221 protein-coding genes, 2 tRNA genes and 1 pseudogene (1 of these 224 cut by a window edge) are annotated in these 225,284 nt (G+C 68.6%); 105 read left to right on the top strand and 119 right to left on the bottom strand.

Features of this window, described 5'->3' with window-relative positions:
- The first annotated feature begins 132 nt into the window (after positions 1–132).
- Positions 133–2,046 (top strand): PAS domain S-box protein, encoded by a 1,914-nt coding sequence (locus ABIC70_RS09420; protein ID WP_354439544.1) that lies wholly within the window; start codon positions 133–135, stop codon positions 2,044–2,046.
- Positions 2,047–2,236: 190 nt separating this feature from the next.
- On the opposite strand, the gene ABIC70_RS09415 is transcribed toward ABIC70_RS09420, so the two are convergent.
- From ABIC70_RS09415 to ABIC70_RS09400, 4 genes are all read right to left on the bottom strand, one after another.
- Complete coding sequence (locus ABIC70_RS09415; RefSeq protein WP_502915969.1) at positions 2,237–2,647, bottom strand: response regulator; 411 nt, start codon at positions 2,645–2,647, stop codon at positions 2,237–2,239.
- A gap of 53 nt (positions 2,648–2,700) precedes the next feature.
- Positions 2,701–3,819 carry a sensor histidine kinase gene (locus ABIC70_RS09410; protein ID WP_354439543.1) on the bottom strand — a complete coding sequence of 373 codons (1,119 nt, stop codon included), beginning with the start codon at positions 3,817–3,819 and terminating at the stop codon, positions 2,701–2,703.
- Between the two features lie 726 nt (positions 3,820–4,545).
- Positions 4,546–5,076 carry a GNAT family N-acetyltransferase gene (locus tag ABIC70_RS09405; RefSeq protein ID WP_075382276.1) on the bottom strand — a complete coding sequence of 177 codons (531 nt, stop codon included), beginning with the start codon at positions 5,074–5,076 and terminating at the stop codon, positions 4,546–4,548.
- Between the two features lie 214 nt (positions 5,077–5,290).
- A complete protein-coding gene (locus ABIC70_RS09400; protein ID WP_274926140.1) occupies positions 5,291–5,794 on the bottom strand; it encodes a GNAT family N-acetyltransferase in 504 nt (167 codons plus the stop codon).
- A gap of 394 nt (positions 5,795–6,188) precedes the next feature.
- On the opposite strand from ABIC70_RS09400, the gene argC reads away from it, so the two are divergent.
- Positions 6,189–7,163, top strand: a complete 975-nt coding sequence (gene argC, locus ABIC70_RS09395) for an N-acetyl-gamma-glutamyl-phosphate reductase (protein ID WP_274926139.1) — start codon at positions 6,189–6,191, stop codon at positions 7,161–7,163.
- A 152-nt stretch (positions 7,164–7,315) separates the two neighbouring features.
- Here argC and ABIC70_RS09390 read toward each other — a convergent pair.
- A pseudogene (locus tag ABIC70_RS09390) lies at positions 7,316–7,690 on the bottom strand (DUF4113 domain-containing protein); the annotation flags it as partial.
- Here ABIC70_RS09390 and ABIC70_RS09385 point away from each other — a divergent pair.
- A complete protein-coding gene (locus ABIC70_RS09385; RefSeq protein ID WP_274927769.1) occupies positions 7,677–7,832 on the top strand; it encodes a hypothetical protein in 156 nt (51 codons plus the stop codon). The pseudogene ABIC70_RS09390 and the gene ABIC70_RS09385 sit on opposite strands and share 14 nt — an antisense overlap.
- A gap of 44 nt (positions 7,833–7,876) precedes the next feature.
- On the opposite strand, the gene ABIC70_RS09380 is transcribed toward ABIC70_RS09385, so the two are convergent.
- Complete coding sequence (locus ABIC70_RS09380) at positions 7,877–8,044, bottom strand: hypothetical protein (RefSeq protein WP_274927768.1); 168 nt, start codon at positions 8,042–8,044, stop codon at positions 7,877–7,879.
- A gap of 537 nt (positions 8,045–8,581) precedes the next feature.
- On the opposite strand from ABIC70_RS09380, the gene ABIC70_RS09375 reads away from it, so the two are divergent.
- Positions 8,582–8,761, top strand: a complete 180-nt coding sequence (locus ABIC70_RS09375; protein ID WP_274926138.1) for a hypothetical protein — start codon at positions 8,582–8,584, stop codon at positions 8,759–8,761.
- Positions 8,762–8,849: 88 nt separating this feature from the next.
- On the opposite strand, the gene ABIC70_RS09370 is transcribed toward ABIC70_RS09375, so the two are convergent.
- Positions 8,850–9,053: a hypothetical protein gene (locus ABIC70_RS09370; RefSeq protein WP_274926137.1), complete on the bottom strand. Its 204-nt coding sequence runs from the start codon at positions 9,051–9,053 to the stop codon at positions 8,850–8,852.
- A gap of 109 nt (positions 9,054–9,162) precedes the next feature.
- Between ABIC70_RS09370 and ABIC70_RS09365 the strand changes: the two genes are divergently transcribed.
- Positions 9,163–9,984, top strand: a complete 822-nt coding sequence (locus ABIC70_RS09365; RefSeq protein ID WP_354439542.1) for a DUF2971 domain-containing protein — start codon at positions 9,163–9,165, stop codon at positions 9,982–9,984.
- Positions 9,985–10,147: 163 nt separating this feature from the next.
- Here the strand turns inward: ABIC70_RS09365 and ABIC70_RS09360 are convergent, their stop codons facing one another.
- From ABIC70_RS09360 to ABIC70_RS09330, 7 genes are all read right to left on the bottom strand, one after another.
- Positions 10,148–10,486, bottom strand: coding sequence for a hypothetical protein (locus ABIC70_RS09360; RefSeq protein ID WP_274926135.1), 339 nt, complete (start codon positions 10,484–10,486; stop codon positions 10,148–10,150).
- 94 nt (positions 10,487–10,580) lie between these two features.
- A complete protein-coding gene (locus tag ABIC70_RS09355; protein ID WP_354439541.1) occupies positions 10,581–10,991 on the bottom strand; it encodes a 3TM-type holin in 411 nt (136 codons plus the stop codon).
- Positions 10,992–10,993: 2 nt separating this feature from the next.
- Positions 10,994–11,608: a lysozyme gene (locus tag ABIC70_RS09350; RefSeq protein WP_274926132.1), complete on the bottom strand. Its 615-nt coding sequence runs from the start codon at positions 11,606–11,608 to the stop codon at positions 10,994–10,996.
- Between the two features lie 94 nt (positions 11,609–11,702).
- On the bottom strand, positions 11,703–13,067 hold the full coding sequence (locus tag ABIC70_RS09345; protein WP_274926131.1) for a hyaluronate lyase N-terminal domain-containing protein: 1,365 nt from the start codon (positions 13,065–13,067) through the stop codon (positions 11,703–11,705).
- A complete protein-coding gene (locus ABIC70_RS09340) occupies positions 13,064–15,184 on the bottom strand; it encodes a phage tail protein (protein ID WP_274926130.1) in 2,121 nt (706 codons plus the stop codon). Before ABIC70_RS09340 ends, ABIC70_RS09345 begins: the two co-directional genes overlap by 4 nt.
- Before the next feature lie 7 nt (positions 15,185–15,191).
- On the bottom strand, positions 15,192–15,668 hold the full coding sequence (locus ABIC70_RS09335; RefSeq protein ID WP_274926129.1) for a C40 family peptidase: 477 nt from the start codon (positions 15,666–15,668) through the stop codon (positions 15,192–15,194).
- Between the two features lie 267 nt (positions 15,669–15,935).
- Positions 15,936–16,931, bottom strand: coding sequence for a helix-turn-helix domain-containing protein (locus ABIC70_RS09330; RefSeq protein ID WP_354439540.1), 996 nt, complete (start codon positions 16,929–16,931; stop codon positions 15,936–15,938).
- 327 nt (positions 16,932–17,258) lie between these two features.
- On the opposite strand from ABIC70_RS09330, the gene ABIC70_RS09325 reads away from it, so the two are divergent.
- The 3 genes from ABIC70_RS09325 (at position 17,259) to ABIC70_RS09315 (ending at position 20,412) form a co-directional block, all read left to right on the top strand.
- Positions 17,259–17,636, top strand: a complete 378-nt coding sequence (locus ABIC70_RS09325) for a Ros/MucR family transcriptional regulator (RefSeq protein ID WP_354439539.1) — start codon at positions 17,259–17,261, stop codon at positions 17,634–17,636.
- Positions 17,637–17,639: 3 nt separating this feature from the next.
- A complete protein-coding gene (locus tag ABIC70_RS09320; protein ID WP_354439538.1) occupies positions 17,640–18,770 on the top strand; it encodes an HD-GYP domain-containing protein in 1,131 nt (376 codons plus the stop codon).
- A gap of 166 nt (positions 18,771–18,936) precedes the next feature.
- The gene (locus ABIC70_RS09315) at positions 18,937–20,412 is read left to right on the top strand and encodes a methyl-accepting chemotaxis protein (protein WP_354439537.1); all 1,476 of its coding nucleotides are present in this window, start codon (positions 18,937–18,939) and stop codon (positions 20,410–20,412) included.
- Between the two features lie 154 nt (positions 20,413–20,566).
- Here the strand turns inward: ABIC70_RS09315 and ABIC70_RS09310 are convergent, their stop codons facing one another.
- The 16 genes from ABIC70_RS09310 to ABIC70_RS09235 all read right to left on the bottom strand — a co-directional run bounded on the left by ABIC70_RS09310 (position 20,567) and on the right by ABIC70_RS09235 (position 35,679).
- Positions 20,567–21,433 (bottom strand): phage/gene transfer agent baseplate hub protein, encoded by an 867-nt coding sequence (locus tag ABIC70_RS09310; protein ID WP_354439535.1) that lies wholly within the window; start codon positions 21,431–21,433, stop codon positions 20,567–20,569.
- A complete protein-coding gene (locus tag ABIC70_RS09305) occupies positions 21,430–22,041 on the bottom strand; it encodes a DUF2460 domain-containing protein (protein WP_354439533.1) in 612 nt (203 codons plus the stop codon). The genes ABIC70_RS09310 and ABIC70_RS09305 overlap by 4 nt, the downstream gene beginning before the upstream one ends.
- The gene (locus ABIC70_RS09300) at positions 22,038–24,353 is read right to left on the bottom strand and encodes a baseplate megatron protein TIM-barrel domain-containing protein (RefSeq protein WP_354439532.1); all 2,316 of its coding nucleotides are present in this window, start codon (positions 24,351–24,353) and stop codon (positions 22,038–22,040) included. Before ABIC70_RS09300 ends, ABIC70_RS09305 begins: the two co-directional genes overlap by 4 nt.
- 17 nt (positions 24,354–24,370) lie before the next feature.
- On the bottom strand, positions 24,371–27,547 hold the full coding sequence (locus ABIC70_RS09295) for a glycoside hydrolase family protein (RefSeq protein ID WP_354439530.1): 3,177 nt from the start codon (positions 27,545–27,547) through the stop codon (positions 24,371–24,373).
- A gap of 247 nt (positions 27,548–27,794) precedes the next feature.
- Positions 27,795–28,736 (bottom strand): alginate lyase family protein, encoded by a 942-nt coding sequence (locus ABIC70_RS09290; protein WP_354439529.1) that lies wholly within the window; start codon positions 28,734–28,736, stop codon positions 27,795–27,797.
- A 705-nt stretch (positions 28,737–29,441) separates the two neighbouring features.
- The gene (locus ABIC70_RS09285) at positions 29,442–29,600 is read right to left on the bottom strand and encodes a hypothetical protein (RefSeq protein WP_286965837.1); all 159 of its coding nucleotides are present in this window, start codon (positions 29,598–29,600) and stop codon (positions 29,442–29,444) included.
- Between the two features lie 421 nt (positions 29,601–30,021).
- Complete coding sequence (locus ABIC70_RS09280; RefSeq protein WP_354439528.1) at positions 30,022–30,159, bottom strand: hypothetical protein; 138 nt, start codon at positions 30,157–30,159, stop codon at positions 30,022–30,024.
- 62 nt (positions 30,160–30,221) lie between these two features.
- Complete coding sequence (locus ABIC70_RS09275) at positions 30,222–30,611, bottom strand: hypothetical protein (protein WP_354439527.1); 390 nt, start codon at positions 30,609–30,611, stop codon at positions 30,222–30,224.
- Positions 30,608–31,345 (bottom strand): hypothetical protein, encoded by a 738-nt coding sequence (locus tag ABIC70_RS09270; RefSeq protein ID WP_354439525.1) that lies wholly within the window; start codon positions 31,343–31,345, stop codon positions 30,608–30,610. Before ABIC70_RS09270 ends, ABIC70_RS09275 begins: the two co-directional genes overlap by 4 nt.
- A gap of 30 nt (positions 31,346–31,375) precedes the next feature.
- A complete protein-coding gene (locus tag ABIC70_RS09265; RefSeq protein WP_354439524.1) occupies positions 31,376–31,606 on the bottom strand; it encodes a hypothetical protein in 231 nt (76 codons plus the stop codon).
- 14 nt (positions 31,607–31,620) lie between these two features.
- Positions 31,621–32,073 carry a hypothetical protein gene (locus ABIC70_RS09260; RefSeq protein ID WP_354439523.1) on the bottom strand — a complete coding sequence of 151 codons (453 nt, stop codon included), beginning with the start codon at positions 32,071–32,073 and terminating at the stop codon, positions 31,621–31,623.
- Positions 32,070–32,555, bottom strand: a complete 486-nt coding sequence (locus ABIC70_RS09255) for a phage virion morphogenesis protein (RefSeq protein ID WP_354439522.1) — start codon at positions 32,553–32,555, stop codon at positions 32,070–32,072. The genes ABIC70_RS09260 and ABIC70_RS09255 overlap by 4 nt, the downstream gene beginning before the upstream one ends.
- The gene (locus tag ABIC70_RS09250) at positions 32,549–33,349 is read right to left on the bottom strand and encodes a hypothetical protein (protein ID WP_354439521.1); all 801 of its coding nucleotides are present in this window, start codon (positions 33,347–33,349) and stop codon (positions 32,549–32,551) included. The genes ABIC70_RS09255 and ABIC70_RS09250 overlap by 7 nt, the downstream gene beginning before the upstream one ends.
- A gap of 3 nt (positions 33,350–33,352) precedes the next feature.
- Positions 33,353–33,826 (bottom strand): hypothetical protein, encoded by a 474-nt coding sequence (locus ABIC70_RS09245; RefSeq protein WP_354439520.1) that lies wholly within the window; start codon positions 33,824–33,826, stop codon positions 33,353–33,355.
- Between the two features lie 29 nt (positions 33,827–33,855).
- The gene (locus tag ABIC70_RS09240; protein ID WP_354439519.1) at positions 33,856–34,161 is read right to left on the bottom strand and encodes a hypothetical protein; all 306 of its coding nucleotides are present in this window, start codon (positions 34,159–34,161) and stop codon (positions 33,856–33,858) included.
- 6 nt (positions 34,162–34,167) lie between these two features.
- Positions 34,168–35,679 carry a hypothetical protein gene (locus tag ABIC70_RS09235; protein ID WP_354439518.1) on the bottom strand — a complete coding sequence of 504 codons (1,512 nt, stop codon included), beginning with the start codon at positions 35,677–35,679 and terminating at the stop codon, positions 34,168–34,170.
- Positions 35,680–36,175: 496 nt separating this feature from the next.
- On the opposite strand from ABIC70_RS09235, the gene ABIC70_RS09230 reads away from it, so the two are divergent.
- The gene (locus ABIC70_RS09230; protein WP_354439516.1) at positions 36,176–37,990 is read left to right on the top strand and encodes an ATP-dependent nuclease; all 1,815 of its coding nucleotides are present in this window, start codon (positions 36,176–36,178) and stop codon (positions 37,988–37,990) included.
- Between the two features lie 101 nt (positions 37,991–38,091).
- On the opposite strand, the gene ABIC70_RS09225 is transcribed toward ABIC70_RS09230, so the two are convergent.
- The gene (locus ABIC70_RS09225; protein ID WP_354439514.1) at positions 38,092–39,810 is read right to left on the bottom strand and encodes a hypothetical protein; all 1,719 of its coding nucleotides are present in this window, start codon (positions 39,808–39,810) and stop codon (positions 38,092–38,094) included.
- A 131-nt stretch (positions 39,811–39,941) separates the two neighbouring features.
- Positions 39,942–42,830, bottom strand: a complete 2,889-nt coding sequence (locus ABIC70_RS09220; RefSeq protein ID WP_354439513.1) for a phage portal protein — start codon at positions 42,828–42,830, stop codon at positions 39,942–39,944.
- 351 nt (positions 42,831–43,181) lie between these two features.
- Here ABIC70_RS09220 and ABIC70_RS09215 point away from each other — a divergent pair, with 351 nt between their 5' ends.
- Positions 43,182–43,526 (top strand): hypothetical protein, encoded by a 345-nt coding sequence (locus ABIC70_RS09215; protein WP_354439511.1) that lies wholly within the window; start codon positions 43,182–43,184, stop codon positions 43,524–43,526.
- Positions 43,523–45,205, top strand: coding sequence for a hypothetical protein (locus ABIC70_RS09210; RefSeq protein ID WP_354439510.1), 1,683 nt, complete (start codon positions 43,523–43,525; stop codon positions 45,203–45,205). Before ABIC70_RS09215 ends, ABIC70_RS09210 begins: the two co-directional genes overlap by 4 nt.
- Before the next feature lie 168 nt (positions 45,206–45,373).
- Here ABIC70_RS09210 and terL read toward each other — a convergent pair whose 3' ends face one another.
- The 5 genes from terL to ABIC70_RS09185 all read right to left on the bottom strand — a co-directional run bounded on the left by terL (position 45,374) and on the right by ABIC70_RS09185 (position 50,855).
- Positions 45,374–47,098, bottom strand: coding sequence for a phage terminase large subunit (gene terL, locus ABIC70_RS09205; protein ID WP_354439509.1), 1,725 nt, complete (start codon positions 47,096–47,098; stop codon positions 45,374–45,376).
- Positions 47,043–47,306, bottom strand: coding sequence for a hypothetical protein (locus ABIC70_RS09200; protein WP_354439507.1), 264 nt, complete (start codon positions 47,304–47,306; stop codon positions 47,043–47,045). Before ABIC70_RS09200 ends, terL begins: the two co-directional genes overlap by 56 nt.
- A 316-nt stretch (positions 47,307–47,622) precedes the next feature.
- Entirely contained in the window at positions 47,623–48,213 is a 591-nt protein-coding gene (gene nusG / locus ABIC70_RS09195; RefSeq protein ID WP_354439506.1) for a transcription termination/antitermination protein NusG, read from the bottom strand.
- Between the two features lie 66 nt (positions 48,214–48,279).
- Positions 48,280–49,350 carry a DUF1376 domain-containing protein gene (locus ABIC70_RS09190; RefSeq protein ID WP_354439505.1) on the bottom strand — a complete coding sequence of 357 codons (1,071 nt, stop codon included), beginning with the start codon at positions 49,348–49,350 and terminating at the stop codon, positions 48,280–48,282.
- 41 nt (positions 49,351–49,391) lie between these two features.
- Positions 49,392–50,855: a DnaB-like helicase C-terminal domain-containing protein gene (locus ABIC70_RS09185; protein ID WP_354439503.1), complete on the bottom strand. Its 1,464-nt coding sequence runs from the start codon at positions 50,853–50,855 to the stop codon at positions 49,392–49,394.
- 221 nt (positions 50,856–51,076) lie between these two features.
- Between ABIC70_RS09185 and ABIC70_RS09180 the strand changes: the two genes are divergently transcribed.
- Positions 51,077–51,304 (top strand): hypothetical protein, encoded by a 228-nt coding sequence (locus tag ABIC70_RS09180; protein WP_354439502.1) that lies wholly within the window; start codon positions 51,077–51,079, stop codon positions 51,302–51,304.
- A 220-nt stretch (positions 51,305–51,524) separates the two neighbouring features.
- Here the strand turns inward: ABIC70_RS09180 and ABIC70_RS09175 are convergent, their stop codons facing one another.
- Entirely contained in the window at positions 51,525–51,782 is a 258-nt protein-coding gene (locus ABIC70_RS09175; RefSeq protein ID WP_354439501.1) for a hypothetical protein, read from the bottom strand.
- A gap of 86 nt (positions 51,783–51,868) precedes the next feature.
- On the opposite strand from ABIC70_RS09175, the gene ABIC70_RS09170 reads away from it, so the two are divergent.
- On the top strand, positions 51,869–52,174 hold the full coding sequence (locus ABIC70_RS09170; RefSeq protein WP_274927683.1) for a helix-turn-helix domain-containing protein: 306 nt from the start codon (positions 51,869–51,871) through the stop codon (positions 52,172–52,174).
- A gap of 2 nt (positions 52,175–52,176) precedes the next feature.
- Here the strand turns inward: ABIC70_RS09170 and ABIC70_RS09165 are convergent, their stop codons facing one another.
- Complete coding sequence (locus ABIC70_RS09165) at positions 52,177–52,383, bottom strand: hypothetical protein (protein ID WP_354439500.1); 207 nt, start codon at positions 52,381–52,383, stop codon at positions 52,177–52,179.
- A 181-nt stretch (positions 52,384–52,564) separates the two neighbouring features.
- Here ABIC70_RS09165 and ABIC70_RS09160 point away from each other — a divergent pair, with 181 nt between their 5' ends.
- From ABIC70_RS09160 to ABIC70_RS09130, 7 genes are read left to right on the top strand one after another with little or no spacing between them, the layout of a single operon-like run.
- A complete protein-coding gene (locus ABIC70_RS09160; protein WP_354439499.1) occupies positions 52,565–52,801 on the top strand; it encodes a hypothetical protein in 237 nt (78 codons plus the stop codon).
- A gap of 2 nt (positions 52,802–52,803) precedes the next feature.
- Positions 52,804–53,307 carry a hypothetical protein gene (locus ABIC70_RS09155; RefSeq protein WP_354439498.1) on the top strand — a complete coding sequence of 168 codons (504 nt, stop codon included), beginning with the start codon at positions 52,804–52,806 and terminating at the stop codon, positions 53,305–53,307.
- Positions 53,308–53,338: 31 nt separating this feature from the next.
- Positions 53,339–54,136 carry an ERF family protein gene (locus ABIC70_RS09150; RefSeq protein WP_354439497.1) on the top strand — a complete coding sequence of 266 codons (798 nt, stop codon included), beginning with the start codon at positions 53,339–53,341 and terminating at the stop codon, positions 54,134–54,136.
- A 1-nt stretch (position 54,137) separates the two neighbouring features.
- Positions 54,138–54,773: a lambda exonuclease family protein gene (locus ABIC70_RS09145; protein ID WP_354439495.1), complete on the top strand. Its 636-nt coding sequence runs from the start codon at positions 54,138–54,140 to the stop codon at positions 54,771–54,773.
- On the top strand, positions 54,770–55,027 hold the full coding sequence (locus ABIC70_RS09140; protein WP_354439493.1) for a hypothetical protein: 258 nt from the start codon (positions 54,770–54,772) through the stop codon (positions 55,025–55,027). The genes ABIC70_RS09145 and ABIC70_RS09140 overlap by 4 nt, the downstream gene beginning before the upstream one ends.
- Entirely contained in the window at positions 55,020–55,388 is a 369-nt protein-coding gene (locus tag ABIC70_RS09135; RefSeq protein WP_274926109.1) for a hypothetical protein, read from the top strand. Before ABIC70_RS09140 ends, ABIC70_RS09135 begins: the two co-directional genes overlap by 8 nt.
- The gene (locus tag ABIC70_RS09130; RefSeq protein ID WP_342462143.1) at positions 55,381–55,599 is read left to right on the top strand and encodes a helix-turn-helix domain-containing protein; all 219 of its coding nucleotides are present in this window, start codon (positions 55,381–55,383) and stop codon (positions 55,597–55,599) included. Before ABIC70_RS09135 ends, ABIC70_RS09130 begins: the two co-directional genes overlap by 8 nt.
- On the opposite strand, the gene ABIC70_RS09125 is transcribed toward ABIC70_RS09130, so the two are convergent.
- The 4 genes from ABIC70_RS09125 to ABIC70_RS09110 form a co-directional block, all read right to left on the bottom strand.
- The gene (locus ABIC70_RS09125) at positions 55,521–56,744 is read right to left on the bottom strand and encodes a tyrosine-type recombinase/integrase (protein ID WP_274926108.1); all 1,224 of its coding nucleotides are present in this window, start codon (positions 56,742–56,744) and stop codon (positions 55,521–55,523) included. The genes ABIC70_RS09130 and ABIC70_RS09125 overlap by 79 nt on opposite strands.
- A gap of 569 nt (positions 56,745–57,313) precedes the next feature.
- Positions 57,314–57,967, bottom strand: a complete 654-nt coding sequence (locus ABIC70_RS09120; protein ID WP_043346135.1) for an ABC transporter ATP-binding protein — start codon at positions 57,965–57,967, stop codon at positions 57,314–57,316.
- Positions 57,968–58,494: 527 nt separating this feature from the next.
- A complete protein-coding gene (locus tag ABIC70_RS09115) occupies positions 58,495–60,165 on the bottom strand; it encodes a putative bifunctional diguanylate cyclase/phosphodiesterase (RefSeq protein WP_354439492.1) in 1,671 nt (556 codons plus the stop codon).
- Positions 60,162–61,991 carry an ATP-binding protein gene (locus ABIC70_RS09110; protein ID WP_502915968.1) on the bottom strand — a complete coding sequence of 610 codons (1,830 nt, stop codon included), beginning with the start codon at positions 61,989–61,991 and terminating at the stop codon, positions 60,162–60,164. The genes ABIC70_RS09115 and ABIC70_RS09110 overlap by 4 nt, the downstream gene beginning before the upstream one ends.
- Positions 61,992–62,655: 664 nt before the next feature.
- Between ABIC70_RS09110 and ABIC70_RS09105 the strand changes: the two genes are divergently transcribed.
- From ABIC70_RS09105 to ABIC70_RS09095, 3 genes are all read left to right on the top strand, one after another.
- Positions 62,656–62,898: a hypothetical protein gene (locus ABIC70_RS09105; RefSeq protein ID WP_043346132.1), complete on the top strand. Its 243-nt coding sequence runs from the start codon at positions 62,656–62,658 to the stop codon at positions 62,896–62,898.
- A gap of 35 nt (positions 62,899–62,933) precedes the next feature.
- Positions 62,934–63,149, top strand: a complete 216-nt coding sequence (locus ABIC70_RS09100) for a hypothetical protein (protein WP_043380487.1) — start codon at positions 62,934–62,936, stop codon at positions 63,147–63,149.
- A gap of 87 nt (positions 63,150–63,236) precedes the next feature.
- The gene (locus tag ABIC70_RS09095; protein ID WP_053608749.1) at positions 63,237–64,517 is read left to right on the top strand and encodes an O-acetylhomoserine aminocarboxypropyltransferase; all 1,281 of its coding nucleotides are present in this window, start codon (positions 63,237–63,239) and stop codon (positions 64,515–64,517) included.
- A 171-nt stretch (positions 64,518–64,688) separates the two neighbouring features.
- Here ABIC70_RS09095 and ABIC70_RS09090 read toward each other — a convergent pair whose 3' ends face one another.
- Positions 64,689–66,476, bottom strand: a complete 1,788-nt coding sequence (locus ABIC70_RS09090) for an acyl-CoA dehydrogenase C-terminal domain-containing protein (protein WP_043380483.1) — start codon at positions 66,474–66,476, stop codon at positions 64,689–64,691.
- A 299-nt stretch (positions 66,477–66,775) separates the two neighbouring features.
- On the opposite strand from ABIC70_RS09090, the gene ABIC70_RS09085 reads away from it, so the two are divergent.
- Both ABIC70_RS09085 and ABIC70_RS09080 read left to right on the top strand, forming a co-directional pair.
- Positions 66,776–69,997 carry an SEL1-like repeat protein gene (locus ABIC70_RS09085; RefSeq protein WP_354439490.1) on the top strand — a complete coding sequence of 1,074 codons (3,222 nt, stop codon included), beginning with the start codon at positions 66,776–66,778 and terminating at the stop codon, positions 69,995–69,997.
- A gap of 136 nt (positions 69,998–70,133) precedes the next feature.
- Positions 70,134–70,571: a DUF3429 domain-containing protein gene (locus ABIC70_RS09080; RefSeq protein ID WP_043346119.1), complete on the top strand. Its 438-nt coding sequence runs from the start codon at positions 70,134–70,136 to the stop codon at positions 70,569–70,571.
- A 38-nt stretch (positions 70,572–70,609) separates the two neighbouring features.
- On the opposite strand, the gene ABIC70_RS09075 is transcribed toward ABIC70_RS09080, so the two are convergent.
- Entirely contained in the window at positions 70,610–70,840 is a 231-nt protein-coding gene (locus ABIC70_RS09075) for a hypothetical protein (RefSeq protein ID WP_075382091.1), read from the bottom strand.
- 150 nt (positions 70,841–70,990) lie between these two features.
- Here ABIC70_RS09075 and ABIC70_RS09070 point away from each other — a divergent pair, with 150 nt between their 5' ends.
- From ABIC70_RS09070 to ABIC70_RS09060, 3 genes are all read left to right on the top strand, one after another.
- Positions 70,991–71,719 carry an autoinducer binding domain-containing protein gene (locus ABIC70_RS09070; RefSeq protein WP_354439489.1) on the top strand — a complete coding sequence of 243 codons (729 nt, stop codon included), beginning with the start codon at positions 70,991–70,993 and terminating at the stop codon, positions 71,717–71,719.
- 163 nt (positions 71,720–71,882) lie between these two features.
- Entirely contained in the window at positions 71,883–72,506 is a 624-nt protein-coding gene (locus ABIC70_RS09065; protein WP_043346116.1) for an acyl-homoserine-lactone synthase, read from the top strand.
- 2 nt (positions 72,507–72,508) lie between these two features.
- Positions 72,509–72,688: a hypothetical protein gene (locus ABIC70_RS09060; RefSeq protein ID WP_043346115.1), complete on the top strand. Its 180-nt coding sequence runs from the start codon at positions 72,509–72,511 to the stop codon at positions 72,686–72,688.
- Between the two features lie 73 nt (positions 72,689–72,761).
- Here the strand turns inward: ABIC70_RS09060 and ABIC70_RS09055 are convergent, their stop codons facing one another.
- Positions 72,762–73,976 carry an NADP-dependent isocitrate dehydrogenase gene (locus ABIC70_RS09055; RefSeq protein WP_354439488.1) on the bottom strand — a complete coding sequence of 405 codons (1,215 nt, stop codon included), beginning with the start codon at positions 73,974–73,976 and terminating at the stop codon, positions 72,762–72,764.
- Between the two features lie 206 nt (positions 73,977–74,182).
- On the opposite strand from ABIC70_RS09055, the gene ABIC70_RS09050 reads away from it, so the two are divergent.
- Complete coding sequence (locus ABIC70_RS09050; protein ID WP_354439487.1) at positions 74,183–74,956, top strand: RNA methyltransferase; 774 nt, start codon at positions 74,183–74,185, stop codon at positions 74,954–74,956.
- Here the strand turns inward: ABIC70_RS09050 and ABIC70_RS09045 are convergent, their stop codons facing one another.
- Positions 74,957–75,142, bottom strand: coding sequence for a hypothetical protein (locus ABIC70_RS09045; RefSeq protein WP_043346103.1), 186 nt, complete (start codon positions 75,140–75,142; stop codon positions 74,957–74,959). It lies immediately after the preceding gene.
- A gap of 127 nt (positions 75,143–75,269) precedes the next feature.
- On the opposite strand from ABIC70_RS09045, the gene ccmA reads away from it, so the two are divergent.
- From ccmA to ABIC70_RS09015, 6 genes are all read left to right on the top strand, one after another.
- Complete coding sequence (gene ccmA, locus ABIC70_RS09040) at positions 75,270–75,908, top strand: heme ABC exporter ATP-binding protein CcmA (RefSeq protein ID WP_354439486.1); 639 nt, start codon at positions 75,270–75,272, stop codon at positions 75,906–75,908.
- Positions 75,905–76,573, top strand: a complete 669-nt coding sequence (gene ccmB, locus ABIC70_RS09035) for a heme exporter protein CcmB (protein ID WP_354439485.1) — start codon at positions 75,905–75,907, stop codon at positions 76,571–76,573. The genes ccmA and ccmB overlap by 4 nt, the downstream gene beginning before the upstream one ends.
- Positions 76,574–76,883: 310 nt before the next feature.
- A complete protein-coding gene (rpsT, locus tag ABIC70_RS09030; RefSeq protein ID WP_007561677.1) occupies positions 76,884–77,150 on the top strand; it encodes a 30S ribosomal protein S20 in 267 nt (88 codons plus the stop codon).
- A gap of 489 nt (positions 77,151–77,639) precedes the next feature.
- Positions 77,640–79,136 (top strand): chromosomal replication initiator protein DnaA, encoded by a 1,497-nt coding sequence (dnaA, locus tag ABIC70_RS09025; RefSeq protein WP_043346098.1) that lies wholly within the window; start codon positions 77,640–77,642, stop codon positions 79,134–79,136.
- A 266-nt stretch (positions 79,137–79,402) separates the two neighbouring features.
- Positions 79,403–80,611, top strand: a complete 1,209-nt coding sequence (locus ABIC70_RS09020) for an acetyl-CoA C-acetyltransferase (protein WP_354439484.1) — start codon at positions 79,403–79,405, stop codon at positions 80,609–80,611.
- 120 nt (positions 80,612–80,731) lie between these two features.
- Positions 80,732–81,247, top strand: a complete 516-nt coding sequence (locus ABIC70_RS09015; protein WP_043346096.1) for a hypothetical protein — start codon at positions 80,732–80,734, stop codon at positions 81,245–81,247.
- Between the two features lie 31 nt (positions 81,248–81,278).
- Here ABIC70_RS09015 and ABIC70_RS09010 read toward each other — a convergent pair whose 3' ends face one another.
- Positions 81,279–82,058, bottom strand: coding sequence for an EAL domain-containing protein (locus tag ABIC70_RS09010; RefSeq protein ID WP_043346107.1), 780 nt, complete (start codon positions 82,056–82,058; stop codon positions 81,279–81,281).
- Positions 82,059–82,171: 113 nt separating this feature from the next.
- On the opposite strand from ABIC70_RS09010, the gene ABIC70_RS09005 reads away from it, so the two are divergent.
- Entirely contained in the window at positions 82,172–84,373 is a 2,202-nt protein-coding gene (locus tag ABIC70_RS09005; protein WP_354439483.1) for a 3-hydroxyacyl-CoA dehydrogenase NAD-binding domain-containing protein, read from the top strand.
- Here the strand turns inward: ABIC70_RS09005 and ABIC70_RS09000 are convergent.
- Positions 84,343–85,305 (bottom strand): LysR substrate-binding domain-containing protein, encoded by a 963-nt coding sequence (locus ABIC70_RS09000; RefSeq protein ID WP_354439482.1) that lies wholly within the window; start codon positions 85,303–85,305, stop codon positions 84,343–84,345. The two genes, ABIC70_RS09005 and ABIC70_RS09000, sit on opposite strands and share 31 nt — an antisense overlap.
- 160 nt (positions 85,306–85,465) lie before the next feature.
- Here ABIC70_RS09000 and ABIC70_RS08995 point away from each other — a divergent pair, with 160 nt between their 5' ends.
- Positions 85,466–86,374, top strand: a complete 909-nt coding sequence (locus tag ABIC70_RS08995; protein ID WP_345822229.1) for an amino acid ABC transporter substrate-binding protein — start codon at positions 85,466–85,468, stop codon at positions 86,372–86,374.
- A 19-nt stretch (positions 86,375–86,393) separates the two neighbouring features.
- Complete coding sequence (locus ABIC70_RS08990) at positions 86,394–87,455, top strand: threonine aldolase family protein (RefSeq protein ID WP_182592433.1); 1,062 nt, start codon at positions 86,394–86,396, stop codon at positions 87,453–87,455.
- Positions 87,456–87,461: 6 nt separating this feature from the next.
- On the opposite strand, the gene ABIC70_RS08985 is transcribed toward ABIC70_RS08990, so the two are convergent.
- The 3 genes from ABIC70_RS08985 to ABIC70_RS08975 form a co-directional block, all read right to left on the bottom strand.
- Positions 87,462–88,331, bottom strand: coding sequence for a 3'-5' exonuclease (locus tag ABIC70_RS08985; RefSeq protein WP_279897757.1), 870 nt, complete (start codon positions 88,329–88,331; stop codon positions 87,462–87,464).
- A 72-nt stretch (positions 88,332–88,403) separates the two neighbouring features.
- On the bottom strand, positions 88,404–90,881 hold the full coding sequence (gene ligA, locus ABIC70_RS08980; protein ID WP_279897755.1) for an NAD-dependent DNA ligase LigA: 2,478 nt from the start codon (positions 90,879–90,881) through the stop codon (positions 88,404–88,406).
- Positions 90,882–90,945: 64 nt separating this feature from the next.
- Positions 90,946–92,238, bottom strand: a complete 1,293-nt coding sequence (locus ABIC70_RS08975; protein ID WP_354439481.1) for an MFS transporter — start codon at positions 92,236–92,238, stop codon at positions 90,946–90,948.
- Between the two features lie 130 nt (positions 92,239–92,368).
- Here ABIC70_RS08975 and ABIC70_RS08970 point away from each other — a divergent pair, with 130 nt between their 5' ends.
- From ABIC70_RS08970 to ABIC70_RS08950, 5 genes are all read left to right on the top strand, one after another.
- Complete coding sequence (locus tag ABIC70_RS08970; protein ID WP_287090132.1) at positions 92,369–93,085, top strand: 4'-phosphopantetheinyl transferase family protein; 717 nt, start codon at positions 92,369–92,371, stop codon at positions 93,083–93,085.
- An 84-nt stretch (positions 93,086–93,169) separates the two neighbouring features.
- Positions 93,170–93,246 (top strand) — tRNA-Pro (locus ABIC70_RS08965).
- A gap of 81 nt (positions 93,247–93,327) precedes the next feature.
- Positions 93,328–93,618 carry a hypothetical protein gene (locus tag ABIC70_RS08960; RefSeq protein ID WP_354439480.1) on the top strand — a complete coding sequence of 97 codons (291 nt, stop codon included), beginning with the start codon at positions 93,328–93,330 and terminating at the stop codon, positions 93,616–93,618.
- Positions 93,619–93,853: 235 nt separating this feature from the next.
- A complete protein-coding gene (locus ABIC70_RS08955) occupies positions 93,854–94,138 on the top strand; it encodes a hypothetical protein (RefSeq protein WP_274926091.1) in 285 nt (94 codons plus the stop codon).
- 612 nt (positions 94,139–94,750) lie between these two features.
- Entirely contained in the window at positions 94,751–95,791 is a 1,041-nt protein-coding gene (locus ABIC70_RS08950) for a hypothetical protein (RefSeq protein WP_502915964.1), read from the top strand.
- A gap of 9 nt (positions 95,792–95,800) precedes the next feature.
- Here the strand turns inward: ABIC70_RS08950 and tgt are convergent, their stop codons facing one another.
- Positions 95,801–96,937, bottom strand: coding sequence for a tRNA guanosine(34) transglycosylase Tgt (gene tgt, locus ABIC70_RS08945; protein WP_075381477.1), 1,137 nt, complete (start codon positions 96,935–96,937; stop codon positions 95,801–95,803).
- Complete coding sequence (queA, locus tag ABIC70_RS08940; RefSeq protein WP_354439479.1) at positions 96,934–97,998, bottom strand: tRNA preQ1(34) S-adenosylmethionine ribosyltransferase-isomerase QueA; 1,065 nt, start codon at positions 97,996–97,998, stop codon at positions 96,934–96,936. Before queA ends, tgt begins: the two co-directional genes overlap by 4 nt.
- A 97-nt stretch (positions 97,999–98,095) precedes the next feature.
- Between queA and ABIC70_RS08935 the strand changes: the two genes are divergently transcribed.
- The 3 genes from ABIC70_RS08935 to ABIC70_RS08925 all read left to right on the top strand — a co-directional run bounded on the left by ABIC70_RS08935 (position 98,096) and on the right by ABIC70_RS08925 (position 99,565).
- The gene (locus tag ABIC70_RS08935) at positions 98,096–98,353 is read left to right on the top strand and encodes a hypothetical protein (protein WP_354439478.1); all 258 of its coding nucleotides are present in this window, start codon (positions 98,096–98,098) and stop codon (positions 98,351–98,353) included.
- Positions 98,350–98,580: a hypothetical protein gene (locus tag ABIC70_RS08930; protein WP_244538815.1), complete on the top strand. Its 231-nt coding sequence runs from the start codon at positions 98,350–98,352 to the stop codon at positions 98,578–98,580. Before ABIC70_RS08935 ends, ABIC70_RS08930 begins: the two co-directional genes overlap by 4 nt.
- A 97-nt stretch (positions 98,581–98,677) precedes the next feature.
- Positions 98,678–99,565, top strand: a complete 888-nt coding sequence (locus tag ABIC70_RS08925; protein ID WP_043348505.1) for a cation diffusion facilitator family transporter — start codon at positions 98,678–98,680, stop codon at positions 99,563–99,565.
- 5 nt (positions 99,566–99,570) lie between these two features.
- On the opposite strand, the gene ABIC70_RS08920 is transcribed toward ABIC70_RS08925, so the two are convergent.
- The 10 genes from ABIC70_RS08920 to coxB form a co-directional block, all read right to left on the bottom strand.
- Entirely contained in the window at positions 99,571–100,827 is a 1,257-nt protein-coding gene (locus ABIC70_RS08920; protein ID WP_179697834.1) for an SfnB family sulfur acquisition oxidoreductase, read from the bottom strand.
- 42 nt (positions 100,828–100,869) lie between these two features.
- Positions 100,870–101,985: a dimethylsulfone monooxygenase SfnG gene (sfnG, locus tag ABIC70_RS08915; protein WP_354439477.1), complete on the bottom strand. Its 1,116-nt coding sequence runs from the start codon at positions 101,983–101,985 to the stop codon at positions 100,870–100,872.
- Between the two features lie 212 nt (positions 101,986–102,197).
- A complete protein-coding gene (locus tag ABIC70_RS08910; protein WP_179697836.1) occupies positions 102,198–102,962 on the bottom strand; it encodes an SURF1 family protein in 765 nt (254 codons plus the stop codon).
- Positions 102,959–103,339: a DUF983 domain-containing protein gene (locus ABIC70_RS08905; protein WP_051044717.1), complete on the bottom strand. Its 381-nt coding sequence runs from the start codon at positions 103,337–103,339 to the stop codon at positions 102,959–102,961. Before ABIC70_RS08905 ends, ABIC70_RS08910 begins: the two co-directional genes overlap by 4 nt.
- Positions 103,340–103,485: 146 nt before the next feature.
- On the bottom strand, positions 103,486–104,349 hold the full coding sequence (locus ABIC70_RS08900) for a cytochrome c oxidase subunit 3 (protein ID WP_043348496.1): 864 nt from the start codon (positions 104,347–104,349) through the stop codon (positions 103,486–103,488).
- A gap of 154 nt (positions 104,350–104,503) precedes the next feature.
- Positions 104,504–105,115: a cytochrome c oxidase assembly protein gene (locus ABIC70_RS08895; protein WP_043348494.1), complete on the bottom strand. Its 612-nt coding sequence runs from the start codon at positions 105,113–105,115 to the stop codon at positions 104,504–104,506.
- A 10-nt stretch (positions 105,116–105,125) separates the two neighbouring features.
- Complete coding sequence (locus tag ABIC70_RS08890) at positions 105,126–105,290, bottom strand: cytochrome c oxidase system small membrane protein (RefSeq protein ID WP_043348492.1); 165 nt, start codon at positions 105,288–105,290, stop codon at positions 105,126–105,128.
- Positions 105,291–105,295: 5 nt separating this feature from the next.
- Complete coding sequence (locus tag ABIC70_RS08885) at positions 105,296–106,246, bottom strand: heme o synthase (RefSeq protein WP_043380432.1); 951 nt, start codon at positions 106,244–106,246, stop codon at positions 105,296–105,298.
- 215 nt (positions 106,247–106,461) lie between these two features.
- The gene (gene ctaD / locus ABIC70_RS08880; protein ID WP_043348481.1) at positions 106,462–108,090 is read right to left on the bottom strand and encodes a cytochrome c oxidase subunit I; all 1,629 of its coding nucleotides are present in this window, start codon (positions 108,088–108,090) and stop codon (positions 106,462–106,464) included.
- 50 nt (positions 108,091–108,140) lie between these two features.
- The gene (gene coxB / locus ABIC70_RS08875; RefSeq protein WP_043348479.1) at positions 108,141–108,980 is read right to left on the bottom strand and encodes a cytochrome c oxidase subunit II; all 840 of its coding nucleotides are present in this window, start codon (positions 108,978–108,980) and stop codon (positions 108,141–108,143) included.
- 300 nt (positions 108,981–109,280) lie between these two features.
- Between coxB and fdhD the strand changes: the two genes are divergently transcribed.
- Entirely contained in the window at positions 109,281–110,123 is an 843-nt protein-coding gene (fdhD, locus tag ABIC70_RS08870) for a formate dehydrogenase accessory sulfurtransferase FdhD (RefSeq protein WP_446720939.1), read from the top strand.
- Positions 110,124–110,160: 37 nt separating this feature from the next.
- On the opposite strand, the gene ABIC70_RS08865 is transcribed toward fdhD, so the two are convergent.
- Positions 110,161–111,006 (bottom strand): chromosomal replication initiator protein DnaA, encoded by an 846-nt coding sequence (locus tag ABIC70_RS08865; protein WP_354439476.1) that lies wholly within the window; start codon positions 111,004–111,006, stop codon positions 110,161–110,163.
- Between the two features lie 538 nt (positions 111,007–111,544).
- On the opposite strand from ABIC70_RS08865, the gene gltB reads away from it, so the two are divergent.
- Positions 111,545–116,260 (top strand): glutamate synthase large subunit, encoded by a 4,716-nt coding sequence (gene gltB, locus ABIC70_RS08860; RefSeq protein ID WP_502915963.1) that lies wholly within the window; start codon positions 111,545–111,547, stop codon positions 116,258–116,260.
- A gap of 101 nt (positions 116,261–116,361) precedes the next feature.
- On the top strand, positions 116,362–117,795 hold the full coding sequence (locus ABIC70_RS08855; protein WP_043353802.1) for a glutamate synthase subunit beta: 1,434 nt from the start codon (positions 116,362–116,364) through the stop codon (positions 117,793–117,795).
- Positions 117,796–117,823: 28 nt separating this feature from the next.
- Here the strand turns inward: ABIC70_RS08855 and ABIC70_RS08850 are convergent, their stop codons facing one another.
- From ABIC70_RS08850 to galE, 3 genes are all read right to left on the bottom strand, one after another.
- Positions 117,824–119,251, bottom strand: a complete 1,428-nt coding sequence (locus ABIC70_RS08850) for an SGNH/GDSL hydrolase family protein (protein WP_051044907.1) — start codon at positions 119,249–119,251, stop codon at positions 117,824–117,826.
- Between the two features lie 93 nt (positions 119,252–119,344).
- Positions 119,345–120,538: a lytic murein transglycosylase gene (locus ABIC70_RS08845; protein ID WP_354439475.1), complete on the bottom strand. Its 1,194-nt coding sequence runs from the start codon at positions 120,536–120,538 to the stop codon at positions 119,345–119,347.
- A 4-nt stretch (positions 120,539–120,542) separates the two neighbouring features.
- Positions 120,543–121,535, bottom strand: coding sequence for a UDP-glucose 4-epimerase GalE (gene galE, locus ABIC70_RS08840; RefSeq protein WP_043353807.1), 993 nt, complete (start codon positions 121,533–121,535; stop codon positions 120,543–120,545).
- Positions 121,536–121,710: 175 nt separating this feature from the next.
- On the opposite strand from galE, the gene galU reads away from it, so the two are divergent.
- Positions 121,711–122,580 (top strand): UTP--glucose-1-phosphate uridylyltransferase GalU, encoded by an 870-nt coding sequence (gene galU / locus ABIC70_RS08835; RefSeq protein WP_043380421.1) that lies wholly within the window; start codon positions 121,711–121,713, stop codon positions 122,578–122,580.
- 336 nt (positions 122,581–122,916) lie between these two features.
- Here the strand turns inward: galU and ABIC70_RS08830 are convergent, their stop codons facing one another.
- Positions 122,917–123,819: an N-formylglutamate amidohydrolase gene (locus tag ABIC70_RS08830; RefSeq protein WP_043353811.1), complete on the bottom strand. Its 903-nt coding sequence runs from the start codon at positions 123,817–123,819 to the stop codon at positions 122,917–122,919.
- A gap of 206 nt (positions 123,820–124,025) precedes the next feature.
- On the opposite strand from ABIC70_RS08830, the gene cpdR reads away from it, so the two are divergent.
- The 4 genes from cpdR to ABIC70_RS08810 all read left to right on the top strand — a co-directional run bounded on the left by cpdR (position 124,026) and on the right by ABIC70_RS08810 (position 126,099).
- Entirely contained in the window at positions 124,026–124,382 is a 357-nt protein-coding gene (gene cpdR / locus ABIC70_RS08825; RefSeq protein WP_003603128.1) for a cell cycle two-component system response regulator CpdR, read from the top strand.
- A 118-nt stretch (positions 124,383–124,500) separates the two neighbouring features.
- Positions 124,501–124,770 carry a glutaredoxin 3 gene (grxC, locus tag ABIC70_RS08820; protein WP_043353813.1) on the top strand — a complete coding sequence of 90 codons (270 nt, stop codon included), beginning with the start codon at positions 124,501–124,503 and terminating at the stop codon, positions 124,768–124,770.
- Positions 124,763–125,644, top strand: a complete 882-nt coding sequence (locus ABIC70_RS08815; RefSeq protein WP_354439474.1) for a carbon-nitrogen hydrolase family protein — start codon at positions 124,763–124,765, stop codon at positions 125,642–125,644. The genes grxC and ABIC70_RS08815 overlap by 8 nt, the downstream gene beginning before the upstream one ends.
- Positions 125,641–126,099 carry a DUF1178 family protein gene (locus ABIC70_RS08810; protein ID WP_354439473.1) on the top strand — a complete coding sequence of 153 codons (459 nt, stop codon included), beginning with the start codon at positions 125,641–125,643 and terminating at the stop codon, positions 126,097–126,099. The genes ABIC70_RS08815 and ABIC70_RS08810 overlap by 4 nt, the downstream gene beginning before the upstream one ends.
- Positions 126,100–126,124: 25 nt before the next feature.
- Here ABIC70_RS08810 and ABIC70_RS08805 read toward each other — a convergent pair whose 3' ends face one another.
- Entirely contained in the window at positions 126,125–126,613 is a 489-nt protein-coding gene (locus ABIC70_RS08805) for a disulfide bond formation protein B (protein WP_043380413.1), read from the bottom strand.
- 2 nt (positions 126,614–126,615) lie between these two features.
- Complete coding sequence (locus tag ABIC70_RS08800) at positions 126,616–127,197, bottom strand: YqaA family protein (protein ID WP_043353820.1); 582 nt, start codon at positions 127,195–127,197, stop codon at positions 126,616–126,618.
- Positions 127,198–127,323: 126 nt separating this feature from the next.
- Here ABIC70_RS08800 and ABIC70_RS08795 point away from each other — a divergent pair.
- The 5 genes from ABIC70_RS08795 (at position 127,324) to ABIC70_RS08775 (ending at position 130,151) form a co-directional block, all read left to right on the top strand.
- Positions 127,324–127,408, top strand: a tRNA-Leu gene (locus ABIC70_RS08795).
- 175 nt (positions 127,409–127,583) lie between these two features.
- Positions 127,584–128,525, top strand: coding sequence for an NAD(P)/FAD-dependent oxidoreductase (locus ABIC70_RS08790; protein WP_354439472.1), 942 nt, complete (start codon positions 127,584–127,586; stop codon positions 128,523–128,525).
- The gene (locus ABIC70_RS08785; RefSeq protein WP_354439471.1) at positions 128,522–129,442 is read left to right on the top strand and encodes a histone deacetylase family protein; all 921 of its coding nucleotides are present in this window, start codon (positions 128,522–128,524) and stop codon (positions 129,440–129,442) included. The genes ABIC70_RS08790 and ABIC70_RS08785 overlap by 4 nt, the downstream gene beginning before the upstream one ends.
- Positions 129,443–129,589: 147 nt before the next feature.
- Positions 129,590–129,763, top strand: coding sequence for a hypothetical protein (locus tag ABIC70_RS08780; RefSeq protein ID WP_164706330.1), 174 nt, complete (start codon positions 129,590–129,592; stop codon positions 129,761–129,763).
- Between the two features lie 145 nt (positions 129,764–129,908).
- Positions 129,909–130,151, top strand: a complete 243-nt coding sequence (locus ABIC70_RS08775; RefSeq protein WP_043353734.1) for a hypothetical protein — start codon at positions 129,909–129,911, stop codon at positions 130,149–130,151.
- Between the two features lie 15 nt (positions 130,152–130,166).
- Here the strand turns inward: ABIC70_RS08775 and ABIC70_RS08770 are convergent, their stop codons facing one another.
- From ABIC70_RS08770 to ABIC70_RS08760, 3 genes are all read right to left on the bottom strand, one after another.
- On the bottom strand, positions 130,167–131,333 hold the full coding sequence (locus tag ABIC70_RS08770) for an alanine racemase (protein WP_354439470.1): 1,167 nt from the start codon (positions 131,331–131,333) through the stop codon (positions 130,167–130,169).
- A gap of 84 nt (positions 131,334–131,417) precedes the next feature.
- Entirely contained in the window at positions 131,418–132,053 is a 636-nt protein-coding gene (locus tag ABIC70_RS08765; protein ID WP_279897697.1) for a 2-dehydro-3-deoxy-6-phosphogalactonate aldolase, read from the bottom strand.
- A complete protein-coding gene (locus ABIC70_RS08760; RefSeq protein WP_354439469.1) occupies positions 132,050–132,928 on the bottom strand; it encodes a 2-dehydro-3-deoxygalactonokinase in 879 nt (292 codons plus the stop codon). Before ABIC70_RS08760 ends, ABIC70_RS08765 begins: the two co-directional genes overlap by 4 nt.
- Before the next feature lie 211 nt (positions 132,929–133,139).
- On the opposite strand from ABIC70_RS08760, the gene ABIC70_RS08755 reads away from it, so the two are divergent.
- The 8 genes from ABIC70_RS08755 to ABIC70_RS08720 all read left to right on the top strand — a co-directional run bounded on the left by ABIC70_RS08755 (position 133,140) and on the right by ABIC70_RS08720 (position 141,403).
- Positions 133,140–133,898 (top strand): ABC transporter ATP-binding protein, encoded by a 759-nt coding sequence (locus ABIC70_RS08755; protein WP_043348639.1) that lies wholly within the window; start codon positions 133,140–133,142, stop codon positions 133,896–133,898.
- Positions 133,891–134,631 carry an ABC transporter ATP-binding protein gene (locus tag ABIC70_RS08750; RefSeq protein WP_043348642.1) on the top strand — a complete coding sequence of 247 codons (741 nt, stop codon included), beginning with the start codon at positions 133,891–133,893 and terminating at the stop codon, positions 134,629–134,631. Before ABIC70_RS08755 ends, ABIC70_RS08750 begins: the two co-directional genes overlap by 8 nt.
- A gap of 95 nt (positions 134,632–134,726) precedes the next feature.
- Positions 134,727–135,944: an ABC transporter substrate-binding protein gene (locus ABIC70_RS08745; protein ID WP_043348643.1), complete on the top strand. Its 1,218-nt coding sequence runs from the start codon at positions 134,727–134,729 to the stop codon at positions 135,942–135,944.
- 28 nt (positions 135,945–135,972) lie between these two features.
- Positions 135,973–136,860: a branched-chain amino acid ABC transporter permease gene (locus tag ABIC70_RS08740; protein ID WP_043380394.1), complete on the top strand. Its 888-nt coding sequence runs from the start codon at positions 135,973–135,975 to the stop codon at positions 136,858–136,860.
- A 23-nt stretch (positions 136,861–136,883) separates the two neighbouring features.
- The gene (locus tag ABIC70_RS08735) at positions 136,884–137,870 is read left to right on the top strand and encodes a branched-chain amino acid ABC transporter permease (protein WP_354439468.1); all 987 of its coding nucleotides are present in this window, start codon (positions 136,884–136,886) and stop codon (positions 137,868–137,870) included.
- 237 nt (positions 137,871–138,107) lie between these two features.
- Complete coding sequence (locus ABIC70_RS08730; RefSeq protein ID WP_244538817.1) at positions 138,108–138,410, top strand: hypothetical protein; 303 nt, start codon at positions 138,108–138,110, stop codon at positions 138,408–138,410.
- Positions 138,411–138,473: 63 nt separating this feature from the next.
- Positions 138,474–140,420: a DNA mismatch repair endonuclease MutL gene (mutL, locus tag ABIC70_RS08725; RefSeq protein ID WP_354439569.1), complete on the top strand. Its 1,947-nt coding sequence runs from the start codon at positions 138,474–138,476 to the stop codon at positions 140,418–140,420.
- A gap of 215 nt (positions 140,421–140,635) precedes the next feature.
- Positions 140,636–141,403: an SDR family NAD(P)-dependent oxidoreductase gene (locus tag ABIC70_RS08720; protein ID WP_179697848.1), complete on the top strand. Its 768-nt coding sequence runs from the start codon at positions 140,636–140,638 to the stop codon at positions 141,401–141,403.
- A gap of 48 nt (positions 141,404–141,451) precedes the next feature.
- Here the strand turns inward: ABIC70_RS08720 and ABIC70_RS08715 are convergent, their stop codons facing one another.
- Positions 141,452–143,104: an AMP-binding protein gene (locus ABIC70_RS08715; protein ID WP_354439467.1), complete on the bottom strand. Its 1,653-nt coding sequence runs from the start codon at positions 143,102–143,104 to the stop codon at positions 141,452–141,454.
- Between the two features lie 225 nt (positions 143,105–143,329).
- Here ABIC70_RS08715 and ABIC70_RS08710 point away from each other — a divergent pair, with 225 nt between their 5' ends.
- The 4 genes from ABIC70_RS08710 (at position 143,330) to ABIC70_RS08695 (ending at position 146,077) form a co-directional block, all read left to right on the top strand.
- On the top strand, positions 143,330–143,869 hold the full coding sequence (locus ABIC70_RS08710) for a phasin family protein (RefSeq protein ID WP_354439466.1): 540 nt from the start codon (positions 143,330–143,332) through the stop codon (positions 143,867–143,869).
- Positions 143,866–144,804 carry an alpha/beta fold hydrolase gene (locus ABIC70_RS08705; protein WP_354439464.1) on the top strand — a complete coding sequence of 313 codons (939 nt, stop codon included), beginning with the start codon at positions 143,866–143,868 and terminating at the stop codon, positions 144,802–144,804. Before ABIC70_RS08710 ends, ABIC70_RS08705 begins: the two co-directional genes overlap by 4 nt.
- Positions 144,805–145,203: 399 nt before the next feature.
- Positions 145,204–145,644 carry a helix-turn-helix domain-containing protein gene (locus ABIC70_RS08700; RefSeq protein ID WP_043754937.1) on the top strand — a complete coding sequence of 147 codons (441 nt, stop codon included), beginning with the start codon at positions 145,204–145,206 and terminating at the stop codon, positions 145,642–145,644.
- Between the two features lie 58 nt (positions 145,645–145,702).
- On the top strand, positions 145,703–146,077 hold the full coding sequence (locus tag ABIC70_RS08695) for a cupin domain-containing protein (RefSeq protein WP_111473169.1): 375 nt from the start codon (positions 145,703–145,705) through the stop codon (positions 146,075–146,077).
- A gap of 6 nt (positions 146,078–146,083) precedes the next feature.
- Here ABIC70_RS08695 and rsmD read toward each other — a convergent pair whose 3' ends face one another.
- From rsmD to ABIC70_RS08675, 4 genes are all read right to left on the bottom strand, one after another.
- The gene (gene rsmD, locus ABIC70_RS08690) at positions 146,084–146,641 is read right to left on the bottom strand and encodes a 16S rRNA (guanine(966)-N(2))-methyltransferase RsmD (RefSeq protein ID WP_354439463.1); all 558 of its coding nucleotides are present in this window, start codon (positions 146,639–146,641) and stop codon (positions 146,084–146,086) included.
- A complete protein-coding gene (locus ABIC70_RS08685; RefSeq protein WP_354439462.1) occupies positions 146,638–148,398 on the bottom strand; it encodes a pseudouridine synthase in 1,761 nt (586 codons plus the stop codon). The genes rsmD and ABIC70_RS08685 overlap by 4 nt, the downstream gene beginning before the upstream one ends.
- A gap of 119 nt (positions 148,399–148,517) precedes the next feature.
- Positions 148,518–148,694, bottom strand: coding sequence for a DUF1328 domain-containing protein (locus ABIC70_RS08680; protein ID WP_043348682.1), 177 nt, complete (start codon positions 148,692–148,694; stop codon positions 148,518–148,520).
- Positions 148,695–148,771: 77 nt separating this feature from the next.
- Positions 148,772–148,963 carry a CsbD family protein gene (locus ABIC70_RS08675; RefSeq protein ID WP_043348685.1) on the bottom strand — a complete coding sequence of 64 codons (192 nt, stop codon included), beginning with the start codon at positions 148,961–148,963 and terminating at the stop codon, positions 148,772–148,774.
- Positions 148,964–149,106: 143 nt separating this feature from the next.
- On the opposite strand from ABIC70_RS08675, the gene ABIC70_RS08670 reads away from it, so the two are divergent.
- Positions 149,107–149,598, top strand: coding sequence for a nucleoside deaminase (locus tag ABIC70_RS08670; RefSeq protein WP_287090690.1), 492 nt, complete (start codon positions 149,107–149,109; stop codon positions 149,596–149,598).
- 95 nt (positions 149,599–149,693) lie between these two features.
- Here ABIC70_RS08670 and ABIC70_RS08665 read toward each other — a convergent pair whose 3' ends face one another.
- Positions 149,694–151,508: an outer membrane beta-barrel protein gene (locus ABIC70_RS08665; protein WP_502915962.1), complete on the bottom strand. Its 1,815-nt coding sequence runs from the start codon at positions 151,506–151,508 to the stop codon at positions 149,694–149,696.
- Between the two features lie 293 nt (positions 151,509–151,801).
- Between ABIC70_RS08665 and ABIC70_RS08660 the strand changes: the two genes are divergently transcribed.
- Positions 151,802–152,320 carry a Ros/MucR family transcriptional regulator gene (locus ABIC70_RS08660; RefSeq protein WP_193376710.1) on the top strand — a complete coding sequence of 173 codons (519 nt, stop codon included), beginning with the start codon at positions 151,802–151,804 and terminating at the stop codon, positions 152,318–152,320.
- An 829-nt stretch (positions 152,321–153,149) separates the two neighbouring features.
- The gene (locus ABIC70_RS08655; protein ID WP_053609453.1) at positions 153,150–154,325 is read left to right on the top strand and encodes an MFS transporter; all 1,176 of its coding nucleotides are present in this window, start codon (positions 153,150–153,152) and stop codon (positions 154,323–154,325) included.
- A 4-nt stretch (positions 154,326–154,329) separates the two neighbouring features.
- On the opposite strand, the gene ABIC70_RS08650 is transcribed toward ABIC70_RS08655, so the two are convergent.
- Positions 154,330–159,174, bottom strand: coding sequence for an NAD-glutamate dehydrogenase (locus ABIC70_RS08650; protein WP_354439460.1), 4,845 nt, complete (start codon positions 159,172–159,174; stop codon positions 154,330–154,332).
- A gap of 242 nt (positions 159,175–159,416) precedes the next feature.
- On the opposite strand from ABIC70_RS08650, the gene ABIC70_RS08645 reads away from it, so the two are divergent.
- The 4 genes from ABIC70_RS08645 to ABIC70_RS08630 all read left to right on the top strand — a co-directional run bounded on the left by ABIC70_RS08645 (position 159,417) and on the right by ABIC70_RS08630 (position 163,059).
- Positions 159,417–159,773, top strand: coding sequence for a MarR family winged helix-turn-helix transcriptional regulator (locus tag ABIC70_RS08645; protein WP_236952810.1), 357 nt, complete (start codon positions 159,417–159,419; stop codon positions 159,771–159,773).
- 37 nt (positions 159,774–159,810) lie between these two features.
- Positions 159,811–161,097 (top strand): MFS transporter, encoded by a 1,287-nt coding sequence (locus tag ABIC70_RS08640; protein ID WP_354439459.1) that lies wholly within the window; start codon positions 159,811–159,813, stop codon positions 161,095–161,097.
- 87 nt (positions 161,098–161,184) lie between these two features.
- Positions 161,185–162,456 (top strand): multidrug effflux MFS transporter, encoded by a 1,272-nt coding sequence (locus ABIC70_RS08635; protein ID WP_354439458.1) that lies wholly within the window; start codon positions 161,185–161,187, stop codon positions 162,454–162,456.
- 75 nt (positions 162,457–162,531) lie between these two features.
- Positions 162,532–163,059 carry a DoxX family protein gene (locus tag ABIC70_RS08630; protein WP_043380369.1) on the top strand — a complete coding sequence of 176 codons (528 nt, stop codon included), beginning with the start codon at positions 162,532–162,534 and terminating at the stop codon, positions 163,057–163,059.
- Here ABIC70_RS08630 and ABIC70_RS08625 read toward each other — a convergent pair whose 3' ends face one another.
- Positions 163,060–164,508, bottom strand: coding sequence for an MFS transporter (locus tag ABIC70_RS08625; protein ID WP_354439457.1), 1,449 nt, complete (start codon positions 164,506–164,508; stop codon positions 163,060–163,062).
- A 207-nt stretch (positions 164,509–164,715) separates the two neighbouring features.
- On the opposite strand from ABIC70_RS08625, the gene ABIC70_RS08620 reads away from it, so the two are divergent.
- From ABIC70_RS08620 to panE, 3 genes are all read left to right on the top strand, one after another.
- Positions 164,716–165,606, top strand: coding sequence for a DUF3313 domain-containing protein (locus ABIC70_RS08620; RefSeq protein WP_043351034.1), 891 nt, complete (start codon positions 164,716–164,718; stop codon positions 165,604–165,606).
- Positions 165,607–165,917: 311 nt separating this feature from the next.
- Positions 165,918–167,411 (top strand): IMP dehydrogenase, encoded by a 1,494-nt coding sequence (gene guaB, locus ABIC70_RS08615; RefSeq protein WP_043351032.1) that lies wholly within the window; start codon positions 165,918–165,920, stop codon positions 167,409–167,411.
- A gap of 7 nt (positions 167,412–167,418) precedes the next feature.
- Complete coding sequence (gene panE, locus ABIC70_RS08610; protein ID WP_274926068.1) at positions 167,419–168,363, top strand: 2-dehydropantoate 2-reductase; 945 nt, start codon at positions 167,419–167,421, stop codon at positions 168,361–168,363.
- Between the two features lie 21 nt (positions 168,364–168,384).
- On the opposite strand, the gene ABIC70_RS08605 is transcribed toward panE, so the two are convergent.
- Positions 168,385–168,558, bottom strand: coding sequence for a hypothetical protein (locus tag ABIC70_RS08605; RefSeq protein ID WP_164706329.1), 174 nt, complete (start codon positions 168,556–168,558; stop codon positions 168,385–168,387).
- Between the two features lie 212 nt (positions 168,559–168,770).
- Here ABIC70_RS08605 and ABIC70_RS08600 point away from each other — a divergent pair, with 212 nt between their 5' ends.
- Together ABIC70_RS08600 and ABIC70_RS08595 are read left to right on the top strand one after the other, a co-directional pair.
- Complete coding sequence (locus ABIC70_RS08600) at positions 168,771–170,072, top strand: RsmB/NOP family class I SAM-dependent RNA methyltransferase (protein ID WP_354439567.1); 1,302 nt, start codon at positions 168,771–168,773, stop codon at positions 170,070–170,072.
- A gap of 116 nt (positions 170,073–170,188) precedes the next feature.
- Positions 170,189–171,202, top strand: a complete 1,014-nt coding sequence (locus tag ABIC70_RS08595) for an alpha/beta hydrolase (RefSeq protein WP_354439565.1) — start codon at positions 170,189–170,191, stop codon at positions 171,200–171,202.
- Positions 171,203–171,206: 4 nt separating this feature from the next.
- Here ABIC70_RS08595 and ABIC70_RS08590 read toward each other — a convergent pair whose 3' ends face one another.
- The 4 genes from ABIC70_RS08590 to ABIC70_RS08575 all read right to left on the bottom strand — a co-directional run bounded on the left by ABIC70_RS08590 (position 171,207) and on the right by ABIC70_RS08575 (position 174,855).
- On the bottom strand, positions 171,207–172,445 hold the full coding sequence (locus ABIC70_RS08590; protein ID WP_354439564.1) for a peptide ABC transporter permease: 1,239 nt from the start codon (positions 172,443–172,445) through the stop codon (positions 171,207–171,209).
- A gap of 106 nt (positions 172,446–172,551) precedes the next feature.
- Positions 172,552–173,076 carry a DUF2937 family protein gene (locus ABIC70_RS08585; RefSeq protein ID WP_182592457.1) on the bottom strand — a complete coding sequence of 175 codons (525 nt, stop codon included), beginning with the start codon at positions 173,074–173,076 and terminating at the stop codon, positions 172,552–172,554.
- A gap of 94 nt (positions 173,077–173,170) precedes the next feature.
- Entirely contained in the window at positions 173,171–174,184 is a 1,014-nt protein-coding gene (locus ABIC70_RS08580) for a WD40 repeat domain-containing protein (RefSeq protein WP_354439455.1), read from the bottom strand.
- A complete protein-coding gene (locus ABIC70_RS08575; RefSeq protein ID WP_354439453.1) occupies positions 174,181–174,855 on the bottom strand; it encodes a YoaK family protein in 675 nt (224 codons plus the stop codon). The genes ABIC70_RS08580 and ABIC70_RS08575 overlap by 4 nt, the downstream gene beginning before the upstream one ends.
- A 207-nt stretch (positions 174,856–175,062) precedes the next feature.
- Here ABIC70_RS08575 and ABIC70_RS08570 point away from each other — a divergent pair, with 207 nt between their 5' ends.
- The gene (locus ABIC70_RS08570; protein ID WP_043380355.1) at positions 175,063–175,491 is read left to right on the top strand and encodes a response regulator; all 429 of its coding nucleotides are present in this window, start codon (positions 175,063–175,065) and stop codon (positions 175,489–175,491) included.
- A 24-nt stretch (positions 175,492–175,515) separates the two neighbouring features.
- Positions 175,516–175,881, top strand: coding sequence for a hypothetical protein (locus tag ABIC70_RS08565; RefSeq protein ID WP_043358110.1), 366 nt, complete (start codon positions 175,516–175,518; stop codon positions 175,879–175,881).
- Between the two features lie 97 nt (positions 175,882–175,978).
- Here ABIC70_RS08565 and ABIC70_RS08560 read toward each other — a convergent pair whose 3' ends face one another.
- From ABIC70_RS08560 to proB, 10 genes are all read right to left on the bottom strand, one after another.
- A complete protein-coding gene (locus ABIC70_RS08560) occupies positions 175,979–176,608 on the bottom strand; it encodes a DUF2939 domain-containing protein (RefSeq protein ID WP_043754973.1) in 630 nt (209 codons plus the stop codon).
- Between the two features lie 24 nt (positions 176,609–176,632).
- Positions 176,633–177,187: an RNA pyrophosphohydrolase gene (locus ABIC70_RS08555; RefSeq protein ID WP_053609424.1), complete on the bottom strand. Its 555-nt coding sequence runs from the start codon at positions 177,185–177,187 to the stop codon at positions 176,633–176,635.
- 94 nt (positions 177,188–177,281) lie between these two features.
- Positions 177,282–178,517: a divergent polysaccharide deacetylase family protein gene (locus ABIC70_RS08550; protein WP_354439452.1), complete on the bottom strand. Its 1,236-nt coding sequence runs from the start codon at positions 178,515–178,517 to the stop codon at positions 177,282–177,284.
- Positions 178,518–178,688: 171 nt separating this feature from the next.
- Positions 178,689–180,029 carry a S41 family peptidase gene (locus ABIC70_RS08545; protein WP_043358098.1) on the bottom strand — a complete coding sequence of 447 codons (1,341 nt, stop codon included), beginning with the start codon at positions 180,027–180,029 and terminating at the stop codon, positions 178,689–178,691.
- Entirely contained in the window at positions 180,029–181,396 is a 1,368-nt protein-coding gene (locus ABIC70_RS08540) for a murein hydrolase activator EnvC family protein (protein ID WP_091994723.1), read from the bottom strand. The genes ABIC70_RS08545 and ABIC70_RS08540 overlap by 1 nt, the downstream gene beginning before the upstream one ends.
- A gap of 6 nt (positions 181,397–181,402) precedes the next feature.
- Positions 181,403–181,897, bottom strand: coding sequence for a 23S rRNA (pseudouridine(1915)-N(3))-methyltransferase RlmH (gene rlmH, locus ABIC70_RS08535; protein ID WP_043754982.1), 495 nt, complete (start codon positions 181,895–181,897; stop codon positions 181,403–181,405).
- 15 nt (positions 181,898–181,912) lie between these two features.
- On the bottom strand, positions 181,913–182,302 hold the full coding sequence (gene rsfS, locus ABIC70_RS08530; protein ID WP_075381505.1) for a ribosome silencing factor: 390 nt from the start codon (positions 182,300–182,302) through the stop codon (positions 181,913–181,915).
- Positions 182,303–182,359: 57 nt separating this feature from the next.
- Positions 182,360–183,034, bottom strand: coding sequence for a nicotinate-nucleotide adenylyltransferase (locus ABIC70_RS08525; protein ID WP_354439450.1), 675 nt, complete (start codon positions 183,032–183,034; stop codon positions 182,360–182,362).
- A gap of 19 nt (positions 183,035–183,053) precedes the next feature.
- The gene (locus tag ABIC70_RS08520; RefSeq protein WP_354439449.1) at positions 183,054–184,352 is read right to left on the bottom strand and encodes a glutamate-5-semialdehyde dehydrogenase; all 1,299 of its coding nucleotides are present in this window, start codon (positions 184,350–184,352) and stop codon (positions 183,054–183,056) included.
- A gap of 158 nt (positions 184,353–184,510) precedes the next feature.
- Positions 184,511–185,626: a glutamate 5-kinase gene (gene proB, locus ABIC70_RS08515; RefSeq protein ID WP_043358093.1), complete on the bottom strand. Its 1,116-nt coding sequence runs from the start codon at positions 185,624–185,626 to the stop codon at positions 184,511–184,513.
- A 293-nt stretch (positions 185,627–185,919) separates the two neighbouring features.
- On the opposite strand from proB, the gene ABIC70_RS08510 reads away from it, so the two are divergent.
- Entirely contained in the window at positions 185,920–187,110 is a 1,191-nt protein-coding gene (locus tag ABIC70_RS08510) for a cupin domain-containing protein (protein ID WP_043358091.1), read from the top strand.
- 84 nt (positions 187,111–187,194) lie between these two features.
- Here ABIC70_RS08510 and obgE read toward each other — a convergent pair whose 3' ends face one another.
- From obgE to ABIC70_RS08480, 6 genes are all read right to left on the bottom strand, one after another.
- A complete protein-coding gene (obgE, locus tag ABIC70_RS08505) occupies positions 187,195–188,223 on the bottom strand; it encodes a GTPase ObgE (protein WP_043754988.1) in 1,029 nt (342 codons plus the stop codon).
- 89 nt (positions 188,224–188,312) lie between these two features.
- Positions 188,313–188,909, bottom strand: a complete 597-nt coding sequence (locus tag ABIC70_RS08500; protein WP_053609419.1) for a GNAT family N-acetyltransferase — start codon at positions 188,907–188,909, stop codon at positions 188,313–188,315.
- Between the two features lie 187 nt (positions 188,910–189,096).
- Positions 189,097–189,363 (bottom strand): 50S ribosomal protein L27, encoded by a 267-nt coding sequence (gene rpmA / locus ABIC70_RS08495; RefSeq protein WP_043352185.1) that lies wholly within the window; start codon positions 189,361–189,363, stop codon positions 189,097–189,099.
- Between the two features lie 86 nt (positions 189,364–189,449).
- Positions 189,450–189,764 carry a 50S ribosomal protein L21 gene (gene rplU / locus ABIC70_RS08490; RefSeq protein ID WP_010683509.1) on the bottom strand — a complete coding sequence of 105 codons (315 nt, stop codon included), beginning with the start codon at positions 189,762–189,764 and terminating at the stop codon, positions 189,450–189,452.
- A gap of 191 nt (positions 189,765–189,955) precedes the next feature.
- Positions 189,956–190,450, bottom strand: coding sequence for a hypothetical protein (locus ABIC70_RS08485; protein ID WP_354439446.1), 495 nt, complete (start codon positions 190,448–190,450; stop codon positions 189,956–189,958).
- Between the two features lie 331 nt (positions 190,451–190,781).
- Positions 190,782–191,414 carry a YceI family protein gene (locus ABIC70_RS08480; protein WP_342140763.1) on the bottom strand — a complete coding sequence of 211 codons (633 nt, stop codon included), beginning with the start codon at positions 191,412–191,414 and terminating at the stop codon, positions 190,782–190,784.
- 133 nt (positions 191,415–191,547) lie between these two features.
- On the opposite strand from ABIC70_RS08480, the gene ruvA reads away from it, so the two are divergent.
- From ruvA to ABIC70_RS08435, 8 genes are all read left to right on the top strand, one after another.
- Complete coding sequence (gene ruvA, locus ABIC70_RS08475; protein WP_043352190.1) at positions 191,548–192,165, top strand: Holliday junction branch migration protein RuvA; 618 nt, start codon at positions 191,548–191,550, stop codon at positions 192,163–192,165.
- A 192-nt stretch (positions 192,166–192,357) separates the two neighbouring features.
- The gene (locus ABIC70_RS08470) at positions 192,358–192,630 is read left to right on the top strand and encodes a (2Fe-2S)-binding protein (RefSeq protein WP_078947121.1); all 273 of its coding nucleotides are present in this window, start codon (positions 192,358–192,360) and stop codon (positions 192,628–192,630) included.
- Between the two features lie 44 nt (positions 192,631–192,674).
- Entirely contained in the window at positions 192,675–193,172 is a 498-nt protein-coding gene (bfr, locus tag ABIC70_RS08465; protein WP_043380322.1) for a bacterioferritin, read from the top strand.
- A gap of 111 nt (positions 193,173–193,283) precedes the next feature.
- Positions 193,284–194,081, top strand: a complete 798-nt coding sequence (dapB, locus tag ABIC70_RS08460; protein WP_354439445.1) for a 4-hydroxy-tetrahydrodipicolinate reductase — start codon at positions 193,284–193,286, stop codon at positions 194,079–194,081.
- 17 nt (positions 194,082–194,098) lie between these two features.
- A complete protein-coding gene (locus ABIC70_RS08455) occupies positions 194,099–194,737 on the top strand; it encodes a 2,3-bisphosphoglycerate-dependent phosphoglycerate mutase (protein WP_354439443.1) in 639 nt (212 codons plus the stop codon).
- Positions 194,738–195,391, top strand: coding sequence for an alpha-ketoglutarate-dependent dioxygenase AlkB (locus tag ABIC70_RS08450; protein ID WP_075381514.1), 654 nt, complete (start codon positions 194,738–194,740; stop codon positions 195,389–195,391). It abuts the gene before it with no gap.
- A 29-nt stretch (positions 195,392–195,420) separates the two neighbouring features.
- Entirely contained in the window at positions 195,421–196,728 is a 1,308-nt protein-coding gene (locus tag ABIC70_RS08445; protein ID WP_502915961.1) for a DUF817 family protein, read from the top strand.
- Positions 196,729–196,803: 75 nt separating this feature from the next.
- Positions 196,804–197,772 (top strand): hypothetical protein, encoded by a 969-nt coding sequence (locus ABIC70_RS08435; RefSeq protein ID WP_043380310.1) that lies wholly within the window; start codon positions 196,804–196,806, stop codon positions 197,770–197,772.
- Positions 197,773–197,776: 4 nt separating this feature from the next.
- On the opposite strand, the gene ABIC70_RS08430 is transcribed toward ABIC70_RS08435, so the two are convergent.
- From ABIC70_RS08430 to ABIC70_RS08420, 3 genes are all read right to left on the bottom strand, one after another.
- Complete coding sequence (locus ABIC70_RS08430; protein WP_354439442.1) at positions 197,777–199,396, bottom strand: gamma-glutamyltransferase family protein; 1,620 nt, start codon at positions 199,394–199,396, stop codon at positions 197,777–197,779.
- A 157-nt stretch (positions 199,397–199,553) separates the two neighbouring features.
- Positions 199,554–199,976: a hypothetical protein gene (locus tag ABIC70_RS08425; RefSeq protein ID WP_043350497.1), complete on the bottom strand. Its 423-nt coding sequence runs from the start codon at positions 199,974–199,976 to the stop codon at positions 199,554–199,556.
- Between the two features lie 136 nt (positions 199,977–200,112).
- Complete coding sequence (locus tag ABIC70_RS08420; RefSeq protein WP_354439440.1) at positions 200,113–200,937, bottom strand: hypothetical protein; 825 nt, start codon at positions 200,935–200,937, stop codon at positions 200,113–200,115.
- A 318-nt stretch (positions 200,938–201,255) separates the two neighbouring features.
- Here ABIC70_RS08420 and ABIC70_RS08415 point away from each other — a divergent pair, with 318 nt between their 5' ends.
- Entirely contained in the window at positions 201,256–202,293 is a 1,038-nt protein-coding gene (locus tag ABIC70_RS08415; RefSeq protein WP_043380306.1) for an aspartate-semialdehyde dehydrogenase, read from the top strand.
- Between the two features lie 127 nt (positions 202,294–202,420).
- Complete coding sequence (locus tag ABIC70_RS08410; protein WP_354439438.1) at positions 202,421–204,256, top strand: alkaline phosphatase family protein; 1,836 nt, start codon at positions 202,421–202,423, stop codon at positions 204,254–204,256.
- 211 nt (positions 204,257–204,467) lie between these two features.
- On the opposite strand, the gene ABIC70_RS08405 is transcribed toward ABIC70_RS08410, so the two are convergent.
- The 3 genes from ABIC70_RS08405 to ABIC70_RS08395 all read right to left on the bottom strand — a co-directional run bounded on the left by ABIC70_RS08405 (position 204,468) and on the right by ABIC70_RS08395 (position 205,998).
- The gene (locus tag ABIC70_RS08405; RefSeq protein WP_026604676.1) at positions 204,468–204,746 is read right to left on the bottom strand and encodes a DUF2312 domain-containing protein; all 279 of its coding nucleotides are present in this window, start codon (positions 204,744–204,746) and stop codon (positions 204,468–204,470) included.
- 116 nt (positions 204,747–204,862) lie between these two features.
- Positions 204,863–205,171, bottom strand: coding sequence for a DUF1244 domain-containing protein (locus ABIC70_RS08400; protein ID WP_043755005.1), 309 nt, complete (start codon positions 205,169–205,171; stop codon positions 204,863–204,865).
- A 62-nt stretch (positions 205,172–205,233) separates the two neighbouring features.
- Positions 205,234–205,998, bottom strand: coding sequence for an N-formylglutamate amidohydrolase (locus ABIC70_RS08395; protein WP_043755009.1), 765 nt, complete (start codon positions 205,996–205,998; stop codon positions 205,234–205,236).
- 178 nt (positions 205,999–206,176) lie between these two features.
- On the opposite strand from ABIC70_RS08395, the gene ABIC70_RS08390 reads away from it, so the two are divergent.
- The 3 genes from ABIC70_RS08390 to pyk all read left to right on the top strand — a co-directional run bounded on the left by ABIC70_RS08390 (position 206,177) and on the right by pyk (position 209,494).
- Positions 206,177–207,496 carry a glycerate kinase type-2 family protein gene (locus ABIC70_RS08390; protein ID WP_354439437.1) on the top strand — a complete coding sequence of 440 codons (1,320 nt, stop codon included), beginning with the start codon at positions 206,177–206,179 and terminating at the stop codon, positions 207,494–207,496.
- Complete coding sequence (locus ABIC70_RS08385; protein ID WP_354439435.1) at positions 207,462–207,944, top strand: DUF1036 domain-containing protein; 483 nt, start codon at positions 207,462–207,464, stop codon at positions 207,942–207,944. The genes ABIC70_RS08390 and ABIC70_RS08385 overlap by 35 nt, the downstream gene beginning before the upstream one ends.
- Positions 207,945–208,057: 113 nt before the next feature.
- A complete protein-coding gene (gene pyk, locus ABIC70_RS08380; RefSeq protein WP_043380293.1) occupies positions 208,058–209,494 on the top strand; it encodes a pyruvate kinase in 1,437 nt (478 codons plus the stop codon).
- 155 nt (positions 209,495–209,649) lie between these two features.
- On the opposite strand, the gene ABIC70_RS08375 is transcribed toward pyk, so the two are convergent.
- From ABIC70_RS08375 to ubiG, 6 genes are all read right to left on the bottom strand, one after another.
- Positions 209,650–210,666, bottom strand: a complete 1,017-nt coding sequence (locus ABIC70_RS08375; RefSeq protein ID WP_354439434.1) for an alpha/beta fold hydrolase — start codon at positions 210,664–210,666, stop codon at positions 209,650–209,652.
- Positions 210,663–211,274: a tetratricopeptide repeat protein gene (locus ABIC70_RS08370; RefSeq protein ID WP_287091166.1), complete on the bottom strand. Its 612-nt coding sequence runs from the start codon at positions 211,272–211,274 to the stop codon at positions 210,663–210,665. The genes ABIC70_RS08375 and ABIC70_RS08370 overlap by 4 nt, the downstream gene beginning before the upstream one ends.
- A gap of 140 nt (positions 211,275–211,414) precedes the next feature.
- Positions 211,415–211,540 carry a type B 50S ribosomal protein L36 gene (gene ykgO / locus ABIC70_RS08365; RefSeq protein ID WP_003601867.1) on the bottom strand — a complete coding sequence of 42 codons (126 nt, stop codon included), beginning with the start codon at positions 211,538–211,540 and terminating at the stop codon, positions 211,415–211,417.
- Between the two features lie 174 nt (positions 211,541–211,714).
- On the bottom strand, positions 211,715–212,296 hold the full coding sequence (locus ABIC70_RS08360) for a PAS domain-containing protein (protein ID WP_354439432.1): 582 nt from the start codon (positions 212,294–212,296) through the stop codon (positions 211,715–211,717).
- A 171-nt stretch (positions 212,297–212,467) separates the two neighbouring features.
- Entirely contained in the window at positions 212,468–213,040 is a 573-nt protein-coding gene (locus tag ABIC70_RS08355) for a YbhB/YbcL family Raf kinase inhibitor-like protein (protein ID WP_287091168.1), read from the bottom strand.
- Positions 213,041–213,086: 46 nt separating this feature from the next.
- Positions 213,087–213,860, bottom strand: a complete 774-nt coding sequence (gene ubiG, locus ABIC70_RS08350) for a bifunctional 2-polyprenyl-6-hydroxyphenol methylase/3-demethylubiquinol 3-O-methyltransferase UbiG (protein WP_043755022.1) — start codon at positions 213,858–213,860, stop codon at positions 213,087–213,089.
- Between the two features lie 258 nt (positions 213,861–214,118).
- Here ubiG and ABIC70_RS08345 point away from each other — a divergent pair, with 258 nt between their 5' ends.
- From ABIC70_RS08345 to ABIC70_RS08325, 5 genes are all read left to right on the top strand, one after another.
- Positions 214,119–215,354: an aspartate kinase gene (locus ABIC70_RS08345; RefSeq protein ID WP_053609408.1), complete on the top strand. Its 1,236-nt coding sequence runs from the start codon at positions 214,119–214,121 to the stop codon at positions 215,352–215,354.
- Positions 215,355–215,543: 189 nt separating this feature from the next.
- Positions 215,544–217,805 carry a phosphoenolpyruvate--protein phosphotransferase gene (ptsP, locus tag ABIC70_RS08340; RefSeq protein ID WP_354439430.1) on the top strand — a complete coding sequence of 754 codons (2,262 nt, stop codon included), beginning with the start codon at positions 215,544–215,546 and terminating at the stop codon, positions 217,803–217,805.
- 215 nt (positions 217,806–218,020) lie between these two features.
- Entirely contained in the window at positions 218,021–219,106 is a 1,086-nt protein-coding gene (prfA, locus tag ABIC70_RS08335) for a peptide chain release factor 1 (RefSeq protein ID WP_043380277.1), read from the top strand.
- Between the two features lie 23 nt (positions 219,107–219,129).
- A complete protein-coding gene (gene prmC / locus ABIC70_RS08330; RefSeq protein ID WP_354439429.1) occupies positions 219,130–220,014 on the top strand; it encodes a peptide chain release factor N(5)-glutamine methyltransferase in 885 nt (294 codons plus the stop codon).
- A gap of 420 nt (positions 220,015–220,434) precedes the next feature.
- Positions 220,435–221,523, top strand: a complete 1,089-nt coding sequence (locus ABIC70_RS08325; RefSeq protein WP_043755033.1) for a DUF4167 domain-containing protein — start codon at positions 220,435–220,437, stop codon at positions 221,521–221,523.
- 69 nt (positions 221,524–221,592) lie between these two features.
- Here the strand turns inward: ABIC70_RS08325 and ABIC70_RS08320 are convergent, their stop codons facing one another.
- The 4 genes from ABIC70_RS08320 to ABIC70_RS08305 all read right to left on the bottom strand — a co-directional run bounded on the left by ABIC70_RS08320 (position 221,593) and on the right by ABIC70_RS08305 (position 224,754).
- Complete coding sequence (locus tag ABIC70_RS08320) at positions 221,593–222,015, bottom strand: hypothetical protein (RefSeq protein WP_354439428.1); 423 nt, start codon at positions 222,013–222,015, stop codon at positions 221,593–221,595.
- A 336-nt stretch (positions 222,016–222,351) separates the two neighbouring features.
- Complete coding sequence (locus ABIC70_RS08315; protein ID WP_043380271.1) at positions 222,352–223,077, bottom strand: RlmE family RNA methyltransferase; 726 nt, start codon at positions 223,075–223,077, stop codon at positions 222,352–222,354.
- 10 nt (positions 223,078–223,087) lie between these two features.
- Complete coding sequence (locus ABIC70_RS08310; RefSeq protein WP_043345257.1) at positions 223,088–224,170, bottom strand: Ppx/GppA phosphatase family protein; 1,083 nt, start codon at positions 224,168–224,170, stop codon at positions 223,088–223,090.
- 110 nt (positions 224,171–224,280) lie between these two features.
- The gene (locus ABIC70_RS08305; protein ID WP_012317168.1) at positions 224,281–224,754 is read right to left on the bottom strand and encodes a response regulator; all 474 of its coding nucleotides are present in this window, start codon (positions 224,752–224,754) and stop codon (positions 224,281–224,283) included.
- Positions 224,755–225,069: 315 nt separating this feature from the next.
- On the opposite strand from ABIC70_RS08305, the gene ABIC70_RS08300 reads away from it, so the two are divergent.
- Positions 225,070–225,284 carry the beginning of a cold-shock protein gene (locus ABIC70_RS08300; RefSeq protein WP_043755040.1) on the top strand. It continues 571 nt past the right edge of the window, so the window shows 215 of its 786 coding nt (coding positions 1–215); its start codon is at positions 225,070–225,072; its stop codon lies off the right edge, out of view.

Here is a 225,284-nt window from a genome sequence, read left to right as displayed (position 1 = left end):
TCCGGCCATACGCTGCGGCGGCTCGACACCTAGTCCGAACGAAAGTCGGAATGCGAAAGCGCCGCGACGTGCAGCCGCGAGACGATTGCGCACAGCTGAGCTATGAAACGGCAACGATAATCACCTGCGCTGATGCCGAAGCCTCCTTTCTCGCCTCTTCTCGAAGAACCGGCTCGGCTTGACGCCCTCGCTGCCAGCAGCCTCGTCGACACGCCGCCGGAGGCCGAGTTTGACGACATCGCCCAACTGGCCTCGTTGGTCTGCGACACGCCCGTAGCGTTGGTCAGCCTCGTTGCGAGCGACCGGCAATGGTTCAAGGCGCGGGTCGGCTTCCCCCTTTGCGAGACGGCGCTCAACGCTTCCGTCTGCGCCTATGCGCTGTCCGCCCCGGACCTGCTGAGCATCCCGGACCTGACCGCAGATCCGCGCACACAGGACAACCCGTTGGTAACCGGTGAGCCGTTCATCCGCTTCTATACCGGAGCGCCGATACACCACCCGAACGGCCAAGTGCTGGGCAGCCTGTGCGTGATCGACCATGAGCCCCGGCCCGGGGGGCTGACCGATAGGCAGGCGGACGGGCTGCGACGCCTGGCCCGGCAGGTCACGACGGTATTGCGCGAGCGCCAGCTCAACATGGAGATGCGGGCTACCCGCGAAGCGCTGCGGACGTCACAGGAACGGCTGAGCTTTGCGTTCGCCGCATCTGGCAGCCTGGGTTGGTGGGATTGGGACATCCCGGCCAACCGGATTTACGCTGGGGAGCAATTCGCGAAGATGTACGGCGTAGACCCGGTGGAGGCCGCCAAGGGTGCGCCGCTCGCCGCCTTCGTCAACGGCATCCACCCGGACGATCGGGAATGGGTCGGCGATCGCATCCAGCAAGCCCTCGATACCGGAGCTGAGTTCAGCGAGGACTACCGCCTGCTTCGCCCGGACGGAACGCTGATTTGGGTCCACGCACGGGGCCGGTGCTTCCTTGATGCCGATGGAAAACCGCTGCGCTATCCCGGTGTCGCCATCGACATCACCGCCCGCAAGCAAGTCGATGCCGCCCGCGCCATGGGTGAGGCAAGGCTGAAGTCGATCATGGAAACCGTGCCGGTCGGTATCATGTTTGCTGAAGCGCCCTCCGGTCGCATTCTGATGGGCAATCAGCGCCTCGCCGAAATTCTCGGCCACGACACGCTCTATGCCTCCTCCAGCGACGCCTATGGCGCGTTTGTCGCCTTCCATGAGGATGGTCGCCAGGTTGACGGACACGAGTATCCACTTGCGCGGATCACCGGCGGAGAATGCAAGCGAGCCGCCATGGAAGCGCTGTACCAAAGGCCCGATGGCTCGCGGTGCTGGATCATGATTTCCGGCGAGGCGATTGACGACGAAGCGGGCGCGACGATCGGCGCGGTGGTCGCCGTCAGTGACATCACCGACCGGAAGGCGGCCGAAGCGTCACAGGACTTGCTCAACCGCGAGCTGAGCCACCGGCTCAAAAACACCCTCGCCATGGTGCAGTCGATCGCCACGCAGACGCTGCGTAACGCATCGAGCCTGTCGGCAGCACAAGAAGCCCTTGCGGCCCGCCTGATCGTGCTTGGCAAAGCCCATGACGTGTTGCTGCTCGGACACTCTGAAAGCGCTAACGTGCGGGACCTCGTGATAGGCGCACTCGCTTTGCACGAGGATACCGCGACGCGCTTCCATGTGTCTGGGCCGACTTTGTTTATCGGGCCGAGCGCGGCGCTGATGCTTGGGCTGGTTCTGCACGAGCTGGCGACCAACGCGACCAAGTATGGGGCGCTCTCTAACGCCACGGGTGAGGTCGATGTCCGGTGGGGTCTTGTTGGTGAGGGCGAGGCCACTGAGTTTCGGATAGATTGGCAGGAACGGGCCGGGCCGCCGGTTGTGCCGCCAAAGCGTAAGGGGTTTGGCTCTCGCCTCATCGAACGCGGCATGGGCGGCAGCCATGTCGTCATCAGCTACCCGACTGAGGGCGTCAGCTGCGCGCTGCGTGTGCCACTGACAGGTCTACAACTACGGGGCTGAGAAGCGAGCGCTTGGTGCCTTCTCTGCGCCAGGTATGGGCGGCGGCAGCCGATCGGTGCGAAATTCAAGAACTTCGCACCGCTTTCATCTCGCTGATCTGCCAAGCGATGCGATGCAGACCTATGAGACGCTCATCGAACGTCTGCTTTTGGAATTCCCCGATGGCGGTCGAAGTGGCTGGCATGGGTCGTCAGCGGACAGGGTCGGCCTGGAAAGGCTCCGCTCCGGAGGGTTCCCCTTTCGGCCGGTGGCAGGCGCACGCCGCGGCTTTCTCGTCGGCGCGGCCCCACATCGGCGCTTCGCAAGTGAGGAGCTGTGTTAGCAGATGCGCCAGCGGCGCCGCTTGATAAGGCTTCTGAAGCACCGGGGCTGACCGATACGCTTCCTCCAACCCCTGCGTGCCGTAGCCGGTCGCGAACAGGAACGGCGTGCAGCGCTCTAACAGCAGGTCGGCTACCGGATAGCTGCGGGCGTCGCCCAGGTTGACGTCCAGCACGGCCAAGTCGAAGTTCCCGGTGCGGACATGATCCACGGCCTTGTCGAGGCGCATGGCCACCACGACCTCGCAGCCGAGGTCGAGCAGCATGTCCTCCGCGAGCATGGCCACGAGGCTCTCGTCCTCGACCAGCAGAACGCGGCGCCCTTCCAGCAAACTCATTGGGCAGGGTGCCCTTCCAGTGTCTCCTGGCCGACCCAGCCGAGCTGGGTCAATGGAATCTCCAGCCGGCAGACGACACCGCTCGGCGCGTATGTGATAGCCGCGTTGCCGTCGAACTCCATCGGAAGCTGCCGCTCGATAAGCCGGGAGCCGAAGCCTCTGCGTGTTGGCGGAGTGACCGGCGGGCCGCCGCGCTCTTCCCATGCGAGATCAAGCTGCTCGCGGCCATCGTCCAAGGCCTGCAGGGACCACGTCACCGCGACCCGCCCCTCAGGGACCGACAGAGCCCCGTATTTGGCGGCGTTGGTCATCAACTCGTGCAGCGCCATGGCCAGAGTTACAGCGACCTTGGGGTGCAGGCGTGCATCCGGTCCGTTTAGCACGAAGCGGTTAACGTCGACCTCTGCCAGAAGGTGCGGTGCAAGCGCGCGCTCAACCACGCTGCGCAAGCTGGCACTCTCCCAGTTGTCCTCGACGAGCACGTTATGGGCGGTCGACAGCGCAGCCATGCGGGCGTCGAACACAGCCCGCGCGGCTTGGTCGGTCTGGCCGCGGAACGTCTGCGCGGCGATCGATTGGACCGTGGCCAGGGTGTTTTTCACCCGGTGATTCAGCTCGTTGATCAGCAGGCGTTGGCGCTCGGCCGCGGCCTTTTCCTCGCTGATGTCGCGGACCTCGATGATCGTGCCGATGATGTTGGCCGCGTCGTCCCGGATCGGGCTGGCCGTGAAGCCGACCGGATAAAAATGCCCGTCCTTGTGGACGAAAATCTCCTCGCCACGCTCCTGGTTGTTCTCCGGGAAGGCGCGATCGATCGCGCATTCCGCCAGCGGGAACGGCCGGCCGTCCGGGTAGGTGTGGTGCACGATGTCGTGCAGCGGGCAGTCGCGCTCCAGAACCTCGTCAAGCGTCCAGCCGGTCAGCTGCTCGGCGGCGCGGTTCATGTAGATGCAGTGCTGCCGGTCATCCATCAGGAAGATAGAGACCGAGGCGTTGTTAAGCACGGCATTGAGGCGCCGCTCGGTCTCGAATAGTTGGCCGGCGCCGGGCCTGAGACTCACGAGAGGTGTATTGGCGGCGGGAACAGATTGCAGCGGCTGCCGAGTATGCGGCACTGATACGACCCTTCACAGCGAGGTTGTCAAAAAGGACGGGGCCCAACGAACCGTCGGGATCGTGCATCTCGCATGCCGCGTTGCGGCAGGCGCCACAAGGCCGAGCCTGCCAATGCGCTGACGGGAGGGTTGTTCCATACACCAAACACAGTGGCTTTACGCGAGGCTTGGATGTTGGCAGTCGGTCGTCTATGTGCCGGCCCGACCCGGCCTCCAGACCGTCATTGCGTGTAATGATTTCCAAAACCCAACGATTGAGTCTTCGTGTCGCCATCATCGCCGCGGAGGCCCGGGCGGGGGCTCACACCGCCCTGCTGATGGATAGGATCCTACACGGACAGGATACTGACGAAACCGAGCAGGTCCTGTGTCGCGAAATGGACGTCCTGGCGGCGTTGCGTGCCCACGCAAAAGCGCGGAACAAGGATGAGCCATCGCCGTAAGAGGTTCATTCCTACGGCTACTGATCTGTACCTTCCCTCCAGCAGACCCGACCGCATTGCAGCGGGTCCGCTATGGGCACTTAGTTGGGATTGTCGCGGCGTCTGGTTTGGGTCGGATGCGGAACGTCCGCCCCTAGGCGAGTAGCTGACTTCCGCTCCCCACCCTAAGCAGCACTTCCGATACCGACCCAAACCAGTCGAAATGAACGGTATTTGGGGCCCTCAATAGCGGCCGTTCGTGGTCGCTCGAATGGGTTGGCTACGATGCTACCTGTCGCTGATTTCAAGCCAAGGCTGACAGGGTAGGCCAATGAACTCGCAAGATGGTCTTCCCGCTCGCCGCGGGGATCCGCGAGGTGTCGTGCTCTACCACTTTACCGCCAAGCCTTTGGTAAAACCGCAGCCCTGCTTGATTGGCCTCAAACACCCATAGGTACAGTCCATTATCCGTGCCCTGAGAGGCAAGATTTTGCGCCATGGAGCGGAGCAGGCGTTCCCCAATCTTTTGGCCTCGCATTTCTGGGGCAACGTGCAGATTATCTACCCAGCTACCCCAACGCGGATCGTGATCGCGAAAGGCTGCGATGAAACCAATCAGTTGATGGGCTGAGCCTCGGGCGGTCTGTACGATCAAAGACGGTGCTGGATCGGCGAGTCTGTCGGACCAAAGTGTGAGACGATCAGCTTCGATTGGCCCAGCAAGAAAATTCGGATCTAGTATGGAGCGATAGGCGTCCTGCCAACTCTTTGCATGAAGCGAGGCAATGGCGGCTGCATCCGCTCTATCCGCCGATTGGAAGGTGGCGCTGATCATCGATAGGGTTTGCGCTGAAGGGCAGGGAGACAGAGACAATCCTGCCGTAGGCCGCGTGAGGACGCCATAGCCATGTCCGCTTCGGTGCATCCGCCGCCTCAAGGCAGACAGGCAGGAACCCACCCAACCCAGCCATTCAGATAGCCGCGGCGTCTTCCCGTAAGCGGTCACCCATCGGCCGTCCGACAGCTTCAGCTTGGTGCATGAAGCGGCATTATAGCAGCCGCCACAGTGTCTCCCGGGTGGCTGGATCAAAGGTCCGGGCTTGGTGATCTATTACCCCCCGTAGCCCCTGCCCGATGCGCTCCAACGGCATCGTTTGGAAGCCATAGCGCCGGAACCACGGTCCATTCCAGACCGGCTCCCTGAACGTCGTCAGCGTCACTGCCGGTGCGTTCAGGCTCGCAGCATGCGAGCGGACCTCATCGAGCAGCGCCTTCCCAATCCCCCGCCCAGACGAGCCAGGTTCAACCGAGATGTTGTCGAGATAGAGCGGGCCATCGAGCGTTCGCATGGCGGCAAAGCCCACGATCTCTTTCCTCGCATCGTCAATGGCGGCCGCTACGCGACAAGCTTCGAACCGGTTTGGGGATAGTGGCGGTGCGTCTGCGATGTGAGCGAGCCCGGGAAGTGCCCTGTATCGTTCTCGCGCCTGCGCTGAGATGACCCTCAGCCGTTCGAGATCATCGGCGTCTGCAATGCGGATATGGAAACCCACGGCCCACCCATCGTTCTGAACCGCCCCAGTCTACAGCCCGCTCCCGACCCACGCCGGGCGACGGGAGCGACGCCAGGATTTATCAAAAGCGGTCAAACGGCGTTTACAAGGTGCTTGGCAGGCATTCTGCTTGACGTTGGATGCGGTGGGCGACAGGGTGTCAGGACATGATCGGGAACTGGACCTTCTGCAACCGACGCCGACGCCGCTGCACTTTTGCGGCGGCTTCTCGGCTGCGTGCTGACCAGTTTCCTTCCGCGGAATGACGGCCTCTCCGTAGGCCTCTCCCGCCGGAACCGTCCCGGCACACGATCCCGAACCCCCGCAGCCCCCCGGCTCCGGGGGTTTTCTTTTGGCCCAGACCCCTGCTCCCAACCCTTTGGAGGACACCATCATGAGTATCCGCGTCGGCATCGTCGGGATCAGTGGCTTCGGCGGCGGCGAGGCTATGCGCCTGATCGCGAGCCATCCGTCGTTCGAACTCGTCTACGCCGCAGGCGAGGCCAGCGCGGGCAGCCGCCTAGTGGAACGGTTTCCCGGTGTGCCGGGCAAGCTCGCTGATCTCGTGATCGCGAGGTGGGATCCCGCGACGCTGCCGAAGCTCGACGTGCTGTTCGCCTCGCTTCCCACGGGTGCCTCGGCCGAGGCGCTGGCGCGCGTGCCGGAGGACGTGAAGGTCGTCGATATTGGTGGCGATCATCGCTTCGTCGATGGGTGGGTGTACGGCCTCGCCGACGTCTGGCCGGACCAGATCAGGGATCAGCGCCGTATCGCCAACCCCGGCTGCTTTCCCGCCGCTACGCTGACCGCGCTCGCACCGTTGCTGGCCGAGGGGCTGATCGAACCCGGCAACATCGTGATTGATGCCAAGACCGGCATCTCTGGAGCCGGTCGCGGCGGCGACAGCAAGTTCGGCTACGCCGAGAGCAACGAGAACCTCTTGCCCTACGGTCTACTCCGGCACGTCCACATGCCCGAGATGTCCGAGGCAATCGAACGGCTGAGTGGCGGCAATGCGTCAGGTCTCGTGTTCACGCCGCACTTGGTGCCGATGACCCGCGGCGTCCTCGCCACCATCTACTGTCGCGGTCGCACCACCACGGACGCGTGCCTGGACGCGGCACGTCGGTTCTACGCTGGGCGGGCATTCGTTCGCGTGACCGACAGGCCACCACAGACCAAGTGGGCTACGGGTTCGAACCTTGCGTTCGTCAGCTATGCGGCCGACCCCGAGCGCGACCTCGTGATCGCGATGGGGGCCGTCGACAACCTCGGCAAGGGCGCGGCCGGTCAGGCGGTGCAGAACGCGAACCTCGTCTGTGGTCTGGCAGAGACCACGGGGCTCGACGGCACACCGGTTTGGCCATGATGAAGGCAAGCCTAGGCAGTTCTTCGATCCACTCGGCAAGCCTGTGATGTGAGTAAGGGTTAGGACGGCATGTCGGCTTCGGCCCATGTGCCGCCCAGAAGCGGACCGGCCGTTTCCCACCCACAGCGGTCACCCAAGCATCCTGTGACAATTCAGGCGTAGGCGACCGGCAGCTCGCTCACCTGCGTCGTGTAGCGCGGCGTGCGCATCTCGAACTTGGTGTTCCATTCGCGCCGGCTCATCAGCCCGGCTCGCGCCGGCACGACGGCGCCGCGGCCCCAGCGCGCGTTGCACGCGTCCATCGCCGCCATGAGCGGGCCCGACCGCTCACGGTCCAGGGCGCCGATCAGCGCCCGCGGGCTGTGCGACAGCGGCACGAGGTCGTTCGTGACGAGCCCGGCCTTGGTGTACAGCCACGGCCGTTCGCCCGGCTCGCGCCAGGTCTTCGCCACCCCGTGCCGCGCGGCCTTGATCAGCGTCAGCGTGTCCGAACTGTGCTCTGGCAGGCGTACGGTGGCGAAGGCCGAGAACCTAGCTAGGCGGATGCCGGGCGCGGCGGCGCTGAAGGTGTTGGCCGACGACGAGACCGGCGAGCTGGAGGGCGTCACGATCCTCGGCCAGTGGGGCGAGGTGCCGGACGACTTCGCCGAGAGCCTGCAGGGCGGCTGACAGTCGGCGCAACGACGAGAGCAGGCCACCCGACGTCGGCGCGGTCAGCGTCTCCCGGCTCGGGTCACGAGTTTCGAGAAGGCGAGCGCGGCTGCGGATGCCTGGGCCTCGGACGGGAAGGTCTGGTCCGATTCCCTCACCGTCATGTGCGAAGTGTCGAGCAGGACCCAGGTCCAGAGGTAGAGGCCGGTGGATCGTTTCTTGAAGTGCACGCTGGGCTCGGTATGCGACCAGACATGCCCGCATCATGCGCAGCAAAAAGGCTTGACGCGCTAATGGCTTCGCCGGCGCAAAAACCTGTATCGGCTAATCTCGAGGTTGCCCCCGACATCGTCGCAGATCACACGGTGTTGCGGCTGGATGAGAGCGTGCGGGCAAACGCAAGCAGTTTCTGACGGTCCGCGGGAACGTCTAGCCCGCGCCAAATACGCAGTAACTCACAGGTCTCACGGGCTTCGATCTCCAGGAGCCCACCGTGCTGAATTGCCTCCAGCGGCACGCCAACTGCGGATGCGATGCGATGAAGAAGCTCTCTGCTTCGAGCATCGCTCGAAGACATGCTGCCTGCATCACTCATGAACACCAACGACGAAGACTGCGACACGGACGCGCCGACCGACGCGGGGACCAAGCTAGGCACTCCGTACTCTGTCTGACATTCAACCTAAGTGCGATAAAATGCCACGCATAAATTCCTTAGAAACTGAAGCTGCCAGCACCAGGATACTTCGGCTGATTGAGGATACGTGATGGTGCCACGGGACGACTTCGAGGCGATGGCGGAGGCCTGCATCTCCATCCACGAGGAAATCCTACGCCACGGCTCACCAGAAATGCAGACCGCGTCACGCATGCTGCTCTACGCCTTAGCCGCGGAGATCAACCGTCGCGAACAGCTTGTGGTCGTGGCGAACGATGACGTGGATTAGCGCCGCTTGGCTGCGAACTCCCAGACCGGCGCCCCCCAGGTCTGCCCGGGCTTCGTCCGGTAGCCGAAGAAGCGGCTGTACATAGCGCTTACTCGTCGTCCCACTTCATGGCATCCAGCCTTATGGATGCGGCCTCCATTCCAGTCCCGTCCACGTCGATCACGAGTGCGATCTCGGCCTCACGCTGGGCGATCTCCGCCTCTGCAAGCCGCTTGGCCGCAGATCGATCTTCAAGGCCATCGGCCTCGCCGATGACAGCGCCGTCTCTGCGAAATTCGACACGGTAGGTCATAGCTTCGTATGCCATGCGCTGCCGACGGGCTCAAAGCGCTCGATCTGGTCGCGCCAGGAGGCTACGGCGGGCGGGAAGTCTGACATACCGCTGCGTTAGGACAAATTAGTTGCCGAAGTGGAAAGCCGCGGGTTTAGATATGTCTTCTGTATCGTCTGGCAAGCCCGAGTTTCTTTATAAATTCCGTGCGCTCGACAACGCATCTGCAAATTATACCTTGGACATACTTCGTAAAAATTCGCTGTGGCTTTCTAAGCCTCTCAACTTCAATGACCCGTTCGATTGCGTTCCTGTTGTTTCCACGTCAGCTACCGACGACAAATTTCGAGACTACGTGAATGGCCTTTTCAAAAAATTCAATCCGGCAATGAGTAGGAACGAACGTCGCGTAATGATTTCTGAAATAATGAATGATCCCAATCGAAGACACGATAGTTATTTCATTCAGAGTGCCATGAAAAAATCGGTCGATGAGGCGGTAAATTCTGCTGGCGTCCTTTCGTTAACATCACGATTTGATCACGTGCTCATGTGGTCGCATTACGCGTCTTCGCACTCTGGCATCTGCTTGAAATTTAGGCTTCGACCTGAGTCATGGATAACAAGTGCTCGAAAGGTTTTGTACTCTGCGGATCGTCCTATAATGAATATTATAAGTGAACCATCTGAGGAAATACAACGTAAATCTATTTTATTTAAAGCTGATTTCTGGGCATACGAAGATGAGTGGCGCGTCATAAACCCGGCTTTGGGAGCGGGGTCGCATGATTTCGACCCGAACGATCTAGTCGGTATCATTTTTGGTAAAAATATAAGCGCTGATCACAAATCTGAAATTATAAAATTAGCGAGCAAATACGGAAAAAATTTCGAACTAATACAGGCCAGCATCGACGATGTTCATTACCGTCTGAATTTTGATCCGATCTAGAAGCAAATCGCGGCTTGGGGCTACTGCGATGCGATCGAAGCCTGACTGAGGGCACGAAAAGACCACCGCGATCGGAGCCGGGCGGTTTGAGGTGATCGCGCTGGGGGAATGTCGAGGCCTCGCCTATGCGGGGATGGCGGGCGGTTTCGGTCCCCGATCCAGCTCACCGCCCCGCCAGACCGATCTTCGCCAGCACGATCCCCCCGAACGCCAGCAGCGCCGCCGAGGCCAGCCCCCAGCCGATCTTGCGCAGATCCCGCACCTGCCCGGCGATTTCGGCCAGACCCTTGGCGGCCTCGGCCTTCGCCCCGTCCACCGCCTTGTCGATCCGCCGCTCGATCTCGTCGCGCGCCACGAAGTGCTCGATGTCCCGCCGGTAGGCCACGCCCTCCAGCTTCTCGTCCATGCGGTCGAGCTTGCCCCCGAGCGCATCCATCTGCCGGCCGGTGGCCTCGACGCGCTCGATCAGGCGCCCGATCCATTCGGGCAGATGGTCGGCCATGGGTCCGGTCCTTCGCTCGCCGCGGCCCGGCCGCGCCGTCCGGGCCCGGGGCGGGGTCTCGTCCGTCATCGGGGCGCGCCCGGGGCCGCGAGGCTCAGCCCTTCGGCCCGACCACCTGCGGCACGATCTTGTCGACCGAGCGGGCCAGCATGTAGGCGCCGATCCCGACGGTGAGCAGCGACCACAGCTCCGCCGGCACGCCCTTGAGCGCCGCCACAACCTCGACCTGCAGGCCGAGCATCGGCGCGACCACGCCCACCCAGGTGATCATCGCCAGCGCCCAGAGCACGGTGATCGGCCGGGCGTTGCGGGCGAGCGGGCTCTCGGACCCCGCATCCGCCTTCATCACCTCGGCCATGGCCCGGCCGAGATCGTCCTGCTGGTCGATCAGCGCCCGCTGCAGCTCCAGCTGGACCTGGAGGCGCTGCCCCTCGTCGGGGAGCACCTTCTGGAGGATCGGACCGACGGCGCCGAGCAAGGCCGGGAGAATGGCTAGAAATCCCATGGTCAGGCACCCGTCTGCATGTTGTGGCGGATGGCGTCGCGCAGGCGCAACCACCAGGATTCCGACGCCGCTTCCGCCGCGCCAGTCACTGGCGCGAGCGGGTCAGGACGCGTCGGCGCGGCGGGCGCCGATCCCCCTGTCGCGCGCACCGGTGCTGGATCGCCCCGGCGGGCGTAGACGAGGCCGTAGGCGGACAGCGCCGCCTGGTCCCGCTCGCCCTGCCGGCGCGCGCGGATCGCGGCTGGCCGGTCCCACAGCAGGAAGGCGTCCGCCGCCTGCTGCAGGTCGCCGGCATTGGCCAGGCGCACGACGCCGGACTGCGCGAAGTTCGGCTGGCCAATGTTGAAGCACAGCGAGCAGCAGGCGTCGAAAAACGGCTGCGGCACCGGCTTGGCCAGCGCAGCGCGCACAGCCGCGACGTAGGGCGTGAGATCGGCGGCGAAGAGCGCGTCAGCCTCGGCCTGGGTGAGGGTCATCCCCTCGGTCACGACGGGCGGGCCCGCGGTACTCGTGTGACCCCGACCGATCGTCCAGACGCCGACGCTGTCGCGGTAGGCGCGCAACCGGCAGCCTTCGCGCGCCGCCAGGGCCGCGCGCCCGAGGGGAGAGAGATCCATGAGAGACTCCTGTCCAGGCGTAGCCGCGCTCATCGCCTTGGTTCGGGCTTCAGCGTCGGATGAGAACCGCTGCCCTACTGGCGCCTGGACGCCATCACGGCAGCTGTCGTGCGCCGAAGAAGGAATCGGCCGCCGCCACGTAGCCGTCGGCGCCGGTGAACCGGACGAAGACCTCGACGATGTCCTTCGCCGCCAGTTTCAGGACCGACGCGAGGTTGACCGCGCTGACGCCGTCGACCAGCGCGCCGGTCTCTGCGGCTCGCCCGCGGCCGGCCGCCGCACCGTTCCGGTAGAGTTGCACCTCCAGCGCCGTCGGGGCGCTCGAGCCGTTGCGCTTGTAGGTCAGCGCGACGTCGAAGCCGTGCAGGCCGGCCTCGAGGGCGACGAAGCGGTTCTTCGCCGCGTCGAACGCGCCCTGGTCGTTGCTCTCCGTGATGTTGAACTGGACCTTCGTCCAGGCATTCGCGGGGATGTAGTTGTCGAAGTTCGTGGACGCGGCGGCCTTGGCGAAGTTGGTGATCCGACGCCAGGCGGCGCCGTCGTGCCATCGGAGCGCCGTGAGGGTGCTATCCGCGTAGATCTGGCCCTGCGCGCCGCCCGCGGGTTCCGCAGAGAGTGGCTGCAGCTCCAAGGCGCCGCTGCCGCGGACTTTCATCACCGACCGGCGGGTGGTCGTGCCCGGCGCAGTGGTCTGGACATCCAGGCAGGTGCCCTGCGCCGCCGCCGTGAGATCCTCCTCCGCAACACCGAGCAGCGCGACGGCGTCGGCCGTGTAGGCGCCTCCCGTGTGGTAGCCGGCTCCGAACAGGCCGAGGAGTGTGTCGGTCGCCTTGAGCGGCAGCGGCGCGCCCGGCGCGCCCCGCGCGGCCCGGGCGCGGCAGTTGGCGACGGGCCCGTGATTACCGGCGGCATCGCCCCCGTAGGCGTCGAGTTGCACGGCGGGCTTCGCGCCGAGACCCTGGACGTGCACCGGCGCGCCCGGATCGGTCACCCCCGACAGGCCGAGATAGCCCGTCGAGGCCGCGACCGTCATGGCCGTCCGGAAGGCCGCGCCGTCCGGGCTCGTCTTCACGGTCAGGTCGTCGCTGCCGAGCGTGCCGAACAGGACCCGGCTCGCGTAGCCGGTCTGGAGCACGAGGCCGGCGTCGTTGGTCGCGGCCTTCTTGTTGAGGGTCAGCCGCATGTTGCCGGCCCCCGGGGTGACCTCGTCCCACGAGAGCAGCACCGCCTCGGACTTCACCGCCAGGCGGTTGGTGGTGTCGGCGGCGGTGTTGACGCCCAGGGCCGGCACGCCGCCCTTCAGGTCGCCCGCGGAGACGGCTGGGTGACCGCCGGGCGTGACGCCGTCGTGGACGACGAGGCGCCAGTTCGTGGTGTCGACGACGAACTCACCCGGCCTGCCGACGAAGGTCGCGAGGAACGACCACGCGTCTCGCAGCCACTGCGTGCGCACGCTCATGACGAGGCGAGCCCCAGATCGAGGAAGTTCGGGTAGGGGTCGGAGGCGAAGCCGAAATCGTCGCTCCGGGTGGCGGCCTGCGAGGCGAACCCCAGATCCGGGCCGCTGCCGACCGCCAGGGTCTCGGCGACCGGACCGAACCGGCCCGAGCCGATCGGCGTCACCGTGTAGGGCGTGCAGGTCGCGAGGTCCTGAGCCGCGCCGCCGAAGATGTTGAACGCTTGCAGCTTCACGGTGAGCGGCGTGCCGATGTAGGCCGCCGGCACGCTGTAGCGGAACACCGCCTCATCGAGACGGGTGAAGGGCGCCCCGGCCGGGTGCGCGCCGGCCGGCGAGCCGGAGAGCCCGCGCTCGAGATAGGTCAGGGCGTAGACGTGCGGCGCGGTGAGCGTCGCGTTGGCGAAGGACATAAGTTCCTGGCCGACCAGGGCGAGGGTGACGCCGTCCCGCGCGTCGGCCTCATCGGCGGAGGCGAGCGTGCCGCCGGATCGGCCAAGATCGACCACGAGCGTGTTGGCGCGGTCGGGGTTGAGCCCGGCCGGCGCGGCCAGATCCACGGCGAGCACGCCCTGGCGCGCCGGGCCCGTGATCGTGCCGATCTCGACGAAGCTGGCGCCATCGCGCGAGACCCAGACGTTGGCCCCGCCCCAGTACGGGTCGGCGTTGACGCCCGAGGCCGCGATCCAGACCTGCGGCACGCCGGCCGTCAGCGCGGCGGGCGGCTCGAAGATCAGTGGATCGTTGACCGGCGCGGGCGCCCGGTCGCGGTCGACCGCCGATCCAGTCGCGCCGACCGCCGGGTAGGGCGCCGCGGTCGCGGTCCCGCGCGGGAACTCCTCGGCCGTGATGGTCAGGAGCCCGTCCTCGTCCTCCTCGATCGCCGTGATGCGCACCGGCGTTCGGGCGAGCCCGAGCCCCGGATCGGTCAGGGTCACGACGTCCATCGGCTCGAGGAGGCAGAACTCCCAGGACAGGCGGAACGTGTAGGTATTGCGGATGTACAGGGCCCGCTGCAGGGCGAGCTGCGCCACGAGCCGCCCGATGGAGAGCGCGCAGATCTCGCGGGCGGTGATGGTCCCCCCGACCTTCAGGCCGTAGCGCTCGATCGCGCCCTGGTCGCGCGCCTCGACCGTCGTCGCGGTGTAGCCGTGGCTCCGGTCGGAGCACTCGACGCGCTGGACGTTGGGCAGGCCGTAGGGATCGCTGCGCGCGACCCGCACCGGATCGTCGCCCTCGGCGGCCAGGACGTCGTCGTCAGTGAGGTCGTAGACCGGCGCGACGTCGGGCACGTAGGTGACGCTGGCGCCCGAGTGGGTCACCCCGGTCACGACCTGGTCGCCGTAGGGGACGATCCTGAGCCGCGCGCCCGACCACACCGCCGCGCTGTTGGTCAGCCGCAGCCAGCGCGCCAGTATCGCGTTGGCGGTCTCGGCGTCGGTGAGCGCCGGGCTCAGCCCGAGGCCGAGGGCGGCGCAGTAGGTCTGGTAGGACGCGTCCCCCGAGGCGCCGAACAGGGCCGCGCCGCTGAGGGCCGAGGCCGGCAGGCCGACGCCGTACTGCGCGTTGGTCAGGAAGTCCGAGATCAGCTCGGCCGGGTCCGCGTCCTGCCCGAGCGGCCCCGCAGTGCCGGCCAGCCGCCCGACGACCTCGAAGGCGATCGACGAGATGGTCGCGCTGGAGCCCAGGTCGAAGTAGGGCGAGGCGAGGTAGGCAGTGCCGTTGTAGGGCAGCGCGGCGGCCGGGTAGCGGGCCAGCGCCGGACCCCAGGGCCGCTGCGGTGTGTCGCCGGGGATGAGGCTGAGGAAGTTGGTCGGGAACGGCGTGACCGACTGGCCGCTGAACACCTCGCCGATGCCCTGGACCGGCCCCTCGGCCAGGCCGAACATGATCCAGGTCGAGTAGGTGTATCCGGTGACGCCGTGGCGGCCGCCGCCCTTGCCGCCCGCCTTCTTGCCGCGCTGCGCGTGGGTCTGGAAGCCGTCGGACCAGATGACGTTCGGGGCGATGCGGTTGGTTCCGTAGACGATCGGTATCGGCAGCGCGCTCGAGGCGGTCTGGACCTGCAGGCCGGTGTAGTCCGGCCGGACGGTGCGCTTCTTCCCGCCGAACAGGCTCATGGCGGTCTCAGATTTGGTCGGCCTCGGCGGTCGCGCGTGCGGCCCAGAGGCTGAAGAAGCGCGGGTGCCGGCCCGGCTCGGCCAGGACGGGATTGCGGGCGATCGGCTCCTCGATCACGGCCTGGGCCGGCGAGAAGGCGTGCACCAGCGTCAGCGGTTCAATCGCCGTGACGATGCCGCCGTGGGCGTAGGCGCGGCCGTAACGGAACACCACGACGTCGCCGGGCTCAGGTCGGGCGACTTCGGCGGCACGATCGAACACGAAGCCGAGGTAGCGCTCGTCGTCGCGGTGGAGGTGCCAGTCCTGCGGGTAGGGGCGCGGGTCGAACGCCGGCACGAGGCCGGCATCGACGAACACGCGCACGAGGAGCATGCCGCAATCGACCCCGACGCCGCGCAGGTCGGCGCCGGGATGGTACGGCGTGCCGATCCAGCTCCGGACCACGCTTACGAGGATCCGGCGCCCTTCGACCTCAGCGTGCATGGTAGTCCCCCGACGCGCTCCACCCAATGGAACGTCACCGCCCGCCGACCCTCCTCGACGGGAAATCAGAGACGGCTGAACGGTTTAGATCTAATGCTTAATAACGAGCCCGATCGCCTGCGCCGAGTTGGCAACTGGGCCTTGGCCTTTGATCCGCAAGCGGACGTTCTATTTTCGACCCGTGCCAGCCGTGTAGACGGCTGCCGTCTACATTTGTGTCGCACCCAAAAAATCAATCTAAAGTATGGTGCAAATGCTTCTTGGCCATCAATGGACCGCGCGCCGCGTTTCCGAGGGGGTACAACCATATTGCTTGCGATAACGTTTTCCGAAATCGCTCATATGAACGAAGCCCCATTTTCGAGCTATCTCGTTAATCGAAAGAGATATTTCCTTGCGGGACAATAGGTCTTCGTGCGCCCGAGCCAATCTCCGGCCGATTATGTATTGGAGTGGCGTCACACCAAGTTCGGATTTGAATTTGCTTTGGAGCGACCGAACGCCAGTGTTGGCCGCGGCCGCAACATCGGCCAGGATCATAGGGCGAGATAGATGGCCCTCGATGTAATCGATCGCACGCCGAAGCTGTTGTGATGCGAAATCTACCGGGATTGCAGGCGTCGATCTGGAACATTTTGGCCAGGCAGAGAGAATTTGATAGCCCATCATCTCCTGTAGTAAGGGGAACATCAGATCGGATTGTTTGTCAGGATCTCCAATTCGGCTATGGATAAGGCGAACAGTACAGAAAAGCCCCCACATTCCCGGCATCGTCATATCGGCAACCCGTTCCAGCGTGGGGAGACCGAGATGCTCGCCACCCGAGAGGGCCTTTTGTGCAGACGCGAGAGTTGCGGCCGCTATCGTCGCGCTCAACGTGCTGACCGTACCGAGGGCCTGGACTTCATGAAGACTTTCGAAGTCTGCCAAGACAGCAATCATCTTCGACGCGATCGTCTCATAGTTTTGATATCGGTATACGATCTGACCGCATCTGACAAATCGAAAGGTTAAAAGTTCGGCTGTGAATTTTGGCTTCGTGAGAAATCCGCCCGACGAATTGGTCTCCCAGAAACTTAAAGTCTCGCTTTGGCTGCCACATATTGCGATATCCGGCCTGTCGGATAGATTGATGTCTATATATACGGCAATCGCACCTATATCATTAAATGAGTCCAGTTCGCGTTTGGATCTTATGCTAGCCGAAAATTGTGCTTGAGGGCGCCAGATTTGGGGGTCGCGCCGCAACTGATCGAAATCCATGCCAACAGCTAAACTTCGGTGGCGGCCCAAGACCGTGGTTCGAGAGGATGATGCGTCGCATGTGTAAATATTTCTCCGCGATCAAGCCCCCAGAGTGTCGCAGGCGCATCTAAATTCGGCGGAAGTATAATTATCGCGAAATATCTATAATCATTGCGAAAATCAGCGCGTTATCACTTTCATAACTTGCTAAATGATACGCGGAGATCGGGAATTATGGTAATTAGATCTAGACGCGGCATCACGGTATTGTGAAAGCAGGTTATGAATTCGCGAGATTTCGAAATGGGCCGAGCCTACGCGCGACCGGGATCGCGGCCAGCGTCTATGGTGGAGCTCACCGCCGCTCTGGCCGCCGCCTACGTTTCGCGAAACGCCGTCGCTTCGGAAGACTTGCCGACGGCAATCAGGTGCATCCATGCAGCGTTGCTGGCCGTGCAGAATGGCGGGGCATCCGGCCCGACATTCGTCCTTCCGACTAGATCAGAGATTGCGGCATCGATCAGGTACGATCAGCTCGTCAGCTTCATCGACGGCAAGCCGTACAAGACGCTGAAGCGTCATCTGACCGCCCACGGGATGACACCGAGCGAGTATCGGAGGCGGTACGGCCTACCGGATGACTATCCCATGGTGTCGCCCGGCTATGCCGCAGTTCGTGCGCGTATTGCCAATCAACTCTATCACGGGCTCGAGGCGGCCTGAGCGATGCCCCTTCGCAATATCGTCGTTCTGACCGACCGGCCGGACCGCGGCCGGGCCCTTGCTGAAGCCGCGCGACCGGTCGCCAATTGCCGAATGGCCGGGCCCACGGACGACTGGATCGGACTCAATCATGTCCGCGGCGTGATCGCAGATCTATCTCTGGAGCGGACCGAAGCTCAGCGTTGCCTCGGCGTTCTGTCACGGCGGCTGGACGGCCGTCCCTTGCCGATGGCCTACGTCATGCGGACGATGCGTGACGGCGAGCTCAAGCAAGCCGAGAAGCTCGGCGCAACCGCATGCTTTCCGCCCCATGCCCTGCCTCGGACGATCGTGACGGGCTTGTTCCGTCAGATCGCACCGGAGAAGACCATGACGGAGCTGCTGGTCGAGCACAGCTTCGACCGGGCCGAGTTGCTGTTCACCGATATGTTCCGGGCGGGCCGGCGCGGCCGCATCGATCTCGCTGCGGCCGATGATGAGATCGACCCTATTCTCCACGCTATGGAGGATGGGGGCCTTTGGCGATGGCTCGACCTCGTTCAGGCCCACGATGACATGACCGTTCGCCACTGCCTGCTGGTGGCAGGGCTCGCGGCGCATTTCATGCTCCACCTCAGACTGTCGATCGGCGACCGCAGGTCATTCGTTCGTGCAGCCCTGGTGCACGATGTCGGCAAAACGAAAATCCCGTTGGAAATCCTGCTTAAGCCGGGCGCTCTCACCGCCGAAGAAATGAAAGTGATGCGGGCTCATGCTGCTCTCGGACACGAGATGCTGCTGGCCTCGGGAATGACAGACAGGCTCGCACTGGCTGTGACGCGTCATCATCACGAAATGCTGGACGGTTCGGGCTACCCGGATGGGTTGAGCGGCGCCGCGATCTCCGATCCGGTCCGGCTCTTGACGATCTGCGATATCTACGCGGCCCTGACCGAAGACCGGCCTTACCGTGCGGCAATGAGCCAAGCGAAAGCTCTGGAGATCTTGAGGGGCATGGCGCCCGCCAAGTTGGAGCTCGCCCTCGTCGAAGCGTTCGCCGCGTCGCTAGCGGGCGATGGCGCCGTCAGCCAAGCGGACAATATGGCACTATCCGGTCGGATTAATTCCGCAAATCGCGGAACGGCTCGCAGTTGAATCTAGAGCAGGCCACTCACTCAACCGGAAATAGATAAGCCGATATTTTCTGATATAATCGGATAAGTACTGTATATTTACTATATTTTATTTTTTGTGATTCAATATAGTCGCGGGCAACAGGTCAAATAAACCTTATTAGTCTTTCTCTGCGCGGGGTGTGCTCATGATCAGCTTCCGGACCAACGATGGCGCACAGCTCGTGGCGTTGAATCGCTCTCAAGCGGTTGCTGAGTTCAAGCCAGATGGCACGGTCCTATCCGCCAACCAGAATTTCCTCGATTTACTTGGCTACACGCTCGATGAGATCAAGGGCCGCAGCCACGCGCTGCTCGTGGAGCCAATCTTTCGAGACACGCCCGCTTACCAGAGCTTCTGGAACGGCCTGCGCCGTGGCGAATTTCAAAGCGGCGAATTTCGTCGGGTGACCAAGGACGGTCGCCAGGTCTGGATCCAGGGAACCTACAATCCGATCTTGGATCGCACTGGGCGCGTCGCCAAGGTGGTCAAGTTCGCCATCGACATCACCGCCACTAAATTACGCAGCTTGGAAGCGGACGGCCGCCTGGCCGCCCTCGACCGCTCACAGGCGATCATCGCGTTCGGCCTCGACGGGACGATCCTCGAGGCCAACAGCAACTTCCTTGCCGTCATGGGCTACCGCCTGGAGGAGGTCCTCGGACGTCATCACTCGATGTTCATGGACGAGGCCGAGGTGGCAAGCGAGGCTTACAGCGCTTTCTGGGCGGCTCTCGGCCGGGGCGAGTATCAGGCGGCTGAGTACCGTCGACTCGCCAAGGGCGGGGTCGAGGTTTTCATCCACGGCACCTACAACCCAATTTCCGACGCCGATGGACGCCTCGTGAAGGTCGTGAAGTTCGCCGTCGACGTCACCGAACAGGTCCGCCTTCGCCAGCGCCGGGCTGAGGCACAGCGTGCGATCGGAAACGATCTCGACGCGATTGGCCAAGCAGTCGAGGACGTCACTCGGCAGACGAGCGGGGCCGCAAACGCCGTCGGGCGGATCTCGGGCGACATTCAACTGGTTGCCTCCGGTGCCGAGGAACTGGCGGCTTCGGTGGGCGAGATCAGCCAGCAGGTCACCAACGCTGCGCGGCTGACGGGTGAGGCCGTCTCTCAAGCAGAGCACACGACCAGCATTATCGAGGGGTTGACCACGCAAGCTTCACAGATCGGCGATGTCGTCGGTATGATCGCCGGCATCGCATCACAGACCAACTTGCTTGCGCTCAACGCGACCATCGAGGCGGCGCGGGCCGGTCCAGCTGGCCGCGGGTTCGCGGTCGTCGCAGCGGAGGTCAAGACACTGGCCGAGCAGACCGCACGCGCGACCGGGCAGATCGGAAAGCAGATCGCCGCGAACCAAAGCGCGACGCGTGAAGCGGTCGAGGCAATTGGCGCAATCGGAAACACGATCCGCCGGCTCGATGAGGTGTCGTCAGCGATCTCGGCGGCTGTCGAGGAACAATCTGCCGTCACTCGAGAGATGTCGGGCAGCATGCTCACCGCGTCGAACGGCGTAGCATCGATCGCGACTGGAATGGATCTCATCGCTCGGGCCAGCGAACGCGTCGACGGCGCTACGCGCCAAGTCCGGGACGTCGCCCGCGCCCTGGGTTGATTCCATCGCGGATTAGATTTCCAGGTCCGCTTTGCCGTGTCCGCGGTCAGCAAGCGGACCTGCGGAAAATGACCCGATGCAGTCGAACACGTCTGGGTAGTCGATGGCCGGTGATCAGACGATCCCAGTTTCCGTAATCGATTGATTCGATGGGTCAGAACGCCGCCTCGGGCGTGGGCACGAACGGGAAGCCGCGGAAGTTGGCCTCGTTGGCGAACTTGGATCGGCAGGTCGCCAGGGTGTGGTCGCAGCCCTGGTAGGCCGTGAAACTGTCGCCCGGGGCCGGCAGCGCCGGCAGCGGATAGGTGAGGATCAGACCGGTCGCGTCCGCCAGCTTGATCGTGGCTGACACCCCGGTGTTGCCGCCCGACGTGAACGTCACCGTGCCCTGTGTCAGCGCCTCGCTCGCGCCGGCCCAGGGGATGAACGTCGTGCTCGCCCCATCGCCGACCGCCCCGGCCGAGGCGTAGGCCTGCCGGACGAGCCGGCAGCCGGTGTCGTAGAGCGTGTGATTGCAGGTCGGCTGCCAGACGTTGCGCGGCAGGTCGACGTCGAGCAGCGTCAGCTCGCTCGCCACCGTCAGGGCCGCGGACGTCCGCCCGACCTGATCGACGCTCGCCAGGCGCCCGGTGAACAGCGTCACGCCACCGATCGGTGGGGCGTCCCAGGCGGTGAGGAAGGCCCGGTCGCGCCGGACCGTGCAGCCGTCGAACACGCCCTCGCGCAGGGCCACGAGGAACGGCACGCCGCCGATCGTGTCGGACGGGCGGGCCGAGACCGTGATCCGCTGCTGATCGACGTCCAGGCCGGTGGTGCAGCGGTAGCGCAGTCCGTCCACCAGCACGGAATCGGCGCGGTAGGTGGTGCCGTTCAGCGTGATCGGCACGTCGACGTCGGTGTAGGCCAGGATCAGGCCGGACAGCAGCGTGAAGGTGAAGCAGTCCGCCATCAGGAGCCGCTTGTCGGCCCGCCTGCGCATCTCGGCGAGGCAGGCCAGGAGTGCGGGATCGGCGGGCCTCACGTCCGAACGCTTCGGAACTTGACGCCTTCAGCCTTCCACAGTCCGGCCATGACGTTCTCGAAGTCCTGCACGTCGTCGAGGAAGCGGCACAGGTAGGCGAAGCTGAACGCGGCGCTGATCACCGCGCCCGCCGCCGGCGCGGCCGGCAGCACGATCCGGTTCGGCGCGGCGAGGCTCCAGCCCTCGGCGGGCGCGCCGTCGACGGTGACGGCGCGCAGGGCGGTGACCCAGCCGACCGGCTCGGAGAAGCCGCCGAGCGTGCGCCGCGCCGGGAAGGCCAGTGACCGGCCGTCGCCGACGCCGATCGCGCCGGCCGCGACCGCGTTGTCGGTCGGATCCGTGTACAGGAAGGTCCCGAAGCGACCTTGGCAGCGCAGGAACAGGCCGAGCAGCGCCTGCAGCGAGTTCGCGCCGAGACCGGGGAAGGCCGAGCCCTCGGCGAGCCCGTCGAAGGTCACCTCGAACTCCCACAAGGGCGCCGCGTACAGGCTGACCCGCACCTCCCGGCCCGAGACGTGCGGGGCGAGCCGCGTCGCGAAGGTCGGGCGCTTGTGCACGGACCAACCCTGGCCCGGCAGCGCGGGGAAGGCGGGCGGGGTCTCGCTCACCCGCGCACGCTCACGAGCCGGAAGGCTTGGGTGGCGAACAGCAGCGCCATGAACTGCTCCAGGTCCAAGTCGTCGTCGGCGAAGCGGCAGAGCAGGCTCGATCCCGTCCCGAGCTCCGGCGGCACGGCGACGTGGAACGGCAGGGCGCGTCCAGCGACCTGGCCGTAGAAGCCTGCGAGGCGCTCGAAGTCCCCGGCGAGCCCGCCCACCGCGAAGCCGTCAGCGGCCAGGACGTCGTAGGCCAGCTCGATCTCCCAGGACGGCGACCGTACGCGCGCGGCCCGCGCATCGCGGCCCGAGACGTGCGCGGCTGCGCCGGTGCGGAACACGGGCGCGTAGCGCACCGACCACGCCCGGCCGGAGAGCGCCGGGAAGGTCGAGTACGGCTCTAGCTTGGGGGAGGGATCGCGCGGCGGCGGCGGCAGCGCCGGGCCCTTGCCGCTGACCCACAGACCCGCCGGCCAGTTGAGGGTGTCGCCCCAGACGTCGGAGCGCAGCGGGAAGGTCGGGAACGGCCGCGCGTCCCAGTTCCAGACCGCGAAGAAGGCGGTCTGGAGCATCGGCAGCCCGGCGGCCGAGACCTCGTTGTGGCCGTCGCGGTACCAGTACTCGTAGACTGCCCGCAGCGCCATCGCGCAGAGCGTGTCGTCCCGCCGGGGCGTGTAGGTCGCCCCGTCGGCGCTGTCCCACACCGACCAGAACGCGGTGAAGCTCTCCGTGCTCTTCGGGTCGTAAAACACGTTGGGCTGGTTGGTCGCGCGGTCGATCGAGCCGAAGCCGTACTCGACGGTGGTGATCGACTTCGAGAGCGGTACCCAGCGTGTGAACGGCCCGCGCGGCACCCAGCCCCGGCCGTCGCCGTCGTCGTAGACGGCGCGGTGCGGGTTCTTCCACCACCAGCGCAGCTGCTTGTTGGCCAGGATCTCCTGGCCCGGATAGTACCGGCTGCGGGTCTGGGTGACGCGGTCGCCCGTCGGCCGGGAGACCTGCTGGTCCGAGCCCAGCGGATCGAGCCCGATCCCGAGATTGTCCGAGTCGGCGTAGAACCAGTCGTACTTCTCGCCGCCCTCGATGTTCCGCTTCAGGTAGGCCATGTCGTAAAGCGTGGGCTCGCCCGAGAGCCCGAGGCCGCTCATCGTGTCCGGCCCGGGCGGCCAGCGGCTCCGGTCGGGCGCGGGCGCCGTCCAATTCGCTGCGTCGAGGCCGCCGCCGGCCGTGGTCCAGTCGGACAGCGGCAAGTAGTTGTCGAAGGCCACGAGGTCGATGCTGTCCCGGCCGTAGAGCTGGTCGAGATGCGGCCACTGGCCGGCCTCGCCGGGATGCTGCACGCCCATCCACACCGACCAGTCCGGCGAATAGGTGATCAGGTTGCGCAAGGCCGCCGCGTCCTGGGTCAGCCCGGCCGCGTCGAAGATCGCGCGCACGTCGTCGGCGAGCCGCCCCAGCCCGTCGACGAAGGGGTAGTCCCAGGTGACGGTGCCGTCGTCGCCGGTCGTGCCGGCCCGGGTCCAGCCCGGCCCGCGGATCGCCTCCAAGCCGCGCAGCTCGGAGCCGAGCAGGAACAGGTCGACGCCGCCGGCCAGCACGCACAGGTTGGCGCAGTGCAGAATCATCCGGCGCAAGCTGTAGTCATCGGCCGGGCCGGCATAGTCGACCGTCAGGCGGTCGGGATGGCGGGTGAAGTGCGACGGGGTCGCCGGCCCGAGGATCCGGGCCACCGTCGCGGCCGCGGCCGCGGTCCCGTCCGCGTCGAGCCCGATGCGCCCGCGCCACGGGAAGCCGGGGCAGTCCATCAGCAGGAACGGGTAGAACACGACGCGGTAGCCGCGCGCCTTGAGGTCGCGCAGGCAGCGCACCACGCTCTGGTCGGACGGCGTGCCGCCGTAGACCGCGTGGCCGTCGACGGTGGTGATCGGGATCAGGATCGGGGCGCCGCCCGGGCCCCGCGACAGCTGCGTCAGGCCCGAGACCTGCCAGTTCTCCTCCACGGGCTCGGGCCCGTCCACGCGCTGGAACGAGCCGTCGATGTAGATCGTCGACGGGTAGATCCTGCAGAGGCGCGCGTCGACCGAGGAGCCGAACCACGCGACCAGCAGGTTGACCGTGGTGCAGCCGGGCACCTGCTCGGCCAGGGCGTCGAGGGCGAGGCTGCAATCGGTGCGCCCCGAGTCCGGCGCGGCGTAGGTGTTGATCGGCTTGAACGGGCGCTCGGCGGCCGAGGGCGGCCAGCGCGAGGCCCGGTAGGGCAGCGGGTCGTAGCCGAACTCCCCGGTCGCGGGCAGCAGGTTGAAGCCGGTGATGAAGTCGATCACGGCGCAGCCTGGCCCTCTCAGCCTGGTCCCAGCCGCGACAGGCCGAGATGTGCGCCCTGCCGGACCGCCTGGTTGATCGCCCGCATCAGCGGGCGCGAATGATTCTGGAAGAAGTCCGCCACCGAGGCGCCGTCCACGGCCGAGACGTTGATCTGCGTGGTGTGGTTGAGCGCGAGGCTCGGCGCCGGGCTGCCCCCCATCGCAGCGCGCAGGGCGCCGGCGGGACCGGCGGGCACGATCATCTCGCCCTTGTGCACCTGCGCGACCATGTCGTTGGGCAGCGACCACGCGCCCACCGCGAAGGACGGGATCGCCGCGGCGGCGGCCGCCACTGTCGCCTCGCCGGCGGCCGCGGGGCCGACCGCGGCCGGGCCGAGCACCGGCGACAGGAAGCCGAAGATGCCCGCGAAGGTCTCGGAGGCCGAGGCCATGATCGACTTCACCATCGCGCCCGCCTGCGTGGCGAACGCCGAGGCCGCACCGGTCTCCTCGGCGCCGGTCCGGGCGGCGACGCCGGCGGTGGTGGCCGCCGTCTTGGCGACCTCGCCCGCCTGATGGGCCGAGACCCCGGCGAGCCAGTCGGCGATCAGCTTCACCCGGGCCTGGACATAGCTCTGGACGATCGACAGCGCCGTGCTGCGGGCGGCCTGGGCGATCGTGGTCTGCCCCTGGATCACGCTGAAGACGTTGCCGGTGAGCGTCGAGCCGATCTGCTCGTAGGTGCGCTTGGTGTCCTGGTACTCGGCCTTCTGCATCTCGCGCTCGGCCTGGGCGCGGCGGCTCGCCGATTCGGACGCGAGCCGGTCGAGCTGCGCCATCGCCTGCCGGTACTGGCTCGTACCCTGGCCCCAGATCTCGGCGAGCTTGCGCTGGTGGTCGCGCTCCAGGTCCTCGATCTGCCCGAGCACCGCGCTGGTCTCGGCCTGGCGCTCCGCGAAGCTGAGGCCGCGCTCCTGCGCCTCCTGGCGCAGGTCGCGCATGCGGTCCTCCAGGACGCGCTTGGCGTTCTGGTAGGCCGTGTCCTCGGCAGTGGCCCGCTCCTGCGCCTCGGCCTGCTCCACCGCCCGGGTGTTGGCGATCTTCTGGGCCTCGAGCTGATTCCACGCCGCCGTACCGCGGGCGTGCAGCCCCTGCTCGACGGTCAGGGCGTCGTTGAGGATGCGCAGGCGCTCGCGCGATCCGGTCTCCATCTCGGCGGTCTGGAGGCTTGCCTCCGATCGGGTGAGTGCGACCCGCTTCTCTGCGAGCGCGGCCTCGCCCTGCGCGAGCCGGGTCTGGAGCGCCGTGCGCGCCGAGAGGTCGGTGGTCGCGTCGAGCTGACGGCGCAGGGCGTCGTTCGCCCGCTCCTGGGCGGCGACCTCGTCGCGCCGCCCCGCAGCGTTGGCCTGGGCGGTGGCCAGCGCCTCGCGGTCGAGCGCGTTGCCGCCGATCTGCCGGTCCGCGAGCTGTTGGCGCAGGTCGAGCTGCGCGCGCAGCGCCTCGGCCGTGGCGCCGCCCGTGATGTTGTCGGCCTCCTGATTCCGCCGCCCCGCGTTGATCCCGCCGTTGTCGCCCGACCGTCCGCGGATCGTGGCGGCCAGCGCGCCCTCGTCGCCGCTGCGCGCTGCGGCGGTCACGTCCCGCGGCAGCGAGCCGTAATTGTAGGCCACGGAGGTGAGCGAGGCCTTCGCCCGGTCGGACAGGCCCTGCCAGGCGCTGCCGACCTGCGCGGCCGCCTCGGTCTGGAACTCCACGAGGCGGCGGGCGAGATCGCGCTCGGCCGCCTCGCGCGTCGTGACCGTGTCAGCCGTGACCGGGCTGACGCGGCCGTCGGCGCCGGTGGTCGTGTCCGACCCGAAACCGACGCGGAAGCGGCCGTCGTTGTCGCGGTAGGCCGCGCTGCTGAACCCCTCGAACTTCCGGATCAGCGCGGCGGCGTCGCCGGTCGCGCCCTGGAGCCGCTGGCGCAGCAGGTCGATCCGGCCGGTCGCCTGGTCGATCCCGGCCTGCGCGGTGTTGCCGAGGAGGCCCGCGGTGGCGTCGGTGAGCTGCTCCGCGTTGAGCGGCGTCCGCGCGAGGGTGGCGTTGCGGCGCTCGATGACCTCCAGCTGCTTCTCCAGCGCCTCGGTGACCCGGTTCGCCTCGTCCACCTGCCCGCGCAGGCGCGAGGCGAACAGGCCGGCGAGCGGGCCCAGGGCCGAATAGCTCTTGAGCTGCTCCTGCAGCGACCGGGTCATCTCGTTGCCGTAGGCGCGGGCGCGCTCGACCAGGGCGGACAGGATGGCCGCCTGCATCTGGTTGGCGTTGCCGCTCTGGCGCGCGAGGTCGAACTGCGCGCGCAGCTCGCGCGAGACGCCGCCGAGCGCCGCGAGATACGGCCCGCCCGCGGTGGCGGGATCGCGCATGGCCGCGGTCAGGGACGACGCCATCTGCTTCGCCTCGTCCTCGGAGGAGGCCATCATGGCGATCAGCGAGACGATCGAGGCGTTGGCCGAGCCGGTGTAGTTCGGGACGACGGCGAGCATGGCCTCGATCGAGGCCGCACCCTGATCGGTCATGCCCGGGACCTTGGTCAGCTCCAGCGTGAAGGCCTGGAGCATCCGGGTCGCGTTCTCGAACCCGCGCGCCTGCGCGGCGGCCTGGAGCCGGTCCATGTTGCCGGCGGCGGCGATGGTGCGGCCCTCGACCTCGAGCAGGCCGGAGCCGTAGATCTGCGAGCCGCGCCGCCACTCCTGGAAGACACTGCGCTGCCGCTCGATCGCGCCGGTGAGCCCCTGTGTGGACAGGGCCGTGACGTCGAGGGCGCGCGAGGCCGAGAGCGCGTTGAAGGCGTATTCCACGAGCGCGCTGGCGCCGGACCGGGCCGCGGTCGCGGTAGCCGCGATGGCGGTGCCGACCGCCGCGTAGGTCCGGCCGGTCGCGCCGGACACGGCCTCATCGGCCGCGCGCAGGCCCTCGTAGGCGGCGACAAGCACCGCCACGGCGCGGGCCTGGGTGACCAGCGCGGACGTGTTCTCGGCGCTCGCCTGGATCTGCCGCAGCGCCGCGTTGGCCGCGTCGATGGCGGCCTTCAGCTCGTCGTAGCTCTGGCGCGCGGTCGCGTTCTGGCCGCGGGCTGCCGTGGCGAAGCCCTGGATGGTGCCCTTGGCCTGATCGGCGGCCGCGCGGATACCGCCCGCGTCGCCGCCGAAGCGGACCTGGATGTCGTCGGCCATGGTCGGGCTCAAACGCGATCGGAGTGACCGAGCGGGCGGCTGCTAAGGGTGGTTTTACGACAGTCTGCATTTGAGCAAAAGACCGTCAAAGCGGACGCTTCAGCCCTCATGGATGGCATTGGCTTACCATGCGCAGCTGCGCTGACTGATCAACCTAGACGCCCGCCCTGAAAAATTGCAAGCATTCAGAGCGGCCAAATCGTATAATCTCCATTACTCAGAAGGGGCTTAATTCTACACGGAACGTCTATGGCATTGTGAAGGTCAAGGTGCCGTAACCGAGCTGGTCGAACCCGCCGCTATTAGGACCATAGTCGCCACCTCCCCCATCCGGGCCGGCCTGAGCGGCAGCTTGAACAAGCTCTGGTGCAGCGAGATGCTTGAGTTGCACATAGTGTGCGACGAGCAGTGACCAAATTGGGCGAACCTCACCTCTGCCATTGTTCGAGATGACCGGCTGCGCAACATCGCTGTTCGTGTAGGGCGTGTAGGGGACATCGCCGCCCAGGTTGTATCGAGCCACATATCGGGCGGCTGCGAGCAACCTGTTGTCGTAGGCCCCGAACAAATCGTCGCCTTGCTGCCACGCAATCTCGCAGATGGTACCCGCCAAGCCAATGCCGAGAAGCGAGTGACCCTGATCACGCCCGCTCTCTTGCCACTGCGCAAAGCCACCGGGATAGGTCTTCCATGCCGCGTGCTGGATCGCGCCATTGCCTGGACCATGCAGGTAGTATTCGCGTCCATGCTCGTAGAGATCACGGCGGTTCGTGAAGACGCCGATCTCCATCAAGGAAGCGACGTTTGCCAGATCCCAGTTGGCCCAGTAGTGATCGATCGCCGCGCCATTATGGTGTGCGAGGAAATCGTCGTTCATTGGGGCGAAGACCGTGAGCAGCATGCGCGCAAATTCTTCACGGTCGCGGGGCTGCCAGCCAGGAAAGTCGCGCAGTGTCTCAGCCGCGACGGCGAGTTGGTAACCGTAGATACCAGAGGCGAGATATTTATCCGATGTCCCGGTGACGACCTTCAGTGTGCCGGCCCAAGCGTTGAGGATTGCAGCCGCCCTTGCCGCACGCTGTGTGTCGCCGGTTATTCTCCAGTCCAGCGCGAGTGCATAGGCAGCGGCGGCGTCGTTGAATAGGGTAGCGTAGTTCTCGGCGGGATGATTGGGGGCGGTCCCGCGCACCAGTACCTCTACAGGACGCGGCTGGTAACCGGGACTGTCGTGAGAGTTTGTCCGCAGACGCGCGAACGAGGCCGCCCATGGCTGCCGGTTCTGTCGAACGGCTTGAGCGATACCGGCAAACTGTGAGGCTGAGTCGAATGCGCCGGGGTGGCGCATCGCCTGCGCATGCGCAGTCACTGAGCTCGATAGCGTAATTGCACCAAGCATCGCGACAGATGAAAACCACCCGGTAGGAGGCCGGATCGATATTTTTGTAAGCATCACCTTGGTTCCTTGAGCATATTAGATCGCCGCGTCGTGCGGTACGTCTGGCATAAGTCAATTTTTCTCTGAATTGCCCATCGGAGGGCTTCATACGTTTTGACGCTTTCGCCGACAATTCGTCCGCTGCAATTCTTCGATCCCTCAGTAGAGAGGTAGCGTGTATTGCGTACTGTCCGACGATGGCCGCATCATTGACGGTTGATCCAACGCAATCGGTGATGGGCCGTGAAAAGACCTATCATGGGACCAAGCAGGTCTTCGTCGTCACGATTTTATGCCAGCCCCAGGGAGTGATGCCTACGCTTCGAGAAATGCGGCAGCCCGGGCCATAACTTGCTGGCACGGCCGCGCGGTAGATCGGATACTGGTGGCCGTAGACCGGGTAGGGGCGATCGACCACCACGGTGCGGGATCCACCCCACAAGGGATAGGGCCGGTTGATTACGACCGTTCGGCCGCGCCATCCCCCGTGCCCATGCGAGCTGCCCCCGGCGTGATGGGGATGTCCACCATGCGGGTGCCATCCACCGTGATGTCCGCCGCCATGTTGACCGCCGTGGTGATGAGCGCCGCCGTGATGTCCGCCATGGCTATGGCCATGCGCGAAGGCGGGCGAACCCGCCGTGAACGTGAGGGCAAAGCCTGCGGTGGCGGCCGCGGTGAGTATGCGAAACGCCATGTTCTCTCTCCTATCCGGCCGGCCAAGGCGGCAGGACGTCAGGGGACGGTGCGCGGCAAACGGGGCATACCTTGTGAACAGGGCGGTCAGTAACTGTTCAGTTTTGCCACCCTGAACAGCCCATTGCGAAGTGCGGGAGGCCGAAAATCAGCCTTACTCAGCTTCATCACATCTCTGGCATGAACAAAAACGTGATGAAGGTCGATGGGCATGCCACATGCTGAGCCAATCACATGCGGTACTCAGCGAATGACTGCTTCTGGAGCGCGCCCAGGGTGCTCCAAACGATCGAGTTGGGTCGCAAGCGGCCGGACCAAGAACGGGGCTGGTCGACCTTTGGCTCTACCGCGCCTTCACCTGCCCGTCGGGGAAGCGCAGGATCATCGCACCGATGCCGCTCGGGTCGTCGGCCGCTGCTCCAGCCGCTGCAGCAGGGGGCGGCAGCTCGGCCTGAGCCTTCACGCCCATGAACGCGGCCACCAGCTCGTGGACCGGCGGATGGGCCGACCAGTAGTGATAGAGCCGCCGAACGTCCCAGAGCGTCAGTTCGCCGACGGCGTCGAGGGACCATCCGGTGACGGTGCAGATCCGGCCGTAGACGGCGTCGAGGTCGAGGCGGCGCCCTGCGCCGCCCGCGCTTCCCCCGGGGCGGCACCCGGCAGGTAGCCCGCGAGGATCAGCACGGCGCGGGTCGCCTCGGCGAGATCGGCACTGGTGGCCTCGAGGTCGCGCAAGCCCGCGATGTCCGGCTCGTGGTCGCGGGCCAGCGCCGCGCTCACCACGGCAAGACCATAGGCGAACGGGCTCTCGCCGGACCCGCGCGCGACCAGCGGCTCCAGCGCCTCGACCTGGCGCAGGGTGAGCGGACGGACGGTCCAGGTCTTCGAGCCGAGGGTGATGGTGGCCGGAAGCGGCCGCGGATCGGCGCTCATCCAACATCCCCGAACGACCAGGTCGCGACGTTGCCGGCCGCGTCCGCGAACACGCTGAAATCGAACTCCGGCATGACGAAGTCCTCGAGCTTGGTCCCGAACCCGAGCTTCGAGGACGTGCAGTTGTTGAAGCGCACGTTGACCGCGTTGCCCTGGAAGGTCGTGTAGAACTGCGCCTGGAAGGTAGGCGTGGTGCCGAGCAGCTGGTTGGTCACGGTGAAGTGCTGGCCCGCGCTGGCCAGCGCGTAGGTGTAATTTAGCAGCAGCAACTTGCCCTGATCGGCGGCGGCGAAGGTGTAGACGCCGCCGGCCACGCTGTACTGGCCGGCGGCCGGCGCGCTGGCCACCTTCGTAAAAGGCAGCCCGGTGAGCGCGTTCAGCACGCCGAGATCGTCGGCCGCGGTCGCGGCGTTGGCGACCGTCACCGTGTAGGGCGACCCGGCCGGGATCGACCCGGACTCGCCGAACGCGGTCATAAGCTGCCCCGGCACCGGGGTGACGCCGTAGAACAGCGAGGCCATGGCCAGCCCGGAGATCCGCGCGACCTTGGCCTTGCCGGTGGTCTTGATCGTGCCGCGGGCGATGGCCAGCGGGTGCTGCTGCTGGCCGTAGAGCTCCTTGATCGTGGCGGTCTCGTCCATGGTGACCTCCTGGACGAGGCCGAAGTTCACCGGGGTCGCGTTGGCGATGTCGGTGCGGGTTCCGATCAGGACCCCGGAGCCGAAGGAATACATGCGGGTCTCCTCTCAGAAGGGGCAGCGCGGTCAGGGCGCGGCGTGCTCGAGTTCGGCGACCAGCGCCTTCACGCGTTCCTTGAAGGCGTGGACGAGGTTCCACAGCGCGGTGTGGTGGCCGAGCGCGGTGCCGCCGAGCATGTCGGCGTGCAGGTTGTCGATCCGCGCCGCCAGCGTGTCGCCACGGATCAGCGAGGCGTCGGCGTGCACGGGCGCGGGCTGGGGCGCCTCAACGGCGCCCGGATCGGGCTCGGATTCCATGGGGATCTCCTGGGTCAGGGAAGCTCGATCACCACGGGCACGACGAGGAGGCCGTCGCCGTCGAGGTCGCCCGGCACCTTCACGGGCCGGCCGGCGATGCGGGCCATGTACGGGGTGCCGGCGAGCGTCGTGCGGCCGAGCGCCAGGTCGGCGCCGGACGGCGCCAGGGCGGCATCGAGCGCGTCCATGATGTCGTTGAGCTGCGCCGCGCCGATCATGCGCGGGTCGCGGGCGTCGATGTAGACGAAGATCTTCACCTCGATCGTCCGCCGCGGCACCGCGCCCGACGACCACGCGTAGCTCTCGTCGCCGCCCTCGTGCAGGAACACGGCCGGGCGCTGCGCGGCCGGCACGTCGGCGAACAGCTTCAGGCGCCGGGTCGGACCGGACTTCCAGCGATAGGCGCCAGCCACGACGGCCTGGAGCGCGACCACCGCCGCGTTGCGCGGCCCGAGCGGGGCGGTCATCCCGCGATCCCCCGGGCCACGGCGCCCTTCAGCGCCGCCATGATCGCCTCCGACCGGTCGGCGAGCGAGGAGCGCATGAACGAGCGCTCCGGCGTGTTGGCGGTGCGGGTGAAGCTGCGCACGTCGACCGCGCGCGGGGCGATCGCGTGCCCGAAGGCCTGCGTGATCGTGCGCACATGCGCCGCGACAGCCTCCTCGCCGGTGAAGCCAAACTCGTGGCGGGCGCCGTACTTCACGTCGCCCGACTGGCTCACCGTGCCGGTCACCGCGTCATCGCGGGTCTCGACGTCCGAGAATATGGAGCGGCGCAGGCGGCCGGTGACCACGTTGAGCACCTCGCCGGAGAGCTTGCGCTTGATCAGCGCCTCCAGCACCAGCCGCTCGACCTGGACCGCTTTCACCATCTCGGCGCGGACGGCGTCGGGCATCCGGTCGAACCGGGCGACGACCCGGGTCTCCGCGACCTGGATGTCGGTCAGCACGGCGGCACCACCGCGCGGTAGGGCTGCAGCGCCGCCGAGACGAAATCGGGCACGGCCGCGATCCGGTAGGAAACGGTCTCCTGGCCGCCGAGCGACTTCGACTGCATGCCGACCCGCTCGGCGTAGGCCATGCGGTCGCGGATCCAGTCGAGCGCGGCGTTGGCAAGATCAGCCGGGACGTAGCCGTAGGTGATCGCCACCGCCTCGCCCACGTCCTCGGCCGAGAACAGGTAGCCGCCGGTATCGCCGACGGCGTACTGCCCCTGCGCGGGGTTCCGATCGACCTGGGTGAGCGCCGCGCCGGTGATGAAGACTACGCCGAGATCGCAGGCCCAGGCGCCATAGGGCTGGTCCGGATACACCACGCACGGCGCGCTGCCCGGGATCGGCACGGGCCCCACCGCGATCTGGTAGCCGGCGGTATACGTCACCGTGACCGCGGCACAGCCGGGACGCCCCGGAAGGGTGAGCACCTGAGGCCGGCCGGGCGGGGCCTCGTCGACGGGCTGGAGCGTGTAGCCGCCACGCGATCCGGCGTCCTCGGCCGCCGCGATCGCCGTCGTACCCACGGTGACCGCCTCGATCCCCGTGATCGGCCAGTTGGCGAGGAGGATGCGATCCGCTCCCCCGGTCCGGACCTCGGTGTAGCGCCGCGGCAGGATCGCGGGCCGATTCAGCGCGGCCAGGATCGTGCGGCTCACCGCCGTGATCAGGCGCTGCACCGAGCCTTCGGCATCCTCCTCAACGCCGAGATCGGCGAGCCGCACGAGATCGTGGGAACTCGGCCAGATCATGGTTCAGGCGGCGGGCGCCAGGGCGTCCCGGGCCCTAGCCCGCAGCGTGTCGTTGTCGACCGGCGGCACGACCCGGATGCCGCGCTTCCTCAGGAAGGCGAACAGCTCGTGGCGCTTCATCACGTCGATGTCTGCGGCCGTGACCTTCGCCGGATCGATCCGCTCGGCGTCCTCCTGCTCCAGGCGCCGGCGCTGATCCGCCTCGGCGATCATGCGCGCCACATCCTCGTCGGGCATCGCCGCGACCGTCTCGGTGAACAGTGTCACCAGCCGGGCGCGATCCTGGTCGAGCGGTCCAAGAGATACGGCAACCGAAGCTGTGGCCGGGCCCGGCGCATCCCACGGCGTGAAGCCGTGCGCCTCGAGGTCGAGGCGATGGCGCGGGTCGACGTGCACCGCGCCGTCCGCGTCCACCGCGATCGCGTAGCCCTGGTGCGAGAAGCCGGTCAGCCCCTCGGGAGCGCGCATCTTGATCATGTCGGGATTCCTGCTGCGGGGGAGGGGCGTCAGGCCGGGGCGCCGGTCCAGACGTTGCGCCAGACCTTGGCCAGGACGTCCCAGACGACGGGCAGCGACAGGGTGGTGTCGAAGAAGAGTTGATCGGCCAGCGGCGTGCTCGGCCGCCCCGCGGTCGGGCCGGCGAGGGCGTGCCTGCCGGCGCGGATCCAGCCATTGGCCTCCAGCACCTGCGCGTCGAAGACCGGCACGTCGAGGACGGCGCCGGCCGTACCCCGGTAGGGACGGCCGTTGGCGACCGTGGTGTGCGGGCGCCCATCCCCGGGCGGCAGCATGCGGGCGAGCGGCGCGGCCATGGGTGCTCAGCCGTTGGCGATGTTGGTGATCACCGCCAGGGACGGCGGGAAGTAGTGCTGCAGCACCTCGTCGGAGTAGACGCCGTACTCGTACTTCCGGGAGCGCAGCGGCCACTCGATCTGGTAGTAATCCTGCCGCGCCCGCACCTGCATGACGTTGCCGACGTTGTTGATCGGGTACGGCAGGGTGCCGGTGGTGAACAGGATCGTGCCCGCCGGCAGATTCGGGTGAACCTTGATGTCGAGGGTCGAGCCGCCCGCCATCGAGAAGCGGTTCAGGTAGGTGCGGGCCATGAAGCCGCCGCCGAGCTGATCGCGGGTCACCGCGATCTCGTACTTGTAGGCCGAGCTCGCGTTGCCGGTGAGGATCTTCCGGGAGATGCTCAGCGCCTCCTGGCTGTTCACCCACATCGTGTCGGGCGAGAGCCGGTAGATATCCCACATGGACTTGAGCACCCCGTCGATCTCGACAATGCCGCCCGCGCCGTCGGCGGTGAGCGGCGTGCCGATGCCAGCTGGGCCCGGCGGCAGGGTGACGATGGTGGCGCCGGAGCCGGGCCTGAACGCCTGCGTCAGGAGCCCGTCGAAGGACAGGGCCGAAGTCGAGCGATCGACCGTTCCGAGGGAGGCGGCGGTCTGGGTGCCCGCGGCCGCGGCCGTGATCAGGACCGAGTTGATCGTGGTGATGGCGCCCAGCAACTCGGCGCCGGCCGCGCCCCAGAACCACGCGTAGCCGAGCGCGCCCGGCACCGGGGTGACCGAGGCCGCGATCGAGCCGGTGGCGCCGGTGGTCGCGACCGTGGCGGCCGCCGAGCGGGCCGCCGCGCCGCCGCCGAACACGTCGGTCGAGCCGTCCGCGTTGGTGCGGGTGATGGTCGACTGGATTCCGCCCGCGACGGTACCGTTGATCACGCCATCAAGCGCCAGCGCCACGGCGATCACCGACCAAGTCTGGGCGGCGAGTGCGCCGCCGGTGGCCGCGCCGGACAGCGTCGGCGTCGGCGTGGTGCCCAGCGGCAGCGAGGTATTGCCGCCGAGCAGCATTGCCTCCTCGCCGAGCATCAGGCTCTGGAGCCCGGTACGGGCAGCGATGGCGCGCACGTCGTCGAAGCCCTGCGCGGCGTACTGGGCCTCGAACTCGACGTTCGACTCGATGCCGATGCCTTTGTAGCTGGCGGTATAGTCGGCGGTGGCGACGACCTGCACGCCGCCGCGGTTGCCGCCGGAGACGCCGATGCGCATCCCCGACACGTTGATGCCGGTGATCGCCCGCCAGGCGGCCTGGATGCCGCCCTTGCCCGAGACGCGCGGAATCGCGTTCCGCAGGGGCGTCAGCACCGGGTAGAGCGACTTCGCGCCGAGCTCGAGGTCGTAGAAGGTCAGGCCGGAGGTCGGCGAGCTGCCCTGCGCGAAGGTCGACTTCTGCAGGTCGATCCCGAGCTGGGCCAGGATCGGATCGGTGAGCGGCTTGGCCTGCGCCTCCTTGAGGAGGGCGATAACATCGACGTGCTGAGTCATGGGGCGTGATCCTATGTGGATGCACGGCCGAGGCGGCGCTGCTCCGTTCCCGGAGCGCAACATCGGACGTAGGGGGTGGGTCGTACGGCTTGGCTGGACTGCGCCCGTGATCTATGCGTGGGACGGCGCTCAGTTTTTTGAACGATTATTTAGGTACATCTGCATCAAATGCGCTTGAACGCTAAATAGATTGGATCAGATCAAAAAAATTTTAGCAATTCAAGCTGCTGCAAATGCCACGCGTAAATCGGAGCGATCTCAAGCATTATTTTAGATGAGCCGATCAAAACCGGGAGTAGAAACCCAGGCATGTTCGCCGACATCAATTTCTAGGCACCGAGATTCATTCTGCAGCTTCCCGCTTCGTTGCTTAAAACACACAGCGGTGAACCTGCCGGCGCCATCTTACAACCACTTGTTGCGAAGTGCCTCGCGCTTGTCCTACCACCGAGTAGCGCCCTGAGAGGCATGCAGCCTTGCCTGGGTTGGGGAACCCATGAAGATAATCAAGAAGATTGAAGTAAATTATCTGCGGTCTCTATACAGCGCTACGCTGGATGATGCCGGCGATTTAAACGTCGTTTTTGGCCGCAACGATAGCGGAAAGTCCAATCTTCTTCGAGCTTTAAACCTGTTTTTCAATAACAGAACAGATCCGGGCCGACAGTTTGACTTCGATCTGGATATGTCCGATAGACGAAAACAAGAAGCGCGAGATGCCAAAGGTCGGCAATTTATATGGATTAAGATAACATTCAATCTGCCAGGCAATTATCACGCGTCACTAGGCACCGAGATCGCCATAAAAAAGCAGTGGAATCGCGACGGTGACGTATCACAGACTGTGTTCCCGTCTGTTGATAGCGCTGGCAAACAGGCGCGGTTGACGAGATTTTTCAATGAAATTGATTTTACCTATATCCCCGCGATAAAAGATCTGAATGTCTATGCAGATCTCATCGAAAGAATGTATGGCGCGGCCTCGGAAACAGCTGCACTTAGAGAAGCTACAAGTACCTTTGTCAATGCAATTGAAGGACAAACTACAGTTCTTTCTGAGCAACTAACGACGCTTTTTGGAGCTCCAGCACGTTTGGCTCCACCGACCGAGATGAGTCAGCTATTTCGAAACCTCGATTTTGCGCATGGAGAGGATGGACATTCATTGCTGCGTCAGAAAGGCGATGGTGTCAAAGCTCGGCACATTCCGGAACTGCTGCGATATATAAATGGAAATGAAACGAGAAAAAAGTTCTTTTTCTGGGGCTTTGAGGAGCCGGAAAACTCTTTAGATCTTGGCGCGGCGGAAGCGGAAGCAGTCAGATTTTCGGAATTTGCTCAGCGTTCAGACACTCAAATATTTATTACTAGTCACTCGCCCGCGTTTTACCTTGCGGCAGATCATGCGTTTGCCACAATACGCCGATTCTTTATTACAAAACAGCAAAAAGGCTCAGACGATGTCATGGAGCCCGTCAACGCAGCGGCCCTAATTGACAGCCTGGATGAAGCGGAAACACGGATGGAACGTGCCGGCCTGCTGCAACTGCCGTTTGTCATTCGGCAGTTGGCAGAGCACAGCAATGCGCTCGCCGAGAAAGAGGCTGAAGCAGAAAAATTACGATCTGAACTCGCAAGGATCCAGCAACCCACCTTATTTGTGGAAGGGGCGCATGATGTTGATTTGTTCAGGTCGGCCCTATCACGAGTTGACCCAAACAATCAGCTAGCAGTTAAGCCGCTTGGCGGCACACCGACCACACCAGAAGCGATTTTCAGCGCGGTCATGCAACAAGGCGGGTTAAACTCCGAGTCGCCTGTCTTGTTTCTCTTTGACAACGATAAGGCAGGCCGCGGCGCATTCAGGAAGCTTTGTAGCAAGACGCCAGAAATCGAGCCAACGCAGTTTCAAAATAAAATGTTCGTGTGGTCGCTGATTTTTACGAATGAATTTCGAAACTTTATAAAGAGAATCGGCATACAGGCGGATCAAGCGTTTTATACGGCGGAGTTTTTGTTCCCCGCAGATAAGGCGGCGGAGCTGTGCAAAGAGATAATTGATTCTCGTAAGTCGCATGAAACTGAAGATTGGCGTCTGACAATAAATGGTGATTACTGGAATTCTTTGAGTCAAAAAAAGTGTCACACTTTGGTCGGAGCGCCCGCAGGCAGTCCAGAGTGGTTATTTGCTCGAGGTGTACCTGACTACGCGAAGGGAAAATTTGCGGAAGAAACTGTAAAGCGGGGATTCGACACACAGCATATCGATAATGTCGCAAGGAAGATAGTGGATAAGCTGCTCAATGTATAGATAAATAAATATGTTCGCGGCGCGAATATGACAAGTAAACTACCACTTTAGAGTAGTAGTTCGTTTTCTTGACTGGGCGAATATACAGTCGACGGAGCTTTCTAACGTGTAATTGCGAGCTGCTGCGGGTTCTGGTGAGAGACCTTGATCAGAAAGTCGGCGCGCGCCTCGGGGCTCATCTTGGCGAGATGATCGCGGATGGCGTCGGCCGACGGGGCATCCGACACGCTTGAGCCGCCCTCAGTTCCCTTCGTGATGGCGCGGCCCACCAGATGGCGCGGAACGGGCTGATCGCCCACCATCTTCGCGAGCGCCGCGATCTGAGGCAGCACCTCGTCGGTCAGCGTCCTCTGCAGTGCATCGCGCTGGCCGGTCATCTTGGCGAGTTCGGCGCGCACGGCCTCGATCGCATCGCTGCCCTTGGTCAGGTCGATGCCGGCGGCCTTCTCGGCCGACTCACAGGTCGCCCCGAGGCCGCAGGCGTCGTCGTGCATGCGCTGAATCCGCTCCTGATCCGCCCGGCTGTTGCGCGCCCCGGCCTTGGCCAGTGCCTGACCGGCCGGACTGTCGGCTGCCACCGCCTTCACCAGCGCGGCGTAGGCGGCGTCGGACAGTGGTCCCGCGGCCAGCGCCATCGCGGCGTCGGTCGGCGCGTCGTCCATCAGGTCCGACATCTCGGCCGCGACCATGGCCTGTAGGAGGGTCACGCCCTGCGTGGCCCAAGCCTTCATCTGCCGGGGCAGCGCCGCGTCACCGTCGGCGTAGACCACGTCGAACACCGCCGAGCCGACCATGCTCTTGATCTCGCTCAGCAACACCGCCAATCGCGACACGCCGTAGAGGTCTTTCGCAAGATCCGACCCGTCGGCCGCCCTGCCGACCTCGGCGCGCGGGCGCCTGCGCCGCCGCCGCGGCTGCGCATCGGCTCCGGAGGCGGTCGCTTCCCCATCGGCGGCCCCGAGCCGCTTGCCGAGATCGGATAGGGCGTCGAGCACCGGGCCCGCCGCGAACCGGGCGGATGCCTCGGCCTCGATGCGGGCGTTGTAGGCGAGCGCATCCGCCTTCCTGGCGAAGGTGCTGCCGTCCTTCGCCTTCCAGACCTGCTCGACCTCGCCCTCGCTCGCGGGCGCGGAGCCCGACGCCTCGGGGACGGGCCGCGCCTTGGCCAGCGCCTCGGCCTCGGCCGCCTTCACCAATGCGTCGCGCGCCGGCGCCACGAAGTCGCCGACCTCACCCGGCCGACCGGCTGCCGCGGCAAGATCCTCAGCCTTGGCGAGGATGGCCGCGTTGCTGGGCTCCGGCGGCGGGGCAATCCGTACGGACTCCGCGAACGCCCGCGTCTCGGCCGCGCCGTCTGCTTTGAGCACCTGGAACGTCGCCGAGGGCAGGCAGGGCAGGTCCACGAGGCTGACCTCGCTCGGATCGGCCGTGTAGCGCATCAGGCCGTCCTCGCCACGCCAGCGCTTGGCGTACGCACCGCCCTGCGAGAACCCCGTGTAGACCCCCTCCTCGACCTTCTTCCATTCCGCGTCGTCCACCACCTTTGCGCAGATCTCGATCTGCCGGGCGTCGTCGTTGAAGGCGATCTGCGTGACCTTTCCGGCCGCGACCTTGCCATGCATCGCCCGCAGGTTGCCCAGCGAGCGGCCGTCCGTCGCCTTGGCGATGCCGCCCGACCACCTTTCGTAGAATGGCTTTGTCGAGGCGTAGTCGCAGACCTCGCCGGCGCGGTCCGGGGTCTCGGCGGTGGCGAGGCCGAAGACGAGCCGGTTGGCCGCATCGACCTTCGTCAGCGGCAGGAACAGGGACAGCTCGGGCATAAGAGGCTCCGACGGAGACGTGGTGGCGCGCTGCGGCTCAGGACCTGGCCGACGGGTGCGGCGCTCGTGGAAGCGATGTCGACTTGGGGCCGGGGAGACTTGCCCTGCGGGAGCTTCGGCGGGCTGAGCGCCTAGTCGACGGACACGTCTTCTGCGACGACCGGCACCACCACGCAGCGGCAGGACGGGTGCGCGGGCGTCGCGTCGTCTCCGCTCGGAAACGCGTCCTCCAGATCGATCGCGCCGGCATCCGCGTTGGCCTGGCAGACCGCGCAGCAGCCCTCCTCGGCCCACCACGCCTTGCGGACTGCGATGCCGTCCTCGACCGCCTTCCGGTAGCTCTCCAGCGACGCCGCGCCGTTGGCGCTGGCCACCTCGTACTCGGCGATGCGTGCTGCCCGCTCTGCCGAGAAGGCGTAGTCCGCCTCGATCGCCTCCGTGATGGCGTCGAGGCCGAGGTTGCGCTCTAGGCCCGACGCGACGGTCTCGCGCAGCCGCGCGCGAGTCGCCTCTGTGATCACCATCCGCGCGTCGGCCGACGGCACGAGTCGCCCGTCGGCGTCGAAGCGCATCCCGACCATCTCGGCCGCCCGAGCCCGGGCGGCGGCGACCGCCCGGGTGTTCATGCGGTCGACCAGCTCTTCACGGCTGGCGGCGCCAATCTGCACCAGAGCGCGGCGGCTCGCATCGGCGGCGACGGCCTCCAGCTCGTCGGCCACCTCCGGCGCAACCGCGCGCAGATCCGCGAAGTCGAACTCGTCGAGAAAGGCGTCCAGCGCGCGGCGCAGCGCGTCAGCGTCGTCGGGCTCCGTTCCGGCCTTGGTGAGCTTGCCGCGCCCGCGCAGCTCGGCGACCACGTCAGAACGGGTAGCCGCCAGAGCTGTCTCCAGCCGCCCCGCAATCGCATGCATGGCCCGGCGCGTCGCCGGCCGGTCGAAAGGGACGGGATCGGCCGGCCTCCACACCCGGCGCTTCGTGAGTTCCGCACCGACGGCCTTGTGAGCCGGCGCTGGCAGATGCGCGATCCGCGCCGTGAGGCGGCCGCGCAGATCCTCCAGGGCAGCCACGATGGCGCTGCGGCGGTCGGCGTCGAGGCCGGCTTCGCGGATGGAAGCGATCATCGCGTCGAGCGCGGCGTCCACCAGCTCGGCGAGCCGCGCGCGGGCCCGCTCGACCCCAGCGGCGTTCCCGGCCGCCTTGCCGAACCCGACCGCGCCGGCGAGGTGGTCGAGCATCCGCGCGACCTCCTCGTCGTCGTAGCCGAGATGCGCGCCGATGTGGCGGCCAGCCGTGACCAGCGCGTCACCGAGCAGGTAGTTCTCGGCGATCCAGACCGCCGCTTCGACCGCGGCCGGCACGGTGCCGCCGGACGCGGCCGTGACGATTGCGCCTGCGGCGATCACCGCCCCGCCGATCGCGGTGCGTAGGACGGTGCGCTTGAACGCGGCGCGCTCGGCGGTCTCGTCCGCTTCGCCGCCTGCGGTTCCATCGGTCCAGCGGCCGCGCGCGTCCCGCGGCTGAGCCTCGTCGAACTTGCCGAGCAACTTGCCGACTGCGTCCGATGAGTTGTCGTCCCGATCCTCGGCGTCTTGCCCGGGGTCGCCGAATCCGCTCGGTCCAGGCGGCGGCCCGAACGCGTCGAGCGCCGCCTTCTTGCCCGCCAGCGTGTTCGCGTCGATGGGCACGAGGCCCGCGCCGGTCATCACCATCAGGACGTCGGCGGCCGGGCTCGGATCGGGATCGAGGCCCAGGATCTTGCGGCCCTCGTTGAGCCGCATCAGCCCGCCCGCGGTCAGCCCGCGCAGGCGCTCGGCCTGCGCGGCCTCGTCGATCTGCTCGTCCTCCTGCCACGCGAACTCCAGTTCGGGCGCGGCGAGGTCGTCGGCGATCACCTCGTCCAGGACACCCTTGATCCAGTCGAGAAGCGGGGCGAGGCCCTCCTCCTCGGCGAGTTCCTTCTGCGTGTCGGCCGAGGCGCGGTTCATCTGCTTGATCAGCGCCTGGGGCGAGATCGAGAAGGCGAAGCACACCACCCGCGACAGCCACTCGTCGAACTCGCCCTTGAGCTGGGGCTCGCTGGTCTGGTGCAGCGCGATCTTGCCGGGGACGAAGCGGGCGCGGCGCCGGGCGGCCAGGTTGTCGGTGAAGAGCGAGTCCCAGTAGGTCTGGTAGGTCGCGATCTGGTCCGGGCCCCAGGTCTCGGGCACTCCGATCAGCGCGTCCGGCACGGTGCCGCTGGTGAAGTACTCCAGGGTCATCACCTGCCGGCGCAGGGCGATGTTGACGGTGGTCATCACCTGCTCGACCGGCGAGAAGCCGTAGACGCGGTCGGTGCGCAGATTGCGCGGGCGGTAGAGCAGCTCGCGGGCGGTGTAGTTCACCGCCGGCAGGCCCTTGAGGATCTGCTGGTAGGCCTCAGGCCAGACGGTCCGGCCGCCCTGCACCCACGGCATCGGCACGCGGCCGTTCTCGCCGAGGATCGGCTTGATGGTGGCACCGTCGATCGGCTCCAGGGCGAGGAGGTCGCCGACACGAGAGCGCTGCTTGAAGGTCGTCCAGGCGTCGAGGACCAACACGTCCTCCAGGCCCATCCGCAGCCAGTCGGTCCAGGGATGCACGCCGTCGGGCTTGGCGAGAAAGGCGGTGATCGCCGCGGCCTTCGCGACGGCCGGTTTCCCGCTGTCGCGTGGCTTGATCGCCCACTTCATCCGGGCGGCCTGATCCTTCCGCGTCTCGATCACGAGCCGCAGGAGGTCGTAGCCGTCGGCGAGCCGGCGCAACTGCGCGAACGAGACCGGCTCGTAGGCGCGCGCCGTGGTGTTGAGGTTGTAGCCGGTCGGGTAGTCGAAGCGGCGGCCGGCGACCTCTGCAGGCGCGGACGGGCGCATCGGCGCCGACGGACCGAACCAGCCCAAGACCTGGCCGGTCGTCGAGCCAGAGCCCGCGCTTCCATAGGTGAGGGTGTAGGCCAGCGGTGTGAGCGAGAGGCCCGCCAGGCCGCCGCGCGAGGGTGAGGCCAAATCCGGTTGCCCTTTGGCGGAGCGAGAAGAGGCGCCTGGAGCGCGCTAAGCCTGCGATCGAAGGCGGAGGATCAGGGCCGTCCGCTTGCGACCCAACCCGGCTGTCCGGTCTGCCATGGGCGCTTGCCAAGAGCGGCCATTGGTGCGCCGTTCGGCGACTTCAGCTCACGGTGAAGCGCGGTCATTTGCGCCGAGCCGGTAGGATCAGGGGGATATAGCGCTGAGCTCTCATAGCTTAGCCGCAAATCACGATGCATTCCAAATGGCCGCCACCTTGACGCGGCTGCGGCCGGTTACAACCTTCTGTAATCCGACAAGGTCGCAGAGACGCGTACTCATCCGGAGAAGCACGTGACAGATAGCTATCGGCTCGACTTCGCGCGGCTCGATGACGATGACCAGACGATCTCAGCGGCCCTGACGATCGCTCTCAAAGGCCAGGGAGTCGCCAAACCGTGGCGGCGTCCACCCGGCAGCCTTGCGTCTATAGACCCAGCGATCCAGTCGCTCATCATCGACATTCTTGATCCCGAGAATATCAAGACCGCTCTGGAACTGGCATTCCTATATTTGATGAGCCGCAAGGCGAAGCGCGTGAAGGTTTTAGGCATCGAGATCGAGCTACAGGATCGAGATCCGAAGGCTGCCGCGGAAGAAGTTGTTGAGAAGTCCGGCAAGAAGACGCCGAAGAAATGAGCCGCATTCCCTCAGGAGTCTTCGGGTATTTTCTCGTACTGACGCAGGTTCTTGTTACGGAAGGAGATCGAGCGACGTTCGAAAAAGCTGGCATGTGGGATGCCGAACACCAGAGGATCCGCGGTGATGGCATATTTGAGGGCTACTGGGACGGGCTCGACCCGTCGGAACGACGGGCAGTTCTGACCTTCTTTCACGAAGCGAAACACCATTCTGACATCACCAGCCTCCCGGCCGGCGCCTTCTACTGGCGTGTCTGGGATGCAGTGCGGCGGCACGGCGATCTGTATGTGGGCTTCTTGCGCGAACTAAACCTGTCGGAGCACGTGCAGGGGACGCTGCGTGAATGGCTGCGGACGCCAGAAGCCATGCAGTTAGTCAGGTCACGGCTCGCCGAGCGCAGCCAATTCGGGGCCTACTGGCTTAATCAGCCTGGGCGCGCAGCTGTTCTCAATGATTACTGCGAACAGATGCTCAACGCAGTGGATGGATTGGAGCGCGTAACGCACGGGTTGTTCCGGGACCCGTGCCCGCCGTTCCCGCGCTACGCCGAGGCGCTCAACATGACAGCCGCGGCTATCCACGACCGCTTCCTGACTAATAATCCGTTTCAGCCTGAAGATTACGAGCGCGTGCCTGTACAAGAATGGGTCGAGACAGATGCACCGCGCCCACCGATGCGCAGTTCGTACTTTATGTCATTTGCTGACATCTTTGAGCTGAGAGCTTATGCTAAGGAGCTCGCCATCATCGAGATGGTTGGCACGAGCGAAGACAGCGTAGATGTATTGGGCCGCGCCAAAGAAGCCCTTTCGGCGAACGCCCACGCGGTCCTTGAGCGCTGGGTGTCGGAACACTACTCGCCAATCCATCTGCAATATATAACCGACCAAGCTCTCGGCGGTCGGATTGACCCGAACTGCGGTTACTACGGGTTCAAGGACTTCAGCCAACGCTCCGCCACTGCGGTTGATGAACCTCGGACGCTAAAAGTAGATTTCCACCGCAACTGGCCGAGTTACCGGATGGCGGCGCTGCTCACACACGTGATCGACGACTGGCCGCTTCTCCGGGACCCGGACCGCGCGGAGGTTCGAGAGCACTCGGAAATCGGTCAGTACCTATTTGGCGACGACAGCTATCCCACGACGGGGCTTAGCCTGAGCACTCGGGGGATGATACCGCGCTTGTTCCGTGGACCTCTGGAGTCTCCCGTGAAGCGCTCGTGGAATGCCGCAGATCCTACGCCGTGGGTCGACATTCTCGTGGGAAACCCCAAGGCTGAGTGGTCATCACCCCTATACTTTCAAGAACTCCACGAAGTGTTCGCGATCAACCAAGCGACCTACTTGGAATCATACTGTGGACGTGACCGCAACACATGTATTTTACCACGCACCTACGTCCTCAAGGACTTCGTGGTGGGCAGAGAGCGGGCGCCAGTCGCAGGCAATGACGAGGCGATGGTGGACCGCGGCCGCCTCTACGCCACTCAGTCGCTTCTGTCCGATTACCTGGGTGCCGTAGTTTCCACGTCCATCATAGAAGCGGAGGACACGCGCGTTGATATCGCTGAGATGCTGCGGAATTGGGGCGATAACGACTTTCTCGCCGAGGTTACGCGGAAGGTACGCGCCGTCTACGGCGAACCCTTTGTCCAGCGTTTCCTGTCCCTTTGAAGACGCCGCCTATGCACCAGCTTCAGTGCGTGCCCCAACGGTGATATCTGCCTCCACGGGTGTGGCGTAGGTAGACCACGCCACGCGATCAAATTTCTGGGGCTATGTCCGCTTCGACTCATTTACCAGCGGAAAGCGGACAGGCAGGAAACCATTCAAGAGAGACCTTCAGATCGCCTCGGCTGCATGGCTGAAACCACAGGCCAGCAGCGGCCCGGCGTCCGTGGTCACGACCGCGATACGCCCATGAGTATCAGGCGTATAGCGTGCCCCAGACAAGCCGATCACTGCCCCTGTGCCGGCCGGTGCCACCAACTCGATTGTCGAGCCCTCGGCGGCGCAGCTCGACATGGACCACCCGTAGCGGAAGCTCTCTGAAGCTGAGCCGACCGCGCTCAGGCGCCGGTAGAATTCGATCAGCCCCTCGCCCGGCAGGATGCCGGCCAGCTCGTTGAACGCGTCTGCGGCTGCGTCCACCTGGTCATCGTGGCTGCCGGCCGGGAACATGCCCAGCTCCTCCAGGAACGCCTCGTTCCAGGGCCCGCGCAGGAGCAGCACGTTGCCGACCTCGACCTGGCTGGAGAGTGGCTTGGCACGCACGTCTTTCGACCCGGTCGGCGCCACGGCGCTGACGATGAAGCCCGCGAGTGCCGTGACGTAGTCCTCAGCCTGCGCGATGCCGGCCTGCCCCGCATCCTTCGGGATCCGGATGCCCACAGAAGCTCCGTCCTGGCCGGCGGTGTTGATCAGCCGCTGCCGGACCTTGCCCGGCGTCTCGCGCACCCGCACCACGTCGGCGATGTAGAACCGCTTGTCCGCCCCGCGGCCCATCTTCACGCCGACCGTCCAATCCGGATCGGCCCCGGGCCGCTTCTTCGTGCCGGCGAAGTCCCAGGCGCGCACCCACTTCTCGATCGGCGGCAGGGCATCGACGATCCCGAACCCCGCCCGGTCGAACAGGCCACCCTCGCGCGGGGCCGGCCGCTGCTGGAACTGACCGGCCACCGCGTAGGCGCCAAGTGGGATCTTGTCGCGCTCGACCACCGCCCGCGGGAAGCGCTCGGGGAACAGCAGCTCGCCGTCCAGCGTGCGCGGGTCGGCAAAGATCGGCGTCCGGCAGGAGCGGTCCGGCTCGAACTCCATCGGCAGCATCAGATGGACGTAGTCCAGGCCGAGCCGCAGGATCTCGCCCGAGACGTCGCGCTCGTGCAGGCGCTGCATGATGACCACGATCGCCGAGCGCGCCGGGTCATTGAGGCGCGTCGTCACCGATTCCCGGAAGATGCGCAGGGTCCGCTCGCGCTCAATCTCGCTCTCGGCGGTCTCGGTCGAGTGGGGATCGTCGATGATGACCCGGTCGCCGCGACCCGCGGTCAGCGAGGCGAACGGCATGCCCTCGCGCGAGCCGGTCGCCGTGTTGGCGAACGAAATCTCGCCGGAGCGAGACAGCACGATGTGGGGCCAGAGCGCCCGGTACCACGCGCTCGACACGAGGTCGCGCATGCGCCGCGCGTCGCGTTTGACGAAGTCCTCCTTGTACGAGGTGGTGAGGTACCGCAGACCTGCGAACCCGCAAGGCCCCCATTCCCAGGCCGGCCAGAACACCGAGACGATGAGCGACTTCATCGTGCCCGGCGGTACGTTGATCAGCAACCGGTTCTCCAGCCCGAGGGCAAGGAAGCGGCCGTGGGTGATCGCCTCCAGATGCGCGCAGAGCGCCTCGATGTGCCAGCCGTGCACGTAGGGCTGGTTGGGCTCCAGGACGTGCCACGCCTCCTGGACGAAGCCGGCGAGCGCCGCGCAGCGGATGCGGACCCGCTCGCGCTCGGCCTTCTCGCTACGCCGCGCCTGTTCCGCCCGGATCGCCGTCAGCAGCTGCGCCGGCGGCGGCAAGCGGACCGAAGAGACTCGCGAGCGCGGCCAGTTGCTCATCGGTTGCGCCCGTCAGGTCGACCGCGATCGGACCACCGCCGACGCCGCCGTGCTCGTGCGCCTGGGTCGGCTTGCCGTAGCCGCGGTCGAGGATCTCCCGGATCGCCGCAACCGCCGCGTTCTCCGGCGTCTTCGCGTTGCTGGCGATGGCCACGAGGCGCGCGACCATCTTCGGGCCGTGCTCCTGGCAGAGCGTCTTGATCTCCGCCGTGGCCTTGTTGCGCGCGCCCTTCGGCCGTCCACGGGGCATCGAATTTCCGAGGTTATTTTATTCGGGGTCGCGGCGGCGAGATTCGGGGCACTATGGCTCTGCGGAGCTGAGTCAGCCGATCGAGCGCACAATCCGGGCTGTGCATGTCGCGCGTGGGCAAGTCGTCCCGACGCTGACACGTGATCCGGTAGTTCCGGCAGGCGCACCCTCCACCGAGCGCAGCTCACGATCCGGCCGTCCACGGCCGGAATAGACTCAGATCCGGCTTTCCAAGTCAAGCCGCAACCGGATCGCCAAGTTGGTCGGGTGTGAATTCGACCGGCGTCGCGCGGCCGAAGAGGCTGACCTCCGCGCGCACGAGCCCGTTGCTGAGAACATCCTGGACCTCGGCGAAGAACGACATGAACGGCCCGTTCAAGATCCGGCGCAGCTCGCCGACCTGAAGCAACGCGGCATCCCGGCGCCGCTTCGCCCGGTCCGTCTCGTCGACGCCCGCGATCCGATCGGACAGCGCCTGCAGGACCGAGCCCGGGATCTCCAGCGGCGCGCGCCGACCGAGCACGTCGATGACGTGGCGGCTGTCGAACAGCGGCTCGGTCCACCGTCCGGCGTGACGGTCTCTGTCGAGCCCGACGAACAGGTACGAGGCGAAAAAGATCGCCTGCGTGTCGATCTTGCGCCCGCGCCGGACCACGGTGACGCGGTAGCGCGGCAGCCACCAGTCCATGGCCAGTTTCCCGAATTCCTCGGCGGCCGAGGCCTCGTGCAGCGGCAGCGTGTGGACCACGAACCACGTCAGGCTCTGGTCGATCACCGCGTGCTCGGCCCTGATCCGGGACCCGTTCGTTCCGCGCTTCCGACCCATGTCACGCTCCTCGATCGCACGTGATGACCTCGGCCGCAGGACGCGGGCCGGCGCTGCACAGCGCCATCACGCGGCCTCGCCGATCAGCAGCCGCGGCGGGATCCGGCATCCGGGCTGGCCCGGGGGCGGGCCGAACAGCGATTCCGACCACGTCGCCGGGTTCTCGCGGAATCGGGCGATCCAGGTCCGCAGGTCGGCCTCGGGCCAGCGCAGGCCGCCGGGCAGTTCGATCATCTCGTCGGGCGGTACCGGCGCCGGCGGCACGGCGGAGAGGCCCTGCGCGGCGCGGCTCCGGCGCTGGGCGGCCACGCACTCGGCGACCGCGTTGGCCAGGAGCGCCCAGGTCCGGATCGGCACGCGGCGACTGACCGCGAGGTCGAGGATCGCCGGGACGATCTCCCCCTCAAGGTCGAGGCCGTCCGCCTCCAACCGCGCCATTGGGCCCACGACGGGGTCCAGGCACCAGCCCGGTGGCAGGGCGGTCCGGCACCGGTGCTCGACCCGGTCGAAGTTCGCCCGGTTGTTCCAGGGCGGCGCGCCGTCCGCGCGGGGTACAGGATCACAGGCGGCCGCCGGTATATCTTTCTTCTTCCCTTCTTCTTCCCCTTCCCTTGGTGAACGTAACGGTCCGCGCGTGGCGACCGTGACGGTATCGTCACGTCGATCGTCGCGTGGGTCGTGACGTTGATCGTGACGACCATCGTTACGGTCGGCCGTTTCGTTGAGAAGATTGAGTTTTTCGCCGTCGGGCGGGGTCTTCTCCGGATCACTCTTGCGCTGACGAGCCCGCGTGGCCGCGGCGGTCCGCTCGCGCCGCGCGTCCTTCGCCTCCGCGGCGCGCAACACGTCCTCGCACAGGACCCGGTGATAGTAGCGGCCGTCCGCGCACAGGACGAAGCCGCGCAGGGCCATCGTCCGCACCTTCTTCCAGCGCGGGCCCGCCCCGGAGAAGGCGGCGAGCAGCCGGTCGTCGTCGGGCAGCGAGCCCGCCGGGCGCTGCCGCCAGGCGTGGCACCACAAGGCGACCGCGGCCTTAAACTCGTCGCCGGTCGAGAGCGCCCACAGCTCCGAGTGGAACAGCCGGTCCGTGTGCAGCAGGAAGCCGTGAATCCCATCCACGTCGATGTCGGCCGGCACCAGCGGATCGGGCAAGGGCGTGGACGCGGCGGAATGCTGGCTCATAGCGGGCCTCGTGCAGTCTGGGCGATGGCGGAGGCGGCCACGTCGCACCACAGGTCGAGCGTGGGGCAGGGGCCGGAGCGGTTCTTGGCGAGGATGAGCTCGAGGGCGTTCTGCCGCTCGATCAGGCGCGCACCGATCTCGGGATCGCCGCCGGAGGCCTTCAGCTTGCGCTCCAGGTAGTAGGCCTCGCGGTACAGCATCAGCACCGCGTCGGCGTCCTGCTCGATCTCGCCGGAATCGCGCAGGTCCGCGAGGTTCGGGCGGCGGTCGGCCCGGTCCTTGGCCTCGACGGCGCGGTTGAGCTGCGTCAGCAGCACCACGCAGATGTCCTCGGCCTTGGCGAGCTGTTTCAGGCCGCCCGTGATCTCGCCGATCTCCAGCACCCGGTTGCCCTGGTACCGGTCCGAGACCCTGATGAACTTCAGATAGTCGATGAACACGACGCCGAGGGCGATGTCCTGCCGGGCGAGACGCCGCTTCTCGACCTTCACGGCCGCGGCGATCTGCGCGAGGCCGACGCTGGGGTCGCAGATCAGGGTGAGGTGCAGGCGCTCGAACCGCCGCATCGCCTCGTCGAGGCGCGCCATCTCTTCCTCGTCGAGGTCAACGGCCGCCATGACCCGGCCGAACGGCAGCGGGCGGTTGTGCCGGTAGGACAGGTCGGCGAGGTAGCGGGCCATCTGTTGGTCCCGCGTCACCTCGCACTGGAAGGCGAGGACGCCGGCCGTGCGGGCGGCGAGGCGGCTGAGCGTCGTCATCGCGACCGTCTTGCCCATGCCGGGACGCCCGGCGAGGATCCAGAGCTGGCCGCGCTGGAATCCGCCGTTGGTGGCGCGGTCCAAGTCGGGCAGGCCCGTCGGGATCGCGGTGGAGCGGAGGAGCCCGGAGCGTAGGCCGCCGATCCGCTCGCGCATCCAGGCGGCGGACTGCGCCGCGCTCTGTGCCGTCGAGCCCAGTCCGGGCTCGGCGTCGACGAGGTCGAGCAGGCGGGATTCGGTGATCTCGATCAGGTCCCGGGGTGCCTGCTCGACCGGGGCCTCGTAGGCGCCGTTCACCAACTCCTCGCCGATGGTGATCAGCCGGCGGCGGACGGCGAGATCGTGGATCGTGCGGGCGTAGGCGCTCGCATTGATCACCGTGGTCGCGTCGGAGGCGAGCCGCGCGAGGTACTGAATGACCGTCTGACCGCCGAAATCGGCATCGCCCAGATAGGTCTTCAGGGTGATCGGCGTGGCGACGGTTCCGGCGCAGATCAGGGCACCGGCGACCGCGAAGATTTTGCGGTGGGCCTCCTCCATGAAGTGCTCCGGCAGCAGGAAGTCCGCCACGCGGTGATAGGCGTCGTTGTTGACTAGGATCGCGCCGAGCAGCGCCTGCTCCGCGTCGACGTTGTGCGGGGGTGCCCGGTATTCCGGCCGGATCGCCTCAAGGCGCGCGGTGATCGCGTTTGGGAGGCTCATGTGTCCGACCTCCGAAGGCCCGCCGGCGGCCCAACAATCTTGAGCGAGATCTCGCGGCCGAGCAGGGCGCCACCGCTCACGCAATCATTGCCAGCAGGGTGAGCCTCTTCGCAGGTCGGCGGCTGGCAGATTTCGCGCCGGCCTATCAAGATGATCCCGACACGTCCGATCGGATCCGTGAGTCGATCTGTTGCAAAGCGGCTGCTTTCGGAGGCCTGGACATGATCAGCAAGCCGGATATCCACCCGCTGGCCGGCTTTCACATCATCCCGCTGCCGGGACCCGGTGGGCCCTACGTCGTGGAGATCACGGGCAGTCGCGCCGAGAACGTCAACCCATCGTCCGAACCTGTGATGCATACTATCGGCATGCGCACGAAACAGGCGCGTTCCTTGGCCGCCGCACTGCTCGACGTGGCCGAGACAGCCGAGGCGATGGCCGCGGAGTAGCCGTTTCCCCATCGGCGCGAGCGGGGCGAAGGTCACGCGATCGTCCGCGTCTCGGCGTCGCGAGCTGTCCGGCTGCAGGCCGAGTGAGCACCGTCTTGCGGCGCCTCACGGATTGAGCAGGTGTTCCAGTCGACGGCGCGCTGCGGCGGCGACGCGATATCTAAAATCAGCGCTGACCGGCGCGCGGCGTGAACGATCTCGGAGGGAGCTAAGCGCGTGCTCATGCGGCGACTCCAGAGGGGCCGCCGTCAAAGTCATCGACCATGCCCCAGAGGCTTGGCGAGGCTGCTCGTCCTCGCCGCTCCAGAGCGCGGTTCAGCGCCAGGAAGGTATCGGCTGGAAATCGACCGCGTGCGGCCTCCCGCCAGTTCGAGACTGTCTTCGGCTTCGCGCCGACGATCTCGCCTGTCGGGCCATTTCCGCCGAGCAGGTCGATCACCGCATCGGTGGTTCGGAGGAGGGGGGGCGGCTCGTGCATGCCCGCAGTTTGTCCACAATACGTGGATAGGTCAAGTCCACAAAACGTTTCTAGCCACGGAACGTGGACGGACGCATTGTGTGGCTATGCCCGAGAGAAGCGATGCGCCGGAAAGTCAGGAGTCGATCGGCCGCCGCCTGCGCGAGACGCGCGAGGCGCTGGACCTATCACCGCGAGAATTTTACGAGGCGGTGGGCTTCTCCAAGACGCAGCTCGAAAATTACGAGGCGGGCCGCCGGCTGATGAAGCCGGCCATGGCCGTTCTCGTGATCAATGCATTTCCGAATGCCAAGCTAGACTTTAACTGGATCTATCACGGCGACCTGGCTGGGACCTCGCACAGCTTCGCGCAGCGAATACTGGCCCAGCGCAGCTCCGATCGGGCAGCCTGACCTCAGCTGACGATCTTAAGTTCGCGCTTCGTCGGCTCCACGCACGCCTCATCCTCGCCGGAATGAAGATAGTTGGTCACCAGCCAGCGCGCGTGCTCAATAATCGCGAGCGCCTTTTCCTTATCGCGAGGCAATTGGATGGCTATCTGCAAACCAAGCGCCTTGATGTTGTGATCAGCGTGACTAAGTTGCCCCTTCTTATTCGACATGACGCAACCCCCATGTAGCCTTTGATCTTAGTTTGTCTGCGCAGAAGGCACCAGAGGGTGGCGTCTAAGCAGTGGAAAGATCTGTACCGCGACAAGCTCATCCACGTTTCGTGGACAAGTTGCTTGATATGTCCACGAAACGTGGATAACTTGCCTCGTCGCCTCAGCGATGGAGCCGCGGATGTCCATCTTCCCCACCCGACCCCCCTGCACCGACAAACTCCGGCATCCGTCCGACTACTGGGTCAGCGCGCTCGACGGCGCCTGGGCCGTCCGCAGCACCCGCGGGCTTGAGGCCGAGGGCTTCGACTGCATCGCGGCCGCACGCCATTGGATCGAGGAGCGTGAGGCCGAGGAGGCCGACGAGCTGGCGGCAATCGCGGATTGTGAAGCCGACCAGATCCGCGAGGCCGCCTGACCATGGCCGGCCATGCCTTCGATCACCTGACCCTCGAGGAACGGCGTGTTCGACTGGACGCGCAGGCGGCCGTCCTCGCCAACCAGCAGGCGGCCCGCCGCTTCGCCCTCCAGATCGCGCCGGCCGACCGGGCGGCCGCCGAACGCCTGCCGCGCGAGGAGCGCCTGCGCTCCACCGCGGGCCTGCGCGGGAGCCCCGTCATGCCCCTGTCCGCTTGGCGCGGCCGGTGCGGCCGCCGCTACGTCGTGCGGGTCTTGCCCGTCCCGGTCGTCGATGCCGAGGATCTGCGCGACGCCGTCGTGATCCTGGTGGGCCGGGACGGCTCCGGCCTCGCCGAGATCCGGGGCGTCTCGATCGTCCGCGGCCTCGCTTCGGCGCAGGCCCTGATCGACGGGCTGCCGCCAGCCGTGACCGAACTGCACGCGCACCGGCTGGCCGAGACCGATGCCGACCGCGCCGCCATCCTGGCCGACCTCGGTACCGTCACGACCGGGCGGCGCCGGTGACCGCCCGCAGCGAGAGAGGGGAGAGCAGCCGGTGAGTCAGCCGCAGATGCAGATCATCGCCACCGAGGCGACGTCCGAGGCCGTGACAGCGGCCTCGCCAACCGAGGGCGCCACGGTCCTCTCAATCATCGAGCGGATGGCGCGCGATCCGAACGTCGATCCCGACCGGGTCGAACGGTTCCTGGTCATGGCCCGGGAGGATCGGGCCGAGCGCGCCCGGGTGGCCTTCATCGCCGCCATGGCGGCCTGTCAGGCCGAGCTGCCGCGGGTCCTGCGCGATGCCCGGAACACGCATTCCGGCGCCCCCTACGCGCGCCTGGAGACGATCGCGCGGGCCACGCAGCCGGTCATCGCCCGGCACGGCTTCTCGCTCTCGTTCGACACCGAGGCGTCGCCGATCCAGGGGCATCTGCGGGTGAAATGCACCTGCGCCCACGAGGCGGGGCACGAGCGCGCCTACCACCTCGACTTGCCGCCCGACACGGCGGGCGCACAGGGGAAAGCCAACAAGACGCCCATCCAGGGCATCGGGTCGACGATCACCTACGCGCGCCGTTACCTCGTCCTGCAGGTCTTCAACATTGCCCTGACCAACGACCCGGACGACACCGACGGGGCGCCCGCGGCGGACGCGTCCGAGGACGTGATCTCGGACGCACAGGCCGAGACGTTGCGCAATCTCCTCACCAAGCACGGGATCGCCCCGGGGAAGTTCCTGCGCGTCTTCGCCGTCGAGAGCGTGCCGGACCTGCCGGCCGCGCTCTACGGCGAGGCCCTGGACGCCATCGAGCGTGCCGTCGCCCGACGCGCCCGGCCGGAGGGCCGCTGACATGGCCGAGATGATCCAGGGCAGCGCCGCGTGGCTGGACGCCCGCTGCGGCAAGGTCACCGCCTCGCGCGTCGCCCACGTGCTGGCGGTCAAGCGTGACGGCAAACCGACCGCGGAGCACGAGCGCTACCTGATGGAGCTTGTGGGCGAGCGCCTGACGGGACTCGCGACGCAGCACTACCTGACCGCCGCGATGCTCGAGGGCTCGGAACGGGAGCCGCAGGCCTGCGACGCCTACGAGTTCCTGTACGGGGTCGACACCGTGAAGGTCGGGTTCGTGGATCACCCCACGATCACCATGGCCGGGGCCAGCCCGGATCGGCTCGTCGGCGCGGACGGCCTCGTCGAGTTCAAGTGCCCGACACTGCGCACGCACTTGGAGACGCTGCTGTCCGGCGAGATCCCGGAGGACCATCTGCCGCAGATGCGCTGGCAGATGGCCTGCACGGGCCGGGTGTGGTGCGACTTCGCCACCTGGCATCCGAGCGTGCCTCCGGCTCTGCGGCTCTGGGTCAAGCGGCTGCACCGGGACGAGGCGGAGATCGCGAAGGATGAGGTGGCCGTGCGCAGCTTCCTCGGCGAGGTTGAGGCGCGAGTCTTACGGCTCCTAGCCATCGGTTGTGCGGAGGCGGCATGATCATGGCCGTGATTGGCACCATTACTGGCGAAGGTTTCGCCATTTTCGAACTCGCCGATTGCGCCGAGCGCGAGGTCCGCCAAAGGCAGCAGGTCTATCCGCGCCTCGTCGGGTCCTCGCGCATGACGCAAGCCTTCGCCGATCGCCAGACAGCGCTCATGCAGGCGATCGCGCGCAAGCTCCGTGCGGAAGCCGATGCCGAAGGGGCGAGCGGAGATCTGTTCGCAGAAACGCCGGAGGTCTGCCATGTGTGAGCGCGTCCGCCACCGGCAGCACGGCACCGAGTACGAGGTGCTGGGCGTGGCCGAGCTCCAGATCGCCTATGCCCCCGTCATGGAGGGCAGCAAGCTCGTCGTATACCGTGGCGAGGATGGCAGGCTCTGGGCTCGCGAGGTAGGTGAATTCCGTGACGGCCGGTTCGAGACGATCAAGTCCGCCCCCGACCTTGAGCTAATCGCCCGGATCCTCGAATGCGCGGCCGAACAGACCGAGAAGGATGCGGTCAGGCACCCGTCGAACGAGCGCGCCTTCGAGCAGACCCGACGCACCGCCACATACCGCAGCTTGGCCGCCGCGCTGCGCGAGTTGAGGTCTGGAGGCGTGCGCCATGGGTGAGATCACCCAGCCCCTGGCATACAGGCCGAAGGATGCCGCCGCCGTACTCGGCGTCAGCCGTTCGACGATTTACCAAATGATCGCCGACGGCCAGATCGCGGCCCGGAAGCTCGGGGCCGCGACCCTGATCCCTCATTCCGAGCTGGCGCGCGTTCTCGACGGCGCGGCCTTGTCGGCCGCCACGAAGGCCGCCCAGGCGTCCATCAAGTGACGGCGCTTCTCTAGTGCGTCGCCGCGGCGGTAGGCGCGCTCCGTCTCGTCGCCGACCAGGTGCGCAAGTGCGACCTCGGCCAGCTCGCCGGGGAAGTCGGTCTCCTCGGTCACCCAGTCCCGGAACGATGATCGGAATCCGTGTACGGTGAACCCGTTGGGGTCGGCCCCGCGCAGGAACATGGCCAGGGCCATGTCCGAGAGCGGCGTACCCGCCCGTGAGGGGAAGACGAGATCCGAAGGCCCAGCGCCGTCGGGCCGGACAGACGCCAGGATCGCGAGCGCCGGTGCAGACAGCGGCACGCGGTGCAGCCGGCCGGCCTTCATTCGCTCGGCCGGAACGGTCCAGAGCGCCGCGGCCATGTCGACCTCGCCCCAGATCAGTCCGCGGGTCTCGCCGGACCGGGCGGCCGTCAGAATCGTGAAGCGCAGCGCGAGCGAGGAGAAGCTCGTCCGCCCGGCCGAGACCGCCGCGTAGAAGGACGGCACCTCGGCGTAGGGCATGGCCTTGTGATGGCCGCGCGTCAGCTTGCGCGATCGGGGCAGCAGCACGTCGAGGTGGCCGCGCCAGCGGGCCGGATTCTCGCCGGACCGGTGGCCACCGACGCGGGCCGCGTCCAGCACACGCTCGATGCGGCCGCGGATCCGGCGCGCCGTCTCGGCCTTCTCATGCCACATGGGCCGGAGCACCGTGAGCACGTCGTCGGTGCCGATGTCGGCCACGGGCATGCTCCACAGGCTCGCGGCCTGGACCTCCAGGGTCTGGCGCCATTGCGTGCGGTGCGTGGCGTTCCGCCAGGTCCTTTCCCGATCGGCCATGTATGTCTCGGCCACTTCGGCGAACGTCACGGGCGCCGGTGGGGGAGGGGGCGCGGCCGCCGCTATCCTGGCTTCGATCGGGTCGATGCCCTCGGCGATCAGCGTCCGGGCGGCCGCGGCGAGCTCGCGCGCCCGGGCCAGCGAGATCGCGCTCGCCGAGCCGAGCCCCATCTCGCGGCGTCGGCCCGGCATGCGGTAGAGCATAACCCAGCGCTTCGATCCGCTGGGCTCGATCACGAGGTAGAGGCCGCCGCCATCGGCGTGCCGGCCGGGCTCGCTCAGCGCCTGGACCTTGCGAGCCGAAAGGCGGTTGATTTCGCGCGCCATCTACCCCACCAGCCACCCCACCATTCGACACCGATTGCGGCGGATCGGGGCGGACACCGATGGAATTTATTCCCGCCAACGCCCTATCATCGCAAGGGAAAATCGACGGCGCTGGACGCTGGTGGATCGAACTTCGGCAGACACCCCTTCCGCCAGCGGGTTTCGGTTGTGGCGGCCAACGCATTCCCCGCGAGGGGCGGTAGCGTCATCGGGCCAAGGCTCAGACCGGGATCGCGGGCGTACGATAAGGCCGCTTCCGAATGGAATGCGATCGTCTCCGTTCAAGGCGCCTGTTTTGAGGGCGGCACCGTGCGCGTCGATCTGGCGACAAATGGCGATGCGTCAGCGCAGGGCTAAGATTTCGGCCACGTCCAGACGAGTCGCGCCGGCAAGCTGCAGAAAGCCGTTCGATGATCGGCCTCTTGGCCCCTGTGTGCTTGCCCAGATCGGATGGCTTAGTGCTGCTGCATTGTGTCAGCAGCAAAATGATCTCGGATAACGGATTTCGAGCACCGAGCCCGTTGAATTCAAAAATCTATGCGCCGGCCGATCATAGTCTGCGCTGAAACTCAGGCATTGAGTCGTCTGTAGACCTCAATCGCGTCGTTGATGTCCTCGTAGACGATTGCCCGCCCGTTCAGCAGCACGATGCCTTGGGTGCACCACTCGCGGAGCTGCTCCATCGAGTGGGAAATCATGATGATGTCGGCATTCTTGCGACGGGCGGAGAAGACTTCGTCACACCGCTTGGAGAAGCGCGCGTCGCCGACCGAGGTGAGCTCGTCGATCAGGTAGGTCTCGAACGGGATTGCCATACTCATGCCGAAGGCGAGCCGTGCGCCCATGCCCGATGAGTAGGTGTAGATCGGCTGCTCCAGATAGCTCCCGAGTTCCGAGAAATCCTCCACGAAATCAAGCACCTTCCGCGGATCCTCGCCGTAGATCCGGGCTACGAACATGACGTTGTCGCGGCCGGTCATCTTGGGATGGAATCCGCCCGCGAAGCCGAGCGGCCACGACACACGCCGGCCTCTATAGACCTTGCCTTTGGTCGGTTCCTCGGTGCCCGCCAGGATCCGCATCGTCGTCGACTTGCCGGCACCGTTGATGCCGAGGATGCCGTAACAGATACCTTGCTTGAGGGTGAAGGATGCCCGGTCCAGGACGATTCGCGGCGCGCCGTTGGCGCGGTAGATTTTCGTGACGTTCTCGAATCGGATCACGGGACTGCTCGTACGGCACAGCGGCCTGATGGTCTTTGGCTCGGAGGTAGAGCACCGGAAGGTGGCCAAACTGGGAATGACGGCGGTCGGGTCAAGCCGTTGGCGATCCCCCCGGGGCCGCCCCGATCGGCAGCGGTCATTCGGATCTGCGCCCGGTGTCTGGGCCGCTCTCTTGGGGACCGCGTGCGGCAGCGTGGGCCGTTCGGATGCCTCCAGAGGACAAAAGGCCCTGGCTCGGCCGGCGCCGAGGCATGCGCGCCGGAACCTGGCGCACAGGCCGCCTCAGCCTGCTTCAGCGACGGCCCTGCCGACGCGGTCCGTGGGGGTAGCCGGGGAGAGGCGATCGGAATCGCCGCTGGCCAGGTGACGATCCGCCGGATGAAGATTCCGGCCGTCGGCGTGAACGCGGGGCGATCATGCCCCTCAAGCCGCGCCGGAATCCGTCTCGCGACGGAGCCGGGTCATTCCAGTCTGTCCCGGCAGCGTTCTGCCACCGTGAGAGGATGGCCTCCGCGGCCTGTGGCCTTTTACGCCCGCCGCAGCAGACTGGGCATCCGCAACTCCGAGGCGCGGCTGCGCGGCGAAGGATGGCGTGATCCGGACAGGCGCGGCTCCACCTGACCGATCTGATCGAGCAGGAGCGGGCGAGCGAAGTAATAGCCCTGCGCGCAGCGGATCTGCGTCGCCCCGAGAAGGTAGGCGACCTCCTCGTAGGTCTCGACGCCTTCGGCCACCACCGACATGCCGAGCGCCGCGCCGAGCGACTCGATCGCCTTCAGGACGATCTGGCTGCGCGGTCGCTTGTCGATGTCGGTGATGAAGGAGCGATCGATTTTCAACTCGTCAGCGGTGATGTCCGCCAAGGCCGACAGCGACGAGTAGCCGACGCCGAAATCGTCGATCGAGACCCGCGCTCCGATCGCCCGGATCCGCGGGAGCACGTCGCGCTGGAAGCGGCCTGCCGTGAAGAAGGCCTCCTCGGTCAGCTCCAAGACGAAGCGCTCCGCGAGCCCGGTCTCGCCGAGGGAGGCACAGAAGGCGGTCATGAAGGGCACATCGCAGGCCTGCTTCGCGGCGATGTTGAGGCTCACGGTGACGTCCGGGCCAAACACCTCATCGATATCGGGCATCGACCGAACGGTCTCGGCCAGGACTTGGAGCGTGATCTCGTTGATCAGGCCGAGCTCGATGGCGAGGGCGATGAAATCGCCCGGCGCCTGGATCATGCCGAGTTCGTCCCGCCAGCGCAGAAGCACCTCGACGCCGGTGACGGCATGGGTGCGCATGTCGACCTTCGGCTGAAAGGCGCAGCAGAAGCAGCGGTCGCGGATCGCCAGCCGGAGCCGCTGCTCCACAGCCATCCGGGCCGTCGCCGCCTGGCTCATCGCGTCGTCGAACAGGCTGACGCCGCCCTTCAACTCGCCCTTTACCCGGTACATGGCGTTGTCGGCCTGCCGGGCGAGGACCTCATAGGTGTCGCCGTGGTCCGGGAACAGGCTCACGCCGATGGAGGCGGAGGCGAAGATCTCGTGCCCGTCGATGAAGAACGGCTGCTTGAGCCGCTCCGAGATGGCGCGCACGGCTGCCAGCGCGTCGTCCCGATCGAGGACGGGATCGAGCAAGAGCACGAACTCGTCGCCGCCGATGCGGGCCAGCAGGTCGCTCGGGCGCAACGTCGCGCGGATCCGGTCGGACATCTTGCGCAGCAGGGCGTCGCCCGCGGCGTGACTGTAATAGTCGTTGATGTGCTTGAAGTTATCGAGATCGATAAAGGCCAGGGCAAAACGGTCCCCGGGTCGTGAACCGGCCAGGACCTCGCCGATGCTTTGCTCGAACATCGTCCGGTTGGGAAGCCCGGTCAGGGCGTCGATGAAGGCCTTGGTGATCAGCTCCCGCTGAATCCTGTGATGACGCGTGACATCGGTGACCGTGGTGAGCGTGAAGCTGCCGTGATCCTCCGTGACCGGGTGGGTGCGCACCTCGACGACACGATCGCCGATGGCCTCGACATGCGCGGCCTCCCGAGACGAGCCCGCCGCGGCGGCGAGCGCGTGGACGGCCCTGTCGCCGAGAGCGCGCGCGGCGGCATTGGCCAGGGTGCACCCTCCCTGCTCGTCGAAGACCACGACGCCCACGGGGAGCGTCTGGATCACGGCTTCGAGCAGGGTCTGAGGCGTCGGGGAAGTCGGGGCGCTCATACTCCGCCCTGCTGCCAGAGCGGCGTGGCAGCGTGTGGTCCGGCCTGCGAGACGGTGTCGCCGGCGTCGAGGGGACGGCGGAGCAGCCGACGATGCACGTGATCGAGCGCTGCGCCCTGAGCCCCCTCCGGACCCGTCTCGCGTCCGAGACGCACGGCGCCGATCGGATCGTGGTCTTGGCCGCCGACCTTGTTCATGGTCGCGCCCCGCCACCGCTCCACGACGGCACCGATGAAGCCGGCGCCGGCGACCGCCGCGCCGTCCCCCACCGCGGCGCCGCTCGTGTCGTTGCGCGGCTGGCGGATCGACGGGAGGCGCCGGAACGTCATCCGGACCGGGATCGGAACGCCTTCACCGAAGGCAATGACCTCGCCCGTCCCGAGCGACGGGATGAAGGTGAGCAGGTTGCTGGCGTCCGATACCGCTGCGGCCAGGAAGGCCTGATCGCGCGCGTTCGTCATCCGCATGGCGAACAGGGTGCTGCATTGCGACATGATAGTCGCGTCGAGTTCGGCCGGACGCTGCGTGACCAAGCCCAGATGGACGCCATGTTTCCGGCCCTCGCGGGCGATCCGCGACAGGGCGCGGCGGGTCGGCGTGAAGCCGACGGAGCGATCGGCCGAGGCGAAGCGATGCGCCTCCTCGCACACGAACAGCAGCGGGATCGCGCCCTCGCTCCAGATGCCGAACTCGAACGCCAGGCGGGACAGGACGCAGACGACGGCGTCCACCACCTCGCTCGGCAGCCCGGCGAGCTGCATGATCGTCATCGGCCGCCCATCCGGATCGAGGCGGAACAGGTGCGCCAGGATCTCGCCCATCATGTCGCCGCCGACATTGGCGTTGTCGAACATGAAGCCGTGCCGCGGATCGTTCCGGATCGCCTCGATCCGCGTGATCAGACGGTGATAGTGCATCCGGGAGACGCGATTCTCCAGCCGGCCCATCCGCTCGTCAATGAGGGCAATCAGGTCCTGGAGCACGTAGGGCACGGGCGTGTCGATCGTGTAGCCGCCGGCCTTGCCCAGTGTCCGCTTCACGATCTGCCGGTCGCTCGCCTCCTTGTACTGGGCGTACTTGCTCTTCGCGAGCGGGATGACTTCGGCGAGGATCTCGATCTCCTCGTCCACGGCTGGACGCCCGCCGTAGATCACGTCGGCGATCTCTTCGAGGTTGAACAGCCAGAACGGCAGCTTGAGCGTCCGTGGATTGATCACGCTCGCGCGGTCGCCGAAGCTGGCGGCGTATTCATTGTGTACGTCCAGCAGGAAGATGCGCACTGCCGGCTTGGCGCGCATCACCTCGTCCAAGATGATGGTCACGCCGCTCGACTTGCCGACCCCCGTGGCGCCGAGAACGGCGAAGTGCTTGGAGAGAAGGTCGTCGAGTTTGATGCAGGCGGGGGTTTCGGGGTCTTGGTAGAGCGCCCCGACGGCCGCCGTGTTGGCCACAGACACTTGGTGGACGATTCGCAGTTCGGAGGGGGACAGCAGCTCGACCGTGTCGCCGATCGCCGGGTAGCAGGTCACGCCCCGGCAGAATCCAGGCACCCCGTTCGTCTCGATGATCTGGCCGAGCAGGTCGAGGCTCGCAAAGGCCCCGGGTTCTCGCCCGCGCTCGTGGGCCGAGGCCAACGTCGTGACGATGCCCACGAGGATGGCCCCGCCCGCACGGATCCGGACCAGATTGCCGACCGTGACCCTCACGCTCGGTCGCCCGTTCCGGAGCCCGAGCTCAAGATGAACCTTCGACCCCTCGATGGAAGTCACAGACCCCATCTGCGACGCGGACTCGTCGTCCCGGAACGTCCCGTCGCCGCTCAGCATCATCCGCGCCCTGCTCTGAAACAGAATCGACACGATACTGCAGGGTGGTCATTAAAGTTCTGACAAAGGAATTCGCGCAAAAGCGTAATGCTTAACCGATGCTTTTTGTCTCAGTATTATCGCCCAGGTTGCGTGCGTCCTGTGCATCGGCTCGGGGTACGGGCGGCCGCCACCCTTCGCGATCTCGGTGTCTCAGGCATTCCGGGTATTGGACGCAGCCTGAAAGACGGCCACCTCACCGAGACTATCGGACGGTGCGGTCGATCGCGGATGTCGGGCGCACAGCTAGGCGGCCTGCCCGTCGCCGAAATGCTCACGCATCCAGCACTCGCCGGAAATGCGGGCTCCGTTCCGCGTTACGAAGGCGTAGGGCGACTTTTCGACGACCGTGCCGCCGTGGCTGCGGATGATCCATCGGAAGCACCGGGGATCGTCCCTGCACGGGACGATTTCGACCGTATGGGAGTGCATTGTTTCGATCGACATAGAGCTGTAACGCCGCAGCGCAGCAATCCGCTCCATGCGACGATCGCGGAGGGTTACCGAACCGTGCGGGCCCGCACGCGATTTGCGCCGTCTTGCCGCGTCAGACCATATCGCGCCGCGATCCGGGCCGAACCCGTCGACCGGATGCTACACCGGCACCGAGCAACAGGAAGTCTGCATGCCGATCAAGGCCATCAATGACCGCAAGAAGCTGTCCAGCGATTTCAACGAGGCCAACGACGCCTTCATCGACGAGGTGCTGAACGCGCTCCAGGGCGGACGCATTCCCCTCGATCTCGCCCGCGCCTATCTCGCGCATCCCGTGGCAATGATGCACACCGACGGGGCGCAGGCCGTCGCCAACTACTTCGAGCGCATGCTGGCCCAGCGACCGAATATCGACTGGACGCCGGGGAGTTGATGACGGTGTCGCTGAGTCGAGGAGAGGACGCGCGGATGACCATCGAAGAGATCGAGGAGCTGAACCGGGCCCGCGCCGCGCTGGCGCGCCAGCGGAATGCCATCGCCCGGCGCCTGGGCGGTCTCGACGTGGCGCCGATCTCCATGGCGGAGGATCTGACCCGGACGCTGCTGGCCATCGAAGCCGTGGATCGGGCCCTGGTCGATGCGGGCCAGCCCCATATGGACATCGGCCCCAGGCCGGAGGCCTAACCGACTCCGGCGCGTCAGCCCTCGCGGAGCCTTGCGCCGAACTCCCGGGCGGGCGTACAGGCTCGGGTGCTCTGAGGAGACCCGACGATGTCCGACCGCCTGCCCGGCTTCAACACGCTGGCGATCCATGCGGGCGCCGCCCCCGACGCCGCCACGGGCGCGCGCGCAACGCCGATCTACCAGACCACCAGCTTCGTGTTCGACGATGTCGATCACGCCGCGTCGCTGTTCGGGCTCCAGGCCTTCGGCAACATCTACACGCGGATCACCAACCCGACGAACGCGGTGCTGGAGGAGCGCATCGCGGCCCTGGAAGGCGGGACCGCCGCCCTGGCGGTCGCCTCCGGCCACGCGGCCGAGTTCCTGACCATGCACGCCCTGATGCAGCCGGGCGACGAGTTCGTGGCCTCGAACAAGCTCTACGGCGGGTCGATCAACCAGTTCAATCACTCGTACAAGAACTTCGGCTGGTCGGTGGCCTGGGCCGACAACGACGATCCCGCCTCCTTCGAGGCGGCGATCACGCCGCGCACCAAGGCGATCTTCTGCGAATCCATCGCCAATCCCGGCGGCGTCATCACCGACATCGCGGCGCTGTCGCAGATCGCCAAGAAGCACAACATCCCGCTCGTCGTCGACAACACCATGGCGACGCCGTACCTGATCCGGCCCTTCGAGCACGGCGCCGACATCGTCGTCCATTCGGCGACGAAGTTCCTCGGCGGCCACGGCAATTCGATCGGCGGCCTGATCGTCGACGGCGGCTCGTTCCAATGGGCGGGCGATGCGCGCTACCCGATGATGAGCCAGCCGCGGCCGGAATATTCCGGCATGGTGCTGGCCGAGACCTTCGGCAATTTCGGCTTCGCCATCGCCTGCCGGGTGCTGGGCCTGCGCGACCTCGGTCCGGCGCTCTCGCCGTTCAACGCCTTCCTGATCCTCAACGGCATCGAGACTCTGCCGCTGCGCATGCAGCGCCATTCCGACAACGCGCTGACGGTGGCCACCCATTTGTCCAAGCACGAGGCCGTGTCCTGGGTGAGCTACCCGGGGCTGGAGACCGATCGTTACCATGCGCTGGCCAAGCGCTACACGCCGAAGGGCGCCGGTGCCGTGTTCACCTTCGGTCTGAAGGGCGGCTACGAGGCGGGCGTGAAGCTGGTCTCGAACCTCCAGCTGTTCTCGCACCTCGCCAATATCGGCGACACCCGGTCGCTGATCATCCATCCGGCCTCGACAACGCACCGCCAGCTCACCGACGCGCAGAAGACCGCCGCCGGGGCGGGGCCGGAAGTGGTGCGCCTGTCGATCGGCCTGGAAGATCCGGCGGACCTGATCGACGATCTCGACGCCGCGCTCGAGGGCTGACACCGTCCCGCGCCGCGAGCCGGCTCGCCCGCCGTCGCGCGCGCGGCGCGGCGACCGAGGGCAGCGGGCACTGGGTCAGCGTCGCACGGCTGGTTTGCTTCGCGACGCTCGCAAAGGCTGGGACGCCACGTTGCCAGCCGCCGCGCTCTGGCGCGACGGCCCGTGGGACGCTCAGAACGCGTCCGCCGCCAGCGCCATCGTGCTGTCCGCACCGGCCTTGATGCGGGCCAGGCGCAGGGCAGTCTCCGGCAGCATCCGCTCCATGTAGAACCGGCCGCTCGTCAGCTTCGACTCCCAGCGCGGGGAGGGCGCCTCGGCATGCTTGGCCTGGGCGGCCTTGGCGATCCGCGCCCACATGTAGCCCAGGGCCACGAGGCCGAAGAGGTGCATGAAGTCGGTTGCGCCGGCCCCGGCATTGTCGGGCTTGGCGAAGGCGTTCTGCATCAGCCACATCACCGCGCCCTGGAGATCGTTCAGCCCGGCCTGGAGCGGCTGGGTGAACGGCGCCATCGCGGGATCCTCGCCGTGGTCCTTCAGGAAGGTCTGGACCTCGCCCAGGAAGGTCATCATCGCCCGGCCGCCATCCTTCGGCAGCTTGCGGCCGATCAGGTCCATCGCCTGGATGCCGTTGGCGCCCTCGTAGATCATGGCGATGCGGGCATCGCGCACGAACTGCGACATGCCCCATTCCTCGATGTAGCCGTGGCCGCCGAGCAGCTGCTGGGCCTCGACCGCATTGGCGAAGCCGCGATCGGTGAACACGCCCTTCACCACCGGCGTCATGAGGCCGAGATAATCGTCGGCCGCCTGCCGCTCCCGGGCATCCTCGGAACGGTGCAGGATGTCGGCCTGGAGCGCCGTCCAGAGCATGAGGGCGCGGGCCGCTTCGTTGAACGCGCGGATCTGCATCAGCGTGCGGCGCACGTCCGGATGGACGATGATCGGGTCGGCGGCTTTGTCGGGCGCCTTCGCGCCGGTCAGCGCCCGGCCCTGGAGGCGATCCTTCGCGTAGGCGGCGGCGTTCTGGTAGGCGACCTCGGACTGCCCGAGCCCCTGGACGCCCACGGCGAGCCGCGCCTCGTTCATCATCACGAACATGGCGTTGAGGCCGCGGTTCTCCTGGCCCACGAGCCAGCCGGTCGCGCCGTCGTAGTTCATCACGCAGGTGGCGTTGCCGTGAATGCCCATCTTGTGCTCGAGGGAGCCGCAGGACACGCCGTTGCGCGCGCCGAGGGAGCCGTCGGCGTTCACCAGAACCTTCGGCACCACGAAGAGCGAGATGCCCTTGGTGCCGGCGGGGGCCCCCTCGATCCGGGCGAGGACGAGATGGACGATGTTCTCGGCGAGGTCGTGCTCGCCGGCCGAGATGAAGATCTTGGTCCCGGTGATGCTGTAGGCGCCGTCGCCGTTCGGCACAGCCTTGGTCTTGAGCAGCCCGAGATCCGTGCCGCAATGCGGCTCGGTCAGGTTCATGGTGCCGGTCCAGGCCCCTTCGACCATCCTCGGCAGGTACAGCGCCTTCTGCTCCTCCGTGCCGTGGACCAGCAGCGCCGCCATCGCGCCCTGCGTCAGACCGGGATACATGCCGAAGGCGAGGTTCGCGCCTGAGGCGAATTCCTGGATCGCGGTGTTCAGCGTGTGCGGCAGGCCCTGGCCGCCATAGGCTTCGGGCACCGAAAGTCCCATCCAGCCGCCGCTCGCGTAGGTGTCGTAAGCGGCCTTGAAGCCCGTCGGCGTGCGTACCGTGCCGTCGGCGTCCCGGCGACAGCCCTCCAGATCGCCTGTCCGGTTGATCGGGGCCAGGACCTCCTCGGCGAGCTTCGCGCCCTCGCGCAGGACGGCCTCGATCACATCCGGTGAGGCATCGGCGAAGCCCGCAAGGTTGTCCCGGGCATGAAAGCCGAGCACATCGGTGAGCAGGAACAGCGTGTCCTCAACCGGAGCGCGATACTGCGGCATCTCTGGCTTCCCCCGTCTGGTGCAGGCCCCTCGAGACGGCCCGCTGCCTTGGCCGCATGTAACCGCCCCGCCGCCTCCGGAGCAACGGCTCGACCCCGTCGCCGCCGGACCGGCGCACCCGTCCCACGCCGCCGGTCGCTCGCGACGATTACCGGGGCCCGGTGAACCTTAACCTCGTGTTTACCAAGAAAGTTAATGGTCGCCTCGAACGATCCGACGCGTGTGTTCGTGGATACCGAATTCCGGTCCGCCCTGCGCAGAGGAAACGGACGCCGACCGCTGCCGACGACAGGCCACCGATGACCCGCAACGCGATGCCGCAGCTCGACAGTTTCGATCCCGAGGTGCTCGACGCGGCGCGCGACGTGGCGGCGCGGGCAGGCGTGCCGCTCGAGACCTGGATCGCCTCGGTGGTGCCGCAGCAGCAATCGGCCGCGCCGGGAAACCGGCGGCACCGGCGTCGCCACCGCGCCGAGCAGGTCGGTTCCGGTGCCGTCCGGCCCGATGCGGCGCCGGATCGATCCGTTGCCGCCGCTCCGGACGGCGAGAACCCGGAGCCCCGCGCCGACGCCTACGGCCAGGGCATCGCCGCCTTGATGGATCGCCTGGACGGGCTCGACCGGGCCCTCGACCATGAGCGGCGTGCCGCTCAGGAAGCGGAGGCGCGGCGCCTCGCGGAGATCGAAGCCCGCATCGAGCGGGCCCTCAAGGCGGCCCCCGTCCAGCAGGTGACCGAACGGCTCGGCGATATCGAGCGGCGCATGTCCCAGCTCGGCGAGCAGGTCGCCACCACGCGCCAGCCCGGCCGTCGCGCGCGCCCCGCCGCCGCGGACATCCGCAATGCGGTCCAGGACATCCGGCAACGGCAGCGCGAGCTCGCCGAGACCGCCGGGCCGGGGGCCGCGATGTCCGCGACCGATGGCGGCGTCGTCGCCAGCATGCGCATGGACCTCGCGCGCCGGCTGGAAGCCCGGATCGAGGAAGGTGTCGCCCCGTCGACCGCCCTGATCGAGCTTCAGGAGGAGACCACACGCCTGCGCGAGGCGATCAACCAGCTGGCGACGAGCCGGGATATCGGCGCCCTGGAGCAGGCCGTCATCACCCTGGCCAGCGGCATCGAGCGGGCCCAGGCCGGAACCGATCTCACCGCCATCGCGGTGCCGATCGAGCAGGTCCGGGCGCAGGTCGAGCGCCTCGCCGAAGAGGTGGCCGAGAACGTCCACAGCCGCGTCGCGGAGGATGTCCGCCGCCTGGCCGAGCGCCTCGATTCCGCGGCGGCGACCGGCGCGGCCGATCCGGATGGTCGCACCCTCGCCGGCCTGTTTGCCGAGCTTGAGGAGATTCGCCGGCAGATCGGTGCCCTGGCGGGTCCGGAGCGGATACAGGGTCTCGCGCAGAGCCTTCAGGCGCTGAGCGCGCAGATTGCGCAGTTGCAAAGCCTGAGCGCCGGTCCGGACCTGCGCCCGATCCTGGAGGAGATCCGCAGCGACGTGAAGATCGCCGCGCCGGCCGCGCTGGCGGAGCAGATCCAGGCGCTTGCGGAGAAGGTCGACCTCCTCTGCGCCCGGGACGATTGGTCCGAGCGGTCCGGCGAAGCCGCCGCCCGTCCGGACGGGATGGCGTCGATCCACGCCATGCTGCGCAGCCTCGCCGACAAGGTCGATCAGGTCGGCGCCCGGGCCGAGCACGAAGGGCTCGACGCCCTGGAGCGGCAGGTCGTGTCTCTGGCGGGGCGCCTCGACGCGCCGCTGAGCGTCGATCCGGCGCTGGCCGGCCTCGAGCGCACCATGGGCGACCTGCTCCGGCAGGTGACGGCTCTCCGGGACTCCGCCCCGACCGAGGCCGTGGTGGAGCGCGCCGCGCGCAACGCCGTGGCTCAGACTCTCCAGGGTTCCGGTCTCGGCACGGCCGAGTCCGGGGAGATCGGCCTCCTCCGCGCCAGCTTGGCCGATATGCAGGCCCGGCAGGTCGCGTCCGATCAGCGGCTCGGCGCCACCCTCGATGGCGTCCAATCGGCCCTTGAGCGCCTTCTCGTCCGGCTCGGCCCGGCCGAGTCCGTCCCGCCGCGGGTCCCGTCCCTCGACGAGCGCCTGATGTCGTCGACGAGCGCGGAGGCGACCCTCGCGCCCGTCGAGGCGCGCGCGAAGCCCCGGCGGGACGGCATCGAGGCTTCCCGCCTCGCCGACGACCTGCTCGAGCCCGGCAGCGGCCGTCCGCCGCGCGAGCCGCGCTCGCCCAGAGAGCCGTCGGCCCGCCGGCCGATGCAGGAGCGGATCGGCGACGCGGCCGCCGCGCGGATCGCGGCCGACGCCACCTCTGAGACCGACATCAAGACCAGCTTCATCGCCGCGGCGCGACGGGCCGCCCAGGCCGCGCAAGCGGAGCTGGTCGCGGAAGCGCCCGTGGAGCGCCGGGAGACCCGGGGCGAGCGGGCCGCGCTGCTGCCCAACGCGACGACGGGGCGGCTCGCGCGGCTGCGCGCCGAAATCGATCGCCGCCGCCGCCCGCTCCTGCTCGGGCTCGCCGCCATCGTGCTGGCGCTGGGCGCGCTCCAGGCGATCACCATGCGCAGCGCGGATGAGCCGCAAACGCCCGCCCCGGCGAGCCAGATCGCGCCGTCACGCGGGGATGCCGCCGACGTCCAGAAAAAGGCTCCGGACGCCGCCAAGGAGACGCCGGACGCGAAGCCGGCCGTGGCCGATCCGACCACGACCCAGTCGCTGCCGAATCCCGCTCCCGCGGAGACGCACTCCACCGCCAAGCCGGCGGTGCCGCAGGTCTCCGGCATGAACGCCCTGCAGGCCGATCTCGGGAACCTGCCGCCGGCGCTGGCCAAGGTGAAGCTCGCCGCCCTCGAGGGCGACGGCACGGCCATCTGGGACCTCGCCACCCGGGAGGCCGACGGCCGCGGCATGCCGCGCGATCTGTCGGTCGCGGCAAAGCTCTACGAGAAGTTGGCCTCGGCCGGCTACGCCCCCGCCCAGTACAAGCTCGCCGGCCATTACGAGAAGGGATCCGGCGTCGTCCGCGATCTCGACAAGGCGAAGCTCTGGTACGGCCGTGCCGCCGAGCAGGGTCATGCCCGCTCCATGCACAATCTGGCGGTGCTCTATGCGGAGAACCCGGTCGCCAACGGGAAGCCGGACTTCGCATCCGCGGCCTCGTGGTTCCGCCAGGGAGCCGAATTCGGCGTCCGCGACAGCCAGTACAATCTCGGCGTTCTCTATGCCCGCGGCCTCGGCCTGACGCAGGACCTGATCCAATCCTACGCGTGGTTCTCGGCCGCGGCGAGCCAGGGCGACGACGATGCCGGCAAGAAGCGCGACGACGTGGCCAACAAGCTGAGCCCCGCCGATCTCGCCAGCGCGAAGAGCCTCGCGGCCAACTTCAAGCCGCGAAAGATTGACGCGGCGGTGAACGAGCCGCCGGCGTCGAAGGCCCCCGCCAGCCCGCCGATGTCGCTGCTCGGGGCGCCTTTGCCCAGCGCGGTGCCGTCCACGGCCTCGCCCCGCCGGGGCTGACGGCTCTCCTGAAGCCGGCGCCGCAGCCGCGCCGACCTTGACCGCCGTGCCGCGATGCGGGAACGCTCCGGCGGGGCGGCATCGACCGCGGTCGGATCGCGCGGGTCGCCAACCCTTGCCGATGCCCGGAGGATGGATGGCGCACCGGAACTCTGTCCCGCTGAGCGCCATCGTCCTCGGCATTGCCGGCCTCATTCCCTTCCTGGGATTTGCGGCCCTCGCGGTCTCCGGTACCGATGGCGGCCTGAGCAGCATCGGCCTGTCGCCGCGCACCATCCTGTCGGCCTACGGTGCGGTGATCGCCTCGTTCCTGGGCGGGATCCGCTGGGGCGCGGCCGCGGCGCGCAATGCCGGCAACGGCGATTATCTCGTGGCCATCGTGCCGTCCCTGGTGGCCTGGGCGGCAATGGCGGCGCCTGCACCCTGGGACCTGCGGATCCTCGGCGCCCTGGTGCTCGCCTGGGGGCTGATCGATCAGGATCTGCCCCGCCGCGGCCTCGTTCCGCTCTGGCTCGGCCGGATGCGCCTCGTCCTTTCGGGGGTTGCCGGGGCCGCGCTCCTCGTGGCGGCATGAGGCCGGCGCGGAGACCGGGAGACGAGCGCCGTGCGCCGTCAGGTCTCGCGTGTCATCTCGCGCAGGAGCTTCAGGACCGCGTCACGGCGTGCCGGTGACTTGATTGTCCGGAACAAGGCGGCAGCCTCGGCGGATTGCTCGTCAATCTGATCCTGCTCTATCCCTGCGAGCCGATCGTTCTGCAGGAAATAGGTCGGGCAGACGTTCAGCGTGACTGCGATCCGTTCCAGAAGCCAGCGCGTCGTCGGCGGGGTCACGTCGTCTGTCATCCCGTTGAAACTCGCGTTCTGCCCGCTGGACCGATTCAAACGGCAGAGCTTTCCGCCGCCACCCTAGCCTTTCAGCGTCGGCGATGCCATCCTCAGGTTGCGCTCGATGTATCATTTGTCGCAATGCGTGCACCAACGTTGAGATCGGGCATGCCGCATTCGAAGCACCTGGACAGGACCTTCAGCGTGTTGCGCGATCTGGAGCGGGCTGCGGCGCCCGACGAGATCGCGCGATTGCTGGTCGACGCCTTCACCCGCTACGGGGTGTCGTACGTGATGGCCGGGATCGTTCCGACGCCCGGCCTGCCGACGCGGCGGCATGCCGGATTCGTCCTCACGAGCACCATGCCGGAGGGGTGGGCACGCCGGTACGTGACGCGGGGCTACGCGCTCCATGATCCCACGGTCCGGCGGCTCTGCACCAGCGCGACGCCCTTCGACTGGAGCACCGTGCCGCCGGACACGCCGATGGCGAGCCGCATCATGAACGAGGCCGGCGATTTCGGTATCCGCGCCGGCATCACGATCCCGTTCGTGACCCTCGATGGCGAGCCGGGCGGGATCAGCGTGTCCGGGGATCGGATCGAGATCGATCCGGCCGAGCGCGTCGCGGTCAATCTGGTGGCGACCTACGCGGTCGGCCAGCTCCTGCTGATGAACAGCCGCCCCTCCGCGCAGGCGCCGGCACGTCTCTCGCCGCGGGAGCGCGAGGCCCTCCAATGGGCGGCCGAGGGCAAGACCGATGTCGAGATCGGTATGGTCATGGGCATCACGGCAGCCGGGGTCGACTACCATCTGCGCTCGGCGCGGGCGAAGCTCGATACCGTCAACCGCGCCCACACCGTGGCGCAGGCGCTGCGTGCCGGCCTGATCACGTAGGGCCGGCACGGTCGGCTCCGGAGCGCGCGCGAGCGCGACCCGCTCGGGCCCGGCAAGGTCTGGACCGGTGGGCGCTCACGCACGCAAACCCTACGGTTTCTCGTAGTACCCAGGTCTTCGCGAAACGAAGAAAACCCACGTCAATCCAACGTGAGGTTACTTCGTGATCCATATCGTCACCCCCGCCAACGCGCATCGCTACGCCGATGCGATGGAGCAGGCCTGGCGCCTGCGCCACGACATCTTCGTGGCAGAGAAAGGCTGGACCGAACTCGCCCGCCCGGATGGCCGGGAGATCGACCAGTTCGACACGCCGCATGCAGTCCACTTCCTCGCCATGGAGGGCGACGCCGTCATCGGCTACAGCCGGCTGCTGCCGACAACGCGCCCGCATCTTCTGTCCGATGTCCTGCCTCAGCTCTGCGAGGTCGAGCGGCCGGTCGGCCCGCAGATCTGGGAATGGACCCGCCAGGGCGTGGCGCGCTCGCACCGCGCGAAGGGCCGTGTGGTCAACCCGGTCTCGATCGCGCTGCTCACCGGCATCGTCGAATGGGGGCTCGCCCACGGGGTCAACAGCCTGCTGCTGCAGATGCCGACCCTCTACATGATCCACGTGATCCAGCTGCATTTCCGCCCGCAGCCCCTTGGCCTGCCGGTTCAGATCGCCGGCGAGGAGATCATGGCGGCCACCGCCCGGTTCGATGCCCGAACCCTCGCCAAGCTGCGCGCGGTCCGCGGCGACAGCAACTCGGTCCTGGTTTCCGAACCCGCTTACCTGGTGGCTTGAGGATGATGTTCGACAGCAAGGATGTGGCCCTGGACGCGCTCGCCGCACAGTGCCTGCGGGTGCGCGAACTCGTCGACACGGTCGGAGACCCGCTGATGCGGGCCGCCATCGACCTCCTGCTTCTCGAGGTCGCCCGGGCCCTGGCCGAGACCAGCCCGCAGGAGCGCGCAGGCGGGGCGTGAAGCGGTCGCCGGCGGACCGCCCATACGAAACGGCGGGCGTCCCTGAGGACGCCCGCCGCCCTTCGTCCGGAGTTCAGGCGCCCATCGCCGTCTTCAGGTTCTGGTCGACCTTGTCGAGGAAGCCGGTGGTCGAGAGCCACTTCTGATCGGGGCCGACCAGGAGCGCGAGGTCCTTGGTCATGTGACCCGCCTCGACCGTGTCGACGCAGACCTTCTCCAGGGTCGCGGAGAACTTGGCGAGATCGTCGTTGCCGTCGAGCTTGGCCCGGTGCGACAGGCCGCGGGTCCAGGCGAAGATCGACGCGATCGAGTTGGTCGAGGTCTCGCGGCCCTTCTGGTGCTCGCGATAGTGGCGGGTGACGGTGCCGTGGGCAGCCTCGGCCTCCACGGTCTGGCCGTCCGGCGTCATCAGCACGGAGGTCATCAGGCCGAGGGAGCCGAAGCCCTGCGCGGCCGTATCGGACTGCACGTCGCCGTCGTAGTTCTTGCAGGCCCAGACGTAGCCGCCCGACCACTTGAGGCACGAGGCGACCATGTCGTCGATCAGGCGGTGCTCGTAGGTGAGGCCGAGCGCCTTGAACTTTGCCTCGAACTCCTCCTCGTAGACCTTCTGGAACAGGTCCTTGAACCGGCCGTCATAGACCTTGAGAATGGTGTTCTTGGTCGAGAGGTAGACCGGGTACTTGCGCGCCAGGCCGTAGTTCATCGAAGCGCGGGCGAAGTCGATGATCGACTGGTCGAGGTTGTACATCGACATGGCGACGCCGGCGTCGGGGAACTTGAACACCTCCTTCTCGATGACCGTGCCGTCATCGCCCTCGAACTTGATGGTCAGGCGGCCCTTGCCGGGCACCCTGAAGTCGGTGGCACGGTACTGGTCGCCGTAGGCGTGGCGGCCGATCACGAAGGGCTGGGTCCAGCCGGGGACGAGGCGCGGCACGTTCTTGCAGATGATCGGCTCGCGGAAGATCACGCCGCCCAGGATGTTGCGGATCGTGCCGTTGGGCGACCGCCACATCTCCTTGAGGTTGAACTCCTTCACGCGGGCCTCGTCCGGCGTGATGGTGGCGCATTTCACGCCGACGCCGTGGCGCTTGATCGCCTCGGCGGCGTCGACCGTGACCTTGTCGTTGGTGGCGTCGCGGTGCTCGACGCCGAGGTCGTAGTATTCGAGATCGACATCGAGATAGGGGTGGATCAGCTTGTTCTTGATCTCGGCCCAGATGATCCGGGTCATCTCGTCGCCGTCGAGCTCGACGACGGGGTTCGCTACCTTGATCTTCGCCATGGACCGATGCCTTCCCGCGTTGTCCCCGCGCACGGCATGCAAGGGCCGTGCGGTCGTCGACCCGAGTGCCCTGTGGGGCGCCCCAGGCCGGAATCGCCCCGCGACATAGCGCGGGCCACCCGGCGACGGAAGGCGCGCACTGTCATCCGGCCGGCTTCGTCACCCGACCCTCGACGGCGCGGGGCTGCCCGTGTCAGACGGCCCGCATGACGAGCCGAGACGTGCCGGGCGACGCCCCGAGGAAGGTCACCGAACTCCCGCCGGGGATCGCCCCGGCCGTGATCCTGGTGGAGCCGCAGCTCGCCGAGAATATCGGCATGACGGCGCGCGCCATGGCGAATTTCGGCCTGTCGGAGCTGCGCCTCGTCAATCCGAAGAACGGCTGGCCCAAGAAGGGGGTGCGCGAGGCGGCCTCCGGTGCGACGCACGTCCTGGACCGGGCGACGATCTTCGGCAGCGTCGCCGAAGCCATCGCCGATTGCCGGTACGTGCTGGCGACCACGGCGCGGGAGCGCGGGCAGATGAAGCGGGTCTTCGCCCCCGAGGAGGCCATGGGCGAACTCGTGGCGCGGGAAGGGCAGCGCACCGCGGTGATGTTCGGCCGCGAGCGGGTCGGGCTCACCAACGACGAGGTGTCGCTCGCCGACGCGATCATCACCTTCCCGGTCTCACCGGATTTTCCGTCGCTCAACCTCGCGCAGGCGGTGCTGCTTGTCGGCTACACGTGGCGGCAGGCGAGCGGCCGGGCCCAGCTGCCCTTCTCGGGCGAGCTTCTCTCGCCGCCGGCGACCCGCGAGGCGCTGGTCGCCCTGTTCGGAAGCCTCGAGGCCGCGCTCGACGCGGCGGGCTTCTATCCGCCGGAGAAGAAGGAGATCATCGCCCGCAACATGCGCGACATGCTCCACCGCATGAGCCTGACCGAGCAGGATGTGCGGACGTTTCGCGGTGCCCTGCGGGCCCTGACCCGCAAGGGAGTCTGATCAGCCGGAGGCCGACTTCATCTCTGGAGGCTTGCCGCCGCCGAAGCATCGGCCGACCGCCTCCCAGAACGCCGCCTGCTCCTCGGGGGTGCATTGCGCCATGCGCGCCTCGACCTTGGCGCGGCCGGCCACCGCATCGGGCGTCGCGGCCACCTCGGACTCGCTCGGGTTTCTCGCCTCGGCCATGGGCAATCCTCCGTTGCAGAACGAAAGCTCAGCTGGGCCGTGCGGTTCCGTTCCGCGGCGCAATCGGGCATGGAGTCGGCGGTTCGCGGAGCGGCTGCGCGGCAGCGGGGCGAGGGCGGGGTATCGGGTGCGGCTCAGCGTGGACAATCTGGCCTGCCGCCGCTCCGGCCGCCGCATCTTCTCCAACCTGTCCTTCGCCCTCGGACCGGGCGATGCCCTGGCGATCACCGGGCGGAACGGCGCGGGCAAATCGAGCCTGCTCGCCATCCTGTCGGGCCGGTTGCGGGCCGATGCCGGGCGGATCGCCGTCGCCGAGGTCGGGGAAGCGAGCCTGCCCGAATGCCTGCATGCCGTCGGCCATCGCGACGGATTGAAGAGTGCCCTCACGGCGGGCGAGAACCTCCTGTTCGCGCAGCGGCTCCTGGGTGCGCCGCGCCTGGATCCGCGCGACGCGCTGGAGCGGCTCGGCCTCGGTCACGCCCACGATCTGCCGGTGGCCTATCTCTCCGCGGGACAGCGGCGGCGTGTGGCCCTGGCGCGGCTCCTCGTCTGCGCCCGGCCGCTCTGGCTCCTGGACGAGCCCACCGCAGCCCTCGATACGGCCTCGCAGGCGGTGCTCGCCGAACTGATGGAAGGACATCGGGCCGGCGGTGGCCTCGTGATCGCCGCCACCCACCAATCCCTCGGCCTCGCCGGCGCGTCGGAACTGCGCATCGAGGCTTCCGCCGCGGCGCCCGTGGCCGACGTCCCCGAGGATTGGGCATGATCCGCGCGGTCCTCGCCCTCATCGCCCGCGACCTGCGCCTCGCCGGCCGGGTCGGCGGCTCCGGTGCCCTGTCGCTGGTCTTCTTCCTGATGATCGTCGCCCTGGTGCCCTTCGCGCTCGGGCCGGACCTGAACCTGCTGTCGCGGATCGGTCCCGCGATCCTGTGGCTGGCCGCGGTGCTGTCGACCCTGATCGGCCTCGACCGCCTGTTCCAGGCCGACGAGGAGGACGGTTCCCTCGACCTGATGACCGCCGCGCCGGTGCCCCTCGAACTGGTGGTGCTCGCCAAGGTGACGGCCCATTGGCTGACCACCGGCCTGCCGCTCGCGCTCGCCGCGCCGCTGTTCGGTCTGCTGGTGGCCCTCGACGGTACCGCCATGGGCGCTTCCGCGCTGACGCTGCTCGCCGGCACGCCGGCTCTCAGCTTCATCGGCGCGGTGGGCGCCGCGCTCACGGCCTCGATCCGGCGGGGCGGACTGATCCTCGCCGTGCTGGTTCTGCCGCTGATGATCCCGACGCTGATCTTCGGCATCTCGGCCGCGCAGGCGGCGAGCGGGGGGACGGTGCCGTTCCTCGTCCCGCTGGCCGTGCTCGGAGCACTGACGTTGATCGCTGCCGTGGTCGGAACGCTGGCGGCGGCGGCGGCGCTGCGTTGGCCGGAATAGCCGAAGCTCTCTTGCGCAACGCGGCCAGCACTCATCGTTGCGCCAGCAGTGCCGGCTTCTTCGTTCCGATGTCTTCGGTCGGGCCGGTCGAATGCTGTCCGGGTCCTCGGCAGTGGACGAAGCCGGTGACCGGATTTGGCTCCGGGCGCGTTGACGCGCGGCGCCCCCCTCACTATAGAAGCCGCTTCGCCGAGAGGCCGCGCTTTCGCGCGCGCTGCGTCTCGGCCATCGCCAGACAACCTGACGCGACGACCGATTTCCGGCCAAGCCGGCCCGTCGGCATCGCCCGACGAGAAACACGAGGACTTACATGGCCAACACCGCTTCGGCCAAGAAGATGACCCGCAAGATCGCCAAGCGCACGGCGATCAACCGCTCGCGCCGCTCGCGCATGCGGACCTTCGTCCGCAAGGTCGAGGAGGCCATCGCCACCGGCAACCAGCAGGACGCGCTCGCCGCCCTCCGCGCCGCCGAGCCTGAGATGATGCGCGCCGCCCAGCACGGCATCGTTCACAAGAACAACGCCTCGCGGAAGGTCTCGCGCCTCGCCGCCCGCGTGAAGGCGCTGGCCGCCTAACGCCCACGCACCACCGAGACGGTTTCAAGCCCGGCCTTCGCGCCGGGCTTTTTCGTGCGCGCTGTCCGGGCGCGATGGCTCGATGCCGGCTGCGTGCGCCCGCCGAAACCGTTAACCCTATCCAAGAATCAACGCGATTGCAGAGTCCGGAAACGGCGTGTAGCTTAACAGAAACTGACACCGGACAAGCAAAACACGACGATTTCGGGACTCAAGCGAATCAATCTGATTCGCCAAGACTCTAGCGCCCGTGTTCAGCCGTGCCGGGAACACTTCCGAATGGGAATCCGCGCCGTCCCCACAAGTCCCACTGTTAAAGGAACCGTAGGTAATTGTTGATAGGCTCTCCCAATCGGCAAAAGTTCCTCGCGGTGGGGTTGACTCCGTCCAGGGGACTCTGTCCCGCCGGTTCTTGCGGGACGCTGAGGGCGTAAATCGTGCGTACGCGCGGACTGCGGACTTCCGCGGGCCGCGTCGGGAGAGCCAGTGATGCGTGTCGACGGAACGGTGGCGAGTGACGACGACGGGGGCCGCAGCGGCGGCGGCACTGTGGATTATGGGTCTGCCTGGGCCCGGGTGAAGCGTCGGCTGCGGGCCGAACTCGGCGAGGATGTGTTCGCGAGCTGGTTCGCCCGCCTCGAGCTGGAGGCCGTCGCCGGCGGGACGGCCCGGCTGACCGTCCCGACCCGCTTCCTCAAGAGCTGGATCGAGTCGCATTACCTCGACCGCGTCCTGAACACGTTCAAGGCCGAGGTCGAGGAGATCGCGCGGATCGAGGTCGGCGTCCGCGGCACCGGGGCCCCGGCCCGTCCTGTCGCCGCCGGCGTCGCCAAGCCGGGCCCGGCCAGCGGTCCGCTCGCCCGCCTTCACGCCACGAGCGCGCCGATCCCGATCGCCGCCGTTGCGCCCGCAGCCGAGGCGCGCAATGCCGACGCCGGAGGCGACCTCAGCGGCACGCCCCTCGACGCGCGGCTGACCTTCGCGAGCTTCGTGATCGGGCGCTCCAATGCCCTGGCGCATGCCGCCGCCGAGCGGGTCGCCAACCACCAGGGGGAGGGCGCCCTCTACAATCCGCTCTATCTCCATGCCGGCGTCGGGCTGGGCAAGACCCACCTGCTGCACGGCATCGGCCACGCCGCCCGCGAGGCCGGCCGCCGGGTGATCTACCTGACCGCCGACCGGTTCATGTACGGCTTCGTCAATGCCCTGAAGACCCAGTCGGCGCTCGCCTACAAGGAGCGCCTGCGGGGCATCGACCTTCTGATCCTCGACGATGTCCAGTTCATCCAGGGCAAGTCGATCCAGGCCGAGTTCGGCCACACGATCAACGCGCTCATCGATGCCGGCCGCCAGGTCGTGGTCGCGTCCGACCGGCCGCCGACCGAGCTTGAGGCTCTGGACGAGCGCGTGCGCTCGCGCCTGGGCGGCGGCCTCGTCGTCGAGATCACCGCCCTCGACGAAGCCCTGCGGGTCTCGATCCTGTCGGCGCGGCTTTCCGCGGTCCGGGCCGCACATCCGGGCTTCGACGTCTCGCCCCAGGTGGCAACCTACGTAGCCCGGGCGATCACCGCCAACGGCCGCGACCTCGAAGGTGCGGTGAACCGCCTGCTGGCCCACGCGACGCTAACGGGCACCGCCGTGACGATGGAGACCGCCGAGAGCGCGATCCGCGACCTCGTGAAGAATCGCGAGCCGAAGCGCATCAAGATCGAGGACATCCAAAAGCTGGTCGCCTCGCGCTACAACGTCTCACGGTCCGACATCCTGTCGGAACGGCGCACCGCCGCGGTGGTGAAGCCGCGTCAGATCGCCATGTATCTGTCGAAGGTCCTGACTCTGCGCTCCCTGCCGGAGATCGGCCGCCGCTTCGGTGGCCGCGACCACACCACGGTGCTGCACGCCGTGCGCAAGATCGAGAAGCAGATCGGCGAAGACGCGGTGCTCGGCGATGAAGTCGAGCTCCTGAAGCGGATGCTTCAGGACTAGTCGAACCTGCATGACGTCCCGGACGAACCTGCTCTCGACCGAGCAGATTCGCTCCGGATCGGCCGCGGGACCGTCCCCCGTGGCCTGATCGGGAAGGCGTCCGGACCAGCAGCGCCCCATCAGACCCCGATGCCACGCGCCCTCTGCCGGTCCCTCCCTCCAGGACTGGCCGGGGGCGCGCGCCCCGTGGCAGACTGGCGCGAATGCAGACGGCCCTGTAAGGCCGCGTCGTCGACCGGCGACAATCAACGCCCCGGGGAGTGCTGATGACGGACGCCTTCATCTACGACCACGTTCGCACGCCGCGCGGTCGCGGCAAGGCGGACGGCGCCCTCCACGAAGTGACCGCGCTCCGGCTGGCCGAGACGGCGCTGCGCGCCCTCAAGGTCCGCAACGGGCTCGACACGGCCCTCGTCGACGACGTGATCCTGGGCTGCGTCGATCCGGTCGGGGAGGCGGGCGGCGACATCGCCCGGGCCGCGGCCCTGGTGGCCGATTACGGCGCGCATGTTCCGGGTGTGCAGATCAACCGTTTCTGCGCCTCGGGCCTCGACGCGGTGAACTTCGCCGCCGCACAGGTCATGAGCGGTCAGCACGAGATGGCGGTGGGCGGCGGCGTGGAATCGATGAGCCGCATCGGCATCGGCGCCTCGGGCGGCGCCTGGCCGGTGGATCCGGCGATCGCCATCAAGTCCTATTTCATGCCGCAGGGAATCTCGGCCGACCTGATCGCCACCAAGTACGGCTTCACCCGCGACGCGTGCGACGCCTACGCGGTCCGCTCGCAGGCGCGCGCGGCGAAGTCCTGGGAAGACGGCCTGTTCGACCGGTCCGTCGTTCCGGTCCGCGACGTGAACGGCATCACCCTGCTCGACCGCGACGAACACATGCGCCCGGGCACCGACATGCAGTCGCTGGCCGCCCTGAAGGCGTCGTTCGTGCAGATGGGCCAGATGGGCGGCTTCGACGCCGTGGCGACGGACGCGCATCCGGACGTGGAGAGCGTGGATCACGTCCATCATGCCGGCAATTCCTCCGGCATCGTCGACGGTGCGGCCGCCGTGCTGATCGGCTCCCGGGCGGCCGGCGAGGCCGCGGGCCTGCGCCCGCGCGGCCGGATCCGGGCCTTCGCCAATATCGGCTCGGACCCGGCCCTGATGCTCACCGGGCCGGTGGACGTCACCCGCAAGATCCTGGCGAAGACTGGCCTGAGCCTGTCGGATATCGACCTGTTCGAGGTCAACGAGGCTTTCGCGGCGGTGGTCCTGCGCTTCTGCCAAGCCTTCGACCTCGATCCGGAGGTCGTCAACGTGAACGGCGGCGCCATCGCCCTCGGCCACCCTCTGGGCGCCACCGGAGCGATGATCCTCGGCACGGCCCTCGACGAGCTGGAGCGGACCGGCAAGGAGCGGGCGCTGATCACCCTGTGCATCGGCGCCGGCATGGGAACCGCCACCATCATCGAGCGGGTGTGAGCCATCGCGTGCACGGGAGCGGCGTGCCGCCGCTCCCCAAAGTCCGGGAACGCTGCTAGAGGCGCGGTCGACGCTCGGCCCGTCTCTGGGCCGGACGATAAAACAACGGGAGACAAGCCCTTGAACCGCCTGTTTGCGACGCTCTGTCTGGGCGTCACCCTGAGCCTGCCGGTCGCTGCGCGCGCCGATGATGCGGCGGACCGCGTGGCCGCGGCCACCACCCTCGTCAACAAGACCCTGATCAAGAACCTTCAGACCGGGTTCAACGTCGCCCTCGAAAAGACCGTGGCGGCAATGCCGGAGGCGCGCGCCGAGGCCGTGCGCAAGGAACTCCTGACCGAGTTCGACAAGCAGCGCGCCCTCATGGTCGAGGGGCTGTCGAAGGATTACGCCGAGAAATTCAGCCTCACCGAACTGAAGCATCTCGATGAGATCTACTCGGACCCGACATACCTCAAGTTCCAGACGATGAACGCCGATCCGAACTCCTCGGTGACCGCGATCTCGCAGAACTCCGTCACCAAGCTGCTGAACATGCTGGCGGTGGCCGCGGCGACCGACAACACACCCAAGCCCGGCGCGGCGCCGATGCCGCCCGTGCCGCCGGCCGCGGCGCCTGCTCCGGCTCCGAAATAGCCGACGGGAGGCCGCGCGCGTGAGGCCGATCTCAGGCGGCGCGCGCGGCTGTCACGGGCGCGAAGCCCGCGACCGGGGGGAGCGCTTTCAGAAGGGGCTTGGCGAAGTGGTAGCCTTGCACGAGCGTGATCCCGATACTGCGCAGGGCGGAGAGTTCGGCAGCGGTCTCGACGCCCTCGGCGAGCACCGTCACGCCGAGGGCGCGGGCGATGCCGACCACACCCGACACGATGGCGTACCGTCCGGCGTCGCCGTCGAGGCCGCGCAGAACGTCCATGTCGATCTTGATCAGATCGGGACGGAAGTTGGCGAGCAGGCTCAGCCCCGCGAAGCCGGCGCCGAAATCGTCGAGGGCCGTCAGGAATCCCTGCTTCCGATAGGCGGCGACGATGTCCTTCACGTGCCCGATGTCCCGGAAGCGTTCCTGCTCGGTGAACTCGAACATGATGCGTTGATGGGCGAAATCGATGCGTCGCGCGGCCTCCAGCGAGGCGCGGATGCAGGCATTCGGCTCATAGACCGCGTTCGGCATGAAGTTGATCGAGAGACGCGTGGTGCTGTCGCGGGGAAACAGCGCCCCGGCGAGCTCGATCGCCTTGACGCGGGCGGCCTGATCGAACTGGTATCGCGTTTCGTCGGTCACCTGGTCGAGGATCGTATAGGCGGATTCCCCATTCGGGCCGCGCACCAGCGCCTCGTAGGCCCAGACGGAGTCGTCTGCGAGATCGAGGATCGGCTGGAACGCCATCGTGAAATCGAAGTCGAGCGTGGTGCCGGCGCGACAGGCGCGGCAGCCGGAGTCCTTCGTCATGTGCAGCTTTCGGTTCTTCTCGCCGACGCCGCCACCATGAGCGTCGGCGCTCAACACAACCTTAATGCAAGCTCGCCGGTGGATCATTGGCGCAACCCAGGGAGGACGGCACCGTGACGCTGACCGATTTCCGCTTCGAGACCGATGCCGACGGCATCGCCCTGGCGACCTGGGATATGCCCGGCCGCTCGATGAACGTGATCACCGAGGGGGTGATGGACCAGCTCGAGCAGATCATCGAGCGGGTTGCCTCCGATCCGGCCCTGAAGGGCTGCGTCATCGCCACCGGCAAGGACAATTTTTCCGGCGGTGCCGACCTCACCATGCTCCAGGGCCTCGGCCGGGCCTACGAGCAGCTCAAGGCCGAGCAGGGCGAAGAGGTGGCGATGCGCCACTTCTTCGAAGCGTCTCGGCGCCTGTCGCTGCTGTTCCGGCGGCTGGAGACGTGCGGGAAGCCCTTCGCGGCGGCGATCCAGGGCCTGTGCCTGGGCGGCGCCTTCGAGCTGGCTTTGTCCTGCCATTACCGGATCGCCTCCGATGACGGGAAGACCCGGGTCGGCCTGCCGGAGATCAAGGTCGGCCTGTTCCCGGGCGGCGGCGGCACGCAGCGCGTCGCCCGCCTGATGCAGACCGGCGACGCCCTCCAGATGCTGTTCAAGGGCGAGCAGATCCGCGCGCCCATGGCCAAGGGCATGGGGCTGATCCACGCGGTGGCGCCCCAGGCCGAGATCGTCGAGCGCGCCAAGGCCTGGATCCGTGAGGGCGGCTCGGCGGTGGCGCCCTGGGATGTGGCGAAGTTCAAGGCCCCGTCCGGAAAGGTCTACTCCCCCGCCGGCATGATGATCTGGCCGCCGGCCAACGCCATCTACCGCCGCGAGACCCACGACAATTACCCGGCCGCCAAGGCGATCCTGGCCTCCGTCTACGAGGGCCTGCAGCTGCCGATGGACCTCGCCCTGCGGGTCGAGAGCCGATACTTCGCCCACATCCTGCGCTCCACCGAGGCGGCGGCGATGATCCGCACGCTGTTCATCTCCATGGGCGAGCTGAACAAGGGCGCGCGGCGACCGAAGGACGTGCCGGCCGCCAACCTGCGCCGGGTCGGCGTGATCGGGGCCGGCTTCATGGGCGCGGGCGTGGCCTACGTCACCGCGCAGGCGGGCCTCGAGGTGGTGCTCGTCGACCAGTCGGTCGAGGCCGCCGAGAAGGGCAAGGCCTACGCCCACACCCTCATCACCGGCCAGATCAACAAGGGCCGCGCCAAGACCGCCGATCGCGACGCGCTTCTCGGCCGCATCCAGGCCACGGCCGATTACGGCGCGCTCGCCGATTGCGACCTCGTGATCGAAGCGGTGTTCGAGGATCCGCAGGTGAAGGCCGAGGTGATCCAGAAGGTCGAGGCGGTGATCCGCCCCGACGCGATCTTCGCCTCCAACACCTCGACCCTGCCGATCACCGGGCTGGCCAGGACCTCGCAGCGGCCGGCGCAATTCGTCGGCATCCACTTCTTCTCCCCCGTGGAGAAGATGATGCTCGTCGAGATCATCAAGGGCGAGGCGACCGGGGATGCGGCGCTCGCCGCGGCCCTCGATTACGTGCGCCTGATCAAGAAGACCCCGATCGTCGTGAACGATGCCCGCGGCTTCTTCGCCAACCGCTGCGTCGGCGCCTACATCCTCGAAGGGCACAAGATGCTCGCCGAGGGCGTTCCGCCGGCCATGATCGAGAGCGCCGGCCGGCAGGCGGGCATGCCGGTCGGGCCGCTGTCGCTCAACGACGAGGTCGCCCTCGACCTCGTGCTCAAGATCGCCAAGGCCACCGAGGCGCAGGTGGGGCAGGGCGCCGTGGACCCGGCGCAGAAGGCGATCCTGTCCGAGATGGTCGAGAAGCAGGGCCGGCTCGGTCGCAAGAACCGCAAGGGCTTCTACGACTACCCCGAAGGCGCGCCCAAGCGTCTCTGGCCCGGCCTGAAGGACCTGCAGCCGAACCGCCTCGACCCGGACGCCGTCGACTTCACCGAACTGAAGCAGCGGCTTCTGGTGGTGCAGGCGCTGGAGGCCGCCCGCACCGTCGGCGAGGGCGTGGTCACCGACCCGCGCGAGGCCGATGTCGGCTCGATCCTCGGGTTCGGCTTCGCGCCGTTCACCGGAGGGGCCTTGTCGTACATCGACTTCATGGGCGCGGCGGCCTTCGTCGACCTCGCGCGGACGCTCGAGGCCAAGCACGGCCCCCGGTTCCGGGCACCCGATAACCTGACAGCGATGGCCGCGCGCGGCGGCACCTTCTACGCGGGCGCCGAGAAGCGCGCCGCCTGAGACGGAGGTGCCGGACGCCCGATCGCGGCGTCCGGCAGCTGAGCGAGTTCCTCCAGCAGCACCGCCCGCGCGCAGGCGCCGAAAGCCCGCATCAGCCGTCCACGGGCATGGTCGGGCGGGAACAGAAGGGCGAAATGCACCGGGAGGGCGGGGGCGAAGGGACGGATCGCGATCGGCGAGACCTTCGCCTCCTCGTAGGCGGCCAGCGGGTTCATCACGCTGACCCCGAGCCCGGCCGAGACGAGGGTGCAGATCGATGCACCGAGGCCGGCCTCGGCGGTGATGGTCAGGGTGATCCCGGCCGCTGCGAAGATCGCCTCGGTCCGGTTGCGCAGGGCGCTCCCGAGCGAGGAGGCGACGAAGGGTACGCCGAAAAAATCCGCAGGGGTTAGAAGAGCCTGCGCGGCAAGGGGATGGTCCTGCGGCAGGACGGCGACGCAGGCACGCGTCTCGACGTGTTCGCGATGCGCGTCCGGGGCGTCGCCGTACAGCATCGTCAGCGCGGCGTCGCAGAAGCCGGTGGCGAGCCAGTGGTTCACGGTCTCGTCGTCGCCGGAATGGATCGCCACGATCACGTCCGGATGCGCGGCGCGGAAGCGCACGACCGCCCGCGCCAGGAGCCCGCCCGCCAGCCGCGGCATCGCGGCCACCCGCAACCGCTCCGCCCCGAAGGCGCGGATCCGTGCGGCCGCGGATTCCAGGCTGGTGAGCCCCACGAAGGCGCGCTCGACCTCCGCGTGAAACCGCGTGCCGTCGAGGGACGGCACGACCCGGCTCCCGCTCCGATCGAACAGGGGCAGGCCGGTGATCGCCTCCAGCTGGGCGATCAGCCGGCTCACCTGCGGCTGCGAGGTGTGGAGCCGGCGGCTCGCCTCGGTCATGGACCCGGTGGCCACAACGGCCCGGAAGGCCTCGATGTGCCGGAAGGTCATGCGCCGCTCGGCCATATCAGATCCGTATGCTCGGCAGGTGAATCGGCATTGGACGCCCGCGCGCGGCCGCTCCTAGGATCGCACGGCAAAGCTTCGGGCCGACTCCCTGGCGGACGGCCCGGCGCTGAACCGGTTCAGACATAGCGAGGGGGTTCGGATCGTGTCGAGGACGCTGCCGCTTCTATTGGCCACTCTGTGCTGGGCCGGGCTCGCCGCGCCGTCGGCCGCGGAGGGGCGCCTCGACAAGATCCGCACGACCGGACAGATCAGCCTCGGCTTCCCGGACGCGTCGCCGCCCTTCGGCTTCCTCGACCAGAACGCCAAGCCGGTGGGCTATTCGCTGGAGATATGCGAGCACGTCGCGCAGAAGCTCAAGGCCGCCCTCGGCCTGCCGAAGCTCGAGGTGCGCCACGTGCCGGTGATGTCGGCGACCCGGATCCCTCTGATCAACAACGGCACGATCGACCTGGAATGCGGCACCGCCAGCAACCTGCCCGAGCGGCACAAGCTGGTCTCCTTCGCGCCGACCACCTTCGTGGCGCAGGTGGTGCTGGTGGCCAAGAAAGATACGCCGGTGGATGTGGACGACATCGCCTCGTTCCGCGGCAAGGCCATCTCGGCGCAGGCCGGCGGCGAGACCCAGCGCGTCGCCACCCGGATCAACGTTCGCGACAAGCTCGACATCCAGGTGATGCCGGCCAAGGACACCGCGGAGGTGTTCCTGCTCCTCGAGACCGGCCGCGCGGCGGGCGCCATCAACGACGACGCCCTGGCCCACGCCACGGTGGCCGGCGCCAAGCGGCCCTCGGATTACAAGATCGGCACCAAGGGCCTGGAATTCGCGCCCTACGGGATCCTGGAGCCGAAGGACGACCCGGCCTTCAAGGCGGCCGTCGACAAGGCGGTGATCGAGCTGATTCAGGACGGCACCGTTGCACGCCTCTACGGCAGGTATTTCGAGCAGCCGATCCCGCCGAAGGGTATAAACCTGGAGTTGCCGATGAGCGACGTGCTCAAGCGGGCCCTGGCTCACCCGACCGATTCCGGCGACGAGGCCGCGTACCGATAGGGCGGCCGGCGAGTCCGAGATGCAAGACGATCTGACCCATACGGCGGACGCGCCGTCCGTCGTCGACCTGCGGAGCGACACCGTCACGCGGCCGACCGAGGCGATGTACGCGCGGATGCGGACGGCACCGCTGGGCGATGACGGCCTCGACGCCGACCCGACCGCCTGCGCGCTGGAGGAGACCGCCGCCGCCATGCTCGGCAAGGCGGCCGGCCTGTTCGTGCCGAGCTGCACGATGGGCAATCTGCTGGCGATCCTCGCCCAGGTCCAGCGCAGCGAGCAGATCCTGCTCGAAGCCCAGGCTCACATGCTCAACACCGAGCGCGGCGCCGCGACCCTGACCGGTGCCTTCCTGTACGGGGTCGCCGGCACGGACGGCGCCATGGACCTCGACCGGCTGGAGGACGCCCTCAGCCCGAATGCCAGTCCGCTCCGGACGGCCATGATCGCGCTGGAGACCTCCCACAACGCCGCCGGGGGCACCGTGCTGCCGCCGGCCCATATGGCGGCGGTCGCAAATCTCGCCCGGGCGCGCGGCATCCCGGTCCATCTCGATGGGGCGCGCCTGTTCAATGCGGCGACGCATCTCGGCGTCGCGCCGGCGGATCTCGCCGCGCATGTCGACACGGTGTCGCTGTGCCTGTCCAAGGGCCTGAGCGCCCCGGTCGGCGCCGTGCTGGCGGGCGACGGGCCGGTCATCGCGGCGGCGCGGCGCCTGCGGAAGATGATCGGCGGGACGCAGCGGCAGGTGGGGATCATGGCCGCGGCCGGCCTCGAGGCGATCACCGTCATGGGGGCGCGCCTCGCCGAGGATCACGACCGGGCCCGGCAGCTGAGCGAGGGGCTGAACGCCCTGCGGCCGCGCCTCTCGGCGACCATGCCGCAGACCAACATCGTGCAGGTCGATCTCGGCCGGACCGGGCGGGATAGCGCGCGCTGGATCACGGATCTCGACGCGCTCGGGATTCGCACGCGCCCCCTCGGCGGGCAGCGGCTTCGGCTCGTCACGCACCGCCACATCGCGGCGGCCGATATCGACCGCGCCGTGGCGGCCTTCCGCACCTGCCTCGACGGGGCTTGAGCGGAATCAGGCCGCGCCCGCGACCCGCGTCTTCGCGCCGAGCATCCGGGCGAGGAGGACGACGTCGGCGGCATTGTCCGAGAGCAGGTCGGTGACGTCGCCGACCTCCAGCGCCTTCACGTGGCGGCAGCGCATGCCGTAGCGGCCGGCGGTGCAGGTGCAGCGCAGCTCCGGGCCGCCCGGCCGCTCCTCCAGGCTGACGTGGTAGCGATTGCCGGTCGAGCCCCGCATGGCGAATCGCAAAGCCGCCGGCTCGTCGGGGAAGGCCGCCAGGGCCCGGCCGCTGATCGTCCCCGGGCCGCGACGCGGTCCTGCCGGGCCGCCGACCGCCCGCGTGACCGGCAGGCCGAGCGCGGCCGCGAGGGCATGCACGTCCGCGACCGCCCGCTCGCGCATCGCGGCCAGGGCGATCTCCGCGCAGGCATAGGCGTCCTCGCCGGCATCGTGATGCTCGAAGCGGATGCCGAGGCGCCGCGCCACTTTGCCGAGCCCGCATCCCTCCGGCGCCGGGAAGACCCGGCGCGCCACCTGGACCGTGCAGAGATACGCGAGATCGGGAACCGCCAGGCCCGCCCGCGTCAGGCCGGCCCGCAGGACGCCGATATCGAAGCTCGCATTGTGCGCCAGGATCAGCCCGCGCCCGAGGTCGCCGAGATAGGGCGTCATCACGGTGGCGAAATCCGGCTTGTCGGCGACGTCGGCCGGCAGGATCCCGTGAACCCGGATGTTGCCCGGCGCGAAGCGCATCTCGGGGGGCCGGATCAGATGGCTCTCCCGGCGGACGACCCGACCCTGCGCGATCCAGGCGAGCCCCACCGCGCAGGCGCTGTCACGCCGCTCGTTGGCCGTCTCGAAGTCGAGGGCCAGGACCGTCATCCAGGGTCAACCATGCCGGGTGGGAGTTCTCGGGGTGTTCCCCGCGAGGTCTAGGCCGCCCGGATCCGGGCTTCAACCCTGCGCCACCATCGCCAGCCAATCGTCCTCCGACACGACCTGGACGCCGTGCTTCTGGGCGTCCTTCAGCTTCGAGCCGGCCCCCGGGCCGGCCACGACGAGGTCGGTCTTGGCCGAGACCGAGCCGGACACCTTGGCGCCGAGGCGCTCGGCCACCGCCTTGGCCTCGTTGCGGGTCATCTTCTCCAGGCTGCCGGTGAAGACCACGGTCTTCCCCGCGAAGGCGGAGGCCGAGGCGGGCCGCTCCATCGGCTCGACCGCGACCGCGTCGAGCAGAGCCGCGACGGCATCGGCGTTGTGCGGCTCGGAGAAGAACAGGAGCAGGGCATCGGTCGCCACCGGGCCGATCTCCCCGTCATCGGCGAAGACCCGGTAGGCATCCCCGGGACGCTGCGCCGCCGCGCGCGCGATCGCCGCACGCACCGCGTCGACGTCGCCGTAATGGGCAAGGAGGTTCTCGCGCTGGACGGCGCTCAGGCGCGCCCGCTCCTTGGCCGGCGCGGCGTCGTCCTCCGGGAAGCCAAGATCGAGCAGCCGGTCGCGGGTGGTGCCTCCGACGCGCGGGACGGCGGTGAGTTCGACCCAGTCCGGTCCGGGCTGCGCCGCCGAGGCCTCCTGGATCGCCGCGATGAGCGTCGGCATGTCGGTGAAACGCTTGGCCAGCGCCTTGGCGGTCGCCTCGCCGATCTGCGGAATGCCGAGGGCGAAGAGCAGGCGATTCATCGGCACGGCCCGTCGTGCCTCGACGGCGGCGAGCAGGTTCTTGATCGCCTTGTCGTCGTCCTCGCCCTTCTTCTTGGCGGCTTTCTTGGGCGGCTCGGCCGTTGTCGATTCCGCACGCCGCTCGGCCGAGAGCGCCTCGCGTCGCGCCACGATGGCGGCCTTGAGTTCCTCGAAATCGAGGCGGAACAGGTCGGCGGGCTGGCGCACGAGCCCGGCCTCGAACAGGACCTCGATATAGGTCTCGCCGAACCCCTCGATGTCGAAGCCGTTGCGCGACACGAAGTGCTTCATCCGCTCGACGCCCTGCGCCGGGCAGATCAGGCCGCCGGTGCAGCGGCGCACCGCGTCGGGGCGGCCGGTGCGCGGATTGATGGCGCGGACGGCGCGGCTGCCGCAGGCCGGACAGGTCTCGGGGAACACATAGGGCTGCGACCCGGCCGGACGCTTGGTGAGGTCGACATCCATGACCTTGGGGATCACGTCCCCGGCCCGCACCACCGTCACGGTGTCGCCGACGCGGATGTCGCGGGGCACGAGGATCGGCTGACCGTCGGCGCCGATCCCCTCCGCGATAGGCTCACGGATAAACTCGCCGTCCGCCCCGACGCCCCTCACGTAGCCCTCGTTGTGGAGGGTGGCGTTGGAGACGACGACGCCGCCGACCGTCACGGGGCGCAGCTTCGCCAGCGGGTTCAGGGAGCCGGTGCGGCCGACATTGATGACGATGTCCTCCATCACCGTCGTGGCTTCCTGCGCGGCGAATTTGTGGGCGAGGGCCCAGCGCGGCGAGCGCGAGACGAAGCCGAGACGCTTCTGCAAGCCGAGGTCGTCGACCTTGTAGACGACGCCGTCGATGTCGTAGCCGAGCCCGGCCCGGTCCGCCTCGATGCGGCGATAATGGCCGAGCATCGCCTCCGTGTCCGTGAAGGTCTCGGTGCGGGGATTCACCGGCAGGCCCCAGTCCGCGAAGCGCTGGAGGCTGCCGGATTGCGTCTCCGCGATGGGCGCCGACAGCTCGCCCCAGGCATAGGCGAAGAACCGGAGCGGACGGGACGCGGTGATCGCGGGATCGAGCTGGCGCAGGCTCCCGGCCGCGGCGTTGCGCGGGTTGGCGAAGAGCGGCTTGCCGGCCGCTTCCTGCCGGGCGTTGATGGCGGCGAAATCGGCGTGGGACAGGTAGACCTCCCCGCGCACCTCGCAGATCTCCGGCCAGCCGGACCCCGCGAGCACCGCCGGGATGTCCTGCACCGTGCGGGCATTGGCCGTGACGTTCTCCCCGACCTCGCCGTCGCCGCGGGTGGCCGCGGTGTCGAGCCGCCCGTTCACGTAGCGCAGCGACAGGGACAGGCCGTCGATCTTGGGCTCGGCCGTGAAGGCGAGGGGTGTCTCGTCGGGCCAGCCCAGGAAGCGACGCACGCGCGCGACGAACTCGGCCACCTCCCCATCGTCGAAGGCATTTCCCAGCGAGAGCATGGGTACGGCGTGCCGCACCTTGGCGAACTTTTCCGAGGGCTTGGCGCCGACCGACGTGCTGGCCGCGCCGGTGCCGGCGAGATCCGGAAAGCGCGCCTCGATCTCCTCGAGGCGGCGGCGCAGCCGGTCGTACTCGGCGTCCGAGATCTCGGGCGCGTCCTCCTGGTAGTACAGCCGGTCGGCCTCCAGGAGCGCGTCCGACAGCCGCGCGTACTCGGCGCGCGCATCCTCGGCGGTGAGGTCGAGATCGAGCGGATCGGATTTCGTAACGGCCATGGCGGGGTTCTAACGCATCGGCGGCCGACGGGGAGTCGGCCGTGGCGCGCAGTCCCCTGTTCCCTCAAGCATGGGACTTGAGCAGGCCGCCGTCTCCCGCCATCCGGAACGCCGCCAGGAATGTTGCGGCGACGAGAACGGCGACCCCGTGCAGCGGCAGCATCGGCGCCAGCCAGCCCGCGACGGCGGTGCCGGCGACCGAGCCCAGATTCATGGCGGCCATGTAGACTTCGAACTGCGTGGCCGCGCCCGGTCGGCCCCGGCTCGCCTTGAGCAGGGCCGGCATCAGGGCGACGATCAGCAGGCCGGGCAGCACGCTGGTGAGCGCCAGGATCACCGGTCCCGCCGCCCCGATGAGGCCGGCGCCGATCAAGCTGCCGGCGAGCGCGAAGGTGACGGCGCTTCCCAGGAGCAGCACGCGCAAGGGCGCTGCTGCCCCCGCCCGATCCGACCAGAGACCCACCGCGACGGCGCCGGCCGTGCCGCTCGCCAGGGTCAGGATCGCCTGAAGGCGCGACAGGCCGGCGGCATCCCAGCCCTGACGCTGGAGCAGATCGATCGAGAAGGGCAGCTCGAACAGTCCCAGGGCGGCGTCCAGGCCGAAGCACAAGGCGAGCAGACGCAGGGCACGCGGCCGCTGGAGCGCGACGACGGTCCGGCGCAGGAAGCGCCGGATCGGGACGCGGCGCGGTGCCGCTCCGCGGCGCTCGCGGGACAGGAACGCGTCAGTCGGCGCCTCGCGGATCAGCAGCATCGGCAGGCTCGCGAGGATCGCGGCGACGAGCAGCCAGCGGCTGCTCGCGGCGAATCCCCAGGTCGCCAGCATCCAGCCGAAGAGCCCGGCGCTGAGGCTGGTTCCCGCCACGAAGCCCGCGCGCGTGCAGGCGCTGACCCGGCCGAGCTCGTGCGCCGGGACATGGTCCATGATCATCCGGTCGCAGGCGGTGTCGAGCAGCGACGCGAACACGCTGTGAACGAGGAAGACCAGTCCCAAGGCACCGATGGCGTTGCGTTCGACGACGAGGAGGAGCGCGAGACTCGCGAGGCATCCGACGAGCGCTGCGACCGCGAAGGGCCGACGCCGGCCCATTCGCGTGTCGCCGGCCCGGTCCACCCAGGGTCCCCAGAGCAGGGGCTGCAACGTCCAGGGCAGTCCCGCCAGGGCGAAGTGAACGCCGACCTCGGCCGACGAAACGCCCTGCGCCGCCAGATGGTTGGCGAGGGCGGTGAGCGAGAAGCCCGCGATGAGGCCCTGGTAGAGATAGGTGGCGAAGAACACCCCGTAGCGGACCCTTCGCCGGTGCAGGCTCGGCCTGTCCGAGGGGGCGCTGCCGAAACCCGCGGCAATCGGGGTCATCGCGCACGCCGCTCCTTGCGGGAGGCGGGCTTGTTTCCGATGCTGCTCATACCGCCCTCACCGGATGCCCGCCCGTGCCGTTTCGCCCTGCCGACGCTAGCGCCAGCTCTCCGCCCCCGCGAGGCGTCGCGTGAGCGCGGCTCGCGTCTGGATCGTCGATCTCGGGCTTTCTCCGGACCGGCTCCATCGCTGCGACGCCGTACTCGACGGCGCGGAGCGCCTGCGCGCGGACCGGTTCCTGCGGCCGGCGGATCGGGCGCGCTTCGTCGCCAGCCACGCGGCGCTCCGAACGGTGCTCGCCGACGTGCTTGGTCTCCCGCCGGCCGAAGTGGAGATCACGGCCGGCCCCGGCGGCAAGCCGGAGCTCGCGGGTGCGGCGCGAGGCGCCTGGCAGTTCAACCTGTCGCATTCCGGAGCGCGGGCGGTGATCGGCATCGCGCGCGACATGCCCATCGGTGTCGATGTCGAGGCCGTCCGGCCGATCGTGGACGCGCTGCGGATCGCGCGGGCGCATTTCGCCGCCGACGAGGTGTCAGCCCTGTCCCGAGCATCCCGGAGCACGGTCGAGCGTGCCTTCTTCGGTCTGTGGACCCGCAAGGAAGCCGTGGTGAAGGCGCTCGGCAGCGGCCTGTCGCTGCCCCTCGACCGGTTCAGCGTCACCGTTCCGCCTGAAGCCCCGCGTCTCCTCCGGGCGGTCGGCGACGGATCCTGGACACTGGACGGCCCGTGGAGTCTCGCGGATCTCGATTGCGGCGCGGACCATCTCGCCACGGTTGCGGTGCGCTCGGCCGCGGTGGCGATCACGAGCCACCGGTTCTCCGACGATTGGCCCGAACATCTCGGCTGAAAAGGCGCAACACCGCGCTTGCGGTGGGGGAAAGGCGCGGCTATACACCCGCTCGCTGGCCCAGCGGAGACGCGGGACGGCCTTCGGAGTGTAGCGCAGTCTGGTAGCGCACCACGTTCGGGACGTGGGGGTCGCAGGTTCAAATCCTGCCACTCCGACCAATCTTTCCCGAGACTTAGCACCGCCCCTGGACCACAGGCCCACCGCGCCGGGACGTTTATCGGGACGCTAACGCGGTTTTGATGCGCCGCAATATGACCTTCACGTGGCGCCGCACGTTCCCCGACACGCACCACGATTTCGTAGCCGAGGAAGAGGGCCAGCATGTCGGTCGCATCCGGCGAATCCACGGCGGGCCGCAGGATGGCGTCTGGATGTGGAGCTGCACCGGCTGCCAGCGCGGGCATGAGGCCACGGGCGTCCGTCCGCTGAACGGTGAGGCCGCGACCCGGGATGAAGCGATTGAGGCGCTCGCCGCCGCGGGGGACCGGACGAAGGAATGGAGCGCGCGGACCGGGCGGCTGCTGGCTTAGAAAGGCCGCTGGGCAGCCCTGCGCCACGTCGGCGCCGGCTGGGATCAAGATAAACAGACCAGCACGCTAGGCACAAGCCGATTGTACGATATCGGACATTAGTTACGTGCTATCGAGGCAATGACAACAAATGCTGTGACGGCTAGGCAACGCTACCGGCGATCTGTCATTTCAATCGACTTGGCTCGTAGACATCAACCGTAGGTTTCATTAGGGAAACGTAGCGGAGGATGGCATGAGCAATGTCGCGGCAGAGATTGTAAAAGCGGTCGATGTCCTAAAAAAATTGATCAGCAGTGCCGGACTGAATCCCGACTTTTATATCGAGTTCAACGATAATTTCTCTGGGAGAAGGATGCACGCATTTCTAGTTGATGGTCTTCAACGGTCATCTGATCCTGGAGTGTGGCCGCAGTCCATCCCTGAATACCGGCTTTTGTCTCGGGATGAGGCGGTCGTGAACGGCGTAAAGCTCCGGTGGCCGATTCAAGCCGGGTTTCCAGCCGTCGAGGGATCTTAACTCGGCTGCCTCACTCCTGCCTATCGCACGGGACCTCAAACGGCGTTAGGGCGTCGCGCGCGTGCTGCCGCCAGATATGGCGCTGGACCCAGTTACAGGCCGCCAACGGCTTGATCGTCATGGCTCGTTTCGATCTCGGCCCGCACCGGGGTCGAGACCCGCCTCGTCGGGCTCGGGCCCGTGACGTGGAAACGGCGCCATGGGCACGCTCGCCACCAAGAGCGCGATCATCTCGGAATACGAGCTCAAGAGAATCGCGGGCGGCTCACCCGTGATTTGCTGCCACCGCGTAACGAAGACATTCGTCGGAAGATCGGCTACCGCTTCCGCCGCCGTCGCGAGGGGGTCTTTCTCAGGCGGCGCGGAGGAGACCATGCGCCTCCAACGGCCTCGATCAGGATTTGGCCTTCGCCTCCGTCCAGGATGGTGAATCGAAGGTTTTTCGATCTGAGACGGGTCTGGGTGCCGCGACGAAGCGGTCAGTCGCGGTGGAGGCGGCGTGATGGCTCCGCGCATGCCCGTGTCCCTGGTCGAGCAAACCCACGGGGATGCGCCGTCGCCCGGTGTCGCCGGCTGCGACGCGGGCGGCGGAATGGCGTATGGAGCCCGCCGATGGACGCGCCGTCTCACCGCCCGATCGACCACCCTTCAGCATGGAGCGGCTTCGCCCGCACCTTCGTCGTGGCCGCCGCAATCATGGGCCTGGCGGCGATCGGCCTCGTGGCCGCAATCGACCCCTACGGATTGCGGGCCGCGCCCGGTCGTCCGCCGGGACCGATCATGGACACCAATCAGCGGCTCTCCTACCCGCAGATTGCCCGCGGCGGTCCGTTCGACGCGGCGGTCTTCGGGACCTCGACCGCACGTCTGCTCGACCCGGTCGCGCTGGACGCGGCCTTCGGCGTGCGGTTCGCCAATCTGGCTATGAATGCCGCCACGCCCGATGAGCAGACCCGCCTCACCGGATTGTTCCTGGCACGCAGGCCGATCCGCGCGGTCCTGTTCGGCCTCGACGCCACGTGGTGCGCCGCCGATCCGCCGGCCCGAACCGCGAACGCCTTTCCGGACTGGCTCTACGCGGACGGAGCGCCGGGGGACGTGTTGCGGCAGATGAGCTTGCGCTCGGTCACGACGGCCGTCGGAGCCGGGTTCGCAGATCTCGGGCTGGCACGGGCGAGGATCCGCGGCGACGGCTATGCGGTGTTCACGCCATCGGAGGCGCGCTACGATCTCGACCGCGCGCGGGCGCATATCCGAGCGGGGGCCGTCGAGTCATCCGCCGCGGACGCACCGGGCGCCCCGATGCCGGCCCTCGCCCATCTCGACGATCTGCTCGGCCGCGTGCCGGGGGAGGCGCTGAAGATCGTGGCGTTCATGCCGGTCCATGCGGCGGCGCAGGGAGCGCCGGACTCGGCAGCGGGCCGGCGCGAGGCGGCTTGCAAGGCGCGCACCGCGATGATCGGGAAACGCCGCGGCGCCGTCGTGGTGGATTTCCGCCGGATCTCGCCGCTCACGACCGAGGACGCGAATTACTGGGACGCGCTCCATTACCGTTTGCCCGTGGCGGCGCGCCTCGTCTCGGATCTGAAGGCCGCCGTCGCGACGGGCCATGACGATCCGGACGGAGTCTACCGCGTGCTGGCACATCCCTGAGTTGGGCGGTCAGGCGGCGGCGCGCTCGGACCGGGCCCAACCCGCGCGGGTGCTGGTGCAGTAATCCGCGTAGCGGCCGTCCCGGATCGCCGCGCGGGCGCCGGCCATCAGGTCCTGATAATAGGCGAGGTTGTTCCAGGTCAGGAGCATCATCCCGAGGATCTCGTTCGAGCGAACGAGGTGGTGCAGATAGGCGCGGGAGTAATCCCGGGCCGCCGGACAGGTCGAGGCCTCGTCGAGCGGCGCGGTGTCCTCGGCGTGGCGGGCATTGCGCAGGTTGACCCGTCCGTGGCGCGTATAGGCGAGGCCGTGCCGGCCGGCGCGGGTCGGCATCACGCAGTCGAACATGTCGATCCCGCGGGCGACCGCGCCGAGGATGTCGTCCGGCGTGCCGACGCCCATCAGGTACCGGGGCTTCGCCGCCGGCAGATGCGGCTCCACGGTCTCGATCATGGCGAACATGACCTCCTGGGGCTCGCCCACGGCGAGGCCGCCCACCGCGTAGCCCTTGAGATCGAGATCCGTCAGCGCGCGCGCGCTCTCGACGCGCAGGGCCGGCACGTCGCCGCCCTGGACGATGCCGAACATGGCCCGCCCGGGCTGCTCGCCGAACGCGACGCGGCAGCGCTCGGCCCAGCGCAGGGACAGATGCATGGCCTTCTCGATGGCCGCATGGTCGGCCGGCAGACGCACGCATTCATCGAGCTGCATCTGGATGTCCGAGCCGAGCAGACCCTGGATCTCGATGGAGCGCTCCGGGCTCATGTGGTGGGCGGTGCCGTCGATATGCGAGCGGAAGGTCACGCCCTGCTCGTCGATCTTCCGCAGGGCGGAGAGGGACATCACCTGGAAGCCGCCGGAATCCGTCAGGATCGGCCGATCCCAGTTCATGAAGCGGTGCAGGCCGCCGAGCCGGGCCATGCGCTCCGGGCCGGGCCGCAGCATCAGGTGATAGGTGTTGCCCAGCACCACGTCGGCGCCGAGGTCGCGGACCTGATCGGGATACATCGCCTTGACGGTCGCGGCGGTGCCCACCGGCATGAAGGCCGGTGTGCGGATCGTGCCGCGCGGCGTCGTGATGACGCCGGTTCGGGCGGTGTCGTCCTGCGCCAGCAGGTTGAATCCGAAGGGAACGCTGTCGGTCATGGGATGTCCGCGCGCGGGCCCGGGAAGAGCAGGCTGGCGTCGCCGTAGGAGTAGAACCGGTATCCCGCCTCGATCGCGTGCGCGTAGGCCGCGCGCATCGTCTCCAGTCCCGAGAAGGCCGAGACCAGCATGAACAGCGTCGAGCGCGGCAAGTGGAAGTTGGTCACGAGCGCGTCGACCGCGCGGAACCGATAGCCCGGCGTGATGAAGATCTCGGTCGGCCCCGAGAAGGGCGCGAGCGTCCCGTCCGGGCCGGCGGCGCTCTCCAGAAGGCGCAGCGCCGTGGTGCCCACCGCGACGATCCGGCCCCCCGCGGCCCGCGCCGCGTTCAGGGCGTCGGCCGTGGCTGCGTCGAGGATGCCGATCTCCGCATGCATGCGGTGTGCGTCGGTATCCTCGGCCTTGACCGGCAGGAAGGTCCCGGCGCCGACATGCAGCGTGACGTGGTGGCGCCGTAGACCGGCGGCATCGAGATCGGACAGCAGCGCCTCGGAGAAGTGCAGGCCCGCCGTCGGCGCCGCGACCGCTCCCGGATGCCGGGCGTAGACCGTCTGGTAGTCGGTGGTGTCCCGGGTATCCGTGGCGCGCTTGCCCGCGATGTAGGGCGGCAGCGGCAGGGCGCCCTCGGCGGCGATGGCGGCGTCGAGCTCGGGCCCGGACCGGTCGAAGGCCAGGACGATCTCGCCGGCCTCGGCCTTCTCGATGACGGTGGCGCCCAGTGCGCCGAAGCGCAGTGCATCGCCCGAAGCGAGTCGTTTCGCCGGCCGGGCGAAGGCGCGCCAGCGATCCGGGGCTTCGCGCAGGTGAAGCAACACCTCCGTGCGCTGGCCCGGGGCGCCGGGACGCGTGCGGACACCGTTCAGTCGCGCGGGGATCACCTTCGTGTCGTTGAAGACCAGGGCATCGCCCGCCCTGAGGGCGCCGGGAAGGTCGCGCACGGTCCGGTCGGCCGGCGGCAGGCCGGGATGCACCACGAGCAGCCGCCCGGCATCGCGCGGCTCGGCCGGGCGCAGGGCGATGCTGGTTTCCGGCAGGTCGAAATCGAAGAGGTCCACGCGCATCGCCGGCTGCCTGCACCGAACGGCACGCGGTTTCAACCGCGGAACCGCCGGGGAGTGCGCCCGTTTCCGCGTCACCGAGACGCGAGATCCTCGATCCATGCCCTGGTACGCCGTTCGCCCCCGTGATGACGCCGACCCCCGCTGGCCGCTGCCCGGCACAGCCGAGATCGTGCTGAAGGCCGAGGATCCCGAAGCCGCCCGCGCGAAGTTCGAATCGGCCTATCCGAGCCAGCCCTTCGGCAGCCCCGGCGTCCCCGTTCCGGATACCGGTGCCGGCAGCTTCCGCGGCGATCCGGACGCGCTAATCGTTGCCGAGACGGGCGAGCCGCCGGCGTCGCGGGATCGCCCCGCGTGACGACCCGCGTGCCCCCCCGCGCGCCCCGCCGGTCCATCACCCTGGACGGCCAGCTCCTCGGCTATTGGGAGCGTGAGGCCGCTCGGTTGGAGACCCTGGCCGCCGCGACGCGCTTCGCTTGGCAGCGTCGGCGCTATCTCCGCAAGGCCGAGGTCGCTCACGCCAAGGCGGAGCTGAGCCGACGGCGCGAGGTTGCCCGGGGCCGCGAGACCCCGTCGGAGACATAGCCGCGGCTAACACGTTTTCGACGGTCTCGAACCTTTGCCGTGGCCTTGGCCGCGGCGGGTGCCGTATGGGCGCGGCGTCACCCCAACGGCGCAATCCATGGACCGCACCCAGAAAGCCGCCCTCTTCAGCGCGGGCATCGGCCTCGCCGTCACGGCGCTGAAATTCTACGCCGCGTGGCTCACGGGCAGCCTCGCCCTGTACTCCGACGCGCTGGAGAGCATCATCAACGTGGTCGCGGCCGTGGGCGCCTTCGTGGCCCTGCGGGTCGCCGCGCGTCCGGCCGACGAGGACCATCCCTACGGACACCACAAGGCCGAGTTCTTTTCCGCGGTGATCGAGGGCGCGCTGATCGTGGTGGCTGCGCTGCTGATCCTGCGCGAATCCTATTCCGGGCTGCTCGCTCCGGAGCCCCTCGACGCGCCCCTGATCGGCCTCGCGATCAACTTCGGGGCCGGAATCATCAACGCCGCCTGGGCGGTGGCACTCATGCGGTGGGGCAAGCGCTGGCGTTCGCCAGCTCTGATCGCCGATGCGCGTCACGTCTTCGCCGACGTGGTCACGTCCTGCGGCGTCCTTGCCGGTGTCGGCGCCGTCATCCTGACCGGGTACCCGGTCCTCGACCCCGTCGTGGCCGGGCTCGTGGCGCTCAACATCCTCTGGTCCGGCTTCCGCATGGTCCGGGAATCGGTGGACGGCCTGATGGATCGGGCCGCCCCGGCCGAGATGGTGAGCCAGATCCGGTCGCTCATCTCGCAGCACGGTGAAGGCGCGCTGGAGGCGCACGACGTGCGCACCCGCTCCGCCGGTCAGGCCACCTTCATCGATTTCCACCTCGTCGTCCCCGGGGCCATGACCGTCGAGGATTCCCACGCCATCTGCGACCGGCTGGAGTCCGCCTTGGAAACGACGATTCCCGGCGCCGTGGTGACCATCCATGTCGAGCCCGGCGAGGAGGCCAAGGCCCGGGGATTGCCCGTGCTGTAGGACCGTCAGCTCCAGGCGTGGAGCGGCGGATTCACGCCGTTCAGGGCGTGGTTGCCCACGATCGCGTATTTCCAGCGGACCGGATCGTGCAGCGTGTGCGTGCGGGCGTTCCGCCAGTGCCGGTCGAGGTTCTCCGCCGCCAGGGTCGAGCGGGTGCCCGACAGCTCGAAGAGCTTGTTTGACGCCGCCAAGGCCACCTCGGTGGTGAGCACCTTTGCCTCGGCCACGGCGATCTGTGCCGCGGCGACCGCCTCGGCATCGGGTCGCGCTACGGCCGCGTCGAGGACGAGCCCGGCCCGGTCGAGCAGCGCTTCGGCGGCGTGCTGCCGGATGGTCAGATCGCCGATCGCGTGGATCGTGTAGGGATCGTCCGAGGCCCGTTCCAGCCCGCTATCGATCCAGGGGCGGGCCTTGTCGCGAACGAAGCGAATCGTGTCGTCCAGGGCCTCGCGGCCGATCCCGGCATCGACGGCCGCCTGGATAATCTGGAACACCGCGCCGTCGGCGGTGGGCGCCTCGTAGCCCTTCCAGGCGGGGACGAGATGGGTCTTGGGTACCCGCACGTCCTCGATCAGCACGGTCCCGCTGGCCGTACCGCGCTGGCCGAAGCTCGACCAGTCGTCGATTACCGTCAGGCCGGGCGCGTCCCGCTCGGCGATGGCGTACCAAGCACGCCCGTCTCCATCGAGCGCCACGATCGGCACGAGATGCGCGAGAAGGGCGCCCGTGGCGTAGAATTTCTGGCCCCGCACGACGACGTGGTCGCCGTCATCGGTGAAGCGTGTGTCGAAATCGGCCGCCCGCTTGGTGCCGCGCTCCGAGAAGGCGTTGCCGAACCGCGTTCCGCGCAACACCTCCGAGAAGAGCAGGTGCTTCTGCGCCTCGTCCGACACGGTCCGGATGGCCGCCAGGATGCCAAGATGGTTCTGGGCGATCTGCGCGATCGATGGATCGGCAGCCGCAAGGATGGCGATCACCTGGGCCAGTGTCCGGTACGAGACCTCCGGGCCGCCATACGCCCGCGGCACGTTGATCGACCAGAGGCCGCTCTGAGAGAAGGCGTCGAGTTCCGCCAGCGGTCGTGCGGCGTGGCGGTCCCGCTCCGAGGCGCCGCCCCGGAACGCGGCAGCCAGCCGCTGGGCGACGGCCAGCGCCTCGGCATCGTCACGGATCACATGGGCGGGGGAGGGCGGTCGCGTAGGGCCGGGAGCGCCCTGACGGCGCTCCGGCGCGAGCGTGCGCGCATCGACGGCGATGTTCATGGCTCACTCCAGTCAGGCAGGATACGGATCGGCGTGCGACGCTCAGGCTGCCTCGGCATGCCGGTTCCGGGCGGCCTCGAGGGCGCGGACCCGGGGGATCACGTGCGCGCCGAAATACGCGACGTCTTCCTGGAAGTGCAGGAAGGCCAGCAGCGCGAGGTCCGCACCGGCATCCTTCAGCGCCAGGATCCGCTCGGCGATCTGGTCGGGCGTGCCGATCAGATTGGTCTTGAAGCCGTCGTTGTACTGAACGAGATCCTCGAAGCTCGACTTCGCCCAGTTGCCTTCGCCTTCGGGCGAGGCCTTGCCGGCATTCTTCACCTCGTGGCCGAAAGCCTTCACGGCCTCGGGATCGGCATTGTCGATGATCTCCTGAAGGACGGCGCGGGCCTCCTCCTCCGTGTCGCGGGCGATCACGAAGGCGTTCACGCCGATCCGGGGATAATTGCCGGTCTCGGCCGACTTGGCGCGGATGTCGTCCACCTGGGCCCGGATCGTCTCCGGCGTGCCGCCATTGGTGAAGTACCAGTCGGAGACGCGGGTCGCCATGTCGCGCGCCGCCCGGGACGAACCGCCCTGGAAGATCTCAGGCAGCGGCTGGGCGGGCTTCGGCTTCAACGTGTAGTCGCTGTAGCGATAGAAATCGCCGCGGAAGGTGAAGTTGTCCTGCGTCCAGATCCCGCGCAGGCTCCGGATGAATTCCTCGGACCGGCGGTAACGCTCGTCATGATCGAGCCAGGGCTCGCCGATGGCCCGGAACTCTCCCGAGAACCAGCCCGACACGATGTTCACCGCGATGCGCCCCTCGGTGAGCTGCGAGATCGTGGCGATCTGCTTGGCGGCGAGGGTCGGATGCCACGGTCCGGGCAGAAGGGCGGCGATGACCTTGAGCTTGGTCGTCGCGGCAAGCAGGGCGTGGCTGAAGGCCACCGATTCGTGCTGGTACTCAGCCCCGTAGCCGGCGGTGAACCGGATCTGCGTCAGCCCGTACTCGAACCCCGCCGCCTCGGCGATCTGGGCCAGCTTTCGATTGTACTCCGCATCCCAGCTCGTCCGCTGCGGGATCTTGCTGATCACGAGCCCACCGGAAACGTTGGGCACCCAGTAGGCGAAGCGGATCGGCTCGCGCCGCGGGTCATCGGCGAAATGGTTTGTCATCCGGCGCTACCTCAGTTGCACGGCGGCCACGCGCCGTGTCGTCTTTGGAAGATCGCCGCGAACTGAATACACTATGCACTGCGCGGCCGATCGATCCAGAACACAGAAAGTATTCTGGAGCGACGGCGCGCGGTCAAAGGAACGGGTTGCTGTTTTTCAGCCGGACCCCGCGAGACTTTTCCTCGCCGGGAGCCAAAGAGTTCGATTTTGTCCTAGGCCGCCCGGGGCTCGGCCGAATCGTGCAGGCGGCGCCACGCGAAGACCGAGAAGACGCCGATCAGACAGGCGGCGAGGCCGAACCACGTGAACGCGTATTGCAGATGGTTGTTGGGGAGGTCGACGCGCAGCTGACCGCCCCGCGGCCAGGTCGTCTGTCCCGGGACGGCATCGGCCTCGATCAGGTAGGGCGCCACCGTGCCGAGGCCGCGGGCCGCGGCGATGCCGGCGATATCCCGATTGAACCACTCGCCACGGGCCGGGTCGGGCTCCGGCACGAACATCCCCCGGGCCTCGCTGGACCGGAGGATTCCAGTGACCGTCGTCGGCCCCTCGATCAGGCCATCCCGACGATCACCCTGCGCCTTCAGTTCCGTGGGCACGAAGCCCCGGTTGATCAACACGATGCTGTCGTCGTCGCGGCGCAGGGGCGTGAGAACATAGAAGCCTTGCAGGGCGCGTCCCGGCATCTCGCCGGCTGCCAGGCCGTGGACGAGGGTCTCCCGGTCGTTGAGGAAGCGCCCGGAGACCCGGACATGCCGAAACTCGTCACGCTCCGGATTCCAGGCCTCCGCCGTTGGGGGCGCCACGGGTTCGGCCCGGCTTTGCCGAACGATCCGCGCGATCAGGTCTTCCTTCCAGCTCTTGCGTTCGAGCTGCCATGTCCCGAGGCCGAGCAGGATGGCCAGAGCGATCAAGGACGCGATTCCCGGCGCGACGAGATCGCGCCAGGCGGCCCGCTTCGTTTCGGCAGCGGTCACGGCTCGAAGCGCCCTTCCTCGGCCCGATTGCTGAACTGAAGGGCGACCAAAAGGCCCTTGAGCGGTCGAACCAGGATCAGGCTGAGCCCGACGGAGAGTGTCAGTGCCACCGTGGCGTGAACCCAGATCGGCGGCTCGTAGGTGATCTCCAGCCACAGGGCGAGGCCCACGACGATGAGGCCGACGATCGACATCACGAAGAAGGCCGGCCCATCCGCGGAGTCGAAATGCGCGTAGTCGAGGCCGCAGGCCTCGCAGGAGGGGCGCAGGGTGAGAAACCCCTTGAACAGATGGCCCTCGCCGCAACGCGGGCACCGGCCGCGCAGGCCGGTGGGGATCGGGGGCGGCGGCGAATAGGTTCGATTGTCCACGGGCATACTCCAGAACAGCTCCGCGCGGACCCCGGTCGTCCCGCGCCCGGGCCGTCCTATCCGATATGGGGATCACGAAGCGTCGGAAATGCAAAAGGGCGGCCTGAGCCGCCCTTCGCAGGTCCGCCATGCATCGGCGGGATGCTTCGGTCTCAGTGAGCGCCGCCGCCGTGGAAGACGCCCGAGCCCCACACGTAGATGGCGGCGAACAGGAACAGCCATACGACGTCGACGAAGTGCCAGTACCAGGCGGCGAACTCGAAGCCGAGATGCTGGCGCGGGGTGAACTGGCCCGCATAGACGCGGAACAGGCAGACCGCGAGGAAGATCGTGCCGATGATGACGTGGGCGCCATGGAAGCCCGTCGCCATGAAGAATGTCGACGCGTAGATGCTTCCCGAGAAGCCGAATTCGGCGTGGCTGTACTCGTAGGCCTGGCAGGCGGTGAACAGAACGCCGAGGATGATCGTCAGCCACAGGCCGTATTTCAGGCCCTTGCGGTCGCCCTCGATCAGCGCGTGGTGGGCCCAGGTCACCGTGGTGCCGGAGGTCAGCAGGATCAGCGTGTTGAGGAGCGGCAGATGCCAGGGATCGAAGGCCTCGATACCCTTCGGCGGCCACACGCCGCCGGTAAACTCCACACGCGAGACCTGGATGGGATCGGCGGTGTAGAGCGCGGCCTCGAAGTAGGCCCAGAACCACGCGACGAAGAACATCACCTCGGAGGCGATGAACATCATCATGCCGTAGCGGTGGTGCAGCTGGACGACGCGGGTGTGATCGCCGGAATTGGCCTCGTGGGCGACGTCCCGCCACCACGAGAACATCGTATAGAGGACGCCGATCGTGCCGGCCCCGAAGATGTAGGGGCCTGGGCTCAGGGTGCCGATCTGGAGGCTCTTCATCCAGAACACGGCGCCGAACGCCATCAGGAAGCCTGAAAAGGCCCCGATCAGCGGCCACGGGCTCGGACTCAGGATGTGATAGTCGTGATTCTTGGCGTGCGCCTCGGCCATCGTCCCGTCGCTCCTCACCCTCGTGCCCCGCGCCGTTCCCGGCATCCGGCCTTACGCTGTTCGTTGCTTGCTCTTGGCCGGGCGCGGCCGACACCACACCCAAGCTTGCCCGAACGTTTAGTCGGTGCAGCCCCGTCTTGTCACGGGTCCGCGATCAGAAATCGCCCTTCGTCTCCGAAGAACCGGACTTCGCCACCGTCGCCTTGACCGGCTGGCCGTTCTTGGAGGCGAAGTACGTGTAGGACAGAGTCATCTCCGAGAGATGCGCGGTGTTCGAATCGTCCCGGACGGCCGGATCGACATAGAACACCACGGGCACGTCCAGTGTCTCGCCGGGCTGAAGCGTCTGCTCGTTGAAGCAGAAACAGGCGATCTTGACGAAATAGCCGCCCATCAGGCCGGGCTGGACGTTGAAGGTGGCCACACCCGCCGACGGTGCGCTGCCGACATTCTGCACCCGGAAGAAGACGGTCTTCGTCTCGCCGAGCTTCGCTTCGACGCGGCTCACTTCCGGGACGAACTTCCAGGACAGCCCCGGTGCGACGTTCGTGTCGAAATGCACGACCATGCTGTCGTCGGTGCGTGCCGCGGAGGCAGCGAGCGCCGGCCCCTGGCGGGGCGTTCCGTCGTAGCCGGTCGCCTTGCAGAACGCGTTGTAGAGAGGGACCGACGCGAAGGCGAGGCCGACCATACCGACGGCGAGACCGGCGCAGGCGATGGCGGTACGCTTGGCGCCGCGACCCGGTCCGGAAGGGGCAGCTGTCATCGCGAACTCCTCAGAGCGGCCGGCTCAGGATCTGCGGTCCGAGCTTGACGATCGTCAGCACGAAGAACAGCAAAACCCAGGCGCCGAGGGCCAGCGCGATGGCCACGGAGCGCTTCCGGCGGCGCGCCTCCTCCTCGGGGGTGAGTGGCCGGTACTGGATCTCGGGATCCGCCATGGCGCTCAGCCCAGGACCGGGCGGAACAGGCCGAAGCTCTGCTCGGCCAGGAGCGCCGAGAACAGCGCGAACAGGTAGAGGATCGAGAAGCCGAACATGCCCATGGCGGCACGCTTCTCGGCATCGCCCTCGCGGTTCCGGAGAACCCGGATGCTGAAGGCCACCATACCGAGGCCGCCCACAAGGCCGACCACCGCGTAGACGAGGCCGCCGAAGCCGAGCGCGACCGGCACGAGGCCGAGGGGCGCGAGGAGCAGCGAGTACCACACGATCTGGCGGCGGGTGGAGGCCGGGCCGGCGACGTTCGGCATCATCGGGATGCCGGCGCGGGCGTACTCGTCGGCCTTGATCAGGGCGAGCGCCCAGAAGTGGGGCGGGGTCCAGATGAAGATGATGGCGAACAGGATCAGGGACTCGATGCCCACCGAGCCGGTCACCACCGCCTGACCGATGACCGGCGGCAGGGCGCCCGCGGCGCCGCCGATGACGATGTTCTGCGCCGTCGCCCGCTTCAGCCACATGGAATAGACCACCGCGTAGAACACGATGGTGAAGGCCAGGAGCGCCGCGGCCAGCCAATTGGCGGTGAGGCCCAGCACCAGGACGGACGCGACCGACAGGAACAGGCCGAAGCCGAGGGCTTCCTCCGACGTGATCTTGCCCGCAGGGATCGGCCGCGTCGCCGTGCGGCTCATGACGGCGTCGATATCCGCGTCCCACCACATGTTGAGGCAGCCGGAGGCACCGGCGCCGACCGCGATGGCGAGCAGCGAGATCGCGCCGATCGCCGGCTGCACGTGCCCGTGGGAGACCACCATGCCGACCAGGGCGGTGAAGATGACGAGAACCATCACCCGCGGCTTCAGCAGGGCGAAATAGTCCGGAACGTCGCCGCCGGCGCTCGTGAGGGCGGGGGCGGGGACCTCCGGTCCGATCGTGTTCGTCAGGCTCGTCATCGCGTCTGCCGCTGCTGTGTCGGCGCCCGGCCGCGCGCGTCACGGCCGAGTCGGTTCTCGAATTCGACGTGTTCCAAGAGTCGGCGTGAGCGGGGCCCAGGACGTCGTCCTCGGCCCGTGCGGATCGCCCTCAACGCTCGCCCTTGCCGGGAGGTCGGCCGACCGGCCTCCGGGGAAGGGCGAGGGCCGCGGATGCGGCCCTCGCGAGGTCTCTATCAGTGCGCGCCCGGCTCGTCGACGATGCGGGGCAGCGTCTCGAACTGGTGGAAGGGAGGCGGGGAGGAGAGCGTCCACTCGAGGGTGGTGGCGCCTTCGCCCCACGGGTTGTCCGCGGCCCGCTCCTTGGAGCGGAAGGCCAGGACCACGCCGATCACGAACACGAACATGCCGAGGCCGAAGATGTGGCCGCCGTAGGTCGACACCTTGTGCCACTGGGCGAAGGCATCCGGATAGTCGGCGTAGCGACGCGGCATGCCGGCGAGGCCGAGGAAGTGCATCGGGAAGAACAGGACGTTCGCGCCGATGAAGGCCAGCCAGAAGTGCAGCTTGCCGGCCCATTCGGGGATGATGTGGCCGGTCATCTTCGGGAACCAGTAGTAGACACCGGCGAAGATGATGAACACGGCACCCAGGGACAGCACGTAGTGGAAGTGCGCGACCACGTAGTAGGTGTCGTGCAGGTACTTATCGACCGCCGAGTTGGCGAGCACGACGCCGGTGACGCCGCCGACGGTGAAGAGGAAGATGAAGCCCACCGCCCAGTGCATCGCGGCGGTGAAGCGGATGGAGCCGCCCCACATGGTGGCGATCCACGAGAAGATCTTCACGCCGGTCGGGACCGCGATCACCATGGTGGCGAACACGAAGTAGGACTGCGTCTGCAGCGACAGGCCGACCGTGTACATGTGGTGGGCCCACACGACGAAGCCGACGACGCCGATCGCCACCATGGCGTAGGCCATCGCGAGGTAGCCGAACACGGGCTTGCGCGAGAACGTGGCGATGATGTGCGACACGATGCCGAAGGCCGGCAGGATCATGATGTACACTTCGGGGTGACCGAAGAACCAGAACAGGTGCTGGTACAGGATCGGGTCACCGCCACCGGCCGGATCGAAGAAGGTCGTGCCGAAGTTGCGGTCCGTCAGCAGCATCGTGATGGCGCCCGCCAGCACCGGCAGCGAGAGCAGCAGCAGGAAGGCGGTGACCAGCTCGGCCCAGGCGAAAAGCGGCATCTTGTGCAGCGTCATGCCCGGGGCGCGCATGTTCAGGATGGTGGTGATGAAGTTGATCGCGCCGAGGATCGAGCCCGCGCCCGAGAGGTGCAGGGCGAAGATCGCGAAGTCGACGGCCGGGCCGGGATGGCCGGCGGTCGAGAGCGGCGGGTAGACGGTCCAGCCGGTGCCGGCGCCGGACGCGCCGGGCGCGCCTTCGACGAACAGCGAGCAGAGCAGGGAGCAGAAGCCCGCCACCGTCAGCCAGAACGAGATGTTGTTCATGCGCGGGAACGCCATGTCGGGCGCGCCGATCATAAGGGGCACGAACCAGTTGCCGAAGCCACCGATCAGCGCCGGCATCACCATGAAGAACACCATGATGAGGCCGTGTCCCGTGACGAACACGTTGTAGGTCGCGGGGTTCGAGAAATACTGCAGGCCGGGCGCCTCCATCTCCATCCGGATGCCGAAGGAGAGGAACGCGCCGATCATGCCGGCGCAGAAGGCGAACAGCAGGTAGAGGGTGCCGATGTCCTTGTGGTTCGTCGACAGGAACCAGCGGGCGAAGAACGATGGCTTGTGGTCGTGGACCTCGTGGGCCCCGGCATGGGCTGCGGCTGTAGCCATGGATTCGAATGCCTTGTGAATCTGATGGGTTCGGTTCGGTCAGCCGGGGCTCAGCGGGCCTCGGCGAAGCTCGTGCCGTTGTCGATGCGGGCGTACTTGGTCTTCGCCTCCTTCAGCCATTCGGCATAGGCCTGCTCGCTGACCACGCGGACCACGATCGGCATGTAGGCATGGCGCTGGCCGCACAGCTCCGAGCACTGACCGTGGAAGGTGCCTTCCTTGTCGGCCTTGAACCACATCTGGTTCAGGCGGCCGGGAACGGCGTCGATCTTGAAGCCGAAGGCCGGCATGGCCCAGGAATGCAGCACGTCGGCAGCAGTGACCTGGATCTTCACGATCTTGTTGACCGGAACGACCATCTCGTTGTCGGTCTGGAGCAGGCGCGGCTGCTTGTCCTCGTCGATGTTGGCGTCGAAGGTGAAGCCGCCGCCTGCCTCGGTCTGCGGGTACTCGTAAGACCAGTACCACGCGTGGCCGATGACCTTGACGATCATGTCGGCCTTCGGATCCGAGAGCTGCGTGCGCAGCAGGCGGAAGGACGGGATCGCGACGGCGACCAGGATCAGCACCGGCACGATCGTCCAGGCGATCTCGATGGCGGTGTTGTGCGTGGTGCGCGACGGCGTCGGGTTCCGCTTCTCGCTGAAGCGGTAGATGCACCACAGGATCAGCCCCAGGACGAAGACGGAAATCCCGAGGGACAGCCAGTGCAGGCCGATTTCGAAGTTCAGGATGTCGCGCGCGTTGTCGGTGACCGGAATCTGCCGGTCCATCTCCCACGGCACGGGCTGACCGAAGCCCGCAGCCTGCGCGCCTGATATCGGGAAGAGCAGGGCGCCGAGAGCGGCGAGGCTCCAGAGTGACCGGTTGATCGTCCGCACCGTCCGCATCTGCCTCTCGTGGCTCCCTTGAACTATCTGGCTACCGCCGAACCGTCCCGTCTTGACTGCGTGCGGGATTGTACCGACGTGACGGAGTACCGGTTGTGTCACCCGGCATTATCCGACCGGGGCTTCAGACCACAAGGGCCGGCGAGGTGCAACCGCACAAGCGTCGCATCGCGCGCTTTCCAGCCAGTTGGCGGTGTCTCGTGGCGTCGGCGCACTAGGGAACGGCGAAATCATTCACGGTCGCATGGCGCGGGGGATGAGCCATCGCCGGCCGTTCGTATCACCCCATCGGAGTTCGAGATGTCGACGGAAACCGGAAGCCGAACGTCCGGTCTGCCGCCCTGCGCGGTGCCGGTGTCCATGCAGGTGATGGCCTATGACGGCTCGGCGCCGAAGCCGGACACGCGGGCGCTCGCAGCGGAGGCGCCGGTCAACCTCGTCTACGGCAGCGTGCCGCACGCGGTGATGATGGCGACGCCCGCCGATCTGGAGGATTTCGCCTACGGGTTCAGCCTCACGGAAGGGATCGTGGACAGCGTGGACGAGATCCGCGCGACCCGGGTCGAGATGGCCGAGGACGGCCTGCGCCTTCACGTCGATCTGGCGCCCGGTCGGCTTCGCGAGCACTTGGCGCGCAAGCGCGCCATCAGCGGCCGGACCGGTTGCGGCGTCTGTGGCATCGAGGATCTGGCGCAACTGCCGCGGGCCGGGGGGCGGGCCGCGTCCGAAGTCCGGATCGCTCTACCGGCCATTGCCCGCGCGCTCTCCGAGCTGGATCGGGCGCAGGTGCTCGGCGCGGAGACGCGCGCCGTTCACGCGGCGGCCTGGGCTCGCCGCGACGGCAGCCTTGCGGCGGTCCGTGAGGATGTCGGCCGCCACAACGCCCTCGACAAGCTGATCGGCGCCCTGATGCGGGCGGGCACGCCCGCGGACGAGGGTTTTCTCGTCATCACCAGCCGCTGCTCGTTCGAGATGGTTGAAAAGGCCGCACGGCTCGGCGCGGCTGTGATCGTCGCCATCTCGGCACCGACGTCGCTGGCCCTCGAACGTGCCCGATCCTATGGCCTGACGCTCTGCGCCATCGCGCGGGCCGATACCGTCACGGTCTTCACGGGCGCGGAGAGGCTGACCGCCGGCGGCTGAGCACCGGCGGGTGACACCGAGGCCGGAGCCGGCGCGCCTATTCGGACGGGCCCGGGACGATGGTGGCGCCGCCGATCACCCGCACCGGCTTCTTGTCCGACGGCGGGTCCTTCCAGTCCTTCGCGGCCGGCTTGGCCGCGTCCGCGACGGGGGCTCCGGCCGGCTTCGAGGGTGCTGCAGCAGGCGTCGTCGGGGCCGGCGAGGGGGATTTCTCGATCGATGCCGCCTTGGTCTCGGGCGCCGAGGGCGGATTCGGATCGCTCTTGGCCGTGTCGGCGGGAGCGATCTTGGGGGCCGGCGCCTCGGGTGAGGTGCGGTGGGGCGTCTTCAGCTCCGGCGTGCGCGCGGGCGTCGCCCGTGCGACCTTTCTGGACGGAGCGCTGCGGACGACGCCGTCGGGGTTGAGCCCGTCGGGATTGACGTCCGGTCGGAAGGCTTCGCCACCCGGTCGGCGCTGCGGTCGCGCCATCGCGTCCTCGGCGGGCGGGGCCGGGCGGATCGCGCGACGGGGGAGGGCCTCGTCCTCGGTCCAGCCGAATCCGGGTGTGGGACGCTCAAGCCGCGCGTAGGTTTCCGGCGCGCCCGTCCGCTGGCGGCCCACGATCGCCCCTGTCATCGGATCGACGAAGAGCCGCACCGGCACGCCGGCGGGGCCGACGGCCTCGACGACGTAGACCCGCCCGTCGAAGCGCGGGCGGCTGAGGCCGCTGAAGCCGCGGTCTGCGAGGCGCCAAGCCACGACGCGCGGGGGGAGGACCTCATCCTCGAAAGCGAATTGCGCGTGGGCGCCGCTGGATGCACCCAGGCAGGTCGCGGCCGATAGGACGACCGCGCCCAGCGTCAGGATCGTCGGTCGTCGGAGGCGTGCAACTCTGCTCTTCATCGTCACTCTTGTGCGTTCTCGGTTTGGAGACCCGGCAGAGTGTCCGGTTCCGGCATGGTCCGGGCCGGTGGACCCGGACCACGACCATGCCGGCGAGGTCGTTGCCCCGCATGCCGCTTGTGCTCGGCCTGCCCGGTAGAACCCGCGATTCGGGCGAGATTGCGGAGGCCGGGAGCCGGGTCCGCCCCCTCATCCAGAGCGGCGACGCCGCAGCCGCCAGCAGTCTCTTGCTGAAAACATTTCAATCTGGCAGTTTTGCGACTTAGGACAGCACAACTGTCCCATCGGCCGTGCACCCCGGCCGTCGCCGTCTCGCGCGCGGGCGAGTTCTTCGGCTGACGGATACGGGCGCGCCAGCGCACCGCTCCCTGAGCGGTCTGGGTCCTCGATGAACGCAAGCCGACGGACGTGTCCACCCGGACCGGCCGGATGGCCTGCGGCAAGAGGCCGAAGCGCCGGGCGCCGACGGCTTGCGGGCATGAAACATGCTCGCGGGTTCTTGGCTGCGGACGGGTTCGAGGGAAGGACGAGACGAAGCATGTCACAACGCAGGGCTGCCGAAGAGTTTGCTGCGTCCACGGCCCAGGCTGCCGCCCCGCGCGGCGCCGCGATGCCGCTCATCGTGCGCGATCCCGCCCTTCCGAAAGCCCAGGGTTCCTACGATCCCGCGAACGAGCGCGATGCCTGCGGCGTCGGCTTCATCGCCGACATGCACGACCGCCGGACCCACGCGATCGTCGCGCAGGGTCTGAAGATCCTGGAGAACCTCGACCATCGCGGTGCGGTGGGCGCCGATCCCAAGATGGGCGACGGCTGCGGCATCCTCACGCAGATTCCGCACGGCTTCTTCGCCGAGGAATGCTCGCGTCTCGGATTCGAGCTGCCGCCGGCGGGTTCGTACGCGATCGGCCAGTTCTTCATGCCGAAGGCGGACGAGCCGCGGGCGATCATTCAGGAGATCGTCGAATCGGCGCTCGCCGCCGAGGGCCTGCCGCTGCTCGGCTGGCGCGACGTGCCGGTCGATCCGGAGGATCTCGGAGAGGCCGTGAAGGCGACCGAGCCGCATCACCGTCAGGTCTTCATCGGCCGGCCGGCCTCGGTCACCGACCAGGACGCGTTCGAGCGCCGGGTCTATGTCGCCCGCAAGGTGATCTCCAACAAGGTCTACGCCCTCGAAGACCCGCGGGTGAAGGAGTTCTACCCGGTCTCCGTGTCGTCCCGGACCATCGTCTACAAGGGCATGGTGCTGGTCACGCAGCTCGGCGGCTACTTCCTCGACCTGAAGGACAAGCGCTTCGTCTCGGCGATCGCCCTCGTCCACCAGCGTTTCGCCACCAATACGTTCCCGACCTGGCGGCTGTCGCACCCGTACCGGATGGTCGCCCATAACGGCGAGATCAACACGCTGCGGGGCAACGTCAACTGGATGGCCGCCCGTCAGGCGAGCGTCGATTCCGACCTGTTCGGCAACGACATCTCGAAGCTGTGGCCGATCTCGTACGAAGGGCAGTCGGATACCGCCTGCTTCGACAACGCCCTCGAGTTCCTCGTGCAGGGCGGATACCCGCTCGCCCACGCGATGATGATGCTCATCCCGGAGGCCTGGGCCGGCAACCCGCTGATGACCGAGGAGCGGCGCGCCTTCTACGAGTATCACGCCGCGCTGATGGAACCGTGGGACGGCCCCGCCGCCGTGGCCTTCACGGACGGCCGCCAGATCGGCGCGACCCTCGACCGGAACGGTCTGCGCCCGGCCCGCTACATCGTCACCGATGACGGCCTCGTGGTGCTCGCCTCCGAGATGGGTACCCTGCCGATCCCGGACGAGAAGATCGTGCAATCCTGGCGCCTCCAGCCGGGCCGCATGCTGCTGATCGACCTGCAGAAGGGGCGCATCGTCTCGGACGAGGAGATCAAGGGCGAGCTCGCCGCCGCGCACCCCTATGCCGATTGGGTCAAGAACACCCAGATCGTCCTGGAGGATCTGCGCCCGGTGCAGCCGCGCGAGTCGCGCGGCGACGTCAGCCTGCTCGATCGTCAGCAGGCCTTCGGCTACACCCAGGAAGACCTCAAGCTGCTGATGCAGCCCATGGCCGTCACCGGCCAGGAGGCGGTCGGCTCGATGGGCACGGATACGCCCCTCTCGGCGCTCTCCGAGAAGTCGAAGCTGCTCTACACCTACTTCAAGCAGAACTTCGCGCAGGTCACGAACCCGCCGATCGACCCGATCCGCGAGGAGGCCGTGATGAGCCTCGTGTCGTTCATCGGGCCGCGGCCGAACCTGCTCGACATGGAAGGCGCCTCCCGGCGCAAGCGCCTGGAGGTCCGCCAGCCGATCCTGACGAACGGTGACCTGGAGAAGATCCGCTCGATCGGCCATTTCGAGGACCGGTTCGACACCAAGACGCTCGACATGACCTACCCGGCCGAGTCGGGCGCGCAGGCCATGGACGGGGCGCTGGACCGCCTCTGCGACCGGGCCGAGGCTGCGGTGCGCGGCGGCTACAATATCATCGTTCTCACCGACCGGGCGGTCGGGCCGGACCGGATCCCGATTCCGGCGCTTCTCGCCACGGCCTCCGTCCACAATTACCTGATCCGCAAGGGGCTGCGGACCTCGGTCGGCCTCGTGGTCGAATCGGGCGAGCCGCGCGAAGTGCATCACTTCGCTTGCCTGGCGGGCTACGGCGCCGAGGCGATCAACCCGTATCTCGCCTTCGAGACGCTGCTCGAGATGAAGGATGAGTTCCCCCCGGATCTCACCGACGACGAGATCATCTACCGTTACATCAAGGCGATCGATAAGGGCCTGCTGAAGGTGATGTCCAAGATGGGCATCTCGACCTACCAGTCCTATTGCGGCGCCCAGATCTTCGACGCGGTCGGCCTGAACTCGACCTTCGTGGGCCGCGACTTCTTCGGCACGGCGACGACCATCGAGGGCGTCGGCATGGCCGAGATCGCCGAGGAGACGGTGCGCCGTCACCGCGACGCCTTCGGGGACGCGCCGGTCTACCGGAACGCCCTCGATGTCGGCGGCGAGTACGCCTACCGCCTGCGCGGCGAGACCCACACCTGGACGCCGGACACGGTGGCCACGCTGCAGCACGCGGTGCGCCTCAACGTGCCCGAGCGCTACCGGGAATATGCCGATCTCGTGAACCGCCAGGAGCACCAGCTCAAGACGCTTCGCGGCCTGTTCCGGATCAAGTCGGCGCCGGAGATCGGCCGTCAGCCGGTCCCGCTGGAGTCGGTCGAGCCGGCCTCCGAGATCGTCAAGCGCTTCGCCACCGGCGCCATGTCGTACGGCTCCATCTCCAAGGAGGCGCACGAGACGCTCGCCATCGCGCTGAACTCCTTCGGCGGCCGCTCGAACTCCGGCGAGGGCGGCGAGGAAGTCGAGCGGTTCAAGCCGCTGCCGGACGGGCGCTCGCGCCGGTCCTCGATCAAGCAGGTTGCGTCCGGCCGTTTCGGCGTCACGACGGAATACCTCGTCAATTCCGACATGATGCAGATCAAGGTCGCGCAGGGCGCCAAGCCCGGCGAGGGCGGCCAGCTGCCCGGCCACAAGGTCGATGCCAAGATCGCCAAGGTCCGCTACGCCACGCCGGGCGTCGGTCTGATCTCGCCGCCACCCCACCACGACATCTACTCGATCGAGGATCTGGCCCAGCTGATCTTCGACCTGAAGAATGTGAATCCGTCGGCGGACGTGTCAGTGAAGCTCGTTTCCGAGGTCGGCGTCGGCACGGTCGCGGCCGGCGTCGCCAAGGCGCGGGCCGACCACATCACGATCTCGGGCTTCGACGGCGGCACCGGTGCCGCGCCGCTGACCTCGCTCAAGCATGCGGGCGGGCCTTGGGAGACCGGGCTGGCCGAGACCCAGCAGACGCTGGTGCTCAACGGCCTGCGCGGGCGCGTCGCCCTCCAGGCCGACGGCGGTATCCGCACCGGGCGCGACGTGATCATCGCGGCTCTGCTCGGCGCCGACCAGATGGGCTTCTCGACGGCGCCGCTGATCGCCGCCGGCTGCATCATGATGCGCAAGTGCCATCTGAACACCTGTCCGGTGGGCGTTGCCACGCAGGATCCGGTGCTGCGCAAGCGCTTCAAGGGCACGCCCGAGCACGTGGTGAACTACTTCTTCTTCGTGGCCGAGGAGGTGCGCGAGATCCTGGCGTCGCTGGGCTTCACCAAGCTGGAGGAAGCGGTCGGACGCTCGGACCTGCTCGACAAGGTCGACGCCATCGCCCACTGGAAGGCGCGCGGGCTCGACTTCACCAAGCTGTTCCATCGGCCGAAGGTGGCCGAGGGCACGGCGATCCGCCACGTGGAGGTGCAGCATCACCCGATCGACACGGTCCTCGACCGTCGCCTGATCGCGGGTGCCCAGCGCGCCATCGAGACCGGCGAGCCCGTGGTCCTGACCGACACGATCCGGAATTCGGATCGGGCGACCGGAGCGATGCTGTCCGGCATGGTCGCCAAGGCGCATGGGCACGAGGGCCTGCCCGACGACACCATCGTGGTGAAGCTCGCCGGCACCGCCGGCCAGAGCTTCGGCGCCTGGGTGGCGGCCGGCGTGACCCTCGAATTGACGGGCCACGGCAACGACTATGTCGGCAAGGGCCTGTCGGGCGGCAAGCTGATCATCCGGCCGAGCGACGCGCTGAAGTCGCCGCAGGACCGGACCATCATGGTCGGCAACACCGTGCTGTACGGGGCGATCGCGGGCGAGTGCTACATTCGCGGCTCTGCCGGCGAGCGCTTCGCCGTGCGGAACTCGGGCGCCATCACGGTGGTCGAGGGCATGGGCGACCATGGCTGCGAGTACATGACCGGCGGCGTGGTCGTGTCGATCGGCGAGACCGGGCGCAACTTCGCGGCCGGCATGTCGGGCGGCATCGCCTACGTGCTCGACGAGGACGGCTCGTTCTCGGCGCGCTGCAACCTGTCGATGGTCGATCTGGAGCCGGTCGAGGAGGAGGACGACCTGATGCGTCGCTTCCACCAGGACGGCGATCTGGAGACCAAGGGGCGGGTCGACATCCTGGCCGACATGTCCGGGCACGACGAGGAGCGGCTGACGCAGCTCATCACCAACCATCTCAAGTACACGGGCAGCCCCCGCGCCAAGGCGATCCTCGACGATTGGAGCGGCTACCGCACCAAGTTCGTGAAGGTCATGCCGGTGGAGTACCGCCGGGCGCTGCGCGAGATGGAGATGGCGCGGATGCCGGTGGCCGCGGAATAGGCGGACACCCGAACCGGGCGGTTCGCCGCCCGGTCACGCACGCATGATGTGAGACGACGCGGGCAGCGCAGTCACGGACTGGCCGGCCCAGGGGCGGACCAATGGGCAAGATCACAGGTTTCCTCGAGTTCGACCGGCAGGAGCAGAAGTACCAGCTCGCCGCCGACCGGGTCCGGCATTTCCGCGAGTTCACGCTGCCGCTCGACGAGCACGACCTGACCAAACAGGCGGCCCGCTGCATGGATTGCGGCATCCCGTTCTGTCACGGCCCGACGGGCTGCCCGGTCCACAACCAGATCCCGGACTGGAACGACCTCGTCTTCCAGTCGGATTGGGAGGAGGCTGCGCGCAACCTCCATTCCACCAACAACTTCCCCGAGTTCACCGGCCGCATCTGCCCCGCGCCGTGCGAGGAAGCCTGCACGCTGAATCTCGAGAACCAGCCCGTCGCCATCAAGACGATCGAGCAGGCGATCGCCGACCGGGCCTGGAACATGGGCTGGGTCAAGCCCGAGCCCGCGGAGACCCGCACCGGCAAGCGCGTCGCCATCGTCGGCTCCGGTCCCGCGGGCATGGCGGCGGCGCAGCAGCTCGCCCGGGTCGGTCACGACGTCCATGTCTTCGAGCGCGAGCCGAAGGCCGGCGGCCTGCTGCGCTACGGCATCCCCGACTTCAAGATGGAGAAGCGGCACATCGATCGGCGCGTGCGCCAGATGGAGGCCGAGGGCGTCGTCTTCCACTACAACCAGAACATCGGCGTGACGAAGTCGGTGGACGAGCTCAAGGCCGAGTTCGACGCCGTGATGTTCTGCGGCGGCGCCGAGGATCCCCGCAACCCGCAGCTCCCGGGACAGGAGCTGGAGGGCGTTCACTACGCGATGCCCTATCTCGTCCAGTCGAACCGCCGGGTCAGCAGCGAGCCGATGCGCGGCAACGGCGAGCTGCCGATCCTGGCGGGCGGCAAGAACGTGGTCGTCATCGGCGGCGGCGACACCGCCTCCGACTGCGTCGGTACGGCGTTCCGCCAGGGTGCCCTGTCGGTGACGCAGCTCGACATCCGCCCCCGTCCCCCCGAGCGGGAGGACAAGCTGACCGTCTGGCCGTACTGGCCGACGAAGATGCGGACCTCGTCCAGCCAGGCTGAGGGGGCGGAGCGCGAGTTCCAGGCCGCGACGCTCCGGCTTCAGGGCAACAAGAAGGGCCAGCTCACCGGTGTGGTCTGCGCCCGGGTCGACGCCAAGCGTCAGCCGATTCCCGGCACCGAGTTCGTCCTGCCCGCCGACCTCGTCTTCATGGCGATCGGCTTCGCCGGCTCGGTCCAGAAGGGCCTTCTGGAGCAATCCGGAATCGGCGTGAGCAAGCGCGGCAACGTCGAGGCCAACGAGGACGACTACCAGACCTCGGATCCGAAGATCTGGGCGGCGGGCGACATGCGCCGCGGCCAGTCCCTGGTGGTCTGGGCTATTCGCGAGGGACGTCAGGCGGCGCGCGCCATCGACGAGACCCTGATGGGCGCGAGCGTCCTTCCGCGCTGAGGCTGACCGAGAGAGAGGCGCGCCCGGCTCAGCCGGGCGGCCAGCGGAAATCGTCGGCGCGGCCGGGCTGCGGCATGGGGGCGTTTCCGCGCAGAAGCGTCCGCTCCACGGTGCCGAGGTTGTCCGGCTCGCGCGGCCGCCCGTTCAGGAGGGCGCCGCCGGGCGAGACCTCCATGCGGCTCAGCGGGACCACAGGTCCGGCCGCGGGCTTGACCGGAAGCGCCGGCACGCCGGGGGGTTCCGGCAGGCTCGGCAGCATGGCGGTGATCTGTCGATCGATCGCCGCGGTGTCGGTTGCCGGCGCGGGCCCGTCGAGGCTGGGCCCCGAGGTCGAGGACGGCGCCGTCGGCGCAACGGTTGCGGTGGGCGAAGGCTCGGCCGATCCCGGCACGGTGCCCATGAGGCGCTTCAGCTCGACATCGGCGAAATGCGCGAGCTTGCGGTCACCCGCTTTGGTGAAGTGGACACCGTCCGCGGTGCGCAGCTTGGCGATCTGTCCTTCCGGATCCGGTCCCGACGCCGCGTACCGGTCCCGATCGTCCACGAAGCCCGGCCAGATATCGACATAGGTGCCGCCGGCCTTGGTCACGCTGTCGCGCACGATCTCGTTCAGCGACGCGAGATCGCGGCTCAGCGATTCGCTCTGCATCGGCGGCAATCCGACCCAGATCAGCGGGATCCTGCGATCGACGAACACCTTCACCAGCGCTTCGACCCGTGCGCGATAGAGGGCACGCCAGCGATCCGTCAGCGGATCGACCGTCTCGTCCCCGTCGCGGATCGGCTGCCGATCGTTGGCGCCCATCATCACGAAGGCGTAGCGCACCTTCGCGTTGCTCTGGAGATAGTCCTGGGCAACCTTTGGCCAGTCGACCACGTCCTTGCGTACGAGGCCGCTGTCGCCTTTGGCACGGTCGATCACGGCGACGTCGGCATTGTCCTCGAAGACGTCGTCGAGGCCCTTCGCGAGATGGTCGGCCAGGGAATCGCCGAACACGGCGATCTGGACGTTCGGCTCGGTCTTGGCGACGGCCGGCTTCGGCGGCGTCGGCGCCCGCGCCGGGCGGACCCGCCGTTTCACCGCGGGAGCCGGTCGTTGTGCCTCCCCGGTCGCGTAGGGGGGACGTGAGCGTGGCGCCCGGTAGGTGCGCTCCGGCTGTGGCGCCACCGGCTGCGGCCTGTCCTCCCAGGGCCAGTAGAACTGGCGCGGCGCCTCCTGCTGCGGCGCATATCGCGGTTGGCGCCCGTATGTGCCGTCGTCACGGTAATACGCATCCCGTGGCCGACGCCGCGGCGGAGCCTCGTAATAGGTGCCGCCGCCGGGCTGCTGATAGCTGTCGCCCCATTGCGCGCGGGCCGGTCCCCCGCCGAGGACGGACAGACCGGCGAGCCCCAGCAGGGCCGCGAGGCCGAGGAGCAACGGGCGTTCCGAGTGACGCCGACGAGCGACTACCATGCGCATCCCGTACGCTGTACGCCGAACCCAACCCGTTCGGAACGCGCACAGTATAGGTGGAAGCTGACGGCGGGTCTAAACCTCTCGCGGGGATCAGCGTCGCGGCGACGCCGGCTGTCCCGTGACCCGGCTGAGCAGGGCCGGCGTGGCATAGCCGTCAGCCGGCAATCCGACGCTGATCTGATAGCGGCGCACCGCCTCACGCAGCTTCGGGCCGGCGCGGCCATCCGTCGGACCGTCGTAGAAGCCGGCGGCCGCCAGACCGGTCTGCAGGGCCCGAAGGCCCGGCCCGTCGAGGCGCGCCCCTGCGGCCGGCCAGGGAGCCGCCAGCGGCGGTCCGCCGCCGAGACGGTCCGCGAGGTGGCCCACGGCCAGAGCGTAGGAATCCGAGGTGTTATAGCCTCGGATCACCTCGAAATTGTCGGTGATCAGGAAGACCGGGGCGCCGAGGCCCCCGGGCAGGAACAGGCTGGCCCGGCCGCGGCCGGGCAGAGGTTTCCCGTCCGTGCGGGCAACGCCGCGCTCGGCGAACGAGCCGAGCTCGTCGTTGTATCGGCTCAGGTCGAAATCTTTCGGCAGGCGCACCTCGTAGCCCCAGGACAGGGCCGGATCCCAGCCGAGATCCTTGAGGTAGGCCGCGATCGAGGCGAGCGAATCCGCCGCGCTGGCCCAGATGTCGCGCCGCCCGTCCCCGTCGAAATCGACCGCATGTGCCAGATAGGTGGAGGGCAGGAACTGGACCTGGCCCATGGCCCCGGCCCAGCTGCCGCTCATCCGGTCGGGCGTGATGTCGCCGCGCTGCAGGATCGTGAGAGCGGCAAGGAGTTCGTCGCGAAACAGCGTGCCGCGGTGGCGCGCCTCGGCCAGAGTCGCCAGCGCTCGGATGGTGGGAACGCTGCCCGCGCTGGCCCCGAAATCCGATTCCACGCCCCAGAACGCCGTGACCATCGGCCCCGGCACGCCGAAGCGGGTTTCGATGGCCTGGAGGGTCGTTGCGACGGCCGCGGCACGGGCGCGTCCGCGCGCGATGCGTCCGGGGGAGACGGCGCCGACGAGGTAGTCCCAGACGGGCCGGACGAATTCGCTCTGGCGGCGCGTATGCGCCAGGATGCCGGGGTCCGGGCCGGTGATTCCGCGGAATGCCGCGTCGAAGGTCTGCGCGGAGACGCCCCGCGCAGCCGCGTCCGGTCGGAGCGCTGCCACGAAGGCCTGGAAGGTATCTTCGGCGCGGACCTCTCCCGCGGCGAGACAGGCCGCCGCGGCGAGCAGCCCTCTGCGGGACATCATTCGGTCAGATCCGGTTGCGCGTTTCCAGGCGCTCCTCCCAGGCCAGGGCCTGAGCGACGATGGCGTCCAGATCGTCATGCCGGGGCTGCCAGCCCAAACGCTCGCGGATCAACGCGCCCTCGGCCACGATCCGGGCCGGATCTCCCGCACGACGCGGGCAGAGCCTGACCTCGAAGTCGCGGCCGGATAGACGCTTCACGACCTCGATGACCTCAAGCACGGAGTAACCGCGGCCATAGCCGCAATTCAGCGTCAGGCTGTCGCCGCCCGACCGGAGGTGGTCGAGGGCCAGACGATGCGCTTCGGCGAGGTCCGAGACCTGGATGTAGTCGCGCAGGCAGGACCCGTCGGGGGTCGGGTAATCGGTCCCGAAGACGTCGAGCCGCGCGCGCTGTCCTCGCGCCGCCTGCGTGGCGACCTTGATGAGGTGGGTGGCATTCGGCGTCGACTGGCCGGACCGACCCTCAGGATCCGCGCCGGCCACGTTGAAATAGCGCAGAATCACGTACGAGAAGCCGTGCGCGGCCGCGGCATCGGCGATCATCCATTCGCTCATCAGCTTCGAGCGGCCGTAGGGATTGATCGGCTTCAGTGGCAGGTCCTCGGGAACCGGCACGACCTCGGGCTCCCCGTAGACGGCTGCGGTCGAGGAGAAAATGACGTGCCGGACGCCGGCCCGCACGGAGGCCTCGACCAGCGATCGCGTCTTGACCGTGTTGGACAGGTAGTAACCCAGCGGATCGGCCACCGAGTCGGGCACGACGATCTTGGCGGCGAAGTGGGCGAGGGCATCGATCCGATGCTGAAGGATCGTCTGCGTGACAAGGGCTTGGTCGGCCACGTCTCCGACCACGAGCTTGACGCCCTCCGGAACCGCCCAGTCGAAGCCGGTGGACAGATCGTCCAGGACGATCACCTCCTCGTGGCCCGCATCGAGCAGCGCCAGCACCATGTGGCTGCCGATGTAGCCGGCACCGCCCGTAACCAGAACCGCCATGACCCCCCACCCTGACGCCGTCCCGCCGAGCCTGATTACGCGATTGCAGACGGGAAATTTACGCTCCGCTGCTTCATACTATCGACGTAGAACCCTTGCGACGGCTCGCGTTAAGCTATCTCACTGACGGCACCGCCGACCACGTCGCTCCATCCTGTTCCGGGGTTACCGTTTGATGAAACCGATCCGCAAGGCCGTCCTGCCCGTCGCGGGCCTTGGCACGCGCTTCCTGCCAGCCACGAAGGCGGTCCCGAAGGAAATGCTCACGGTCGTGGACCGGCCGGTCGTGCAGCATGTCGTCGACGAGGCCCGTGAGGCGGGGATCGAACACTTCATCTTCGTGACCGGTCGCGGCAAGGCCGTGATCGAGGATCATTTCGACATGGCGTTCGAACTCGACCACACGCTCCAGGAGCGGGGGAAGACGGCCGCCTATGAGGAACTGAAGAAGGACCTGCCGAAGGCGGGCCAGACGAGTTTCACCCGGCAGCAGGCCCCGCTGGGCCTGGGCCACGCGGTGTGGTGCGCCCGGGAGATCGTCGGCGACGAGCCCTTCGCGGTCCTGCTCCCCGACATGCTCAGCCGCGGCTGCATGAAGCAGATGCTGTCCGCCTATGAGCGCCACGGTGGCAACATCATCGCCGTCGAGGAGGTGAAGCCGGAGGAAACGCATCAGTACGGGATCGTGAGCGTCGGCGAGACCTACGGTCAGTCATTCCAGATCACCGGCATGGTCGAGAAGCCCAAGCAGGGCACGGCGCCCTCGAACTTCATCATTTCCGGCCGATACATCCTGCAGCCCGAGATCTTCGGTATTCTCGAGCATGGCAAGAAGGGCGCTGGCGGCGAGATCCAGCTTACCGATGCCATGATCGACCTGATGGAGACGCAGGCGTTCTACGGCATGCGCTACGAGGGCCGGACCTACGACACCGGCTCGAAGCTCGGCTTCCTCACGGCCAATCTCGCCTACGCCCTCGATCGGGACGACCTCGCGGGGCCGCTGAAGGCTGAAATCGAGAAGCTCCTGAAGCGTCAGGGCTAAGGCGCGCCGTCTCCGGGGCTGCCGAACCGCCCAGGTCCAGGCCCCGACCCGCGAACGCGGTGATCGGGGCCGATCGCTCACCCGGAGACCGCGTGGGCCTCTTGCGTCCGTCGCACGCGGTTCAGGTATGCGCGCAGAGCAGCGGGATCCGACGATTTGCCCTTGCTTCTTGTGCGGCGCACTTTAATTTGTGCGTTGCGGGATCGCGATGGCGTCGCGGTCCTGCTGCCCTTCTTGGGCGTTTCCTCCCTAGACTTCGGGCCGCTCCTTCGGGAGTGGCCTTTTTTCTGTCTGGTCCTCCCGCACCCGTCTCCGCCGAACGTCCCGGCGCGATCGCTATTCCGCGGCGATTTGGCGCGGAACGACCTCCGCGAGATCTCGGGCGACCTCGACGATCACGGCGCGCAAGGCTCCGACCAGGGCCGGAAAGCCCGGCGTCGTCGCGAGGCTGACCTCGTTCATGTAGAGGCCGCGGTTGACCTCGATCTGGAGCGCGTGGCGATCCAGGTTCGGCTCGCCATAATGCTCCGTGATGAACCCGCCCGCGTAGGGCTTGTTGCGCACCACGCGAAAACCCCGAGCCCGGAACGCGGCCTCGAACCCGTCGATCAGCGCGGGCGCGCAAGCCGTGCCATACCGGTCACCCAGCACCACGTCGGCCTTCATCTCCGGGTCGCGGCCCAGGCTCGATGAGGGCATCGAGTGGCAGTCGATGAGCATGCAGCAACCATGCGCGCGCGCCGTGCGCTGGATGAGGCTGCGCAACGCGCGGTGATAGGGCTTGTACAGGCCCTCGATCCTGGCGGTCGCCTCGGCCACGGGCAGTCGCCGGGCGTAGATTTCCTGACCGTCTGCGACGACGCGCGGGACCGTCCCGAGGCCGCCGGCCACGCGCATCGACCGGGTGTTGGCGAAGGGCGGCAGGCGCCCGTCGAACATGCGGGGGTCGAGCTCGTACGGCTCGCGGTTCACGTCGAGGAAGGCGCGGGGAAAGTTGGCCCGCAGCAGCGGCGCGCCCAGTTCGACGACGGGCGCGAACAGGCGCTCGACATAGGCGTCCTCGGAACGACGCAGCGCCAGGGCGTCGAGCCGCGAGGCTGCGATGAAGTCTGGGGGGTAGACGGCTCCAGAATGACCGGTATTGAAGACGAAGGGCAGGGTGTGCGCCGCGGGCTCGTCGACCGCAAAGGCCGGGGCAAATCCGAAGGCGTCTGGCTGTACCGGTTCGGATGCAGTCATCGGTTGGTGGACACCCCGGCGGTTGAACGAGGACGGCAGGTGCTCACTGTGGTGCGCGATCGACCGCCTGTCCACTCCGTGCCGGCGACTGGGGCAGTCGCCCGTGAGACACGCGGCTCCCGCTGCGCGCTCCATCCTAACACCTTGTTTACCATCGCCTCCCTTTATGGGATCAACTTCTCGACTCGAAGGCTCGGATCCGGCCGATGAAAATCCTGCTGGCGGAAGACGACAACGACATGCGCCGGTTTCTGGCCAAGGCGCTGCAGAATGCGGGCTATGATGTCCTGTCCTTCGACAACGGCCTCTCGGCCTACAACCGGCTGCGCGAGGAGCCGTTCGAGCTGCTGCTGACCGATATCGTGATGCCCGAGATGGACGGTATCGAACTGGCTCGCCGGGCCACCGAGCTCGATCCCGATATCAAGGTGATGTTCATCACCGGCTTCGCAGCCGTGGCCCTCAACCCGGATTCCAAGGCTCCGAAGGACGCGAAGGTCCTGTCGAAGCCCTTCCACTTGCGCGATCTCGTGAACGAGGTCGAAAAACTGCTGGCTGCCTGAGCCGGCCGCGGAGCCACCGGCATGGCGCGACCGAGTTTGCCTGTGGCGACACGGGCATAGGCAAGTCGCGTCCCGCACTCCTATATGGCGGGAGTTCACGGTCGGGACGACGTTCGCGATGCAGCCGGTCACAATCTACACCACGGGCTGGTGTCCCTACTGCTCGGCGGCCAAAAGCCTGCTGAAGGAAAAGGGCGTGGCCTTCCAGGAGATCGACGTCGAGCGCGCGCAGGGGGCTCGAACCGCGATGGTCGAGCGCGCGGGCGGCCGTACGAGCGTGCCTCAGATCTTCATCGGTGCCACGCATGTCGGCGGCTGCGACGACCTGTACGCCCTCGACCGGGCGGGCAAGCTCGACCCGCTGCTCAAGGACACGGCCGATGCCTGAGGCCCGCTTCACGGCCGCCTGCGTGCAGATGCGGTCGGGGCGCGATCCCGCGGCGAACCGCGACGCGGCCGTGGCGGGTGTGCGCGAAGCGGCGTCCCGGGGCGCGGCCTACGTGCAGACTCCCGAGATGACATCCCTGGTGGAGCGGAGCCGCGAGCGCCTGTTCGCCCACGTCACCGCCGAGGAGCAGGACCAGACCCTGGCGGCCCTCCGCGAGACCGCGCGCCAGACCGGCACGGTCGTTCAGATCGGCTCGATCGCAGTCCGGTCCGGCGACAAGATCGCCAACCGGGCCTACCTGATCGGCGCCGATGGCGCGATCCTGGCGTCCTACGACAAGCTGCACCTCTTCGATGTCGACCTGCCGAGCGGCGAGCGGTGGCGGGAATCCGCCACGTATTCCGGAGGTGCCTGCGCGGTCCTCGCCGAGACGCCGTGGGCCACCCTCGGCCTGACGATCTGCTACGACATCCGATTTCCCGCCCTGTACCGCGCCCTCGCCGAAGCGGGCGCGGACGTGCTGACGGCACCCGCCTGCTTCACCCGTCAGACCGGGGAGGCCCATTGGCACGTCCTGCAGCGGGCCCGCGCCATCGAGACCGGGGCCTTCGTGATCTCGGCGGCGCAGGGCGGCCTGCACGAGGACGGACGCGAAACCTACGGCCATTCGCTGATCGTCGATCCCTGGGGCCGGGTGCTGGCCGATGCCGGCGGGGCCGAGCCCGGGATCATTCTGGCGGAGATCGACCTCGCGCAGGTCGCCGAGTCCCGGGCCCGCATCCCCTCGCTGCAGCACGGTCGGCCCTTCACCATCGAGCGCGTCTCTTCCCAGGCTCAAGCGGCGCATCAGGCAGCACAGCAAGCGACAGAATGATCCGCTACAGTCTCGTCTGCGAGGCCGGACACGGCTTCGAGAGCTGGTTCCCGTCCTCCGACTCCTACGACACGCAGGTCGAACGCGGGCTCGTGACGTGCCCGGTCTGCGACAGCGCCAAGGTCAGCAAGGCCCTGATGGTGCCGAGCGTCGCCCGCACGGATCGGGCGCGTGCATCTGCGCCGCCCGCGAAGGCGGAGGCGGAAGCGCCGGTGACCATGGTCGCCGAGCCGGAGCGTCAGTTGCGGGCGATGCTGCGCGCGCTCCGTGAGCACGTGGTGGCGAATGCCGAGCACGTCGGCGCGCGCTTTCCCGAAGAGGCGCGCAGGATCCATTACGGGGAGACCCAGGGCCGTTCGATCTATGGCGAGGCGACCCCCGCGGAGGCGCGCGCGCTGATCGACGAGGGCATCGAGGTGGCGGCGATCCCGGTCCTGCCGGACGACCGGAACTGAGCGGATACCAGACCCGCCCCGAGCCTCAGGGCCGCAGGGCGGCGGTCCCCGCGAACGACGCCAGCACGGCCGAGACCAGGGCACTCCAGCCGGCGAGCGAGATCCCGGCCACCCGCAGCGCCGCCACCGAGCAATCGACGACCTTCGTAGTCTGGAGCGCGTTGAGGAAGTCGCCGACCTGGCCCGGATTCGTCCCGGTGCCGCCCCCGCAATCGGCCGGCCCCGGCCAGAAGCCCCATTCCGCGCCGGCGTGGTAGACCCCGATGCCGGCGCCGTAGAGGAGGCCGAGGGCGGCCAGACCGAGGGCGATCCGTGCCAGGCGCTCCGGCAGGAACAGGGCCAGAAGGCCCAGGGGGATCGCGGCGTAATAGGGCAGCCGCTCTGTCAGGCAGAGCTTGCACGGCGCGTAGCCGTATCCGTACTGCAGAACGAGCGCGGCTCCGACGGTGAGGGCGGAAGCGATTGCCAGCCAGAGGCCAGCGGTCTTGAGGCGCAGGGCGGCCGCCGTATTCATCGCTACAGGATCACCTTGAAGAGCAGGAAGCCGAGGACGATGACGGCGACGGAGATCGCCGCAACCGCGTTGAGGTGCCGGTCGAGCACGGCCCGAATCTGGACGCCGTAGCGTCCAAGCAATCCGGCCAGGATGAAGAAGCGGGCGCCGCGGGTCACGATCGAAAGTACCGTGAACCAGAACAGGCTGTAATGGGCGAAGCCCGAGGTGATCGTGACGAGCTTGTAGGGGATCGGCGTGAGTCCCTTCAGCAGGATCACCCAGTGGCCGTAGCGCGCGTAGGAATCCTGGAAGGTCGCGGCCGAGTTCTGCAATCCGTAGAGACGGATGAGCCATTCCCCGAGGGAATCGAACAGGAGGGCCCCGATCGCGTAGCCCACGAGTCCGCCGATGACCGAGGCGACGGTGGTGATCGTGGCGTAGAGCCAGACCCGGTCCGGTCGGGCGACCGCCATGGGCACCAGCATCGCGTCCGGCGGAACCGGGAAGAAGGAGCTTTCGGCGAAGGCCACAGCGCCGAGCGCATAGGGCGCGGACGGCCTGTCGCTGAGGGCCAGGATCCACGCGTACAGCCGGCGGAGCATGCAAGGTCCCGAAGTGAGCGATCGGTCGCCCTTTGAGCATAGGCGTCCCGCCTTGGCCAGATCGGCGCCCACCGCAAAAACAACACTTGGCCGGACCCGCCGACCTATGCGAAGAGCCCTCCGTACGCGGGTATGGCGGAACTGGTAGACGCGGGCGACTCAAAATCGCCAGCCGCAAGGCGTGGGGGTTCGATTCCCTCTACCCGCACCATGGCCATCCGGCGATCGTGCGGCCTGTCCTGTCCGGCGGCTCCATGAGGGGCGACCCGTTGTCCGCGCGAATCCCATCGACGCGCGAAGTTCGGTCGCCCTGATCTCCTGATCGCTGCCCCCTATCTGTGCTGCAACGCGGCCGGCTTGGCCGTCCTGCGGAGCGGAGTAGGGACTTGTACGAGCGTGGGATCGTCGCGGTTCTCGGCGCGGGCATGGCCGGCGCAGCTGCGGCACGCCACCTTGCCGAGGCGGGCCTGCGGGTGCGGGTGTTCGACAAGGGGCGCGGCGTCGGCGGTCGGATGGCAACCCGGCGCGTCGGTGATCTCCAGTTCGACCATGGCGCTCAGTTCATGCGCGCGCGCGGTACCGCCTTCGCGGGTCAGATCGATCGATGGGCGCGAAGCGGCATCGTTGCGCCCTGGGCCGGTTCCGAACGGTCTGTCGGCGTGCCGAGCATGGTCGAGCCCGTGCGCGACCTGCTGTCGGGTCTTCCGGTTCAGAGCGCCACGACCATCCTGCGTCTTCACCGAGATGGGGCACACTGGCGGCTGGAGGACGCGTCCGGCGCCGTTCACGGGCCGTTCGACGCGGTGGCGATCACCGTCCCGGCGCCGCAGGTCATGACGCTGCTCGCGGCATCCGGCGTCACCCTCCCGGACATCGCCCGCGCTTCATATGCACCCTGCTGGTCCTTCATGATCGCGGCGGACACGTCCCCGCCGGAGGACCTGACCGAGCCGGGGGCCGGTCCGATCGGCCTGATCGCGTGCGATTCGTCGAAGCCCGGGCGGCCCCCCGGGATCCGGCTCACGGTCCACGCGACCCCGGATTGGTCGCGCCGGCATCTCGAAGCGCCGCGTGAGACGATCGTCGCCGAACTTGTCCGCGCCACCCGGGACTGCCTCGGCACCGAACTTCGACCGTCCCACATGGAAGCCCATCGCTGGCGCTACGCGCAGGTCGAGAACGCCCTGCAGGTGCCCTGCCTGTACGATCCGGCATGCCGACTCGGGGCGGCCGGGGATTGGTGCCTGGGGGCCCGGATCGAGGCGGCCTACGACAGCGGGCTGGCGCTCGCCGACGCTATCCTGAACGATCTCGGGCACCCTGCGTGACTCCCCCGATCGCCTTCCACCCGGCCTATGAGGCGTCCCTCCCGGTCGGCCATCGGTTTCCGATGCGCAAGTACGGCCTGCTCGCGGAGACGCTGATCGCGAAGGGGCTGGCTCCGCTCGGTTTCGTCACGCCGGAGCCGGCCGGGGCGGACATCCTGATCCGCGCTCACGATGCCGCCTATGTGGATGCGGTGCTGGCCTGCGATGTCGGTCCTGAAATCGAGCGGGCCATCGGGCTACCGGTCGATGCGGCCCTCGTCCGGCGCTCGCGCGCATCGGTGGGCGGCACCCTTCTGGCCGCGCGCCTCGCCCTGGCGGAAGGTCTGGCGGGCAGCGCCGCTGGCGGCAGCCATCACGCGCGGCGCCAGCAGGGTGCTGGCTTCTGCGTGCTGAACGACGTCGCCGTAGCGGCGCGGACGCTCCAGGCCGAGCGGCTGGTCCGGCGCGTCCTCGTGGTCGATCTCGACGTGCATCAGGGCGACGGCACCGCCGATTGTCTCGCCCGAAGCCCGGAGCTCTTCACCTTCTCGATTCATTGCGAAAACAATTATCCAGCCCAGAAGATCGCCGGCGACCTCGATATCGGCCTGCCGGACAGGCTCGACGACGCCGGCTACCTCGCTGTTCTGCGTGCCCGTCTGCCGCCGCTGCTCGACGCATTCGCGCCGGACCTCGTCTTCTATAATGCCGGCGTCGATCCGCATCGCGACGACCGCCTCGGCCGACTCTGCCTCACCGATGATGGCCTTCTCGCCCGCGACCGCTTCGTCGTGGCCGAGGCTCGCGCGCGCGGGATCGCGCTCGCTGCGGTGATCGGCGGCGGATACACCCACGATGTCGAGGCCCTCGCGCGGCGCCACGCGCTGGTCTTCGAAGCCCTGGCCGCCGAGGCGGCCGCTCGGCCGACGTCGGAGTGAGACCTGATTGCATCACGGTACCGTCGATCTGCAGGTCTCGGTCGAGCAGGAAAGGTTTTGGGAACGGCCACCGTCGAGGATCTGGAGTGCGCGGATGATCGACGCGGATCCGCCGCTTGCATTCGGTGACATCGGAAGGGTTCGGCCATGCTCGCGCGGGTCTGGGACGTGGTGAAGGCGACGCTGGCGGTGTCGGCCCTGATCGCCGCCGCCCTCGTCTCGGCGGACAAAGTCGACCGGCGGAAAACGCAACCGGTCGTCGGCGCCGCACTGATCGAGCCGGCCACCACCGGAACGATTACGCGGCAGGAGCGTCCTTGAGCCGGCGCTCTGCGTAGTCTTGAGCGGCACCCCTGCGTCAGATTGAAACAAGCGTGACGGGATATCTCGGTCGGCGTCGACGTTCTCGCCCGATGCCGAGGCTTGGCCGCACGCCGACCCGACCCGTTCAGGAGAACCCACCGCGATGAAGTCCGCCCCCCTCGCACTGTTCGTCGTCCTCATCGGCACGGCTTCGGCGTTCGCGGAAACGGGGGCCGAGCGGGCCGCCTGCACGCCGGACGTGATGCGCCTCTGCGCCTCTCAGATTCCCAATGCGGGCGCTATCACCCTCTGCCTGCGGGAGAATCGGGTGGCGTTGAGTTCCGCCTGCCGGACGGTCGTCGACCGTTCCGACCGGTCGAAAGGGAACATCGCAAATCGCCGCTAGGCGCGGCGCCGCGCCTCACCAGCCGTTGATGCGCGGCCAGATCTCTCCGGAGAGGCGGCCATCGGCGACGACGTGATAGCGGTCGTGCTGAGCACCCGTGGCGCAGGCATGGTTCGGGAGAATCCGCAGGCGCGCGCCGACCGGAAGGTCGGGAAGCCCGGCGGCAGCGCCCTTCCGCACCGCGACGATCCCGTGCTCCTGGTTGGCGTCCCGCACGATCAGGTCCGGATAGGGGCGCCCGGCGATGTCGCAGGCCAAGCCATAACCCTGATCGACCGCCTGCCGCGCGGTGCCACGATCACGCGAGAGTGCCATCCATCCCGCGTCGGTGATGATCCAGCCCTTGTCCTGCTGATGCCCGATCACCGTCGCGAGAACGGTGAGGGCGATGTCGTCGATCGTGCAGGAGCCGACGCCCGCCTGGAACAAGTCGCCGATCATGAACACGCCGGCGCGCACCTCCGTGACGCCCGCGAGGGTCTCCGCATACCGGGCGGTGGGCGTCGATCCGACGCTCACGACAGGGCAGGGGAGGCCGGCGCCGCGCAGGATCTCGGCCGCCGCGACGGCGGCCACGCGCTCGGCCTCGGCCGCCCGACGAAGGGCGGCGGGATCGCTCAGCCCATAGCTGTCGCCGGCATGGAGCAGCACGCCGCGCAGGCTCGCGCCGTCCGCGACCGCGCGGCCGATGGCGACGAGCGCTTCGGCATCCCGCGGCCCGACCCCGGAGCGATGTCCATCGGCATCCACCTCGATCAGCACCGGCAGGGCATCGCCACTGCGCCGGCTCCAGGCCGCCACAGCCTCGGCCTGGGCTGCCGAATCCAGGACGATCGCCAGATCCGCTCCCCAGCGCTGTCGGATGGCTCCGACCCGATCGAGCTTCTGCGGTGCGATGCCGACGGCGTAGATCACGTCGCGCACGCCGCCTTCGGCGAAATACTCGGCCTCCCTGAGCGTCGAGACCGTCGCGGGCCCAGCGGGACCGGCCATCGCCCGGCGCGCGACCTCGAGGGATTTGGCCGTCTTGAGATGCGGGCGCAGGGTGACGCCCAGCCCGTCGAGATGCCTGCGCATCCTGTCGACATTCGCCTGCAGGATGTCGGCGTCCAGGAGGAGGCACGGTGTCTCCAGCCCGTCGAAACCGCCGCCACCGGGCGATACCGCAGTGTCACCGATCATCTACCGCTCCCGACCTATCCGACGCGAGAGGCTGATAGGCGAGCCTCGGCGCCGGTCCAAGCCGTCGGGACCCCGTACGTGTCTTCAGGCAGATCGCTGCAATGCCGCCACGTAGGCCGCAGCATCGCGCGCCACGTCGTCCGCCCCCTTGCCGGGGCGGTAGAGATTGGAGCCGAGGCCGAAACCATCGGCTCCCGCCTGTCGCCAGCCCGCGATCGTCTCGGGCAGGATTCCGCCGACGGCCAGGACTCGGGTGACCGGCGGCAGAACCGCGCGATGCGCCTTGAGCGCCAGAGGCGTCGCGACGTCCGCCGGGAACAGCTTGAGCGCGGTGGCGCCGGCCGCCAGGGCCGCGAAGGCCTCCGTGGGTGTCTGATAGCCCGGGAGGGAAACGAGACCGGCCGCGACGGTCGCGCCGATGACCGTCGGATCGGCGTTCGGCGACACCACGAGGCCTCCGCCGGCGGCCGCGACGTCGGCGACCTGCGATCGGCTGAGAACGGTGCCGGCGCCGACGAGCGCCCGTCCGGCGAGGCGCTCAGCGAGCACCGCGATGCTCCGCAGCGGGTCCGGCGAGTTGAGCGGCACCTCGATGAGGGTGAACCCGGCCCCGACCAGGGCCTCCCCGATCGCCGGCGCCTCGTCCGGCGTGAGTCCCCGTAAGATCGCCACGAGCGGGCAGCCCGCGAAGGCCGCCTCGAACCGGTCGTGGATGGTCATGTCCGCAGACTCCAGATGGCGTGGATACCGGACGTGGTGGAACCGTCCGGCACGATCGCCGCAGTCCCGCCCGCTTGCGCGATGGCGGCGGCGTAGAGCGCGGCCAGGGGGCCGCCGCCGAGCAGATGGACCAGACGGCCCTGGAGGTCGTCCCGGGTGCCGACATCGGCGCCGATCAGGATGCCGCTGGCGTAGGAGGCCGCGTCATCGGGGGCGAGGCGGTCGAGCAACAGTCCCGAGCGGACCTCGAACAGGGTCGCGGCGAGGTTTCGGGAGGCAAGGCCCCGCCCGACGCCCGCGCGGAAGGCGGCTCCGTTCCCGACCTCACCGTCGAGCATCCCCGCCAGGATGCCCTGTGCGCGAAGCAGGGCGAAGATCTCTCCGGTCATCACGGTGGTGAAATCCGTGATGGCACCATCGACGGTCTCGATCCACTTGTTGTGTGTGCCCGGCTGACAGAACAAGGCCGTCGGCGGCGCTGAACCCGCTTCGATCGCACCGAAGACCTGGACCTCTTCCCCCCGCATCACATCGGGACGCTGTCCGTCCCGCAGGGCGACGCCGGGGACGATCCGCACGTCGGGCGCGGGTTCCACGCAGGCTTTCGCCAGGGCCGCGAGGGTTGCCGGCGCGGCGATGTAGGGCGCCGACAGCCAGCCCCGGTTGGATCCGACCATGCCGACCGCGATGACCGGGTGAGGCCCCAGCCGCGCGCGCAGATCCGCGATCTCCGCGGGGTAGTCGTCGGGCGCCAGGGAGAGGATCCCGCGTCCGTCCTGCAGGCTGTCGAGCACCGCTCCCGAGCCCGACACGGCGAAGGCCCGGCGGTTCGTGGTGCCCCAGTCGACGGCGATGTAGGCCGCGCGACCGTCCATGCCGTGTCTCCCCAGAATAGCGCTACCGTAACTTGTCTGAGTTAATCGGAGGGCGGCGCGTGGTCAAGTTCGGTCGAGCGACCGCCGCGATACGGTCGGCGACAGATATCACTGACGGGGGATTGTCGCGTGGTCCCCGGCGATTGCGATGGACTGTACCGTCACGGATCGGCGATATGGCGGCAAGAAATCAAACCCGGGAGGGACACGCTTGGCACGGGATGTAATCCTGGCGACCGATGGCCTGACGATGGAATTCCGTGGATTCCGGGCCGTCAACGGCGTGGCGTTGCAGGTGGAGCGCGGCACGATTCACGCGCTCATCGGGCCGAACGGCGCCGGCAAGACCACCTGCTTCAATCTGCTCACCAAGTTCCTGATCCCGACCTCGGGGACGATCCGCTACAAGGATCGCGACATCACCGGCCTCAAGGCGGCGGATGTCGCCCGGCTGGGGCTCGTCCGCTCGTTCCAGATTTCGGCGGTCTTCCCGCATCTCACCGTGATGGAGAATGTCCGCATCGCCCTGCAGCGGCGGCGGCGCGGCGATTCCTTCGATTTCTGGCGGCCCGAGCGGGTCCTGCGTGCGCTGAACGGCGAGGCGCTCGAACTGGTCGACGCGGTCGGACTCTCGGAGTTCGCCGACGTGCTGGCGGTCGAGTTGTCCTATGGCCGCAAGCGCGCGCTGGAGATCGCAACCACGCTCGCTCTCGATCCCGAGATGCTGCTCCTCGACGAGCCGATGGCCGGCATGGGCCACGAGGACGTGGACCGGACCGCCGCGCTCATTCGGCGCGTCTCGAAGGACCGGACGATCCTGATGGTCGAGCACAACCTGTCGGTGGTCGCTTCCCTTTCGGACCGGATCACCGTGCTGGCCCGCGGCCAGGTGCTGGCCGAGGGGGACTACGCCACGGTCTCGAAGGATCCGCGTGTGGTCGAAGCGTATATCGGGGCGGGACATGCGTGAGGCGGCTCTCAAGACACCTCCGGCGGCCGCGACCGGCGCGCTCCTCACCGTCCGCGGATTGGAAGGCTGGTACGGCGAGAGCCACGTGCTCCACGGGATCGACATTGATGTCCGGACCGGTGAAGTCATCACGCTGCTCGGGCGTAACGGCGCCGGAAAGACCACGACGCTGAGGGCCATCATCGGCATCCTCGGCAAGCGCGCCGGCTCGATCGTCTACGACGGTGTCGAGACCATCCGCATGGCGTCCCGGAACATCGCCCGCCTCGGAATCGGCTACGTCCCGGAGGAGCGGGGCATCTTCGCGAGCCTCACGGTCCACGAGAACCTGATGCTGCCGCCGCGGGTGAAGCCGGGGGGCATGTCGGTGGACGAGATCCATCAGCTCTTCCCGAACCTGAAGGAGCGCGCCGGCAGCCAGGGCACCAAGCTCTCCGGCGGCGAGCAGCAGATGCTGGCGATCGGACGCATCCTGCGCACCGGTGCCAAGCTGATCCTCCTCGACGAACCGACGGAGGGACTGGCGCCGGTCATCGTCCAGCAGATCGGCCGGACCATCCAGCAATTGAAGGCGCAAGGCTACACCATCGTTCTGGTGGAGCAGAACTTCCGCTTCGCCCAGACCCTGGCGGACCGGCATTTCGTGATCGAGCAGGGGCGGGTGGTCGATATGATCCCCAATGCCGAGCTTGACGCCAATATCGACAAGCTCCACGCCTATCTCGGCGTCTGAAGCCCGTTCGCAAAAACCGTAGAAGCGCCAACAATCGGCGCCCCGATACTCGGCTGGCGGAAATCCGCCGCGCCGTTACAAGGATGGAAACGAAAATGTTCGGACGTATCGCCCGGCCCGCGACCCTCGCCGCCCTCGCCGGCGCCCTGATGATGGGCACCGCTGCTGCGCAGACGAACGTGAAGATCGGCATCCTGGGCGATCGATCGGGCGCCTATTCCGACATCAGCGGCGAGGGCTCGGTCGTGGCCGCGAAGCTCGCCGTCGAAGACTTCAAGCCAGACGCTCACGGCCTGAAGGTCGAGATCGTCTCGGCCGATCACCAGAACAAGCCGGATGTCGGGGCGGCCATCGCCCGGCAATGGTATGACCGCGACAACGTCGACATGATCACCGACGGGGTGACCTCCTCGGTGGCGCTGGCCATTAGCCAGGTCACCAAGGAAAAGAACAAGGTCTTCATCGACACCGGCGCCGGCACCGCCGACCTCACCGGCCCGCAATGCACGCCGAACACCATCCATTGGGTCTACGACACGGTGGCGCTGGCCAACGGCACCGGCGGCGCCATGGTGAAGCGCGGCGGCAATACGTGGTTCTTCCTGACCGCCGATTACGTCTTCGGACAGACGCTTCAGCGCGACACCAGCGCGGTGATCACCAAGAACGGCGGCAAGGTCGTCGGCTCGGTGAAGACGCCGTTCCCGACCTCGGACTTCTCGTCCTTCCTGCTTCAGGCGCAGGGCTCGGGCGCCAAGGTCATCGGCCTGGCCAATGCCGGAACCGACACGATCAACGCGATCAAGCAGGCGGGCGAGTTCGGCATCACCGAGGGCGGGCAGGCGCTGGCCGGCCTTCTGGTCTTCTCCTCCGACGTGCATTCGCTGGGCACCAAGGTCGCCCAGGGTCTCGTGCTCACCGAGCCGTTCTACTGGGACCTGAACGATCAAACCCGCGCCTTCTCGGACCGCTTCGCCAAGCAGATGAAGGGTGGCTCGAAGCCCACCGCCAACCATGCCGGCGTCTACTCGGACGTGCTCCATTACCTGAAGGCGGTGGCCGAGCTGAAATCCACCACCGACGGCGCCGCCACGGTCGCCAAGATGAAGGCGATGCCGACCGACGATCCTCTGTTCGGCAAGGGCGTGATCCGCGCGGACGGCCGCAAGATCCACGACATGTACCTGTTCGAGGTCAAGAAGCCCGCCGAGTCGAAGGGCGAGTGGGATCTTTACAAGAAGCTCGAGACGATCCCGGGCGATCAGGTCTTCCGGCCGCTCAACGAGGGCAATTGCCCCCTCGTGAAGGGTTGACGGTGGGATCGGGGCGCGGAGAACGGCCATGACCACGATCTTCGGAGTGCCGACGCAGGCCCTGTTCGGGCAATTGCTGCTCGGCCTGATCAACGGCTCGTTCTACGCGATCCTGTCGCTGGGGCTCGCCATCATCTTTGGGCTCCTGAACATCATCAACTTCGCCCACGGCGCGCTCTACATGATGGGCGCGTTCGTGGCCTGGATGCTACTCACCTATGTGGGCCTGGGCTACTGGTGGGCGCTGGGTCTCGCGCCCCTCGTGGTGGGCGCCTTCGGCATCGTGCTGGAGCGGGTGCTCATCGCCCGGCTCTACAAGCTCGACCACCTCTACGGACTTCTGCTGACCTTCGGGCTGGCGCTGATCATCCAGGGCCTGTTCCGCAACCAGTACGGCGTCTCGGGGCTGCCCTACGCGATCCCGGCGGAGCTCTCCGGCGGCCAGCGGCTGCCCTTCATGTTCCTGCCGAACTACCGGGCCTGGGTGGTGGTCGCGTCGCTGACCGTCTGCATCGCCACCTGGCTCGTCATCGAGAAGACCAAGCTCGGCGCGTATCTCCGGGCCGCCACCGAGAATCCGACGCTCGTCCAGGCCTTCGGGGTGAACGTGCCGCTGTTCCTGACGCTGACCTACGGATTCGGCGTCGCGCTCGCAGGCTTCGCCGGGGTGCTCGCCGCGCCGATCTACTCGGTGAACCCCAACATGGGCGCCGACATCATCATCGTGGTCTTCGCCGTGGTGGTGATCGGCGGCATGGGCTCGATCATCGGGTCGGTCATCACGGGCTTCGCCCTGGGCCTCGTCGAGGGGCTGACCAAGGTGTTCTATCCGGAGGCGTCGGCCACCGTGATCTTCGTGATCATGGTGCTGGTGCTGCTCGTCAAACCCGCCGGCCTGTTCGGGCGCACGGCCTGACCGCGAACTGAGGCTCGACACCCATGGCCGATACCGCCGCCCTCGAGGCCGCCCCGATCGCCGCCGCGCTCCCGACGAGCCGGGACGACAAGGCGCTCCATCGCCTGATCTTCATCGGCATCGCGCTGCTGCTGATCGTAGCGCCGCTCGTCCTGTACCCCGTCTATCTGATGAAGGTGCTGTGCTTCGCGCTGTTCGCGCTCGCCTTCAACCTGCTGCTCGGCTACGGCGGCCTGCTGTCCTTCGGCCATGCCGCCTATTTCGGCATGGCGAGCTACCTCTGCGCCTACACGGCCAAGCAGCTCGGCTTCACGCCGGAACTGGCGATCCTCAGCGGCACGGCGACGGCGGCCCTGCTGGGTCTGGTCTTCGGCGCCTTGGCGATCCGCCGGCAGGGCATCTACTTCTCGATGATCACCCTGGCGCTCGCCCAGATGGTGTTCTTCTTCTCCCTGCAGGCGAAGTTCACCGGCGGCGAGGACGGCATCCAGGCGGTGCCCCGCGGCAACCTGTTCGGCGCGATCAGCCTCGCGGACGACCGGGCGATGTACGCCGTCGTCGCCGTAATCTTCATGGCGGGGATGCTGCTGATCTACCGGATCATCCACTCGCCCTTCGGGCAGGTGCTGAAGGCGATCCGCGACAACGAACCCCGGGCGATCTCCCTCGGCTACAGGGCGAGCCAGTACAAGCTCGCGGTCTTCGTCCTCTCCGCGACCCTTGCCGGACTCGCGGGCTCCACCAAGGCGATCGTCTTCCAGCTCGCCTCGCTCACCGACGTGCACTGGTCGATGTCGGGTGAGGTCGTGCTGATGACGCTCGTGGGCGGCATGGGCACGGTCTTCGGACCGATCGTGGGGGCCTTGGTGATCGTCACCATGGAGACCTACCTCGCGCAGTTCGGGGCCTGGGTGACGATCATCCAGGGCTGTGTGTTCGTGCTCTGCGTGCTGCTGTTCCGGGAGGGCATCATCGGGCTGATCGCCCGGGTTGTCCGCCGGCCGTTGTAGCGCCCGCACCGTCACCGGAGACGGACTGACTAGGGTTCCGAAGATGCGGGCGCATGGCGTCGGGCTGCATCACGGCGAGCCGAAGATGAGCGGCTTCGCAGGCGGTCTGCGTTTCCGACGTCGCGCGGTGAGCATTCGTTAACCAAGACCGCCCACGCTGACGGCTTGACGCTGCCAGGGGGCGCTATGACTCAGGACCGGACGCTCAGCATCGACGATCCCGCCCTCGAGTGCCCGGTGGCACCGGACGTCGTCGGTCGCCTGATCAAGGCCGATCCTGAAGGCGCGGTCTTTCTCCTTGAGGGCATCCCGGAGGCGACCCGGGCGCGGCTCGCGGTCTGGCTCTACGGCCGCAGTCACACCCATGCGATCGGCGTTCGCGTTGCGTCGACCTGCGACGGTGCCACCCTGCGGCGGACGGCAGGCGTCGTCGGCAACGCATTGTTCGACCTGTCGCGCCGGCCCCAGGTGGCGACAAGCCAGGGGACGCGCAGCGGCGGCGGCCGGATTTCTCTGGGCGGATCACTGCGCCGCGCCTGATTTCCAATCCGCACTGCGCAGCGTGATTGGATCACCGCGGCGCAGGGACTATTCTCCGTGGCGATGTCCACCGCCCTGCACGTGCCGTCCGTCCGTCGCCTCGACCCCTTGCTCGTCGATCGCATCGCGGCCGGCGAAGTCGTTGAGCGTCCGGCCTCTGCCGTGAAGGAGCTGGTCGAGAATGCCATCGATGCCGGGGCCCGTGCCATCGAGGTCACCATCGAGGCCGGGGGACGGCGGCTGATCCGGGTCGTCGATGACGGCCGTGGCATGACGCCGGACGATCTTGACCTCGCGGTGGAGCGGCACGCCACTTCAAAGCTTCCAGGCGGCGACCTCACGGCGATCGCCACCCTCGGGTTCCGCGGCGAAGCGCTGCCGTCGATCGGCGCGGTGTCGCGGCTCGCCATCGTCACCCGGACCCCGGATGCCGAGGCCGGGGCCAGCCTGACGGTCGAGGCGGGGCTGAAGGGTCAGGTCCGTCCGGCACCGGCGCAGCGTGGGACCCGGATCGAAGTGACCGAGTTGTTCGCCGCGACACCGGCACGGCTCAAGTTCCTGAAATCGGACCGGGCGGAGAACACCGCCGTCGCCGAAACGCTGCGCCGGCTCGCCGCGACGCAGCCCGGGATCCGCTTCACCCTTCGCGCCGATGCCGGGCAGCCTCTGGTCCTGCCCGCGGAGACCGGACCCGAGGCGGCGCTGCGCCGGCTCGCCGCTGTTCTGGGGCCGGACTTTTTCGCCAATGCGCTGCCGGTCTCCCTGGTCCGGGAGGGCTTTGCCGTGACCGGCCATGTCGGCCTGCCGACCTATCATCGCGGCGCGGCGACCCATATCCATCTTGCCGTCAACGGGCGCCCCGTGCGCGACCGGCTCCTGCTGGGCGCGATCCGCGGCGCCTACGCCGACACCCTGGCCTCCGACCGCCATCCGGTGCTCGGCCTTTCCATCGCGTGCGACCCGGACCGCGTCGACGTCAACGTCCACCCGGCCAAGACCGAGGTGCGCTTCCGCGAGCCGGGCCTCGTGCGGGCGCTGATCGTGAGCGCGATCCACGACGCCCTGCGCCGCGGCGGCGCCCGTTCGGCCACCACCGGCGCCGCGCGGACTCTCGACGCCCTGCGCCCCGCCGGTCCGCCGCTCGCGACCCATAGCGGCGCTGCCGCGCCGAGCCTGTTCCGACCGACGCGACCGGGCCTGTTTCCGGTGGGCACGCCGTCGGTCGCGGCACCGTCAGGCTACCGTCCGCAGACCGCGTGGCGGGCGCCGCAGCCTGTGCCGGCCGCGCCGGCGGGATTCGGCGAGGCTGCGCAGGCCGTGTTCGCGGGCCCGGATCCGGCCCCGGTGTCGGCACCGCCCCAGGCCGATATCCGCGTCGCCGACGATGCGACGGAGACGCTGGATCATCCCCTCGGCGCGGCCCGGGCGCAGATTCACGAAACCTACATCCTCGCCCAGACCCGCGACGGCCTCGTCATCGTCGATCAGCACGCCGCGCACGAGCGGCTCGTCTACGAGCGGATGAAGGCCGAGCGGGAAACGGGCGGCATCGCCCGCCAGGGCTTGCTGATCCCCGACGTGGTCGAGATGAGCCCCGAGGAGGCGGACCGGCTGGTCGCCGCGGCGCCGGACCTCAAGCGGCTGGGTCTCGCCATCGAGGCCTTCGGACCGGGGGCGGTGCTCGTGCGCGAGGTGCCGGCCGTGCTGCTCGGCGCTTCGACTCGCGACCTCGTCACCGACATCCTCGACGCCCTGGAGGCCAGCGGCGACGAGGAGGGCGGCGTCCCGGCTGCGGAGGGCGGCCCGCTCGGCCGGCGCCTCGACGCGGTCCTGTCGCGCATGAGCTGTCACGGCTCGATCCGCGCCGGGCGGCGGCTGCGACCGGAGGAGATGAACGCCCTCCTGCGCGAGATGGAAGCCACGCCCAATTCCGGGCAGTGCAACCATGGACGTCCCACCTCGATCGAACTGAAGCTCGCCGATATCGAGCGGCTGTTTGGCCGCCGATGAGGTGACGGCTTCGCCGGTCCGGCTGGCCTACCGGGCAGGGGCGGTCCAAAAGAACGGTCGATGCCTCGGCGCGAAGACCGGGGAGCCGGCGGCCGCGGATCGCCGGTGCATGCAGGGGAGGCGCAGAGCCATGACCGATATCCTCATCACCGGCCCGTGCCGCGACGCCGAACGCAAGCGGAGCGCGGCTCCGGCCGTCGCGTCGGTGCGCTGAGATGACGGGCCCATTCGATCTCGCCGGACGTCACGTCCTCATCACCGGTGCCTCAAGCGGCCTCGGCCGTCACTTCGCCGGAACTCTCGCCCGCGCCGGGGCCCGCCTGTCGCTGGGGGCCCGCCGGGCCGATGCCCTCGCCGAAACCGTCACCCGCGTCGCGTCCGAAGGCGGAGAGGCCCATGCCGTCGTCATGGACGTCACCGACGCCGCGAGCGTCGAGCGGGCGCTCGATGCCGCTGAATCGCGGTTCGGACCCGTGGCGGTCCTGGTGAACAATGCCGGTGTGACGGCGACGAAACCGGCCCTCGATCTCGACGAGTCCGACTGGGACGCCGTGCTCGACACGAACCTCAAGGGGGTTTGGCTCGTGGCTCAGGCAACCGGGCGGCGCATGGTTCGACACGGCGCGGGCGGCAGCATCGTCAACATCGCCTCGATCCTCGGGCTGCGGGTGACCGGTGGACTGGCGCCCTACGCCGCCTCGAAGGCGGCTGTGGTGCAGCTCACCAAGAGTCTGGCACTCGAATGGGCGCGCCACGGGATTCGGGTGAACGCGCTCGCTCCGGGCTACATCAAGACCGAGCTGAACGACGCCTTCTTCGAATCCGACGCCGGCAAGGCGCTGATCAAGCGCGTTCCGCAGCGTCGGTTGGGCGAGGCGGCGGAACTCGATGGGCCGCTGCTGCTGCTCGCCTCGGATGCCGGCGCCTACATGACCGGCAGTGTCGTGGCGGTCGACGGGGGCCACCTCGTCTCCGGCCTCTAGGGGCTGCATGGCGACGTGACCCGTTCCGACGCGCCGGACGGGCGTGGCTCAGAGAGCCCGCGCCTGCTCGCGCAGGACGAACTTCTGGATCTTGCCCGTCGACGTCTTCGGCAACGGCCCGAACACGACGGTTTTCGGCACCTTGAAGCGCGCCATCCGCTCGCGACAGAAGGCGATCAACTCCTGGTCGGCGGGTTCCATCGCGCCGGGCTTCAGCTCCAGGAAGGCGCAGGGGCTCTCGCCCCAGGTCGGGTCCGGCTTGGCAACGACGGCGGCGAGCATCACCGCGGGGTGGCGCATCAGCACCTCCTCCACTTCCAAACTGGAGATGTTCTCGCCGCCCGAAATGATGATGTCCTTCGCCCGGTCCTTGATCTCCACCGACCCGTCCGGGTGCCAGACCGCGAGGTCGCCGGTCCGGTACCAGCCGCCCGCGAGCGTTTGCTCCGTCGCGTCCGGGTTGCCGAGATAGCCTTTCATCACCGTGTTGCCACGCAGCCGGATCTCGCCGACCGATACGCCGTCGCGCGGCACCGGCGCGTCGGTTGCCGGGTCGGCGACACTTACGGCCTCCAGGGTCGCCAGCGGCACGCCTTGACGGGCCATGCGGGCGTATCGTTCGGTTTCGGGAAGGTCGGCCCAATCCGGCTGTGCCAGGCAGACCGTCGCGGGCCCGTAGCTCTCGGTGGCCCCGTAGAGATGCGTCACCTGGAAGCCCAGATCCTCCATGGTGCGGATGATCGTCGAGGAGGGCGCCGCGCCGCCGACCGCGCAGCGCACCGTTTGCGGGAACGGCACGCGGTCGTGGGCCGGCGCGTGGGCGATCATGGACAGGACGATCGGTGCGCCGCACAGATGCGTCACCCGGTGCTCGGCGATCAGCCGGAAGATGGACGCCGGCTCGACCTTCCGGAGGCAGACCTGCGTGGCGCAAGCGGCAACGCTGGCCCAGGGATACGACCAGCCGCTGCAATGGAACATCGGCAGCGTCCAGAGATACACGCTCGCGTCGGTCAGCCCGAAGGTCACGGCGTTGCCGAGAGCCTGGAGATAGCCACCGCGATGGCTGTAGACGGCGCCTTTCGGATCTCCGGTCGTTCCCGACGTGTAGAGCAGGCAGAGCGACTGCCATTCGTCCTCTGGACCGACCCAGGCATAGTCCGGATCGCCTTCGGCGAGCAGGGAATCGTAGGGCACAGCCCCGTCGATGCCGGTCTCGCCGATCGCCACCACCAGGACGGGCTCGGCGAAATCGGCGAGCGCCCGCGCGGCCAGCGCGGCGTACTCGGCCTCGACGATGAGCGCCCGGGCTCCACCGTGCCGGAGCGAGAACGCGATCGTCGCTGGGTCCAGACGGGTGTTCAGCGGATTGAGGACCGCGCCGAGCATCGGGACGGCGAAATGCGCCTCGATCATCTCGGACACGTTCGGTGCCAGGATCGCGACGGTGTCGAGCGATCCGATGCCCCGACCGGCGAGGCCCGCGGCGAGGCGGCGGCAGCGCCCGTACAGGTCCGCATAGGTGAAGCGGCGGCTTCCGTCGATGACCGCAATCCGTGCCCCGCATGCGGCGGCGGCGCGCGCCAGCAGGCTCACCGGGGTCAGCGCGACGTAGTTGGCTGGCCGGCGGCCGAGCCCGACCTCGAACGGGTGGAGGCCGGCCTCGCGAGCCTCGGCGGGGATCGGTCCGGTCTCCATCATCGACACTTGCTGCCTTCTGATCGGGCGGTGAACGTGGCGTGCGCTCCGTGCGACGATGATTTCGCGGCCGTCACACCTGTCAATTGCGATTGCCGTGACAGCGTGGGCCGCGCGCGGATTCTGTTACCGGGCGCGATTGACGGGAAGACAACCCTGTCGGATGCCCTATCCTTGGCCGTGCGCGGCCGAGGCCGGATGCGATCGTCCGATCTGCGGGAGACGACAGTGGGGAACGACAACCTGCCGGTGGTCTCCAAAGAGACCGGCCGCGCCATGGCCGAGAGCAGTGTCGCCCGGGCGCGCGAGGCGTATGAGCGCTTCGCCGAGGCCGGCGAGATGGCGCTGAACGCCTTCGAGGCGTCGGCGGCACAGAGTTTCGAGGGCTGGCGCGCGGTCATGGGCTCGAGCCGCGAGACCGCGCACAATCTCGCCGATCGTCATGCGGCCGGTGCCCGCACGTTGCGCGAGCAATGGGACGATGCCGGCGCGCGGCTCTACAATGCCGTTGAGGACAACGCCGTCCATACCATGGCGGCGATGCGGGAGATCAGCCACCGGATGCTCGTGGCCTCGGACACGAATGTCCGTGCGGGCCTCGATTTCGCGGACCGCCTTGCCGCGGCAGCCGATGCCCGCGAGGTCGTGGCGCTGAACATCGCGTTCCTGCAGGAGCAGGCGCGTCGGCTCACCGACCAGATGGTCAACCTCCATCAGACGGCCAGCCGCCTCGCCCGCGAGGCCGCCGCGCGCACGGAGACTCCGTGACCGCCGCCGGCGCGGCGCCGGCTTCCGGACCCGAGACGAAGCCGCGGCTCGACGATCTGAGCCGCGCCGATGTGCCGTTCCGGACAGGCCATTTCCAGGCCTATGCGCCGCACGACTTCCATCGCATCGCTTACGTGGAATGGGGCGAAGCGGACAGCCCGCACGTGGTGATCTGCGTGCACGGCCTGAGCCGCCAGGGTCGCGACTTCGACGCGCTCGGCTATCGGCTGGCGAAGCTGGGCTACCGGGTCGTCTGTCCCGACCTGCCCGGGCGCGGTCTCAGCGGCTGGTTGAAGGATCCGGAACTCTACGGCCTGCCGCAATACGCCGCCGACATGGCGGCGCTCATCGCGCATCTCCGGGTTCCAGGGAAGATCGACTGGGTCGGCACCTCCCTCGGCGGCCTCACCGGAATGGTCCTGGCCGCCGCCGCACGCTCTCCGATCCGCCGGATGGTGATCAACGATATCGGCCCGTTTCTACCCTGGGCGCCCATCCGCGAGATCGGCTCGCGCCTGCGCGACGCGCCCCGGCTTCACCATAACCTGGCCTCGGGCGAGTCGCGCCTGCGCACGGTGCTGGGCGCATTCGGACCGCTCACCGACGAGCAATGGCGCCACATCGCCAAGTACAGCTTCCACCAAGAGCCGAACGGCGGCTGGCGGCCCCATTACGATCCCGGGATCGGCGACGCGTTCCGGCCCGGCCGGGTTTACAGTGTCAGCATGTGGCGCGACTGGGACGTCATAACCTGTCCCGTCCTGCTCCTGCGCGGAGAGCATTCGGACTTGCTCCTCGCTGCGACCGCCGACGAGATGACCCGCAGGGGACCTCCGACATGGCGCGTCGAGATCCCCCAGTGCGGCCACGCGCCTGCATTGCTGGACGACGAGCAGTTGCGAATCGTCACCGACTGGCTCGGTCCTGCGGCGTGAACACATCGCCGCCGAACGGCTGCGATTCCCGGGTCGAACCTCTGTGTGTCACGCCGTGTCCCCGTGGATCGGCATTCCCGGGCCAACGTGGAGCAGGCAACCCAATAGCGCGCTGCAGTTTTCGAATGCGGGGCTCTAGTCAATTTCGATCACTTTTGTATGATCGCGGATGATCGTTTAGTTGTTCATGTCTTGGTCATTGAGAGGCCCGCCCGGGAGTCTTCCGGGCTCAAGATTTTGAAAGCGTAACCATTCGTTGCACGCGCGGCTGACCTGTGGCACTAACAGATGTCACGTCTGGATCTTCGCGGCGCAATGTTGCACCTGTCAGTTGTGATTGGCGCCCCGGATCCGGGCGAGCAAGCCTGCCAACATTTAAGAACATCCGGACTACCAACGATGGCGAACCCAACCCCCAAGCCGAAGCAGACGACAGCCATTGATCACGGGGTCGGCAGCCGCATCGCGTTCCTTCGGGCCGCTAACGGATTGAGCCAGTCGGCCCTGGCCAGTGCATTGGGTGTCAGCTTCCAGCAGGTCCAGAAGTACGAGACCGGCAAGAACCGGGTCGGAGCCGGCCGTCTGCAGGCAATCGCCGAGCGACTCGGCGTTCCGGTCTCAAGCTTCTTCGAGCCCGAGCCCGAGGCTTCGACGGAGAATGGCCCGGCGCTGCTTCGTGTGGCCGGTGCCGTCGAGATCCTGCGGGCCTACAATCAGATCGCCGACGATCAGATGCGCCGCGACGTGCTCTCGCTGGTGAAATCCGCCGCGCGGATCGGCCAGCTGCGATCGGCGGACGAAGCGGCGCCTCAGTCTCCCACCGCAACGCGCAACGCGTGAGATCGGGCCGGCGCGGCGCTCCAGCCCAGCGCCGCGTGAGATCTGCCGGGGATGGATCATGGCCGAACGACCGACGACCGTGACCAATCTGCTGGCCGATCTGCCGCTCGGCGCAGCCGATGAGGTCGTGTCGGTCTTGGTGGCCAGCCCGGGTCTCCGGGTGGAGCGCATCGTCTCGACCGGGCAAGCGAGTCCGCCGGGCTTCTACTACGATCAGCCGCACGCCGAGTGGGTCGCCGTCCTGACGGGCGCGGCCGACCTCCTGTTCGCCGACGAGACGGCCCCGCGTCGCCTCGTCGCTGGCGATGCCGTGATGATCGCTCCGCACCGTCGGCACCGGGTCCACTGGACCGCGTCTCCCACCGTCTGGCTGGCTATCCATTTCGGCCCTGAGCTGGCGGTTTCCGCAGGGGAAATGGTCGAGGTTCCCTAGAGAGGCTCAGGCGTTAAATCGTGCGATCGCCACCGCCGTGTCGCCGTAGACGCGTCGTTCCACCGATTCGAAGCCCGCGGGCCAGACCAGCTGGACGGCTGCGGCCTCCTCGACCACGACAAGAGCCCCAGGGGCGAGCCATCCGCCCGCGGCAGCGCTCTCGAGGGCGCGCGGCGCCAGATCTTTGCCGTAGGGTGGATCGCAGAAGACGAGCGAGAAAGGGCCCGCCGACGCGGCAGGTCCCAGCCGGGTCGCATCCCGACGGAACAGGCGCGTCACGCCTTCGGCCCCGAGCGCCTCGATATTGGTGCGGATCACCGCGCGGGCTTCGGCGCCCTCATCGACGAGCAACGCGTAGGCGGCACCCCGCGACAGGGCCTCGAATCCGAGAGCGCCCGTCCCAGCAAACAGGTCGAGAACCTGAGCGCCCTCGACAGCGTGCTCGTAGGCATGGGTCAGCACGTTGAACAGCGATTCTCGGAGTCGATCCGAAGTCGGCCGGATCGCTTCGGTGCGCGGCGTGAAGAGCCTGCGGCCCCGCCAAGCGCCACCGACGATCCTCATCGCGTCCCGCGTGGCGGTCGGCCACCGCCGGGCTTGGCTCCGCCGCGCGGGGCACCGGGACGACCACCCGGTCGCCCGCCGCCCTTGCCGGGCGCGCCGCCAGAAAAGCCGCCCGGCTTGCCGCCGGGACGGGATCCACCGGGACGTGCGCCTCCCGGCTTCGGGCCTCCGAAGGCCGGCTTGCCGCCACCAGCGGCGGGTTTCCGGGGCGGGAACGAACCGGCCTTTCGAGCCGCTCCGTCGGCTGGCTTGGCGTCGAATGCGCGTTCGCGCCGATCGCCAGCCTTGCCGTCGCGGCGATCCTCGAAGCGCGCATCCCCGCGCGGCCGGTCGTCTCGCCCTGTCTCCCGGCGCTTCCATTCGCCGGTGCCGCGTTCGCCGCGTGGGCCGGCATTGCGCTCCGGCCGTTCCTGTCCGGCCTTGTCGGCAAAGCGGCGCCGCGGCTTCTCGACGGGCGCTGGCTCCGCAGGCGTCGCCGTCAGGCGCTCGACGACGACGCGGCGCTCGCCGGTGCGGATCGAGCCAACACGTTCGCGACCCCGCTCGGCCGCGGCGGCCTGCGCCGCACGAGGGTCCGCACCGCGGCGGGGGATGCGCGTCCCCCGCGGCTTCGTCGCGTCCTCGTCGCGCCACGCGGAGTTGCGGGGTCCGGGTCCGGTACCGCCTGTCGAGACCCGAGGCGTCGGTGCCGGACGCGCAGCATTGCGCCGGGATGGAGCTTGTTGTGCAGCCCGAGCTTCCCGGTCGGACGGTCGCGATTCGCCGAAGGGAGCGATCGGTTCCCGGACCGGGCTGTCGAAATCCACGCCCGCCTGTTCGGCGAGGCTCTTGCCGAGCTGGTCCTTCAGCACGCGCGTGCGCACCTCTTCCACCAGCCCGACCTCCAGATCGCCCAGCTGGAACGGGCCGAAGGACAGCCGGATCAGCCGGTTCACCGAGAGGCCGAGATGCTCAAGGATACGCTTGACCTCGCGGTTCTTGCCTTCGCGAAGGCCGAGCGTCAGCCAGACGTTGTCGCCCTGGACGCGGTCGAGGGTGGCCTCCACCGGGCCGTATTCCATGCCATCGATGGTCACGCCCTTGGCCAGCCTGTCGAGCTGCGCCTGATCGGTGTCGCCGTGCGCACGGACCCGGTACCGGCGCAGCCAGCCCGTGTCGGGATGCGCGATCACCTTGGCCAAGCCGCCGTCGTTGGTCAGAAGCAGGAGACCCTCGGTGTTGATGTCGAGGCGTCCCACCGCGACGACCCGCGGCAGTTCTTCGGGCAGCGCCTCGAAGACGGTCTGGCGACCCTCGGGATCGCGGGCCGTGGTCACCACCCCCCGAGGCTTGTGGAAGATCCACAGTCGGCTCCGCTCGCGCGACGGCATCGGTTCGCCGTCGATCAGGATGCGGTCGTTCTCGGTGACGTTGCGGGCGGGGGAGGTCAGCGTCTCGCCGTTGACGCTGACGCGACCGGCGAGGATCATCGCTTCAGCATCCCGCCGTGAGGCGATGCCGGCCCGTGCCATAGCCTTGGCGATACGCTCGCCGGGCGGCGTCTCGATAGCGCCCTCGTCCTCGGTCGGGGTTGCCGGCAGCGGCTGCGCAGTCTTGGCACCCGTCTTCGCCTTGGCTGTCGGCTTCCTCGGAGCGTCAGGGGCGTCCGCGGCACTGCCCGCATCGGTCGGCGGGGTCCAGCCCTGGCCCTGGGTTGACTCGGGGGCCGGGCGGGCAGCGCCCGCCTCGGGCTTATCGTCGTTCGGCAGATCGGTCATGCCTGCCGCTTATCAGAGCCACACTCTACAGGCGAGACGGCACGTGCGGTTGAGCCGAGGCTGAAACGACGAAGGCGGCCCATCGGGACCGCCTCGAAGATCGATGCGCGTGTGTGCCGTCAAATTCGGGGTGAGCGACCGCGCATCACGCCGAACACGGCGGAGATCAGGAACAGGGCGATCGCCACGAAGAAGACGATCTTGGCAGCCTCCATGGCCGTTCCGGCGATGCCGCCGAAGCCGAGGAGCGCCGCCACGAGAGCGACGACGAGAAATGTGACAGCCCAGCCGATCATGGCATCCTCGCTTAGTCCGGTTCAGTTCAAGACTGGAACCCGCGCGAGGCGGGTTCCGTTCCGGTTGTGCTTGACGTTCAGAGCTTGTCGGTGGCCGACTTCACCGCGCTCTTCGCGTCGCCGACCGTAGCCTGCGCCTTGCCCTTCAGTTCCTGAGCCGCGCCCTCAGCCTTGAGCTTGTCGTTGTTGGTCACGTCGCCGATGCCCTGCTTGGCCTTCCCAAGAGCCTCGTTGGCGACGCCCTTGATCTTGTCGGTGGTGCTGCTCATGGCGTTGTCCTCTTGTTCGACCTGCGGCGATGCCGCACTGGTTCAAGAAACGGTCACGGTCGGTCGAATGTTCCAGCCCTTAACATTGACGGGGATCAGGCCGGGACGCCGCCGCGCCTCCGTGCAGGCCCGGGCTTGAGGGCATGGTAGCTTCCGATCCGATCCATCGTCCGGACCGCCCATCGTCCGGAGCGCTGACCGCACTGGATCACGCTTTCGCCGCCGCCCGCGCCGCCGCCGAGGCCGGGGAAGTCCCCGTCGGCGCCGCGGTGGTCCGGGACGGGATCGTCCTCGCGGTCGCGCACAATCAACCGCGGCGGCTCAACGACCCGACCGCGCACGCGGAAATCCTGGCGATCCGGGCAGCCTGTGCGGTCCTCGGTGAGGAACGCCTCACCGGCTGCGATCTCTATGTCACGCTGGAACCGTGCCCGATGTGTGCGGGGGCCATATCCATCGCGCGGATACGGCGGCTCTATTACGGTGCGTCGGACCCGAAGGGCGGTGGGGTCGAGCACGGCCCGCGCGTCTTCGATCAACCCACCTGCCATCACGTGCCGGAGGTCTATGGCGGCTTCCGCGAGCGTGAAGCCGCGGCCCTGCTCCGGGATTTTTTCGCCCAGCGCCGCGGTTGAACCGCGGATCAGCCGCGCTGGACTCGACGGCCTCGGACGGCGCGGCGAGACGAGGCGATGACGCCGGCCCTAACGACCGCGATGCGAGCGGCTCCTCATGGGTTCACCCGCAATCCGAGCAGGAACGTGTTCTCCTGGAAGCTCGATCCGGCGACGGTGCTGTTGAATTTCTGGTAGAGATAAGTGCCTCGCAGTGTCAGCCAGCGCGTGAAGTGGTAATCGACGCGCGCGGTTGCCGAGAAGCCGTTCTCGCGGATGGTGCTGTTCTGATAATCGTTGCGGAGGTAGGATCCGCCCAGGACGATCGACAGGTTGCGCAGGAGATCGTGCTGCACTTCCAGCGTTGCGACCTCGGTCAGCACGCCGCTGGAGCCCGGGATCGTCGTCTCGGTGACGCCCGTCGCGGCGGTGAGCCGGACGGTGGTGAGCGGGCTTGCGGCCCAGACCAGGGCCGCGTTGAGCAACGGCGCATTGATGTCGCGGAGGGTCGGGTCGACGTAGGTCCGATGCTGAATGCCGGCCGAGATCTCACCCGTCACGGAGCGCGCGAGCCCGATGCTCGTGCCGAAGGCGAGCGCGATGCCGTCCGAATCCCGGCGCACACCCGTCAGGTCGAACCGCCGATCGTAGACGCGGGTGTCGCCGAGGAGGTCGATGAATGGGCTGAAATCGGGGTTGACCTCGTAGGCCGTGCGCAATTGGAGACTGTACTGATTCAAGTTCCGGTCGGACTGATTGATGGTCGTCCCATTGGCCAAGCGGGCATTGTCGAACTCCGACCGGTCGATCGACCCGCGCAGAGTCACCGACAGACGGTTGAACGTCTCCGTGGCGCCCAACGACCCGCCGTAAACAGCCAGAAGCGGCCGGCTCGTCGCCGCGGGGGCCTGCAGGTTGGCGCTCGACGTGCGCTGCGTGTCCACCAGGAAGCGTCCCTCCGCGTCGATGCGCAGATCCCGGTTGGCGTCGATCCGCAGGCGCACGGTGCCGTCCGCTGCGGGGCGGCTCGCGGCCTCGTTCTGCGGCGTTTCGAGGTAAGAGCCCCTGAGCGAACCCTGTAGGGAACTCGAGGACCAGTTGCTGCGGAAGTCGACCGTGGCGTCTGTGCGCAGGGCGACCGAGCCCTTTGCGATCTGCCGGCTGGTCTGGTCCGGATTCGAGTCGTAGCCGATGCTCTGTGCGAAGGTCGGGAGCACCGTGAAGGTGCCGACCTGATAGCCGATGGGCGCGAAGGCTGGATCGGTGGGGATCGCGCGCGCCAAGTCGGTGCCGAGGATGAAGCCCGGCGTCAGGAGGCCGAGTGTCGGTCCGATGGCCTGCAGAGGGAACAGGGGCCGGATCGGCGTCACCGTCGACGGATTCGGTACGCCGACCACCGGTTGCTGAACCACCGGCGACAACCGCAGCGCCGGGGGCGGAACCTGCGTCACGCTCTGGGTGACTCGCCGGGTCGCGGACCCGATCCGCCGGGGGGGAGCGGCTCGGGTGCGCAGGAGTGTCGAAGGGGCGAGGTTGGCCGGAGCCGTCGAGCTTCCGCCGGTCCGCCGGCCGCCCGTCGTGATCCGAGTGTCGAGCTGAGACTGGCCGGGCTGGCCCAGCGTCTGCCGCGGTATCGGAGGCGACAGCGGGGACCGAAGGCTGTCGCCTCCGGTTTGCTCGCCGCCCGTCGTGTCCCCGCCGAGCGAGCTGCGTCCTGAATCGCGGGTCAGGCCGTCAGGGATGCTCCGCTTGAGAGCTGGCAGGCCGTTCGGCGCCGCCTCCTGCCCGATGCCGGGATTGTCGGGCTGACCCGTGACGGGACTCGTCGCGTCGAAGCGTTGAGCCAGCGCCGGCGTCGCGAGCGTTAAGCTCAGCGCCGCGACGGCCAGCCGCGAGTTCTGCCGTTTCCGCCGGTCAGCCGCCGTCCGCACCTGATCCCGGTCTCCGCCCACATCTCCGGCACCGAAGTCCGAAGGTCATCGATCATGCCGCCCAGAAACGGGTCGCCGGCATGGTTAACGAACCCTAGCGACGGCATGGTTAATGCCCGGTCAACGACGGCATCGCCCTGACATCCCCTGGCATCCCCCTGGCATCGACGCCGCGCGATTTCGATCTCTCCGCGCCTCCGCAATTATGATTGAGATTTTTTGTATACTCTGCTATCGTTATGATGAATTCGATCGCATCCGACCTGGATTGATCGACTTGGTGATTTGTACTCATGGAGTTTATCGTGAGTGACAGCGCAGCTAACGAGCACAGCCCGTCGGTCGATCTCACGGTAGATATCGTGGCGGCTTATGTGTCGAACAATTCCGTGCCGGCTTCGGAGCTTCCCGGGTTGATTGGCGGCATCCATGCGGCATTGAGTGGTTTGACAACTCAAAGTCGCGCCGCGAATTCGCCCGTTGAAAAGATGAGCCCGTCCCAGATCCGCAAGTCGGTCACGGCGGATCATATCATCAGCTTCGAGGACGGGAAGCCGTACAAGACGCTTCGCCGTCACCTTACGTTGCGAGGTCTGACGCCCGAGGCCTACCGCGAGAAGTGGGGCTTGCCGCGTGACTATCCCATGACCGCTGCAAGCTACTCCGCCCAACGCTCCGAGCTGGCTCGGGCTCTGGGCCTCGGGCAGCAGCGCCGCAAGAACGTCGGGGCGCCAGCGCCGGCGCCGACACCGGAAGCCGTGGTCGCGCCTGCTTCCAAGCCGCGCGGGCGGAAAAAGGTCGTGGCGGAGTAGTCGGCCGAATCGACGGAAACGATCCATTGCGATCAATGTGTCGGGCAATGACACAAGACTACTGAGCGGCTTGCCGCACAGATGACCTCGCTCGATTGGCTGGGTGGAGTCTTGTCTTCTGCGCTGGCGTGGCTCCGCTGGGCCGGCGACTTCGACGCTCGATGTCCGCCGGTGCCACTTGGGCTCAGGCACGATGGACCGCGTGGCCCGGATCGCTCAGTCACGTCGGACGCGTCCCGCAGCTCGGGCGGCCCCCGCGGCCAGGACCCGTCTACCTACCTGACTTGCGATGCTGACGTCTGCGAAGACAGTGTTGTGATGACCTCGGCTCAACGAGGCGGTGTCGTTGCTTCGACACTGCCTCGGTTCAGGCCTACTTGGCCTCCATCGTCTTTAAGCCGATCCCACCGATCGATTGCCGCGGCCGCACTCGGGGGTGGTCGCCGGTCACGCCGCGACTCCTGGCCTCGCAAGACAGCCGCCGGGGCGCCGGACGAGGCGATCTCCACTTCACGTTCCGACGGACGCCTAGGCCAAGCGCGGCGTTGGGCTGGTGCTGTCTCGACCTGATCGAAGGCGGCTCCGGCCATCCGGAAGCTCGCGGCGGGGGTGAGCCGCAGGTGCGGCATCCCAGCCGCAGCGACCCGTGTTCCCGCGCCCCCGTCCACCGGGAACTCCCTGCTCCTCCGCTCCAGCCAGGCCGATCCGCACCGGCGGGCTCTCTGCGCGTCGCGCAAGTGTGCGCCGCGTCAACGGCGCTATCCAATCGCTGACGCGCTGCGATGCTGCTCCGCACCATCGGATCTTGCCCGTGCCGAAGGACTTTGCCGTGCTGCCTCTGCCGATCCTCGCCCTTGCCGTCGCCTCGTTTGGGATCGGCACCACCGAGTTCGTCATCATGGGCCTGCTCCCGGAGGTGGCGCAGAGCTTCGGTGTCACCATCCCGCAGGCCGGCTATCTGGTGTCGGGCTATGCCATGGGCGTGGTCGTGGGGGCGCCGATCGTGGCGATCGCCACCGCGGGCCTGCCGCGCAAGACCGCACTTCTCGCGCTGATGGCTGTGTTCCTGGCAGGAAATCTCGGCTGCGCGTTGGCACCGAGCTACGCCTTGCTGATGACGGCGCGCGTCCTGACCGCCTTCGCCCACGGCGCGTTCTTCGGAATCGGCGCGGTGGTGGCGCGGGACCTCGTGCCGCGAGAGAGGCGCACGCAGGCGGTCTCGCTAATGTTCGCCGGCCTGACGCTTGCCAACGTTCTGGGTGTGCCCCTGGGGACCGCCCTCGGCCAGGTCGCGGGATGGCGGTCGACCTTCTGGGCGGTGGTGGCGATCGGCCTCGCGGCGGGCCTCGCGATCCAGCTCTGTGTGCCCACCGGCCTTCCGGGAACCCGTGGCCGTCTCGCCAGCGAGTTCAGGGCGCTCGGCCGCTGGCCGGTCTTGCGGCCGATGCTGATCTCGACCCTGTCGTCGGTGAGCTTCTTCACCGTATTCACCTACATCACACCGTTCCTGACCGGGGTGTCCGGTTTCTCTCCGCGTGGCGTGACAGGTGTGCTGTTTTCGGCCGGACTGGGCCTGACCATCGGCAACCTCGCCGGCGGTCATCTTGCCGACCGGAGTCCGATGGCGACGATCATCGGCAGCTTCCTCGGCATCGTGGCCGCCTTGCTGGCCCTGGCGGCCGTTGCGCACGATCCCGTTCTGACCGTTCCCGTGATGGTCCTCTGGTCAGGACTCGTCTTCGCGCTGGTTTCGCCGCTGCAGATCTGGGTCGTCGAAGCCGCGACCGATGCGCCGAACCTCGCCTCCACGCTCAACCAGGGCGCATTCAACCTCGGCAATGCCGTCGGCGCCTGGATCGGCGGTACCGCTCTGACCCTCGGCGCGAGCTACCGCGAGCTTCCGTTGATCGCCGCGGCGATGTCCCTCGCCGGGCTCGGCCTGGTCCTCACCGCGGTCAGCCGCCGTCGCCACGAAGTTGCGTCGGCTTCCGCGCCCGGGGCCTGAACAATCAGTCGGCCCGAACGAGGTCGCCCAGCAGGCTGGCGGCCACGGTCGCCTTGGAGACGGTGAGGCCGGACGCACCGATCGCGTCCACCGCGTCGCGGATCCGGGCCAGCGGAGCGCCGCGCGCCTTCACCCAAGCCTCCACCGCGTCGGGGCCAGCGCCCAGATCCGCCACCACCTCTGCGGTGAGTTTGCGATGGGCAGCGGCGATGCCGGCGACCGCGCGCTCCAGCGCGACGCGGTCGAACGTGTCGGCCACCGGCACAGTCCGCGCCGCAGCCGCCAGATCGTCGAGCCGGAAGGCATGCTCCAGGGCGAAATGGGTCGCGGCCACCTCCGCGACCGGTCGGCCACTCGCCTCTGCGACGCGGACGACATCGGGTGCGGATCCGAGCGCGGTGAGCGAGGCCAGCCGCCGGGCCTGGGCCGGGGCCATGCCGTGCCCCGTCAGTTCCGCCTCGCGGGCGTCGATGGCTGCGCGGGCCTCATCCCCGAGGACCTCGGGCAGAGCCGCCTCGACGGCGGCAATGCCGTCCCGGTAGCGGGCGACCATGGGGGCGAGCCCTCCGCTCAGATCGAGGTTGCGGATGAACCAGACGATCCGGTTCAGCAGCAGATCCTGCACCTCCGCATAGAGATCGAGCTGCTCTTGCCCCGAAACGCGGCCCGCCAGACCGTCGATGGCAAGGTTCAGCTCCATCAGCCCGAAGGCGTCCCGGGTCATCGCGTAGGCCTTGGCGATGATCGCGGCGTCGGCGCCGGTGCCGTCCACGAGCCGTGTCACCAGCGAGGGGCCGCCGCGGTTGACGATGATGTTGGCGAGCGCCGTGGCGATGATCTCGCGGCGCAGGCGGTGTGCCTTCACGGCGTCCGGGAAGCGCTCGCGCAGGGCCTTCGGGAAGTAGCGCTGCAGCTCCCGGTCGAAATAGGGATCGTTCGGCACGGTGCTGTCCAGGATGGCGTCGTGCAGAGACAGCTTCGCGTAGGCGAGCAGCACCGCGTATTCCGGCCGGGTCAGGCCCTCGTTCCGGCGCATGCGTTCGGCGAGTGTCGCGTCGTCGGGGAGAAACTCCACCGTCCGGTCGAGGCGCCCTTCCGCCTCCAGCGCCTGCATGGTCCGCATGGCGAAGCCGGTCTCGCCGAGTCCGCCGCGCTGGGCGAGCGACAGGGCGAGGGTCTGCAACTCGTTGTTGCGGAGGACCAGACGTCCGACCTCGTCGGTCATGTCGGCGAGCAGGGCGTTGCGCGCCTCGTAGCTCAGCCGGCCGTCCCGCTCCGGCGTCATGAGAGCGATCTTGATGTTCACCTCGACATCCGAGGTGTTCACGCCGGCTGAGTTGTCGATGGCGTCGGTGTTCAGCCGGACGCCCGCGCGCGCCGCCTCGATTCGTCCGCGCTGCGTCAGGCCGAGATTGGCACCTTCGCCGACGACCTTCGCGCGCAGCTCCGCCCCGGTGATCCGGACGGCGTCGTTGGCGCGATCGCCGGCATCCTCGTCGGTCTCGGTGGTCGCGCGAACATAGGTTCCGATACCGCCGAACCACAGGAGGTCGGCCGGCGCCTTCAGGATCGCCTGCATCAGTTCGGTCGGCGTCGCCTCGGCGCGGTCGAAACCGAGGGCGGCCCGGACCGCCGCGGAGAGGGGGACCGTCTTCAGGCTGCGCGAGAACACGCCGCCGCCCTCCGAGATCAGGCTCTTGTCGTAATCCGCCCAGGAGGACCGCCCCAGATCGAACAGCCGCCGCCGCTCGACGAAGCTCGTAGCCGCATCCGGGGCCGGATCGAGAAAGATGTCGCGGTGATCGAAGGCGGCGATGAGGCGGATGCTCTTCGAGAGCAGCATGCCGTTGCCGAACACGTCCCCCGACATGTCGCCGACGCCGACCGTGGCGATCGGATCGGTCTGCACGTCCACGTCGATCTCGCGGAAATGCCGGCGCACGGCCTCCCAGGCGCCGCGGGCGGTGATGCCCATGCCCTTGTGGTCGTAGCCCTGGCTGCCGCCGGACGCGAAGGCGTCACCCAGCCAGTGACCCTTCTCGAGGGAAAGCGCGTTGGCGATGTCCGAAAACGTGGCGGTGCCCTTGTCGGCGGCGACCACGAGATAGGCGTCATCGGGATCGTGCCGCACCGTGTCCGGCGGCGGCACGATGGCGTTGTCGACGATGTTGTCGGTGAGTTCCAGGAGGGTCCGGATGAAGATCCGGTAGCTCTCGGTGCCCTCCTGCATCCAGGCGGCGCGGTCTGACGCCGGGGGCAGGCGCTTCGGGAAGAAGCCGCCCTTGGCGCCCACCGGCACGATCACGGCGTTCTTCACCTGCTGAGCCTTCACCAGCCCGAGGATTTCGGTGCGGAAATCCTCCGGCCGGTCGGACCAGCGCAGGCCGCCGCGGGCGACATAGCCGAAGCGCAGATGCACGCCCTCGACGCGGGGGGCGTAGACGAAAATCTCGAAGAGGGGCCTCGGCAGCGGCATCGCCGTCACCCGGGCGCAGGCGAACTTGAAGCTGATCGTCTCGCGGGAATGGCCGTCGGCACCGCGCTGGAAGAAGTTGGTCCGCACCGCGGCCTCGACGAGGTTCACAAACCGGCGCAGGATCCGGTCGTCGTCGAGGCTGGTGACCTCGGCGAGCGCGGTCTCGATGCCGGCGCGTATCCCGGCCTCTCGGGCGGCCCTGTCGCCGAGGAGTGCCGGATCGAACCGGGCGCGGAACAGGGCGACGATGTCCCGCGTGATCCCGGCATGCCGGCTCAGCGTACCGGCGAGATAGTCCTGTCCGTACCGGATGCGCAGCTGACGCAGGTAGCGACCGAGCGCCCGGAGGAGGGCGGCCTCCCGCCACGGGAGGGCGGCTTCGAGGACGAGGCGGTTGTAGCCATCGGATTCCGCGGCTCCGTCGGCGATGGCGAGCATCGCAGCCTCGAGAGGCCGTTCCAGGGCGTCGAGATCGATCGCGACGCCGGTGGCGCGCTCGATCAGCATGTCGTGCAGCCAGATTCGGGCGCCATCCTCGGCCCCTGCCGGCACGACCCGATAGGTGCGTTCGTTGATGACGCGGAAGCCGAGATTCTCCAGGCCGGGCACCCGGTCGGACAAGGCGATGGCGGCGCCCCGCGAGAAGACCTTCAGCCGGACCTGCGCGGCCGAGTCGCTCTGTCGGCGGCCGAGCTGCACGGCCCGCGGCTGGCTGTCGCCGAGGCGCTCGAGGATCGCCACGTCGGCGACTGCGACCTCCGGCTGGAAATTGTCCCGGTAGGCGGCCGAGAACGCGTCGCCGTAGCGGGCGGCCAGCATGCGCGCCTGGTCGCCGCCGTGAGCCTCCGCGAGCGCCTCGCGCAATGCGTCGCCCCAGGTCCGGACCAGGGCGGTGATGCCGGCTTCGAGGGCCGCTGGGTCCTGCTCCGGGCTGCCCGTGTCGGACAGGCCGATGATGTAGTGGATCCGGGCGAGGGAGCCCTCCGGATAGTCCGGGTGGGCGGCACTCAGCCGGCCGCCATAGGCCTCGGCGAGGTAGGTGCCGATCCGGCCTCGTACCGCAGAATCGTAGCGGTCCTTCGGAACGTAGACGAGGAGCGACACGAAGCGGCCGAACCGGTCCGGGCGCGAGAGCACGCGCACCCGCGGCCTGTCGGCCAGGGCTGCGATGGCCAGGGTGAACCGGTAGAGCCGCTCGATGTCGATCTGGAACAGATCGTCGCGCGGATAGCTCTCCAGTACGGCGAGGAGGCTTCGCCCGGCATGGCTCGTCGGGTCGAGACCGGCGCGCTGGACCACCGCCTCCACCTTCCGGCGCAGGACCGGAACCTCGCGGGCGGGGCTGGTATAGGCCGACGCCGTGAACAGGCCGACGATCCGCACCTCCCCGGACAGCTTCCCGAGCCCGGAGAAGAGCTTGACGCCGACATAGTCCAGGAAGGCGGAGCGGTGGACGCGGGATTTCACACTCGCCTTCGTGATGATGAGGGGCTGCGGCTCCTCCAGGAAGGCGAGAATCTCGGGGGTGTAGTCCACGGGGGTCCGGCCCCGGCGCAGGGGCGTGGCGCCGGGATCGCGCAGCACGCCGAGGCTCGACCCCTCGACCAGGGGATGCCCCTCACCGTCGATACCGTGCTGCTGCATGCCGAGGAGCAGGAACTGGCCCTCTGTCAGCCACTCCAGAAAAGCGCGTGCTTCCTCGGTCTCGCTTTCGGGCATCGGCGTCGGGGCGCGGCCGAGATCGGTCGCGAGTTCCGCAACCCGCGTCAGCATGGCGTCGTGATCGTCGGTCGCCAGAGCGACGTCCCGGTAGACCGCCGCGAGGGCGTCCAGCAGCCGCTCGCCGGCCTCGGCCGCCAGCCGGTCGAGGTGGATGTGGATGAAGCTCTCGCGCGCCAAGCTGCCCTGGGCATCGGCCGTCGTTTCGCCGACGACCCGTATCAGACCGCCGCCGCCATCCCGCTCGATGCCGAGAATCGGGTGCGCGACGAGGTGCGGGGACAGGCCCTGCTCGGTCAGTTCGGCGAGGGTCGAGTCGAGGAGGAAGGGCCGGTTGTCGTTGACGACTTCGAGGATCGTCATCTCGCGCGCCCGGCCACCGCGGACGAGGGCCCCCTCGCTGAGGCGCAACCGTGCCGGTTCACCGGGCCGGCGCGGCTCAGCCAGGAAGGCACGGGCGCGCGCGGCGAGATCGGCGAGAGTCCCCGCGTCGTAGGAGGCCAGATCCTCCGGTGTCACGCGGCCGAACAGGTCGCGCACGAAGCCGCCCGGTCCGCCCTGCTCGGTCACGATGTCGGCGGCCGCCTCGATCAGTCCCGTTCGGGCCGTCTTCTGCTCCGAGGAAGACAAGGCCGTGGCGGTTTCGAGTGTCATCGCGCGTCTCCCGAACCGGGTCACTCGCCCAAGCGATAGCAGCGTCTTCCGCCGTGTCGATGACACCCCCGCCGGTTTGCCGGCCCGCCAGTATCGATCGGCGCAAACCGTCAGGCTCACCGCAGATGCGCCTTGCCGCCAAAGGGAAGGGTGTATATGCACATATTATGGCCGACATTCATTCCGGCGATGGTCCTCAAGAGCTCTGCACCTGCTCAGCCCTGCGGCGGGCGACACGGGCGGTGACCACGACCTACGACGCCGCGTTGCGGCCGGTGGGCTTGCGCGTGACGCAGTTCGCGATCCTGCGCCTGCTGCAGAGGCTCGGACCGACGCCGGTGACGCGACTTGCCGCGGAGGCGGCCCTGGAGCGGACCACGATGGGCCGCAACCTCGATCCGCTGGAGCGTCGCGGCCTCGTGCGAATCGCGCCCGGCGCGGCCGACGCCCGCGAGCGCGTGGTCGTGCTGACCGAGGCCGGCGGCGAAGCGATCGCGGCGGCGACGCCGTACTGGCGCGACGCCCAGGCGCGCATCAACGCCCGGGTCGAGCCAGCGGCCGTGGCCGCCCTCGCCGACGCCCTGACCTCCGTCTCCTGACCGATCCGCCGCAATCCGCCCTTTCCAGAGGCCGTTCATGTCCGTCATCGCCGACACGCACGCCAAGCCGCCGCTGCATTATGCCTGGATCGTCGCCGCGGTGACCTTCCTGGTGCTGCTCGTCGGCGCCGGAGTCCGGGCCACCCCGAGCGTGTTGATCGTGCCGTGGGAGCGGGAATTCGGCTGGACCGCGGCGACGATCGGCGTCGGCATCGCGCTCAACATCTTCCTGTACGGGATGATCGGGCCCTTCGCGGTCGCCATCATCGAGCGGTTCGGGCTGCGGCGCTGCATCTGTGGCGCGCTCCTCATCCTGGCGCTCGGCACCGCCGCAACGAGCCTCATGACCGTGCCCTGGCAGATGGTGCTGCTGTGGGGCATCGTCGTCGGGTCGGGCTCCGGCATGGTCGCCAACGTCCTCGGCGCCACCGTGGCGGGACGCTGGTTCGCCAAGCGGCGCGGTCTCGTGCTCGGCATGCTGACGGCGAGCAGCGCCACCGGGCAGCTCGTCTTCCTGCCGATGCTCGCCTCCCTCGCGGTCGGCCAGGGCTGGCGCTCGGTCTCCCTGGTGGTCGCGGCCGCGACCCTGGCCCTGATCCCGCTGGTGGCCCTGCTGATGCGGGATCGCCCGGCCGATCTCGGCCTGCCCCGCTACGGCGAGACCGTGGTGACGCCGACGCCGGTCCTCACCGAGAATCCGGCCCTGCGGGCGCTGCGCGGCCTGCGGATCGGACTGCGCTCCCGGGATTTCTGGCTGCTCGCCGGCACGTTCTTCATCTGCGGCGCCTCTACCAACGGCCTGGTCGGCACGCATTTGATCCCGGCCTGTATCGATCACGGCATCGCCGAAGTGACGGCTGCCGGCCTGTTGGCCCTGATGGGGATCTGCGACCTGATCGGCACCACGGCTTCGGGCTGGCTCACCGACCGGTTCGACTCGCGCAAGCTGCTCGCGTGGTATTACGGCCTGCGCGGCCTCTCGCTGATCTTTCTGCCCTATTCCTTCGACTTCAGCTTCTACGGCCTGTCTCTCTTCGCGGTGTTCTACGGGCTCGACTGGATCGCCACCGTGCCACCCACCGTGCAGCTGGCCGGCAAGTCGTTCGGCGAAGAGAACGCGGCCCTGATGTTCGGCTGGATCGCGGCAGCTCACCAGATCGGTGCGGCTTCCGCAGCCTGGCTCGGCGGGATGATCCGCACCGAAAGCGGCACCTATTTCGGCGCCTTCATCTCGGCCGGCCTGCTCTGCCTCGTCGCCGCGATCATGGCGACCTTCGTGGGCCGCAAGCCGGCCGCGCCGGCCCTGCATCCGCTGCCGGCCTGAACTGCGCGGGGTGAGCGCGGTCGTCATAAGTGCGCCGCGAAGGAGGAGCCCTGATCGGCTCCTCCCAGCGCATCCCGAGAGCCCGTTTTGACAGTCGCGATCCGGCCCCTGCCGCCGGTCCAGGAGGTCCGGACCCCGCGCCCCTGGTCCGGACCGGGATTTGCCGAGTTCGTCGCCATCATCGCGTTGATGATGGCGGTGACGGCCATCTCGATCGACAATCTGTTGCCGGCCTTTCCGGCCATCGAGGCGCGGTTCGGAGTGCCGGATCCGAACCGGCTGCAACTCCTCGTCTACGTCTACATGATCGGCTTCGGCTTCGCGCAGATCGTCTACGGACCGGTCTCCGATGCCCTCGGCCGGCGCCCGGTGCTGCTCGCAAGCCTCGCCGTCTACGTGGTCGGCTGCGGGCTCGCGATGATGGCGCCGAGCTTCGGCTGGCTGCTGGCCGCGCGGATCATCCAGGGCATCGGTGCAGCCGGCGGGCGCGTTCTCTCGGTGGCGATCGTGCGCGACCGCTTCGCCGGCCGGGAGATGGCGAGCGTGATGTCGTTCACCATGATGGTGTTCCTGATCGTCCCGATGATCGCACCGGCGATCGGCGGCATGATGCTGGCGCTGGGCTCCTGGGTCTATGTCTTCGTCTCGATGCTGATCCTGGCCTTCTGGCTGACCGTCTGGTTCTCACTGCGCATGCCCGAGACGCTGCACCCGGAATACCGCCGGCCGCTCTCGCCCGCCGCCACCTGGGAGGCGATCCGCCTGACCCTGAAGACCCGCGTCGCCGTCGGTTATGCCACCGCGCTCGGCCTGATGACCGGGTGCATCATGGGCTACGTCGGCTCGGCCCAGCAGCTGTTCGACACCGGCCTGTATCACCTCGGCCCGCTCTTTCCCCTGGCCTTCGGGCTCGTGGCCGGCGCCATGGGCGTCGCGACGCTGATCAACGCCCGCGTCGTCCGGCGGCTCGGGATGCGGGCGATGTCGCACAGTGGCGTCATCGCCTTCACGTTGGTGGGGCTCGTGCAGATCGCCGCCGGGCTCGCCTATCAAGGGCATCCGCCGCTCGCGCTGTTCCTGTCGATCCTGGCGGTCAACCAGTTCCTGATCAGCTTCGCGATGCCGAACTTCAACGCGCTCGCGCTCGAGCCGCTCGGGGCCATCGCCGGCACGGCCTCGTCGTTCCTCGGCTTCTACACGACGATCCTGGGCGCCTTCTGCGGCTTCCTGATCGGACAGGCCTTCGACGGCAGCGTCATGCCGGTGGCTGTCGGCTATGCGAGCCTCGGTGCATTGTCGTTGCTCGTGGTGGCCTGGACGGAGCGCGGTCGGCTGTTCCGCGGCGGTGTCGGCGGCTGATCCGGACGCCTTAACGCGGTCTTCAGCGGGAAGGCGTCAAGCTCCACGCCTGATCCCAGCCGACCGGACCCGCCCATGCTTGCCCGCGCCCAGGACGGAACCCTCCTCGCTGCGCGTCTGCTGCTCGCCGCCGCGCTCCTGCCGACCGGCATCGCGCGGGCGCTCAACGTCTCGGGCTTCGCGCTGACGCTTGCCGGCGCCGGCATGCCCTTCCCGAACGGTGTCGCCACGGCCGCCGTCGTGGTGCAGGTCTTCGGCCCGCTGGCGCTCATCCTCGGCGTGCTGCCGCGGCTGACCGGTCTGGCGCTCGCCGTCTTCGCCGCCGTGACGGCCTTCGTGCTCCACCCGTTCTGGCACTACGTCGGACCCGCCGCGATTGCCGAGCGCACGCTGATGCTCGCCGATCTCGGTCTCGCGGGCGGATTCCTCATGTACGCCCTGAGCGGCCCGGGCGCCCTGAGCTGGCAGGGCTGGCGTGCCGGAAACCGCGCCCCGGCGCCGAGCCCGAAGCCCGCGTCCGCGAAGGCGTCCGGCAAGGCCGCCGCGTCGCGGGGCGGAGGCAAGCGGGCGGCCGGGCGCCCGCCCGCCCGGGCTGCCGCCTGATCAGCCGTGTTGGGGCCTCATCTCGGCGGTCGCGGACGGCGGCGCCGCTACCCTCTTGCGCCCGGAGATCTCTGCGCCGGCATCGTGCGACAGATTGCGGAACGCCAGCACGGAGGCTGCCGAGATCACCGCCACAGCGAAGAAGGCCGGCCCGAAATCGGCGGCCGTGATCTGCGTTCGGCCATGCCAATGGGCCGTTCCTTCCAGGGCCAGCGCGCCGAGCGTCACGCCGAGACTCAGCGACAATTGCTGGCAGACGCTGGCGAAGCTGGTGGCCGCGCTCATCTCGCGCGATTCGAGGTCGGCATACGCGATGGCGTTGATGCAGGTGAACTGGATCGAGCGCGCGCAGCCGCCGATGAACAGCAGGCCCACCATGATCCAGTGCGGCGTCTGCGCCGTGTAGAACCCGTTCACCGCCAGAAAGGCCGACGCCAACGCGGCGTTCCAGACCATCAGCGCGCGGAATCCGGTGCGGCGCAGGATCCGCGGACCCAGGGTCTTCACGAACATCGCGCCGGCCGCGGCCGCGAAGGTGATCAGGCCGGACTGCAGGGCATCGAGGCCGAAGCCGACCTGCAGCATCAACGGCAGCAGGAACGGGATCGCGCCGGTGCCGATCCGGAACAGGCTGCCGCCGAGCACGGCGACGCGGAAGGTCGGCCGCTGCATCAGGTCGAGGCGCACGATCGGGTGGGCGATGCGCCTGGCATGCGCCCAGTAGAGCGGCAGCAGGATCGCGCCCGCTGCGAGGCAGCCCCAGGAGATCGTGGCCGGCAGCAGATGTCGGCCCAGCGAGGCCAGCCCGAGCATCAGCGCCGCCAGCCCGGTGCCGAGCAGGGCGAAGCCGAGCAGGTCGAGGGGCGGCCGTTCCGCCTCGCGGATGTCCTCGAAGTACAGGCTCGCCAGCACGATCCCGGCACAGCCGATCGGCAGGTTGATGAAGAAGATCCACCGCCAGTCGAACCATGTCGTGATCAGGCCGCCGACCGGCGGACCCAGTACCGGGCCGACGAGAGCCGGAAAGGTGAGATAGGCGAGGGCGGTGACGAGCTGCGATTTCGGCACGCTGCGCAGGACCACGAGCCGCCCGACCGGCACCATCATGGCGCCGCCCATTCCCTGGAGGAACCGCGCCGCGACGAACCACGCGAGCCCGTTCGCGGCCGCACAGGCCAGCGAGCCCGCCATGAACACCACGAGGGCCGCGCGGAACACGGTCCGCGACCCGTAGCGGTCGGCCATCCAGCCGCTCACCGGGATGAAGATCGCGAGGCTGACCAGATAGGAGGTCAGCGCGAGCTTGAGGGCGATCGGGTCCTCATGGAGGCTCGCCGCGATGCTCGGGAGCGCCGTGGCGATCACCGTGGAATCGGTGTTCTCCATGAACAGGGCGGTGGCGACCGTCAGCGGGACGATCCAGAGCGGTCTTTGAGCGGTCGCAGGCATCACACAGCAGACGCGTGTCGCACCGCCGCGGTTGCACGGCAGCGCGGCCACCTCGCACCCTCGTGTTTCGCGAATGTATCCATCGTGCAACAGAGGTTGAGCCGCGGCGCGGAGCCACCTTTTTTGCGGGTGCGCCAATGGCTAAGTTTCCATCACGCGTCCGTGAGGCCGCTCCAGCCGGCCCGGGGCCGGCGCGCGAGGATTTCGATGCAGCCCAGCCCCAGCAAGGTCCGCTCCGTGGCGCGGATCGCCGCCGGCGTCGCCCTTCTCTCGATGGTCGCCGCCTGCGGCACCGTCCTGCTCAACGATCGCGGCTCGCTGACGCGCTACGACCGGCTGAAGTCCAGCGATCAGGTCGCCTCGGCCTCGCGGATCTACGTCGACCGGCCCGCGCTGGCGAAAGCGCGCACGGTCCGCATCATCCCGACGGCGTTCCACGCCGACGTTTCCGGTGCAGCGCCCCTGACCGCGGCCGAGCGCCGGCTCATCGCGAACGCCGCCGACCGGGCGCTCTGCTATGACCTGTCGCTGAAGTACGACATCGTCACCAGCCGCGACGCGGATCTGACCGTGCGCGCGCAGGTCACCCGCGTGGATCCGACGGATCTCCTCGGCGCCGGCGCGACCATCGCGGGCTCGGCGGGTGTGACCGTGGCCTCGCAGCTGGGTCTCAGCTTCGCGGAGGGGGTCGGGCGCGTGCCGATCCCGCGGGTGCCGATCGGGCTCGGGAGCCTGACCGTCGAGGCCGAGGCTCTGGACCGGCGTCGCGAGCAGCGGGCCGCCATGGTCTGGGGCGGAGCGGCGAATTCCTTCACCAGCCAGCCGCGCTTCTCCCGCGCCAGCGACGCCTACGACCTCGCCGGCGAGTTCGGCCAGGATTTCGGCTACATGCTGGCGACCGGCGAGGACCCGTTCACGGCCCCCAACACACTGCCGACCTGGGACCGCATCCGCGTCACGACGCTCGGTGAGGCGCCGCTGGACCCCGATTGCGAGGCCTTCGGCCGCGCGCCCGGCATCGACGGCATGCTCGGCGATTATATCGGCCTGCCGCCCGAATATACCGACAAGGGGCCGGCCACGCCGGCCATGCGCTAGGGCGCACGCCGCCAACCCGGTCTTCGCGGGCGAAGCAATCCACGACGGCGCTACACGCGAAGGCGCCGCCCTGGGTCGCTTGGCTTCATCCGAGACGAAGGGCGGCTAACGGTTGCGATCAACCGTCGCGGGGACTGCGCGCACCGCCCCGCGACCCGACCGGGCGTGGATAAGCCGCGAGCCCTGCGTGTTTTCGGGTTGCGACGCGTCGCGCGCGCATTGGCGCCGTCGCGGAGCCCGTGATACTGGCACTTGCCAACCCGATCCCGCAGCGCGATCCCTGCGCGCCCCCGTCCGAGGAAAGTTGGCACATGGCCCGAGTAGAAACCGCATCGATCATCGAGGGCCTCACCTTCGACGATGTGCTCCTGCGGCCCGCCGCCTCCTCGGTGATGCCCACCGAAGTGAACGTGGCCTCCCGGCTCACCCGCACGATCCCCCTGAACCTGCCGATCCTGGCCTCGGCCATGGACACGGTGACGGAAGCCCCGATGGCCATCGCCATGGCGGCCAATGGCGGCATGGGCGTCATCCACCGCAATCTGGAGCCGCCGGAGCAGGCCGAGCAGGTCCGCCTCGTCAAGAAGTACGAGTCCGGCATGGTGATGAATCCCATCACCATCCATCCCGACGAGACGCTGGCCGACGCCTTCGAGGTGATGAAGCTCAACCGGATCTCCGGCATTCCGGTGGTCGAGCGCGGCCCGAACGGCTCGCGGGGCAAGCTCGTCGGCATCCTCACCAATCGCGACGTCCGCTTCGCGACGAATTCGGCCCAGCCGGTTGCCGAGCTCATGACCCGCGACCGCCTGATCACGGTCCGCGAGGGCGTGACCCAGGACGAGGCCAAGCGCCTGCTCCACCAGTTCCGGATCGAGAAGCTGCTGGTCGTCGACGACCATTACCGGTGCATCGGCCTGATCACCGTCAAGGATATCGAGAAGCGGGTCGCCTACCCGCACGCCGTCAAGGACGAGCAGGGTCGCCTGCGGGTCGCCGCCGCCACGACGACCGGTGACAGCGGCTTCGAGCGGGCCGAGCGCCTGATCGACGCCGGCTGCGACGTCATCGTGGTCGACACCGCCCACGGTCACTCGATCAAGGTGCTCGACGCCGTCGCCCGGGTGAAGCAGCTCTCGAACGCCGTGCAGGTCATCGCCGGCAACGTGGCGACGCGGGACGGCGCCAAGGCGTTGATCGATGCCGGCGCGGACGCCATCAAGGTCGGCATCGGGCCGGGCTCGATCTGCACCACCCGCATCGTCGCGGGCGTCGGCGTGCCGCAGCTCACCGCCCTGATGGAGGCCGTCGAGGCCGCCAGCGAGGCCGGCATCCCGGTCATCGCCGACGGCGGCATCAAGTACTCGGGCGACCTCGCCAAGGCGATCGCGGCCGGCGCCTCCGTGGCGATGCTCGGCTCGCTGCTCGCCGGCACCGACGAGGCGCCGGGCGAGGTGTTCCTCTACCAGGGCCGCTCGTACAAATCGTACCGGGGCATGGGCTCGGTGGGCGCCATGGCCCGCGGCTCGGCCGATCGCTACTTCCAGGCCGAGGTGAACGACACCCACAAGCTCGTGCCGGAGGGCATCGAGGGGCAGGTCCCCTACAAGGGCCCCGTGGGCAACGTCCTGCACCAGCTCGCCGGCGGCCTGCGCGCCGCCATGGGCTATGTCGGCGGCGCCACGATCCCCGAGTTCCAGGAGCGGGCGCAGTTCATCCGCATCACCAATGCCGGCCTGCGCGAGAGCCACGTCCACGACGTGACGATCACCCGCGAGAGCCCGAACTACCCGTCGCGGACCTGAGGGACCGATGCGCACGCTGATCGTCGGGGCCGGCGCGACCGGCGGCTATTACGGGGCGCGTCTCGCCGAGGCGGGGGCCGACGTGACCTTCCTGGTCCGGCCGGCCCGGGCGGCGAAGCTCGCCGCGGACGGCCTCAACGTCCGCTCCCCGCTCGGCGATCTGCACCTGCCCGATCCGCCCACCGTGACGGCCGACCGTCTGGGCGAGGCCGGGCGGTTCGACCTGATCCTGTTGTCCTGCAAGGCCTACGACCTCGACAGCGCCATCTCGGATCTGGCGCCGGCGGTGGGGGCGGACACGGCGATCCTGCCCGTGCTGAACGGCATGTCGCATCTCGACGCGCTCGACGCCCGGTTCGGCGCCGAGCGCGTGCTTGGCGGCTCCTGCGCCATCGCGGCGACGGTCGCGCCGGATGGTGCGATCCGCCACATGAGCGAATTGTGCAGCATCACTTACGGCGAGCGGGACGGGTCGCGCTCGGCGCGGATCGAGGCTGTCGACGCCATGATGCGCGGCCTGAAGTTCCAGCCACGCCTGAGCGACGTGATCCTGCAGGAGATGTGGGAGAAATGGGTGTTCCTGGCGACGCTCGCCGGAGCGACCACGCTGATGCGCGCCGCGGTCGGCGACATCGTGGCGGCGCCCGAGGGGACCGCCTTGATCGAAGCGCTCCATGCCGAATGCACGATCGTGGCCGCGGCGAGCGGCTTCGAGCCGCGCGCCATCGTGGCCGAGCGGGCGCGGGCGCAGCTGACGGCAGCCGGATCCACCTTCACGGCCTCGATGCTGCGCGACATCGAGAGCAAGGGTCGGATCGAGGCGGATCACGTGATCGGCGACCTGATCGCCCGCGGCCAGCGGCTTGCGCCGGAGGTTTCGTTCCCGGTCCTGACCGCGGTCTATACCGGCCTCAAGGCTTACGAGGCTCGGCGGGCGCGGGAAACGGCCTGAGCCGCGCCCCGCGCTGACGTCTCAGTAGCGGCCGGGGGGCGGCGCGGGCGGCGTGCCGTATTCCAGCTGCGTCTTGGCATCGACCCGCGGACGCGGCGGCGGCGTCAGGTCCGGCTGTGCGGCGGGGGCGCTCGCGCAGGCGGCGAGGGAGGCGGTCACCAGGGCCGCGAGGGCGACGCGTACAATGGACGTCATGGGCTGAGGTACTCCCGGTATGCGCCCGGCGGCGGACCACACTGGTCCGGGACGGGCGGATGCCATACGACACGTGGCGGCCCGCACGGCGGCCCAACCGCGGCACGATCTGCGCCCCGAAGGTGCAGGAAGCTCGGCCGTATCGTGGCGGCATCGTGGGCCAAGCGTGGCCGTTTCGCGTCGTCGCCGACCCATTCCGGAGGATCCGACCCCTGACTCCCGCCGCTCGCTGCTCCGCCGCCATCGAAGTCCTGACCGATATCGCCGAGCGTCGCCGGCCGGCCGCCGACGCCCTCAAGGACTGGGGCCTCGCCCATCGTTTCGCCGGTTCGGGTGACCGCGCGGGCATCGCCAGCCTCGTCTACGATGCTCTGCGGCGCCGGGCTTCGGCGGCCTGGATCATGGGCGCTGAGACGCCGCGTGCCATCCTGATCGGCACGCTGCGACTCCAGCAGGGCCTCGCCGCCGCTTCGGTGGCGGCGTTGTTCACCGGGGAGCGTTTCGCGCCCGCACCCCTCAGCGACGACGAGCGCGCCCGTCTCGACGGTGGGACGCTGCACGACGCTCCTCCCGAAGTCGCGGGCGACGCCCCGGCCTTCGTGCTTCCGGATCTTGCGGCCACGCTCGGCGACGAGCTCGTCCCGGAGCTGAAGGCGCTGGCGCGGCGGGCCCCCCTCGATATCCGGGTGAACACCCTGCGCGGCGACCGCGACGCGGTGTTGCCGGCGCTGGCGGCCTTCGATGCCGCGCCGACACCCCACGCGCCGGCGGGTCTGCGCATTCCGATCGGTGCCGATGGGCGCGGTCCGGCGCTGCACGTGGAGGCGGAGTTCCTGGACGGCTGGTACGAGATTCAGGACGAAGGATCGCAGCTCGCCGCACTCCTGGCCGCCCCCCGGGCCGGCGAGATCATCGTCGACCTATGCGCCGGCGGTGGCGGCAAGACCCTGGCCCTGGCGGCCGAGACCCGGAACGAGGCCCGACTGATCGCCACCGATGGCGATCCGCGCCGGCTCGCGCCGATCCACGAACGCCTGCGCCGGTCCGGCGCGGTGGCCGAGGTGCGGACCCCGCGGAGCGGCAAGGCACGGGCCGACGTGCTGGAGGATCTCGACGGTAAAGTCGATCGGGTCGTGGTCGATGCGCCCTGCACCGGATCCGGGACGTGGCGCCGGAATCCGGACGCCAAATGGCGCCTGCGGCCGGGAAGCCTCGCGTTGCGCACCGCCGAACAGGCGCAGGTCCTGGACCGGGCGGCGCGGCTCGTCAGGCCCGGCGGCCGGATCGTCTACATCACCTGCTCGCTGCTGTCGGCGGAGAACGACGCGGCCGTGTCCGGTCTGCTCTCGCGCTGGCGCGGTCGCTTCGACGTCGTCCCGGCGGAGGAGGTGCTGGCGGCAGGACCGGATTTACTTCGGGCGGCGGTGCGGAGGACCGCACACGGGATCCAGATGAGCCCGCTTCGGACCGGGACCGACGGTTTCTATGTCGCGATCATCGCGCGCAAGGCCTGACGCGCGCGGACACGACGGAACCCACGGCGGTTGCCGGGGCGTTTGACCCGCTCACATTAAGGAGTCGGGACCGCCGACGGGCGGCCCCGTGCGCGGCTTGATCAGAGGGGATGCCCTTGCGGCTCGACCGCCGTTTCCTGCTCGCGGGCCTCGGAAGCATCCTGGGCCTCCGCACCGCCCGTGCGGAGGTCTCCGGAGAGACAGCGCCCCAGCCTGCGCCGCACGAGGCGGTCCGGGCGCTTCCGCGCTCCCTGCCCGGCGCGGATCTGCAGGTGATCGATCTGTGGCCCGGCGAAGCGCCCGGCGGCGGCGACGGACCGAAGGCGGACGGTTATCGCTACGTCGAGGGCCGGTTCGGGGACATCACCCGGGTGTCGCGGCCCTGTTTGCTGGTCATGCGACCGGCCAATCCGAACGGCGCCGCCATGATCGTCGCCGCGGGTGGCGGATACGAGTTCATCTCGCTCGGCAACGAGGGCGTGCCGGTCGGACGGGTCCTGAACGCCGCCGGGATCACGGTCTTCCTCCTCGTCTACCGACTGCCGGCGGAGGGCTGGGGTTCGGGACCGGACGCGCCGCGGCAGGACGCCCAGCGCGCCCTGCGGCTCGTCCGGGCGCGCGGCGCGGAGTTCGGCATCGATCCCGGCAGGGTCGGCGTCCTCGGGTTCTCGGCGGGCGGCCACCTGATGGGCGAGACCGCGGTGGGCAGCGCCCGGGACCTGTACGCGGGCGTCGACACCGCCGATGCCCTGCCGATCCGGCCGGCGCTGGCCGGGCTGATCTACCCCGTCATCACCATGCGCAAGCCGTTCGACCGGACCGCGACCCGCCGCATCCTGGTCGGCGACGACGTCACCCCCGACGAGATGAAGACCTACTCGGTGGACCTGCAGGTCGGGCCCGAGACGCCGCCGACCTTCCTGGTTCAGGCCATCGACGATCCCATCGCCGTGGCCGACCACCCGCTGCTGATGTTCTCGGCCCTGCGGAAGGCGCGGGTTCCGGCCGAGTTGCACCTGTTCGAGCGCGGCGGCCACGGGTTCGGCCTCGGTGCGCCCGGTACCCCCGTGGCGGCGTGGCCCGGCCTGTTCCTGGCCTGGATCCGCCTGCACGGCTTCCTGCGCGCCTGACCGCTTACTCCTCGCGGGTCTGGATCCTGGGCAGCTTGGCCACCTTCGGCCGGCTGGTTCGGAACTGACCTCGCTCCACAGCGACGAAGACCACGATGGCGATGGCGACGGTCGTCAGCCACCACACCGCCGTCAGCCCCACGCTCAGGCAGGCCACCGTGAAGGCGGCCGCGAAGCAGCCCATCGCCCCCGGCACCAGGGCCGGCCCGTCCCGCCCAGCCCGCCGAATCGATGCGTACAGGGCGAAGGCGGCGGCCAGCGCACCGACGATCCCGAGCTCGTACCAGAACTCGAACAGCGCCGTGGTCGGAGCATTGGCCGGCAGGAGACCGACCAGGCGGCCGCGCAGGGCCGTCTCGAAGCCGTGCCCGGTGATCAGCCGCACCGGATCGGCGGTCACCACCTTCTGCCAGCTCTTCAGCGACAGCACGGCGGGCGCGAGCGGCCCCATGAGGGCGGCGCCCACCGGCCGCGCCAGGAAGGGCAGAAGCGGCGCAGCCGCGAGGAGAGCCGCCGAGAGGACGGCGGTGAGCATCACGCCCAACCGCGGCCGGTAGCTCGTCACCGCGAAGGCGACGGCGCCGACCGACAGTGCGGCGATCTGGGTCCCGTCCGGCTGGACCGTCAGGGCGAGGGCGACCAGCAGCGCGAGGCCGAGCGCCTCCCGGTCGCGGCGACGGGATCGCAGCCATGCGAGCGCGGGCCAGAGTAGAAGGATCAGCAGGACGAGGCCGCGATCCAGCGCGCCGTCATCCTCGACACCGGACGGCGCCATGTGGGCGCCGAACAACCCGAGCATGATCGCCACGATCCCGCCTGCCACGACGCCGAGGGGCAAAAGGTAGAGATTCGCCGAACGCATCCGGTCGGGGAGCGCGAGATAGCCGAGGAGGGCGAGGCCTATCGTGGCGCCCAGATTGGCCAGACGCTCCAGGGCCGGCCCGAGGAACGGGGTCCACGTCAGCGAGAGAGCCGACCACAGGACCACCAGCATCCCGGCCAGGAAGGCCGGAGCGGTCAGGAGGCGGTAGGTCGCCGGGCGCACCGGACGCTGGCGCCGGTCAATGACGCTCGCGATGATCAGCAGGATCACGGCGATCGGTGCGAGGATCACCGAGGCGCGGCGGGCGACCTGCGCCAGGACCGGGAGAACCACGAACAGACCGAAGAAGCCGATGCGCCGCAGCAAGGCTGCGGCGTCGAGCGCCGGATCGATGGTGGTGGAGGTCGACGCGCGCGGCATCATGCGCCTTCTTCCGGACCGGGACGGCCGGATCCCTGCTCGATACGCAAGGCTCGCGCAAGCTGCTGTAGACGTGGCGCCACACTCTCGGGCGCGTGAACCGCGCTCAAGCGACGGTTGCAGTCTCCCGCGGGCGCCGACGCACCGCCCGCCGGCCCACATCCGAGGCGACGCGCCAGCCGCCCCACGCGACGAAGAACCCGATCAGGCCCGCGGCGAGGCCGTCGGCGCTGGTGGGGATGGCCGGGCTGAAGTCCCGATAGGCCGCCTCGGCCACGGGCAGGTCGGGATCGCGCAGCATCGCCACGACGCGCCCGAGGGGGCTCGTCGCCGAGGCCAGGGCCTGCTGCTGGGCGCTCAGGCGGGCGAGACGCGCGATGTCCGCCTGGGCAGCGTCGCCGCGGCGGGCGACCAGCTGATCCGGATTGGCGCGCAGCCGATCGACGGCGCCGTCGCGGGTCGTGCCGGATGCCTGCGCGTCGGTTTCGAGGACGGCCACCTGGCGACGCAGCTCGTCGGCGGCGCCGCCGAGCCGCTGGGCGTATTGCTGTGCGAATTCCGGCGCCTGCGCGGCGACGACGCCGCCCAGCAGGCCGAGCGCGAGGCCGAAGGTGCGGAACACGCGAAACATGTCTGGCCTCTGGTGCGGGAATCGACCCCGGACAAAGAACATGCCGATGGTCGCGGTTCCAGCCGGAGCCGCGACAGGCTTCAGCCCGGCAGTGTCAGCCGGGCAGCGTCAGCAAGCCCGCCTTGCCGTCCGCACAGCCGAACAGCAATCGGCCGCCGCGGCCATCCCAGGCGAGCGCGGTCACGCCGCTGCCCGATACGGCCGGACGGACCAGGAGTTCGGCCGCGTCGGTGAAGCGGACCAGCAGGATGCAGCCATCCTCGTAGCCCATGGCCAGAACCGGCGCCTTCGGGTGGAACGCCACCCGGGACACGCGGGCCGGACGGACGCCGCATTCCCGCGGAGCCTTGCCGGTCGGTCCCTCCTTGGAGTCGAACGGCCAAATGATCGCCGCCTCGGCGCCGCTCGTGGCGAGCCAATGGCCATCGAACGACCAGGACATCGAGCGGACCTTGCCGGGATAGCCCGACATCCGCATGTGGCCGCGATCCGGCTGGAGCCGCCACCCGTGCAGGCTGTTCTCCTGCATGGTGGAGACCACGAACCGCCCATCCGGCGACCACGTCACGTCGATATGCGAACCCTTCCAGCCGATCACCTCGGCGGGCGTCTCCAGATTCGGGTACCAGAGGCTCACGCCGTTGTAGTGGGCGACTCCGAGGCGATACCCCTTGGGCGCGAAGACGAGGCCGCGGGCGGAGGAAGGCGCTTCGAAGGTCTTCTCGCGACCCTTCGCGTCCCGGGCCACGACCGTGCGGCCCGCCGACCATGCCACGGCGCCGTCGGGATGGACGGCGAGCGCATCGATCCACGCCCCACCCTTGGAGAGTCCGACCGGCTCCATCGTCCCATCCGCGCGGATCGCCACCACGCGGCCGTCGTCGCCGCCCGTGATCAGGCGGTCGCCGCCACCGGCAGCCACGAGGATGCCGCCGTCGGGATGGGCCGCGAGGCGGGTCAGGCCGTCGTCCTTCGCCAGGACGACGGTGCCGTCGCTCAGCGCCAGAGCCGGCACATCCTTGAGGAAATGCGTCGCAAGCACGTGTTCGCCGGGCTCCAGCGCGGCGACGTGACTGGTGAGGGAGGGATTGCTGATGGCGCTGCTCATGTCGGGGGGACATTTGCGGCCGGCGGCGCGGCGCGCAAGACCATGAAGGCGGTAATCAACGCCAGGCCGCCCGAGACGGCCGCCGGGGCGACCAACGCGGACAGGCCGAATTGCTGATAGGCGTGGGCACCGAGGAAGGCGCCGAACAGCAGCGACAGCCAGACCAGAGCATCGCCGATCCACCCCAGCGGATCGCCGGTGCGGGTCAGGGCCTGCGCGATCTTCTGGCCGAGGCTGAACAGCGCCCCGGTCACGAAGGTGGTCCCGGCTCGGAAGCCCGTGACCTGCGCCAGGACAGCGTTCTGCGACCCCATCGCCAAGGCGACGAAGAAGGCCGCGAGGCCCAGCTCGGGCGACTCGAGGCCGAGCCCCAAACCGGCGAGGATCAGCAGGGTTTCGTAGGCCAGCACCGCTGGCGTCGTCCACCGGGCCGGGACCAGGATGGCCAGTCCGCTGCCGAGAACCGACCCCGCCAGGAAGGCGACGATCAGGGTCGCGGGCAGGATCATGCGATGCAGCTCGGCCCCGGCGCCCAGGACCGCGAGCTGCGTGGTGTTGCCGCTCATGAACGACATGTACAGGCCGCCGAGACGCACGAAGCCGAGGGCGTCGACATAACCGGCGAGGCCCGTGAGGAGCAGGCCGGAGCCGAGCTGCCAGGGACGCCTCACGACCGGGCCTCCCCGTCACGGCGCGGTAACGAACCGTTAACCATTCGGACGGCTTCGTTGAGGGACGCCGGGCCGCGGTTAACGCGCCGCTCACCAAACCCGAGCAATTCGATGCAAACACGGTGAACGCCGCGTCGGAAGGGGCCGTTGCCCTTACGATCCGGCCCGGGGCCATCGAGCCCCCGCCGGGTGAGTGGGAGTTGCGTCATGGTTCCGTTCGCCGCCGCATTCGTCTGCCCGTCCATGCCCGTCCCGGACCGGGCCGCCACGATCCTGATCGTCGAGGATGAGCCGACCGTGTGCGAACTGGCCGCCGAGGCGCTGCTCGAGGAAGGGTATCGGGTGCTCACCGCTGCGGATGCCTGGGAAGCCGAGGCGATCCTGGCTCGCGAGAGCGTCGACCTGCTCTTCACGGATATCGACCTCGCCCGCAATACGAACGGCCTGTCGCTGGCGCGTTGTGCCCGCGAGCTGTCTCCCGACCTCCCGGTCGTCTACACATCCGGCGGCCGGGCTTGCCTTCCGCCGTGCGAGGCCGTTCCAGGCTCGGTGTTCGTGCCGAAGCCCTATCGTCCGAGCCAACTCGTGGCGCTGACGCAGGACGTCCTGCGCGCCGCGCTCCTTCATGCCGTCTGAACTGGACCTTCGAGGACATCCGCCATGTGGCGCTCCCTTCCCGCAATCGGCTTCGCCCTCGCCGCCGCGATCGCTGCATCGCCGGCCCGAGCCGCCTGCGACGTGAAAGGCGCGCAGATCGAGGAGGCGATCGCCAAGAAGAGCGAGCTGCGCGAGGATGCCAATGCCCAGCTGGTGCGCGACCTGCGCACCCTGCGCGATGCCGCGATCGTCCTCGAGAGCTACAAGTTTCCCGGTGAGTGCGAGGTGCTTCTCGGCATCGTCCGGTCGCTCCTCGCCAACCCGAGCAAGACCATCGAGCAGAGCGGCGACACCGATGAGGAGAAGGCCGAGGACCTGAACGAGGCGCGCCAGCCCAAGGCTGCCGGCGGCACCCCGACGGCGAAGTAGCCATGCCCCGCTCCGTACGGCACGGGTCAGGCGCAAATCCGCGTCGACCCGAATACGCGGGCGCGGAAGTCGGCCGGACGCGTCGAGGGCCCGCCGTCTAACGCTCCTCGCCGGCGCTGGCGCCGATCTTGGCGCGGGCCAGAGCCCGGCTCAACTTGGCGGCGATCTGCTCGCGCAGAACATCGGCCATCTCGATATCCACGAGGCGCCAGCTCAACCCGCGCAGCCGCAGCCGGATGCGCGTGCGCTCGGCGCGCGATCCCTCGGGCGGGATCGGGATCACGACGGCGCGAAAGCCCCGCATCTCCAACGCCGTATAATATGACACGAGCCGCCCCAAACCGCGGATCGCCAAGCCCTCGGGATGAGCGCCGGCCGGCCGCTCGACATCGAGCTTGTCGGGCCAGCCATTGGCCAGAAGGTCCATCACCGTTTCCGGCGTCACCATCGTTTCGGAGAGTGCAAGCGCCAGACCGTAGGCGGCGTCGTTGAGGCGCTGGCGGTCGCGGGGCTCGAGGTCAGGATCGGTCTCGGATGCCGTGCGCATTGCCGCGGTGATCTGCCGGACCAGCGAAAGTCGCAGAGTCCTGAAGTTCACATGGCCCTCGACATAGGCGGCATCGTGCCGGCGGACCGCCTGCGCGAGGTCGTAGAGCGACCACAGCGGGCTCATGGTGAAGGCAAGCCATGCGACGGCCAGGGCGAGCGGGATCGCGAGCCAGCGCATGGCCTCAGCGTCCCGTCCGCGCGGTCAAGGCTGCGCCGACCATCGATCGAGACCGGAGAAGGCCGCGACGACCCCCTCGTAGACCGGCCGCTTGAAGGGAACGATCAGATCGGGAAGTTCGGCGAACTGCGCCCAGCGCCAGGCATCGAATTCCGGCTTGTCGGCGCCGCCTCCGGGATTGAGCACGTCGATCACGTCCTCGCTGCCCAGGAAGCCGTAGGCGAACCATTTCTGCGTCTGGCCACGATACCGACCCTTCCAGGCCTGCTTCATCACGGCCGGGGGCAGGTCATAGGCGAGCCATTCGGGGATCTCGGCGAGGAGCTTCACGGCCTCCGGCGGTACGTTCGTCTCCTCGTAAAGTTCGCGGCGCGCGGCGGCCTCGGGATCCTCGCCGGGATCGATGCCGCCCTGAGGCATCTGCCACATGTGCGGGCCGGCCACATGCTCAGAACCCGCACCCTTCTTGCGCCGTCCGACGAACACGCCGCCCGATGGCGCAATCAGCGCGATGCCCACGCAGGGGCGGTAGGGCAGGGCGGTGCCCAGGTCCGAATCCGTTACCATCGAGATGACCATAGGTCAGGGGTGGCCGTTGCGGCAACGCCGCGCAAGTCTTTCCTGATCCCGGTGGGGGTGGATCTACTTGCGCTGACTATAATCACGCGCGTCCTCAATCTGCCGTCGAGACCCGCTTGTCGCGGACGCCGCGCAGCGCAACGCTCGCCGGGACCAAGCGCAGACCGCGGGCGTCGATGTCCTTCGCCCAGCGGGCGATCCGGTCGACGCTCAGTGCCGTTCCGGTCGCCGAGACGAGGACGAAGCCATTGGCACGCGCCCGGGCTTCCGCCTGCGCCAGGGCCGCATCGATGGCGTCGGCGCGCGGCGTGGTGTCGAGGACGATCTCGGCGCGGGCGATCGGTGTCTTGCCCTTGTTGGCGGGCATCGTCGCGGCCTTGGGCGCCGTTCCGTCGTCGAGGAACCCCAGGCCACGGGCGCCGATCTCGCGCAGCACCGGCTCGAAGGCCGCATCGGCCATCAGCTTGGCGCCCATGAAATTCACGAGGCCCACATAGCCCGAGAAGCGCGTCATCGCCCAGGCAAGACGATCGGCATTCTCCGGTCCCCTCAGGGCCGTCAGCAGCGTCTGGGGCCCCGGATCGCTGTCAGGGTAATCGAACGGCTCCATCGGCAGCTGCAGGAAGATCTCGTGGCCGGCATCCCGCGCACGTGCGGCCGCGTGCTCGGCCTCGCCGCCATAGGGGAGGAAGGCAAGGCTGACGGCGGCGGGCAAGCGTGCGGTGGCCACGGCCGTCGTGGCTTGGCCGATGCCCAGCCCGGTCACCACGATGGCGATGCGCGGACCGGTGCCGGGTTCCTCGGAGCGGGCATAGACGTCGAGCGGGCGGATGTGCCCCTCGCCGAGCTTCGGCATCAGCCCGTGGCGTCCGGCCTCGCTGATCCGCGGATCAGGCGCCGGGACGAGCCGCGGTGCATTCGGCGGCGGTACGCGGATCACCACCGCATCGCTCGGACCGCTGCCGGGCGGCCGCACCACCGTCACGCCGGACGCGGTCTCAACCTCCTCGGCGCTGCGCTGAAGCGGGGCCGTGCTGGGGGCAGTCGCAAGGACCTGGGGCTGCAGGGTGGGAGGCGCCTGTGTGGCCGGACGCATCGTGGGCTCGCGCATCGCGATCGCGACCTGCACGCGCGGTTCGCCGCCGTCGGGATCCCCGAGGGCGAGGACAAGGCCGGCTGCCACTGCAAAGCCGGCCGCGATCGCGGCAGCAGCGATACGGGGCCGCCGGGCAGCCGCGATCAGCTGCCCGAGCCGGCTCGTGGGCTGCGCCGGCACCGCCTCAGGCACCCCGAGGGGGCGCGTGAGGATATCGTCCGTGGACTCGGTCAAGCGGCTCTCGATGCGGGATCACGATTGCTGCGCCGATCGGCAATGCGCCAATCCTTCCGTCCATTGCCGGCGGTTATGGTTAACGTTCCGCTAATGCCCGGTTCCGGAACGGAAAATCCCGCCCGGCGCGGCGCCGGGCGGGATCGAGTCGTCAGGGCGTTCCGAACGCCGTCAGTTCGGCAGGCTGGGCTTCTGCTGCTGCGCCGAAGGCGTGCCGTTGGCGGCGCCCTTCTGGATTCCGTGCAGGAAGTCGACCGCCGAGATCAGCTGCTTGTCCTTGGCCGGATCCGGCGGAACGTAGGCGGAGGATCCACCGCGCTCGTCGGTATCCTTCTGCTTCAGGTGACCCTTCAGCCCTGCCTCACCCTTGGTCTCGTCCTTGCCCTTCAGCTCGTCCGGGACCTCCTGCAGGACCTCGACATCCGGCTCGATGCCCTTGGCCTGGATCGAGCGACCCGACGGCGTGTAGTAGCGCGCCGTGGTCAGACGCAGGGCGCCCGAACCGCCGAGGGGGATGATCGACTGCACCGATCCCTTGCCGAAGGAGCGCGTGCCCATGATGGTCGCGCGCTTGTGATCCTGCAGGGCGCCGGCCACGATCTCGGAGGCCGAGGCCGAGCCGCCGTTGACGAGCACCACGATCGGCTTGCCCTTGGTCAGGTCGCCCGCCTTGGCGGAGAAGCGCTGGGTCTCGTCCGGATTGCGGCCGCGGGTGGAGACGATCTCGCCGCGATCCAGGAAGGCGTCAGAGACCATCACGGCCTGATCGAGCAGGCCGCCCGGGTTGTTGCGCAGGTCGACGATGTAGCCCTTGATCTTGTCGGCCCCGATCTCGCTCGACAGCTTGTCGATCGCAGCCCGCATGCCGTCGAAGGTCTGCTCGTTGAACTGGGTCAGGCGGATATAGGCGACGTCGCCGCCTTCGACCTTCGAGCGTACCGGCTTGATCTTGATGACGTCGCGGGTGAGCGTGACGTCGATCGGATCCTTCGATTCCTTGCGGGTGATCTTGAGCTTGACGCTCGAATTCACCGGGCCGCGCATCTTGTCGACCGCCTGATTCAGGGTGAGGCCCTGAACCTGATCGTCATCGATCTGCGTGATGATGTCGTTGGCGAGCAGCCCCGCCTTGGCAGCCGGCGTATCGTCGATCGGTGTGACGACCTTGATCAGGCCGTCTTCCATCGTGACCTCGATGCCGAGACCGCCGAACTCGCCGCGCGTCGTGGTCTGCATGTCACGGAACGCCTTGGCGTCCATGTAGCTCGAATGCGGGTCGAGCGACGTCAGCATGCCGTTGACGGCCGCCTCGATCATCTTCGATTCGTCGGGCTTCTCGACGTAGTCCGTGCGGACCTTCTCGAAAACGTCGCCGAACAGGCTGAGCTGGCGATAGGTCTCGGCCGAGGCAGCCACCGCCCGCGGGCCCGACAGGAAGTCGGTCTGGGTGGCCACCATGGAGGTGCCGGCACCGAGGAAGGCGCCGAGCATGATCAGGGAAGTCTTGCGCATCAGCCGCGAACCTTCTCGCCAAGTACCGTATTGTTCGGGCTCTTCGCCCACCACGGCTCCGGATCGATGGAGCCGCCGTCCTTCTTGAACTCGACGTACAGGGTGGGATCACCCTCGGACCCGCCGGGACCTGCGCTCTTCTCGCCCATGGTGCCGACCGGCTCGCCCGCGAGCACGAACTGACCGACCTCGACGCTGATCTGATCCATCCCCGCTAGCAAAAGATAGTAGCCGTCGCCAGCGTTGATGATCAAGAGTTGCCCGTAGGACCGAAACGGCCCGGCGAACTGCACCCACCCGTCGGCCGGGGACGAGACGGACGCCTTGGGACGGGTCGTAAACGACACGCCGCGGGTGGTGCCACCATTGCCATCGGGCTGGTTGAAGCCGCGTGCGACGCGTCCGCTCACCGGCCGCGGCACTTCGCCCCGCGCCTCGGCGAAGTGAACTTTGGGTGCCAATCGGGCGGGGTCGCGGAAGCCGGCCGCGGCGAAGCGCTCCTGGGTGATGCGCGCCTCTCGCTCGGCCGCTGCCTTGGCCTCCTCGGCGGAGCGCTTCGCCGCTGCGACCTCTGCCTCCGTGCGATCGAGCAGATCCTTCAGGTTCTTGGCCTGCGCACCGAGTTCGGCGGCCCTGCGGCGCTCGGCCGTGAGGCCGCTCTCGATCTCGGCCTGACGGGCGCGGCGAGCGGCGACCAGCGCCTGCAGGCGCTGCTGTTCGCGCGCCCATCCGGCAAGGTCATTGGACAGCCCTTCCTTGTCCTGCGCGATCAATCCGCGCAGCCTGATCATTTCCGCGAGATCGGCCGCCAGGGTGTCGACCTCGCCGCGCAGTTCCGGCACCACCGCGCCAAGCAGCATCGAGGTCCGGATCGCCGCGAGCACGTCTTCAGGGCTCACCAGAACGGCCGGCGGTGGCCTGCGCCCCATGCGCTGGAGCGCCGCCAGGATCTCGGCGACGATGCCGCGTCGGCCCTGCAGCGAGTGGCGGATCGCTGCCTCGCTCTCGCTCATCGCCTTCAGGCGCTCCTCCAGGCGGCTCAGGCGGTCTTCCGTCGCCTGCGCCTGTCGGCCCGCATCGAGAAGGGCGGCGTCGAGCTTCGCCCGGTCGGAGCCGATGGCTGCGATCTCCGACTCGAACTGCGAACGCTGGCCGGCACTGGCCGCGATCGCATCCTGGACGCGCTTCAGATTCTCGGCCCGGCGCTCACGTTCCTCATTGGCACGCTGAATGGCTTCGGGGTCGGTGGCCGGAGGCGTCTCGGACCGCGCGGCCGAGCCGATCGAGACGAGGGCGACCAGGGTCAGCGTCTGCAGCGCGCGTCTTGAGGCGGACTTCGACCCGGCCGTCATCTCAGGGATGGCCATAGGGGGTCAGCCCGCCTCACCGCGATGGTAGGGGTGCCCCGACAGGATGGTGAGGCTGCGGTAGAGCTGTTCGAGAGCGAGCACGCGCACGAGTCCATGGGGCAGGGTGGCGGCCCCGAAAGACAGGATCAACTCCGCCTTCGTCCGAATTGAGGCGTCCAGACCGTCCGGCCCCCCGATCGCCACCACGAGCGCCGGCCGAGCGGCATCGCGCCAAGCGGCGACGCGTTCGGCCAGCGCCTCGCTTCCGATATCGGCACGACCGCGTTCGTCATAGGCGACCAGCACACCGCCAGGCGGCATGTGGCCCGTCAGGGCCGCCGCCTCCTCGGCACATCGGTCGAGGGCGCGACGGGCACGGGATTCCGCGATCTCGATGCTGTCGCAAGTGGCGAAGCCAAGCCCGCGACCGAGTTGCGCGGCGCGGTCGCGATATCGTGAGGCGAGCTCGCGCTCAGGACCGGCCTTCAGACGTCCGACTGCGGCCAGAATCAGGCGCATCGGCCGCGGTCCGGATCAGCCGGCCGCGATCCCGACCGGGCGGTCGGCGCCCCACATCTTCTCGAGGTTGTAGAAGCCGCGGACCTCGGGACGGAAAATGTGCACCAGCACGTCGCCGGCATCGATCAACACCCAGTCGCAGGCCGGGAGGCCCTCGACCCGGGCGTTGCCGAAGCCGCGGTTCTTCATCTCCTGAACGATCTTGTCGGCGATCGAGCCGACATGCCTCTGCGAGCGCCCAGAGGTGATGATCATCGTGTCGGCGAGCGACGTCTTGCCGGCCAGATCGATTGCGATCGTCTCCTCGGCTTTCATGTCATCGAGGCATTCGAGCGCAAGGGCCTTAAGGTCGTCCGAGCGCGCCTGACCGGCTTCCACCGGGGCTTGGACGGGGGTGCGGATCATCTCCGTGCGGCTGGTCTCGGGCAGAGTCCTGGTTCCTCGTTCTGCCGCACGGCGGCGTCATGCCGTGCGGGATGACATGAAATTGGCGGTATCGGTCGTCGATTGCAACCGCGCTTGCGTCCGTCGTGACGTCCTTGGCCCCGTACTTGCGCGAATCTGCGTGGACGACAGGCTCGAACGGGGCCCGTGTAGGAACACCCAGGCCGGCGGCGGCCGCAGCGGGAGGGTCGATGCCGCCTCCTCGGGAATCCGGGCGTCGGCCAAGCGCCGCGCAGCCCGGGCGCTGAGCGGTGTCATGGTGAAACCCGGCCGGTCGATGACGACGATCGGCAGGAGCCGGGCGATCTCGGCGAAACCCTTCCAGCGATGAAAGGTGCCGAGAGAATCCGCCCCCATGATCCAGACGAAGTGCACGCCGGGGCAGCGGCGCTTGAGGAAGCGCAGGGTCTGGACCGTGAAGCGGACGCCCAGAGCCGCCTCGATGCCGGTCACGGCGATCCGCGGATGACGGGCGATGCGGTGGGCCTGGGCAGACCGTACCTCCACCGAGGGGAGGGCGCTCCGGCTCTTGAGCGGGTTCCCCGGGCTCACCAGCCACCAGACCCGATCCAGGCCGAGCCGACGCAGTGCCGCGAGGGTCACGTGCCGGTGGCCCAGATGGGCGGGATTGAAGGACCCGCCATAGAGGCCGATCCGCATGCCGGGGGCGCTCGGCGGCAGGGTCAGCCGCACGCCGGACCTTCAGCGCAGGTCACGGGCGCGTCTGGCCGTTGCCGTGGACGCGATACTTGAATGTGGTCAGCTGCTCGACACCCACCGGCCCTCGCGCGTGCATCCGCCCCGTGGCGATGCCGATCTCGGCCCCGAAGCCGAACTCGCCGCCATCGGCAAATTGAGTGGAGGCGTTGTGGGTGACGATGGCCGAATCGACCTCGGCGAGGAAACGGGTCGCCGCCGTGTCGTCCTCGGTGATGATCGCGTCGGTGTGATGCGAGCCGTAGGTCTCGATATGCTCGATGGCCGCTTCGATCCCGTCGACCACCCGCACCGCGATGATCGCGTCGAGATATTCGGTATGCCAATCCTCCTCGGAGGCAGCGGTCACCCGCGGATCGACGGCGCGCGTCTCGGCATCGCCGCGGACTGCGCAGCCGCTCTCGAGCAGCGCTTGGACCAGCGGCGCAAGATGGGTCGCGGCACAGGCGCGGTCGACCAGCAGGGTCTCGGCGGCGCCGCAGACGCTCGTTCGGCGCATCTTGCTGTTGAGCAGCACGGTGCGGGCCATGTCGAGGTCGGCCGCTGCGGCGACGTAGACATGGTTGATGCCGTCGAGATGGGCGAAGACCGGAACGCGCGCCTCGGCCTGGACGCGTTCCACGAGGCCGCGACCGCCCCGCGGGACGATGACATCGACGCAACCGTCGAGGCCCGCGAGCATCAGCCCGACGGCGGCGCGGTCGCGGGTCGGCACCAGCTGGATGGCGTCCTCCGGCAAGCCGGCATCGGCGAGCCCGCGGCTCATGGCCCGCGCGATCGCCATAGCCGTGCGATGGCTGTCCGAGCCGGCGCGGAGGATCGCGGCGTTGCCGGCCTTGAGGCAGAGCGCACCCGCGTCCGCAGTGACATTCGGGCGCGCCTCGAAGATCACCCCGACGACGCCGAGCGGCACCGCGATGCGCTCGATCAGCAGGCCGTTCGGCCGCTCGATGGCGGCCAGCTGACGTCCGACCGGATCGGCCAGGGAGCCGACCTTCTCGACGGCATCCGCCATGCCGGCGAGCCGCCCGGGATCCAGGGTGAGACGGTCGATCAGGGCGGCGCTCTGGCCCGCGCTCCGGGCGGCGGCCACGTCCCGCGCGTTCTCGCTCAGGATTTCGTCACGGCTCGCCCGGATGCGCTCGGCGATCGATTTGAGCGCCCCGTCCTTGGTTCGCGCCGAGGCCAGCGCCATACGCCGGGCCGCCGCGCGGGCCCGACGGCCGATGGCCGCCATTTGCTCCGGCAGGGCATCGGCCTCGGCGAAGTCCGATCTCAGGTTCAGGACGGGCACGCTGGCGTCCTCGATGTGCGACGGCCGCAGGAACGGCCAGACAATGGAAAGCGCCGTATTTGCACACCCGACACCGGTCCGACAAGAGTGCCGGCTCGTGATTGGGCGCAATGATCGGAGCGGAAAATTGTAAATAGATTAGTTTAGATCGGCATTTTCTAGAACAGTGCCAAGTCATCGCGATGCACCATCCAGGCGCGGCCCGGATAATTGAGCAAGTCCGGGATATGCGCGCTCGGGTGACCGATGATGAGCGCAGCCTCGGCGCTGTCATACGCCACCAAGCCGCGGCCGAGGATCCGTCCCGCGGGATCACGGATCAACACGGCGTCGCCGCGGGAGAAGCTGCCCTCGATCGATCGGACGCCGACGGGCAGGAGGCTGGCGCCGCTCCGCAGCGCCTGCTCGGCACCGGAATCGATCGTCAGGGTGCCGCGCGGCTCCAGGGATCCCGCGATCCAGGTCTTGCGGGCGGCCGTCGGGGTGGAGCCTGAAAGGAACCATGTGCAGCGCGCGCCCTCCATCATCGCCTTGAGCGGGTTCTTCCCGCGCCCGTCGGCGATGACCAAGTGGGTGCCGCCCGAGGCCGCGATCTTGGCGGCCTCGACCTTGGTGCGCATGCCGCCCCGCGACAGCTCGGAGGCCGGCCCGCCGGCCATGGCTTCGATCTCCGGGGTGATGCGCTCGACGACGGCGAGGTGGCGGGCCTCCGGATCGTTCTTGGGCGGCGCGGTGTAGAGACCGTCGATATCCGAGAACAGGACCAGGACGTCGGCATCGATCATGGTGGCGACCCGGGCCGCCAGCCGGTCGTTGTCGCCGTAGCGGATCTCGGACGTCGCCACGGTGTCGTTCTCGTTCACGACCGGGACGGCGCGCATCTCCAGGAGTTTCAGGACGGTGGCGCGGGCGTTGAGGTAGCGGCGGCGCTCCTCGGTATCCTGGGGCGTCACGAGAATCTGGCCGGCCACGATGCCGTGATGGCCCAGAGCCTCGGCCCAGTGGCGGGCCAGCGTGATCTGCCCCACGGAGGCCGCGCCCTGGCTCTCCTCCAGGCGCAGGGCGCCGGGCGGAAGGCCCAGCACCGTCCGGCCGAGGGCGATGCTGCCGGAGGACACCACCAGCACGTCGACGCCGCGCCCGTGCAGCTCCGCGATGTCCTCGGCCAGCGCCGCGAGCCAGGCGTGGCGCAGGCGGCCGGCACTGCGATCGACCAGCAGGGCCGAGCCGACCTTGATGACCACACGGCGGAATTCTTCGAGGGCAGGGATCATGATTCTTGCGAAAACGCGCGTTTGCGCCGGGTGTGAAGCAAGACCCGCCTCTTGAACAGCCGTCCGACGACATGGCTCGCGGCGCCCGGGCGGTCCGGGCCGCCGGCGCGTCCAGATCGTCGGCCGGCACGACCGCGGCACACGTTCCTGCGAGCGGCCTCATCCCTCACGTGGTCGTGAGTATGTGGCATGCCAAAGATCGATATTGCGGCGCGGGAGCGCGGCGGCCGGTTCGACGCTGCACCGCACCGAGCCCCGGCGCGCTCGACCTCAGCACACAGGACACAGACAAGATGGACGCGAATCGACGCGCGTTTCTCGGGACCGCAGCCCTCGGGGCCGGCGGTCTCGTCGCTCTGACCCAGGGGGCCGCCGCCGCGGCGACCGATCACGGGGCGCCCGGGGCCGGCGGCTTCGGCCGGGACGTTCAGCAGCTGCCCCCCGGCGCCCCGGTCGCCTACCACGACCCGAAGGATGTCGGCGCCATGCCGGACTTCCACTTCTCGCTCGACGGCAACGTCCCCAAGATCACGTCGGGCGGCTGGGCCAAGGAGGCGACCGTCCACCAGTTTCCCATCAGCAAGGGGATCGCGGGCGTGCACATGTTCCTCGATCCCGGCGCGTCGCGGGAGCTGCACTGGCACGCCATCGCGGCCGAGTGGGCTTACGTCATCGACGGCCGATGCCAGACCGTGGTCCTCGATCCCTCGGGGGCGAGCGAGATCAACAACTACGAGCCGGGCGACCTGTGGTTCTTCCCCAAGGGGCACGGCCACTCGATCCAGACGATCGGCGACAAGCCGTGCCACTTCATCCTGTCGTTCGACAACGGCGCCTTCTCGGAGCACGGCACGTTCTCGATCACCGATTGGGTCGACGTGTCGCCGAAGGACATGCTGGCCCTCGATTTCGGCCTGCCGACAGCCGCGCTGAACGCGTTCCCGAAGGGCGAGGCCTACATCCAGGCCGGGCCGGTGATCCCGCTCGCCCAGGCGCTCGACGCGCCCTGGCCGAAGGAATCGACCCATAAATTCCGGCTCCTGAAGGATCCGCGTGCGGTCCGCGACTTCGACGGTGGCACGTTCCGCCTCGCCACCGTGGACGAGTGGCCGGTGTCCAAGTCGATGTCGGGCGGCGTGATGACGATCCGGCCGGGCCAGATGCGCAAGTTCCATTGGAACGTGAACGCCAACGAGTGGCACTATTACCTGAAGGGCAAGGGTCAGGTGGCCCTGTTCGGCTCGGGCGGCCGCGGCAAGGTCGCGGAGTTCAAGCCCGGCGACGTCGCCTACATCCCCATGGGCTTCGGCCACGCGATCAAGAACGTCGGCGACGACGATCTCGAGATCGTCCAGACCTGGGACAACGGCAAGTTCGAGGAGATCGACCTCGATGCCTGGATCAAGGCGAGCCCGAACTACCTCCTCGCCAACAACTTCACCGGCGTCCCCGCCGACACGATCGCGAAGCTGAAGCAGGGTTGAGACGACGCTCGATCCGGACCGACAGGGCCCAGACCCGGTCCTGTCGGTCCCGGCCGCCGCGTCCTCGGGACAACCGGTCGACGGCTATGGCTGCCAGGCGTCCACCGGCTTCCGTTCGGCCTCGGCGCTGGCATCGATCTCGGACTGGAGCGCCCGCAGCGCCTCGGGGACGCCCTTCCGGCTCGCCGAGGACAGGACCAGCGGCGCGCGGCCGGCGGCGCGCTTCAGCTTGGCCACCTGGCTCTTGAGCGTGTCGGCGTCGAGGGCGTCGGCCTTCGAGAGCGCCACGATCTCGGGCTTCTCCGCGAGGCCGTTGCCGTAGGCCTCGATCTCGCCGCGCACCAGCTTGTAGGTCTTGCCGGCATGCTCGCTCGTGCCGTCGACGAGGTGCAGCAGCACCCGGCAGCGCTCGACATGGGCGAGGAACTTGTCGCCGAGGCCGACGCCCTCGTGCGCGCCCTCGATCAGGCCCGGGATGTCGGCGAGCACGAATTCGCGCCCGTCCGAGCGCACCACGCCGAGGCCGGGATGCAGGGTGGTGAACGGGTAGTCGGCGATCTTCGGCTTCGCGGCGGTGACGCTCGCCAGGAAGGTCGACTTGCCGGCATTCGGGAGGCCGACGAGGCCGGCATCGGCGATCAGCTTGAGCCGGAGCCAGATCCACATCTCCTGGCCTTCCAGGCCGGGATTGGCGTGCTTCGGGGCGCGGTTGGTCGATGTCGTGAAATAGGCGTTGCCGAAGCCGCCATTGCCGCCCTTGGCGAGGCGGATCCTCTGGCCGACCTCGGTCAGGTCGGCGAGCAGCGTCTCGCCGTCCTCGGCGAAGATCTGTGTGCCGGCCGGGACCTTCAGGACCGTGTCGGCGCCGTTGGCGCCGTGGCAGTTCGAGCCCATGCCGTGCTCGCCCTTCTTGGCCTTGAAGTGCTGCTGGTAGCGGTAGTCGATGAGGGTGTTGAGCCCCTCGACGCACTCCACCCAGACATCGCCGCCGCGGCCGCCGTCGCCGCCGTTCGGCCCGCCGAACTCGATGAACTTCTCCCGCCGGAACGAGACGCAGCCGGGACCGCCGTCACCGGAGCGGACATAGACCTTGGCTTCGTCGAGGAATTTCACGACCTGAATCCTTTGTCGGGTGCGGATTCGCGACCCGCACCATCACCCTGTCGACGGCGGCCGGCCAGCCCCGGCGCCGTAAGGCCGCCTCAGGCGGCCCGCGTCATCGCCAGCTCCGACGGCGGGTCCTGCCAGCGCCGCCGGTCGAGGCTGAAGAGATCGACCGGCAGATCCGCGCCGCGCGCCGGGAAGGGCCGAGTCGCGCTGCCGGCCTGCACGAAGCCGCAGGTCTCCAGAACGTGCCGGGACGCCGGGTTGACCGTGCGGGCCGACGCAGCCAGTTCCATCCCGCCGGTATAGGCGAAGAAGGCGTGGCACAGAGCCGTCACGGCCTCGGCCATCAGGCCGCTGCCCCAATAGGGCTGCCCGAGCCAGTAGCCGAGTTCCGGCGGCCCCTCGGTCCGCCCCTCGATGCTGATCACACCGATGAGGCTGCCGGGCGCCGCCCGCGGCGCGAGGGCGAGCGTGAGGGCCGACCCGGCGGTGTTCTGCGCGCGCGCCTGCAGCAGGAACGCATCCACCACCGGGGCCGGAAGCGGGTGCGGCACCCGCGCCAGCATCGCGGCGACAGACGGATCACCGGCCAGCTTCAGGATCGCGTCCCTGTCCTTGGCGGTCGGCCAGCGCAGCCACAGCCGCCGCGTCTCGATCCGGAAAACGTCATCACGGGTCAGATCGGGGAACATCGTGCCCTCGCAGGGCGGCGTTCCCGGCTCCGGGACACCGCCTCAAGACGACGAAGGGGAGGATGGCGTCCCATCCTCCCCGGGTGTTCCGTCCGAACCGGCCCGTCAGGGGCTCGGCAACGACGTCTCCGGTCCGGTGTGGGACACCGGGCGGGACGCCAGCTTCGCCTCTAAAGGCGCCCGCCTCTTATTCCGCGGCCTCGGCCAGCGGGGTTACGGCCACGAAGGCGCGCCCGCGGCGCGTCTCGAAGCGGACATGGCCCGGTACCAGCGCGAAGAGCGTATGGTCCTTGCCCATGCCGACATTGGCGCCGGGATGCCATTTGGTGCCGCGCTGACGCACGATGATGTTGCCCGGAATCACGGCTTCCGCGCCGAACTTCTTGACGCCGAGGCGCCGGCCTTCCGAGTCGCGACCGTTGCGGGACGAGCCGCCTGCCTTCTTGTGTGCCATGGGATGAACTCCGAAATCTGATGGGCTTGGATGCGGTCGCGGATCGGACCCTCAGGGATCCTCACGCGCCCAGCGTCTGGCGTGCGTCAGGCCGAAATGCCGGTGATGCGGACGACCGTGTGGTCCTGCCGGTGACCGCGCTTGCGGCGCGAGTTCTGCCGGCGGCGCTTCTTGAAGGCGATGACCTTCTTGTCGCGGCCGTGGCGCACGATCTCGCCGGTGACGCTGATGCCCGACAGGGTCGGGGCGCCGACCTGGGTCGCGCCCGCGCCGTCGGCGAACAGGAGGACCTCGCCGAAGGTCACGGCCTCGCCGGCCTCGCCCGCCAGGGAGGCGATGGTGATGGTGTCGTTGGCGGCGACGCGGTACTGCTTACCGCCCGTCTTGATGACTGCGAACATCGTTCTCTCGTGTTCTCGAACGGCCTCCGGGGCGGCTGCCCCTGGACCGGCTTCTTGTTTGAAGTCATTGCGCGGGCTTTCCGCCCGGACAACGCGAAACGCGCGGACCTCAAACAGAGGCCGCGCGCCATGCGGGGTCACTACGGGCCTGATGCCGCCGTGTCAATCCGCGCCGGACTCCCGGGGCTCCGTCAGCGGATCGGGGCGCCGGTCGCCAGGACGCCCTTCGCGACACTGCCCTCGGGGCCGAAGGCGGCCAAAGCCTCGGAGCACCAAGCCTCGCGACCGTCGGCGGCGAGCTGCTGGCGCACCTGCATGGCGCGCTGCTTCAGCTTCTCCTCCAGCATCGCTTCCTGTCCGGCATTGACCCGGGCCGCGAGACGGAGCGTCGTGAGCTGTCCGGCCCTGACCTGCACGCCCGGGCAGGCCTGTTCGGCGATGATGGTCGTCGCCGCCGCCGTCGCATAGTTGTCGAGGGGCGAGGCCGCCGCGGCGGGCGCAGGGGCGCGGGGGGCCGGCGCGGGGACCTGCGCCGTGGCGCCTCCCGCGAAGCACAGGACCAGGGCAAGACTGAAAACACCGGAACGCCGCACGGCACAGACCTCCAGGGTGGCGCCGACCTGCGCGGTGAGACGCCCGTCATGCGCGGGACGAGGCCGGGTGCCGCTGAGGAGAAGCGTCGTCATCTGGGGGCATCCCTTCGCTGCGGCGCCGCGACGGCGGTTGACTACACCCCCGGCGGCGAGGCGTCACCCGCCCGGGAAGATCGCGCGGCTCGACCCGGTCCCATGCGGGGCCGCGGGGCGCCGCACATGAGCGAGCTCCTCGGCGGGTGGGTCCGCCCGCCCGTTCATCCGCATGGTCGTTCCGGAGCGCCGCAGGCGAGCCCGGATCCGGAAACACCGTCGGTTCCCGGCGTCGGCGCGTCGGGCTCCGGGCCCCGCCGTGCGGGACCCTTGCCGGTTGCGAAGCCGCGCTGTCGGCTCCGCGGACCGAGTCGGCCGATCGGGCTGATCGTCAGGGCGCGGCCTTGAACTCGCCCTCGATGCGCAGGCTCACCTCGTCGCCGAGCTGCGGCAGATAGGCGTTGATGCCGAAATCCGAGCGCTTGATGACCGCCCGGCCGTCGAAGCCCACGGTGTAGCGCTGATCCACCGGATGGATGCCGGCCTGATTGAAGGTTGCGTCGATCGCAAAGGGTCGGACCGTGCCGCGCAGGTTCAGGTCGCCGGTGATCCGCGCCGTGGTCGGGCTGGTGGGCTCGACCTTCGTGGCGGTGAAGGTGGCGTTCGGGAACTTGGCCGTGTCGAAGAAGTCCGGGGCTGCGAGGTGCTCGTTCAGGCGCGCGCTCCCGGTCATCACGCCGCCCAGGGGCACGGTGATCTCGAGACGGCTCTTCTCCGGCGCCTTCGGATCGAGCTGGAGCGTGCCGCTGAGACCCGCGAACTGGCCGTAATAGGTCGAGTAGCCGAGATGCGAGACAGACCACGTGATCTTGCCGTGATCCGGATCGAGCACGTAGCTCCCGGGCCGGACCTGCGTCGGATCCGCGCTCGGCGCGACCGGAACGGATGCCGTTGACGGATCGTCCGCCCCCCGCGCCGGGCCGAAGCACAGCAGGCCCAGCAGGGCAAGAAGTGGCGCGCGCATGGTCATCCCCCCGTGACCGGCCAAGCGCGGCCGGCGCGGCGCCCGTGATTTCATGATCTCCCTGCGCGCTCAAGCACGTCTGGCGGAGGGCGCCGCGGTTCTGTAGGCATCCCGCGACAGCGACAGGCGTGGCATGATCGGCAAGCTCAAGGGCGTCGTGGACTCGTTCGGCGAGGATTTCGTGATCCTCGACGTGTCGGGCGTCGGCTATATCGTGCATTGTTCGGCGCGGACCCTGCAGCGCATGCCCAAGGTCGGCGAGCCCGCTTCGCTGTCGATCGAAACCCATGTCCGCGAGGACATGATCCGCCTTTACGGCTTCCGCTCGGATGCCGAGCGGGAATGGTTCCGCCTGCTTCAGACCGTGCAGGGCGTCGGCGCGCGGGTGGCGCTGGGCGTGCTCTCGGTGATGGAGCCCGAGGCGCTGGCCAGCGCCATCGCCACCGGCGACAAGGGCGCGATCAGCCGGGCTCCAGGGGTCGGGCCGCGTCTGGCGGCACGGCTCGCCGCCGAGCTCAAGGACAAGGCCCCGGCCTTCGCGCCGATCGACCCCGCCCTCGTTGCCCTCACGGGAGCCGTCGAGGACGGCGCCGCCCCCCAGCCGGTGGCGGATGCGGTCTCCGCCCTGGTCAATCTCGGCTACCCGCAGGTCCAGGCCGCCGCCGCCATCGCTGCGGCTCTCAAGGGTGCGGGAGAGGGCGCGGAGGCCAAGGTGCTCATCCGGCTCGGCCTGCGCGAACTCGCGCGCTGACGCGCCCCGGAACCGTTGGGGCGCACTTAGATCGCACGCCCTTGACCCGCGCGGGCCGCGGTGCCATGTCGACCGCAGCCAATAAGGCATTGAAAAGCCAGCTACTTTTCAATTCTTCTAAACTGGCGCAGGTGCCCGGGACGGTCGTCGAGGACCGCTGCGGGCGCGGGGATGACGGGATTTGCGGCGCGCATGATCGTCTGTTCTTGTAACGTCATATCGGACGGCGCGGTCCGCGGCTGCCTCGCACCCGGCCCGGGCTGCCCGCGCACGCCCGCGCAGGTCTATGCCTGCCTCGGCTGCAGCCCGAAATGCGGGCGCTGCGCCCGCACGATCCGGGCGATCATGCAGAGTGCCCTGGGCCAAGCCGCGCCGGCGGAGAGCAGCCATGCCTGCACGACGACTTGCGCAAGCGCGTGTAGTTTGGTGAAGTTCCAAACTGCGGATGAGGGAGTCGCGGCCTGATGCTTCTACCCCCCGCCTGAAAGCACGGTAAGGAGTACGGGGGCATGAAGGGCGACACCAAGGTCATCGAGTATCTGAATCGCGGCCTGCGCAGCGAGCTGACGGCCGTCAGCCAGTACTGGCTGCATTTCCGCATGCTCAATGACTGGGGCTACGTCGAGCTGGCGAAATTCTGGCGCAAGGAATCGATCGAGGAGATGAACCACGCGGACCGGTTCATCGACCGGATCCTGTTCCTCGACGGGTTCCCGAACCTGCAGGAGCTCGACCCGCTGCGGATCGGCCAGAACGTCCAAGAGATCCTGGACTCCGATCTCGCCGCCGAGAACGAGGCCCGCAGCCTCTATCTCGAGGCCGCGAAGTACTGCGATTCGATCAACGACCGGGTCTCCAAGCGCCTGTTCGAGGATCTGGCCGAGGACGAGGAGGGGCACATCGACTTCCTCGAGACGCAGCTTGAGCTGATCAAGCAGATCGGCCTGCCGCTCTACGCGCAGAAGCATATCGGCGGCCTCGAGCAGATCGCCCCCGAGAAGGAGTGAGGTTGCCCGGGCTCCCGCCGCTCCTGCGGCAGACGGGGAGCCCGGACACCGACGCAGGACGGACCGGCGCGGTGCGGATCCTGCGCGCAGCAAGGTGGGTTGGGGAACGGAATGCGGCTCGTGGTGGTCGGCGCCGACGGGCGCATGGGGCGGATGCTGATCCGCGCGGTGGCGCAGTCTGAGGGCTGTACGCTTTCGGCGGCGATCGAGCGCCAAGGCTCCCCGGCCCTGGGGCAGGATGCGGGTCTGCTCGCCGGTCTCCAGCCCCTCGACGTGCCGGTCACCGATGACGCGCTCGCGGCCTTCGCGGCTGCCGATGGCGTCCTCGATTTCACCGCGCCCGCCGCCACGGTGGCCTTCGCCGAACTGGCGGCCCAGGCCCGCATCGTCCACGTCGTCGGCACGACCGGCCTGTCCGAGGACGATTTCGCCAAGCTGAAGGCGGCCTCGTACCATGCCCGGATCGTCCAATCGGGCAACATGTCGCTCGGCATCAACCTGATGGCCGAGCTGGTCCGCCGGGTCGCGAAGGCGCTGGGCGACGAGTTCGACATCGAGATTGCCGAGATGCACCACCGCATGAAGGTGGATGCGCCGTCCGGCACGGCGCTGATGCTGGGCGAGGCCGCCGCCGAGGGCCGCGGCGTCGACCTGAAGACGGTCCGCGTCTCCACCCGGGACGGGCATACCGGCGCCCGCCGGCCCGGCGATATCGGCTTCGCCACCCTGCGGGGCGGCAGCGTCGTCGGCGACCACAACGTGATCTTCGCCGGCACCGGCGAGAGCCTGACGATCAGCCACCACGCCGCCGACCGCGGCCTGTTCGCCACGGGCGCCGTCAAGGCCGCGCTCTGGGCGCATCCCAAGCCGCCGGGGCTCTACACGATGGCCGACGTCCTCGGCCTGTGACCGGGAGCGGTGCATCCATGGAACGGCTCCTCGTCCTCGTCCGGCACGGCCAGAGCGAGTGGAACCTCCAGAACCTGTTCACGGGCTGGCGCGACCCGGACCTGACCGAGCGCGGCATCGCCGAGGCCCGGGCGGCCGGCCGCGGGTTGAAGCGGGACGGCTACGGCTTCGATGTCGCCTTCACCTCCGAATTGTTGCGGGCCCAGCGCACCTGCTCGCTGATCCTGGACGAGATGGCTCTCCCGGATGTTCCGATCATTCGGCAGAGGGCCCTCAACGAGCGGGATTACGGCGATCTCTCCGGCCTCAACAAGGACGCGGCCCGCGCCCGATGGGGTGACGCGCAGGTCCATACCTGGCGCCGGTCCTACGACGTGCGGCCGCCCGGCGGCGAGAGCCTGAAGGACACCGCCGCGCGGGTGCTGCCCTACTACCTCGCGGCGATCCTGCCGCGGGTGATGGCCGGCCAGCGGGTCCTGGTGGCGGCCCACGGCAATTCGCTGCGCGCCCTGGCGATGGTCCTCGATGGGCTGAACGAGGAGCAGGTGCCGGATCTCCAGATTCGGACCGGGGTCCCGCTGGTCTACCGCCTCAACGCCGACACCACGGTCGCCTCGAAGACCGTGCTGGAGCAGGATGTCGACGCGGGCCGCTGAGTGGCGACGGAACTCGCCCCCGGCCTGATCCACCATCCCGGCTTCCTCGATGCGACGGCCCGCGCCCGGCTCGCCGCCGAGATCGCCGCCATCCTCGAAACAGCGCCGCCCGTGACGCCGCGGATGCCGCGCACCGGCAAGCCGTTCTCCGTACGGATGTCGAATGCCGGTCCCCTCGGCTGGGTCTCGGACGTCGCGGGCTACCGCTATCAGCCGGACCATCCGGAGACCGGGCGGCCATGGCCGGCGATGCCGCCGACCGCCCTCGCGGCCTGGGCGGTGTTGGCGAACTGTCCGGTGCCGCCGGAAGCCTGTCTCATCAACCTCTACGCGCCGGGGTCGCGCATGGGCCTCCATCAGGATCGCGACGAGGCGGATTTCTCGGCGCCCGTCCTCTCGCTCTCCCTCGGGGCGGCGGCACTGTTCCGCTACGGCGGCCAGAGCCGCGCGGATCCGACGCGCTCGATCCGCCTGCAGGCCGGCGACGCGCTGATGATCGGCGGCCCCTCGCGCCTGATCTACCACGGCATCGACCGGCTCTACCCGGCCGGCGACCTTCTCGCGGAGACGGCCGATCCCGGTTTCCTCCCGCCGGGCGGCCGCTGCAACCTCACCCTGCGGCGCGTCACGGCGCCGGCACCGCCGTGGCGCTAAAGCGATCGCCGGAATGCGGGCCGGCCGCGATGCCGGGCGAGCGGGTCAGCGCGGCAGCGCAATGGCCGGCGATCGCCGGCTTCGTCGCGGCCGAGGCCCGCCTTCAGGAGGCGGTCCTGGCGCAGGGCCGCGTCGCGGCCGCGATCTACGAGTTCGTTCGGTTCGGGCTGAAACAGGGCTGGGCCTGCCTGTTCGGGGGACTGCTTCTGGCGCTGATGCTCGGCACGCGCCTCGTCTGGCCGTCCCACGCGCCGATCGCCCGGTACGACGCCCTGTTCCTCGCCGCCGTGACGCTTCAGGTCATTCTGCTGCGGACGCGGATGGAGACGTGGTCGGAAGCCCGGGTAATCCTGGTCTTCCACGTCATCGGCACGGCCATGGAGGTCCACAAAACCGCGATCGGAAGCTGGATCTATCCCGAGGCGAACCTCTTCCGGCTCGGCGGCGTCCCGCTCTTCACGGGCTTCATGTACGCGGCCGTCGGCAGCTATCTCGCCCGGGTCTGGCGCCTCTTCGACTTCCGGTTCACGCGGCATCCGAGCCTGCGCCTGCTTTCGCTCCTGTCGATTGCGATCTACGTCAACTTCCTCACCGATCATCTCGGCGTCGATCTGCGCTTCGGCCTCATCGGGATCGCGTTCGCGGCCTTCGCCCCCGCGACCGTGTACTTCAAGGTCTGGCGCGCACACCGCGCGATGCCGCTGCTGCTCGGCCTGCTGCTCGTCGCGCTGTTCATCTGGTTAGCGGAGAACCTGGGGACCCTCTCCGGGACGTGGCTCTACCCGAACCAGCGGCAGCACTGGTCCCTCGTCCCGGTGGCCAAGCTCTCGTCGTGGTTCCTGCTGATGATCGTCTCCTACACCCTGGTCGCCCGGGTGAACGGCATCGCGATCGGGCCGGCCGCGACGCCGGCGCCCGCGCGGATGGATCTGCCGCTGGCCCGGGCAGCCCATCTCGGCCTCGCGGCCGCCGTGATCGGGCTGGGGCTGCTGCTGCGCGTGCCGGCGTGGAACCTGCCGCTCGCGGTTCACCACTACGGCGGCGGCATCCTCTGGGGAGCGATGCTGTTCCTGCTGGTGGCCGCCCTGCGACCGGCCGGCTGGGATCTGCGCACCTGCATGATCGCCGCCTTCTTCGGCGCCGGGCTCATCGAAGCGAGCCGTCTCGTTCATACCCCGGCGCTCGACGCCTTCCGGGCAACCCTGCCGGGCCAGCTCCTCCTCGGCACACTCGTCTCCCCGTGGAATCTCTGCGCCTACGCCGTCGGGATCGCCGTCACGGCGGCGTTGGCGGTTTCCTTTCATCGTGATCGCAGGCGCGCGGCATTGCCGGCTTGACAGATCAGGTCGCCGGGCAGACCCATCGCGGGCGGACTAACCCCAAGTTGGGTCCACGAGGAGAACCGGTTTTCGATGCGGATGCGCAACCTGACGCTGCGTCTCGGACGGGTTCTCGGCGCTGCCGCGCTTGCGGTGAGCCTTGGCTCCGCGGCCTGGGCCGGAGATCCTGTCTACCCGCCGGGCTCGCGCTTCGGCTTCGATCCGCCGGCCGACATGTCGCTGTCGCGGCGCTTCTCGGGCTTCGAGCGGAAGGAGGGGGGCGCGACCGTGTCGGTCGTCGAGCTGCCCGCGAACGCCTTCGCGGAACTCGTCAGCGGCTTCACCGACGCCAACCTGTTGAGCCAGGGCTTCGCGGTCGAGAAGCGCGAGGAGGTCAAGATCGGCGACAACGAGGGCATGCTCTACACCGGTGAGCAGCCCGCCGATCCGGCCTCGTCCGCTCCGGCGATCCGGAAGTGGATTCTCGTGGTCGGTACGCCGAGCGTGACCGGACTGATCATCGCCCAGGCGCTGCCCGACGCCGAGACCGAGGCCTCGATGCGCAAGATGGTGACCGGCGTCACCCTCCGGCCTGCGCTGACGCTGACCCAGCAGGTCGACGCGCTGCCCTTCCGCATCGCCGACATGGCGGGCTTTCGGCCGGTGCGGGTGATGGCCGGCAATTCGATCCTCCTCACCAGCGGCCCCAAGGACCAGATGCAGAATCTGGAGCAGCCGATCCTCGTCCTCGCCCAGGCCGTGCAGCAGCCGCCCTCGGCCGAGCAGCGGGACGGCTTCGCCCGCGCCGCCCTGGCCTCGAACCAGACCATGAAGGACTTCGTCATCGAGCGGGCCCAGAGCTACCGCTCGAACGGCGTCGACTGGCACGAGATCGTGGCCCGCGCCCTCGACCAGCCGACCAACCTACCGGTGGTCGTCATGCAGACCATCCGGTTCGCGCCGGATGGCTATCTCCGCGCCCTCGGTGTCGTGCGGCAGGATCAGCGCGACGGCGTCCTCGCCAAGTTCCGCCAGGTCGTGGACAGCGTGCAGGTGAAGTAGCGCCTCACCACACGGCGGCCTGCCCGTCGCGGCGCGGGTCGCTCGCCGCCACGTAGCCTTCGACCGCCGGATCGCCCATCCGCCAGATGAACTGGCCGGCGCCGAAATCCTGGTAGCTGTCCTCGATCACCTCGAGCCGGTGGCCGAGGGCCTTCAGGCGGTCCAGGGTCGCCCGCGGCATCGCCGCCTCGACGTTGATGTCGAGACCCTCGTTCACCCGCCACCGCGGCGCGTCGCAGGCCGCCTGCGGGTTCTGGCCGTGGTCGATCATCCGCACCAGGGTCTGGACATGGCCCTGCGGCTGCATGTTGCCCCCCATCACGCCGAAGCTCATCACCGGCGCGCCGTCCCGGGTGAGAAAGCCCGGAATGATGGTGTGGAACGGGCGCTTGCCCGGCGCCACCACGTTCGGGCTCGCAGGATCGAGCACGAAGCCGTAGCCGCGGTTCTGCAGGGAGATCCCCCAGCCTGGAACGACCACGCCCGAGCCGAAGCCCATGAAGTTCGACTGAATGAAGCTCACCATCATCCCGGATTCATCCGCGGCGGTGAGGTAGATCGTGCCGCCCGCGGGCGGCTTGCCGGGGCCGAAGACCTGGGCGCGGTTCCGGTCGATCAGCTTGGCGCGCTCCGCCAGATAGGCGCGGTCCAGCATGGCTTCGGGCGTCACCTCCATCCCGCGCGGGTCGGCGACGTACCGGTAGGTGTCGCTGAAGGCGAGCTTCATCGCCTCGATCTGGAGGTGCTGCGCCTCCGGTCCGTCCACCGGCAGGCTGCCGAGGTCGAACTGCTCCAGGATGCCGAGCGCGATCTGTGCCGCGATGCCCTGGCCGTTCGGCGGGATCTCGTGCAGCGTGTAGCCGTGGTAATCCTTGGCGGTCGGCGTCACCCATTCGGGGCGGTACGCCGCGAGGTCGGCGGCCGTCATGGCGCCGCCATGGGCCCGCGCGTGCGCGGCGATCGCCTCGGCGATCTCGCCCCGGTAGAAGGCCTCGCCCTTGGTCTCGCCGATCCGCCGCAGGGTCCGCTCGGCGCCGGGAAAGGTCACCAGCTCGCCGACATCCGGCGCTCGGCCGCGCGGCAGAAAGAACTCAGCGAAGCCCGGCTGGCGGGTGATCGCCTCGATCCCGGCGGCGGCCGCCCATTTCTGCTGCACGACGACCGGCGCGAGATAGCCGCGCTCGGCGATGCGGATCGCCGGCTGCATCAGATCGGCGAAGGGGAGGCGGCCGAAGCGCTCGCTGAGCGCGACCCAGGCGCCCACCGCCCCCGGTACGGTGACCGAATCCCAGCCGCGCATCGGCGTCCGTTCCGCCGCACCGTATTTCCGCAGGAAGTAGTCCGGGCTCCAAGCGGCCGGAGCCCCGCCCGAGGCGTTGAGGCCGTGCAGCGCCTTCCCGTCCCACAGGATGCAGAAGGCGTCGGAGCCGAGGCCGTTGCTGCATGGCTCGGTCACGGTCTTGGCCGCCGCCGTGGCGATCGCGGCGTCGACCGCGTTCCCGCCGGCCTGGAGCATCTGGATGCCGGCCTGTGCTGCCAGCGCGTGCGAGGTGGCGACACAGTTGCGCCCGAACATCGGCATGCGCAGGGACGGATACCCGGTCACCCAGTCGAACGGCTTCATGGCACTGTTCCCGGCCTCGGCAGCGGATCTGCTCCCGCGGCACTTGGCATACAGGATATCCGGCGCCGGTGAAGGCGTGCCCGGGATGCATGCCAAACGAAAAACGCGGGCCCGAGGACCCGCGCTTCGCGACGTTCACGCTGTTTGTGGGAGCCGCTCAGTAGGGGCGGCCGTAAAGCGGCGAGGTCGGATCCAGGCGATCGACGAAGGAGAGATCGACGTTGCGGATCGCGCTCGAACGGGCGCCGATGAACGGTCCGTTGGTGATCGGGTCCGGCAGGATCCCGCGGCCGAAGCGGTCGGTCGGGCCGTAGGGCGGGGTCAGCTGATTGGACGCTGCGATCAGGTAGGGGTTCAGAGCCGGATTCCGTGAACCGCCGGCACCCGGGACGTTCGAGGTGAGCGGCACATTGCCGGCATCCAGCCAGCTGCGCGGGCGCACCCGGATCGGGAGCGGGCGGCTGACCCGGTAGATCGGGCCGGAAACGAAACCATCCTGCGCCTCAGCCGGCGCGGAGGCCAGAACGCCGAGGCCGGTGGCGGCGACAACGCCGAGAAGGGCGATCTTGAGCGAGCGCATGGCCAACCTTGTGTATGAGTGCCATCAGTATGGCGACCGAAGCTTAACAGTTCGCCGCCTTTGACAAGAAGACGCTTGGGCGAGGCTGTTGTTCCGCCCTTATGGCTGAGCTTGTGCGATTTGCCACACTGTGGCCTCATTTTTTATTTTGCGGCCGTCGGATTAACGATCCGGTCCGGCTCGAAGGTTCCGCGCCGGCTGTCGCCGGGCAGGCGCTCGCGGGGCCGGGCACGGCAGCGAAGGCCGCCGTCGTGTCGGGATCGGCAAGATCGACGAGGCTCAGCGCATCCAGCAGGCAGGCCACGGCCTGCGGTTCCGGAGGATGGCCGAGGGGGGCGCAGAGCCATCCATCGAGCTGAAACCCCGTCTCCCGGGTGACGAAACCCGTACAGGTCCGCTGCATCGGTCCGGCGAAGGTCATCTCCAGGGTCTCGACCGCGCCGAACCGGGTCCGGATCTGGCCGCGGGCTCCGGTCCGCGCGACCGCTAGGGCAGGGCTGTCGAGGGCTGGGCCGTTGGCGGCCCGCCGGGCCATCAGGACGAACAGCGACGGCGGCGGTCCGGTGAGCGTTCCGCGAGTGAGGACGATCCGCAGCGCAGGCGCCTCGATCGCAGCCACATCGCTGCGCATCAGTGTGTCCTCGCGCAGGCCCGTCCGCGGATCGACCCGGGCGGCGACCCGCACCGGATCGGGCCCAGGCTCGGCGAGGCCGAACCGGGCGGGCGCGATCGCCGGCGGCGCCGGCGAAGCCCGGACGGACGGCACGAAGGCGGTCTGGAGGTCCGGTGCGCGCTGAATCCCGGGGAGGGGGGCGGGCAACCGGGCGAACACGCACACCAGGGCGATCGCGGCCGATGCCAGCGCGAGACGCAGGCCGAGGGATCCCGGTGACCAGCCTGCGCGTGCCGCGGGCGGGCGGAGTCCGACTCGATCGACGAGAGGCGCTGTTCCGATCAGCATCGTGCTCCGTACCGAAGGCGGGACGCGGGATTGGGCGGTCAGCCTCGCACGGCAGGACTGCATGCCCGTTCCCGGCCCGGGTCCGTCACCGGATTCCTCCGCGCAGGGTGAATCAGGCGTTGCGCGGTCGTCGGCCTTGACAGCATGGGCACATGCGCGCCTTGCTCGGCGCGGCCGTCGCCCCCACCTCCGCTGAGGACGGGGTCTGCGGCCGCGCCCGTTCTGCGGGCGCGTCCGGCACGAACGATCCTTCGGCCGATTTTGCTGGCAGGAGCGCGGCACCCGGATCGGTCGGGGTTTTCCGCGCGGAGACAAGAGATGGGTTACAAGGTCGCCGTCGTCGGCGCCACGGGCAACGTGGGCCGCGAGATGCTCGATATCCTGGCCGAGCGGGCCTTTCCCGCCGACGAGGTCGTGGCGCTGGCCTCGCGCCGCAGCCAGGGGCAGGAAGTCTCCTACGGCGACAAGACGCTCAAGGTCAAAACGCTCGACACCTACGACTTCACCGACACCGATATCTGCCTGATGTCGGCCGGCGGCGAGGCGTCGAAGGAATGGTCGCCCCGCATCGGCCAGCAGGGTTGCGTGGTCATCGATAACTCGTCGGCCTTCCGCTACGACGCCGACGTGCCGCTGATCGTGCCCGAGGTGAATGCCGACGCGGTGGTGGGCTTCACCAAGCGCAACATCATCGCCAACCCGAACTGCTCGACCGCGCAGCTGGTCGTCGCGCTCAAGCCCCTCCACGAGGCGGCGACGATCAAGCGCGTCGTGGTCTCGACCTACCAGTCGGTCTCCGGCGCCGGCAAGGAGGCGATGGACGAGCTGTTCAACCAGACCCGCGCCGTCTTCACCGCCGGCGAGATCAAGCAGGGCGGCAAGTTCACGAAGCGGATCGCCTTCAACGTCATCCCCCACATCGACGTGTTCATGGAGGATGGCTACACGAAGGAAGAGTGGAAGATGGTCGCCGAGACCAAGAAGATGCTCGACCCGAAGATCAAGCTGACGGCGACCGCCGTCCGCGTTCCGGTCTTCATCGGGCACGCGGAAGCGGTCAACATCGAGTTCGAGCGGCCGCTCTCGGCCGAGAAGGCCACCGAGATCCTGCGCGCCGCCCCCGGCGTCCTGGTGATCGATAAGCGCGAGAACGGCGGCTACATGACGCCCCACGAGGCGGCCGGCGAGGATGCGACCTACATCTCGCGCATCCGCGAGGACGCGACCGTGGAGAACGGCCTGAACCTCTGGTGTGTCTCGGACAACCTGCGCAAGGGCGCGGCCCTCAACGCGGTGCAGATCGCCGAGATTCTGGTGAACCGCAAGCTCCTGAACCGGGCCAAGCGCGCGGCCTGAGGCCGGTCCTCCTCCCGGCGGGAGGAGGAGCCAGCACCGAAATCCTTGGGACAACGTCCCTAGGATTTGTCACGCGCCCGTCATCGTTCAGGCTCACGCCGCAGACCGGATCACGTGGAGATTCGGTATGCGGCGTTTCTTTGTGTCCTGTCTCGTCGGTCTGTCGATCGTCGGCGCGGCTCAGGCTCAGCCGCAGCCCAGGAATGTCGTCCTATTCATCGCGGACGGGCTCCGCGACGGCATGGTGAACGCCGTGAACGCGCCGGCGATGGACGGCCTGATGAAGGCCGGGGTGCGGTTCACCAACACGCACTCCCTGTTCCCGACCTTCACGATGCCGAACGCCACCGCGATGGCGACCGGCCACATGCTGGGCGATACCGGCCAATTCGGGAACACGATCTACACGGCCTTCCCGGTCCCCGGGGCCGGAGAGAGCCTCACGCCGTTCCTGGAGAGCGACCCCGTCCTCGGCGACGTCGACGCGCATTTCGCCGGCAACTACCTCAACGAGGAGACGATCCTGCGGGCGGCTCACGCCCAGGGGCTCTCCACAGCCAGCATCGGCAAGCTCGGCCCCTCCCTGGTCTTCGACCACACGGCGCGCTCCGGACAGGACAGCATCCTGGTCGACGACAGCACGGGCCGGCCGAGCGGCATCCCGCTGAGCGGCGACCTGCGCACGCGCCTGGATGCGGCCGGGCTTCCGCTGCAGGCGCCGACGCGGGGCGCCAACGGCCTGGCCGGAACCGCCGATTCGCCCGGGACGCTCGCCGCCAATGTCGAGCAGCAGGGCTACTTCACCGATGTGGCGACGAAGGCGGTCCTACCGCTGTTCAAAGCCCGCGGAAAACCCTTCGTGCTCGTCTACTGGTCGCGCGATCCCGACGGGACGCAGCACAATCAGGGCGACAGTCTCGGCCGGCTCGTCCCGGGGATCAACGGACCGACGAGCCTCGCGGCGATCCGCAACGCGGATGCCAACCTGGCCGCGCTGCTCGGCGCACTGAAGGCGCTCGGTCTGGCGGAGACCACGGATGTGATCGTCACCTCCGATCACGGCTTCTCCACTATCTCCAAGGAGAGCGGGACCAGCTTCACCGCGTCGCAGGCCTATAAAGGCGTGCCGAAGGGGCAGCTTCCGCCGGGCTTCCTCGCCATCGATCTCGCGCATGATCTCGGGCTCGGCCTGTTCGATCCGGATGCCAGGGGCATCAGGCTCGCCGCCGACGCCTTTCCGAGCCGGGCCAACGGCCTGATCGGCGCGGATCCGGCCAAGCCCGAGGTGGTGGTCGCGGCCAATGGCGGCTCGGATCTCGTTTACCTGCCGAACGGCGACCGGGCGCTGGCGCGCCGCGTGGTCGACGCCCTGGCGCGTCAGGACTACGTGAGCGGCCTGTTCGTCAGCGCGACCCTCGGCCCGATCCCGGGAACGCTGCCCCTCTCGGCGATCGCCCTCGACGGGTCGGCGCTAACGCCGATGCCGGCCATCGTGGTCAATTTCCGGAGCTTCTCGACCGGCTGCGCCGATCCGACCACCTGCGGGGTCGAGGTCTCCGATACCGGGCTGCAGCAGGGGCAGGGCATGCACGGCAGCTTCTCCCGCGCCGATACCCGCAACGTCATGGGCGCGGCAGGGCCGAGCTTCCGGGCGGGCCTCGCGAGCGCGGTGCCGGCGAGCAATGCCGACCTCGGCAAGACCATCGCCCAGCTCCTGGGCCTCACGATTCCCGGCAAGGGCCGGCTGGTCGGCCGTGTCCTGACCGAGGCGTTGGCCAATGGCAGCACGCCGACCTTCGCCCGGGCGGAGCTGCGCTCGGAGCCGGACGCCGCCGGCCACGTGACGGCGCTCGCCTACCAGACGGTGGGCGAGATCCGCTACTTCGATGCCGCCGGGTATCCCGGCCGCACCCTCGGCCTCGACAACAGTCCTGCCGTGTCGGCCGCCGCGGAGGCGCACTGAGCGTCGCACCGTCCGGCCCGCGGGGCGGAGCGCAGGGAACGCTGTCCAACCCATACCCCTCGTCCCGAGAGACCCGCGTCCGCGGGCTTCGAAGGCGATCTCCAGAGAGCACGGCGCTCCCTGGTCTGCTCCGTCGAGACCCCCGCTGGGCTGCAGGCCCTCAGGCCAAGGATGGCGCGGACGGGTGGGCGTGCGTTGCCGCCTGGTCCGACTACGCCATGCCGAGGGCCTGCATGTAGAGCTCGAGGATCGCCTCCTGCTCCTGGCGCTCGCTGTGATCCTGCTTGCGGATGCGGAGGATCGTGCGGACGGCCTTCGCGTCGAAGCCCCGGCCCTTCAGCTCGGCGAACACCTCTTTGATGTCGCCCATGATGCCGGCCTTTTCCTCCTCGAGGCGCTCCAGGCGCTCGATGAACTGCTTCAGCTCGTCGGCGGCTACGCCCTCGGCCGACGAGACGTCGCCGCCGGGCCGCTGCGCGGCGGTGGGCATCGAATGGGCGTTCATGGGGCTCTCCCGAATGCACGGCGCGGTTGCGCCCTGGACCCGTGGTTAATGGGCCGGCCTTACTGGAAGCTTAGCCGATTCGCTGCCTGCCGGCCGCCGCCTCAATGCTCCTTGGCCTGCGACGCCGCGAAGCCCGCCTGCTGCTGCGGGGTTGCCTCGGTCTGGAAGCGCGCCTTCCACTCGGCGTAAGGCATCCCGTAGACGGCCTCGCGGCTCTCGTCCTTGGTCAGCGGCACGCCTGTCTCATCGGCGGCGTCCTTGAGCCAGTTCGACAGGCAGTTCCGGCAGAAGCCCGCCAGATTCATCAGGTCGATGTTCTGCACATCCGTCCGATTGCGCAGATGCGCGACGAGGCGGCGGAACACCGCGGCTTCGAGTTCCGTCTGGGTCCGGGGATCGATCGCGCTCATCGGTGGCAACTCTCTTCAGGTCGGGCGGCCCGCTCCCGATTTCGGGAGCGGCCGGACGGAGATCAAGCCGCGAGGAGCGGGCGAAGGATGCGGGCGAAGCGCGCGGCCCACTCGGCCTGTCCGTCCGCGCCGGCAATCAGATCCTGGCGGATCTCCACGAGGGCGTTGGCGAGGCCCCGCGCGGTGGCGTGACGGTCGATCGTGTCGCCCGGCAGGCCGCCGCCATACGGCTGGTTGTCGCCGACGGTCAGCCCGGCGGGATCCGCCTCCAGCGCGCGGATGAGGGGGCGGGCAAAGCGCTCGTCCCCGTCGTACAGGATGCCGACCTGCCAGGGCCGCGCGATGCCGCGCCAGTAGGGCGTGAAGCTGTGCAGGGTCAGGAGCACGGGCGGACGGCCGGCCGCCGCGGCGGCGGCGATCGCGTCGTCGATGGCCGCGTCGAACGGGGCGTAGAACCGGGCGATCCGCGCCTGCTTGCCGGCCTCGTCGATCCGGGCATTGCCCGGAACCACGGCGCCGTCTGACAGGCGCATCACCAGCGTCGGGTCGGCGCGCCCGCGATTCGGGTCGATGATCAGCCGCGAGAAGTTCGTGAGGATCGCCGGGGCCCCGAGCTGCGCCGCGAGGCTCCGCGTCACCGCCGCCGCGCCGATATCGTAAGCGATGTGCCGGGCGTATTCCGACTCCGGCAAACCGAGCTCGATATCCGGCGGCACGAAATTCGAGGCGTGATCGCAGGCGATGACGAGGCCGCAGGCGGGGTCGCCGGGGATGATCTCGCAGGGATGCGCGGGCGGGAGGGCCGTTTCTGTCTCCGGACGGGTCACGGGGCTCCGAGGTCTTCAGATCTGTGCGAGGGCGCGGATGGCGCTTGCCGTCGCGCGGCCGCTCGGGCAGATCACCTATCAAGGATCGTGCGCTCACGGCAAGAAACGGGCCCGCCGCCCAGGGAAGAAACGGGCGGGGAGTGTGCGACACAAACAAGAGAGGAGCCCGTTCGACGCCATGACCGAGACCGTTCCGCCCGTCGCCGATGCGGCCATCCGGGATCAGCGCGCGCTCCTCGACGCGATTCTCACGGCCGCGATCCGCGCCGCCCATCCGGATCTCTGCCTGCCGCCCCACCTGCCGGAGCCGAGCCCCGGACGTCTGATCATCCTGGCGGCCGGCAAGGCCGCCGGCAGCATGAGCGCCGTGGCGAGCCGGTTCTACCGCCGGCAGCATGGACTCGGCGACGACCGGATCGTCGGCCTCGCAGTGGCCCGCCACGGCTACGGCCAGGACGCGCCGGGCATCCACATGGTCGAGGCGGGCCATCCGGTGCCCGACGAGGCCGGCATCTCGGCGACCCGGGAGACCCTGCGGCTCGCCACCGAGGCGGGGCCGGACGACGAGGTCCTGGTCCTGCTGTCGGGCGGTGGCTCGGCCAACTGGATCGCCCCGGCCGGCGACCTGACGCTCGTCGAGAAGCAGGCGATCACCCGGGCGATGCTCCGCTCCGGCGCGCCGATCGGCGAGATCAACACGGTGCGCAAGCACATCTCGCGGATCAAGGGCGGACGCCTCGCCCTCGCGGCCCGCAACGCCCGGCGCATCCTGACGCTGGCGATCTCCGACGTGCCGTTCGACGATCCGGCGGTGATCGCGTCGGGCCCGACGGTGCCCGATCCGTCCACGCTCGCCGATGCCCGCGCCATCTGCGAGAAGCGCGGCATCCCGCTGCCCGAGGAGGCTTCGCGGCTCCTCAACGACCCGAACAACGAGACGCCGAAGGCCGGCGACCCCGCCTTCGCCCGCGCCGAGTACCGGATCATCGCCCGGCCGATCGACGCCCTGAATGCCGCCGCCGAGGCCGCCCGCGCGGCGGGCTACGAGCCGATCCTGCTCGGCGCCGATCTCGAAGGCGAGGCCCGCGAGGTCGCTGCCGAGCACGCGGCCGAGGCCAAGCGCCTCAAGGCCGAGGGCCGGCGCGTGGCGCTGATCTCCGGCGGCGAGCTCACCGTCACGATCCGCGGTGAGGGCCATGGCGGCCCGAACCAGGAATACGCCCTGGCGCTGGCGGTGGCCTTGGACGGCGAGCCCGGCATCTTCGGCATCAGTGCCGATACCGACGGGACCGACGGCGGCCGGGGCCTCGCCACCGACCCGGCGGGCGGCCTCATCGATCCGACGACCCTGGAGCGGGCCCGGGCCGCCGGCCTCGACCCGGCCGCGATGCTGGAGCAGAACGACTCCACCGCGTTCTTCGCGGCCCTCGGCGACCTCGTGAACCCCGGTCCGACCTGTACCAATGTCAACGACTGCCGCATCATCCTCGTCAACTAGGTCGCGCGTCTCGGCGGCTCAGCTCCTCCCGGCAGTCACGATCCTCGGCCTCGCGCTCCTCGGCGCGAGCCCCGCCCGGGCGGATCTGCGCCTGTGTAACCAGACCGCCAGCAAGGTCGGGATCTCGCTGGGCTATCGCGACCCGCAGGGCTGGGTGACGGAGGGCTGGTGGGATTTGGCGCCGAAGGCCTGCGAGACGCTTCTCAAGGGCGCGCTGGCGGCGCGGTTCTACTACGTGTTCGCAGTCGACTACACGCGCGGCGGCGAGTGGAGCGGCCGCTCGCTGATGTGCACCCGTGATTCGGAATTCACGATCCGCGGGATCGAGGATTGTCTCGCCCGCGGCTACGACCGGAACGGCTTCTTCGAAGTCGATACCGGCGAGCAGAAGAGCTGGACCATCCAGCTCACCGATCCCAACCGGGCCGAGGCGCCGGCAAAACCGTAACGTGAAGGCGGCGGCCTTGACGCTGTCCGGCGCGGGATGCTCACACCCGTGGCCAAACCTTTGAACGGGCGGCGCTTCATGCTGCACGGCAACGAACAACCGGAGGAATACGCTTGAAACGGTCACGCCGCACGAAGATCGTCGCCACCCTGGGCCCGGCCTCCGATTCGCCGGAGATGATCGAGCGGCTGTTCCGCGCGGGCGTCGACGTGTTCCGGCTCAACATGAGCCACCTGCCGCGCGAGAAGCTGCCCGAGAAGGTGGAGGCGATCCGCACCATCGAGCGGGAGGCCAAGCGGCCGATCGGCATCCTGGTCGACCTGCAGGGGCCGAAGCTGCGGCTCGGCACCTTCGCGGAGGGGGCCGCGATGATCGAGGCCGGCGCCACCTTCGTGCTCGACGGCGATCCGACGCCGGGCGATGCCGCCCGCTGCCACCTGCCGCATCCCGAGATCCTCGAGGCGCTGGAGCCGGGCCACGCCATCCTGCTCGATGACGGCAAGCTCCGGCTGACGGTGGTCGAGACCTCGCACAACCGCGCCGTGACCCGCGTCGAGGTCGGCGGCCGGATCTCGAACCGGAAGGGCGTATCCCTGCCGCATACGGTGATCCCGGTCCCGGCGATGACCGACAAGGACCGGGCTGATCTCGATGCCGGCCTGAACGCGGGCGCCGACTGGATCGCCGTCTCGTTCGTCCAGCGGCCCGAGGACGTGGCCGAGGTGAAGAAGGTCTGCGCCGGCCGCGCCCTGGTGATGGCCAAGATCGAGAAGCCGCAGGCGCTGGCGCGCCTCGACGAGATCATCGAGATCTCCGACGGCCTGATGGTCGCCCGCGGCGATCTCGGCGTGGAGATGCCCCTGGAGCAGGTCCCGGGGGTGCAGAAGCGCATCACCCGCGGCGCCCGGCGCTACGGCAAGCCGGTGGTCGTGGCCACCCAGATGCTCGAATCGATGATCACGGCTCCGGTCCCGACACGCGCCGAGGTCTCGGACGTCGCCACGGCGGTCTACGAGGGGGCGGATGCCGTGATGCTCTCTGCGGAGAGCGCCTCGGGGGCCCACCCGATCGGGGCCGTGGAGACCATGAACCGCATCGCCGAGCAGGTGGAGCGGGACGCGATCTACTGGTCGATCATCCGGGCGCAGAGCGCGACCCCCGACGAGACGGCCGCCGACGCCATCGCGGCGGCGGCGCATCAGATGGTCGATGCCCTGAACCTCGACGCGATCATGGCCTGGACCAATTCCGGCTCCACGGCGCTCCGCCTGTCGCGCGAGCGCCCGAACGCCACCGTGATCGCGCTGACACCCCGGCGCGAGACGGCGCGGCGCCTCGCCCTGGCCTGGGGCACGCACCCGATCGTCACCAAGGATGCCAGCGACGTGGACGACATGTCCTTCCGCGCCGCCAAGTTCGCCGTCCGCGAGAAGTTTGCCGCGGTGGGCGACCGGGTGATCGTCGTCGCCGGCCTGCCGTTCGGCACGCCGGGCGCCACCAACCTCGTGCGGCTGACCTTCATCACCCGCGAGCACGCCGAGAAGGCGTGAGGCGGCAGGCCTCCAGCGCTGCCGGCATCCCGATTGCGATCGGGATGCCGGCCGCCGACGCGGCGGGATCTTGCGCGGACAGCAATTCTCAAAACCGGGCTTGCCACCGTTGCTCCGGGACGACGCGGACGGACGTGTCCTGACCGGCCTACGGCTCAATGCGCGACGGCCGGTTCCGAACCGGCCGCATTGGTCGCCGCGGCCAGCCGGATAATCTCCTCCGTGACCCGCTCGGCGGCGACATACTGGAGCATGTGGCCGATGCCCGGCAGCAGCACGAGCCGCGCCCCCGGGATCGCCCGCGCGAGCGGCACCGACTGCGCGTCGGCGCGGACGATCGGGTCGGCCTCGCCGGAGATCACCAGGGTCGGGATGTGGATCCTGCCGTAGCGCGGGCTCTGCGCCGCGAGGGCTCGCGACAGGCCGAGCAGATCCTGGACGTTGGCGAGCAGCGTCTCCGGTCGCAGAACCAGGTCGGATCTGGCCAAGTCCGGATAATCCGCTTGCGAGGGCTGCGGCTTGAAGACCCGGCGCGCCGCCTCGGGCAGGAACCGCCGGGCGATCGGCGGTCCGATCGTCCGGCTGAGCACCCACGCCACCGGGGGCTTTATGGCGAACCGCCAGTACCACGGCAGATCCGGCATCCGGTCCGGCATGGGCATCGCCACAGGCGCGGCGAGGGCGAGGGCGGAAACCCGCTCCGGGTGATCCAGGGCGAGGGCCAAAGCGAGGGCGCCGGCCCAGGAATGACCGAACACCACCGCCGGCCCGACGCCCATGCGGTTCAGCGCTTCCGCGATCATCCCGGCCTGCACGGACGGTGCCGCGGCGTCGCCGCCGGCAATCCGGTCGCTCCATCCGAATCCTGGCCGGTCGAAGGCGATCACCCGGAAGCCCTGCGCGGCGAGGCGGCGGCCGATCCCCTCCATGGGATCCGACGCGTTGGCCGAGGCCCCGTGCAGAAGGACGACGGGCGGCCCGTTCGCCGGGCCGTCCTGCAGGGTCGCGAGCCGCCCGCCGGTGATCGTCACGAACGGACCCGCGGGCGGGTTGGCCGCGCCGACCCGGAGCGTGATCACCAGCGCCGCCAGGGCCCCGATCGCCAGAACGAGGCCGGCGAGGGCGAAGGGCAGGGCAAGGAGGGTCAGGAGGACGGCGATCACCCGGGTCACAGGTCGCGGCCGTCGACCTCCGGGGTGAGGCGGTTGATCGCCTCGCCGACCTTCTCCATCTGCGGGTAGAGCGCCTTCGCCCGCCGGAACGCTGCCAGCGCACGCGCCTTGTCGTCGAGGGATTCGTAGATCCGGCCCATGGCGGCCCAGGCCTCGAAGTGGCGCGGCTCCAGGACCAGGGCCCGCTGCAGATCGGCCAGCGCATCGTCCTTGTCGGTGAGGAGCCAGAACACCGTCGCGCGGCGGTTCCAGCCCTCTGACCAATTCGGTTCGAGGGCGGTGACGCGGTCCATTAGCTCGGCCGCCAGGGGGAAGTCGTGGGCGGTGACGGCTTGGCGGGCGCGGTCGGTCAGCAGGTCGACGGTCGGGCTGCCGGATCCGGCCATGTGCCGCTCGATCAGGCGCGCGATGCCCTTGGCCTCCGCTGGATCCTCGCTGGCGCGCAGGCGCGCGAACAGGTCATCGAGGCTTGGCGGCTTCGGTGCCGGCTTCGCTTCGGCGGTCGGCCGGCCGGGCCGGGTCGATTGCGGCGCTGCCTGTGCCGCCGGCGGTGTCGCCGCGAGGGCCGGCAGGCAGACCAGGGCGGCGATGAGACGGGTCGGCATCATGCAGCCAGACTGTGCGCCGTCGCCACGTCCGTCAACGTGCCGCGGTGCCGCGCGCACGCGGAAACGGCCGCACCCGGTGGACACGGCCGTTTCCTCGATCGGTGCCGTTCTCCGTCCGGCCTCGGCCGGTCGGAACGGTCTCAGCCCTGGCGGGCCTTGAAGCGCTTCTGGGTCTTGTTGATCACGTAGACCCGCCCCTTGCGGCGCACGAGCTGGTTGTCGCGGTGGCGGCCACGCAGGGACTTGAGGGAGTTGCGGATCTTCATCGGTCTTTCGAGCCCGGAGGGCCGTCCATCAGTAAGGGATCGGGAACGTAGCCTTGAGGCAGGACGCGCAGTCGCGTCCGGCGATCACGGCTCACGCATCGCGGGATGGCGCGGCCATATCAGGAGTCGCCCCCACAAGGCAAGGCGCAGCGGGCATCGTGCTGCCGGTCCTGCTCAATGGACGCTGTCGAGATCCGGCACCGCCGGGGCGATCACGAGCTGCCGGCCGATCTGGTGCAGCAGCATGTCGAGGAGCGGTTTCAGACGGTCGAAACCCGGCCGGGAGAGGCCATTCTCCGCAGCCGTGTAAAGGGCCAGCGCCATCTCGGCGACCTGATCGATGCCGCCGGCGGCGGCATCCGTCGCGTAGAACGCCGATTCGTCGAGAAAGCCCTCACGGCTGCACGCCGTCACATCGATGACGATCCCGTGGGCCTCGTCCACGACGCCCTCGGCGTTCCGGATATAGCGGCCGCGCACGAGCACCCAGCGGACCTCGCCGGGTACCGGTACGGTCCGGTACTGCGCGATATACAGGCCGCCCTTGCGGCGAAGGTCAGCGATGATGCACCCGATCCGTCGCCTGTCCTCGGGATGGATGTGCTCCAAGAACGCCGCGAAGGGCGTACCCCGACTACCTTTCGGCCGCGGCAGGCCCAGGACCGTCGCGGCGGCGGCGTCGCATTCGAGGACGTCGTCGGCGATGTGCCAAGTCCAGGTCCCGACATCCGATTCGGCCAGGGCACGCATCCCCATGCGGCCGCTCCGCCGCTTCGTGTGCACACCGACGCCCACAGACTCGATCTCCAGGTCCGTCCGGACGCTCAGCCCGGCCGACTTATTTGGTCGACACAATACTGAGACCGCCGAAACGGCACAACGCATGGGAGTGACAGATCAGGATGGTGTTCGAGGGTAGCGACGCCATCAGGAACGATAGTAAACGCCGGTCAGCGTGCCCTTTGCGAGGACGTGCCCGCGCATCGCATCGATCAGTGCGCCCCGGCCCGGCGCCTCGGCCAGGGCGAGAGACTGCCGCAGCGCGAAGATCTGGAAGACGTAGTCGTGCGGCCCGTGGCCCGTCGGAGGATCCGGCGGCAACCATTCCGCGCGCAGGAAGCTGTTTTGGCCCAACGCGTGGCCTGAGACCGGGTGCCCGGGGCTCGCCAAGGCACCTTCGGGCAATTCGGCCGGCTCGGGCGGGATCGCCCAGGCAATCAGGTGGACCAGCGGACGCGGCGTCGGGCTCCCGGCGTCCTCGACGAGGATCACCAGGGCAGCGGTGTCCGCGGGCAGGCCGCTCCAGGCGAGCGGCGGGGACACGCCCGCACCGTCCGCGGTGAAGCGGGCCGGCATGTCCGCCCCGTCCGCGAAGGCCGGACTGGTCAGCGTCACGGTGTCGGGAATGTCGGAGAAGTCCGAATGGACCGCCGTCTTGTCCAGACCGGCTTTCAGGCCCGACAGGGCTTCGCCGACCGCCCCGGGGATTTTCTCAAGCATCGCCGCGCTCTCCGTCCCGTCTCCAACGGCGGGGGACGCAACCCGTTCACGCAGAGCGTTCGGCCGCGACCATATAGTTCACGGCCGTGTCGCGGCTTGTGCGCCAACCATCCGTGAGCGGATTGTAGACGACCCCCACCGTGTCGGTGACGGCGAGCCCTCCCGCCCGGATGGCGCGGGCGAGTTCGTCGGGCGTCACGAATTTCTGCCAGTCATGCGTGCCCCGCGGCAGCCAGCCGAGCACATATTCGGCGCCGACGATGGCCAGCGCGAAGGAGCGCAGAGTCCGGTTCAGGGTGGCCCCGAACAGCAGTCCGCCGGGCTTAACCCCCGCGCAGGCGGTCCGCACGAAGGCCGGCATGTCGGAGACGTGCTCTACCACCTCCATGATCAGTACGGCGTCGAAACGCTCGCCGCCGGCGACCACCGCTTCGATGGTCGCGCCGCGATAATCGACCGGCACGCCCGCCGCCTCGGCATGGGCCCGGGCCACCGCGATGTTCTGCTCGGCCGGATCGAGCCCGGTCACGCGTGCGCCGAGCCGGGCGAGGGGTTCCGAGAGGACGCCGCCGCCGCAGCCGACGTCGCAGATCGAAAGCCCGTCCAGCGGAAAGGGCGCGCGCGGATCGCGTCCGAACCGTCGGCACAGGGCGTCGCGGATATAGGCGAGCCGCACCGGATTGAACCGGTGGAGGACGCGCATCGGGCCGGTCTCGTCCCACCACGTGGCGGCGAGCGCATCGAAGCGCGCAACCTCACCGCGGTCGACGAACCCGTCCGTGGCCCGATCCGTGGCCCGATCCGTGGCTGCCCTGTCCATGCGCGTTCCGTCCTCATGCCGGCGCCGCCCCGATCCGGTCCGCCCCTCTATCCGGGCTGGCCGGGTAGGCCGGATCCGCCGCGATGCGTCGTGTCCGCGCTCTAGCATGGAGATCGCTCGGAAGTCGCCGCGGCGCGCGGGCGCCATGCTTGGCTGGTTGTTGACACTCTACCGAGCCGCTTGTACCCGCCGGGCACCGTCCGGACCGGGCTGCAGCGGTCCGTCCAATCGCCACCGGGAACCCGCGACCGAGAGACCATGCCCCGTCTGGTGATGAAATTCGGCGGCACCTCCGTCGCCAACGTCGACCGCATCCGCAACGTGGCGCGCCACGTCGCCCGCGAGGTGGCGGCCGGCTACGACGTTGCCGTGATCGTCTCGGCCATGTCAGGCAAGACCAACGAGCTGGTCGACTGGGTCAAAGACGCGAACGCCCTCTACGACCCGCGGGAATACGACGCCGTCGTGGCCTCGGGCGAACTCGTCACCGCGGGCCTCCTGGCGATCGCTCTCCAGAAGGACGGGGTCAAGGCCCGCTCCTGGCAGGGCTGGCAGATTCCGGTCGTGACCTCGGACGCCCATGGCTCGGCGCGGATTGCCGAGATCGATCCCAAGAACCTCGAGGCGGGTTTCGCAAAGGGCGAGGTCGCGGTGATCGCCGGCTTCCAGGGCGTCCATGCCGAGACCGGCCGGGTGACGACGCTGGGCCGTGGCGGCTCCGACACCTCGGCGGTGGCGGTCGCGGCTGCGATCGGGGCCGAGCGCTGCGACATCTACACGGACGTGGACGGCGTCTACACCACCGATCCGCGCATCGTGCCGAAGGCCCGCCGCATGGAGCGGGTGACCTTCGAAGAAATGCTGGAGATGGCCTCGCTGGGCGCCAAGGTGCTGCAGGTCCGCTCGGTGGAGCTTGCCATGGTCCACCGGGTGCCGACCACGGTCCGGTCCTCCTTCGATCCGCCGGACGCCGCGCGCCCGGGCACCCTCATCTGCGACGAGGACGACATCGTGGAACAGCAGATCATCACCGGGATCGCCTTCTCCCGGGACGAGGCGCAGATCACCCTGCGCCGTGTCAAGGACAGCCCCGGCGTGGCCGCCGCGATCTTCGGGCCGCTGGCCGACGCCAACATCAACGTCGACATGATCATCCAGACCGTGTCGGGCGACCAGTCGACCACCGACATGACCTTCACGGTGCCGGCTTCCGAGTACCAGCGCTCGCGCGCCATCCTCGACGAGGCCCGCACGCAGATCGGCTACGCCCAGATCGAGGGGGCCACCGATGTCGTGAAGGTATCGGCGATCGGCGTCGGCATGCGCAGCCATGCGGGCGTGGCCGCCAAGGCGTTCAGGGCGCTTGCCGAGAAGGGGATCAACATCCGCGCGATCACCACCTCGGAGATCAAGTTCTCCGTGCTGATCGACGCCGCCTATACGGAGCTTGCCGTGCGTACGCTTCACTCGCTATACGGCCTGGACCAGGCCTGAGCCTGGGACGACGCGGGTTCGAGCGGGTCGCGTGGTGTGAACTAGACAGTCACGGGCCGATCCGCCGATCTCAGAGCGTCTCTGGGACCAGCGGTCCGGTCCATCCGGTGCCAGCCGTCCCGGGTTTGGCGCCAAGGTTGCAGGGTGGTCGACGCCAAGGCCACTCACCGACGCTGGAACGACGAACCGATGCCCGCTGCGCCCGGAGGCCCGCGCCTGCTGCTGCGCCGCCTCCGCGAAGCGATGGCGGAGCCGGTCAGCCCCCAGGCGCGCCTGGATCGCATCGTCGTCCTGATCGCCGCCAATGTCGTGGCCGAGGTCTGCTCGGTCTATGTGCTGCGCGATGACAACACCCTCGAACTGTTCGCCACCGAGGGCCTCAACCGCGAAGCGGTCCACCAGACCCGCATGCGGACCGACGAGGGCCTGGTCGGCCTGATCGCCCGCACGGCAGAGCCGCTTTCCCTTTCGGATGCGCAGAACCACCCGGCCTTTTCGTACCGTCCGGAGACCGGCGAGGAGGCCTATCACGCCTTCCTGGGCGTGCCGCTGCTGCGGGCGGGCAACACGCTCGGCGTCCTGACGGTCCAGAACAAGACCTATCGCGTCTACTCCGAGGAGGAGATCGAGGCGCTCCAGACCACCGCCATGGTGCTCTCGGAGATGATCGCCTCGGGCGAGCTGGAGGGGCTGGCCCCCGATGCCGGCACCGCGGCCCGCCGCCCGGTCCTGGCGCGGGGCATCGCGTTGGCCGACGGCATCGGCCTCGGCTACGTGGTGCTGCACGAGCCCCGCGTCGTGGTGAAGACGCTGATCGCCGAGAACGTCGACCGCGAGGTCGCGCGCCTCGACGCGGCCATCGAGGAGGTCCGCTCGGCGATCGACGCGCTGGTGGAGCGCGGCGACCGGATCGGTACCGCGGAGAGCCGCGAGGTTCTCGAGACCGTCCGAATGTTCGCCCACGACAAGGGCTGGCTCCGGCGCATGCGGGAGGCCGTGGCGTCGGGCCTGACCGCAGAAGCCGCGGTCGAGCGGGTCCAGTCGGACAACCGCGCGCGGATGATGCGCCAGTCGGATCCGTATCTGCGGGAGCGGCTGCACGATCTCGACGATCTCGCCAACCGCGTCCTGCGCACCCTGATCGGCTCCGAAGCGGCCGGAACCATGGTGCTGCCGGAGAACGCCATCCTGGTGGCGCGCACCATGGGGCCGGCGGCCCTCCTCGACTACGAGGCCTCGACCCTGCGCGGCATCGTCCTGGAGGAGGGGGGGCCAACCAGCCACGTGGCGATCGTCGCCCGGGCGCTGGGCATCCCGGCCGTGGGCGAGGTGGAGAATGCCTCCGCCCTGTGCGACGCGGGCGATGCCATCATCGTCGACGGCGTGGCCGGCGAGATCCATGTCCGGCCCGGTCCCGAGGTCGAGGCCGCCTATGCCGAGATGGTGCGCCTGCGCGCCCGGCGGCAGGAGCAGTACCGGGCGCTGCGGGACGTGCCCGCCCAGACCCGCGACGGCGTGCGCGTCGGCCTGCACCTCAATGCCGGCCTGCTGGTCGATTTCAGCCACCTGCAGGAGACGGGCGCCGAGGGCGTGGGCCTGTTCCGCACCGAGCTGCAGTTCATGGTGGCTCAGCGCATGCCGTCGGCGGCCGAGCAGGAGGAACTGTACCGCAAGGTCTTCGCCGCCTCGGCGGGCAAGTCCGTCACCGTCCGCACCCTCGACATCGGCGGCGACAAGATCCTGCCCTACATGGCCAAGCTCGAGGAGGAGAACCCCGCCCTCGGCTGGCGGGCGATCCGCATCGGCCTCGACCGGCCGGCTTTGCTGCGCATGCAGCTGCGCGCCCTGCTGAAGGCCGCCGACGGCGACCCGCTCAAGATCATGTTCCCGATGGTCGCCACGGTGGACGAGTTCGTGCGCGCCCGCGGCATCGTCGAGCGGGAAAAGGCCTACCTGAAGCGCCACGGCTACCGGCTTCCCACCGATTGCCGCCTCGGCGCGATGATCGAGGTGCCCTCGCTCCTGTTCCAGATCGACGAGATCGCCCGGGAGGCCGATTTCCTGTCGGTCGGCTCGAACGACCTGATGCAGTTTCTGTTCGCTGTGGACCGGGAGAATCGCCGGGTCGCCGACCGCTTCGATCCGTTGAGCGTGGCGGCCCTCCGCGCCTTCCGGCTGATCGCCGAGCGGGCCAACGCGGCCTCCTGCCCGGTGACGGTCTGCGGCGAGATCGGCGGCCGCCCCCTCGACGCCATGGCGCTGATCGGCCTCGGCTACCGGCAGCTGTCGATGTCGCCGGCCGCGATCGGGCCGGTCAAGGCCATGGTGCTGAGCCTCGATGCGGGTGCCATCGCCGAACTCATCGACGCCGAGATGGCGCGGATGCATGACGGCGACTCCCTGCGCCCGGCGCTCACGGCCTTCGCGCACGCCCACGGCATCCCTATTTAACCGCGACCCTTGCCGAACATTCGGCCGGGGTTGTACGGCAACGCCACGACGCTTTCGGCCGACGCGCCGCGGCTTCCGCTCTCGAACGGAAGGGGCGTGGATTTGGGGGAAGTCCTGCCGGGTCACGGTCCCTCCAAGCCACGCGCCTCTTCCCCCCGAGACGAGACCCGCGCCCAGCCCGGAACGGCACGCGCAGACCTGCAGAAACACGGGCGATGATCCCCTTTCCCACCGAGCGCCTCGACGCCATCCTGGCGCGGCACGACATCGTCACCGCGCAGCTCGGCTCCGGCGAGATCGATCCGGAGACCGTGGTCCAGCTCTCCCGCGAGCTGTCCGACCTCGACCCCGTCGTGGCGGCGATCCGCGGCTACCGCGCGGCCCTGGACAACCTCGCGGGCGTCGAGGCCCTCATCGACGAGCCGGGCACGGATCCGGAGATGCGGGCCCTCGCCGCCGATGAGAAGCCGGAGGCGCAGGAGGCGCTCGAAGCCGCGCACCGGGCCCTGCAGGTGCTGCTCCTTCCGAAGGACGCCGCCGACGAGAAGAGCGCGATCCTGGAAGTCCGCGCCGGGACCGGCGGTGACGAGGCGGCCCTCTTCGCCGGCGACCTGTTCCGGATGTACGCCAAATACGCCGAGTCGAAGGGCTGGCGGGTCGAGGTAATCTCCGAGAGCGAGGGCACGGTCGGCGGCTTCCGCGAGGTCGTGGCCGAGGTGAAGGGCCGGGGCGTCTTCGCCCGCCTCAAGTACGAGAGCGGCGCCCACCGGGTGCAGCGCGTGCCCGACACCGAGACGCAGGGGCGGATCCACACCTCCGCCGCCACCGTGGCGGTACTCCCGGAGGCCGAGGAGGTCGACATCCACGTCAACGATGCGGACCTGAAGATCGACACGATGCGGGCCCAGGGCGCGGGCGGCCAGCACGTCAACAAGACCGAATCGGCAATCCGCATCACCCACCTGCCGACCGGCATCGTGGTGTTCGTCCAGGAGGAGCGGTCGCAGCACAAGAACCGCGCCCGTGCGATGGCACTCCTGCGCGCACGGCTCTACGACGCCGAGCGCAGCGCGAAGGATTCGGCCCGGGCGGCCGACCGGAAGGCACAGGTCGGCTCCGGCGACCGCAGCGAGCGGATCCGGACCTACAATTTCCCGCAAGGAAGGGTGACCGATCACCGGATCAACCTGACCCTCTACAAGCTCGAGGAGGTGATGGCCGGGACGGCCCTCGACGAGGTGGTCGACGCCCTGATCACCGAGCATCAGGCCGAGCTTCTCGCCGCCGAGGGGATGGCCTGAGCCATGTCGTGAGGCCGGCCGCGATGCAGAACAGATCGCGCCGCGAGGCGCTGCGAGCCTGCACGGCACGGCTGCAGGTCGCGGGTGTCGTCGAGGCGGCAGGCGATGCCCGATTCCTCCTGCTCGGAATCCTCGGCCTGGAGACGCGCGACCTTCTGATCGAGGGCGAGCGCCGCGTCAGCGCGGACGAAGCCGCGGCCCTCGACGCGGCGCTCGCCCGGCGCCTCGCCGGCGAGCCGGTGGCCCGTATCCTGGGCGCCTGGGAGTTCTGGGGCCTGCCCTTCCGGCTCGGTCCCGACACCCTGGTGCCGCGCCCGGACACCGAAATCCTGGTCGAGGTCGCGCTGGCCGCGGTGCCCGACCGGACCGCGCCGGTGCGCTGCCTGGACCTCGGCACCGGAACGGGTTGCATCCTGACGGCCCTTCTTTCGGAACTGCCCCGGGCCAGCGGGGTCGGGCTCGATCGCTCGGACGGGGCCCTGCGCGTCGCCCGGGACAATGCCGTCGCCAACGGCGTCGGCGACCGGGCCCGCTTCGTCGTCGGCGATTGGTGCGAGGCCCTGAGCGGGACCTTCGACCTCGTCGTCTCGAATCCGCCCTACATCGCCCATGACGTGATCGCGACCCTCGACCGCGAAGTCCGCATGCACGATCCGCCGGCGGCCCTGGATGGCGGCGTCGACGGCCTCGACGCCTACCGGAGAATTCTCGACGGTGCGGCTGGGCTGCTCGCCCCGGGCGGCAGGCTCGTCCTGGAGATCGGCTACGATCAGGCCTCGGCGGTGCGGGCCCTTGCATGCGCGGCGGGCTTCCCGGATCGGGGATTGACCCGCGACCTCGCCGGCCGCGACCGCGTCGTGAGTTTCGACCGGCCACAGGGTCTTTTATCCGGCCACAGGGATGCCTAAGTCAGGGTTGAGCATCGCGTCACCGAAAAATTGCTTGTTGCATCAACCGGGGAACGCTAGAGTCGGCTTGAAGATCGCGAACCGTCCGTTAAGACGGACGGCTGTAAGGTCGGTGGTGACCATGGGTCGCCGATTGGTTCGCTGATCCCCCTTAACCGTCGAACCAGAACGCGCCGGTGCCAGCGCGGCGGTGCGACACAATCGAACCTGACAATCAACTGAGGATCGGCGGCTTTAACCGGGCGCCCGCTTCGAGGGATGGTCAGGCAGACGCGCGGACCGAAGAGCGGTCGCACGCGCGGCGCCGCCGGATGCGCTTGGCCGGATTGCGCCAGGAGATCCGCCCGGGCGCCTCCGTAGACAGTCGTTTGCGTGAACGAGGGTCATTACAGACCGATGAGACCAAACCAGAATCGACGGATGCGCGGCCGGAACCGGCCGAAGGGTCCGAATCCGCTGACGCGCTCGTACGAATCCAACGGTCCCGACGTCAAAATCCGCGGCACGGCGCAGCACATCGCCGACAAGTACGCGCAGCTTGCGCGGGATGCTCTGGCGGCCGGCGATCCAGTTGCGGCTGAAAACTACTTCCAGCATGGCGAGCACTATTTCCGCATCGTTTCCGGTGCCCAGGAACAGAATCGCCCGGCTAATACCGCCGGCTACGCCAGTCGTCCCTATGATGACGACATGGAAGAGGGCGACGACGAGGCCCAGGGCAACGGCGGATCGCAGAACGGTCACGGCTATAGCGGCTATGAAGACGCCGATCCCGGCCAGCAGCCGCAGCCCTACGAGGGTCGTCAGGACGGAAACCAGGACGGTCGGCAGGGCCGTGACCGGTTCCAGAACCGCGATCAACGGCGGTTCGACAACGGCGGGCGCCAGGATTACCGGCGTCAGGACCAGCCGCGTCAGGACTATCAGCGCCAGGATTATCAACGGCCGGACTATCGGCAGGAGAACCGGCAGGACCGTCAGGATTACGGGCGTCCGGATTATCGCCAGGAGCGTCACGACGGCCGGCAGGACCGCCAGGACGTCCGGCAGGATCCTCGCCAAGATACGCGTCAAGATACGCGCCAGGATGCTCGGCAGAATGATCGGCAAGACGCCCGGCAGGACACGCGCGGCGATCAGGGGCGTTACGAGAGCGGCCGCGGCGAGGCTCCGCGGTCCGAAGCCCGGCAGGAAACGCGTCCGGAGGGGCGGCCCGAGCGGGCTCCCCGCGGCGAGGCCGGACGTCAGGGCGAGACAGCGCCCCGTCGTGAGCGCCGCCGCGAGCCTGCGCCTGTCGTGGAGGCCGAGGAGCCGACCGGCCTGCCGGCATTCCTGATGGCCCCTGCGCGTCCCGCCCCGCCGGCTGAACCGTCGCCTGCTCCCGAGCCGGAGGCTGCGGCCGAGGAAACTCCGGCCGCCAAGCCCCGCCGCCGCCGCCGCCCGCGTTTCGAGAGCGCCGCGGACGAGGGCAGCGCCAACACGTCGCCGGCAGACGTGCCGACCGAGTAAGCCAAAGCTGCAGGAAGCACTGAAGAGAGGCCGTTCCGGGCAACCGGAGCGGCCTCTGTCGTTACGGGCTCAGCTTGGCACGGTTTTCCAGTCCGGGCAGGCCTGGACCCGGTGGATCAGACGGTGCCGCCGGCCGCTCGCGCCGAACGGCCCGATCTTCCAGTCCAAAGCCGCTTCCGCAGGCGGGAGCTCGACTTTGAACAGCAAATCGAGGCTGTCGGTGATGCGCCCCGACCGATCCTCCGCGCGCTGCACCGTGTCGGTGTTCAGGCAGACGCGCTCGACCCGGCCTGCCAGGGTGTCCAGGACTCTCAGGTGGGTCTCGACCAGATGTGCCCCGAGAAGGGGCGGGGCCGCGCGGCCCCGGGCCTCGTGGGCCTCGATCGAGGCGGTCGGAAGCTGCGACAGCAGGTTTGCCGAAACGATGAGGTCGGCGCCAGTGCAGAGATCCGCCCAGGACCCGGCGAGGCCTGCACTGATCTCGGCGGTCACCAGCGCCACGTTCGGGTATCGGCGGGCGGCGGGCCGGCCAGGGATGCACGGCATCCACGAGGCCGATCCGATCGAACAGGCGGGCGAGATCGTCCGGCGGCACGTCGTCGAGCAGGCCGGAGCCGAGCACGACCGCATGTCGGCAATGCCCCGTTCCCTCGGCCGCCGCCGCGATCGTGCCCCGCGCCTGCGCGAGATGCGGTGCCCAGACCGCCCGGCAGCGGCGCTATCGCGCGTGAAGCAGGCCGCTCTGCCGGACATAGCCAAGCCTGCGCAGGGGCCGCGGCGCTGGATTGACGACCGACAGGGCCCAGGCGACCAGCACCGCCGGCCGGCTCACTCCGCGTCGGAGGGCGCGGTGTGCGCCGAGGTGCCGCGATAGCCGGTCGCGAGGACGTAGAGCTCGCTCGAATCGGCTCGGCTGGCGGCGGGCTTGACGTGGCGGACCGTGGCGAAGTCGCGCTTCAGGTCGGTGAGCAGGGCGCCCTCGGTCCCGCCCTGAAGCACCTTGGCCAGGTAGGCGCCGCCCGGCCCAAGGATCTCCCGGGCGAATTCCGCCGCCGTCTCGGCGAGGCCGATGATGCGCAGATGGTCGGTCTTCTTGTGGCCGGTGGCGTTGGCGGCCATGTCGGACATCACGAGGTCGGCCGGGCCGCCGAGCATGCCGGTCAGCCGCGCCGGCGCCTCGGGATCGAGGAAATCCAGGGTGATGAACTCGACCCCGGCCATAGGCTCGATCTCCAGGAGATCGATGCCCACGATCCGGCCCGACGGTCCGACCACCCGGGCGGCCACCTGCGACCAGCCCCCGGGAGCCGCGCCGAGGTCGACGATCTTCTGGCCGGGCCGGAGCAGCTTGTAGCGCTCGTCGATCTCCAGCAGCTTGTAGGCCGCCCGCGAGCGATAGCCCTCGCGCTTGGCCCGCGCCACATAGGGATCGTTGAGCTGGCGCTCCAGCCAGCGCTTCTGCGACAGGGTCCGTCCACGCCCGGTCTTCACCCGCTGCTTCAGGTCGCCCCGGACCCCGCCGCCGGAGCTCGCGCCGCCGCGACGGTCGCTCATCGTGGGGCCCTCATCGGACAGCCTTCCGGTTCCAGACCCCGTCCTCCCGCATCATGTTCATCAGCAATCCTTCGCGCAGGCCGCGATCGGCGATGCGCAGGCGCTCCGAGGGGAACGCCCGGCGGATCGCCTCGAGGATCGCGCAGCCCGCGAGCACGAGATCGGCGCGGTCGCGACCGATGCAGGGGTTGTCGGCGCGCTGCTCCAGCCGCGTGTCGAGCAGGTCGTCGATGGCGGTGGAGACTGCGGCGTCGGTCATCCACAATCCATCGACCCGCCGGCGCTCGTAGCGCGCGAGCCGCAGATGCATCGCCGCGATGGTCGTGACGGTGCCAGACGTGCCGAGAAGGTGGAAATGGGGCGCGGTCGCGGCGGCAGCGGCCCGGAGGGCGAAGGCGGACAGCTTCTCGGCCACCTCCTCGACCATGCCCTCGAACATGCGGCGGGTGACCTCGGCGCCGCCGTGGCGCTCGGCCAGGGTCACCACGCCCACGGGCAGCGAATCCCAGGCGCGGATCCTGAGCGTCGGATCGGTCGACGGATTGGCCGCCGCGCCGTCCAGCCACGCGATCTCGGTCGAGCCGCCGCCGATGTCGAAGATGATCACCGATTCGGCCAGCGGATCCGCCAGCGCCGCGCAGCCGGTGACCGCGAGATAGGCCTCGGTCTGCCGATCGACGATCTCGAGGTCGAGGCCGACGCCGCGGCGGACGCGCTCCACGAAGGCGGCCCCGTTCACCGCGAGGCGGCAGGCCTCCGTGGCGATGATCTTGGCCCGCTGCACGCCGCGCGCCTGCATCTTGGACCTGCAGATCCGCAGGGCCTCCACGGTCCGCTCGATGGCCGCCTCGCTGAGGCGGTCCGACGTGCCGAGGCCCTCGCCGAGACGGACGATCCGTGAGAACGCATCGATCACCCGGAAGCCGCTGAAGGTCGGCTCCGCGACCAGCAGGCGGCAATTGTTGGTGCCGAGGTCGAGCGCCGCGTAGGCGGCGCGCCGACGCTCACGGCCCGGCAAGGGGGCTGGCGTCTGAAGCGGCACCGCGCCGGTCTGGATTCGGGACGGCGCGGCCGCGGCGGTCTCGTCCCTCATCGGCGCGGCCGTCGATCCTTCGGGTCGGCCTTGAGCGTCGCGCTCGGCCTTTGTTGATCTGTGACCCTACAGGCTCAGCGGGGAACTGCAACGCCCCATCGCGGTCGCGATCAGGCGACGGCCTTCATGGCGCTGGCCCGGCGCGGGATCGGGCGTAGGAGACTCTTCACCTGGGAATAGGGGCGGGGCCGATTGATCACCTCGTCCAGGCGCGACCACAGGGTCTTCGGCGAGAACGGCTTGGCGATGATCTCGTTGACGCCGAGCGCCACCGCACGGTCGACCACGTTCCGGCGCGGCTGGGCCAGCATCAGGATGATCGGGATCGTGGGGCAGGGAGAGGTGGTCGGCGTCCGCGCGAGCCGGATGAACTCCTCGCCCGACAGGATCGACAGGTCCCAGTCGATGATGCTGATATCGGGTTTGCTCTCGGCCAGCACGCCCAGCGCCTCCGCCCCGTCCGGCGCCTCCAGGACCCGCTTGATACCGACGCGCATCAGCATGTCGCGCACGATTCGGCGGATGTAGAGACTCTCGTCGACGACGAGGGCCGAGAGATCGGGGAAGGTCGGGGTCGCGATCATGGCCGGCGGGCTCTGCGGGGCGCGGCGCCGAGTCTAGGCGGGACAGCCTTTGCGTTTCGCTAATGCCTTCCCTCGAATGAGTAAGGACCGACCCGGGATCGGGGGCGGACTCCGTTGTTTGCCGCAAGAAAGTAACGAAACGGGCGCGTCTGAGCCAAGAAGGTCCTTGCGGTCAAGGCCCGATTGCGTCAGGACTGGGGCGTTATTCTTGGTTACCGCGACCTGGGGTAATGATAGTGCGGGGCGTGGGCTGTCTGGGATGGCGCGCACGCGGTATTCGAGACAAGGGCGGCGGACGGTTTTTGCGAGCTTTCGATGGGACGTGGTCGTGATTTCAGGGGGCCGCAGAAGCGCGGCTTCGACGAGGGTGGCGAGCCGAGATGGCCTGATCAGGCACCCCCGAGCGGCGGATACGGCGGCGGCGGTTTCGGCGGTGGCGGCGGCGGTTTCGGCGGCGGCGGTTTCGACCGTGGTCCGGCGCGCGGCGCGGCACCGGTCGCGTCCGGACCGGAGCGCGATGCGACGGTCAA

Origin of the sequence: Methylobacterium sp. 1973 (assembly GCF_040545035.1) — a bacterium.
Lineage (GTDB): Bacteria > Pseudomonadota > Alphaproteobacteria > Rhizobiales > Beijerinckiaceae > Methylobacterium > Methylobacterium fujisawaense.
Note: the sequence above shows the minus strand (reverse complement) of the source record. Positions and strands in the feature narration are given on the sequence as shown.

Coding starts and splice junctions, on each gene's coding strand:
- ABIC70_RS09420 (WP_354439544.1), top strand. CDS start 133: ATGCCGAAGCCTCCTTTCTCGCCTCTTCTCGAAGAACCGGCTCGGCTT.
- ABIC70_RS09415 (WP_502915969.1), bottom strand. CDS start 2,647: ATGCTCGCGGAGGACATGCTGCTCGACCTCGGCTGCGAGGTCGTGGTG.
- ABIC70_RS09405 (WP_075382276.1), bottom strand. CDS start 5,076: ATGATCAGCGCCACCTTCCAATCGGCGGATAGAGCGGATGCAGCCGCC.
- argC (WP_274926139.1), top strand. CDS start 6,189: ATGAGTATCCGCGTCGGCATCGTCGGGATCAGTGGCTTCGGCGGCGGC.
- ABIC70_RS09375 (WP_274926138.1), top strand. CDS start 8,582: ATGGTGCCACGGGACGACTTCGAGGCGATGGCGGAGGCCTGCATCTCC.
- ABIC70_RS09370 (WP_274926137.1), bottom strand. CDS start 9,053: ATGACCTACCGTGTCGAATTTCGCAGAGACGGCGCTGTCATCGGCGAG.
- ABIC70_RS09360 (WP_274926135.1), bottom strand. CDS start 10,486: ATGGCCGACCATCTGCCCGAATGGATCGGGCGCCTGATCGAGCGCGTC.
- ABIC70_RS09355 (WP_354439541.1), bottom strand. CDS start 10,991: ATGGGATTTCTAGCCATTCTCCCGGCCTTGCTCGGCGCCGTCGGTCCG.
- ABIC70_RS09350 (WP_274926132.1), bottom strand. CDS start 11,608: ATGGATCTCTCTCCCCTCGGGCGCGCGGCCCTGGCGGCGCGCGAAGGC.
- ABIC70_RS09345 (WP_274926131.1), bottom strand. CDS start 13,067: ATGAGCGTGCGCACGCAGTGGCTGCGAGACGCGTGGTCGTTCCTCGCG.
- ABIC70_RS09340 (WP_274926130.1), bottom strand. CDS start 15,184: ATGAGCCTGTTCGGCGGGAAGAAGCGCACCGTCCGGCCGGACTACACC.
- ABIC70_RS09335 (WP_274926129.1), bottom strand. CDS start 15,668: ATGCACGCTGAGGTCGAAGGGCGCCGGATCCTCGTAAGCGTGGTCCGG.
- ABIC70_RS09330 (WP_354439540.1), bottom strand. CDS start 16,931: ATGGATTTCGATCAGTTGCGGCGCGACCCCCAAATCTGGCGCCCTCAA.
- ABIC70_RS09325 (WP_354439539.1), top strand. CDS start 17,259: ATGGTGGAGCTCACCGCCGCTCTGGCCGCCGCCTACGTTTCGCGAAAC.
- ABIC70_RS09320 (WP_354439538.1), top strand. CDS start 17,640: ATGCCCCTTCGCAATATCGTCGTTCTGACCGACCGGCCGGACCGCGGC.
- ABIC70_RS09315 (WP_354439537.1), top strand. CDS start 18,937: ATGATCAGCTTCCGGACCAACGATGGCGCACAGCTCGTGGCGTTGAAT.
- ABIC70_RS09295 (WP_354439530.1), bottom strand. CDS start 27,547: ATGGCCGACGACATCCAGGTCCGCTTCGGCGGCGACGCGGGCGGTATC.
- ABIC70_RS09285 (WP_286965837.1), bottom strand. CDS start 29,600: ATGGCCATAGCCATGGCGGACATCACGGCGGCGCTCATCACCACGGCG.
- ABIC70_RS09275 (WP_354439527.1), bottom strand. CDS start 30,611: ATGAGCGCCGATCCGCGGCCGCTTCCGGCCACCATCACCCTCGGCTCG.
- ABIC70_RS09270 (WP_354439525.1), bottom strand. CDS start 31,345: ATGTATTCCTTCGGCTCCGGGGTCCTGATCGGAACCCGCACCGACATC.
- ABIC70_RS09265 (WP_354439524.1), bottom strand. CDS start 31,606: ATGGAATCCGAGCCCGATCCGGGCGCCGTTGAGGCGCCCCAGCCCGCG.
- ABIC70_RS09260 (WP_354439523.1), bottom strand. CDS start 32,073: ATGACCGCCCCGCTCGGGCCGCGCAACGCGGCGGTGGTCGCGCTCCAG.
- ABIC70_RS09250 (WP_354439521.1), bottom strand. CDS start 33,349: ATGATCTGGCCGAGTTCCCACGATCTCGTGCGGCTCGCCGATCTCGGC.
- ABIC70_RS09245 (WP_354439520.1), bottom strand. CDS start 33,826: ATGATCAAGATGCGCGCTCCCGAGGGGCTGACCGGCTTCTCGCACCAG.
- ABIC70_RS09240 (WP_354439519.1), bottom strand. CDS start 34,161: ATGGCCGCGCCGCTCGCCCGCATGCTGCCGCCCGGGGATGGGCGCCCG.
- ABIC70_RS09235 (WP_354439518.1), bottom strand. CDS start 35,679: ATGACTCAGCACGTCGATGTTATCGCCCTCCTCAAGGAGGCGCAGGCC.
- ABIC70_RS09230 (WP_354439516.1), top strand. CDS start 36,176: ATGAAGATAATCAAGAAGATTGAAGTAAATTATCTGCGGTCTCTATAC.
- ABIC70_RS09225 (WP_354439514.1), bottom strand. CDS start 39,810: ATGCCCGAGCTGTCCCTGTTCCTGCCGCTGACGAAGGTCGATGCGGCC.
- ABIC70_RS09210 (WP_354439510.1), top strand. CDS start 43,523: ATGAGCCGCATTCCCTCAGGAGTCTTCGGGTATTTTCTCGTACTGACG.
- ABIC70_RS09200 (WP_354439507.1), bottom strand. CDS start 47,306: ATGGTCGCGCGCCTCGTGGCCATCGCCAGCAACGCGAAGACGCCGGAG.
- nusG (WP_354439506.1), bottom strand. CDS start 48,213: ATGGGTCGGAAGCGCGGAACGAACGGGTCCCGGATCAGGGCCGAGCAC.
- ABIC70_RS09185 (WP_354439503.1), bottom strand. CDS start 50,855: ATGAGCCTCCCAAACGCGATCACCGCGCGCCTTGAGGCGATCCGGCCG.
- ABIC70_RS09180 (WP_354439502.1), top strand. CDS start 51,077: ATGATCAGCAAGCCGGATATCCACCCGCTGGCCGGCTTTCACATCATC.
- ABIC70_RS09175 (WP_354439501.1), bottom strand. CDS start 51,782: ATGCACGAGCCGCCCCCCCTCCTCCGAACCACCGATGCGGTGATCGAC.
- ABIC70_RS09170 (WP_274927683.1), top strand. CDS start 51,869: ATGCCCGAGAGAAGCGATGCGCCGGAAAGTCAGGAGTCGATCGGCCGC.
- ABIC70_RS09165 (WP_354439500.1), bottom strand. CDS start 52,383: ATGTCGAATAAGAAGGGGCAACTTAGTCACGCTGATCACAACATCAAG.
- ABIC70_RS09160 (WP_354439499.1), top strand. CDS start 52,565: ATGTCCATCTTCCCCACCCGACCCCCCTGCACCGACAAACTCCGGCAT.
- ABIC70_RS09155 (WP_354439498.1), top strand. CDS start 52,804: ATGGCCGGCCATGCCTTCGATCACCTGACCCTCGAGGAACGGCGTGTT.
- ABIC70_RS09145 (WP_354439495.1), top strand. CDS start 54,138: ATGGCCGAGATGATCCAGGGCAGCGCCGCGTGGCTGGACGCCCGCTGC.
- ABIC70_RS09140 (WP_354439493.1), top strand. CDS start 54,770: ATGATCATGGCCGTGATTGGCACCATTACTGGCGAAGGTTTCGCCATT.
- ABIC70_RS09135 (WP_274926109.1), top strand. CDS start 55,020: ATGTGTGAGCGCGTCCGCCACCGGCAGCACGGCACCGAGTACGAGGTG.
- ABIC70_RS09130 (WP_342462143.1), top strand. CDS start 55,381: ATGGGTGAGATCACCCAGCCCCTGGCATACAGGCCGAAGGATGCCGCC.
- ABIC70_RS09125 (WP_274926108.1), bottom strand. CDS start 56,744: ATGGCGCGCGAAATCAACCGCCTTTCGGCTCGCAAGGTCCAGGCGCTG.
- ABIC70_RS09115 (WP_354439492.1), bottom strand. CDS start 60,165: ATGAGCGCCCCGACTTCCCCGACGCCTCAGACCCTGCTCGAAGCCGTG.
- ABIC70_RS09110 (WP_502915968.1), bottom strand. CDS start 61,991: ATGCTGAGCGGCGACGGGACGTTCCGGGACGACGAGTCCGCGTCGCAG.
- ABIC70_RS09105 (WP_043346132.1), top strand. CDS start 62,656: ATGCCGATCAAGGCCATCAATGACCGCAAGAAGCTGTCCAGCGATTTC.
- ABIC70_RS09100 (WP_043380487.1), top strand. CDS start 62,934: ATGACCATCGAAGAGATCGAGGAGCTGAACCGGGCCCGCGCCGCGCTG.
- ABIC70_RS09095 (WP_053608749.1), top strand. CDS start 63,237: ATGTCCGACCGCCTGCCCGGCTTCAACACGCTGGCGATCCATGCGGGC.
- ABIC70_RS09090 (WP_043380483.1), bottom strand. CDS start 66,476: ATGCCGCAGTATCGCGCTCCGGTTGAGGACACGCTGTTCCTGCTCACC.
- ABIC70_RS09085 (WP_354439490.1), top strand. CDS start 66,776: ATGACCCGCAACGCGATGCCGCAGCTCGACAGTTTCGATCCCGAGGTG.
- ABIC70_RS09080 (WP_043346119.1), top strand. CDS start 70,134: ATGGCGCACCGGAACTCTGTCCCGCTGAGCGCCATCGTCCTCGGCATT.
- ABIC70_RS09075 (WP_075382091.1), bottom strand. CDS start 70,840: ATGACAGACGACGTGACCCCGCCGACGACGCGCTGGCTTCTGGAACGG.
- ABIC70_RS09070 (WP_354439489.1), top strand. CDS start 70,991: ATGCCGCATTCGAAGCACCTGGACAGGACCTTCAGCGTGTTGCGCGAT.
- ABIC70_RS09060 (WP_043346115.1), top strand. CDS start 72,509: ATGATGTTCGACAGCAAGGATGTGGCCCTGGACGCGCTCGCCGCACAG.
- ABIC70_RS09055 (WP_354439488.1), bottom strand. CDS start 73,976: ATGGCGAAGATCAAGGTAGCGAACCCCGTCGTCGAGCTCGACGGCGAC.
- ABIC70_RS09050 (WP_354439487.1), top strand. CDS start 74,183: ATGACGAGCCGAGACGTGCCGGGCGACGCCCCGAGGAAGGTCACCGAA.
- ABIC70_RS09045 (WP_043346103.1), bottom strand. CDS start 75,142: ATGGCCGAGGCGAGAAACCCGAGCGAGTCCGAGGTGGCCGCGACGCCC.
- ccmB (WP_354439485.1), top strand. CDS start 75,905: ATGATCCGCGCGGTCCTCGCCCTCATCGCCCGCGACCTGCGCCTCGCC.
- rpsT (WP_007561677.1), top strand. CDS start 76,884: ATGGCCAACACCGCTTCGGCCAAGAAGATGACCCGCAAGATCGCCAAG.
- dnaA (WP_043346098.1), top strand. CDS start 77,640: ATGCGTGTCGACGGAACGGTGGCGAGTGACGACGACGGGGGCCGCAGC.
- ABIC70_RS09020 (WP_354439484.1), top strand. CDS start 79,403: ATGACGGACGCCTTCATCTACGACCACGTTCGCACGCCGCGCGGTCGC.
- ABIC70_RS09010 (WP_043346107.1), bottom strand. CDS start 82,058: ATGACGAAGGACTCCGGCTGCCGCGCCTGTCGCGCCGGCACCACGCTC.
- ABIC70_RS09000 (WP_354439482.1), bottom strand. CDS start 85,305: ATGACCTTCCGGCACATCGAGGCCTTCCGGGCCGTTGTGGCCACCGGG.
- ABIC70_RS08990 (WP_182592433.1), top strand. CDS start 86,394: ATGCAAGACGATCTGACCCATACGGCGGACGCGCCGTCCGTCGTCGAC.
- ABIC70_RS08985 (WP_279897757.1), bottom strand. CDS start 88,331: ATGACGGTCCTGGCCCTCGACTTCGAGACGGCCAACGAGCGGCGTGAC.
- ligA (WP_279897755.1), bottom strand. CDS start 90,881: ATGGCCGTTACGAAATCCGATCCGCTCGATCTCGACCTCACCGCCGAG.
- ABIC70_RS08975 (WP_354439481.1), bottom strand. CDS start 92,238: ATGACCCCGATTGCCGCGGGTTTCGGCAGCGCCCCCTCGGACAGGCCG.
- ABIC70_RS08960 (WP_354439480.1), top strand. CDS start 93,328: ATGCGCCGCAATATGACCTTCACGTGGCGCCGCACGTTCCCCGACACG.
- ABIC70_RS08955 (WP_274926091.1), top strand. CDS start 93,854: ATGAGCAATGTCGCGGCAGAGATTGTAAAAGCGGTCGATGTCCTAAAA.
- ABIC70_RS08950 (WP_502915964.1), top strand. CDS start 94,751: ATGGACGCGCCGTCTCACCGCCCGATCGACCACCCTTCAGCATGGAGC.
- tgt (WP_075381477.1), bottom strand. CDS start 96,937: ATGACCGACAGCGTTCCCTTCGGATTCAACCTGCTGGCGCAGGACGAC.
- queA (WP_354439479.1), bottom strand. CDS start 97,998: ATGCGCGTGGACCTCTTCGATTTCGACCTGCCGGAAACCAGCATCGCC.
- ABIC70_RS08935 (WP_354439478.1), top strand. CDS start 98,096: ATGCCCTGGTACGCCGTTCGCCCCCGTGATGACGCCGACCCCCGCTGG.
- ABIC70_RS08925 (WP_043348505.1), top strand. CDS start 98,678: ATGGACCGCACCCAGAAAGCCGCCCTCTTCAGCGCGGGCATCGGCCTC.
- ABIC70_RS08920 (WP_179697834.1), bottom strand. CDS start 100,827: ATGAACATCGCCGTCGATGCGCGCACGCTCGCGCCGGAGCGCCGTCAG.
- sfnG (WP_354439477.1), bottom strand. CDS start 101,985: ATGACAAACCATTTCGCCGATGACCCGCGGCGCGAGCCGATCCGCTTC.
- ABIC70_RS08905 (WP_051044717.1), bottom strand. CDS start 103,339: ATGCCCGTGGACAATCGAACCTATTCGCCGCCGCCCCCGATCCCCACC.
- ABIC70_RS08900 (WP_043348496.1), bottom strand. CDS start 104,349: ATGGCCGAGGCGCACGCCAAGAATCACGACTATCACATCCTGAGTCCG.
- ABIC70_RS08895 (WP_043348494.1), bottom strand. CDS start 105,115: ATGACAGCTGCCCCTTCCGGACCGGGTCGCGGCGCCAAGCGTACCGCC.
- ABIC70_RS08890 (WP_043348492.1), bottom strand. CDS start 105,290: ATGGCGGATCCCGAGATCCAGTACCGGCCACTCACCCCCGAGGAGGAG.
- ABIC70_RS08885 (WP_043380432.1), bottom strand. CDS start 106,246: ATGACGAGCCTGACGAACACGATCGGACCGGAGGTCCCCGCCCCCGCC.
- ctaD (WP_043348481.1), bottom strand. CDS start 108,090: ATGGCTACAGCCGCAGCCCATGCCGGGGCCCACGAGGTCCACGACCAC.
- coxB (WP_043348479.1), bottom strand. CDS start 108,980: ATGCGGACGGTGCGGACGATCAACCGGTCACTCTGGAGCCTCGCCGCT.
- fdhD (WP_446720939.1), top strand. CDS start 109,281: ATGTCGACGGAAACCGGAAGCCGAACGTCCGGTCTGCCGCCCTGCGCG.
- ABIC70_RS08865 (WP_354439476.1), bottom strand. CDS start 111,006: ATGAAGAGCAGAGTTGCACGCCTCCGACGACCGACGATCCTGACGCTG.
- gltB (WP_502915963.1), top strand. CDS start 111,545: ATGTCACAACGCAGGGCTGCCGAAGAGTTTGCTGCGTCCACGGCCCAG.
- ABIC70_RS08855 (WP_043353802.1), top strand. CDS start 116,362: ATGGGCAAGATCACAGGTTTCCTCGAGTTCGACCGGCAGGAGCAGAAG.
- ABIC70_RS08850 (WP_051044907.1), bottom strand. CDS start 119,251: ATGGTAGTCGCTCGTCGGCGTCACTCGGAACGCCCGTTGCTCCTCGGC.
- ABIC70_RS08845 (WP_354439475.1), bottom strand. CDS start 120,538: ATGATGTCCCGCAGAGGGCTGCTCGCCGCGGCGGCCTGTCTCGCCGCG.
- galE (WP_043353807.1), bottom strand. CDS start 121,535: ATGGCGGTTCTGGTTACGGGCGGTGCCGGCTACATCGGCAGCCACATG.
- galU (WP_043380421.1), top strand. CDS start 121,711: ATGAAACCGATCCGCAAGGCCGTCCTGCCCGTCGCGGGCCTTGGCACG.
- ABIC70_RS08830 (WP_043353811.1), bottom strand. CDS start 123,819: ATGACTGCATCCGAACCGGTACAGCCAGACGCCTTCGGATTTGCCCCG.
- cpdR (WP_003603128.1), top strand. CDS start 124,026: ATGAAAATCCTGCTGGCGGAAGACGACAACGACATGCGCCGGTTTCTG.
- grxC (WP_043353813.1), top strand. CDS start 124,501: ATGCAGCCGGTCACAATCTACACCACGGGCTGGTGTCCCTACTGCTCG.
- ABIC70_RS08815 (WP_354439474.1), top strand. CDS start 124,763: ATGCCTGAGGCCCGCTTCACGGCCGCCTGCGTGCAGATGCGGTCGGGG.
- ABIC70_RS08810 (WP_354439473.1), top strand. CDS start 125,641: ATGATCCGCTACAGTCTCGTCTGCGAGGCCGGACACGGCTTCGAGAGC.
- ABIC70_RS08805 (WP_043380413.1), bottom strand. CDS start 126,613: ATGAATACGGCGGCCGCCCTGCGCCTCAAGACCGCTGGCCTCTGGCTG.
- ABIC70_RS08800 (WP_043353820.1), bottom strand. CDS start 127,197: ATGCTCCGCCGGCTGTACGCGTGGATCCTGGCCCTCAGCGACAGGCCG.
- ABIC70_RS08780 (WP_164706330.1), top strand. CDS start 129,590: ATGCTCGCGCGGGTCTGGGACGTGGTGAAGGCGACGCTGGCGGTGTCG.
- ABIC70_RS08775 (WP_043353734.1), top strand. CDS start 129,909: ATGAAGTCCGCCCCCCTCGCACTGTTCGTCGTCCTCATCGGCACGGCT.
- ABIC70_RS08770 (WP_354439470.1), bottom strand. CDS start 131,333: ATGATCGGTGACACTGCGGTATCGCCCGGTGGCGGCGGTTTCGACGGG.
- ABIC70_RS08765 (WP_279897697.1), bottom strand. CDS start 132,053: ATGACCATCCACGACCGGTTCGAGGCGGCCTTCGCGGGCTGCCCGCTC.
- ABIC70_RS08760 (WP_354439469.1), bottom strand. CDS start 132,928: ATGGACGGTCGCGCGGCCTACATCGCCGTCGACTGGGGCACCACGAAC.
- ABIC70_RS08750 (WP_043348642.1), top strand. CDS start 133,891: ATGCGTGAGGCGGCTCTCAAGACACCTCCGGCGGCCGCGACCGGCGCG.
- ABIC70_RS08745 (WP_043348643.1), top strand. CDS start 134,727: ATGTTCGGACGTATCGCCCGGCCCGCGACCCTCGCCGCCCTCGCCGGC.
- ABIC70_RS08740 (WP_043380394.1), top strand. CDS start 135,973: ATGACCACGATCTTCGGAGTGCCGACGCAGGCCCTGTTCGGGCAATTG.
- ABIC70_RS08735 (WP_354439468.1), top strand. CDS start 136,884: ATGGCCGATACCGCCGCCCTCGAGGCCGCCCCGATCGCCGCCGCGCTC.
- mutL (WP_354439569.1), top strand. CDS start 138,474: ATGTCCACCGCCCTGCACGTGCCGTCCGTCCGTCGCCTCGACCCCTTG.
- ABIC70_RS08720 (WP_179697848.1), top strand. CDS start 140,636: ATGACGGGCCCATTCGATCTCGCCGGACGTCACGTCCTCATCACCGGT.
- ABIC70_RS08715 (WP_354439467.1), bottom strand. CDS start 143,104: ATGATGGAGACCGGACCGATCCCCGCCGAGGCTCGCGAGGCCGGCCTC.
- ABIC70_RS08700 (WP_043754937.1), top strand. CDS start 145,204: ATGGCGAACCCAACCCCCAAGCCGAAGCAGACGACAGCCATTGATCAC.
- ABIC70_RS08695 (WP_111473169.1), top strand. CDS start 145,703: ATGGCCGAACGACCGACGACCGTGACCAATCTGCTGGCCGATCTGCCG.
- rsmD (WP_354439463.1), bottom strand. CDS start 146,641: ATGAGGATCGTCGGTGGCGCTTGGCGGGGCCGCAGGCTCTTCACGCCG.
- ABIC70_RS08685 (WP_354439462.1), bottom strand. CDS start 148,398: ATGACCGATCTGCCGAACGACGATAAGCCCGAGGCGGGCGCTGCCCGC.
- ABIC70_RS08680 (WP_043348682.1), bottom strand. CDS start 148,694: ATGATCGGCTGGGCTGTCACATTTCTCGTCGTCGCTCTCGTGGCGGCG.
- ABIC70_RS08675 (WP_043348685.1), bottom strand. CDS start 148,963: ATGAGCAGCACCACCGACAAGATCAAGGGCGTCGCCAACGAGGCTCTT.
- ABIC70_RS08670 (WP_287090690.1), top strand. CDS start 149,107: ATGGTAGCTTCCGATCCGATCCATCGTCCGGACCGCCCATCGTCCGGA.
- ABIC70_RS08660 (WP_193376710.1), top strand. CDS start 151,802: ATGGAGTTTATCGTGAGTGACAGCGCAGCTAACGAGCACAGCCCGTCG.
- ABIC70_RS08650 (WP_354439460.1), bottom strand. CDS start 159,174: ATGACACTCGAAACCGCCACGGCCTTGTCTTCCTCGGAGCAGAAGACG.
- ABIC70_RS08640 (WP_354439459.1), top strand. CDS start 159,811: ATGTCCGTCATCGCCGACACGCACGCCAAGCCGCCGCTGCATTATGCC.
- ABIC70_RS08630 (WP_043380369.1), top strand. CDS start 162,532: ATGCTTGCCCGCGCCCAGGACGGAACCCTCCTCGCTGCGCGTCTGCTG.
- ABIC70_RS08625 (WP_354439457.1), bottom strand. CDS start 164,508: ATGCCTGCGACCGCTCAAAGACCGCTCTGGATCGTCCCGCTGACGGTC.
- ABIC70_RS08620 (WP_043351034.1), top strand. CDS start 164,716: ATGCAGCCCAGCCCCAGCAAGGTCCGCTCCGTGGCGCGGATCGCCGCC.
- guaB (WP_043351032.1), top strand. CDS start 165,918: ATGGCCCGAGTAGAAACCGCATCGATCATCGAGGGCCTCACCTTCGAC.
- panE (WP_274926068.1), top strand. CDS start 167,419: ATGCGCACGCTGATCGTCGGGGCCGGCGCGACCGGCGGCTATTACGGG.
- ABIC70_RS08605 (WP_164706329.1), bottom strand. CDS start 168,558: ATGACGTCCATTGTACGCGTCGCCCTCGCGGCCCTGGTGACCGCCTCC.
- ABIC70_RS08590 (WP_354439564.1), bottom strand. CDS start 172,445: ATGCCGCGCGCGTCGACCTCCACCACCATCGATCCGGCGCTCGACGCC.
- ABIC70_RS08585 (WP_182592457.1), bottom strand. CDS start 173,076: ATGTTTCGCGTGTTCCGCACCTTCGGCCTCGCGCTCGGCCTGCTGGGC.
- ABIC70_RS08580 (WP_354439455.1), bottom strand. CDS start 174,184: ATGAGCAGCGCCATCAGCAATCCCTCCCTCACCAGTCACGTCGCCGCG.
- ABIC70_RS08570 (WP_043380355.1), top strand. CDS start 175,063: ATGGTTCCGTTCGCCGCCGCATTCGTCTGCCCGTCCATGCCCGTCCCG.
- ABIC70_RS08565 (WP_043358110.1), top strand. CDS start 175,516: ATGTGGCGCTCCCTTCCCGCAATCGGCTTCGCCCTCGCCGCCGCGATC.
- ABIC70_RS08560 (WP_043754973.1), bottom strand. CDS start 176,608: ATGCGCTGGCTCGCGATCCCGCTCGCCCTGGCCGTCGCATGGCTTGCC.
- ABIC70_RS08555 (WP_053609424.1), bottom strand. CDS start 177,187: ATGGTCATCTCGATGGTAACGGATTCGGACCTGGGCACCGCCCTGCCC.
- ABIC70_RS08545 (WP_043358098.1), bottom strand. CDS start 180,029: ATGCGCAAGACTTCCCTGATCATGCTCGGCGCCTTCCTCGGTGCCGGC.
- ABIC70_RS08540 (WP_091994723.1), bottom strand. CDS start 181,396: ATGGCCATCCCTGAGATGACGGCCGGGTCGAAGTCCGCCTCAAGACGC.
- rlmH (WP_043754982.1), bottom strand. CDS start 181,897: ATGCGCCTGATTCTGGCCGCAGTCGGACGTCTGAAGGCCGGTCCTGAG.
- rsfS (WP_075381505.1), bottom strand. CDS start 182,302: ATGATCCGCACCCCCGTCCAAGCCCCGGTGGAAGCCGGTCAGGCGCGC.
- proB (WP_043358093.1), bottom strand. CDS start 185,626: ATGATCCCTGCCCTCGAAGAATTCCGCCGTGTGGTCATCAAGGTCGGC.
- ABIC70_RS08510 (WP_043358091.1), top strand. CDS start 185,920: ATGGACGCGAATCGACGCGCGTTTCTCGGGACCGCAGCCCTCGGGGCC.
- ABIC70_RS08500 (WP_053609419.1), bottom strand. CDS start 188,909: ATGTTCCCCGATCTGACCCGTGATGACGTTTTCCGGATCGAGACGCGG.
- rpmA (WP_043352185.1), bottom strand. CDS start 189,363: ATGGCACACAAGAAGGCAGGCGGCTCGTCCCGCAACGGTCGCGACTCG.
- rplU (WP_010683509.1), bottom strand. CDS start 189,764: ATGTTCGCAGTCATCAAGACGGGCGGTAAGCAGTACCGCGTCGCCGCC.
- ABIC70_RS08485 (WP_354439446.1), bottom strand. CDS start 190,450: ATGACGACGCTTCTCCTCAGCGGCACCCGGCCTCGTCCCGCGCATGAC.
- ABIC70_RS08480 (WP_342140763.1), bottom strand. CDS start 191,414: ATGCGCGCGCCACTTCTTGCCCTGCTGGGCCTGCTGTGCTTCGGCCCG.
- ruvA (WP_043352190.1), top strand. CDS start 191,548: ATGATCGGCAAGCTCAAGGGCGTCGTGGACTCGTTCGGCGAGGATTTC.
- ABIC70_RS08470 (WP_078947121.1), top strand. CDS start 192,358: ATGATCGTCTGTTCTTGTAACGTCATATCGGACGGCGCGGTCCGCGGC.
- bfr (WP_043380322.1), top strand. CDS start 192,675: ATGAAGGGCGACACCAAGGTCATCGAGTATCTGAATCGCGGCCTGCGC.
- dapB (WP_354439445.1), top strand. CDS start 193,284: ATGCGGCTCGTGGTGGTCGGCGCCGACGGGCGCATGGGGCGGATGCTG.
- ABIC70_RS08455 (WP_354439443.1), top strand. CDS start 194,099: ATGGAACGGCTCCTCGTCCTCGTCCGGCACGGCCAGAGCGAGTGGAAC.
- ABIC70_RS08445 (WP_502915961.1), top strand. CDS start 195,421: ATGCCGGGCGAGCGGGTCAGCGCGGCAGCGCAATGGCCGGCGATCGCC.
- ABIC70_RS08435 (WP_043380310.1), top strand. CDS start 196,804: ATGCGGATGCGCAACCTGACGCTGCGTCTCGGACGGGTTCTCGGCGCT.
- ABIC70_RS08430 (WP_354439442.1), bottom strand. CDS start 199,396: ATGAAGCCGTTCGACTGGGTGACCGGGTATCCGTCCCTGCGCATGCCG.
- ABIC70_RS08425 (WP_043350497.1), bottom strand. CDS start 199,976: ATGCGCTCGCTCAAGATCGCCCTTCTCGGCGTTGTCGCCGCCACCGGC.
- ABIC70_RS08420 (WP_354439440.1), bottom strand. CDS start 200,937: ATGCTGATCGGAACAGCGCCTCTCGTCGATCGAGTCGGACTCCGCCCG.
- ABIC70_RS08415 (WP_043380306.1), top strand. CDS start 201,256: ATGGGTTACAAGGTCGCCGTCGTCGGCGCCACGGGCAACGTGGGCCGC.
- ABIC70_RS08410 (WP_354439438.1), top strand. CDS start 202,421: ATGCGGCGTTTCTTTGTGTCCTGTCTCGTCGGTCTGTCGATCGTCGGC.
- ABIC70_RS08405 (WP_026604676.1), bottom strand. CDS start 204,746: ATGCCCACCGCCGCGCAGCGGCCCGGCGGCGACGTCTCGTCGGCCGAG.
- ABIC70_RS08400 (WP_043755005.1), bottom strand. CDS start 205,171: ATGAGCGCGATCGATCCCCGGACCCAGACGGAACTCGAAGCCGCGGTG.
- ABIC70_RS08390 (WP_354439437.1), top strand. CDS start 206,177: ATGACCGAGACCGTTCCGCCCGTCGCCGATGCGGCCATCCGGGATCAG.
- ABIC70_RS08385 (WP_354439435.1), top strand. CDS start 207,462: ATGTCAACGACTGCCGCATCATCCTCGTCAACTAGGTCGCGCGTCTCG.
- ABIC70_RS08370 (WP_287091166.1), bottom strand. CDS start 211,274: ATGATGCCGACCCGTCTCATCGCCGCCCTGGTCTGCCTGCCGGCCCTC.
- ykgO (WP_003601867.1), bottom strand. CDS start 211,540: ATGAAGATCCGCAACTCCCTCAAGTCCCTGCGTGGCCGCCACCGCGAC.
- ABIC70_RS08360 (WP_354439432.1), bottom strand. CDS start 212,296: ATGGGGATGCGTGCCCTGGCCGAATCGGATGTCGGGACCTGGACTTGG.
- ABIC70_RS08355 (WP_287091168.1), bottom strand. CDS start 213,040: ATGCTTGAGAAAATCCCCGGGGCGGTCGGCGAAGCCCTGTCGGGCCTG.
- ubiG (WP_043755022.1), bottom strand. CDS start 213,860: ATGGACAGGGCAGCCACGGATCGGGCCACGGATCGGGCCACGGACGGG.
- ABIC70_RS08345 (WP_053609408.1), top strand. CDS start 214,119: ATGCCCCGTCTGGTGATGAAATTCGGCGGCACCTCCGTCGCCAACGTC.
- ptsP (WP_354439430.1), top strand. CDS start 215,544: ATGCCCGCTGCGCCCGGAGGCCCGCGCCTGCTGCTGCGCCGCCTCCGC.
- prfA (WP_043380277.1), top strand. CDS start 218,021: ATGATCCCCTTTCCCACCGAGCGCCTCGACGCCATCCTGGCGCGGCAC.
- prmC (WP_354439429.1), top strand. CDS start 219,130: ATGCAGAACAGATCGCGCCGCGAGGCGCTGCGAGCCTGCACGGCACGG.
- ABIC70_RS08325 (WP_043755033.1), top strand. CDS start 220,435: ATGCGCGGCCGGAACCGGCCGAAGGGTCCGAATCCGCTGACGCGCTCG.
- ABIC70_RS08315 (WP_043380271.1), bottom strand. CDS start 223,077: ATGAGCGACCGTCGCGGCGGCGCGAGCTCCGGCGGCGGGGTCCGGGGC.
- ABIC70_RS08310 (WP_043345257.1), bottom strand. CDS start 224,170: ATGAGGGACGAGACCGCCGCGGCCGCGCCGTCCCGAATCCAGACCGGC.
- ABIC70_RS08305 (WP_012317168.1), bottom strand. CDS start 224,754: ATGATCGCGACCCCGACCTTCCCCGATCTCTCGGCCCTCGTCGTCGAC.